224 protein-coding genes and 4 tRNA genes (2 of these 228 running past the window's edge) are annotated in these 223155 nt (G+C 68.0%); 73 read left to right on the forward strand and 155 right to left on the reverse strand.

The window, feature by feature from the left end; genetic code table 11:
- The 28 genes from rplQ to rpsJ all read right to left on the reverse strand — a co-directional run.
- Positions 1 to 366 carry the 5' portion of a 50S ribosomal protein L17 gene (rplQ, locus tag NBE95_RS02420; protein WP_019352041.1) on the reverse strand. 57 nt of this gene lie to the left of the window's left edge, so the window shows 366 of its 423 coding nt (coding positions 1-366); the start codon lies at positions 364 to 366; its stop codon lies off the left edge, out of view.
- Between the two features lie 156 nt (positions 367 to 522).
- Entirely contained in the window at positions 523 to 1539 is a 1017-nt protein-coding gene (locus NBE95_RS02425) for a DNA-directed RNA polymerase subunit alpha (protein WP_289894307.1), read from the reverse strand.
- Between the two features lie 121 nt (positions 1540 to 1660).
- The gene (gene rpsK, locus NBE95_RS02430; protein ID WP_011747123.1) at positions 1661 to 2050 is read right to left on the reverse strand and encodes a 30S ribosomal protein S11; all 390 of its coding nucleotides are present in this window, start codon (positions 2048 to 2050) and stop codon (positions 1661 to 1663) included.
- A 12-nt stretch (positions 2051 to 2062) separates the two neighbouring features.
- Entirely contained in the window at positions 2063 to 2431 is a 369-nt protein-coding gene (gene rpsM, locus NBE95_RS02435) for a 30S ribosomal protein S13 (protein WP_289894308.1), read from the reverse strand.
- Positions 2432 to 2590: 159 nt separating this feature from the next.
- A complete protein-coding gene (locus tag NBE95_RS02440) occupies positions 2591 to 3247 on the reverse strand; it encodes an adenylate kinase (protein ID WP_289894309.1) in 657 nt (218 codons plus the stop codon).
- Between the two features lie 39 nt (positions 3248 to 3286).
- Complete coding sequence (secY, locus tag NBE95_RS02445) at positions 3287 to 4660, reverse strand: preprotein translocase subunit SecY (protein WP_289894310.1); 1374 nt, start codon at positions 4658 to 4660, stop codon at positions 3287 to 3289.
- 103 nt (positions 4661 to 4763) lie between these two features.
- Positions 4764 to 5252 (reverse strand): 50S ribosomal protein L15, encoded by a 489-nt coding sequence (gene rplO / locus NBE95_RS02450; RefSeq protein ID WP_289894311.1) that lies wholly within the window; start codon positions 5250 to 5252, stop codon positions 4764 to 4766.
- A gap of 155 nt (positions 5253 to 5407) precedes the next feature.
- Positions 5408 to 6142, reverse strand: a complete 735-nt coding sequence (locus tag NBE95_RS02455; protein ID WP_289894312.1) for a hypothetical protein — start codon at positions 6140 to 6142, stop codon at positions 5408 to 5410.
- Positions 6143 to 6274: 132 nt separating this feature from the next.
- Positions 6275 to 6463, reverse strand: coding sequence for a 50S ribosomal protein L30 (gene rpmD, locus NBE95_RS02460; RefSeq protein WP_011747117.1), 189 nt, complete (start codon positions 6461 to 6463; stop codon positions 6275 to 6277).
- Positions 6464 to 6475: 12 nt separating this feature from the next.
- Entirely contained in the window at positions 6476 to 7042 is a 567-nt protein-coding gene (gene rpsE, locus NBE95_RS02465; RefSeq protein WP_289894313.1) for a 30S ribosomal protein S5, read from the reverse strand.
- Between the two features lie 131 nt (positions 7043 to 7173).
- On the reverse strand, positions 7174 to 7533 hold the full coding sequence (gene rplR, locus NBE95_RS02470; protein WP_289894314.1) for a 50S ribosomal protein L18: 360 nt from the start codon (positions 7531 to 7533) through the stop codon (positions 7174 to 7176).
- A gap of 11 nt (positions 7534 to 7544) precedes the next feature.
- Positions 7545 to 8078, reverse strand: coding sequence for a 50S ribosomal protein L6 (gene rplF, locus NBE95_RS02475; RefSeq protein ID WP_019351976.1), 534 nt, complete (start codon positions 8076 to 8078; stop codon positions 7545 to 7547).
- A gap of 11 nt (positions 8079 to 8089) precedes the next feature.
- Positions 8090 to 8488, reverse strand: a complete 399-nt coding sequence (gene rpsH / locus NBE95_RS02480; protein ID WP_019351975.1) for a 30S ribosomal protein S8 — start codon at positions 8486 to 8488, stop codon at positions 8090 to 8092.
- A 9-nt stretch (positions 8489 to 8497) separates the two neighbouring features.
- Positions 8498 to 8803, reverse strand: a complete 306-nt coding sequence (gene rpsN, locus NBE95_RS02485; protein WP_019351974.1) for a 30S ribosomal protein S14 — start codon at positions 8801 to 8803, stop codon at positions 8498 to 8500.
- Positions 8804 to 8821: 18 nt separating this feature from the next.
- The gene (rplE, locus tag NBE95_RS02490) at positions 8822 to 9382 is read right to left on the reverse strand and encodes a 50S ribosomal protein L5 (protein WP_019351973.1); all 561 of its coding nucleotides are present in this window, start codon (positions 9380 to 9382) and stop codon (positions 8822 to 8824) included.
- Positions 9382 to 9687: a 50S ribosomal protein L24 gene (gene rplX / locus NBE95_RS02495; protein WP_017999565.1), complete on the reverse strand. Its 306-nt coding sequence runs from the start codon at positions 9685 to 9687 to the stop codon at positions 9382 to 9384. The genes rplE and rplX overlap by 1 nt, the downstream gene beginning before the upstream one ends.
- Complete coding sequence (rplN, locus tag NBE95_RS02500; RefSeq protein WP_010400243.1) at positions 9687 to 10055, reverse strand: 50S ribosomal protein L14; 369 nt, start codon at positions 10053 to 10055, stop codon at positions 9687 to 9689. The genes rplX and rplN overlap by 1 nt, the downstream gene beginning before the upstream one ends.
- Before the next feature lie 76 nt (positions 10056 to 10131).
- Positions 10132 to 10380, reverse strand: a complete 249-nt coding sequence (gene rpsQ, locus NBE95_RS02505; RefSeq protein WP_019352923.1) for a 30S ribosomal protein S17 — start codon at positions 10378 to 10380, stop codon at positions 10132 to 10134.
- 12 nt (positions 10381 to 10392) lie between these two features.
- Positions 10393 to 10599: a 50S ribosomal protein L29 gene (rpmC, locus tag NBE95_RS02510; RefSeq protein WP_019352924.1), complete on the reverse strand. Its 207-nt coding sequence runs from the start codon at positions 10597 to 10599 to the stop codon at positions 10393 to 10395.
- A 192-nt stretch (positions 10600 to 10791) separates the two neighbouring features.
- A complete protein-coding gene (gene rplP / locus NBE95_RS02515) occupies positions 10792 to 11205 on the reverse strand; it encodes a 50S ribosomal protein L16 (protein WP_036754161.1) in 414 nt (137 codons plus the stop codon).
- A gap of 12 nt (positions 11206 to 11217) precedes the next feature.
- The gene (gene rpsC, locus NBE95_RS02520; RefSeq protein WP_289894315.1) at positions 11218 to 11940 is read right to left on the reverse strand and encodes a 30S ribosomal protein S3; all 723 of its coding nucleotides are present in this window, start codon (positions 11938 to 11940) and stop codon (positions 11218 to 11220) included.
- Positions 11940 to 12320, reverse strand: a complete 381-nt coding sequence (gene rplV, locus NBE95_RS02525; protein WP_019351883.1) for a 50S ribosomal protein L22 — start codon at positions 12318 to 12320, stop codon at positions 11940 to 11942. The genes rpsC and rplV overlap by 1 nt, the downstream gene beginning before the upstream one ends.
- A gap of 5 nt (positions 12321 to 12325) precedes the next feature.
- On the reverse strand, positions 12326 to 12604 hold the full coding sequence (gene rpsS / locus NBE95_RS02530) for a 30S ribosomal protein S19 (protein WP_019351882.1): 279 nt from the start codon (positions 12602 to 12604) through the stop codon (positions 12326 to 12328).
- A gap of 3 nt (positions 12605 to 12607) precedes the next feature.
- On the reverse strand, positions 12608 to 13444 hold the full coding sequence (gene rplB / locus NBE95_RS02535; RefSeq protein ID WP_289894316.1) for a 50S ribosomal protein L2: 837 nt from the start codon (positions 13442 to 13444) through the stop codon (positions 12608 to 12610).
- Between the two features lie 94 nt (positions 13445 to 13538).
- Positions 13539 to 13835: a 50S ribosomal protein L23 gene (locus NBE95_RS02540; RefSeq protein WP_019351880.1), complete on the reverse strand. Its 297-nt coding sequence runs from the start codon at positions 13833 to 13835 to the stop codon at positions 13539 to 13541.
- Positions 13832 to 14452: a 50S ribosomal protein L4 gene (gene rplD / locus NBE95_RS02545; protein ID WP_028713573.1), complete on the reverse strand. Its 621-nt coding sequence runs from the start codon at positions 14450 to 14452 to the stop codon at positions 13832 to 13834. The genes NBE95_RS02540 and rplD overlap by 4 nt, the downstream gene beginning before the upstream one ends.
- On the reverse strand, positions 14449 to 15327 hold the full coding sequence (gene rplC, locus NBE95_RS02550; RefSeq protein ID WP_289894317.1) for a 50S ribosomal protein L3: 879 nt from the start codon (positions 15325 to 15327) through the stop codon (positions 14449 to 14451). The genes rplD and rplC overlap by 4 nt, the downstream gene beginning before the upstream one ends.
- A 10-nt stretch (positions 15328 to 15337) precedes the next feature.
- Complete coding sequence (rpsJ, locus tag NBE95_RS02555; RefSeq protein WP_010400227.1) at positions 15338 to 15646, reverse strand: 30S ribosomal protein S10; 309 nt, start codon at positions 15644 to 15646, stop codon at positions 15338 to 15340.
- 292 nt (positions 15647 to 15938) lie between these two features.
- On the opposite strand from rpsJ, the gene NBE95_RS02560 reads away from it, so the two are divergent.
- Entirely contained in the window at positions 15939 to 17234 is a 1296-nt protein-coding gene (locus NBE95_RS02560; RefSeq protein WP_289894318.1) for a glycosyltransferase family 61 protein, read from the forward strand.
- A gap of 157 nt (positions 17235 to 17391) precedes the next feature.
- On the opposite strand, the gene tuf (NBE95_RS02565) is transcribed toward NBE95_RS02560, so the two are convergent.
- The 21 genes from tuf (NBE95_RS02565) to NBE95_RS02665 form a co-directional block, all read right to left on the reverse strand.
- On the reverse strand, positions 17392 to 18567 hold the full coding sequence (gene tuf, locus NBE95_RS02565; protein ID WP_289894319.1) for an elongation factor Tu: 1176 nt from the start codon (positions 18565 to 18567) through the stop codon (positions 17392 to 17394).
- Between the two features lie 86 nt (positions 18568 to 18653).
- Positions 18654 to 20777, reverse strand: coding sequence for an elongation factor G (gene fusA / locus NBE95_RS02570; RefSeq protein WP_289894320.1), 2124 nt, complete (start codon positions 20775 to 20777; stop codon positions 18654 to 18656).
- Between the two features lie 18 nt (positions 20778 to 20795).
- Positions 20796 to 21266, reverse strand: a complete 471-nt coding sequence (gene rpsG, locus NBE95_RS02575) for a 30S ribosomal protein S7 (protein ID WP_011747098.1) — start codon at positions 21264 to 21266, stop codon at positions 20796 to 20798.
- Positions 21267 to 21278: 12 nt separating this feature from the next.
- The gene (gene rpsL, locus NBE95_RS02580) at positions 21279 to 21650 is read right to left on the reverse strand and encodes a 30S ribosomal protein S12 (RefSeq protein ID WP_010399029.1); all 372 of its coding nucleotides are present in this window, start codon (positions 21648 to 21650) and stop codon (positions 21279 to 21281) included.
- Positions 21651 to 21963: 313 nt separating this feature from the next.
- Positions 21964 to 22815 carry a putative rhamnosyl transferase gene (locus NBE95_RS02585; protein WP_289894321.1) on the reverse strand — a complete coding sequence of 284 codons (852 nt, stop codon included), beginning with the start codon at positions 22813 to 22815 and terminating at the stop codon, positions 21964 to 21966.
- The gene (locus tag NBE95_RS02590; RefSeq protein ID WP_289894322.1) at positions 22812 to 23762 is read right to left on the reverse strand and encodes a DMT family transporter; all 951 of its coding nucleotides are present in this window, start codon (positions 23760 to 23762) and stop codon (positions 22812 to 22814) included. The genes NBE95_RS02585 and NBE95_RS02590 overlap by 4 nt, the downstream gene beginning before the upstream one ends.
- Before the next feature lie 27 nt (positions 23763 to 23789).
- A complete protein-coding gene (locus tag NBE95_RS02595; protein ID WP_289894323.1) occupies positions 23790 to 24395 on the reverse strand; it encodes an isoprenylcysteine carboxylmethyltransferase family protein in 606 nt (201 codons plus the stop codon).
- A gap of 150 nt (positions 24396 to 24545) precedes the next feature.
- Positions 24546 to 28754 carry a DNA-directed RNA polymerase subunit beta' gene (gene rpoC, locus NBE95_RS02600; protein ID WP_289894324.1) on the reverse strand — a complete coding sequence of 1403 codons (4209 nt, stop codon included), beginning with the start codon at positions 28752 to 28754 and terminating at the stop codon, positions 24546 to 24548.
- A 52-nt stretch (positions 28755 to 28806) separates the two neighbouring features.
- On the reverse strand, positions 28807 to 32955 hold the full coding sequence (gene rpoB, locus NBE95_RS02605; RefSeq protein ID WP_289894325.1) for a DNA-directed RNA polymerase subunit beta: 4149 nt from the start codon (positions 32953 to 32955) through the stop codon (positions 28807 to 28809).
- Positions 32956 to 33238: 283 nt separating this feature from the next.
- Entirely contained in the window at positions 33239 to 33613 is a 375-nt protein-coding gene (gene rplL, locus NBE95_RS02610) for a 50S ribosomal protein L7/L12 (protein ID WP_017999544.1), read from the reverse strand.
- A 66-nt stretch (positions 33614 to 33679) separates the two neighbouring features.
- Positions 33680 to 34195, reverse strand: a complete 516-nt coding sequence (gene rplJ, locus NBE95_RS02615; RefSeq protein ID WP_289894327.1) for a 50S ribosomal protein L10 — start codon at positions 34193 to 34195, stop codon at positions 33680 to 33682.
- Positions 34196 to 34431: 236 nt separating this feature from the next.
- On the reverse strand, positions 34432 to 35130 hold the full coding sequence (rplA, locus tag NBE95_RS02620; protein ID WP_289894328.1) for a 50S ribosomal protein L1: 699 nt from the start codon (positions 35128 to 35130) through the stop codon (positions 34432 to 34434).
- A 3-nt stretch (positions 35131 to 35133) separates the two neighbouring features.
- Complete coding sequence (rplK, locus tag NBE95_RS02625) at positions 35134 to 35586, reverse strand: 50S ribosomal protein L11 (RefSeq protein ID WP_289894329.1); 453 nt, start codon at positions 35584 to 35586, stop codon at positions 35134 to 35136.
- Positions 35587 to 35694: 108 nt separating this feature from the next.
- Positions 35695 to 36234 (reverse strand): transcription termination/antitermination protein NusG, encoded by a 540-nt coding sequence (gene nusG / locus NBE95_RS02630; RefSeq protein ID WP_289894330.1) that lies wholly within the window; start codon positions 36232 to 36234, stop codon positions 35695 to 35697.
- A gap of 192 nt (positions 36235 to 36426) precedes the next feature.
- On the reverse strand, positions 36427 to 36621 hold the full coding sequence (gene secE / locus NBE95_RS02635) for a preprotein translocase subunit SecE (RefSeq protein WP_289894331.1): 195 nt from the start codon (positions 36619 to 36621) through the stop codon (positions 36427 to 36429).
- Positions 36622 to 36697: 76 nt separating this feature from the next.
- Entirely contained in the window at positions 36698 to 37573 is an 876-nt protein-coding gene (locus NBE95_RS02640; protein ID WP_289894332.1) for a hypothetical protein, read from the reverse strand.
- 41 nt (positions 37574 to 37614) lie between these two features.
- Positions 37615 to 37690, reverse strand: a tRNA-Trp gene (locus NBE95_RS02645).
- A gap of 48 nt (positions 37691 to 37738) precedes the next feature.
- The gene (locus NBE95_RS02650) at positions 37739 to 39580 is read right to left on the reverse strand and encodes an ABC transporter ATP-binding protein (protein ID WP_289894333.1); all 1842 of its coding nucleotides are present in this window, start codon (positions 39578 to 39580) and stop codon (positions 37739 to 37741) included.
- 57 nt (positions 39581 to 39637) lie between these two features.
- Positions 39638 to 40291, reverse strand: a complete 654-nt coding sequence (locus NBE95_RS02655; RefSeq protein ID WP_289894334.1) for a CatB-related O-acetyltransferase — start codon at positions 40289 to 40291, stop codon at positions 39638 to 39640.
- A 201-nt stretch (positions 40292 to 40492) separates the two neighbouring features.
- The gene (locus tag NBE95_RS02660; protein ID WP_289894335.1) at positions 40493 to 40906 is read right to left on the reverse strand and encodes a GFA family protein; all 414 of its coding nucleotides are present in this window, start codon (positions 40904 to 40906) and stop codon (positions 40493 to 40495) included.
- Entirely contained in the window at positions 40903 to 41295 is a 393-nt protein-coding gene (locus NBE95_RS02665) for a VOC family protein (RefSeq protein ID WP_289894336.1), read from the reverse strand. Before NBE95_RS02665 ends, NBE95_RS02660 begins: the two co-directional genes overlap by 4 nt.
- A gap of 132 nt (positions 41296 to 41427) precedes the next feature.
- On the opposite strand from NBE95_RS02665, the gene NBE95_RS02670 reads away from it, so the two are divergent.
- Entirely contained in the window at positions 41428 to 41748 is a 321-nt protein-coding gene (locus NBE95_RS02670; protein ID WP_289894337.1) for a DUF2628 domain-containing protein, read from the forward strand.
- 38 nt (positions 41749 to 41786) lie between these two features.
- Here NBE95_RS02670 and NBE95_RS02675 read toward each other — a convergent pair whose 3' ends face one another.
- The 5 genes from NBE95_RS02675 to tuf (NBE95_RS02695) all read right to left on the reverse strand — a co-directional run bounded on the left by NBE95_RS02675 (position 41787) and on the right by tuf (NBE95_RS02695) (position 46188).
- Complete coding sequence (locus NBE95_RS02675) at positions 41787 to 43361, reverse strand: GMC family oxidoreductase (protein WP_289894338.1); 1575 nt, start codon at positions 43359 to 43361, stop codon at positions 41787 to 41789.
- A gap of 12 nt (positions 43362 to 43373) precedes the next feature.
- Positions 43374 to 43895 (reverse strand): Twin-arginine translocation pathway signal, encoded by a 522-nt coding sequence (locus NBE95_RS02680; RefSeq protein ID WP_289894339.1) that lies wholly within the window; start codon positions 43893 to 43895, stop codon positions 43374 to 43376.
- Positions 43896 to 43949: 54 nt separating this feature from the next.
- A complete protein-coding gene (locus NBE95_RS02685) occupies positions 43950 to 44345 on the reverse strand; it encodes a VOC family protein (protein ID WP_289894340.1) in 396 nt (131 codons plus the stop codon).
- A gap of 99 nt (positions 44346 to 44444) precedes the next feature.
- The gene (locus NBE95_RS02690) at positions 44445 to 44741 is read right to left on the reverse strand and encodes a ribbon-helix-helix domain-containing protein (protein ID WP_019352736.1); all 297 of its coding nucleotides are present in this window, start codon (positions 44739 to 44741) and stop codon (positions 44445 to 44447) included.
- Between the two features lie 271 nt (positions 44742 to 45012).
- A complete protein-coding gene (gene tuf / locus NBE95_RS02695) occupies positions 45013 to 46188 on the reverse strand; it encodes an elongation factor Tu (RefSeq protein ID WP_289894319.1) in 1176 nt (391 codons plus the stop codon).
- A gap of 210 nt (positions 46189 to 46398) precedes the next feature.
- Between tuf (NBE95_RS02695) and NBE95_RS02700 the strand changes: the two genes are divergently transcribed.
- Positions 46399 to 47346 (forward strand): DUF533 domain-containing protein, encoded by a 948-nt coding sequence (locus NBE95_RS02700; protein ID WP_289894341.1) that lies wholly within the window; start codon positions 46399 to 46401, stop codon positions 47344 to 47346.
- On the opposite strand, the gene dinB is transcribed toward NBE95_RS02700, so the two are convergent.
- The 3 genes from dinB to NBE95_RS02715 are packed head-to-tail and all read right to left on the reverse strand — an operon-like array spanning position 47337 to position 50880.
- The gene (dinB, locus tag NBE95_RS02705) at positions 47337 to 48428 is read right to left on the reverse strand and encodes a DNA polymerase IV (protein ID WP_289894342.1); all 1092 of its coding nucleotides are present in this window, start codon (positions 48426 to 48428) and stop codon (positions 47337 to 47339) included. The two genes, NBE95_RS02700 and dinB, sit on opposite strands and share 10 nt — an antisense overlap.
- Positions 48425 to 49141, reverse strand: a complete 717-nt coding sequence (locus NBE95_RS02710; protein WP_289894343.1) for a folate-binding protein — start codon at positions 49139 to 49141, stop codon at positions 48425 to 48427. Before NBE95_RS02710 ends, dinB begins: the two co-directional genes overlap by 4 nt.
- Positions 49141 to 50880, reverse strand: a complete 1740-nt coding sequence (locus NBE95_RS02715) for an ABC transporter transmembrane domain-containing protein (protein ID WP_289894344.1) — start codon at positions 50878 to 50880, stop codon at positions 49141 to 49143. The genes NBE95_RS02710 and NBE95_RS02715 overlap by 1 nt, the downstream gene beginning before the upstream one ends.
- A gap of 318 nt (positions 50881 to 51198) precedes the next feature.
- On the opposite strand from NBE95_RS02715, the gene NBE95_RS02720 reads away from it, so the two are divergent.
- From NBE95_RS02720 to NBE95_RS02735, 4 genes are all read left to right on the forward strand, one after another.
- Positions 51199 to 52371, forward strand: coding sequence for an aminotransferase class V-fold PLP-dependent enzyme (locus NBE95_RS02720; protein WP_289894345.1), 1173 nt, complete (start codon positions 51199 to 51201; stop codon positions 52369 to 52371).
- A 474-nt stretch (positions 52372 to 52845) separates the two neighbouring features.
- The gene (gene exbB, locus NBE95_RS02725) at positions 52846 to 53946 is read left to right on the forward strand and encodes a tonB-system energizer ExbB (RefSeq protein ID WP_289894346.1); all 1101 of its coding nucleotides are present in this window, start codon (positions 52846 to 52848) and stop codon (positions 53944 to 53946) included.
- A gap of 3 nt (positions 53947 to 53949) precedes the next feature.
- Entirely contained in the window at positions 53950 to 54423 is a 474-nt protein-coding gene (gene exbD / locus NBE95_RS02730; RefSeq protein WP_289894347.1) for a TonB system transport protein ExbD, read from the forward strand.
- Positions 54420 to 55271, forward strand: coding sequence for an energy transducer TonB (locus NBE95_RS02735; RefSeq protein ID WP_289894348.1), 852 nt, complete (start codon positions 54420 to 54422; stop codon positions 55269 to 55271). The genes exbD and NBE95_RS02735 overlap by 4 nt, the downstream gene beginning before the upstream one ends.
- On the opposite strand, the gene NBE95_RS02740 is transcribed toward NBE95_RS02735, so the two are convergent.
- Both NBE95_RS02740 and NBE95_RS02745 read right to left on the reverse strand, forming a co-directional pair.
- Complete coding sequence (locus tag NBE95_RS02740; protein WP_289894349.1) at positions 55252 to 56217, reverse strand: hydrogen peroxide-inducible genes activator; 966 nt, start codon at positions 56215 to 56217, stop codon at positions 55252 to 55254. The two genes, NBE95_RS02735 and NBE95_RS02740, sit on opposite strands and share 20 nt — an antisense overlap.
- A gap of 41 nt (positions 56218 to 56258) precedes the next feature.
- Positions 56259 to 57536: a hemolysin family protein gene (locus tag NBE95_RS02745; protein WP_289894350.1), complete on the reverse strand. Its 1278-nt coding sequence runs from the start codon at positions 57534 to 57536 to the stop codon at positions 56259 to 56261.
- 315 nt (positions 57537 to 57851) lie between these two features.
- Here NBE95_RS02745 and NBE95_RS02750 point away from each other — a divergent pair, with 315 nt between their 5' ends.
- Positions 57852 to 59006, forward strand: coding sequence for a patatin-like phospholipase family protein (locus tag NBE95_RS02750; RefSeq protein ID WP_289894351.1), 1155 nt, complete (start codon positions 57852 to 57854; stop codon positions 59004 to 59006).
- Between the two features lie 45 nt (positions 59007 to 59051).
- On the opposite strand, the gene NBE95_RS02755 is transcribed toward NBE95_RS02750, so the two are convergent.
- The 11 genes from NBE95_RS02755 to hutI form a co-directional block, all read right to left on the reverse strand.
- On the reverse strand, positions 59052 to 60155 hold the full coding sequence (locus NBE95_RS02755; RefSeq protein ID WP_289894352.1) for an NADH:flavin oxidoreductase/NADH oxidase: 1104 nt from the start codon (positions 60153 to 60155) through the stop codon (positions 59052 to 59054).
- A 140-nt stretch (positions 60156 to 60295) separates the two neighbouring features.
- Positions 60296 to 61066 carry an amino acid ABC transporter ATP-binding protein gene (locus NBE95_RS02760; RefSeq protein WP_289894353.1) on the reverse strand — a complete coding sequence of 257 codons (771 nt, stop codon included), beginning with the start codon at positions 61064 to 61066 and terminating at the stop codon, positions 60296 to 60298.
- A gap of 4 nt (positions 61067 to 61070) precedes the next feature.
- Positions 61071 to 61733 (reverse strand): amino acid ABC transporter permease, encoded by a 663-nt coding sequence (locus NBE95_RS02765; protein WP_289894354.1) that lies wholly within the window; start codon positions 61731 to 61733, stop codon positions 61071 to 61073.
- On the reverse strand, positions 61733 to 62380 hold the full coding sequence (locus NBE95_RS02770; RefSeq protein ID WP_289894356.1) for an amino acid ABC transporter permease: 648 nt from the start codon (positions 62378 to 62380) through the stop codon (positions 61733 to 61735). The genes NBE95_RS02765 and NBE95_RS02770 overlap by 1 nt, the downstream gene beginning before the upstream one ends.
- A 57-nt stretch (positions 62381 to 62437) precedes the next feature.
- On the reverse strand, positions 62438 to 63250 hold the full coding sequence (locus NBE95_RS02775; RefSeq protein WP_289894357.1) for a transporter substrate-binding domain-containing protein: 813 nt from the start codon (positions 63248 to 63250) through the stop codon (positions 62438 to 62440).
- A gap of 67 nt (positions 63251 to 63317) precedes the next feature.
- Complete coding sequence (hutU, locus tag NBE95_RS02780) at positions 63318 to 64982, reverse strand: urocanate hydratase (protein WP_289894358.1); 1665 nt, start codon at positions 64980 to 64982, stop codon at positions 63318 to 63320.
- A 12-nt stretch (positions 64983 to 64994) separates the two neighbouring features.
- On the reverse strand, positions 64995 to 66149 hold the full coding sequence (locus NBE95_RS02785; RefSeq protein WP_289894359.1) for an acyl-CoA dehydrogenase family protein: 1155 nt from the start codon (positions 66147 to 66149) through the stop codon (positions 64995 to 64997).
- A complete protein-coding gene (locus NBE95_RS02790; RefSeq protein WP_289894360.1) occupies positions 66146 to 67279 on the reverse strand; it encodes a CoA transferase in 1134 nt (377 codons plus the stop codon). Before NBE95_RS02790 ends, NBE95_RS02785 begins: the two co-directional genes overlap by 4 nt.
- Positions 67276 to 68067 (reverse strand): N-formylglutamate deformylase, encoded by a 792-nt coding sequence (gene hutG / locus NBE95_RS02795; protein WP_289894361.1) that lies wholly within the window; start codon positions 68065 to 68067, stop codon positions 67276 to 67278. Before hutG ends, NBE95_RS02790 begins: the two co-directional genes overlap by 4 nt.
- On the reverse strand, positions 68064 to 69605 hold the full coding sequence (gene hutH / locus NBE95_RS02800) for a histidine ammonia-lyase (RefSeq protein ID WP_289894362.1): 1542 nt from the start codon (positions 69603 to 69605) through the stop codon (positions 68064 to 68066). Before hutH ends, hutG begins: the two co-directional genes overlap by 4 nt.
- Complete coding sequence (hutI, locus tag NBE95_RS02805; RefSeq protein WP_289894363.1) at positions 69598 to 70800, reverse strand: imidazolonepropionase; 1203 nt, start codon at positions 70798 to 70800, stop codon at positions 69598 to 69600. Before hutI ends, hutH begins: the two co-directional genes overlap by 8 nt.
- Before the next feature lie 96 nt (positions 70801 to 70896).
- Between hutI and NBE95_RS02810 the strand changes: the two genes are divergently transcribed.
- The 4 genes from NBE95_RS02810 (at position 70897) to NBE95_RS02825 (ending at position 74836) form a co-directional block, all read left to right on the forward strand.
- Complete coding sequence (locus tag NBE95_RS02810) at positions 70897 to 72258, forward strand: formimidoylglutamate deiminase (RefSeq protein WP_289894364.1); 1362 nt, start codon at positions 70897 to 70899, stop codon at positions 72256 to 72258.
- Positions 72255 to 72962, forward strand: coding sequence for a GntR family transcriptional regulator (locus NBE95_RS02815; RefSeq protein WP_028714095.1), 708 nt, complete (start codon positions 72255 to 72257; stop codon positions 72960 to 72962). The genes NBE95_RS02810 and NBE95_RS02815 overlap by 4 nt, the downstream gene beginning before the upstream one ends.
- A 68-nt stretch (positions 72963 to 73030) precedes the next feature.
- Positions 73031 to 73819, forward strand: coding sequence for an inositol monophosphatase family protein (locus NBE95_RS02820; RefSeq protein WP_289894365.1), 789 nt, complete (start codon positions 73031 to 73033; stop codon positions 73817 to 73819).
- Between the two features lie 63 nt (positions 73820 to 73882).
- On the forward strand, positions 73883 to 74836 hold the full coding sequence (locus NBE95_RS02825; protein ID WP_289894366.1) for a DMT family transporter: 954 nt from the start codon (positions 73883 to 73885) through the stop codon (positions 74834 to 74836).
- On the opposite strand, the gene NBE95_RS02830 is transcribed toward NBE95_RS02825, so the two are convergent.
- The gene (locus NBE95_RS02830) at positions 74796 to 76946 is read right to left on the reverse strand and encodes a lytic transglycosylase domain-containing protein (protein ID WP_289894367.1); all 2151 of its coding nucleotides are present in this window, start codon (positions 76944 to 76946) and stop codon (positions 74796 to 74798) included. The two genes, NBE95_RS02825 and NBE95_RS02830, sit on opposite strands and share 41 nt — an antisense overlap.
- Positions 76947 to 77048: 102 nt before the next feature.
- On the opposite strand from NBE95_RS02830, the gene dapA reads away from it, so the two are divergent.
- Positions 77049 to 77924 (forward strand): 4-hydroxy-tetrahydrodipicolinate synthase, encoded by an 876-nt coding sequence (dapA, locus tag NBE95_RS02835; RefSeq protein WP_289894368.1) that lies wholly within the window; start codon positions 77049 to 77051, stop codon positions 77922 to 77924.
- A 186-nt stretch (positions 77925 to 78110) separates the two neighbouring features.
- Here the strand turns inward: dapA and NBE95_RS02840 are convergent, their stop codons facing one another.
- Genes NBE95_RS02840 through NBE95_RS02865 form a run of 6 tightly spaced genes read right to left on the reverse strand, consistent with a single transcriptional unit; the run spans position 78111 to position 84089 of the window.
- Positions 78111 to 78494, reverse strand: coding sequence for a Na+/H+ antiporter subunit G (locus NBE95_RS02840; protein WP_019351522.1), 384 nt, complete (start codon positions 78492 to 78494; stop codon positions 78111 to 78113).
- A 10-nt stretch (positions 78495 to 78504) separates the two neighbouring features.
- The gene (locus tag NBE95_RS02845; RefSeq protein ID WP_019351523.1) at positions 78505 to 78774 is read right to left on the reverse strand and encodes a K+/H+ antiporter subunit F; all 270 of its coding nucleotides are present in this window, start codon (positions 78772 to 78774) and stop codon (positions 78505 to 78507) included.
- Positions 78771 to 79262, reverse strand: a complete 492-nt coding sequence (locus tag NBE95_RS02850) for a Na+/H+ antiporter subunit E (RefSeq protein WP_289894369.1) — start codon at positions 79260 to 79262, stop codon at positions 78771 to 78773. Before NBE95_RS02850 ends, NBE95_RS02845 begins: the two co-directional genes overlap by 4 nt.
- Positions 79259 to 80869 carry a monovalent cation/H+ antiporter subunit D gene (locus NBE95_RS02855; RefSeq protein WP_289894370.1) on the reverse strand — a complete coding sequence of 537 codons (1611 nt, stop codon included), beginning with the start codon at positions 80867 to 80869 and terminating at the stop codon, positions 79259 to 79261. The genes NBE95_RS02850 and NBE95_RS02855 overlap by 4 nt, the downstream gene beginning before the upstream one ends.
- Entirely contained in the window at positions 80866 to 81249 is a 384-nt protein-coding gene (locus NBE95_RS02860) for a Na+/H+ antiporter subunit C (RefSeq protein ID WP_289894371.1), read from the reverse strand. Before NBE95_RS02860 ends, NBE95_RS02855 begins: the two co-directional genes overlap by 4 nt.
- Positions 81249 to 84089: a monovalent cation/H+ antiporter subunit A gene (locus NBE95_RS02865; RefSeq protein ID WP_289894372.1), complete on the reverse strand. Its 2841-nt coding sequence runs from the start codon at positions 84087 to 84089 to the stop codon at positions 81249 to 81251. The genes NBE95_RS02860 and NBE95_RS02865 overlap by 1 nt, the downstream gene beginning before the upstream one ends.
- 121 nt (positions 84090 to 84210) lie before the next feature.
- Between NBE95_RS02865 and ruvC the strand changes: the two genes are divergently transcribed.
- From ruvC to NBE95_RS02890, 5 genes are read left to right on the forward strand one after another with little or no spacing between them, the layout of a single operon-like run.
- Entirely contained in the window at positions 84211 to 84705 is a 495-nt protein-coding gene (gene ruvC / locus NBE95_RS02870; RefSeq protein WP_289894373.1) for a crossover junction endodeoxyribonuclease RuvC, read from the forward strand.
- Positions 84706 to 84715: 10 nt separating this feature from the next.
- Entirely contained in the window at positions 84716 to 85390 is a 675-nt protein-coding gene (gene ruvA, locus NBE95_RS02875; RefSeq protein ID WP_289894374.1) for a Holliday junction branch migration protein RuvA, read from the forward strand.
- 4 nt (positions 85391 to 85394) lie between these two features.
- Positions 85395 to 86300, forward strand: coding sequence for a zinc metalloprotease HtpX (gene htpX / locus NBE95_RS02880; protein WP_289894375.1), 906 nt, complete (start codon positions 85395 to 85397; stop codon positions 86298 to 86300).
- Positions 86297 to 87322: a Holliday junction branch migration DNA helicase RuvB gene (ruvB, locus tag NBE95_RS02885; RefSeq protein WP_289894376.1), complete on the forward strand. Its 1026-nt coding sequence runs from the start codon at positions 86297 to 86299 to the stop codon at positions 87320 to 87322. The genes htpX and ruvB overlap by 4 nt, the downstream gene beginning before the upstream one ends.
- A complete protein-coding gene (locus NBE95_RS02890) occupies positions 87315 to 87725 on the forward strand; it encodes a PaaI family thioesterase (protein ID WP_289894377.1) in 411 nt (136 codons plus the stop codon). Before ruvB ends, NBE95_RS02890 begins: the two co-directional genes overlap by 8 nt.
- Positions 87726 to 87857: 132 nt before the next feature.
- On the opposite strand, the gene NBE95_RS02895 is transcribed toward NBE95_RS02890, so the two are convergent.
- The 13 genes from NBE95_RS02895 to NBE95_RS02955 all read right to left on the reverse strand — a co-directional run bounded on the left by NBE95_RS02895 (position 87858) and on the right by NBE95_RS02955 (position 99817).
- The gene (locus NBE95_RS02895) at positions 87858 to 88175 is read right to left on the reverse strand and encodes a chorismate mutase (RefSeq protein WP_289894378.1); all 318 of its coding nucleotides are present in this window, start codon (positions 88173 to 88175) and stop codon (positions 87858 to 87860) included.
- A 336-nt stretch (positions 88176 to 88511) separates the two neighbouring features.
- Positions 88512 to 90410, reverse strand: coding sequence for an ATP-dependent zinc metalloprotease FtsH (gene ftsH / locus NBE95_RS02900; protein ID WP_289894822.1), 1899 nt, complete (start codon positions 90408 to 90410; stop codon positions 88512 to 88514).
- 60 nt (positions 90411 to 90470) lie between these two features.
- The gene (gene tilS, locus NBE95_RS02905; RefSeq protein ID WP_289894379.1) at positions 90471 to 91709 is read right to left on the reverse strand and encodes a tRNA lysidine(34) synthetase TilS; all 1239 of its coding nucleotides are present in this window, start codon (positions 91707 to 91709) and stop codon (positions 90471 to 90473) included.
- Entirely contained in the window at positions 91699 to 92649 is a 951-nt protein-coding gene (locus NBE95_RS02910; RefSeq protein WP_289894380.1) for a tetratricopeptide repeat protein, read from the reverse strand. Before NBE95_RS02910 ends, tilS begins: the two co-directional genes overlap by 11 nt.
- The gene (gene pal / locus NBE95_RS02915) at positions 92649 to 93146 is read right to left on the reverse strand and encodes a peptidoglycan-associated lipoprotein Pal (RefSeq protein ID WP_289894381.1); all 498 of its coding nucleotides are present in this window, start codon (positions 93144 to 93146) and stop codon (positions 92649 to 92651) included. Before pal ends, NBE95_RS02910 begins: the two co-directional genes overlap by 1 nt.
- Before the next feature lie 34 nt (positions 93147 to 93180).
- Positions 93181 to 94491 carry a Tol-Pal system beta propeller repeat protein TolB gene (gene tolB, locus NBE95_RS02920; protein ID WP_289894382.1) on the reverse strand — a complete coding sequence of 437 codons (1311 nt, stop codon included), beginning with the start codon at positions 94489 to 94491 and terminating at the stop codon, positions 93181 to 93183.
- A gap of 76 nt (positions 94492 to 94567) precedes the next feature.
- Entirely contained in the window at positions 94568 to 96112 is a 1545-nt protein-coding gene (locus tag NBE95_RS02925) for a protein TolA (protein ID WP_289894383.1), read from the reverse strand.
- Complete coding sequence (locus NBE95_RS02930) at positions 96105 to 96569, reverse strand: ExbD/TolR family protein (protein ID WP_289894384.1); 465 nt, start codon at positions 96567 to 96569, stop codon at positions 96105 to 96107. Before NBE95_RS02930 ends, NBE95_RS02925 begins: the two co-directional genes overlap by 8 nt.
- Position 96570: 1 nt before the next feature.
- Entirely contained in the window at positions 96571 to 97266 is a 696-nt protein-coding gene (gene tolQ / locus NBE95_RS02935) for a protein TolQ (protein ID WP_289894385.1), read from the reverse strand.
- 99 nt (positions 97267 to 97365) lie between these two features.
- Positions 97366 to 97770, reverse strand: a complete 405-nt coding sequence (ybgC, locus tag NBE95_RS02940; protein WP_289894386.1) for a tol-pal system-associated acyl-CoA thioesterase — start codon at positions 97768 to 97770, stop codon at positions 97366 to 97368.
- Between the two features lie 36 nt (positions 97771 to 97806).
- A complete protein-coding gene (locus NBE95_RS02945; RefSeq protein WP_289894387.1) occupies positions 97807 to 98379 on the reverse strand; it encodes a hypothetical protein in 573 nt (190 codons plus the stop codon).
- Positions 98380 to 98468: 89 nt separating this feature from the next.
- Positions 98469 to 99113 (reverse strand): 3-oxoacid CoA-transferase subunit B, encoded by a 645-nt coding sequence (locus NBE95_RS02950; RefSeq protein WP_289894388.1) that lies wholly within the window; start codon positions 99111 to 99113, stop codon positions 98469 to 98471.
- Positions 99113 to 99817, reverse strand: coding sequence for a CoA transferase subunit A (locus NBE95_RS02955; RefSeq protein WP_289894389.1), 705 nt, complete (start codon positions 99815 to 99817; stop codon positions 99113 to 99115). Before NBE95_RS02955 ends, NBE95_RS02950 begins: the two co-directional genes overlap by 1 nt.
- A gap of 112 nt (positions 99818 to 99929) precedes the next feature.
- On the opposite strand from NBE95_RS02955, the gene NBE95_RS02960 reads away from it, so the two are divergent.
- On the forward strand, positions 99930 to 100277 hold the full coding sequence (locus NBE95_RS02960; RefSeq protein ID WP_019352972.1) for a DUF488 domain-containing protein: 348 nt from the start codon (positions 99930 to 99932) through the stop codon (positions 100275 to 100277).
- Here the strand turns inward: NBE95_RS02960 and ggt are convergent.
- The 7 genes from ggt to NBE95_RS02995 form a co-directional block, all read right to left on the reverse strand.
- Positions 100271 to 102010 (reverse strand): gamma-glutamyltransferase, encoded by a 1740-nt coding sequence (gene ggt / locus NBE95_RS02965; protein ID WP_289894390.1) that lies wholly within the window; start codon positions 102008 to 102010, stop codon positions 100271 to 100273. The two genes, NBE95_RS02960 and ggt, sit on opposite strands and share 7 nt — an antisense overlap.
- Before the next feature lie 204 nt (positions 102011 to 102214).
- Positions 102215 to 104770: a type I DNA topoisomerase gene (topA, locus tag NBE95_RS02970; protein WP_289894391.1), complete on the reverse strand. Its 2556-nt coding sequence runs from the start codon at positions 104768 to 104770 to the stop codon at positions 102215 to 102217.
- A gap of 125 nt (positions 104771 to 104895) precedes the next feature.
- On the reverse strand, positions 104896 to 105732 hold the full coding sequence (locus tag NBE95_RS02975; RefSeq protein ID WP_019352185.1) for a ferredoxin--NADP reductase: 837 nt from the start codon (positions 105730 to 105732) through the stop codon (positions 104896 to 104898).
- A 53-nt stretch (positions 105733 to 105785) separates the two neighbouring features.
- A complete protein-coding gene (locus NBE95_RS02980; protein WP_289894392.1) occupies positions 105786 to 106157 on the reverse strand; it encodes a DUF934 domain-containing protein in 372 nt (123 codons plus the stop codon).
- The gene (locus NBE95_RS02985; protein WP_289894393.1) at positions 106154 to 106885 is read right to left on the reverse strand and encodes a phosphoadenylyl-sulfate reductase; all 732 of its coding nucleotides are present in this window, start codon (positions 106883 to 106885) and stop codon (positions 106154 to 106156) included. The genes NBE95_RS02980 and NBE95_RS02985 overlap by 4 nt, the downstream gene beginning before the upstream one ends.
- Positions 106878 to 108542 (reverse strand): nitrite/sulfite reductase, encoded by a 1665-nt coding sequence (locus NBE95_RS02990; protein WP_289894394.1) that lies wholly within the window; start codon positions 108540 to 108542, stop codon positions 106878 to 106880. The genes NBE95_RS02985 and NBE95_RS02990 overlap by 8 nt, the downstream gene beginning before the upstream one ends.
- Positions 108535 to 108861, reverse strand: a complete 327-nt coding sequence (locus NBE95_RS02995; RefSeq protein WP_289894395.1) for a DUF2849 domain-containing protein — start codon at positions 108859 to 108861, stop codon at positions 108535 to 108537. Before NBE95_RS02995 ends, NBE95_RS02990 begins: the two co-directional genes overlap by 8 nt.
- A 122-nt stretch (positions 108862 to 108983) precedes the next feature.
- Here NBE95_RS02995 and NBE95_RS03000 point away from each other — a divergent pair, with 122 nt between their 5' ends.
- Complete coding sequence (locus NBE95_RS03000) at positions 108984 to 109466, forward strand: Lrp/AsnC family transcriptional regulator (RefSeq protein WP_289894396.1); 483 nt, start codon at positions 108984 to 108986, stop codon at positions 109464 to 109466.
- 49 nt (positions 109467 to 109515) lie between these two features.
- On the opposite strand, the gene NBE95_RS03005 is transcribed toward NBE95_RS03000, so the two are convergent.
- The 10 genes from NBE95_RS03005 to NBE95_RS03050 form a co-directional block, all read right to left on the reverse strand.
- Positions 109516 to 110619: a pyridoxal phosphate-dependent aminotransferase gene (locus NBE95_RS03005; protein ID WP_289894397.1), complete on the reverse strand. Its 1104-nt coding sequence runs from the start codon at positions 110617 to 110619 to the stop codon at positions 109516 to 109518.
- A gap of 41 nt (positions 110620 to 110660) precedes the next feature.
- Entirely contained in the window at positions 110661 to 110816 is a 156-nt protein-coding gene (gene cydX / locus NBE95_RS03010) for a cytochrome bd-I oxidase subunit CydX (RefSeq protein WP_289894398.1), read from the reverse strand.
- A 12-nt stretch (positions 110817 to 110828) separates the two neighbouring features.
- Positions 110829 to 111992 carry a cytochrome d ubiquinol oxidase subunit II gene (gene cydB, locus NBE95_RS03015; protein ID WP_289894399.1) on the reverse strand — a complete coding sequence of 388 codons (1164 nt, stop codon included), beginning with the start codon at positions 111990 to 111992 and terminating at the stop codon, positions 110829 to 110831.
- The gene (locus tag NBE95_RS03020; protein ID WP_289894400.1) at positions 111989 to 113584 is read right to left on the reverse strand and encodes a cytochrome ubiquinol oxidase subunit I; all 1596 of its coding nucleotides are present in this window, start codon (positions 113582 to 113584) and stop codon (positions 111989 to 111991) included. The genes cydB and NBE95_RS03020 overlap by 4 nt, the downstream gene beginning before the upstream one ends.
- A 29-nt stretch (positions 113585 to 113613) precedes the next feature.
- Positions 113614 to 115176, reverse strand: coding sequence for an ATP-binding cassette domain-containing protein (locus NBE95_RS03025; protein WP_289894401.1), 1563 nt, complete (start codon positions 115174 to 115176; stop codon positions 113614 to 113616).
- Complete coding sequence (locus tag NBE95_RS03030) at positions 115176 to 116789, reverse strand: ATP-binding cassette domain-containing protein (RefSeq protein ID WP_289894402.1); 1614 nt, start codon at positions 116787 to 116789, stop codon at positions 115176 to 115178. Before NBE95_RS03030 ends, NBE95_RS03025 begins: the two co-directional genes overlap by 1 nt.
- A gap of 163 nt (positions 116790 to 116952) precedes the next feature.
- The gene (locus NBE95_RS03035; protein WP_019352577.1) at positions 116953 to 117189 is read right to left on the reverse strand and encodes an Lrp/AsnC ligand binding domain-containing protein; all 237 of its coding nucleotides are present in this window, start codon (positions 117187 to 117189) and stop codon (positions 116953 to 116955) included.
- Between the two features lie 30 nt (positions 117190 to 117219).
- Entirely contained in the window at positions 117220 to 118596 is a 1377-nt protein-coding gene (locus NBE95_RS03040) for an MATE family efflux transporter (RefSeq protein ID WP_289894403.1), read from the reverse strand.
- A gap of 56 nt (positions 118597 to 118652) precedes the next feature.
- The gene (locus NBE95_RS03045; protein WP_289894404.1) at positions 118653 to 119318 is read right to left on the reverse strand and encodes a L,D-transpeptidase family protein; all 666 of its coding nucleotides are present in this window, start codon (positions 119316 to 119318) and stop codon (positions 118653 to 118655) included.
- Entirely contained in the window at positions 119315 to 120499 is a 1185-nt protein-coding gene (locus tag NBE95_RS03050; protein ID WP_289894405.1) for a MalY/PatB family protein, read from the reverse strand. Before NBE95_RS03050 ends, NBE95_RS03045 begins: the two co-directional genes overlap by 4 nt.
- A gap of 77 nt (positions 120500 to 120576) precedes the next feature.
- Between NBE95_RS03050 and def (NBE95_RS03055) the strand changes: the two genes are divergently transcribed.
- From def (NBE95_RS03055) to NBE95_RS03085, 7 genes are all read left to right on the forward strand, one after another.
- The gene (gene def / locus NBE95_RS03055) at positions 120577 to 121098 is read left to right on the forward strand and encodes a peptide deformylase (RefSeq protein ID WP_289894406.1); all 522 of its coding nucleotides are present in this window, start codon (positions 120577 to 120579) and stop codon (positions 121096 to 121098) included.
- On the forward strand, positions 121091 to 121645 hold the full coding sequence (locus NBE95_RS03060; protein WP_289894407.1) for a peptide deformylase: 555 nt from the start codon (positions 121091 to 121093) through the stop codon (positions 121643 to 121645). Before def (NBE95_RS03055) ends, NBE95_RS03060 begins: the two co-directional genes overlap by 8 nt.
- Positions 121646 to 121928: 283 nt before the next feature.
- On the forward strand, positions 121929 to 122429 hold the full coding sequence (def, locus tag NBE95_RS03065; RefSeq protein ID WP_289894408.1) for a peptide deformylase: 501 nt from the start codon (positions 121929 to 121931) through the stop codon (positions 122427 to 122429).
- Between the two features lie 700 nt (positions 122430 to 123129).
- A complete protein-coding gene (locus NBE95_RS03070; RefSeq protein WP_289894409.1) occupies positions 123130 to 124767 on the forward strand; it encodes an alpha/beta-hydrolase family protein in 1638 nt (545 codons plus the stop codon).
- Complete coding sequence (locus tag NBE95_RS03075) at positions 124752 to 125630, forward strand: dienelactone hydrolase family protein (RefSeq protein WP_289894410.1); 879 nt, start codon at positions 124752 to 124754, stop codon at positions 125628 to 125630. Before NBE95_RS03070 ends, NBE95_RS03075 begins: the two co-directional genes overlap by 16 nt.
- Before the next feature lie 25 nt (positions 125631 to 125655).
- Complete coding sequence (fmt, locus tag NBE95_RS03080; RefSeq protein ID WP_289894411.1) at positions 125656 to 126549, forward strand: methionyl-tRNA formyltransferase; 894 nt, start codon at positions 125656 to 125658, stop codon at positions 126547 to 126549.
- A gap of 157 nt (positions 126550 to 126706) precedes the next feature.
- Complete coding sequence (locus NBE95_RS03085) at positions 126707 to 127255, forward strand: HdeD family acid-resistance protein (protein WP_289894412.1); 549 nt, start codon at positions 126707 to 126709, stop codon at positions 127253 to 127255.
- A gap of 40 nt (positions 127256 to 127295) precedes the next feature.
- Here NBE95_RS03085 and hrpB read toward each other — a convergent pair whose 3' ends face one another.
- Positions 127296 to 129716 (reverse strand): ATP-dependent helicase HrpB, encoded by a 2421-nt coding sequence (gene hrpB, locus NBE95_RS03090; protein ID WP_289894413.1) that lies wholly within the window; start codon positions 129714 to 129716, stop codon positions 127296 to 127298.
- Positions 129717 to 129814: 98 nt separating this feature from the next.
- On the opposite strand from hrpB, the gene NBE95_RS03095 reads away from it, so the two are divergent.
- The 6 genes from NBE95_RS03095 to NBE95_RS03120 all read left to right on the forward strand — a co-directional run bounded on the left by NBE95_RS03095 (position 129815) and on the right by NBE95_RS03120 (position 136904).
- Positions 129815 to 131182: a YcjX family protein gene (locus NBE95_RS03095; RefSeq protein WP_289894414.1), complete on the forward strand. Its 1368-nt coding sequence runs from the start codon at positions 129815 to 129817 to the stop codon at positions 131180 to 131182.
- A gap of 9 nt (positions 131183 to 131191) precedes the next feature.
- Positions 131192 to 132337, forward strand: a complete 1146-nt coding sequence (locus NBE95_RS03100) for a TIGR01620 family protein (protein WP_289894415.1) — start codon at positions 131192 to 131194, stop codon at positions 132335 to 132337.
- A gap of 132 nt (positions 132338 to 132469) precedes the next feature.
- Entirely contained in the window at positions 132470 to 134521 is a 2052-nt protein-coding gene (pbpC, locus tag NBE95_RS03105; protein ID WP_289894416.1) for a penicillin-binding protein 1C, read from the forward strand.
- 66 nt (positions 134522 to 134587) lie between these two features.
- Entirely contained in the window at positions 134588 to 135019 is a 432-nt protein-coding gene (arfB, locus tag NBE95_RS03110; protein ID WP_289894417.1) for an alternative ribosome rescue aminoacyl-tRNA hydrolase ArfB, read from the forward strand.
- Complete coding sequence (locus tag NBE95_RS03115; protein ID WP_289894418.1) at positions 135016 to 135483, forward strand: NUDIX hydrolase; 468 nt, start codon at positions 135016 to 135018, stop codon at positions 135481 to 135483. The genes arfB and NBE95_RS03115 overlap by 4 nt, the downstream gene beginning before the upstream one ends.
- Positions 135480 to 136904, forward strand: coding sequence for an inorganic phosphate transporter (locus NBE95_RS03120; RefSeq protein WP_289894419.1), 1425 nt, complete (start codon positions 135480 to 135482; stop codon positions 136902 to 136904). The genes NBE95_RS03115 and NBE95_RS03120 overlap by 4 nt, the downstream gene beginning before the upstream one ends.
- A 179-nt stretch (positions 136905 to 137083) precedes the next feature.
- On the opposite strand, the gene NBE95_RS03125 is transcribed toward NBE95_RS03120, so the two are convergent.
- Complete coding sequence (locus NBE95_RS03125; RefSeq protein ID WP_289894420.1) at positions 137084 to 138745, reverse strand: thiamine pyrophosphate-binding protein; 1662 nt, start codon at positions 138743 to 138745, stop codon at positions 137084 to 137086.
- 200 nt (positions 138746 to 138945) lie between these two features.
- Here NBE95_RS03125 and NBE95_RS03130 point away from each other — a divergent pair, with 200 nt between their 5' ends.
- A complete protein-coding gene (locus NBE95_RS03130) occupies positions 138946 to 139953 on the forward strand; it encodes a GlxA family transcriptional regulator (RefSeq protein ID WP_289894421.1) in 1008 nt (335 codons plus the stop codon).
- A gap of 41 nt (positions 139954 to 139994) precedes the next feature.
- Here NBE95_RS03130 and NBE95_RS03135 read toward each other — a convergent pair whose 3' ends face one another.
- Together NBE95_RS03135 and NBE95_RS03140 are read right to left on the reverse strand one after the other, a co-directional pair.
- Positions 139995 to 140729: a hypothetical protein gene (locus NBE95_RS03135; RefSeq protein ID WP_289894422.1), complete on the reverse strand. Its 735-nt coding sequence runs from the start codon at positions 140727 to 140729 to the stop codon at positions 139995 to 139997.
- A gap of 46 nt (positions 140730 to 140775) precedes the next feature.
- Positions 140776 to 142344, reverse strand: coding sequence for a trimethylamine methyltransferase family protein (locus NBE95_RS03140; protein WP_289894423.1), 1569 nt, complete (start codon positions 142342 to 142344; stop codon positions 140776 to 140778).
- A gap of 197 nt (positions 142345 to 142541) precedes the next feature.
- Between NBE95_RS03140 and NBE95_RS03145 the strand changes: the two genes are divergently transcribed.
- The 10 genes from NBE95_RS03145 to NBE95_RS03190 all read left to right on the forward strand — a co-directional run bounded on the left by NBE95_RS03145 (position 142542) and on the right by NBE95_RS03190 (position 152210).
- Entirely contained in the window at positions 142542 to 143237 is a 696-nt protein-coding gene (locus tag NBE95_RS03145) for a B12-binding domain-containing protein (protein WP_289894424.1), read from the forward strand.
- A gap of 192 nt (positions 143238 to 143429) precedes the next feature.
- On the forward strand, positions 143430 to 144041 hold the full coding sequence (locus NBE95_RS03150) for a DUF1638 domain-containing protein (protein WP_289894425.1): 612 nt from the start codon (positions 143430 to 143432) through the stop codon (positions 144039 to 144041).
- Between the two features lie 98 nt (positions 144042 to 144139).
- Positions 144140 to 144742: a methylenetetrahydrofolate reductase C-terminal domain-containing protein gene (locus NBE95_RS03155; protein WP_289894426.1), complete on the forward strand. Its 603-nt coding sequence runs from the start codon at positions 144140 to 144142 to the stop codon at positions 144740 to 144742.
- Positions 144739 to 145896 (forward strand): methylenetetrahydrofolate reductase, encoded by a 1158-nt coding sequence (locus NBE95_RS03160; protein WP_289894427.1) that lies wholly within the window; start codon positions 144739 to 144741, stop codon positions 145894 to 145896. The genes NBE95_RS03155 and NBE95_RS03160 overlap by 4 nt, the downstream gene beginning before the upstream one ends.
- Positions 145893 to 146843 (forward strand): methyltetrahydrofolate cobalamin methyltransferase, encoded by a 951-nt coding sequence (locus tag NBE95_RS03165; protein ID WP_289894428.1) that lies wholly within the window; start codon positions 145893 to 145895, stop codon positions 146841 to 146843. Before NBE95_RS03160 ends, NBE95_RS03165 begins: the two co-directional genes overlap by 4 nt.
- A 4-nt stretch (positions 146844 to 146847) precedes the next feature.
- The gene (locus NBE95_RS03170) at positions 146848 to 148869 is read left to right on the forward strand and encodes an ASKHA domain-containing protein (RefSeq protein ID WP_289894429.1); all 2022 of its coding nucleotides are present in this window, start codon (positions 146848 to 146850) and stop codon (positions 148867 to 148869) included.
- A gap of 95 nt (positions 148870 to 148964) precedes the next feature.
- The gene (locus tag NBE95_RS03175) at positions 148965 to 149360 is read left to right on the forward strand and encodes a hypothetical protein (RefSeq protein ID WP_289894430.1); all 396 of its coding nucleotides are present in this window, start codon (positions 148965 to 148967) and stop codon (positions 149358 to 149360) included.
- A gap of 149 nt (positions 149361 to 149509) precedes the next feature.
- The gene (locus NBE95_RS03180; RefSeq protein ID WP_289894431.1) at positions 149510 to 149995 is read left to right on the forward strand and encodes a DUF411 domain-containing protein; all 486 of its coding nucleotides are present in this window, start codon (positions 149510 to 149512) and stop codon (positions 149993 to 149995) included.
- Between the two features lie 515 nt (positions 149996 to 150510).
- Positions 150511 to 151569 carry a type I restriction endonuclease gene (locus NBE95_RS03185; protein ID WP_289894432.1) on the forward strand — a complete coding sequence of 353 codons (1059 nt, stop codon included), beginning with the start codon at positions 150511 to 150513 and terminating at the stop codon, positions 151567 to 151569.
- Positions 151570 to 151787: 218 nt separating this feature from the next.
- Positions 151788 to 152210, forward strand: a complete 423-nt coding sequence (locus NBE95_RS03190; RefSeq protein ID WP_289894433.1) for a DUF2846 domain-containing protein — start codon at positions 151788 to 151790, stop codon at positions 152208 to 152210.
- A gap of 399 nt (positions 152211 to 152609) precedes the next feature.
- On the opposite strand, the gene NBE95_RS03195 is transcribed toward NBE95_RS03190, so the two are convergent.
- Positions 152610 to 152699 (reverse strand) — tRNA-Ser (locus tag NBE95_RS03195).
- Between the two features lie 1106 nt (positions 152700 to 153805).
- Here NBE95_RS03195 and NBE95_RS03200 point away from each other — a divergent pair.
- A complete protein-coding gene (locus tag NBE95_RS03200) occupies positions 153806 to 154321 on the forward strand; it encodes an AAA family ATPase (protein ID WP_289894434.1) in 516 nt (171 codons plus the stop codon).
- A 419-nt stretch (positions 154322 to 154740) separates the two neighbouring features.
- Here the strand turns inward: NBE95_RS03200 and NBE95_RS03205 are convergent, their stop codons facing one another.
- From NBE95_RS03205 to NBE95_RS03225, 5 genes are all read right to left on the reverse strand, one after another.
- On the reverse strand, positions 154741 to 155118 hold the full coding sequence (locus NBE95_RS03205; RefSeq protein WP_289894435.1) for a hypothetical protein: 378 nt from the start codon (positions 155116 to 155118) through the stop codon (positions 154741 to 154743).
- 113 nt (positions 155119 to 155231) lie between these two features.
- Positions 155232 to 155510, reverse strand: a complete 279-nt coding sequence (locus NBE95_RS03210; RefSeq protein ID WP_289894436.1) for a helix-turn-helix domain-containing protein — start codon at positions 155508 to 155510, stop codon at positions 155232 to 155234.
- Positions 155507 to 155845, reverse strand: a complete 339-nt coding sequence (locus tag NBE95_RS03215) for a type II toxin-antitoxin system RelE/ParE family toxin (protein ID WP_289894437.1) — start codon at positions 155843 to 155845, stop codon at positions 155507 to 155509. The genes NBE95_RS03210 and NBE95_RS03215 overlap by 4 nt, the downstream gene beginning before the upstream one ends.
- An 87-nt stretch (positions 155846 to 155932) precedes the next feature.
- The gene (locus NBE95_RS03220; protein WP_289894438.1) at positions 155933 to 156421 is read right to left on the reverse strand and encodes a hypothetical protein; all 489 of its coding nucleotides are present in this window, start codon (positions 156419 to 156421) and stop codon (positions 155933 to 155935) included.
- Entirely contained in the window at positions 156418 to 157281 is an 864-nt protein-coding gene (locus tag NBE95_RS03225) for a hypothetical protein (RefSeq protein ID WP_289894439.1), read from the reverse strand. Before NBE95_RS03225 ends, NBE95_RS03220 begins: the two co-directional genes overlap by 4 nt.
- A gap of 385 nt (positions 157282 to 157666) precedes the next feature.
- On the opposite strand from NBE95_RS03225, the gene NBE95_RS03230 reads away from it, so the two are divergent.
- A complete protein-coding gene (locus NBE95_RS03230; protein ID WP_024844293.1) occupies positions 157667 to 157930 on the forward strand; it encodes an AbrB/MazE/SpoVT family DNA-binding domain-containing protein in 264 nt (87 codons plus the stop codon).
- Positions 157927 to 158328, forward strand: a complete 402-nt coding sequence (locus NBE95_RS03235; RefSeq protein ID WP_024844294.1) for a type II toxin-antitoxin system VapC family toxin — start codon at positions 157927 to 157929, stop codon at positions 158326 to 158328. The genes NBE95_RS03230 and NBE95_RS03235 overlap by 4 nt, the downstream gene beginning before the upstream one ends.
- 89 nt (positions 158329 to 158417) lie before the next feature.
- On the opposite strand, the gene NBE95_RS03240 is transcribed toward NBE95_RS03235, so the two are convergent.
- From NBE95_RS03240 to leuB, 10 genes are all read right to left on the reverse strand, one after another.
- Entirely contained in the window at positions 158418 to 159914 is a 1497-nt protein-coding gene (locus NBE95_RS03240) for a DEAD/DEAH box helicase (protein WP_289894440.1), read from the reverse strand.
- Positions 159915 to 160117: 203 nt separating this feature from the next.
- Entirely contained in the window at positions 160118 to 160645 is a 528-nt protein-coding gene (locus NBE95_RS03245) for a hypothetical protein (protein WP_289894441.1), read from the reverse strand.
- A gap of 207 nt (positions 160646 to 160852) precedes the next feature.
- Positions 160853 to 161086 carry a helix-turn-helix domain-containing protein gene (locus NBE95_RS03250; protein WP_289894442.1) on the reverse strand — a complete coding sequence of 78 codons (234 nt, stop codon included), beginning with the start codon at positions 161084 to 161086 and terminating at the stop codon, positions 160853 to 160855.
- Between the two features lie 203 nt (positions 161087 to 161289).
- Positions 161290 to 161478: a hypothetical protein gene (locus NBE95_RS03255; protein ID WP_289894443.1), complete on the reverse strand. Its 189-nt coding sequence runs from the start codon at positions 161476 to 161478 to the stop codon at positions 161290 to 161292.
- A 190-nt stretch (positions 161479 to 161668) separates the two neighbouring features.
- Positions 161669 to 161923, reverse strand: a complete 255-nt coding sequence (locus NBE95_RS03260) for a helix-turn-helix transcriptional regulator (RefSeq protein ID WP_289894444.1) — start codon at positions 161921 to 161923, stop codon at positions 161669 to 161671.
- Positions 161924 to 162119: 196 nt separating this feature from the next.
- Complete coding sequence (locus tag NBE95_RS03265) at positions 162120 to 163808, reverse strand: TniQ family protein (protein ID WP_289894445.1); 1689 nt, start codon at positions 163806 to 163808, stop codon at positions 162120 to 162122.
- Positions 163809 to 163911: 103 nt separating this feature from the next.
- Positions 163912 to 164244, reverse strand: coding sequence for a hypothetical protein (locus NBE95_RS03270; RefSeq protein WP_289894446.1), 333 nt, complete (start codon positions 164242 to 164244; stop codon positions 163912 to 163914).
- Between the two features lie 335 nt (positions 164245 to 164579).
- Positions 164580 to 164656, reverse strand: a tRNA-Pro gene (locus NBE95_RS03275).
- A gap of 89 nt (positions 164657 to 164745) precedes the next feature.
- Positions 164746 to 165699, reverse strand: coding sequence for a DMT family transporter (locus tag NBE95_RS03280; protein ID WP_289894447.1), 954 nt, complete (start codon positions 165697 to 165699; stop codon positions 164746 to 164748).
- A gap of 59 nt (positions 165700 to 165758) precedes the next feature.
- Positions 165759 to 166877, reverse strand: coding sequence for a 3-isopropylmalate dehydrogenase (gene leuB / locus NBE95_RS03285; protein ID WP_289894448.1), 1119 nt, complete (start codon positions 166875 to 166877; stop codon positions 165759 to 165761).
- A 148-nt stretch (positions 166878 to 167025) separates the two neighbouring features.
- Between leuB and NBE95_RS03290 the strand changes: the two genes are divergently transcribed.
- Entirely contained in the window at positions 167026 to 167427 is a 402-nt protein-coding gene (locus tag NBE95_RS03290) for a hypothetical protein (RefSeq protein ID WP_289894449.1), read from the forward strand.
- 85 nt (positions 167428 to 167512) lie between these two features.
- Positions 167513 to 168322 carry a uracil-DNA glycosylase gene (locus NBE95_RS03295; protein ID WP_289894450.1) on the forward strand — a complete coding sequence of 270 codons (810 nt, stop codon included), beginning with the start codon at positions 167513 to 167515 and terminating at the stop codon, positions 168320 to 168322.
- Here NBE95_RS03295 and NBE95_RS03300 read toward each other — a convergent pair.
- Positions 168319 to 169101, reverse strand: coding sequence for a protein-disulfide reductase DsbD domain-containing protein (locus NBE95_RS03300; protein ID WP_289894451.1), 783 nt, complete (start codon positions 169099 to 169101; stop codon positions 168319 to 168321). The genes NBE95_RS03295 and NBE95_RS03300 overlap by 4 nt on opposite strands.
- 109 nt (positions 169102 to 169210) lie before the next feature.
- Here NBE95_RS03300 and NBE95_RS03305 point away from each other — a divergent pair, with 109 nt between their 5' ends.
- On the forward strand, positions 169211 to 169783 hold the full coding sequence (locus NBE95_RS03305; RefSeq protein WP_289894452.1) for a YqgE/AlgH family protein: 573 nt from the start codon (positions 169211 to 169213) through the stop codon (positions 169781 to 169783).
- An 18-nt stretch (positions 169784 to 169801) separates the two neighbouring features.
- Here the strand turns inward: NBE95_RS03305 and NBE95_RS03310 are convergent, their stop codons facing one another.
- Positions 169802 to 170752 (reverse strand): L-threonylcarbamoyladenylate synthase, encoded by a 951-nt coding sequence (locus NBE95_RS03310; RefSeq protein ID WP_289894453.1) that lies wholly within the window; start codon positions 170750 to 170752, stop codon positions 169802 to 169804.
- A gap of 112 nt (positions 170753 to 170864) precedes the next feature.
- On the opposite strand from NBE95_RS03310, the gene NBE95_RS03315 reads away from it, so the two are divergent.
- The 4 genes from NBE95_RS03315 to NBE95_RS03330 all read left to right on the forward strand — a co-directional run bounded on the left by NBE95_RS03315 (position 170865) and on the right by NBE95_RS03330 (position 174459).
- Positions 170865 to 172556, forward strand: coding sequence for an acyl-CoA dehydrogenase (locus NBE95_RS03315; protein WP_289894454.1), 1692 nt, complete (start codon positions 170865 to 170867; stop codon positions 172554 to 172556).
- On the forward strand, positions 172553 to 173575 hold the full coding sequence (locus NBE95_RS03320; RefSeq protein ID WP_289894455.1) for an MBL fold metallo-hydrolase: 1023 nt from the start codon (positions 172553 to 172555) through the stop codon (positions 173573 to 173575). The genes NBE95_RS03315 and NBE95_RS03320 overlap by 4 nt, the downstream gene beginning before the upstream one ends.
- Before the next feature lie 61 nt (positions 173576 to 173636).
- Positions 173637 to 173789: an aa3-type cytochrome c oxidase subunit IV gene (locus NBE95_RS03325; protein WP_289894456.1), complete on the forward strand. Its 153-nt coding sequence runs from the start codon at positions 173637 to 173639 to the stop codon at positions 173787 to 173789.
- Between the two features lie 22 nt (positions 173790 to 173811).
- On the forward strand, positions 173812 to 174459 hold the full coding sequence (locus tag NBE95_RS03330; RefSeq protein ID WP_289894457.1) for a hypothetical protein: 648 nt from the start codon (positions 173812 to 173814) through the stop codon (positions 174457 to 174459).
- Here the strand turns inward: NBE95_RS03330 and NBE95_RS03335 are convergent.
- Together NBE95_RS03335 and NBE95_RS03340 are read right to left on the reverse strand one after the other, a co-directional pair.
- Positions 174444 to 174776 carry an AzlD domain-containing protein gene (locus NBE95_RS03335; protein ID WP_289894458.1) on the reverse strand — a complete coding sequence of 111 codons (333 nt, stop codon included), beginning with the start codon at positions 174774 to 174776 and terminating at the stop codon, positions 174444 to 174446. The two genes, NBE95_RS03330 and NBE95_RS03335, sit on opposite strands and share 16 nt — an antisense overlap.
- Entirely contained in the window at positions 174773 to 175546 is a 774-nt protein-coding gene (locus NBE95_RS03340; RefSeq protein WP_289894459.1) for an AzlC family ABC transporter permease, read from the reverse strand. The genes NBE95_RS03335 and NBE95_RS03340 overlap by 4 nt, the downstream gene beginning before the upstream one ends.
- Positions 175547 to 175621: 75 nt before the next feature.
- Between NBE95_RS03340 and NBE95_RS03345 the strand changes: the two genes are divergently transcribed.
- Positions 175622 to 176221 (forward strand): GNAT family N-acetyltransferase, encoded by a 600-nt coding sequence (locus NBE95_RS03345; protein WP_289894460.1) that lies wholly within the window; start codon positions 175622 to 175624, stop codon positions 176219 to 176221.
- 3 nt (positions 176222 to 176224) lie between these two features.
- Here NBE95_RS03345 and NBE95_RS03350 read toward each other — a convergent pair whose 3' ends face one another.
- Together NBE95_RS03350 and greA are read right to left on the reverse strand one after the other, a co-directional pair.
- Positions 176225 to 177199, reverse strand: coding sequence for a hypothetical protein (locus NBE95_RS03350; protein WP_289894461.1), 975 nt, complete (start codon positions 177197 to 177199; stop codon positions 176225 to 176227).
- Between the two features lie 18 nt (positions 177200 to 177217).
- Positions 177218 to 177688, reverse strand: coding sequence for a transcription elongation factor GreA (gene greA, locus NBE95_RS03355; RefSeq protein ID WP_199259505.1), 471 nt, complete (start codon positions 177686 to 177688; stop codon positions 177218 to 177220).
- 273 nt (positions 177689 to 177961) lie between these two features.
- Here greA and NBE95_RS03360 point away from each other — a divergent pair, with 273 nt between their 5' ends.
- The 11 genes from NBE95_RS03360 to NBE95_RS03410 all read left to right on the forward strand — a co-directional run bounded on the left by NBE95_RS03360 (position 177962) and on the right by NBE95_RS03410 (position 190046).
- A complete protein-coding gene (locus NBE95_RS03360; protein WP_289894462.1) occupies positions 177962 to 179608 on the forward strand; it encodes an electron transfer flavoprotein-ubiquinone oxidoreductase in 1647 nt (548 codons plus the stop codon).
- Between the two features lie 94 nt (positions 179609 to 179702).
- Positions 179703 to 181559, forward strand: a complete 1857-nt coding sequence (locus NBE95_RS03365; RefSeq protein ID WP_289894463.1) for a tetratricopeptide repeat protein — start codon at positions 179703 to 179705, stop codon at positions 181557 to 181559.
- Between the two features lie 3 nt (positions 181560 to 181562).
- Entirely contained in the window at positions 181563 to 182384 is an 822-nt protein-coding gene (locus NBE95_RS03370; protein ID WP_289894464.1) for a 4-(cytidine 5'-diphospho)-2-C-methyl-D-erythritol kinase, read from the forward strand.
- A gap of 30 nt (positions 182385 to 182414) precedes the next feature.
- Positions 182415 to 183149 carry a pyridoxine 5'-phosphate synthase gene (locus NBE95_RS03375; protein ID WP_289894465.1) on the forward strand — a complete coding sequence of 245 codons (735 nt, stop codon included), beginning with the start codon at positions 182415 to 182417 and terminating at the stop codon, positions 183147 to 183149.
- A 48-nt stretch (positions 183150 to 183197) separates the two neighbouring features.
- Complete coding sequence (gene acpS / locus NBE95_RS03380; protein ID WP_289894467.1) at positions 183198 to 183614, forward strand: holo-ACP synthase; 417 nt, start codon at positions 183198 to 183200, stop codon at positions 183612 to 183614.
- 66 nt (positions 183615 to 183680) lie between these two features.
- A complete protein-coding gene (lepB, locus tag NBE95_RS03385) occupies positions 183681 to 184481 on the forward strand; it encodes a signal peptidase I (protein WP_289894468.1) in 801 nt (266 codons plus the stop codon).
- 44 nt (positions 184482 to 184525) lie between these two features.
- Positions 184526 to 185215: a ribonuclease III gene (rnc, locus tag NBE95_RS03390; RefSeq protein WP_289894469.1), complete on the forward strand. Its 690-nt coding sequence runs from the start codon at positions 184526 to 184528 to the stop codon at positions 185213 to 185215.
- Positions 185212 to 186123, forward strand: a complete 912-nt coding sequence (gene era / locus NBE95_RS03395; RefSeq protein WP_289894470.1) for a GTPase Era — start codon at positions 185212 to 185214, stop codon at positions 186121 to 186123. The genes rnc and era overlap by 4 nt, the downstream gene beginning before the upstream one ends.
- A complete protein-coding gene (locus tag NBE95_RS03400; RefSeq protein WP_289894471.1) occupies positions 186116 to 186451 on the forward strand; it encodes a DUF1491 family protein in 336 nt (111 codons plus the stop codon). The genes era and NBE95_RS03400 overlap by 8 nt, the downstream gene beginning before the upstream one ends.
- Positions 186452 to 186692: 241 nt before the next feature.
- Positions 186693 to 189131, forward strand: a complete 2439-nt coding sequence (gene gyrB, locus NBE95_RS03405; RefSeq protein ID WP_289894472.1) for a DNA topoisomerase (ATP-hydrolyzing) subunit B — start codon at positions 186693 to 186695, stop codon at positions 189129 to 189131.
- A gap of 213 nt (positions 189132 to 189344) precedes the next feature.
- Positions 189345 to 190046, forward strand: a complete 702-nt coding sequence (locus tag NBE95_RS03410; protein ID WP_289894473.1) for an outer membrane protein — start codon at positions 189345 to 189347, stop codon at positions 190044 to 190046.
- A gap of 61 nt (positions 190047 to 190107) precedes the next feature.
- On the opposite strand, the gene pdeM is transcribed toward NBE95_RS03410, so the two are convergent.
- From pdeM to NBE95_RS03435, 5 genes are read right to left on the reverse strand one after another with little or no spacing between them, the layout of a single operon-like run.
- Positions 190108 to 190758 carry a ligase-associated DNA damage response endonuclease PdeM gene (gene pdeM / locus NBE95_RS03415; protein WP_289894474.1) on the reverse strand — a complete coding sequence of 217 codons (651 nt, stop codon included), beginning with the start codon at positions 190756 to 190758 and terminating at the stop codon, positions 190108 to 190110.
- Positions 190755 to 193190 carry a ligase-associated DNA damage response DEXH box helicase gene (locus NBE95_RS03420; RefSeq protein WP_289894475.1) on the reverse strand — a complete coding sequence of 812 codons (2436 nt, stop codon included), beginning with the start codon at positions 193188 to 193190 and terminating at the stop codon, positions 190755 to 190757. The genes pdeM and NBE95_RS03420 overlap by 4 nt, the downstream gene beginning before the upstream one ends.
- Entirely contained in the window at positions 193187 to 194731 is a 1545-nt protein-coding gene (locus NBE95_RS03425; protein ID WP_289894476.1) for a cisplatin damage response ATP-dependent DNA ligase, read from the reverse strand. Before NBE95_RS03425 ends, NBE95_RS03420 begins: the two co-directional genes overlap by 4 nt.
- Positions 194728 to 195717: a ligase-associated DNA damage response exonuclease gene (locus tag NBE95_RS03430; RefSeq protein ID WP_289894477.1), complete on the reverse strand. Its 990-nt coding sequence runs from the start codon at positions 195715 to 195717 to the stop codon at positions 194728 to 194730. Before NBE95_RS03430 ends, NBE95_RS03425 begins: the two co-directional genes overlap by 4 nt.
- Before the next feature lie 30 nt (positions 195718 to 195747).
- Positions 195748 to 196221, reverse strand: coding sequence for an Lrp/AsnC family transcriptional regulator (locus tag NBE95_RS03435; RefSeq protein ID WP_289894478.1), 474 nt, complete (start codon positions 196219 to 196221; stop codon positions 195748 to 195750).
- Positions 196222 to 196294: 73 nt separating this feature from the next.
- Here NBE95_RS03435 and NBE95_RS03440 point away from each other — a divergent pair, with 73 nt between their 5' ends.
- Positions 196295 to 197716: an aminotransferase class V-fold PLP-dependent enzyme gene (locus NBE95_RS03440; protein WP_289894479.1), complete on the forward strand. Its 1422-nt coding sequence runs from the start codon at positions 196295 to 196297 to the stop codon at positions 197714 to 197716.
- Here the strand turns inward: NBE95_RS03440 and NBE95_RS03445 are convergent.
- Positions 197694 to 198392 (reverse strand): YafY family protein, encoded by a 699-nt coding sequence (locus tag NBE95_RS03445; protein ID WP_289894480.1) that lies wholly within the window; start codon positions 198390 to 198392, stop codon positions 197694 to 197696. The two genes, NBE95_RS03440 and NBE95_RS03445, sit on opposite strands and share 23 nt — an antisense overlap.
- 60 nt (positions 198393 to 198452) lie before the next feature.
- Here NBE95_RS03445 and NBE95_RS03450 point away from each other — a divergent pair, with 60 nt between their 5' ends.
- On the forward strand, positions 198453 to 199046 hold the full coding sequence (locus tag NBE95_RS03450; RefSeq protein ID WP_289894481.1) for a glutathione S-transferase family protein: 594 nt from the start codon (positions 198453 to 198455) through the stop codon (positions 199044 to 199046).
- Here the strand turns inward: NBE95_RS03450 and NBE95_RS03455 are convergent.
- From NBE95_RS03455 to NBE95_RS03465, 3 genes are all read right to left on the reverse strand, one after another.
- The gene (locus NBE95_RS03455; RefSeq protein WP_289894482.1) at positions 199001 to 199933 is read right to left on the reverse strand and encodes a DMT family transporter; all 933 of its coding nucleotides are present in this window, start codon (positions 199931 to 199933) and stop codon (positions 199001 to 199003) included. The genes NBE95_RS03450 and NBE95_RS03455 overlap by 46 nt on opposite strands.
- A 285-nt stretch (positions 199934 to 200218) precedes the next feature.
- The gene (locus NBE95_RS03460; RefSeq protein ID WP_019352361.1) at positions 200219 to 200518 is read right to left on the reverse strand and encodes an HU family DNA-binding protein; all 300 of its coding nucleotides are present in this window, start codon (positions 200516 to 200518) and stop codon (positions 200219 to 200221) included.
- Positions 200519 to 200669: 151 nt separating this feature from the next.
- Positions 200670 to 202154: an AMP nucleosidase gene (locus tag NBE95_RS03465; RefSeq protein ID WP_289894483.1), complete on the reverse strand. Its 1485-nt coding sequence runs from the start codon at positions 202152 to 202154 to the stop codon at positions 200670 to 200672.
- A 97-nt stretch (positions 202155 to 202251) separates the two neighbouring features.
- Between NBE95_RS03465 and NBE95_RS03470 the strand changes: the two genes are divergently transcribed.
- The gene (locus NBE95_RS03470) at positions 202252 to 203238 is read left to right on the forward strand and encodes an LLM class flavin-dependent oxidoreductase (protein WP_289894484.1); all 987 of its coding nucleotides are present in this window, start codon (positions 202252 to 202254) and stop codon (positions 203236 to 203238) included.
- Complete coding sequence (locus tag NBE95_RS03475) at positions 203235 to 204095, forward strand: SDR family oxidoreductase (protein WP_289894485.1); 861 nt, start codon at positions 203235 to 203237, stop codon at positions 204093 to 204095. The genes NBE95_RS03470 and NBE95_RS03475 overlap by 4 nt, the downstream gene beginning before the upstream one ends.
- On the opposite strand, the gene NBE95_RS03480 is transcribed toward NBE95_RS03475, so the two are convergent.
- From NBE95_RS03480 to dapF, 7 genes are all read right to left on the reverse strand, one after another.
- Positions 204092 to 204712 (reverse strand): SH3 domain-containing protein, encoded by a 621-nt coding sequence (locus tag NBE95_RS03480; RefSeq protein ID WP_289894486.1) that lies wholly within the window; start codon positions 204710 to 204712, stop codon positions 204092 to 204094. The genes NBE95_RS03475 and NBE95_RS03480 overlap by 4 nt on opposite strands.
- Positions 204713 to 204721: 9 nt before the next feature.
- Entirely contained in the window at positions 204722 to 206644 is a 1923-nt protein-coding gene (gene dxs / locus NBE95_RS03485) for a 1-deoxy-D-xylulose-5-phosphate synthase (RefSeq protein ID WP_289894487.1), read from the reverse strand.
- A 25-nt stretch (positions 206645 to 206669) separates the two neighbouring features.
- Positions 206670 to 207533, reverse strand: a complete 864-nt coding sequence (locus tag NBE95_RS03490; RefSeq protein WP_289894488.1) for a farnesyl diphosphate synthase — start codon at positions 207531 to 207533, stop codon at positions 206670 to 206672.
- Entirely contained in the window at positions 207533 to 207769 is a 237-nt protein-coding gene (locus NBE95_RS03495) for an exodeoxyribonuclease VII small subunit (RefSeq protein WP_289894489.1), read from the reverse strand. The genes NBE95_RS03490 and NBE95_RS03495 overlap by 1 nt, the downstream gene beginning before the upstream one ends.
- Positions 207766 to 208683 carry a histone deacetylase family protein gene (locus NBE95_RS03500; protein WP_289894490.1) on the reverse strand — a complete coding sequence of 306 codons (918 nt, stop codon included), beginning with the start codon at positions 208681 to 208683 and terminating at the stop codon, positions 207766 to 207768. Before NBE95_RS03500 ends, NBE95_RS03495 begins: the two co-directional genes overlap by 4 nt.
- Positions 208684 to 208833: 150 nt before the next feature.
- Positions 208834 to 210087: a tRNA (N(6)-L-threonylcarbamoyladenosine(37)-C(2))-methylthiotransferase MtaB gene (mtaB, locus tag NBE95_RS03505; RefSeq protein ID WP_289894823.1), complete on the reverse strand. Its 1254-nt coding sequence runs from the start codon at positions 210085 to 210087 to the stop codon at positions 208834 to 208836.
- Between the two features lie 5 nt (positions 210088 to 210092).
- Positions 210093 to 210920 carry a diaminopimelate epimerase gene (gene dapF / locus NBE95_RS03510; protein ID WP_289894491.1) on the reverse strand — a complete coding sequence of 276 codons (828 nt, stop codon included), beginning with the start codon at positions 210918 to 210920 and terminating at the stop codon, positions 210093 to 210095.
- 97 nt (positions 210921 to 211017) lie between these two features.
- Here dapF and NBE95_RS03515 point away from each other — a divergent pair.
- Positions 211018 to 211093: transfer RNA gene (locus tag NBE95_RS03515), tRNA-Lys, on the forward strand.
- 239 nt (positions 211094 to 211332) lie between these two features.
- Here NBE95_RS03515 and NBE95_RS03520 read toward each other — a convergent pair.
- From NBE95_RS03520 to NBE95_RS03545, 6 genes are all read right to left on the reverse strand, one after another.
- The gene (locus NBE95_RS03520) at positions 211333 to 212415 is read right to left on the reverse strand and encodes an HlyD family secretion protein (protein ID WP_289894492.1); all 1083 of its coding nucleotides are present in this window, start codon (positions 212413 to 212415) and stop codon (positions 211333 to 211335) included.
- Positions 212412 to 214109, reverse strand: coding sequence for an MFS transporter (locus tag NBE95_RS03525; RefSeq protein WP_289894493.1), 1698 nt, complete (start codon positions 214107 to 214109; stop codon positions 212412 to 212414). Before NBE95_RS03525 ends, NBE95_RS03520 begins: the two co-directional genes overlap by 4 nt.
- Complete coding sequence (locus NBE95_RS03530; RefSeq protein ID WP_289894494.1) at positions 214106 to 214537, reverse strand: MarR family transcriptional regulator; 432 nt, start codon at positions 214535 to 214537, stop codon at positions 214106 to 214108. Before NBE95_RS03530 ends, NBE95_RS03525 begins: the two co-directional genes overlap by 4 nt.
- A 126-nt stretch (positions 214538 to 214663) precedes the next feature.
- Positions 214664 to 219178, reverse strand: a complete 4515-nt coding sequence (locus tag NBE95_RS03535) for a translocation/assembly module TamB domain-containing protein (RefSeq protein WP_289894496.1) — start codon at positions 219176 to 219178, stop codon at positions 214664 to 214666.
- Positions 219178 to 221061: an autotransporter assembly complex family protein gene (locus tag NBE95_RS03540; RefSeq protein ID WP_289894498.1), complete on the reverse strand. Its 1884-nt coding sequence runs from the start codon at positions 221059 to 221061 to the stop codon at positions 219178 to 219180. The genes NBE95_RS03535 and NBE95_RS03540 overlap by 1 nt, the downstream gene beginning before the upstream one ends.
- A 91-nt stretch (positions 221062 to 221152) precedes the next feature.
- Positions 221153 to 222076 (reverse strand): glucokinase, encoded by a 924-nt coding sequence (locus tag NBE95_RS03545; protein ID WP_289894500.1) that lies wholly within the window; start codon positions 222074 to 222076, stop codon positions 221153 to 221155.
- Between the two features lie 154 nt (positions 222077 to 222230).
- Here NBE95_RS03545 and NBE95_RS03550 point away from each other — a divergent pair, with 154 nt between their 5' ends.
- Positions 222231 to 222674: a hypothetical protein gene (locus NBE95_RS03550; protein WP_289894502.1), complete on the forward strand. Its 444-nt coding sequence runs from the start codon at positions 222231 to 222233 to the stop codon at positions 222672 to 222674.
- Between the two features lie 96 nt (positions 222675 to 222770).
- Positions 222771 to 223155 carry the start of an adenosylhomocysteinase gene (ahcY, locus tag NBE95_RS03555; RefSeq protein ID WP_289894503.1) on the forward strand. Its footprint extends 1007 nt past the window's final position, so only the first 385 of its 1392 coding nucleotides appear in the window; the start codon lies at positions 222771 to 222773; its stop codon lies off the right edge, out of view.

A 223155-nucleotide genomic window follows, 5' to 3' on the forward strand; every position in this document is an offset into this window, starting at 1 on the left:
GGCATCGGCGTCGCGGTCGACCAGTTCGATGATCGCCATCGGCGCCATGTCGCCATAGCGGAAGCCGGCCTTCAGGATGCGGACATAGCCGCCCTGACGGTCCTTGTAGCGGGCGCCGAGCACGTCGAACAGCTTGGCGACATGCTGGTCCTGCTTCAGCTGCGCATCGGCCTGACGGCGGGCGTGCAGGTCGCCGCGCTTCGCCAGCGTGATCAGCTTCTCGACGATCGGGCGCAATTCCTTGGCTTTCGGCAGCGTGGTCTTGATCTGCTCGTGCTCGATCAGCGAGCCGGCCATGTTGGCGAACAGCGCCTTGCGGTGTTCGTGGGTGCGGTTCAGACGGCGGTAGCCGCGGGCGTGACGCATGATGTTTCTCCTATGACGTCTTTTGCTTTGTCCGGCGGCCCATGCGTGCGGGCCGCTCTCCTTGGGGCAGGATTGCCCAGATTTCCGGGGGCGCGCATCGCGTACACCGTGTGTACACAGGCCGTGCACCGGGCGTATGACGCCCCCGGTATTGGCTTAGAACTGGTCGTCGAAACGCTTGGCCAGATCCTCGATGTTCTCCGGCGGCCAGTCCACGACATCCATGCCGAGATGCAGGCCCATGCCCGAGAGCACTTCCTTGATCTCGTTCAGCGACTTGCGGCCGAAGTTCGGGGTGCGCAGCATCTCGGCTTCGGTCTTCTGGATCAGGTCGCCGATATAGACGATGTTGTCGTTCTTGAGGCAGTTCGCCGAACGCACCGACAGTTCCAGCTCGTCGACCTTCTTCAGCAGGCGCGGGTCGAATTCCAGCCCGTCCTCGGCATCCGAGCGGGTGGCGGTTTCCGGCTCGTCGAAGTTCACGAACACCGAAAGCTGGTCCTGGATGATGCGCGCGGCATAGGCCACGGCGTCTTCCGGGGTCAGCGAACCGTCGGTCTCGACCTTCATCGTCAGCTTGTCATAGTCCAGCACCTGGCCCTCGCGGGTCGGCTGCACCTCGTAGCTGACGCGCTTGACCGGCGAGAAGATGGCGTCGATCGGGATCAGGCCGATGGGCGCGTCCTCGGGACGGTTCTTGTCGGCGGCGACGTAGCCCTTGCCGTTGGCGACGGTCAGCTCCATGTGCAGCTCGGCGCCGTCGTCCAGGTGGCAGATCACATGGTCGCGGTTCAGGATGGTGATGCCGGCCGATTCCTGGATGTCGCCGGCCTTGACCTCGCCCGGGCCCTTGGCCGAGAGCGCCAGGCGCTTGGGCGCGTCGACGTCCATCTTCAGCGTCACGCCCTTGAGGTTCAGGACGATGTCGGTCACGTCCTCGCGCACGCCGGGGACGGACGAGAATTCGTGCAGCACGTTGTCGATCTGCACCGAGGTGATCGCCGCGCCCTGCAGCGAGGACAGCAGCACCCGGCGCAGGGCGTTGCCCAGCGTCAGGCCGAAGCCCCGCTCGAGCGGTTCCGCGACCACGGTGGCCACGCGGGACGAATCGGCACCCGGCTTGATTTCAAGCTGGGTGGGCTTGATGAGTTCGGCCCAGTTCTTGTGGATCATGCGTTTGCCTCCATACCTGTTCCCGAGCCCATGACCGTGGCCGGAAACGCCCGAGGTGAAATGCGTAAAGCGCGCCCCGCACGGGACAACCCCGCGCGGAACGCGTCAAAATCCCAAAGGATCAGACCCGGCGGCGCTTCGGCGGGCGGCAGCCGTTATGCGCGATCGGGGTCACGTCACGGATGGCCGTGATGTTGAAGCCGACCGCGGCCAGGGCGCGCAGCGCCGATTCGCGGCCCGAGCCGGGGCCCTGCACTTCGACTTCCAGCGTGCGGACGCCGTGTTCCTGCGCCTTCTTGCCGGCGTCTTCGGCAGCCATCTGGGCGGCATAGGGGGTCGACTTGCGCGACCCCTTGAAGCCCATGGTGCCGGCCGACGACCAGGAGATCGCGTTGCCCTGCACATCCGAGATCAGGATCTTGGTGTTGTTGAAGGACGAGTTCACATGCGCCACGCCAGTGGCGATGTTCTTGCGTTCCTTGCGCTTGATGCGGGTTTTATCGCGTGCCATGTCCGTTCCCCCTTATTTCTTCTTGCCGGCGATGGGCTTCGCCGGGCCCTTGCGGGTGCGGGCATTGGTGTGGGTGCGCTGGCCGCGGACCGGCAGGCCGCGACGGTGGCGCAGGCCCCGGTAGGAACCCAGATCCATCAGGCGCTTGATGTTCATCTGCGTCTCGCGGCGCAGGTCGCCCTCGACGGTGTAGTTGGCGTCGATGTATTCGCGGATCTTCAGAACTTCGGCATCCGACAGCTCGTTGACGCGGCGCGTCGGCTCGATGCCGACGGCGGTCACGATCTCGCCGGCGAATTTCGAGCCGATCCCGTGGATATAGGTCAGTGCGATCGGGACGCGTTTCCCGGTCGGAATGTTGACGCCAGCAATACGAGCCACGCGTTTTTCCTTTTCATGTTGCGGTTCCGTAGCACCGGAACCTTTTTTCACAACCAAAGACCCGAAAGCCATGCCTTCGGGCCTTGAATCGACACCCGGGGTCGGGTGATTCTCTTTCGAGATGTTGCGAATTACGGGATTCGCGGGCCAAGGTCAACCCTAGGTCGGAATGCGGTCCAGAACCTTGGCGACCGCGGCGGCGACCGCGTCGATCTCGGCCAGGCCGTCCACCGGATGCAGGTTGCCCTTGACGTAGTAGTAGCCGATCAGCGGCGAGGTCTTCTTGTAATATTCCATCAGCCGGGTCTTGAGGCTGTCCGCATTGTCGTCGGCGCGGCGGCGCAGGTCGGTCGAGCCGCAGACGTCGCATGTGCCCGGCTTTTTCGTCGGTTTGGTCTGATCGTGATAGACCTCGCCGCAATTGCCGCAGGTGAAGCGGCCCGAGATGCGCGCGACCAGCGCCGCGTCATCCACCCGCATCTCGATCACCGCGTCGATGCGCTGGTCCATCTCGGCCATCAGCGCCTGCAGCGCGTCGGCCTGGGCCAGGGTGCGCGGGAAACCGTCGAAGATGAAGCCCTTGCCACCCTGCCCCAGCTTTTCGCGGATCAGGCCGATGACGATCTCATCCGTGACCAGCTCGCCGCGGTCCATGACCTCGGCCACGCGCTTGCCCATCTCGGTGCCCGAGCTGCGGGCCTCGCGCAGCATGTCGCCGGTGGAGAGCTGGACCAGGCCCCGCTCGTCGATCAGGCGCCGGGCCTGGGTGCCTTTGCCGGCGCCGGGCGGGCCCAGCAGAATGATGTTGATCGCCATGTAGTCGTCCCTCTCCTACCCTTATGATGGGCCTTGCCCCTAGCGCCGCGCCGGGGCCTTGCGGGGCTTGGCCGCCCCGGTCTTGCCGCGCTTGCCGCGCAGCTGCGACTTCTCGATCAAACCTTCGTATTGATGCGCGAGCAAGTGGCTTTGCACCTGGTTGATCGTATCCATCACCACGCTGACCACGATCAGCACCGAGGTGCCGCCGAAATAGAACGGGATCGCCAGCTGGTCGCGGATGATCTCGGGCAGCAGGCAGACGAAGGCCAGATAGGCCGAGCCGATCACCAGCACCCGGGTCACCACATAGGTCAGGTAATCCTCGGTGCGCTTGCCGGGGCGGATGCCGGGGATGAAGCCGCCCTGGTTCTTCAGGTTCTCGGCCACGTCCTCGGTCTTGAAGCTGACGTTGAAGGTGTAGAAATAGGTGAAGAACACGATCATCGCCGCGAAGAACAGCAGATAGAGCGGCTGGCCGGGACCGAAATAGGCCAGGACGGTGGACATCACCGGGCCGGTCTGGTTGCCCGAGAAGGTCGAGATCGTCACCGGCAACAGCAGCAGCGAGCTGGCGAAGATCGCCGGGATCACGCCGGCCGGGTTCACCTTGATCGGCAGGTGGCTGGACTGGCCGTCATAGATCTTCATCCCGACCTGGCGGCGCGGATACTGGATGTGGATCTTGCGCAGCGCCCGCTCCATGAACACCACGAAGCCGATCACCGCGGCGACCATGACGATCACCCCCAGGATCACCGGGGTCGAGATGGCGCCCGAGCGGCCCTGGGCCAGGAACTGCGCCAGATGGCCGGGAATCTCCGCCACGATGCCGACGAAGATGATCAGCGAGATGCCGTTGCCGATGCCGCGGGCGGTGATCTGCTCGCCCAGCCACATCAGGAACATGGTGCCGCCGACCAGGGTGATCACCACCGAGGCGCGGAAGAACATCCCCGGCTCATGCGCGAGGTTGCCGTGTTCCAGACTGACCGCCAGACCCCAGGCCTGGAACAGCGCCAGCGCCACGGTGCCGTAGCGGGTATACTGGTTGATCTTCTTGCGGCCGGTCTCGCCCTCTTTCTTGAGCTGTTCGAGCGCCGGGACCATCGAGGCCATCAGCTGCACGATGATCGAGGCCGAGATATAGGGCATGATCCCCAGCGCGAAGACGCCCATCCGCCCCAGCGCGCCGCCGGTGAACATCGACAGGATGCCGCCGATGCCGGACTGGGCCTGGTCCATGAAGTTGCGCAGGCTCGCGCCGTCGATGCCGGGCACCGGGATATAGGTGCCGAGGCGATAGATGATGAGAAGTCCGAGCGTGAACCAGATCCTCTGGCGAAGCTCGGTCGCCTTGCCAAGCGCGCCCCAGGAAAGGTTCGCGGCCATCTGTTCTGCGGCTGACGCCATTCTTGTGCCCCTTCATGGCAGCGCCGCCGGATCGTTTCCCGATCCCGCGGCGCCTGGAAAACTTGACAGCTATCTATGGGGCGCGGCCGCGCCCTTCAACAGCTTATTCGGCGGCAGCCGCGGCTTCCTTGGCCGGGCGGGTGACGGTGAGCTTGCCACCGGCCTTCTCGACCGCCTCGACGGCGGCTTGCGACGCACCGGCGACGGTCAGGGTCAGGGCGGCTTTCAGCTCGCCCTTGGCCAGCACGCGCACGCCGTCCAGCTTGCGGCGGATGACGCCGGCCGCAACCAGCGCGTCCTCGGTCACTTCGGCTTTCGCGTCGAGCTTGCCGGCATCGACGAAGGTCTGCAGCTGGCCCAGGTTCACCACCGCGAAGTCCAGGCGATTCGGCTTCGAGAAGCCGCGCTTGGGCAGCCGGCGGTAAAGCGGCATCTGGCCGCCTTCGTAGCCGTTCAGCGCCACGCCCGAACGCGAGGTCTGGCCCTTGATACCACGGCCGGCGGTCTTGCCCTTGCCCGAGCCGGGGCCGCGCGCGACGCGCTTCTTCTTGCGGTTCGCGCCGGGATTGTCGTGAAGTTCATGCAGTTTCATATCGCTTCTCCTTGGCCGGAAGCGCCCCATGAAGCGAAGGGGGCGGACACGGCATTTCTTGCTTGTTGAGTCGTCAGTGTCACGGGGAACACCGGCGGCTTCTACCGGCTGCGCCCGCTCGGGTCAAGCTGGCAGCGCCGGGGCGCGGCGGGCGCTCAGAATTCCAGCCAGCTGCCCAGCTTCAGCGCCAGTTCCCCCCCGCCGGTCAGCGGCGCGATCACCCCCAGCTCCAGCCTGGCCGGGCCGGCGAGGTCGCGCAGCGCCGAAACCGCCAGCCGGCCGGAAAAGCCGGTATCGTCGCGCTGCTCGAAGCGGAACTGCTGGATCAGCAGCAGATCGCCCCGCGCCTGCCAGCCCAGCGTCAGGTCCAGCTTGTGGGTGACCGCGGGGGTCAGATAGGTCGGATCCTCCCAGACCACGTTCGGCTCCTCGGGGTATTCCAGGGTCAGCGCCGCGAGCTTCGAGCGGCTTTCCACCGTCAGCCAGCCGCCGCCGGGAATGCGGCGCAGCAGCGGGATACTGTCGAACCCCCTGCCCCAGGCCGTGGCCAGCTGCCCCATCGGGTGATAGCGCCCGTCGCGCCGGATCGCCCCCAGACCCAGCGACATGGCCCAGCGGTTCGGCCCCTCGGCCCGGTCGAGCGCCCGCTGCCACCAAAGCAGGATCGTCCGCTCGCCCCGCGCATCGCCCAGCTCCAGCCCCAGCGTGTCGCGCCGGCCGAGCCCGTATTCGGCGTAAAGGCTGGCATAGCGGTTGCCGTCGCGGTCCTGCTCGGCCGAGACCGCGGCGAAGACGCGGCCGGGGTCGCGCGCCCATGGCCCGGCCAGAGCGGCCGGCACCGGCGGCAGCAGCAGCAGCAGCGCCGCCAGACAGCAGAGAATGCCCCGCATGTTCCGCCCCCGTCCCACGCGTCCCCATCGGCGCGAGGCTAGAGGCAAAGGGTTAGCGAATGGTTAACACGACAAGGAAAAACGCCCCGGATCTCTCCGGGGCGTTTCGAAATTCCGCGCGGCGGGCTGAAATCAGCCGCGCTCTTCGATGATGACCGCCAGATGCGGGATCTTGGCGACCATGCCGCGCACGGCCGGGGTGTCTTCCAGCTCGCGGGTGCGGTTCATCTTGTTCAGGCCCAGGCCCTTCAGCGTCTCGCGCTGGATGGCCGGGCGGCGGATCGGCGAGCCGATCTGCTTGACGACGATGGTTTTAGCCATTGCAGCCTCTCCTTACGCTTCGACCGCGGCGTCAGCCGGCTTGTCGGTGGACGGCAGGATCTCGGCCACCTTCTTGCCACGACGCTGGGCGACGTTGCGGGGCGAGGCTTCCTTCTTGAGGCCGTCGATGGTGGCGCGGATCATGTTGTAGGGGTTCTGCGAGCCCTGCGACTTCGCCACCACGTCCTGAACGCCCAGCATCTCGAACACGGCGCGCATCGGGCCGCCGGCGATGATGCCGGTCCCCGGGACGGCGGTGCGCATGATGACCTTGCCGGCGCCGTGCCGGCCCTCGATGTCATGATGCAGGGTGCGGCCGTCGCGCAGCGGCACGCGGATCAGGCCGCGCTTGGCCTGCTCGGTCGCCTTGCGGATCGCCTCGGGCACTTCTTTCGCCTTGCCCTTGCCGAAACCGACGCGGCCGCGCTGGTCGCCGACGACCACCAGGGCCGCGAAGCCGAAGCGCTTGCCGCCCTTGACGGTCTTCGAGACGCGGTTGATCGCGACCAGACGGTCGGCGAATTCCGGGGTTTCCTCGCGCTCTTCGCGGCGGCCCCGACGATGTTCACGTTCTGCCATGCAGGCATTCCTTGTAATCTGGCGCGCGATCCGCGCCGTTGAAACCAATCCTGGTGGGCGGCCGCGCGGGCGGCCAACCCCCGGATCATCGGGGCGGCACGCCCGTATCGGAAAGCGCCGCCCGCATCAGATCAGAACTTCAGACCGCCTTCGCGGGCTGCGTCGGCCAGAGCCTTGATCTTGCCGTGGAACAGGAAGCCGCCGCGGTCGAAGATCACCTCTTCGACGCCGGCCTGCTTCGCGCGCTCCGCAATGGCAGCGCCGATCTTGGCCGCGGCTTCCAGGTTGTTCTTGCCGACAACGCCCAGGTCCTTTTCCAGCGACGAGGCGGCGGCCAGGGTGACCCCCTTCACGTCGTCGATCACCTGGACGCTGATGTTCTTGGAAGAACGGTGAACGGACAGCCGCGGACGACCGTCCGAGATGGCCCGCAGTTTGTTCCGCACGCGCAGGCGGCGCTTCTGGAACAGCTCTCTCTTGTTCAGTGCCATTTTCGCGCCCCTTACTTCTTCTTGCCTTCCTTGCGGAAGACGACCTCACCCTTGTAGCGGATGCCCTTGCCCTTGTAGGGCTCGGGGCGACGCCACTCGCGGATGTTCGCGGCGACCTGGCCGACCAGCTGCTGGTCGATGCCCTCGACCACGATCTCGGTCTGCTTCGGCGCCGTGATGGTCACGCCTTCCGGCGTTTCGAAGTTCACGTCATGCGAATAGCCCAGGGCGAGCTTGAGGGTCTTGCCCTGCATCTGGGCGCGGTAGCCGACGCCCTGGATTTCCAGCTCTTTCTTGAAGCCTTCGCTGACGCCGACGGTCAGGTTCTCGACCATCGAGCGGGTCATGCCCCATTGCTGCCGGGCGCGCTTGGACTGGCCGCGCGGGGTCACCTTGACAGCACCCTCCTCGAGGCTCAGCGTCACGTCGTCGGTCGCGGTGAAGCTGCGGGCGCCTTTCGGGCCTTTCACTTCGATCGTCTGACCCTTGATCTCTGCGGTCACGCCCTTGGGGAGGGCGACCGGCTTTTTACCAATCCGAGACATCTCTGCCCTCCTTAGAACACGGTGCAGAGGACTTCGCCGCCAACATTGGCGTTGCGAGCCGCTGCGTCCGACATCACGCCTTTCGGCGTCGAGACGATGGAAACACCAAGACCGTTGCGGACCTGCGGGATTTCCTTGGCGCCGGCATAGACGCGGCGGCCGGGCTTGGACACGCGGGCCAGTTCGCGGATCACCGGAGTGCCTTCGAAATACTTCAGGCTGATTTCCAGTTCCTTGTGACCGGCCTCGGTGGTCACTTCTTCATAGCCGCGGATGTAGCCCTCGGCTTTCAGCACGTCCAGAACCCAAGCGCGCAGCTTGGAGCCCGGGGTGCGGACGGTCGATTTGCCGCGCATCTGAGCGTTGCGGATGCGGGTCAGCATATCGCCGAGCGGATCGTTCATCGACATATTGCCCCCTTACCAGCTCGATTTGACCATGCCGGGGATCTGACCGAACGAGCCGAGCTCGCGCAGCATGATCCGCGACAGTTTCAGTTTACGGTAATACGCATGCGGACGGCCGGTGAGCTGGCACCGGTTGTGCAGGCGCGTCGCCGAGGAGTTGCGCGGCAGTTCAGCCAGCTTCAGGCTGGCCTTGAAGCGCTCTTCCATCGGCAGGGACTGATCGTGGACGATCTCGTTCAGCGCGGCGCGCTTGGCGGCGTATTTCTGAACTAGACGCTCGCGCTTCTTCTCGCGCTCGACCATGGATTTCTTAGCCATATCTTCTTCCCTCCGCGATCAGCTGTTGAACGGCATGTTGAATGCCTTCAGCAGAGATTTCGCTTCCGCGTCGGTCTTCGCGGTGGTGCAGATGATGATGTCCATCCCCAGAACTTCGTCGACCTTGTCGAAGTTGATTTCCGGGAAAACGATGTGCTCCTTCAGGCCCATGGCATAGTTGCCGCGGCCGTCGAAAGCCGTGCCCTTGACGCCGCGGAAGTCGCGGACGCGCGGCAGCGCGATGGTGACCAGGCGGTCGAGGAATTCGTACATCCGGTCGCCGCGCAGCGTGACCTTGCAGCCCAGCGGCATTTCCTCGCGGACGCGGAAGCCGGCGATCGACTTCTTGGCCTTGGTGATCACCGCCTTCTGGCCGGCGATCAGCGACAGCTCCTCGGCGCCCTGCTTGACCTTCTTGGTGTCCTTGACCGCCTCGCCGACGCCCATGTTCAGGACGATCTTGTCCAGGCGCGGGATCTGCATGTCGTTCTTGTAGCCGAACTCTTCCTTCAGGGCAGCGCGGATGCTGTCCTTGTAGAGCGACTTCAGACGCGGGGTGTAATTGGCTTGGTCCAGCATCAGATCACGTCTCCCGTGGTCTTGGCGAAACGGACCTTCTGATCGCCTTCCACGCGGAAGCCGACGCGGGTCGCTTTGCCGTTCTTGTCCAGCAGCGCCAGGTTCGACAGGTCGATCGGCATGGCTTTCGCCACCCGGCCGCCCTGGGCGGTCTGGGTCTGGCGCTGGTGACGGATCGCGATGTTGACGCCGTCAACGACCGCCTTGTTCTCTTTCGGGAACACCGCGGTGATCTCGCCCTGCTTGCCCTTGTCCTTGCCGGCCAGCACGACGACCTTGTCGCCCTTTTTGAGCTTCGCAGCCATCACAGCACCTCCGGCGCAAGCGAGATGATCTTCATGAAGTTCTTGGCGCGCAGCTCGCGCACGACCGGCCCGAAGATACGGGTGCCGACCGGCTCGCCCTGGTTGTTCAGGATGACGGCGGCGTTGCGGTCGAAGCGGATCGAGGTGCCGTCCTCGCGCTTCACTTCTTTGGCGGTGCGCACGACGACGGCCTTGCGGACGTCACCTTTCTTCACGCGGCCGCGCGGGATGGCCTCCTTGACGGAGACGACGATGATGTCGCCCACCGACGCATAGCGACGGTGCGAACCACCCAGAACCTTGATGCACTGCACCCGGCGCGCGCCGGAGTTGTCAGCGACATCCAGATTGGTCTGCATCTGGATCATTTGGTTACTCCCGACCTTTGGGGACCGGCACGACCATGATCATGGGCCGGCCCCAGGGTATCGATTAAACTGGGCCTCAGGCCGAAGCCTCGGCGGCTTCGGTCAGCACGGTCCAGCGCTTGGTCTTCGAGATCGGCGCACATTCGACGATGCGAACGGTGTCGCCGACCTTGAACTGGTTCTGCGCGTCATGCGCGCGGTATTTCTTCGACGACCGCACGATCTTGTGCAGCAGCGGATGCTTGAAGCGACGCTCGACCAGGACGGTGACGGTCTGTTCGTTCTTGTCGCTGACGACCTTGCCTTGCAGGATGCGTTTGGGCATGGACCGGGCTCCTTAGTTCGACGCCGCGGCTTCCGCCGCTTTCTGGTTCAGAATGGTTTTCACACGGGCGACGTCACGACGGACGGCACGCATGCGGGCGGTCGATTCGAGCTGGCCGGTGGCCTGCTGGAAGCGCAGGTTGAACGCTTCCTTCTTCAGCGCGAGCAGCTGATCCTTCAGCTGGTCCGGCGTCTTGTCTTTCAGTTCCTGCGCCTTCATGCGCCTGTTCCTTTCAACATCACCGGAGAGCCCCTGCCATGCAGGGCCACCCTGATTCCGGTGGAGTTTCGTGATGAAGGCCTGCCCATACAGGCATCGCCGGTTCTTGGCAACCCCGATTGTCGGGCCAGGCCGAAAATGCGGCGCCCCGCCACTGTCGCGGCGGGGCGCCAAACTGCATGCGGTGGCGAATTACCAGTCTTCGCGCGCGACGATGCGGGTCAGCACCGGCAGCTTCTGCGCGCCCAGGCGCAGGGCTTCGCGGGCGATGACGTCGTTCACGCCGTCGATCTCGAACATGATCCGGCCGGGATGGACGCGGGCCGCCCAGTAATCGACCGAACCCTTGCCCTTACCCATCCGCACTTCGGTCGGTTTCGAGGAAACCGGCACGTCCGGGAAGATCCGGATCCAGACCCGGCCCTGACGCTTCATGTGGCGGGTGATCGCGCGGCGGGCCGCCTCGATCTGACGCGCGGTGACGCGCTCGGGCTCGATGGCTTTCAGCGCGTAGGAGCCGAAGTTCAGGTTGAACCCGCCCTTGGCCTCGCCGTGGATGCGGCCCTTGTGCTGTTTGCGGAACTTGGTCCGTTTCGGTTGCAGCATTGCTTCTTCTCCTTAGCGCGCGTCGCGGTCGCGATCACGGCGCGGACCGCGGGGCGACGGGCCGTCCTGCGCTTCGGTGGCGCGGCGGTCGCGGGCCTGCGGGTCGTGCTCCATGATCTCGCCCTTGAAGATCCAGACCTTCACGCCGATGATCCCGTAGGGGGTCGTGGCTTCCGACAGCGCATAGTCGATGTCGGCGCGCAGCGTATGCAGCGGCACCCGGCCCTCGCGGTACCATTCGGTGCGGGCGATCTCGGCGCCGCCCAGACGGCCGGCGACATTCACCCGGATCCCCAGCGCGCCCATGCGCATGGCGTTCTGCACCGCGCGCTTCATGGCGCGGCGGAACGACACCCGGCGCTCGAGCTGCTGGGAGATCGACTCGGCCACCAGCTGGGCGTCCAGCTCGGGGTTGCGGACCTCGACGATGTTGAGGTGCAGTTCCGAGCTGGTGAAGTTCGCCAGCTTCTTGCGCAGGGTTTCGATATCGGCGCCCTTTTTGCCGATGATGACACCCGGACGCGCAGCATAGATCGTGACGCGGCACTTCTTGTGCGGACGCTCGATGATGACGCGGCTGACGCCGGCCTGCTTGGCTTCCTTGTGGATAAAGTCGCGGATCTTCAGGTCTTCCAGCAACAGGTTGCCGTAGTCCTTGTCATCCGCATACCAGCGGCTGTCCCAGGTGCGGTTGACCTGGAGACGCATCCCGATGGGGTTTACCTTCTGACCCATTACGCGCGCTCCTCGACCTGACGCACCTTGATGGTGATTTCCGAAAACGGCTTCATGATCTTGCCGTAACGACCACGGGCGCGCGGACGGCCACGCTTCATGACCAGGTTCTTGCCGACCCAGGCCTCGGCGACGACCAGATTGTCGACATCGAGGTTATGGTTGTTCTCGGCATTGGCGATGGCCGATTGCAGGCACTTCTTCACGTCGCCGGCGATGCGCTTGTGCGAGAAGGTCAGGTCGGCCAGGGCCTTGTCCACCTTCTTGCCGCGGATCAGCGCCGCAACGAGGTTCAGCTTCTGCGGCGAGGTGCGAAGCATCTTGGTCTTCGCAAACGCCTCGTTCTCCGCCACGCGGCGCGGATTCTGTTCCTTACCCATGGGGATTACTTCCTTTTCGCTTTCTTGTCGGCGGCGTGACCGTAATAGGTCCGGGTCGGCGAATACTCACCGAACTTCTGGCCGATCATCTCCTCGGTCACGGCGACCGGGATGTGCTTGTGACCATTGTAGACGCCGAAGGTCAGGCCGACGAATTGCGGCAGAATGGTCGAACGACGCGACCAGATCTTGATGACATCCGACTTGCCGGCATCGCGGGCTTTTTCGGCCTTGCGAAGCACATAAGCGTCGACAAAGGGGCCCTTCCAGATAGAACGTGCCATGGATTAACGCCCCTTCTTCGCGTGACGCGACCGCAGGATATACTTGTCGGTCGATTTGTTCGAGCGGGTCTTGGTGCCCTTGGTGCCTTTGCCCCACGGAGTCACCGGGTGACGGCCGCCCGAGGTCCGGCCTTCACCACCACCATGCGGGTGGTCGATCGGGTTCATGGCGACGCCGCGCACGCTCGGGCGGATGCCCTTGTGGCGGTTGCGCCCGGCCTTGCCGAGGTTCTGGTTCGAATGGTCCGAGTTCGACACGGCGCCGATGGTCGCCATGCATTCCTGGCGCACCATGCGCAGCTCGCCCGAGCTGAGGCGGATCTGGGCATAGCCGCCGTCGCGGCCGACGAACTGGGCATAGGTGCCAGCCGAGCGGGCGATCTGGCCGCCCTTGCCGGGCTTCAGCTCGACGTTGTGGACGATGGTGCCGATCGGCATGCCGCTGAAGGGCATGGCGTTGCCGGGCTTCACGTCGACCTTGATGCCGGCGACGACCTTGTCACCCACGGCCAGACGCTGCGGGGCCAGGATATAGGCCTGCTCGCCGTCTTCGTATTTGATCAGCGCGATGAAGGCGGTGCGGTTGGGATCGTATTCGATCCGTTCGACCGTGGCCGAAACATCGAACTTCGTGCGTTTGAAATCGACGATGCGGTAGAGACGCTTCGCTCCGCCGCCCTTGCGGCGCATCGTGATCCGTCCGGTGTTGTTCCGGCCGCCGTTCTTGGTCAAACCCTCGGTGAGGGTTTTGACCGGGCGCCCTTTCCAAAGCTCCGAACGGTCGATCAGAACCAGCCCACGCTGGCCAGGCGTCGTCGGTTTATACGACTTGAGTGCCATGCTCTCTGTCTTCCGTTGCTTTGGACCGTGATTGGTCCGTTTCAGTCAAAAACTGACGGCCCCGCTGCCGGGGCCGTCGATTCGCGGTGTCTTATCAGAGGCCGGTCGAGACGTCGATGCTGTTGCCAGCTTCCAGCGTCACATAGGCCTTCTTCACGTCCGAGCGCACGCCGGGGCGGCCGCGGAAACGCTTGACCTTGCCCTTGGTGATGGTCGTGTTCACGGCCTTCACCTTGACGTTGAACAGGGCTTCGACGGCCTGCTTGATCGCCGGCTTGTTCGAATCCTTGGCCACCTGGAAGACATAGGCGTTGGCGTCGGACACCAGCGTCGCCTTCTCGGTGATCAGCGGCTTGACGATCACGTCGTAATGTTCGGGTTTCACGCTCATTTCAGGCGAGCCTCCAGAGCTTCGACACCGGCGCGCGTCAGCACGAGCGTGTCGCGACGCAGGATGTCATAGACGTTGGCACCGATCGAGGGCAGCACATCGACGCCTTCGAGGTTGCGGGCGGCGCGGGCGAAGTTCTCGTTCACTTCGGCGCCGTCGATGACCAGGACCCGCTTCCAGCCGTTTTCCTTGACCGCCTTGGCGACGGCCGCGGTCTTGGCTTCGGCGATGTTCAGGCTGTCCACGACCACCAGTTCACCCGCGGCGGCCTTGGCCGACAGGGCGTGCTTCAGGCCAAGCGCGCGGACCTTCTTGGGCAGATCGAAGGCGTGCGAGCGCGGGGTCGGACCCTTGTAGACGCCGCCGTGACGGAAGATCGGCGCCTTGCGCGACCCGTGGCGGGCGCCGCCGGTGCCCTTCTGGCGGTAGATCTTCTTGGTCGAGTAGCTGACATCCGACTTGCCCAGCACCGAATGGGTGCCCGCCTGCGCCTTCGCACGCTGCCAGCGCACGACGCGGTGCAGCAGGTCCGCACGCGGCTCGAGCCCGAAGATGTCATCGCTCAGGTCGATGTCACCGGCCTTGCCGGCGTCGAGCGTGATCACATCGAGTTTCATTTGCTTTCTCCTTCGGGCGCGGCGTTGTCGTCAGCGGCACCGTCAGCAGCCTTCTCGGCCTCGATCGAAGCCTGGGCCTCGGCCAGAGCAGCCTCTTGCGCAGCGGCTTCGGCCTCGGCCGCGGCCTTGCGGGCGGCTTCCTCCTCGGCGGCGGCGGCAGCGGCGGCCTCCTCGGCCAGACGCGCGGCTTCCTTGGCTTTCGCGCGGGTCGCGGCGGGGAAGATCGTGGCTTCGGCCAGCGGCTTCTTCACGGCGTCCTTGATGGTGACCCAGCCGCCCTTGGAGCCCGGCACCGAGCCCTTGACCATGATCAGGCCGCGCTCGGCATCGGTCTTGACGACCTGCAGGTTCTGGGTGGTGACGCGAACGGCACCGAGATGACCCGCCATCTTCTTGCCCTTGAACACCTTGCCCGGGTCCTGGCACTGGCCGGTCGAACCGTGCGAGCGGTGCGAGATCGACACGCCGTGCGAGGCACGCAGACCACCGAAGTTGTGGCGCTTCATCGCACCGGCAAAGCCCTTACCGATCGAGGTGCCGGCGATGTCGACATACTGACCCGCGAAGTAGTGGTCGGCGATGATCTCCTCGCCCACTTCGACCAGGTTTTCGGCGGCAACGCGGAATTCCGCGATCTTGCGCTTGGGGGCCACGTTCGCTTTCGCGAAATGGCCGCGCATGGCGCCGGTCACGCGCTTGGCTTTCGCCTCGCCCGCGCCGATCTGCAGCGCGACATAGCCGTCGGTTTCGACGGTGCGCTGAGCGATGACCTGCACGTTATCGACGTGCAGAACGGTAACGGGCACCTGACGCCCGTCTTCCAGGAACAGCCGGGTCATGCCCAGCTTCTTGGCGATTACACCAGTCCGCAGCATGGGGGCCTCCTTACACCTTGATTTCGACGTCAACGCCGGCGGCGAGGTCGAGCTTCATCAGGGCGTCGACGGTCTGCGGGGTCGGGTCGACGATGTCCAGCAGGCGCTTGTGCGTGCGGATTTCCCACTGGTCGCGGGATTTCTTGTCGATATGCGGACCGCGCAGAACGGTGAATTTCTCGATCTTGTTGGGCAGCGGAATCGGGCCGCGGACCTGCGCACCGGTGCGCTTGGCGGTATTGACGATTTCCTGCGTGCTGGCATCCAGGACGCGGTAATCGAACGCCTTCAACCGGATGCGGATATTCTGGCTTTGCATTCTCATCCCTCTTGCGGGGAGTTCCAGTTGAGAGGCTGACGACACACCACGCATCGCCAGCGTCGAACCGTATAAAATAAGAGCAGGCCGCCCTGTACATGGCGGCCCGGCCCGATGCAACCGATTCGTTCGGAAAGGAAGAATGCGGCGGCGATGCACCCGTCTAGCGGCTCGGCCGGACCTGGTCAAGGGCGGTGGGATCATGCAGCTACTGGTTGCGCGGCCACAGAGGCGCCGCTAGGTATCCACCAGACGAGCGCTGTTTGCCCGATCTGCGTAACGAGGAGCCTCTATGCATGCAAGTCTGAAACGTTTGATCCGGAGCACGCCCTTGATCTACAGGCTCGTCGGCTCGACCCGCCGGTTCCTGTCCAGAGAGCCGCTCCGCGCGCCGGTGATGAGCGCCGGCCAGCCTGTGGACTGGGCCCAGGCCCGGCCGGGCATTGCTGCTCCGTCAGGGCTCTGCTTTCGTGACATCCAAGTCGTCCCTTCGACGCGGCTCTACCACCGCGCGCTGATGTTCGACGGCGGGCCGGTCTGGCCAGCATTCGCAGACACGCCCATAGTCCGGCATAAACGGCATGGCGAACTCGTCGACGTGAACGCCAGTCCCGCCGCCACTGCCGGCCCGGTCCTGTTCGACGAAGCGGTCTGGGGAGGGCGCTGCTTCTTTCACTTCGGGCACCTGGTGGCCGAGCATATCAGCCGCCTGCCCGCCGGGCTTTACGGGCAGCCCCGGCTTCCCGTGCTGTTCTCGCTGCCGCCGGGCAAGACGGCCGCCGATGTGCCGGGCTTCTTCTGGTCGGTCACGGCGTGGCTGGGCCTGCCGCGCGACCGTATCCATTTCATCACCCGTCCGGGGATCGTCTCGCAATTGCACGTCTATCCGCAGGCGGAAACCCTCGGTCCGGACGCACCGCCTGATTGGTATATTCACCTGCTGGACGAACTATCGCAGCTGAATCGGCTTGAGCCGATCCAGAGCGAGGTGCTTTATGTCCATCGCCTGGGCGAAGCCCGGCGGGGCAATGGGTGCAACCCCGGCGAGTCGGCACTGGTCGCAGCGCTTGCCCGCGCCGGCGTCGCGATCATGGATCCCGGCAAGGAAAGCCTCGAGCGGCAGATGGCGTTCTATGCCGGAGCAAAGCTTTTGATCTTCGCCGAAGGGTCCGCCATGCACGGCCGCCAATTGCTGGGCCGGGTTGACCAGAAAATCCTGGTCCTGCGCCGGCGTCCACACAGCACGCTCGCCAGGGCGCATCTGATTGCACGCTGCCGTGAGCTGGAATATGCGCCCATCATCAAGGCGTTCGCTCAACCGCACAGGGCGGATGGCTCGCCGATCCCGGTCCGAGGCGTCGCATTCTACAACGTCGGGGCGCTGCATTCGATTCTGGCCAAGCACGGCATCGACATCAGGACGCATTGGCGACCGGCGGAGTATCGCGCCGCCGCCCTTGGCGATGCGCGCGCCTGGCTGCATGAAATCCAGTCCCGCCCCGAGGTCGACCGCAAAAGCACGATGCAGCATGTGCGGGTCGCGTTCCAAAGGGCCGATTTTTCCGAAGCGCTCAACGGCAAGAAGTAGCCACGCGGCGCGGTGACCCCGCCCCGGGTGGCTGTCGCTATCCCGCCAAAAGCAAAAGGCCGCCCCGGGGGCGGCCTTTCCGTCGTCGCGATATCCCGTCTCCGGGATCACCCGACGATGTCTTGCCCGGGCGGGGCCGAAACCCCGCCCCGCAGCATCACTTCAGGATCTTCGACACCACGCCGGCGCCGACCGTGCGGCCGCCCTCGCGGATCGCGAAGCGCAGCTTCTCTTCCATCGCGATCGGCGCGATCAGCTCCACCTCGAACTTCAGGTTGTCGCCCGGCATCACCATCTCGGTGCCTTCCGGCAGCTTCACCGTCCCGGTCACGTCCGTGGTCCGGAAGTAGAACTGCGGACGGTAGTTCGCGAAGAACGGCGTGTGACGGCCACCCTCTTCCTTGGTCAGGATATAGGCCTCGGCCTCGAACTCGGTATGCGGCTTCACCGAACCCGGCTTGCACAGCACCTGGCCGCGCTCGACGCCGTCGCGGTCGATGCCGCGCAGCAGCGCGCCGATGTTGTCGCCGGCTTCCCCGCGGTCCAGAAGCTTGCGGAACATCTCGACCCCGGTGCAGGTGGTCTTGCGGGTGTCGCGGATGCCGACGATCTCAAGCTCGTCGCCCACGTTCACCGCACCGCGCTCGACGCGGCCGGTCACAACCGTGCCGCGGCCCGAGATCGAGAACACGTCCTCGATCGGCATCAGGAACGGCTGGTCCACGGCGCGCTCGGGCGTCGGGATGTATTCGTCCACGGCGGCGATCAGCGCGCGGATCGAATCCTCGCCGATCTCCTTGTCGCGGCCTTCCAGGGCCGCCAGGGCCGAGCCCTTGATGATCGGAATGTCGTCGCCGGGATAGTCGTAGGACGACAGAAGCTCGCGCACTTCCATCTCGACCAGTTCCAGCAGTTCCGGATCGTCCACCTGGTCGACCTTGTTCAGGTAGACGACCATGTAGGGAATGCCGACCTGGCGGCCCAGCAGGATGTGCTCGCGCGTCTGCGGCATCGGGCCGTCGGCGGCGTTCACCACCAGGATGGCGCCGTCCATCTGCGCCGCGCCGGTGATCATGTTCTTCACGTAGTCGGCGTGGCCGGGGCAGTCAACGTGCGCATAGTGCCGGTTCTCGGACTCGTATTCCACATGCGCGGTCGAGATCGTGATGCCCCGCGCACGCTCCTCGGGGGCCCCGTCAATCTGGTCATAGGCCTTGAATTCACCGTAATATTTGGTGATCGCAGCCGTCAGCGTCGTCTTGCCGTGGTCAACGTGACCGATCGTCCCGATGTTGACGTGCGGTTTCGTCCGTTCAAACTTTGCCTTTGCCATGGGCATGGCTCCTTATGTTGACGGTGCGTGCAGGCACGCACCCTACGGGGTTGGTAGGGTGCGTGGTTGCCCACGCACCGCCGGGATTACGCGTATTTCTTCTGGATCTCGTCCGAGATGTTCTGCGGCACGGCCTCGTAATGGTCGAACTGCATCGTGAACACCGCGCGGCCCGAGGACATCGAACGCAGGTTGTTGATATAGCCGAACATGTTGGCCAGCGGCACGAAGGCGTCGATGACGTTCGCATTGCCGCGCGTGTCCTGACCGCGGACCATGCCGCGACGGCTGGTCAGGTCGCCGATGATCGAACCGGTATATTCTTCCGGCGTGACCACCTCGACGCGCATGATCGGTTCCAGCAGCTTGGCGCCGGCCTTCTTCAGACCTTCGCGCATGGCGGCACGCGCCGCGATCTCGAAGGCCAGGACCGAGGAGTCGACGTCGTGGAAGGCACCGTCGATCAGCGCCACCTTGAAGTCGATCACCGGGAAGCCGGCCAGCGGACCCGAATCCATGACGGACTTGATGCCCTTCTCGACGCCCGGGATGTATTCCTTGGGCACCGCACCGCCGACGATCTTCGATTCGAACGAGTAGCCCTCGCCCGGCTCGGTCGGGGTGATGACCAGCTTGACGCGCGCGAACTGGCCGGTACCGCCGGTCTGCTTCTTGTGCGTGTAGTCGATCTCGGCTTCGCGCGAGATGGTCTCGCGATAGGCCACCTGCGGCGCACCGATATTCGCCTCGACCTTGAACTCGCGCTTCATGCGGTCCACGAGGATGTCGAGGTGAAGTTCGCCCATGCCCTTCATGATGGTCTGGCCCGACTCGATGTCGGTCTCGACGCGGAAGGACGGGTCTTCGGCGGACAGGCGCTGCAGGGCCAGGCCCATCTTTTCCTGGTCGGCCTTCGACTTCGGCTCGACGGCGATCTCGATCACCGGCTCGGGGAAGGTCATGGTTTCCAGAACCACCGGCTTGGCCGGGTCGCACAGCGTGTCACCCGTGGTGGTGTCCTTCAGACCGGCCAGCGCGATAATGTCGCCGGCAAAGGCTTCGTCGATCTCTTCGCGGTTGATGGCGTGCATCACCATCATCCGGCCGACGCGCTCGCGCTTGCCCTTGGTCGAGTTCATCATCTGGTCGCCTTTCCTCAGCGCGCCCGAATAGATGCGCGTGAAGGTCAGCGAACCGACGAAGGGGTCGTTCATGATCTTGAACGCCAGTCCCGAGAACGGATCCGCGTCCGAGGCGTGGCGGGCGATGTTGCGCTCTTCCGTTTCGTCGCCCGGGGCGAAGCCCATGTAGGCGGGAACGTCGGTCGGCGCCGGCAGGAAGTCCACGACGGCGTTCAGCAGCGGCTGCACGCCCTTGTTCTTGAACGCCGAGCCGGCCATGACCGGGAAGAAGGACAGCGACAGCGTGCCCTTGCGGATCAGCTTGCGCAGGGTCGCCTCGTCGGGCTCGTTGCCCTCGAGATAGGCTTCCATCGCCTCGTCGTCCTGTTCGACGGCAAGCTCGATCATCTTGCCGCGCCATTCCTCGGCGACGTCCTGAAGCTCGTCACGGATGGGCTGACGGACCCAGGAGGCGCCCAGATCCTCGCCGATCCAGACCCATTCTTCCATCTTGATCAGGTCGACGATGCCTTCCAGCTTGTCCTCGGCGCCGATCGGCAGGGCGATCGGGCAGGGGGTGCCGCCGGTGCGGTCCTTGATCATGGCGACGCATTTGAAGAAATCGGCGCCGATCTTGTCCATCTTGTTGACGAAGACGATCCGCGGAACCTTGTAGCGGTCGGCCTGGCGCCAGACGGTCTCGGTCTGCGGCTCGACGCCGGCATTGCCGTCCAGCAGGCAGATCGCGCCGTCCAGAACCGCCAGCGAACGCTCCACCTCGATGGTGAAGTCGACGTGGCCGGGGGTGTCGATGATGTTGAAGCGGCAACGCTCCTTGTCATCGGGGGCGAAGTCGGCATCCTCGTGGCGCTGCCAGAAGGTGGTGGTCGCCGCCGAGGTGATGGTGATGCCGCGCTCGGCTTCCTGCTCCATCCAGTCCATGGTGGACGCACCTTCGTGCGTCTCGCCCATCTTGTGGTTCTTGCCGGTGTAGAACAGGATGCGCTCGGTCGTCGTGGTCTTGCCCGCGTCGATATGGGCCATGATCCCGAAGTTCCGGTAGCGCTCCAGCGGATATTCGCGTGCCATAAAGGGCCTTCCTTCCGGTTACCAGCGGTAGTGGCTGAACGCCTTGTTGGCGTCGGCCATCTTGTGCGTGTCCTCACGCTTCTTGACGGCGGTGCCGCGGCCGTTCACCGCGTCGGCCAGCTCGCCCGCGAGGCGCTCTTCCATGGTGTGTTCGTTGCGCTTTTTCGACGCGTCGATCAGCCAGCGGATCGCCAGGGCCTCGCGGCGCGACGGACGCACCTCGACCGGAACCTGGTAGGTGGCGCCGCCGACGCGGCGCGAGCGCACTTCGACCGAGGGCTTCACGTTGTCGAGGGCTTCGTGGAAGACTTCGATCGGCTCGCGCTTCAGCTTGCCCTGGACGCGGTCCAGCGCATTGTAGACGATGCGTTCGGCAACCGATTTCTTGCCGTCGATCATCAGGTTGTTCATGAATTTGGTCAGCACCCGATCGCCATATTTGGCGTCGGGCAGGACTTCGCGCTTCTCAGCGGCGTGACGACGGGACATGTGCCTATCTCCTTACTTCGGACGCTTCGCGCCGTATTTCGAACGACGCTGGCGACGGTCTTTGACGCCCTGGGTATCCAGCACACCGCGCAGGATGTGGTAACGGACACCCGGAAGGTCTTTCACCCGGCCCCCGCGGATCAGCACGACGCTGTGTTCCTGCAGGTTGTGCTTTTCGCCCGGAATGTAGGAGATCACCTCGAAACCATTCGTCAGGCGGACCTTGGCCACCTTCCGCATAGCCGAGTTCGGCTTCTTCGGCGTCGTGGTATAGACGCGCGTGCATACGCCCCGCTTCTGCGGGCAGGATTGCAGGTGCTGCGACTTCGAGCGCTGCACCTTGGGCTGCCGCGGTTTGCGGATCAGCTGTTGGATCGTCGGCATTCGGTTCCCCGTCTTGCTTTCGTCAATACTCGCAGCCATCGGCTGCGCCACTTCTCGACGGCGAATCACGCCCATCGTGAAACGCCAGAACCCATCCTATCCCCGCGAGGGGGAGGACGGGTTGATTTCCAGAGGATCGGGGCTGATTCCGGCCCGGATCATGACCACAGAGGTTCTGGGCCCCGATCAGTTTCCTGACGGGTGAAGGGCGTATATGGGCAAACCCGGGGTGAGTCAACAACCCGCCGGGGGCAGGCCCGACCCGGATCGCGGCCGGCTTGCCGGCCCCGCGCCCCGACCCCTGCTCCGCCGGTCAAAGTCCCCAGCGCGGCCGGTCGGCGCCGGGCAGGCCGAAATCGCGCGCGGCGCGGTCCAGCGCCTCCAGGTCGATGTGGAAACGCTCGGCCAACAGCCCGGCCCAGCCCGCGGGGTCGCCCTCCCACGGATAGCCGGCGCCGATGGCGCCCGAGTCGTTGTCGTGGTTCAGGAAGCGCACGAACATGGCCTTGCCGGGCATGGTCACCCCGGGCATCGACAGGCCGATCTTCCAATGCGGGAAATGCATCACGCTGCGCTGCGCATCGGGCGGCAGATAGACGGTCAGCGCCGCCCCGGCATTGTAGATCATCCGCGGCTCGACCGAGATGCCGTCCCGCATCGCCTTCAGCACCAGCCCGCGGGAATAATCGCAGGACAGCCGCCGCCGGCGTTCCCACAGCGGGCGCAGCGCCGCGAAATCCCGGCGGGCGTCGCGGATGTAATCCACGGCCACGGCATCGTCGTCGTCCTGGCGGAAATGGCCGACGACATCGGCGCCCGGCTCGATATGCGGCGCAATGGCGGCCAGGCAGGCGTCCAGGTGCTTCTCCATCGGCGGGACCAACGCCAGCCGGGCCTGCGGCATGATCTCGGTCAGTTCGCGCAGCCGCGACAGCCAGGGCTCGGGCAGGTCCGGCCCGGTCATCAGCACCAGGGTGAAATCCGGGTCGGTCTGGGCCAGCAACCCGGGCAAGGTCACGGTCTCGAACCAGAACCAGCGCCGCGCCAGCCGCTCGGGATGGTAGAGGAAGGCCCGCCGCTCCTCCAGCGTCTCATGCGCCACCTGGAAGCCCCGGCCCCCCAGATAGGAAAACCGGCACAAGCCCAGCATCTGCACCCGCTTCATCGACCGCGTCCCCTCAATTGCCGCTCGCGCAGGATGGTGTAGACCCCCGCCCCCACCACCAGGGCCGAGCCCGCCCAGGTCCACCGGTCCGGCCAGTCGCCAAACACCGCCAGCCCCAGCGCGATGGCCCAGACCAGCGAACTGTAGCGGAACGGCGCCACGAAGGATATCTCGCCGACCCGCATGGTGGCGACGGCGGTGATGTAGCCGACGGTCAGAAACAGCGCCGCGCCCGCCAGCAGCGCGAACTCGGCCCCGCTGGGCATCCGCCAGCGTTCCGCGCCGCCCAGCACGAAGCCGGTCAGCATCACCGCCAGCGCCGCATAGAAGGCGATGCTGGACGAGCCGATCCGGGTCGAGAAGGTTCGCGTCGCCATGTCGCGCACCACGATCAGCAGCATCGAGGCCAGCGCCACCGCCGACCAGCGGTCGAAGGCGCCGGTGCCGGGCCGCAAGATCAGCAGCACGCCCAGAAAGCCGATGCCGATGGCCATGAGCCGCCGCCAACCCAGCCTTTCGCGAAAGAACAGCGCCGCGGCCAGCGTCACCGCCAGCGGCAGCGCCTGCATGATCGCCGCGATATCGGCCAGCGCCATGCGCCTGAGCGCCAAAAGGTAAAGCACGGTCGAGGCGATGTCGGCGAACGTGCGCAGCACCAGCGGCCCCAGATCGGTGCGCGGCACCCGCAGCCGCAACCCGCCCTGCCGTTGCGCGACCAGCACCATCAGCGCCAGCACCATGCCGCCCCGGATCGCCACCGATTCATAAAGCGGCAGGGTCTGGGTCACCGCCTTCATCAGCGTGTCGTTGCAGATGAAGGCCGCCATGCTGAGCGTCATCAGCGCCGCGCCGCGCAGATTGTCGGCCAGCCCCTGCCCCGGATCCGGGACAGGCGGGCGCAGGGCGGTGTCCGGCGCGCTGGCAGAGGGCAAGTCGGGGGTCAGCATGGCTCGGCGGTGCGGCTGCAGAAGTGGTTACCAAAGCGTCAGCAACGACCAGTCGAGGCTCAGCTTCACCTGGTCCACCAATTCGACGATCGGAATGAAGCTCAGGAAGACGAGCGCGTCGAACAGGTTGCGGCGCAGCGTCGTCGTGTCGAAGCGGACGGTCCGCCCCGTGCGGCACAGCCGCGGATCGGGCAGGAAGAACGGCGTGCGCGCGGCATAGGCGTCGTATTCCGTGCCGAAGCGCTGCGACAGGAACCCCGCCTCGCGCCGCGCGGTGATCCAGAGAACCAGCCCGACCGTGCCGCCGATCAGCAGCGCCAGGCTGACCGCACCGAACATCAACCCGATCCCCGTCGCCGCCACGGTCGAGAAGAAATACAGCGGGTTGCGGGTCATTGAATAGGGCCCGTCCCGCATCACATGCCGGTTCTTGGCGCCACCGACATAGAGGATCGACCAGAACCGGCCCAGCACGCCCGTCAGCAGCAGCAGGATGCCCAGCGATTCGATGGTCTCGTGTCCGAACCCGTCCAGGCCGAAAACCGGGTTGATCACCAGGATGGCCGGCAGCAGGGCCAGGCCCGACAGCCGCAGGATGTTGATGCGGATCTTCTGATTGACTGCCGCGCGCACCACACCAACCTCGCAAACGCCCCGACCGCACTTTGACCCCATCATTATCCCCTGCCAGGGCCTTGCGCAATCGCGAGCCGCCGATGCGAAGGCGGCAAGCAAAAGGCCCGGCGCGGGGCCGGGCCTTTCGGGTTCGTGTTCAGGGCGCGATCAATCCTCGCCGCCGACCTCGGCCGGACTGTCCTCCGGCGCGATCAGCGCCGCGGCGGCCTCGGCCTCGGCGCGGCGCGCCTCGATCACCTCGTTGTCGCGCTCGCCGGCGATGCGCTTCACGCGGGCGGTGGCGCCGCCGGTGCCGGCCGGGATCAGCCGGCCGACGATGACGTTCTCCTTGAGGCCGACCAGCTTGTCGCGCTTGCCCTGCACGGCGGCCTCGGTCAGCACGCGGGTCGTTTCCTGGAACGAGGCGGCCGAGATGAAGCTGCGGGTCTGCAGGCTGGCCTTGGTGATGCCCAGCAGCACCGGCTCGCCCGAGGCCGGACGGCCCCCCTTGGCTTCGATCTTGGCGTTCTCTTCCTCGAACTCGTCGCGATCGACATGCTCGCCCTTCAGCAGCGTGGTATCGCCGCTGTCGAGGATCTCGATCTTTTGCAGCATCTGCCGCACGATCACCTCGATGTGCTTGTCGTTGATCTTCACGCCCTGCAGTCGATAGACGTCCTGCACCTCGTCGATGAGATAGTCGGCCAGAGCCTCGATCCCCATGATGCGCAGGATGTCATGCGGCGCCGGGTTGCCGTCCATGATGTAGTCACCCTTCTGCACGAAGTCGCCTTCCTGCACCGGGATGTGCTTGCCTTTCGGCACCATGTATTCGACGGCTTCCAGCGTGTCGTCGGCGGGTTCGATGGCGATGCGGCGCTTGTTCTTGTAGTCCTTGCCAAAGCGCACATAGCCGTCGATCTCGGCGATGATGGCGTGATCCTTGGGACGACGGGCCTCGAACAGTTCCGCCACGCGGGGCAGACCCCCGGTGATGTCCTTGGTCTTGGCGCCTTCGCGCGGGATCCGCGCCACGACGTCGCCGGCCAGGATCTCCTGCCCGTCCTCGACCGACAGAACCGCGTCGACCGACATCGGATAGGTGACCGGGTTGCCCTGTTCGTTGCGCACCGGCTCGCCATCGGCATCGACGATGATGATCTCGGGCTTGAGCTCGTTGCCTTTCGGGGCCGAGCGCCAGTCCGTGACGATCTTCTGCGTCATGCCGGTCGCGTCGTCGGTCTCGTCGCGGACCGAGATCCCCGAGAGCAGGTCGACATATTTCGCCACACCCGCCTTCTCGGCGATGATCGGCAGGGTATAGGGGTCCCATTCGAACATCTTCTGGCCGCGCGCCACGGCATCGCCTTCGCGCACGAACAGCTTGCTGCCGTAGAACAGCTTGTGGCTGGCCAGCGTCTCGCCGGTGGCCGACTTGATATGCAGCTGCATGTTGCGCGCCATCACGATCAGCTCGCCACTGGCGTTTTCCAGCGTGCTTTCGTTCTGGAACTCGACCACGCCTTCCTGCGCGGCGGCGATGAAGGACTGCTGACCGCCCTGCGCGATGCCGCCGATGTGGAAGGTCCGCATCGTCAGCTGCGTGCCGGGTTCGCCGATCGACTGCGCGGCGATGATGCCGACCGCCTCGCCGATATTGACCAGCGTGCCGCGGGCCAGGTCACGACCATAGCACAACGCGCAGACGCCATCGTCCGATTCGCAGGTCAGGGCCGAGCGGATGCGCACGTTCTGCACGCCCGCCACCTCGATCTCGTCGGCCTTGCGCTCGTCGATCAGCTCGTTCTTGCGAACGATCACCACATCCTCGCCCGGAACCAGCACGTCCTCGGCCGCGACGCGGCCCAGCACGCGCTCGGAGAGCGGGCTGACCACCTCGCCGTCGTTGACCGCCGCCGAGGCGGTGATCGCCCGGTCGGTGCCGCAATCATGCTCGCGGATGATGCAGTCCTGCGCCACGTCGACCAGACGGCGGGTCAGGTAGCCCGAGTTCGCGGTCTTCAACGCGGTATCCGACAGACCCTTCCGGGCGCCGTGGGTCGAGTTGAAGTACTCAAGAACGGTCAGACCTTCCTTGAAGTTCGAGATGATCGGCGTCTCGATGATCTCGCCGTTCGGCTTGGCCATCAGGCCGCGCATGCCGCCCAGCTGTTTCATCTGGCTGACCGAACCCCGCGCGCCCGAATGCGCCATCATATAGACCGAGTTCGGTTCCAGTTCGGCGCCATTGGCGTCCTTCTTGGTGGCCGAGATGGTCTTCATCATGGCGTCGGTGACGCGGTCGTTACATTTCGACCAGGCATCGACGACCTTGTTGTACTTTTCGCCCTGGGTGATCAGACCGTCCAGATATTGCTGTTCGAACTGTTTCACCTGGTCCTGGGTTTCCTCGACCAGATCCCATTTCGTCGGCGGCACGACCATGTCGTCCTTGCCGAAGGAGATGCCGGCGCGGAACGCCTCGCGGAAGCCCAGGCCCATGATCTGGTCGCAGAAGATCACCGATTCCTTCTGGCCGCAGTAGCGGTAGACGGTGTCGATGACGTTCTGGATGTCCTTCTTGCGCAGCAGGCGGTTGACCAGCTCGAAGGGCGCTTTCGCGTTCTTCGGCAGAAGGGCGCCCAGACGGATCCGGCCCGGCGTGGTCTCGAAGCGCTTGATGACCTCGTTGCCGTTCTCGTCGATCTGCGGCAGGCGGGCGGTGATGCGGGCATGCAGATGCACCGCGCCGGAGGCCAGCGCGTGCTCCACCTCTTCCAGGTTGGCAAAGACCATGCCTTCGCCCTTCATGCCCTCGCGCTCCATGGTCGTGTAATACAGACCCAGAACCATATCCTGCGACGGCACGATGATCGGCGCGCCGTTGGCCGGCGACAGCACGTTGTTCGTGGACATCATCAGCACGCGCGCTTCCAGCTGCGCCTCAAGCGACAGCGGGACGTGCACGGCCATCTGGTCGCCGTCGAAGTCGGCGTTGAAGGCCGAGCAGACCAGCGGATGCAGCTGGATCGCCTTGCCCTCGATCAGGATCGGCTCAAACGCCTGGATGCCCAGACGGTGCAGCGTCGGCGCGCGGTTCAGCAGCACCGGATGTTCGCGGATCACCTCGTCCAGGATGTCCCAGACCTCGGGGCGCTCTTTCTCGACCAGCTTTTTCGCCTGCTTGACAGTGCTCGAAAGCCCCTTCGCCTCAAGCCGCGAATAGATGAACGGCTTGAACAGCTCCAAGGCCATCTTCTTCGGCAGGCCGCACTGATGCAGCTTCAGTTCCGGGCCGGTCACGATGACCGAACGACCCGAGAAGTCGACGCGCTTGCCCAGAAGGTTCTGGCGGAACCGGCCCTGCTTGCCTTTCAGCATGTCCGACAGCGATTTCAGCGGGCGCTTGTTGTTGCCGGTGATCACGCGGCCGCGGCGGCCGTTGTCGAACAGCGCATCGACCGATTCCTGCAGCATCCGCTTTTCGTTGCGCACGATGATGTCGGGCGCGCGCAGCTCGATCAGCCGCTTCAGACGGTTGTTGCGGTTGATGACGCGGCGATACAGATCGTTCAGGTCCGAGGTCGCGAAGCGGCCGCCGTCCAGCGGCACCAGCGGACGCAGTTCCGGCGGAATGACCGGAATGACGGTCAGCACCATCCACTCGGGCCGGTTGCCCGACTCGAGGAACGACTCGACGATTTTCAGCCGCTTGATGATCTTCTTCGGCTTCAGCTCGCCGGTCGCTTCCTTCAGCTCCTCGCGCAGCTGCTCGGCGGTGGCGGCCAGGTCGATGTTCGACAGCATCTCGCGGATCGCCTCGGCGCCGATATTGGCGGTGAAGGCGTCGGCGCCATACTGGTCCTGCGCGTCGAGGAATTCCTCCTCGGTCAAGAGCTGGCCATAGCTCAGGTCGGTCAGACCCGGCTCGATCACGACGTAATTCTCGAAATAGAGGATACGCTCAAGATCGCGCAGCGTCATGTCCAGCATCAGACCGATGCGGCTCGGCAGCGATTTCAGGAACCAGATATGCGCGACCGGGGCGGCCAGCTCGATATGGCCCATGCGCTCGCGGCGGACCTTCTGCAGCGTGACTTCCACGCCGCATTTCTCGCATACCAGGCCGCGATACTTCATGCGCTTGTATTTGCCGCACAGGCATTCGTAATCCTTGATCGGACCGAAGATGCGCGCGCAGAACAACCCGTCACGTTCCGGCTTGAACGTGCGGTAGTTGATGGTTTCGGGCTTCTTCACCTCGCCATAGGACCAGGCGAGGATTTCCTCGGGCGAGGCCAGCGAGATCTTGATTTCGTCGAACTGCCGCGGCTGGGCCAGCGGGTTCAGCGGATTGGTGGCAAGTTCCTGGTTCATTTTCAATTCCTAATGAAGGGCACGGGATGGATGGGGGTGAGGGCTTGCGCCCTCACTCCTCGTCCTCCGCATCCAGGAGTTCCATGTTGAGGCCCAGACCCCGGACCTCCTTGACCAGCACGTTGAACGATTCCGGGACGCCGGCCTCGAAATTGTCCTCGCCCTTGACGATGCTTTCATAGACCTTGGTCCGGCCGGCCACGTCGTCCGACTTGACCGTCAGCATCTCTTGCAGGGTATAGGCGGCGCCATAGGCTTCCAGCGCCCAGACCTCCATCTCACCCAGACGCTGACCGCCGAACTGCGCCTTGCCGCCCAGCGGCTGCTGGGTGACCAGGCTGTAGGGACCGGTCGAGCGGGCGTGCATCTTGTCGTCGACAAGGTGGTGCAGCTTCAGGACATATTTCATCCCGACGGTGACCGGGCGGGCGAACTGCTCGCCGGTGCGGCCGTCGAAGACGATGGACTGGCCCGAGCTGTCGAAGCCGGCGCGGCGCAACGCGTCGTTCACATCCGCCTCTTTCGCGCCGTCGAAGACCGGCGTGGCGATGGGAACGCCGCCGCGCACCGCATCGGCGTGCTCCAGCAGCGCCTCGTCATCCATGCCTTCGAAGGTCTCGGCATAGAACGCGTCGCCATAGCCGTTGCGCATCGCCTCGCGCACCGGGGACATGTTGCCATTGCGGCGATAGTCCTGCAGCGCTTCGTCGATCCTGATGCCCAATCCGCGCGACGCCCAGCCCATATGGGTCTCGAGGATCTGGCCGACGTTCATCCGCGACGGCACGCCCAGCGGGTTCAGCACCAGGTCGACCGGGGTGCCGTCGGCCAGGAAGGGCATGTCCTCGATGGGAACCACCTTGGACACCACACCCTTGTTGCCGTGACGGCCGGCCATCTTGTCGCCCGCTTGCAGCTTGCGCTTCACCGCGACGAAGACCTTGACCATCTTCATCACGCCCGGAGGCAGGTCGTCGCCCTGACGCACCTTCTCGACCTTGTCGTCGAAACGGTTGTCCAGCGCCCGCTTCTGCGCGTCGAATTGCTGGTTCAGCGCCTCGACTTCCTTGGCGGTGTCCTCGTCGGCGACGGCAAGCTGCCACCACTGGCCGCGCGACAGCTGGCCCAGCAGATCGTCATCGACCACGGCGCCGGCGCGGATGCCTTTCGGCCCCTTGACGACTTCCTTGCCCATGATCAGCGTTTTCAGGCGCGCATAGATGTTGCGCTCCAGGATCGCCAGCTCGTCGTCCCGGTCGCGGGCCAGACGCTCGACTTCCTCGCGCTCGATCTGCAACGCACGCTCGTCCTTGTCGACGCCGTGGCGGTTGAACACCCGGACCTCGACGATGGTGCCATAGGCGCCCGGCGGCAGACGCAGCGAGGTGTCGCGCACGTCGCTGGCCTTTTCGCCGAAGATGGCGCGCAGCAGCTTTTCCTCCGGCGTCATCGGGCTTTCACCCTTCGGGGTGATCTTGCCGACCAGGATGTCGCCCGGACCGACCTCGGCGCCGATATAGACGATGCCGGCCTCGTCGAGGTTGCGCAGCGCCTCCTCGCCGACGTTCGGGATGTCGCGGGTGATTTCTTCCGGGCCCAGCTTGGTGTCGCGCGCCGCCACTTCGTATTCGTCGATATGGATCGAGGTGAACACGTCGTCGCGGTGGATCCGCTCGGAAATCAGGATCGAGTCCTCGTAGTTGTAGCCGTTCCAGGGCATGAAGGCCACGACCACGTTGCGGCCGATCGCCAGTTCGCCCTGATCGGTCGAGGGACCGTCGGCGACGACCTGACCCTTGACCACGCGCTCGCCCACCTTGACCAGCGGGCGCTGGTTGATGGTCGAGGACTGGTTCGAACGCTTGAACTTGCGCAGACGATAGATGTCCACGCCCGCATCGCCCGCGCCCAGATCCTCGGTCGCGCGGATAACGATCCGCTGCGCGTCGACCTGGTCGATGATGCCGCCCCGGCGCGCCATGATGGCGGCGCCGGAATCGCGCGCAACGGTCGCCTCCATGCCGGTGCCGACGAAGGGCGCCTCGGCCCGCAGCAGCGGAACCGCCTGGCGCTGCATGTTCGAGCCCATCAGCGCGCGGTTGGCGTCGTCATTTTCAAGGAAGGGGATCAGCGCCGCCGCCACCGAAACCAGCTGTTTCGGCGACACGTCGATCAGGTCCACCGCCTCGACCGGGTTCAGCATGAAGTCGCCCGCCTGACGGGTCGAGATCAGCTCGTCCACGAACTTGCCGCCCTCGTCGAGGGTCGCGTTCGCCTGGGCGATGGTGTGGCGCATTTCCTCGGTCGCGGACATATAGACCACGTCATCGGTCACCTTGCCCTCGATCACCTTGCGATAGGGGGTTTCGATGAAGCCGTATTTGTTGACGCGGGCAAAGGTCGCGAGGCTGTTGATCAGGCCGATGTTCTGACCTTCCGGGGTCTCAATCGGGCACATTCGGCCGTAATGGGTCGGGTGCACGTCGCGAACCTCGAAGCCGGCGCGTTCGCGGGTCAGACCGCCCGGGCCAAGCGCCGAAAGACGGCGCTTGTGGGTCACTTCGGACAGCGGGTTGGTCTGGTCCATGAACTGCGACAGCTGCGACGAACCGAAGAATTCGCGCACCGCCGCCGCCGCCGGCTTGGCGTTGATCAGATCCTGCGGCATCACGGTGTCGATCTCGACGCCGGACATGCGCTCGCGGATCGCGCGCTCCATGCGCAGCAGGCCGATGCGGTACTGGTTCTCCATCAGCTCGCCGACCGAGCGCACCCGGCGGTTGCCGAGGTGGTCGATGTCGTCGATCTCGCCCTTGCCGTCGCGCAGTTCCACCAAGCCGCGGATACAGGCGATGATGTCTTCCTTGCGCAGGGTGCGCTGGGTATCCGGCGCGTCAAGGTCAAGGCGCATGTTCATCTTGACCCGGCCCACGGCCGAGAGGTCGTAGCGCTCGCTGTCGAAGAACAGGCTGTCGAACAGCGCCGAGGCAGCCTCGACGGTCGGCGGCTCGCCCGGGCGCATGACGCGGTAGATGTCCATCAGCGCGCCTTCGCGGCTCATGTTCTTGTCCGCCGCCATGGTGTTGCGGATATAGGGGCCGACGTTCACATGGTCGATGTCCAGGACCGGGATGTCCTCGATGCCGTTGTCCAGCAGCACCTTCAGCAAGCCGCCCGAGATCTCGCCGTCGCGGTCGTATTCGACGGTGATCTCGTCACCGGCCTCGGCATAGATCAGGCCGGTCTGCTCGTTGATGATGTCCTTGGCGACGAAGCGGCCGATGATCTTCTCGAAGGGCAGAAGCAGGTTGATGTCGCCATGCTCGGCCAACTGCTTGACCAGGCGCGGCGTCACCTTGTCGCCGGCCTTGGTGATGATCTCGCCGGTCTCGGCATTCACCAGGTCATAGCTGGGGCGGGTGCCGCGCACGCGCTCGGGGAAGAACTTGGTGATCCAGCCGGCCTCGCGGCCCTTGACGGCGCGCTGCAGCGTATAGTCCACGGTGTCGTAGAAGGCATCCATGATGCCCTCCTGGTCCATGCCGAGCGCATAGAGCAGCGTCGTCACCGGCAGTTTCCGGCGGCGGTCGATGCGCGCGAAGACCAAGTCCTTGGCGTCGAATTCGAAGTCCAGCCACGAGCCGCGATACGGGATGATGCGGCAGGCGAACAAGAGCTTGCCCGAGCTATGGGTCTTGCCGCGGTCATGGTCGAAGAACACGCCGGGGCTGCGGTGCATCTGCGACACGACGACGCGCTCGGTGCCGTTCACGATGAAGGTGCCGTTCTGCGTCATCAGGGGCATGTCGCCCATGTAGACGTCCTGTTCCTTGATGTCCTTGACCGACTTGGCGCCGGTGGTCTCGTCGACATCGAAGACGATCAGGCGCAGGGTGACCTTCAGCGGCGCGGCATAGGTCATGTCGCGGCTCTGGCACTCATCCACGTCGTATTTCGGCTTCTCGAGCTCGTATTTCACGAATTCGAGCGTCGCGGTCTCGTTGAAGTCCTTGATCGGGAACACCGACTGGAAGACGCCCTGGATGCCTTCGCCATCCTGATGGCCCTCGGCCTCGCCCGACCGCAGGAACAGGTCGTAGGAGGATTTCTGAACCTCGATGAGGTTCGGCATCTCAAGAACTTCGCGGATATTGCCATAGTAACGCCGGATGCGTTTCTGGCCGACATAAGCTTGCGCCATAGAGGGTCTTACCTTTCGTCTTTCGCTTGCGGCGGTCGTCGGGGCCCGACCGGCGCAAGGCGGCGAATGAGGGGCGGGGTCCAATTCGTGCCGCGCGTCCCACCGCGCGACTCCCGAACCCCGAACATGCCCTGAAGGAAGGTCTGCACCCTGCGCGCCCCGTTCACAGAAACTGGCAGGAAAACCGTCCTTCAAGACAGGTTCGGCAGGGACCGGGAGAACCCCCGGACCCTGCCATTTTCTTCCGAAATCAATCAGCCTGCACCATCAGGTGCCGGTCCGATTACTTCAGCTCGACCTTGGCACCAGCCGCTTCGAGCTTCTTCTTCATTTCTTCGGCGTCGGCTTTCGAAGCGCCTTCTTTGACTTTGCCGCCGGCTTCGACCAGATCCTTGGCTTCTTTCAGGCCCAGACCGGTGATGCCGCGCACTTCCTTGATCACGTTGATCTTGTTGGCGCCGGCGTCGACCAGGACGACGTCGAATTCGGTCTTTTCTTCGGCGGCTTCAGCCGGGCCAGCGGCCGGGCCGGCAACCATGACGGCGCCACCGGCGGCCGGCTCGATGCCGTATTCGTCTTTCAGGATGGTCTTCAGTTCCTGGGCTTCCAGCAGGGTCAGGCCCACGATTTCTTCGGCGAGTTTTTTCAGGTCAGCCATTTTTCCGTTCTTTCCATTAAGTGTTCCAACGTCGGGGTTTCAACCCCACGACGGGACGGGATTGCCTCAGGCAGCCTCGCGCTCTTCCAGAGTCGAGAGGATGCCCGCGATGTTGGAAGCAGGTGCGCCGATCGCGCCCGCGATGTTCGCAGCAGGGGCACCGATGCAGGACACGATCGAAGCGATAAGCTCCTCGCGCGACGGCATCTGGGCCACGGCTTTCACACCGGCCGGGTCAAGCGCCGTGTCGCCCATCGCACCGCCCAGGATCACGAACTTGTCGTTCCCCTTGGCGTATTTGTCCGCGACCTTGGCAGCAGCCACAGGATCCTCGGAGAAGGCGAGCACGGTCATGCCCGTCAGATAGTCGGCGATGCTGGCGCAAGGCTTTCCATCCAGGGCGATCTTGGCGAGCCTGTTCTTGGCAACGCGAACGGACCCGCCAGCTTCGCGCATCTGCGCGCGCAGGTCCTGCATTTCGGCAACCGTCATTCCCTCGTAGCGGGCAACCACCACGACGCCAGAGGCTTCAAAGATCTGGCCGAGTTCCTCGACCAATTGCTCTTTCTGCGCTCTATCCACGGTTTCACTCCAAGTATGGGGGTTTCCCCCCGGCTCTCACTTCCCTGCCGCTCGAACAGCGGCAGGAATGGGTCCGTGACGGTCCAAGATCCCCCGAAGAAACCTTCGGAAAATGGTCTTGATCCCATCTCAGGAAGGACGATTAAGCGGGGCAAGCCCCGCACCCTCCGTCTCGGACAGGACGGGGCATCACTGCCCCGCCATCCGCCAGATCACTCTGGCGGAATTCTTGCCGCTTACTGCGCGGCGGTCGAAGACAGGTCCAGCGACACGCCCGGACCCATGGTCGAGCTGATCGAGACCTTCTTCACATAGGTGCCCTTGGCGCCCGAGGGCTTGGCCCGGGTCACCGCGTCCACGAAGGCGCGGATGTTCTGGGCCAGCTTCTCGGCGTCGAACGAGGCCTTGCCGACGCCGGCATGGACCACGCCGGCCTTCTCGGCCTTGAACTGGACCTCGCCGCCCTTGGCGGCTTCGACGGCGGCTTTCACGTCCATCGTCACCGTGCCGACCTTGGGGTTCGGCATCAGGTTGCGCGGACCCAGGATCTTGCCCAGACGGCCGACCAGCGGCATCATGTCCGGGGTGGCGATGCAGCGATCGAACTCGATCTTGCCCGACTGGATGGTTTCCAGCAGATCCTCGGCACCGACGATTTCCGCACCGGCGGCCTTGGCTTCGTCAGCCTTGGGGCCACGGGCGAAAACGGCGACGCGCACATGCTTGCCGGTGCCGTTGGGCAGGGTCACGACGCCGCGGACCATCTGGTCGGCATGGCGCGGATCGACGCCCAGGTTCATCGCGATCTCGACGGTCTCGTCGAACTTCGCCTTGACGTTCGCCTTCACCAGCGCGACGGCGTCTTCGACCGTCAGGTTGGTTTTGCCGTCGAAGGCGGCGCGGGCGGCGGCTTTGTTCTTGGAAATCTTAGCCATGACTTAGCCTTTCACCTCGATGCCGATCGAACGCGCCGAGCCGAGGATGATCTGCATCGCGGCTTCCACGTCGTTCGCGGACAGGTCCTTCATCTTGGCTTCGGCGATCTCGCGGACCTGCTTGGCGGTCACGGTGCCGGCGACCTGACGGCCGGGCTTTTCCGAGCCCTTGGCGCGGTTGCGCTTGCCGACCGGCTTCAGACCGGCGGCCTTCTTCAGCAGGAACGAGGCCGGGGAGGTCTTGGTCTCGAAGGTGAAGGATTTGTCGGCGTAATAGGTGATCACGACCGGAACCGGGGCACCCTGTTCCATCTCCTGCGTCCTGGCGTTGAACGCCTTGCAGAATTCCATGATGTTGATGCCGCGCTGACCCAGGGCCGGGCCGACGGGCGGGGACGGGTTCGCCTGACCCGCCTTGATTTGCAGCTTCAGGCTGCCGACTACTTTCTTGGCCATCTGGCCCTCTCCTTATCATCACGCCCCGCCCCTGATCGGGCTTCGGGCCGACTTAGCGGTGCGGCCTTGCCGCCGGTCCGTTCCCGGCGGCGCGGCCTCCCGCGACGATCACGCGGTCTTGGCGACCTGCGTGAATTCCAGCTCGACCGGCGTCGGACGGCCGAAGATGGACACCGTGACCTTGATGCGGTTCGCGACCTCGTCCACTTCCTCGACCATGCCCGAGAAGCCCTCGAAGGGCCCGTCGGTCACATTCACTTTTTCGCCCACGTCGAACCGGATCAGGTTGCGCGGCGCCACCTCGGCCCCGCCTTCGCCGGTGCGATGCAGGATCGCGTTCACCTCGTCGTCGCGCATCGGCATCGGCTTGCCCTGGGCGCCCAGGAAGCCGGTGACGCGGTTGATCGAGTTCACCAGGTGATAAGTCTTGTCCGACAGCTCCATGCGCACCAGCACATAGCCGGGCATGAAGCGGCGCTCGGACGTGACCTTCTTGCCGCGCCGGATCTCGATCACTTCCTCGGTCGGGACCAGCACTTCTTCGATCTCGTCCTCAAGGGCCTTTTCGGCCACGGCCTGACGAATCGCCTCGGCGACCTTCTTTTCAAAGTTCGACAGGACGCTGACCGAATACCAACGCTTTGCCATGTCTCGATCGACCCCTGTTTCCTTCGGGCTGGCAAGCCAACCCCTTGAATTCCTTAACCGCCCAGGCCGGATCGCGGTGCATCTGCGCAGCCTCCGGCCAAATTGAAATCGGCGCGCACGACCGAATCGATGCACGCCGCGTCACGGGCAGGTCGGGCGGACATACCGTCCCCCGCGCCTCAATGCAAGCCCTCAGCTTCCGACGAAGTGAATGACGCCCGACAACCCGGTCTTGATCGCCAGATCGACCAGGAAGAAGAAGATCGAGGCCAGCGTCGCCATGATGAAGACCATGATGGTCGTTGTCACCACCTCGCGGCGGGTGGGCCAGGTGATCTTGCCGACTTCGGCGCGGACCTGGCTGATGAACTGGACGGGGTTGGCCATGGGATTCCCTTCGGTCTTGCAGCCGGTCAAATAGCCTCTGCAAGCCGGCTTTTCAAGCGCGGATCTGGCCCGGCGCTCAGGGTGCGACGAACTCGACCCGCGGCAACTTGCGGATCGCCGCGATCTCGCGCGCGTAGTTCTCGGCCGAGCGGGCATGGTCGGCCTCGTCCAGCAGGCGCAGCGGGCCGTGGCCGTCGGCCCGGCGGAACCGCCGCCTGGCGCGCTGCGCCAGCACCCGCAGGTCGGCCTCGCTATCGGCCATGGCGCGTTGTAGGAACCACTCATAGCCCGGCTGGGTCAGGCTTTCATTGGCCGGCGGCGGATCCGGCACCTGCCCGGCCATGCCCGGCGGCAGCAGACGGTCCAGCAGCTGCGCGCGCAGCGCGGCGTAATCCTCGTAACGCCAGACCACCAGCCGCGCGACCCCTTCCAGCGCCGCCAGGCGCTTGACCAGGCCAAGCCAGCCCAGCCGGGCCGGGTCGCGGCCGCGCAGCCAGTCGGCAATCTCGGTCTCCTTGCCCAGTCCGACCTGCAGCGCGAAGGCCGAGAGATTGAAGCTGGCCGGGTCGCGGATCGACAGATACAACACCGCCGGGCCGCCGCCGGCCAGCGCGATCACCTGATGCAGGCGGCGCGCGGCAAAGGGATGCAGCACCCCCCGCCGCGAAACGATCTTGTTGCGATTTGTGCCGCCCAGGATGTTCTCCTCGGAGATCAGCACATCCGGGCAACCCCGGCATTGCGCTTGCCAGGCGGCGCGAAAACCGGCCTCGCCGGGGCAGCCGGCGCCGGCGGCCAGGATCTCGGCCAGCCCCAGCGGCGGCGTGCGCAGCAGCGCCGGATCGGCATAGAACAGCCCGGCATCGCGCAGCTGGTCCTGCACCTGGCGCAGGGAATATTGCAAATGGGTCGAGGCGGTCTTGTGCGCCCCCAGATGTATGCTCAGAGCCATGAAAACTTCTGGTCAGGGCGCGGACATCGGGCGGAAGCGGCTGGCAGGGGTTGGGGGACTCGAACCCACGACCCTCGGTTTTGGAGACCGATGCTCTACCAACTGAGCTAAACCCCTAAGCCGCGCGTCTGATTACGGCAGAGGCGCCGCCGGTTCAAGAGGGAATCATTCCGCCTCCAGAAAACCGCCCGATTGCCGCGCCCAAAGCCCGGCATAGATGCCGCCCTGCGCCAGCAGCGTCTCATGCGTGCCCTGCTCGACGATGCGGCCCTGCTCCATCACCACCAGCCGGTCCATGCGGGCGATGGTGGAAAGCCGGTGCGCGATGGCGATCACCGTCTTGCCCTGCATCAACATGTCGAGCTGCGACTGGATCGCCGCCTCGACCTCGCTGTCCAGGGCGCTCGTCGCCTCGTCCAGCACCAGGATCGGCGCGTCCTTCAACAGCACCCGCGCGATGGCGATGCGCTGGCGTTGGCCGCCCGACAGCTTCACGCCGCGCTCGCCGACATGGGCGCCAAGCCCGCGCCGGCCCTGCGAATCGGTCAGGCCGGCGATGAAATCCGCCTCGGCCAGTTCGGCGGCGCGCAGGATCTCGGCCTCCGAGGCGTCCGGGCGGCCATAGGCGATATTGTCGCGAATCGAGCGGTGCAGCAGCGAAGTGTCCTGCGTCACCACACCGATGGCGGCGCGCAGGCTCTCCTGCGTGACCTGCGCGATGTTCTGGCCGTCGATCAGGATGCCGCCCGCTTCCAGGTCGTGAAAGCGCAGCATCAGGTTCACCAGCGTCGACTTGCCGGCCCCCGAGCGACCGACCAGCCCGATCCGCTCGCCCGGCGCGATGGTCAGCGACAGGTCGTCCAGCACCGCGCCGCGACCGGGCCGCGCCACCTCGCCATAGCGGAAGGTGACGTGGTCGAACTGCACCCGCCCCTCGGGCACCGCAAGCGGCCGGGCGCCGCGCGCATCCGTCACCATGCGCGGCAAGGACAGCGAGCCGATGCCGTCGCGCACCGTGCCGATATTCTCGAAGAGACCGGCGAATTCCCACATGATCCAGTGCGACATGTTGCCCAGCCGCAGCGCCAGCGGGATGGCCACGGCGACCGCACCGACCTCGATCTTGCCGCCGACCCAGAGCCACAGGCCCAGCACCGTCACGGAAAAGGCCAGCAGCGAGTTCAGGGTCGAGAGCAGGATGTTCTGGATCGAGGCCAGTCGCATCTGCCCATGCACGGTCTGCAGGAACCCGTCCATGCTCTCGCGCACGTAAGCCTCCTCGCGCGAGGAATGCGAGAACAGCTTCACGGTCGAGATGTTGGTATAGCTGTCCACCACCCGGCCGGTCATCACCGCGCGGGCATCGGCCTGCGCCTCGCTGATGCGGCCTATGCGCGGGATCAGCCACCACAGCAGCAGGCCGTAGAAAATGCCCCAGCCGGCAAAGGGCAATGCCAGCCAGCCATCGGTCGAGGCCGCCAGCACCATCGCGCCGATGAAATACACCCCGACATAGACCAGCACGTCCATGAACTTCATCGCCACTTCGCGCACCGCCAGCGCGGTCTGCATCAGCTTGGTGGCGATGCGGCCGGCGAATTCGTCCTGGAAATAGCTCATCGACTGGCGCAGCAGGTAGCGATGCGCCTGCCAGCGGATACGCTGCGGGAAATTGCCCATCAGCGTCTGGTGCATCAGAAGCGAGAACAACACCTGCAGCAGCGGCAGGCCGATCACCAGGATCGCGCCCATCAGGATCAGCCGGTTGCCCTCGGCCGCCCAGAAATTCGCGCGGTCGGCCCCGGCCAGCCGGTTCACCAGCTCGCCCAGATAGCCGAACAGCACCACCTCGGCCACGGCGATCAGGGCCGAACAGGCGGCCATGGACAGCATGTAGCCCTCGGCCCCGCGCGAGAAATGCAGGATGAACCGCCACAAACCCTGCGGCGGCATGCGCGGCGGATCGGCGGGATAGGGATCAAGCCGGCGTTCGAACCAGCTGAACATGTCGGACCTCATTCGCATCAATCCGGGTCCTTGCCCGGTTCGTTTCGTCGGACCGCCTCAGGCGGCCAGTTCCTCAAGCGCCGCGACGTCGGCACGGGCCAGCGCGGCGGTGGCGCGGGCAATCCGCGCCGGCGGCCAGTGCCACCATTGCAACGCCATGAGCCGGGCGATGGTGGCATCGTCGAAGCGCATCCTTATGACACCGGCCGGATTGCCCGCGACCACCGCGTAATCCGGCACCCCGCCCCCCACCACCGCGCCGGCGCCGATGATGACGCCGCTGCCGATGCGCGCGCCGGGCAGGATGGTGGCGCCGTCGCCGATCCAGACATCGTGGCCGATCACCGTATCCGGCAATCCGCTGATCTGGTCGATGTAATCGCCCACCCGCGCATGGTCGAAGATGGCGAAGGGGTAAGTCGAGACCCCGGCCATCGGGTGATTGGCCGAGGCGGTGACGATCCGCACCCGGTCGGCGATCTGGCAGAACCGCCCGATCACCAGCCGCTCGGGCGCGCCGGCATAGGTATAGGGCGCAAGCCGCGCCGCCCAGTCCTCGGGCGGGTCGAAGCTGCTGGCATAGGTGAAATCGCCGATCTCGATATTCGGATGGTCGATCACCCGGTTCAGATGCACCAGCCCCCGGTTCGGGGTGCCATCGGGAAAGCGCATGGGATGGGGCGACGCCGCATCAAGGAAGTCAGCCGTCATGGGAATCCTCTTCAATCCGTCCGTGAAAGGTCAGATCTGCGAGTTGTCCATGACACCGTTCCCCTCTGCTGCGGCGGCCACCATAGCCGGATTTCACCGCCGAGGCAACCGGGGGCTCTGCCCCCGCCCCTGCGGGGCCCCCCCCGGGGTATTTGGAAAACGGCGAAAGCGCTTTCGGCCCTTGCCGGCGTCAAGGGGGGCTTACAGGTGCCGGGTCTCGGGCGCCGGGTTCCACCAGGCGTCATGCGCGCCGTCGGCATAGAACACCGGGGCGGCGATCAGTTCGGCCTCGGGCACGCCGTCGAGCGCGCTGACACAGACCTGGACGAAGCGCCCGCCCATCACCTCCAGGTCGCCCTCGGTCCAGAGGCGGGTGCCGCAGCGGCCGCAGAACATGTGGTGCATGTCGACGCCGTCCTGCTGCCGGCGCGGGGTTTCGGCCAGCATCTCGGCGCCATGGGTGATGCGGAACCGTTCGGGATCGGGCAGGCGCATCTCCCAGTAGCGCATCTTGCGGCAGAAGCTGCAATTGCAGCGCATGGTGCCTTGCGACAGGTCGCCCTCGGCCTCGAAGCGGACGGCGCCGCAGAAGCAGGAACCGTGATAAAGGGTCATGCCTGGTCTCCGTGATGGACGGCCTCGATATTGTTGCCGTCGGGGTCGAGGATGAAGGCGCCGTAATAGCCCGGATGATATTCCGGCCGCAGCCCCGGCGCGCCGTTGTCGCGCCCGCCCGCCGCCAGCGCGGCGGCATGGAAGGCGTCCACGGTCGCCCGGTCGGGCGCGGCAAAGGCGACATGGGCGCCCGGGCCCGCAGGCCGGCCGCTGCCGATCCAGAAGAACGGCTTGCCCTCGCGGCCATAGCCCAGATGCGCGCCGTGGCCGCCGGTCACCTCCTCGGTCACCTCCATCAACAGGCCGACGCCCAGAGGCGCCAAAGCCCGGTCGTAGAAGGCGCGCGCGCGGGGCAGGTCCGAAACAGGAATTCCGATATGGTCGATCATCTTTCCTCTCCTTTTCCCGGCGATGATCGGCGATCCCTGCTGACAGATCATGTCAGCTTCCTGGCCGGATCAACCTTTCCTTAATTTCGGCCTGTTAGGGATTCGCGGCAGTTCAAACGCAGGACCATGACCATGTCGATTTCCGACCCCCCGCCGATCAACCGTGTGGACCGGCTGCGCGCCGAGGTCGAGGCCAGCCGGGCCGAAGCCTCGGTCCTTTCCGGCAGTTTCGACGAATCCACCGGGCTCAGCTGGCTCTGGGCCTTCCTGTTCGGCCCGATCTATTTCGCGGTGCACGGCTTCTGGGGACGGGCGGTCGTCGTGCTGGCGCTGAATTTCCTGGTGATCGGTTTCATCGTCGCGCCCTTCCTGGCCTATCCCGCCTGGCGGGAAAGGGCGAACAGGCAGGCCGAGAAGATGCTGCTGCTGGACAGGCTGCGCCAGGGGCGCTGACCGGCCATGGCCGCGCGGCGGCGGCCATGGCGCTTGGCTCAGAGAGCCCCCGCCGCCATTTCGCGCGCCAGGTGGTCGGCCTGCCGGATCGCCAGCGCCACGATGGTCAGCGTCGGGTTTTCCGCCGCGCCGGTGGTGAACTGGCTGCCGTCCGAGACGAAAAGGTTCGGAACGTCGTGGCTTTGCCCCCATTTGTTCACCACCCCGTCCTCGGGCCGGTCCGACATGCGGTTGGTGCCCAGGTTGTGGGTCGAGGGATAGGGCGGCGTGGGCAGCGTCCGGGTGGCGCCGACGGCCTTGTAGATCGCCTGGCCCCGGGCATAGGCATGGGCGCGCATGGCGATGTCGTTCGGATGGTCCGAGAAATTGACGTTCGCCACGGCCAGGCCGAACTGGTCCTTGGTCTCGGACAGGGTGACGCGATTCTCGGCCTGCGGCATGTCCTCGCCCACGATCCACAGACCGGCCATGTTCTCGTAGGCATCCAGCGCCGTGGTGAACTCGCGCCCCCAGGCACCGGGATCAAGAAAGGCCGCCATGAAAGGCAGACCCAGGCTCAGCGTCTCCAGCTCGTAGCCGCCGACGAAGCCGCGCGAGGGGTCGTGCCGCGCCTCGTCGCGCACGATCCCGGCCATGGTGGTGCCGCGCCACATCCGCACCGGCTTTTCGAAGATGCCGTAGACCGAGCCGGTGGTGTGGCGCATGTAGTTCCGCCCCACCTGCCCCGAGCGGTTCGCCAACCCGTCCGGGAACATGGCGCTGGCCGAATTGAGCAGCAGTCGCGGACTCTCGAAACTGTTGCCGGCGACGCAGACCAGCCGCGCCTTCTGCATCTGCAGATTGCCGTCCTTGTCGAAATATTCGACGCCGGTGACGCGGCCCCGGTCGTCGTGCAGGATGCGCGCCGCCTGAGCGTGGTCGCGCACCTCGAGATTGCCGGTCGCCTCGCCGCGCGGGATGTCGGTATAGGCGGCGGACCATTTCGCCCCCCATTTGCAACCCTGGAAGCAGAAACCGGTCTGCTGGCAGGACATCCGCTCGTCATAGTCGACGCTGTTGATCGCCATGTTGCCGGTATGGACGTCCTGGTAGCCAAGCGCCCGGGCGCCCTTTTCCAGCACCTTGTAATTGCTGTTGCCCGGCAGGCGCGGGCGATCGCCGACCCCGGTCACGCCCAGCTTGGCCTCGGCCTTGTCATACCAGGGCGCCATCTCGGTCGCGTCGATCGGCCAGTCCGCCAGCGTCGCCCCCTCGACCTTGCCATAGGTCGAGAGCGCCTTCCACTCATGCTCCTGAAAGCGCAAGCTGGCCCCGGCCCAGTGGATCGAGGTGCCGCCGACCGCCTTCACGATCCAGGCCGGCAGGCCGGCAAAATCCTTCGCCACCCGCCAGTCGCCGCTGGTGGTGCGCGGGTCGGTCCAGGCGAGCTGGCCGAAGCTTTCCCATTCGTCGTTGACGTAATCCTCGGGCAGGTAACGCCCGCCGGCTTCCAGGGCCACGACCTTGACGCCCTTCTGCGCCAGTTCGTTGGCCAGCACCCCGCCGCCGGCGCCGGTGCCGACGATGACCACGACGCCGTCGTCGTTCAGATCGAATTTAGCCGCTTGTGCCATGATGCGCCCCCCTCACAGCCAGTCGATGTCGTCGAAGCCGCGGTCGATGTAACCGCCTTGCGAGAAGGACTCGCCCTCATAGCCGAACAGCGGCCAGATCTCTTTCTGATTGTAGAGCCCCGTCACCAACCCGCCGCGCACGGACTGGAAGAAGGGCGTGTTCTCGATGCTGCGCAGGATGGCGACGCGATCCGCCTCCCAGCCGGCATCCAGGTAGCTGGCGAAGCCCGCCTGCTTCGCCGCCGCGTTCAGCGCCGCGATGCCTTCGGCCACCATCGCCTTCTTGTCCTCGGCGTCGTAGGATTTCACCGCCACGGCATAGAAGCGGTCGCCGATCCGGTCATGCGGATAGATGTCGCGCGCCATTTGCAACAGCACCGCCATGTCCTGCTCGGCGATCAAGGTCACCTCGATGGCCCAGGCGGCATCGGGCGCGGCGATGAAGCCGGCCCCCACCACCGAAAGCGCACCCGCCGCCAGCGCCCGGCCCAGAAGCTGGCGCCGGCTCAGGCCTTGCTTGCTCAGTCTCGTCATTCTCTCCTCCCAGGGTTTTGTTGCGCGCGCCCCCTCCCAAGGCGCGCGGTCGCGTCAGAGGTAGCGGCCTCCGCGCTGCAGCACTTCGATCTGGTATCCGTCCGGGTCCGCGATGAAGAAGAACCGCGCGATCACCTCGCCGCCCGGGGCGAAATCCACCAGCTTGCGCGGCGCGAAGCCCCCGGCCTGCAGCCGCGCGTGCAGCCCGTCCAGGTCGTCGACGGAAAAGGCGATATGGCCGTAGCCGTCACCCAGGTCATAGGGCTCGGTACGGCCCTTGTTGATGGTCAGTTCCAGCTCGGTCCGGCTTTCGTCATTGGCCAGATAGACCAGGGTGAAGTCCGGGAAATCCAGCCGCTCGGCGACCTTCAGCCCGAAGACCTGCTCGTAGAAGGCGACCGAACGCGCCTCGTCCAGCACCCGGATCATGGAATGGATGTATTTCGCCACGCGCGCCCTCCGTTGCATCTGCGTCCTGGGGACCAGATTAGGGCGGTCGGGAAGGCCGCGGGTAGTAGCGGATTACTACAGCGCGGAAAGCGCGGCGCTTTACTCGGCCGCGATGCCCTGGGCCGGGTCGAGGCCCTGCTCCTCGCCCAGGTGGATGGTGCAGGCGCAGCGCAGCAGCGAGGTGAAGTTCCGCGCCTCGCCATGCCGCTCCAGCACCTCGGCATGCAGTTTCGAGATGAAGGCCGGGGTCGACACGCCCTCGCGCGCGGCGATCTGGTCGAGGATGCGCCAGAAGGCCCGTTCCAGCCGGATCGAGGTGGATTGCCCGTTCAGCCGCAGCCGGCGGGTGACGGATTCATAGCGTTCGGGGTTCTGACCGGCAAAGATCTGGCACATGGCTTGATCGCAATCGTTCCTGCTTTGCCCGAGTTTGGGTCGGAACCGCGGCCGGGTCAACAGCGCAGGGCCCGGGCGGCCCGGCGGGCGGACCGCAAGGACCGGTCGCACGGGCAAAAGGCCGTGCCCGGGCGCCATGGCCCTGCCAGCCATGGCCCGCCAAAAGCAAAAGGCCGCCCCGGGGGCGGCCTTTCCGTCGTCGCGATATCCCGTCTCCGGGATCACCCGACGATGTCTTGCCCGGGCGGGGCCGAAACCCCGCCCCGCAGCATCACTTCAGGATCTTCGACACCACGCCGGCGCCGACCGTGCGGCCGCCCTCGCGGATCGCGAAGCGCAGCTTCTCTTCCATCGCGATCGGCGCGATCAGCTCCACCTCGAACTTCAGGTTGTCGCCCGGCATCACCATCTCGGTGCCTTCCGGCAGCTTCACCGTCCCGGTCACGTCCGTGGTCCGGAAGTAGAACTGCGGACGGTAGTTCGCGAAGAACGGCGTGTGACGGCCACCCTCTTCCTTGGTCAGGATATAGGCCTCGGCCTCGAACTCGGTATGCGGCTTCACCGAACCCGGCTTGCACAGCACCTGGCCGCGCTCGACGCCGTCGCGGTCGATGCCGCGCAGCAGCGCGCCGATGTTGTCGCCGGCTTCCCCGCGGTCCAGAAGCTTGCGGAACATCTCGACCCCGGTGCAGGTGGTCTTGCGGGTGTCGCGGATGCCGACGATCTCAAGCTCGTCGCCCACGTTCACCGCACCGCGCTCGACGCGGCCGGTCACAACCGTGCCGCGGCCCGAGATCGAGAACACGTCCTCGATCGGCATCAGGAACGGCTGGTCCACGGCGCGCTCGGGCGTCGGGATGTATTCGTCCACGGCGGCGATCAGCGCGCGGATCGAATCCTCGCCGATCTCCTTGTCGCGGCCTTCCAGGGCCGCCAGGGCCGAGCCCTTGATGATCGGAATGTCGTCGCCGGGATAGTCGTAGGACGACAGAAGCTCGCGCACTTCCATCTCGACCAGTTCCAGCAGTTCCGGATCGTCCACCTGGTCGACCTTGTTCAGGTAGACGACCATGTAGGGAATGCCGACCTGGCGGCCCAGCAGGATGTGCTCGCGCGTCTGCGGCATCGGGCCGTCGGCGGCGTTCACCACCAGGATGGCGCCGTCCATCTGCGCCGCGCCGGTGATCATGTTCTTCACGTAGTCGGCGTGGCCGGGGCAGTCAACGTGCGCATAGTGCCGGTTCTCGGACTCGTATTCCACATGCGCGGTCGAGATCGTGATGCCCCGCGCACGCTCCTCGGGGGCCCCGTCAATCTGGTCATAGGCCTTGAATTCACCGTAATATTTGGTGATCGCAGCCGTCAGCGTCGTCTTGCCGTGGTCAACGTGACCGATCGTCCCGATGTTGACGTGCGGTTTCGTCCGTTCAAACTTTGCCTTTGCCATCATGGCCTCCTATCGGGGGGGCCACCCGCGCGACAGCCCCCGTCGTGAAACATCCGCCGCGACTTATAATCGCGCCGGGGAAAAATCAAGGGCGCGCCGGCCTTTGCCGCGCCGTCTGTGACCGTGGAACCGGAGCGCCGCGAAGGCGTTGGAATCGCGCAGACAAGGCTGCCCGGCCCGGCGGCCCCGCAACGCATCCGGAGGAACGAGATGAGCCTGATGAAATCCCTCGCCCGCGTCGCGGCTGGCGTCATGCTGGCCAAAGGCATCGGAACCATGATGAAGAACGCCCAGAACCGGCCGCGCAGCGGCTCCGGACAGGGATCCGGCGGCTTGCTGGGCGACCTGTTCGGCAACAATACCGGCGGCGCCGGCAGCCGCTCGACCGGCTCGGGCGGGCTTGGCGACATGCTGGGCCAGGTGCTGGGCGGCCGCCCGGGCGGCGGCAGCGCCTATGGCGGCGCGCATTCGCCGCGCAGCGCCGGCAGCGCCCAGGGCGGGCTGGGCGGCATCCTCGACCAGCTGACCGGCAGCCGTGGCGGCTCGGGATCGGGCGGCGGGCGCGGCGGGATCCTGGGCGGCGCGGCCGCCGGCGGGCTTGGCGGCATGTTGGGCGAGCTGCTGGGCGGGCGCGGCGGCCAGGCGCAGGCCGGCCAGGCCACCACCGGCCAGCCCCAGCCGGGCCAGCCGCAGGGCGGGCTGGCGCAGAAGGGGTCGCAGCCGCAGAACGACGCCAGCTTCGGCGAGCTTTTCAACGAGGCGCTGGCCACCGGCGACGAGCCGGCCACCGCGCCGACACCGGAACAGAACGCGCTGGCCGGGCTGATGCTGAAGGCGATGATCCAGGCCGCGAAATCCGACGGCGAGATCGACGAGGCCGAAAAGGCCAAGCTGATGGACCAGTTCGGCGAGCTGGACGACGACGAGCGCGCCTTCATCCGCGAGCAGATGGCCGCCCCGGTCGATGCCGCGGCCCTGGCCCGCGAGGTGCCGCAGGGCTTCGGCCCGCAGGTCTATCTGATGTCGCTGATGGCGATCGAGTTCGACAACCGCAAGGAAGCCGAATACCTGCACACGCTGGCACAGGGCCTTGGCCTCGACAAGGAGACGGTGAACGGCATCCACCAGAAGGTCGGCGTGATCAACCTTTACGCCTGATCGAACAGACCCAGCTGGCGCGGCGGCCCGTCCTGCCGCGCCTCCTCCAGCCCCGACAGTGTGATGCCGAGCAGCCGCACCCCGTGCGGATCGGCAAAGACCGGCGCCAGCAGGTCGCGCGCCATCTCCAGCATCTTGTCCCGGCTTTCCACCGGGCGCGGCAGAGAGCGGGCGCGGGTGATCTGGCGGAAATCGCCGTATTTCACCTTCAGCGTCACCGTCCGCCCGGCGCGGCCCGCGTTCGAGGCATGGCGCCAGACCTTGTCGGCCAGCTCCGCCAGTGCCTGATACGCCGCCGCCAGGTCGCGCAGATCCTCGAAATAGGTGTTCTCGGCGCCGATGCTCTTGCGGATGCGGTTCGGCTTGACCTCGCGATGGTCGATGCCGCGGGCGATGTTCCAGTAATAGCTGCCGGACTTGCCGAAGCGCGCGGTCAGGAACTCCAGGCTCTGCCGGGCCAGGTCGGCACCGGTCAGGATGCCATGCGCCTCCATTCGCGCCGCCGTGGCCGGGCCGATGCCGTGAAAGCGGCCGATGGGCAGGCTTTGCACGAACTCCGCCCCGGCCTCGGGCGGGATCACGAACAGCCCGTCCGGCTTGCGCTGGTCCGAGGCCAGCTTGGCCTGGAACTTGTTGTAGCTGACCCCGGCCGAGGCGGTCAGCCCGGTCGCCTGCAGGATGCGGGCCCGGATCTCCTGCGCGATGCGGGTGGCGGTGCGGCCGTCCAGGTGGTCGGTCAGGTCCAGATAGGCCTCGTCCAGCGACAGCGGCTCGACCAGCGGGGTGTATTCGGCAAAGATCGCGCGCACCTGCTGGCTGACGGCGCGATAGACGTCGAAGCGCGGCTTCACGAAGATCAGGGCCGGGCAAAGCCGCATCGCCCGCATCGAGGGCATGGCCGAGCGCACGCCGAAGCGCCGCGCCTCGTAGCTGGCCGCCGCCACCACGCCGCGCTGGATGCCGCCCACGGCGACCGGACGCCCGCGCAGCTCGGGATTGTCGCGCTGCTCGACCGAGGCATAGAAGGCGTCCATGTCCACATGCACGATGCGGCGGACGCGCTCCCCGGCCGGGCCGGTCACGGGATGATGCGGGCGTCCCCCGCCACCAGCCCGTCTCCCATGCGGTCGAAGCGCATATGGGCGATGGCGCGGCCGCCGGACTGGGTGAAAAGCGTGCCCGCCTCGCGCCCGCCCGGCATCAGGATCGGCGTGCCGACCGGGGCGGCACCCTCGATCCCGACCGTCACCAGCCCCTTGCGCAGCTCGGTCTTGTGCTTCATCCGCGCCGTGACCTCCTGCCCGACATAGCAGCCCTTGCGGAAATCGACGCCGTGCAGGCGCTCGAACCCGGCTTCCAGGATGAAGGTCTCGTTCGGGATCAGCTCGATCAGGGTTTCGGGGATGCAATGCGCGACCCGGATGGCATCCCAGTCGGTGCCGCCATCCCCTTCGCCGCCATAAAGCCGCCAGCCCAGCGCCTCGTGCCGGGGATCGGCGATGGCGGCGTCGGGCCTTTCGCCGGTGCCGCGGGCGACGGTCAGGCCGGTCGGCTCCAGCGCGACCCGGGACCGCAGCTTGTACATCGACAACCGCCGCAACAGGTCGTCCGCCAGCCGCGCGTCCACATCGACCAGCAACCGCCCGCCATCCGGCACCACCAGGAAATCGGCCAGATACTTGCCCTGCGGTGTCAGCAGCGCCGCCCAACAGGGCACCGGGCCGACTTTGTTGGTCACCAGCCCCTGCAGGAACTCGACCCGATCCTCACCCGAGACCGCCAGAATCCGCCGCATCACGTCTCTCCGAATTGCAGTTTGACCAGGGCCGCATAGGCGCCGCCCCGGGCCATAAGCTGGTCGTGATCGCCCTCTTCGACAACCCTGCCCTGGTCCATCACCACGATCTTGTCCGCCTGCCGCACGGTCGAAAGCCTGTGCGCGATGACCAGAGTGGTGCGCCCCGCGGACAGCTCGTCCAGCGCCTGCTGCACCAGCCGCTCGCTTTGCGCGTCCAGCGCGCTGGTCGCCTCGTCCAGAAGCAGGATCGGCGCGTTGCGCAGCACGGCGCGGGCGATGGCCACGCGCTGGCGCTGGCCGCCCGACAGGGCCGAGCCGCGCGGCCCGGCCGGCGTGTCCAGCCCCAGGGGCAGCGCATCGGTGAAATCCGCGACATGGGCGGCGACGATGGCGCGGCGCAGCGCCGCGTCGTCCTGCGCATGGCCCAGCAGGATGTTCTCGCGCAGCGTCTCGTCGAACAGCGCCGCGTCCTGGCTGACGGTCGAGAACTGCTCGCGCAGCGTGGCCAGGTCGAATTCCGCCAGCGGCACGCCGCCCAGCGTGATCCGGCCCGAGGCCGAGTCGATCATCCGCGTCAGCAGGTTGAAGACCGTGGACTTGCCGGCCCCCGACGGCCCGACCAGCGCCGTGGTCCTGCCGGCCTCGGCCGTGAAGCTCAGCCCGTTCAGCACGGGATGATTGTCATAGGCCAGCCGCACATCCTCCAGCCGGATGGTGGTGTCGGGCGGCGGCGCCCTGCGCGACCCCGAGGTGATCGTGGGCCGCAAGTCCAGCACGCCATAGATCCGCTCCAGCGAGGCCGCCGCCGCCTGCCAGGTGCCGGCCAGCGCGCCCAGCCGCCGCAGGGGCTGGAAGGCCAGCGCCAGCGCGGTGAAGAAGGACATGAAGTCGCCCACCGTGCGCTCGCCCCGGGTGACCTCGGCGCCGCCAAGCGCCAGCACGCCGACGAAGCCGATGCCGGTGACCACATCGACCAGCGCCGGCACGGTGGCGCCGATGCCGGACATCTTGATCTCGGCCCGGCGGATGCGGTTGACGATCTGGGCGAAGCGGCCGGTCTGGTACGCCTCCATCTGGTTCAGCTTGACGGCGTTGATGCCGTGCAGCACCTCGTCCAGCCTGGTGGCGCGCTGGCTGGCATTGACGCGGTTCTGCCGCACCTTGCGGCGGATGTAGCGCTGCACCAGCACCGTGGGCAGGATCAGGATCGGCGCGCCGATCAGCGCGGTCATGGTCCACCACGGGTCCACCGCCACCGCCACCCCGAACAGCGCCACCAGCGAAACCATGTCGCGCCCCGCGCCCGAGATGAAGGTGGTCCAGACCCCCTGCACCGCCTGGGTATCGCCCTGCACCCGCTCGATCATCGCGCCGGGCGGGTTCTTCTGGAAGAAATGGCTGTCCAGCGTCATCACATGGGACAGCAGGTCGGTCTGCATCCGGGTCGAGACCGACAGCGAGACCGAGGTCATCAGGCTGCGGTTGATGACAAAGGTCGCGGCCCGGATCAGGAACAGCGCGAAAATGGTGCCGCCCACCCACCAGATCGCATCGGTGTCGCCGCCGACGAAGACGCGGTCGAACAGCGGTTTCAGCATCCAGCTCAGCAGGCCCAGGGTCGAACCTTCGACGACCAGAAAGACCAGCGCCAGCAGGATGCGCGCCCAATAGGGGCCAAGATAGTCGCGCCACATCCGGGCGAACAGATTGGCCGTGCTGTGAAGTCTGTCCGCCATCGCGTCCCCGGTCCTCGGTCAGGGCAAGGGATAAGGCGCAAGCCGCGCCGGGGCAAGCCGCGGGCGCTCCCGCCAGTTCCGGCCGCCCGCCGCCTGCGCGCAACCGCCCGGCCTTCACCGTTTCCCAAATACCCACTCTGCCCGCGCCACGCACCCCGGCTGCGCCGCCCCGAAGCGCATGCCCGCCGCGCCGCTGCGGCAGGCCCCGGCCCGGCCCTTCCCGTTGCCCGGACCCCCATGCTCGCGCACCCTGGCCGCCCCGTTGACCTTGCGCGGGGGCCGTCCTACCGATGACGGGTCATCAGAAAGGCATCCCGCATGAGCTTTGCCCAAGGCGCCGCCGTCCTGGCCATTCCCGGCCCCTCTCCGGTTCCCGATCGGGTGCTGCGCGCCATGCACCGCGCCTCGCCCGACATCTACGGCGAAACGCTCGCGGCCGAGAACCGCGCCATGATCGCGGCGCTGAAGCGGCTGACCGGCACCTCCGGCCATGTCGCGCCTTATATCGGCAACGGCCATGCCGGCTGGGAAGCGGCGAATGTCAACCTGTTCAACCGCGGCGACCGCGCGCTGGCGCTGATCTCGGGCCATTTCGGCCGCGCCTGGGCGGCCACGGCCCGCGCCCTGGGCGTCGAGGTCGAAGAGCTGGATTTCGGCCTCGCCGCCGCCGATCCGCAACGCCTGGCCGAGCGGCTCGCCGCCGATCCCGGCCACCGCATCAAGGCGGTGCTGGCCTGCCAGGTCGACACCGCCAGTTCGGCCCGCGCCGACATCCCCGCGCTGCGCGCCGCCATGGGCGACCATCCCGCCGCCCTGGCCGTGGACGCCATCGCTTCGCTGGGCTGCGAGCCGCTGCTGATGGACGAATGGGGCGTGGACCTGCTGGTCTCGGCCAGCCAGAAGGGGTTGATGGTGCCGCCGGGACTGACCTTCGTCTGGTTCTCGGACCGGCTCAGGCAACGCGGGCCGACCGACCTGACCACGCCCTATTGGGACTGGGCGCCGCGCACCGAGGCGCAGGAGCTCTGGCAGTTCTGGGGCGGCACGCCTCCGGTCCAGCACATCTTCGGCCTGAACGAGGCGCTGCGGATGCTGCTGGACGAGGAGACGCTGCCGCGCGCCTGGGCCCGGCACGAGGGGCTGGCCCGCGCCACCTGGGCCGCGCTGGAGCGCTGGGGCGCCGGCGGCAGCGGCATCGCCCCGCTGGTCGCCGAGCCGCAAGGCCGGGCCCGGTCCGTCACCGCGGCGATCCTGCCCGGCGCCGCGGCGCTGCGTGCATGGACCGCCGCCAAGGCCGGGGTGACGCTGGGCATCGGCCTGGGCGCGCCCGATCCCGACAACGCCCTGCGCATCGCCCATATGGGCCATGCCGGCGCGCCGCAGCTGCTGGGCGTTCTGGCGGCGATCGAGGCCGGGCTGACCGCGCTGCGGATCCCGCATGGCCCGGGCGCGGTCGAGGCCGCCGCGGCCGAGATCGCCCGGCTGGCCTGAACCCGGCCTTGACGCGCGGGACAAGGCACCCGACCTTCCCCGCAAAGCCACGCGAGGCCGGATGCGCATCACCCCCCTGCCCGAGTTCCAGTCCGAAACCCCGCCGCCTCGTCCGGCGGGCTTCCGGACCCGGCACCTGTCCGGGGGCGGCGGGGCGCTGATCGGCCGGTTGCGCGACAGCGCTCCGACCGCCGACAGCTTGTCTATGGGCGGCGGCCGCGAAACCCGCCACCGCCGCCCCGCGCCGCCTGGATTTTCGGCGGGCCGGGTCATGGCAGGCCCTGCGGCCATCGCCCGGCCGATTGCAGCGCATAAAGATCGGCCCTCGTCCCGGCTAATAGTTGACAATTTTACCATGACGTTCGATACGGGCGCCAAACCGCGGCCAAAGGCGTCAAGGCGGCACGTTTGCGCATGTGCCGCGCCCAAGCAAGAAGCGGACGGATCCCAATGCCGGAACTACTAAGGAACGCCATGACCAAGACGTCGCTGCCGCGCCACCGCGCGGGGACCGCCCTTGCCCTTGTCTGCCTGATGCTGGCCGCGCCGCTTTCAGCGCAGGAAAGCCAGCCAGGCCCCCGGACCGGCACGGCGGCGCCCGAAATCCAGGCCCAGCCGGCGGCCCCGCAGGCCGCCGCGCCCGAAGCCCCCGCAAGCAGTACCGCGCAAACCCCGGCATCCGCGCCCCCCAGCATGCCGCAGCCCGCCCCTGCCGCGACCGGCCCCGCCGGCGCCCAACCCCCCGCAGCCGCCGCTCCGACGGAAACGCCTGCGGAAACCCCGGCCGCCCAGCCGCAGCCGGCAGGCTCCGGCATCCTGCCGCAAGCGGTGCAGGACGCGCTGGCGCCCATGCTGAACCCGCCGGCCCGCGATCCGAACCTGCCGCATGACCTGTCGCCCTGGGGCATGTTCCTGGCCGCCGACTGGGTGGTGAAGGGGGTGATGATCGGCCTGGCCATCGCCTCGGTCATCACCTGGACGGTGCTGGTCGCCAAGATGCTGGAGCTGATGGGCGCCATGAACCGCGCGCAATCCGGCATCCGCCGCATCGAGACCGCCGCCAGCCTGCCCGCCGCCCTGTCGGCCGCCGGCAATCGCCGCGACCCGGTCTCGCGCATGATCCGCGCCGCGGCGGGCGAATACGACCGCTCGGCCCCGGCGCTGGACCAGGCCGGCGACAGCGGCGTCAAGGAGCGCGTCGAATCGCATCTGGACCGCATCGAGGCCAGCGCCGGCCGCCGCATGAGCCGGGGCACCGGCGTGCTGGCCACCATCGGCTCGACCGCGCCCTTCGTCGGGCTGTTCGGCACCGTCTGGGGCATCATGAACAGCTTCATCGGCATTTCCCAGGCGCAGACCACCAACCTCGCCGTGGTGGCGCCGGGCATCGCCGAGGCGCTGCTGGCCACCGCCATCGGCCTGGTCGCCGCCATCCCGGCGGTGGTGATCTACAACGTCTTCGCCCGCGCCATCACCGGCTATCGCCTGCGGCTGGCCAACGCCGCCGCCGGGGTCAAGCGCCTGGTCAGCCGCGACCTCGACTTCCGCGGCGCCGTTCCGCACCGGGAGGTCTGAGCCATGGCCGGCGGCTTCCGCGAGAGCCAAGGCGACGATCTGGTCGAGAACCACGAGATCAACGTCACGCCCTTCATCGACGTGATGCTGGTGCTGCTGATCATCTTCATGGTCGCGGCGCCGCTGGCGACGGTCGATGTGAATGTGGACCTGCCGGTGTCGAACGCCACGCCGGCGCAGCGCCCCGACCAGCCGGTCTATGTCACCGTCAAGCCCGACCTGACGCTGGCCATCGGCAACGAGGACGTGCCGGCCGGCGGGCTGGCCGCGGCGCTGGGGACGGCAACCGGCAACGACCGCGAGCAGCGCATCTTCCTGCGCGCCGACCGCGAGGTGTCCTATGGCGACCTGATGGGGGTCATGAACACGCTGCGCGAGACCGGCTATCTGAAGATCGCCCTGGTCGGGCTGGAGGCCGCGCCGGCCGGCACCCCGGCCCCGGCCGCCGCAACCGCTGACGGGGCCGTGCAGCCATGAGCCGGAACGCCCCCTCGGCCCTGCGCGAGGGCGCGCTCTGGGGCGGTGCCGCCGTGGTGGTGCTGGCCGCGCATCTGGGCGGCGCGCTGTGGATCATGCACGGCGCCAAGGCCGCGGCGCCTCCGGGCCTGCCCGATCCGGTCTTCGTCGACCTGGCGCCGGCCCCGCAGGCCGCCGCGCCGCTGGACGAGGCCGAGACCCCCGACATGGCCGAGGCGGAACCCGAGCCGGAGCCCGAGCCCCAGCCGGAGCCGGAGCCGGAGGAGATCGTCCTGCCCGAGCCGCTGCAGGAACTCGAGCCGCTGCCCGACATGACCTCGCTGTTCCCGCCGCCGGCCGATGCGGTGGCGCTGCAGAAATCCGCCCGCCCGAAAGAACGCCCCGAGCGCGAGCCGGAACCGGAACCCGAGCCGCAGGCCGCCGAAAAGCAGCCCGAGCCCCGGCGCGAGAAAAAGGAAAAGGCCCCGCAAGACCAGCCGACCCGCCAGGCCACCACCCGGCTGCGCGCCCCGCAGGCCGAGCGCACCGCGGCGCCGCAGGCGCAGGTCGGTGCTGCCCCCAGCGCCCGCCAGGTGGCAAGCTGGCAATCCAAGGTGCAGGCGGCCGTGGCGCGGCACATGCACCGCACGCGCCTCTCGGCCGGTCGCGGCGGCTCGGTCACCGTGACCGTGCGGTTCAGCGTCGATCCCAGCGGCCGGGTGGCGGGGGCGCGGCTGGCCGGCTCGACCGGCGATCCCGGGATCGACGCGGCGCTGAGCCGTCAGGCCTCGCGCATGCCGCGGATGCCGGCGCCGCCCTCGGGGCAAACGGTGGCGCTGGTGCTTCCGGTCAAGATCCTGCTGCGCTGATCCCCTGCCCGCCGGCGCCCCGCCCGGCCGGCAGCGGCGTCACCCCCAGCAGCGGCGCCAGGCCGCGCACCATCTCGGCCAGCACCCGGGCATCGGCGCCGGATTCGGCATTGCGCCGCCAGACCACCGCCAGATCGCGCGAGGGCGCCGGCGCGGCAAAGGGCACGATGCGCAGCCGGCCGTCGCGATTCTCGTCCGCCAGCGCCAGTTGCGGGATCAGCGTCATGCCCATGCCGCTGGCCACCATCCGCATCAGGGTCGCCATCGACGCCGCCTCGAGGTTCAGCTTGCGGCGCGGATCGCGCAGACCGCAGACCTCCAGCGCCTGATCGCGCAGGCAATGGCCGTCGGCCAGCAGCAGCAGCCGCTCGGCCTCGATGCTTTCGGGTCGGGCGGGACCGGCCAGATAGGTGGTGTCGTCCTCGGACAGTGCCACCAGGAAGGCGTCGCGCAGCACCGGCTCGGCCTGGATCCCGGCATCGCCCGCCGGCAGGGCCATGATCCCGGCATCGAAGCGATGGCTGACAATGCCCGCCACCAGCTCGTCGGTGACGACCTCGTGCAGTTCCAGGTCCAGCGCCGGATGGCTGGCGCGCAGGGCCGGGACCAGATGCGGGATCAGATAGGGCGCCACCGTCGGAATGATCGCCAGCCGCAGCCGCCCCGACAGCGGCTCGCGCCCGGCCCGCGCCAGGGCATCCAGCCGCTTCGCCGTGTCGATCAGTTCCTGCGCCACCGGCAGCAGCCGTTCGCCCAGCGCCGTCAGCCGCACCGGCGCGGCGCCGGCGCCGCGCTCGAACAGCGCGCCGCCGAGCCGACCTTCCAGCTGGGCGATCTGGCTGGACAGGCCGGGCTGCGAGACATGCACCACCTCGGCGGCGCGGCCGAAATTGCCCTGCCGGGCAACGGCCAGGAAATAGGTGATCTGGCGAAGCGTGAAGTTCATAAGCCGTGATTATCACGCAGCCCCGGAACCACAAGCGGCACTCAGGCGGGCAGACGGTCCACCAGCAGCTTGTCGATGCGATGGCCGTCCATGTCCACCACCTCGAGCCGCCAGCCCTGCCAGTCCACGCGGTCGCCCGCCTGCGGCAGCCGGCCCGCCAGCTCCAGCACCAGCCCGGCCACGGTGGAATAGTCGTGATCCTCGGGCAGCGGCACCGAGAGGCGGTCGGCGAATTCGTCCACCGGCATCCAGCCGGCGACCAGCAGGCTGCCGTCCTCGCGCATGACGACCTTGGGTTCGTCGTCGTCGAGTCCGGCAAATTCGCCGGTGATCGCCTCCAGCACGTCCATGGGCGTCACCACGCCCTCGAAATGGCCGTATTCGTCATAGACCAGCAGCATCTGGCCGGGCGCGGCGCGCAGCCGGGCGATGACCTCGGGCGCATCCATGGTCTCGGGGATGATCGGGGCGGGCTGCATGACCTCGCGCAGGTCGATGGCTTCGGCCCGGCTTTGCGACATCAGGTCCAGGCTGGCGACCACGCCGATCATGTTGTTCGGATCGCCGTCGCTGACCGGCAGGCGGGTGCGGCGGCTGTCCTGGAACTTGCGCGCCATCTCCTGCCAGCTGTCCGCGACATCGACAGCCGGGATGTCGCGCCGCGGCGTCATCAGCCCGCGGGCGCTGCGGTCGGCGATGCGCATGACCCCGGCGATCATCTCGGTCTCGGCCCGGTGCATGACGCCGGCGGTCTCGGCTTCCGAGATGACGAGCTTGATCTCTTCGTCGCTGATGGTCTGCCGGTCCTCGCCCGATTGCCCCAGCGCCGCCAGCAGCAGCTTGCCCGAGCGGTCGAGCAGCCAGACCAGCGGCGCCGCCCCGCGCGAAATCGCCCGCATCAGCGGCGCCACCCGCACCGCCACCCGCTCGGGCGCCTTCAGCGCCAGCTGCTTCGGCACCAGCTCGCCGACGATCAGCGACAGGTAAGTGATGGCGACGACCACGCCGCCCATGCCCAGCGGCTGCGCCAGCGAGGCGGGCACGCCCCAGCCCGGCAGCGCCGCCGCCAGCCGCGCACCCAGCGTCGCGCCAGAGAAGGCGCCCGACAACACCCCGACCAGGGTGATGCCGATCTGGACCGAACTGAGGAACCGGCCCGGATCCTCGCCCAGGGCCAGGGCGGTGACGGCGCCGCGGTCGCCGCGCTCGGCCAGAACCTTCAGCCGCGCCGGCCGGGCCGAGACGATGGCCAGCTCGGACATGGCCAGCAGGCCGTTCAACAGCGTCAGCACAAGGACGATGGCGATCTCAAACCACATGGGGAGAACTCGGGTGCTTTCGGAAATGGGCCGGATCGAGAGTGCGGCCACGGGCCGCCCATCTCTCGTAAGGATCGTCGATCATGCGCGTATCGGCATCTGACTCCGGCTGGGACATGACGCAGTATAGACCGCCGGCGCGCCAGCACAATCGCCCTGACCGGATTTCTGCCGCCGCGTCCGGCTTTGGGCGGATTCTGGAATACTTGACGTTGCGGCAGGCGTTTCCATTGTTTCGCATGGGCTTATGGCAATCCGCCTGTTTCGGCCCTAGCGTGAAACCTGTATGACCATTGCGCGGATGGGGAAGCGACCATGCCAGACACCGACAAGGAGCGGCCGGAAAAGATCGTGCTCGTCCTGCAGGGCGGCGGCGCGCTGGGGGCCTATCAGGCCGGCGCCTACGAGGCGCTCTGTCGCAGCGGGCAGCAGCCAGAATGGCTGGCCGGCATCTCGATCGGCTCGATCAACGCGGCGCTGATCGCCGGCAATCCCCCCAAGCGGCGGCTCGGGGCGCTGCGCCGGTTCTGGGAAGCGGTGACCGGCGCGCCCTGGCTTCTGGGCCATTGCTTCGAGGGTGGGCCGCTGGCCGACCCGATGCGCGCCTTCTGCAACGAAAGCCGGGCCACGCTCAGCACCATGCTGGGCGCCCCCGGCTTCTTCCGCCCGCGCCTGCCGGACCTGTTCTCGTTCCTGCCCGGCTTGATGCGGCAAACCAGCTGGTATGACACCTCGCCCTTGCGCGCGACGCTGCTGGAGCTGGTCGATTTCGCCTATCTCAACGAGGCGGGGCCGCGGCTGAGCGTCTGCGCCGTGGATGTGCAGACCGGCAACTTCACCTGCTTCGACAGCCGCGAGACGCCGATCACCGTCGATCACATCATGGCCTCGGGGGCGCTGCCGCCGGGCTTTCCGGCGGTCGAGATCGACGGCCGGCATTATTGGGACGGCGGGCTGGTCTCGAACTCGCCGCTGCAGGTCGTGCTGGACCGGCCCGCCCGGCGGCCGCTTTGCATCTACCAGGTGGACCTTTATCCCTCGCGCGACCGCCTGCCCCGGACCATGGCCCAGGTCGAGCAGCGCGAGCGCGAGATCCGCTTTTCCAGCCGCACGCGGTTCAATACCGACGAATTCCGTAACCGCCATGCGCTGTCGCGGGCCGCGCGCCGGCTGCGCCAGCGGCTGCCCGAGGCGTTCCGCGACGACCCGGACCTGCAGATGCTGATCGAAGCCGGCCCGTCGCAGCCGGTCAGCCTGATGCACCTGATCTATCGCCACGCCGATTATGAAAGCGCCTCCAAGGATTACGAATTCTCGCGCCTCTCGATGCTGGACCATTGGCGCGACGGGCGGCGCGATGCCGAACGCTCGCTGCGCCATCCGCGCTGGACCGGCCGGCAGGTGCCCGAGGACGGGCTGATGGTGTTCGACATGAACGACCCGCACCGGCCCGAGGCAGCGGCGGACTGAGCGCCGCGCCCGGCGGGCATCGCCGCTGCTGCGGCGCCCGGCTGGCTACTTGCCGAACAGCTCGCGCAGCCCCAAGGGCTGGCAGCGCCGGAATTGCAGCGGCGCGATGACGCTGGCTCCCAGCTTGGCGGCCGCGTGCCAGGGCCAGCGCGGATCGTAAAGCACCGTCCGGGCCAGCGCGATCATGTCGGCATCGCCGGTGGCGACGATGGCCTCGGCCTGCTCGGGCTCGGTGATCAGGCCGACGGCAATGACCGGAATCCCGACCGCCTGCTTGACCGCCCGCGCCAGCGGCACCTGGTAGCTCGGGCCGACCGGGATCTGCTGGCGCGGATCCAGCCCGCCGCTGCTGACATGGATGGCGGCGCAGCCCCGCGCCTCCAGCGCCCGCGAAAAGGCGATGCTGCCTTCGATGTCCCAGCCGCCCTCGACCCAGTCGGTGCCCGAGATCCGCACGGTGACCGGATAGCCCGCCGGCACCGCGTCCCGCACCGCCTCGAAAACCTCCAGCGGAAAACGCATGCGGTTTTCCAGGCTGCCGCCATAGTCGTCCTCGCGCCGGTTGGACAGCGGCGACAGGAACTGGTGCAGCAGATAGCCATGCGCCGCATGGATCTGGATCGCGTCGATCCCCAGCCGCACCGCCCGCCGCGCCGCCTCGGCAAAGGCGTCGCGCACCCGCGCCAACCCGGCGCGATCCAGCGCCACGGGCGGGTTCTCGCCCTCGGCGAAGGCCCGGTCCGAGGCCGAGACGGTCTGCCAGCCATTCGCCGCATCCGGCGCGATCTGCGCCCCGCCGTCCCAGGGCTTGGCGGTCGAGGCCTTGCGCCCGGCATGGGCCAGCTGGATGGCGACGGGCATGTCGGACCAGGCCCGCACGCCCTTCAGCACCCGGTCCATCGCCGCCTCGGTCGCATCGTCCCACAACCCGACATCGGCATAGGAGATGCGGCCCTCGGGCAGGACGGCGGTGGCCTCGATGGTCAGGATGGCCGCGCCGGAATGCGACAGCGCGCCGAGATGGATCAGGTGCCAGTCGGTCATCCGCCCGTCCTCGGCCGAATACATGCACATGGGCGCGATGACGATCCGGTTCGCAAGGCTCTGACCGCCAATGGCGATCGGCTCGAAAAGTGTCGGTTTGGGCATGAAGGCGATCCTTGCTGTTGCCCGTTCCAGATAAGCCTTGGCCGCCGCGCCGCAAGCCCCCGCCCCCGCGCTTCACCGTTTCCCAAATACCCCGGGGGAGTCGCGGAACGCGACGGGGGCAGAGCCCCCGCCGCCCGCGATCAGAAGCTGTTGCGCTCGTGATAGGTGCGCAGGAAGTTCTGGATGCGCTGGTCCTTCGGCGCGTGGAAGATGGCCTGCGGGCTGTCCACCGCCACCAGCTCGCCCTTTTCCATGAAGGCGACCTGATCGGCGACATGGGCGGCAAAACCCATCTCATGCGTGACCACCACCATGGTCATCCCCTCGTTCGCCAGCGCCTTCATCACGTTCAGCACCTCGCCCACCAGCTCGGGATCCAGGGCCGAGGTCGGCTCGTCGAACAGCATCAGCCGCGGCTCCATGGCGATGGCGCGGGCGATGGCGACGCGCTGCTGCTGGCCGCCCGACAGGCGCGAGGGGTGGTTGCCCATCTTGTCGCCCAGCCCGACCTTGGTCAGCGCCTCGGCGGCGCGCTTCTCGGCCTCGGCTTTCGACAGGCCGCGGACGCGGATCAGCCCCTCGGCCACGTTCTCCTTGGCGGTCATGTGCGGCCACAGGTTGAACTGCTGGAACACCATGCCGATGGAGCGCCGCATCTCGCGCAGCTTGCGCCCGGCCATCTTCCGCCCCGGCGCCTCGTAGCCCATCAGCTTCCCGTCGATGCGGATCTCGCCCGAATCGTATTCCTCAAGGAAATTGATGCAGCGCAGCAGCGTGGACTTGCCCGATCCGGATGGCCCGATCAGGCAGGTCACCTTGCCCGGCGGGATGGACAGGTCCACGTCCTTCAGCGCGTGGAAGGGGCCGTAATACTTGTTGACCTTGCGGATCTCGACGGCGGATGCCTGCATCGGCTCAGGTCCTTTCGATCAGGTGTTTGGTGATGCGCGTCTCAAGCCGGCGGCCGACGCGCGAGATGGTCTCGACCAGCGCCCAGAAGAACAGCGCCAGCACCAGATTCGCCTCGAGATAGCGGAAGGTCTCGGTGGACATGCGGCTGACCTGATACATCAGTTCGGGCACGGTGATGATCGACAGGATCACCGTCTCCTTGGTCAGGATGATCGAGAAATTGACCAGCGCCGGCAGCGACGAGACCAGGCCCAGCGGCAGCAGGATGCGGCGCACGATGGCCGGCTCGGCCATGCCGATGGCGCGGGCGGCCTCGATCTGGCCATGCGGCACGGCGCGGAAGCCCGAGCGGAAGATCTCGGCGAAATAGGGGCTGCCATAGATGGTCAGGCCCAGCAGGCCCGCCGGCAGCGCGTCCAGCCGCAGCCCGATCAGCGGCCCGCCGTAATAAAGCACGAAAAGCTGCACCAGGAAGGGCGTGCCGCGGATCACCTCGATATAGGCCTGGATGATCCAGCCCAGCCAGCGCGGCCCATAGCGCTGGAGCAGCGCGACCAGCAGGCCCAGCGCCTTGCCGAAGATGGTGCCGAGGATCCAGCACAGCACGGTGACGCCGAAGCCCCTCAGCAGGGCCGGGCCGTATTGTTCAAGGATGCTCCATTCCATCAGACGGCCGTCCTGTGTTCAAGGTAACGTCCCAGCGCCGCAAGGCAGAGGTTGATCGCCAGATAGATGCAGGCGGCGGCGATATAGACCTCGAGCGGGCGGAAGGTGGTGGCGGCCTGCGCCTGGCTGGCGCGGGTCAGTTCGAGGATGCCGACGACCGAGACCAGCGAGCTGGCCTTGACCAGCAGGATCAGCTCGTTGACCAGCGCCGGCAGCGACAGGGTGAAGGCCTGCGGCAGGATCACCCGCGTCCAGACGTCGCGCGGCGTCATGCCGATGGCGACGGCGGCCTCGGCCTGGCCCTTGGGCAGCGCCGCGATGGCGCCGCGCCAGATTTCCGAGATATAGGCGCTGGCGCAGATGCCGACGGTGACGACCGCCGCAACGATGGCGGGCACGTCGACGCCGATCACCGGCAGGGTGTAATAGAACACCAGCAACTGCACCAGCAGCGGCACGCCGCGCAGGAAGCTGACCCAGATCGCGGCGAAGCGGCGCAGGGCCGCATAGGGCGAAAGCCGGGCGGCGCAAACCAGCGTGCCGATCACCAGCCCCAGCGCGATACCCAGCACCGAAATCAGCAGCGTATAGCGCGCCGCCCAGAACAGCGGTTCGAAACTTTGAAGGAAGACCGGGATTGAGAACATGCGCGCCTCGCCTTGGCCCTTGGGGAACGGGCGGGGCATCCCCCGCCCGCCAGCGACTTAGTTGGTCGGAACTTCGCGGGGCAGTTCGGTATAGCTGCCCAGCCATTTCTCCTGGATCGCCTTGACGCGGCCGTCATCGGTCATCTTCAGCAGCGCGTCGTTGATGGCCTTGGCGAAGCTTTCGCTGTCGGCGTCCTTGCGCAGCACCCAGGCGAAATAGGTCGGCTGGCCGAACTGGGCCGGTTCGAACAGGGCGAAGGTCTCGGAGCGGTTCTTCACCAGATAGGTCAGGTTCGGCAGCGAGCCCGCCACCGCGTCCAGACGGCCGGCAGCCAGGTCGGCATAGGCCTCGTCGGTGGTGCCGTATTCCTTGACCGTCACCCCGCCCAGGCTTTCGCCATAGGCCGAAAGCTGCTTGAACTGCGCCGTGCCCTGCTGCACGCCGACGGTCTTGCCCTTGATGTCCTCGGGCTTGGTCAGCTCGGTGTTCGAGGCGGCCTTGACCAGCGAGACGGTGGCGTCGGCGATCGGCAGGGTGAAGGTATAACGCTCCAGCCGCTCGGGGGTGATGGTGACGGGCGCGATCACGATGTCGAACTTCTTGACTTCGAGGCCCGGCAGCTCGGCGGTCCAGGGGATGTCCTGATAGACCGGCTCGACGCCGATTTCCTTGCTGACCTCGTCGAACAGATCCTTGGTCATGCCCTCATAGGTGCCGTTGTTCAGCATGTCGAAGGGGGCATAGTGCATGTCGGTCGCGGTGACGATCTTGCCCGCCGCCTTGACGTCGGCCAGCTGGTCGGCCTGCGCGGCGGTGCCCAGCGCGAGCAGGCAGATGGCGGCGGCTTTCAGACTCATGTGAAAACTCATGTCTTTCTCCTTGTTGGACAGGTAATGGGCGCGGCCACGGAGCGTTGCGCAGCCCACGCCCCTTGGATCAGAGAATCCCGGGCAGATTCAACCCGTGCTCCCGCGCGCAGTCCAGCGCGATCTGATAGCCCGCGTCAGCATGGCGCATGACGCCGGTGGCCGGGTCGTTCCACAGCACCCGGGCCAGGCGCGCATCGGCATCCTCGCTGCCGTCGCAGCAGATCACCATGCCGGAATGCTGCGAAAAGCCCATGCCGACGCCGCCGCCATGATGCAGCGACACCCAGGTCGCGCCCGAGGCGGTGTTCAGCAGCGCGTTCAGCAGCGGCCAGTCGGAAACCGCGTCCGAGCCGTCCTGCATCGCCTCGGTCTCGCGGTTCGGCGAGGCGACCGAGCCCGAGTCGAGATGGTCGCGGCCGATGACGATGGGCGCCTTCAGCTCGCCATTGCGCACCATCTCGTTGAAGGCGAGGCCCAGCTTGTGGCGGATGCCAAGGCCGACCCAGCAGATCCGCGCCGGCAGGCCCTGGAAGCTGATGCGCTCGCGCGCCATGTCCAGCCAGTTGTGCAGATGCGGATCGTCGACCAGTTCCTTGACCTTCTGGTCGGTCTTGTAGATGTCCTCGGGATCGCCCGACAGCGCCGCCCAGCGGAACGGGCCGATGCCCTTGCAGAACAACGGCCGGATATAGGCCGGCACGAAGCCCGGGAAGGCGAAGGCGCGCTCGAAACCTTCCTCCAGCGCCATCTGGCGGATGTTGTTGCCGTAATCGACGGTCGGGATGCCTGCGTCATGGAAGGCCACCATGGCCTCGACCTGCTGGCGCATCGACTTGCGGGCGGCGGCGGCCACCGCCTTGGGATCGGTCTCCTGCCGGGCGCGCCATTCGGCGACGGTCCAGCCCTGCGGCAGATAGCCATGCACCGGGTCGTGGGCCGAGGTCTGGTCGGTCACGATGTCGGGACGCACGCCACGCTTGACCAGTTCCGGGAACACGTCGGCGGCATTGCCGATCAGCGCCACGGATTTCGCCTCGCCGGCCTTGGTCCAGCGGTCGATCATCTCCAGCGCCTCGTCGAGGCTGTGGGTCTTTTCATCGACATAGCGGGTGCGCAGGCGGAAGTCGGCGCGGGTCTCGTCGCATTCCACCGCCAGGCAGCAGGCCCCGGCCATGACCGCGGCCAAAGGCTGGGCGCCGCCCATGCCGCCAAGCCCGGCGGTCAGGATCCACTTGCCCTTCAGGTCACCATTGTAGTGCTGGCGCCCGGCCTCGACGAAGGTCTCGTAGGTGCCCTGGACGATGCCCTGGCTGCCGATATAGATCCAGGAACCGGCGGTCATCTGGCCGTACATGGCCAGGCCCTTCTTATCCAGCTCGTTGAAATGGTCCCAGTTCGCCCAATGCGGCACCAGGTTCGAGTTGGCGATCAGCACCCGCGGCGCGTCCTTGTGGGTCTTGAACACGCCGACCGGCTTGCCGGATTGCACCAGCAGCGTCTCGTCGGTTTCCAGCTTCTTGAGGCTGTCGACGATCAGGTCGAAATCCTTCCAGGTGCGGGCGGCGCGGCCGATGCCGCCATAGACCACCAGCTCATGCGGGTTCTCGGCCACGTCGGGATGCAGGTTGTTCATCAGCATCCGCATCGGCGCCTCGGTCAGCCAGCTTTTCGCGGTGATCTCGGGACCGGTGGGCGGGAAGATGTCGCGGGTGTTGTGACGGGGGTTGTCCATCTGGGTCTCCGTTCAGGCCAGCATGTTGCCGGAAATGATGATGCGTTGGATTTCGGACGAACCTTCGTAGATCCGCATGATGCGCAGATCGCGGTTGATCCTCTCGATGGGAAAGTCGCGGGTGTAGCCATAGCCGCCATGCAATTGCAGCGCGGTGTCGGCGATCTTGCCCGCCGCCTCGCTGGCCGCGAGCTTGGCCATGCTGGAGGCCAGCGAGAAGCGCCCGCCGCCGTGATGCGCCGCCTGCCGCTGCCGCGCCGCGTCCTGCGACAACAGCAGCGCCTGGCGATAAGCGACGCCCATGTCGGCGATCATCCAGCGGATGCCCTGCCGGTCGGTCAGCCGCTCGCCGCCGATCACGCGGTCCTTGGCATAGGCGATGGCGGCTTTCATCGCCGCCTCGGCCAGGCCCAGGCATTGCGCAGCGACCTCGATGCGGCCGTTGTCCAGCACCTGCATGGCGGTGCGGAAGCCCCTGCCCTCCTCGCCCAGCAGCGCGTCCTCGGGCAGCTGGCAATCGAGGTTCAGGGTGAAGACATGCCCACCCTTCAGCCCCATGGTCTTTTCCGGCGCGCCCGGCTCCAGCCCCGGCGTCCCTTTCGGCAGGATGAAGGCCGAGATGCCGCGATGGCCCTTGTCGGGGTCGGTCACCGCATAGACGACGATGAAATCCGCCACCCCGCCGTTCGAGATGAAGCATTTCGTGCCCTTCAGGTGCCAGCCGGTTTCCGTGCGGCGGGCGCGGGTCTTCATGTCGGCGGGGTCCGAGCCGGCGGTGGGCTCGGTCAGGGCGAAGGCGCCCAGCGCCTCGCCCGTCGCGGCCTTTTGCAGCCATGCCTGCTTCTGCGATTCAGACCCACCGATCAGGATCGAATCGGTCGCCAGGTAATGCGCCGTCAAGGCCGAGGCCGTGGACCCGCAGGCCCCCGCCACGATGGCGACCGCGCGCAAAAGCGCCGGGGCCGAGATGCCCGAGCCGCCATATGCCTCGGGCAGGTTCGCGCCCATCATCCCGGCCTCGCCCAGCACGGCAAGCTGGTCGTGGACGAAACCCGAGGTCTCGTCCGTCTCTGCCGCCTTGGGCGCGATCTGCTCGGCGCAGATGCGCTCCAGCACGTCGCAGAACAGCCGCTCTTCCTCGGCCAGCATGTGCCAGTCGTCGCTCATGCGGTTTCCTCCAATCCGAATGCGCGCAGAATGGCGGCGCGGTCGCCGCCAAGGCGCGGGGCCGGGGTCTCGGCCAGGGGTTTCTCTGCATCGAAGCGCACCGGCTGGCCGACGACCGGGTTCCGACCCAGCAGGCTGACCAACCCGCGCGCGCGGGCGTGATCGTTGTCGGCCGCCTGGGCAATGTCCCAGATCGGCGCGGCGGGCAGGCCGACGCCGGCCAGCGCCGCCACGGCGGCCTCGGTGCTCAGGCGCGAGGACCAGGCCTCGATCAGCGCCTTGACCTCGGGTTCATGCTCGGTGCGCGATTCGTCGCTGGCGAAACGCGGGTCCGTCGCCGCCTCGGGCGCACCGATCAGCTGCGCCAGCGCGGCGAATTGCTTGCCCGACAGCACCGCGATCACCACCTGCCCGTCGCTGGTGGCAAAGCAGCCGAAGGGCGTCGACAAGGGATGGCGGTTGCCGACCCGCTGCGGCAGCTTCTCGGCGTAGAAATGCAACGCATGGCTGGTCGTCAGCATGGAAAACAGCGCGTCATACATCGCCACGTCCAGCACCGCGCCCTGCCCGGTGGCGTTGCGCCCGACCAGCGCCGCCATGATCGACCAGCTGGCAAACAGGCCGGCCAGCAGGTCGGCGATGCTTTCGCCGGTCTTCAGCGGCGCGCCGCCTTCCTCGCCGGTGCCGGCCATCAGCCCGGACATGGCCTGCACCACGAGGTCATAGGCCGGCAGGTCGCGGAACGGCCCCTGCTGGCCAAAGCCCGAGATCGAGCAATAGACCAGCAGCGGGTTTGCCGCGCGCAGCGCCTCGGCGCCAAGCCCCAACCGGGCCGCGACGCCGGGGCGGAAATTCTCGACCACCACATCCACCTGCGCCGCGATGGCCTTGGCCAGCGCCAGGTCGGCGGGATCCTTCAGGTCCAGAACCAGGCTTTGCTTGCCGCGGTTGTTCAGGGTGAACAGCGCGCTTTCGCCGTCCTTGAACGGGCCGATATGCCGGTAATCGTCGCCCGAGGGCGGCTCCAGCTTGATGACCTCGGCCCCCAGGTCGGCCAGCAGCGCGGTGCAATAGGGCCCCGCCAGCACCCGCGACAGGTCCAGCACCTTGATACCCGTAAGCGGCTTCATGCCCGCAGCTCCGGCGCCAGCGCGGCGAGGCGCTCCAGGATCGCCCCAAGCGTCACCCGCAGACTCTCGGCCTTCCGCTCGTCATAGGCGAAGGGCGGGGCCTCGGTGGCCAGATGCGTCGCCTGCGCCAGTTCCATCTGGATGGCGTGCACGCGCTGTCCCGGCCGGCCGTAATGCCGCGTCGTCCAGCCGCCCTTGAAGCGGCCGTTCAGCACATGGCTGCGGCCGGTGCCGGCGCAAGCCTCGAAGGTGGCGGCTTCGATGCGCTTGTCGCAGGATGCGCCGCTATTGGTGCCGATGTTGAAATCCGGCAGCACGCCGTCGAACAGAAAAGGGATCACCGAGCGGATCGAATGGCAGTCATAAAGGATCGCAACCCCGTGCTTCGCCTTCACCCGCTCGATCTCGGCGGCCAGCGCCGCGTGATAGGGGGTATGGAAGCGAGCCTTGCGCTCGGCGATGTCCTCCTCCGTCGGCTCCGCCTCCCAGATCGGCTCGCCGTCGAAATCGGTCAGCGGCACCAGACCGGTGGTGTTCTGGCCGGGATAGAGGCTCGCATCGTCCGGGCCGCGATTCGCGTCGATGACATAGCGGTGGAAGGTCGCCCGCACCGTGGTCGCACCGGGCAGAAGCCCGTCATAAAGCCGCTCGATATGCCAGTCGGTATCGGCCAGCACCTGCCCGCGCGGATTCAGCGCCGCGCGGATCTTCTCGGGCAGCCAGGTCCCGGTATGCGGCAGGCCGAGAATGACCGGGCTGTCGCCCTGGACGACTTCGACGGGATTCACGGCCGCACCTCGTCCAGCAGGTGGCCGGGGATGGCGCCGACCAGCACGCCCTCGCGCACCAGGCGGGCAGATTCGGCCAGGTCCGGGGCAAGGTAGCGGTCCTGCTGCAGCGCCGGCACCGTCCGGCGCAATGCGGCGATCACCGCCCGCAACGGGGCCGAGGTCGCCAGGGGCGCGCGGAACTCGACGCCGGCGCTGGCGCAAAGCGCCTCGATCCCCAGAATCTGCGCGAGGTTCGCGTTCATGCGCTTCAGCCGCCGCGCGCCATGCGCGGCCATGGAAACGTGATCCTCCTGGTTGGCCGAGGTCGGCGTCGAGTCGGTCGAGCAAGGCGTCGCCAGATGCTTGTTTTCCGACATCAGCGCCGCCGAGGTCACCTCGGCGATCATCAGCCCCGAATTCAGCCCCGGATCGGGGGTCAGGAAGGGCGGCAGGTCGTGCGACAGCGCCGGATCGACCATCAGCGCGATGCGGCGCTGGGAAATCGCGCCGATCTCGGCGATCGCCAGCGCGATCTGGTCGGCGGCGAAGGCCACCGGCTCGGCATGGAAATTGCCGCCCGAGACGATGCGGTCGGCGCCGACCAGCACCAGCGGGTTGTCGGTGGCGGCGTTCGATTCGATCTCCAGCGTCCGGGCGGCCTGCCAGAGCAGGTCGATACAGGCGCCCGTCACCTGCGGCTGGCAGCGGATGCAATAGGGATCCTGCACGCGGGTGTCGCCCTCGCGGTGGCTTTCGCGGATCTCTGACCCGTCCATCAGCGCGCGGATGGTCCGGGCGGCGACGATCTGGCCGCGATGGCCGCGCAGCGTGTGGATCTCGTCCAGGAAGGGCGCGGTCGAGCCCATGATCGCGTCGGTCGACAGCGACGAGGTGACCAGCGCCGCACGGGCGCTTGCGAAGGCCTCGAACAGCCCGGCCAGCGCGAAGGCGGTCGAGACCTGGGTGCCGTTGATCAGCGCCAGCCCCTCCTTGGCGGCCAGCACCACGGGCTTGAGCCCCGCAGCGGCCAGCGCCTCGGCCGAGGGCATCTCGCGGCCGTCATAGGTCGCACGGCCCTCGCCCAACATGGCGGCGGCCATATGCGCCAGCGGCGCCAGGTCGCCCGAGGCGCCGACCGAGCCCTGCGACGGGATCACCGGCAGCACGCCGCGGGCCAGCATGGCTTCGATGAGCGCGATCACCTCCGGGCGCACGCCCGAGGCGCCCCGGCCCAGCGACAGCAGCTTCAGCACCATGATCAGCCGCACGGTTTCCGGCTCGACCGGCTCGCCGACGCCGCAGCAATGCGACAGGATCAGGTTCCGTTGCAGCGTTGCGGTGTCCTTGGACGCGATCTTGATCGAGGCGAGCTTGCCGAAGCCGGTATTCACGCCATAGACCGGCACCGCGCCATTGGCGGCGGCCTCGATACGGGCGGCGGATTCGGCGATGCCGGGGCGGGCCGAGTCGGCCAGCCGCACGGCCAGCCCCTGACGCCAGACCTGTTCAAGCTGTGCGAGGGTGGTTTCACCGGGGATAAGAATCAGTTCAGACAAGCTCGCCTCCGACGATGCAGGCATGAAGGGGGTTGAAGCCGATGCGATAGGTCAACTCGGCCGGATGCCGGATGTCCCAGACCGCCAGATCGGCGCGCATGCCGGGCGCCAGCCGGCCGCGATCCGCCAAGCCCAGCGCATGGGCGGCGTGACGCGTGACGCCGGCCAGACATTCCGAGGGCGTCATGCGAAACAGCGTCGCGCCCATGTTCATGGTCAAGAGCAGCGAGGTCAGCGGCGAGGTGCCGGGATTGCAATCCGTCGCCAGCGCGATCGGCACGCCGGCATCGCGCAGCGCCTGCATCGGCGGATATTGCGTCTCGCGCAGGGTATAGAAGGCGCCGGGCAGCAGCACCGCCACGGTGCCATGGGCCGCCATGGCCTTGATGCCGTCCGGACCCAGATATTCCAGATGGTCCGCCGACAGCGCCCCGTGCTGCGCCGCCATCGCCGCGCCGCCCAGATCGGAAAGCTGCTCGGCATGCAGCTTGACCGGCAGGCCCAGCTTGGCCGCGTGGTCGAAGATCCCGGCCATTTCCTCGCGCGTGAAGGCGATGCCCTCGCAGAATCCGTCCACCGCGTCGATCAGCCCCTCGGCATGGCCGCGCTCCATGCCGGCGATCACCACCTCGCGGATATAGCCGGCGCGGTCGTCCTTGTATTCCGGCGGCAGGGCATGGGCGGCCAGCCAGGTGGTGCGCACCGTCACCTTGCGCAGCTGCCCGATCCGGCGGGCGACGCGCAGCATCTTCAGTTCGCTGTCGATGTTCAGCCCGTAGCCCGACTTGATCTCCAGCGTGGTCACGCCCTCGGCCAGCAGCGCATCGACGCGCGGCAGGGCGGATGCCAGCAGCGCCTCCTCATCCGCCTCGCGCGTGGCGCGGACGCTGGACAGGATGCCGCCGCCGGCCCGCGCGATCTCCTCGTAGGAGGCGCCTTCCAGCCGCATCTCGAACTCGCGGGCGCGGTCGCCGCCAAAGACGATATGGGTGTGGCAGTCGATCAGCCCCGGCGTCACCAGCCGCCCGCCCAGGTCGTGCCGCGTCGCATCGGCATACCGTTCCGGCAAGTCCGTTTCCGCACCGATCCAGCTGATTCGATCCGCCTCGACCACCAGCGCCCCCTGCTCGATCAGGCCGTAACCGCCTGATTTTTCGTCCATCGTGACAAGCTGCGCGTGGTAGAGAAGCTGCATCGGATCGCATCCCGGATTGATTTCTCGGTTGTTCTATGTCTAAACTTAATTAATCTCTATGTCTAAACTTATTTTGGCGCAAGCAAGGGTGACGGGATGACGGTTATCTGGGCGGAACGGGCCTTGTTGCCCGATGGATGGGCGGAAAACGTCCGGGTGACGGTCGAACAGGGCCGAATCGCCGCGGTGGAAACAGACACGGCGCCGCAGGGCCAGCGCGTGGGCCTGCTGCTGCCGGCGCTCGCCAATCTGCACAGCCACGCCTTCCAGCGCGCCATGGCCGGGCTGTCCGAAGCGAAAGGCCCCGAGCCGCGCGACACCTTCTGGACCTGGCGGCAGATCATGTATCGCTTCCTCGACCACCTGACGCCCGAGGATGTCGAAGCCATCGCCGCGCTGGTGCAGATGGAGATGCTGGAGGCCGGCTATGCCACCAATGTCGAGTTCCACTATCTGCACCACCGCCCCGGCGGCGGGCATTACGACAACATCGCCGAGATGGCCGCGCGCATCGCCGCCGCCGCCAGTCGCACCGGCATCGGCCTGACCCTGCTGCCGGTGCATTACCAGTTCGGCGGCGTGGACCGCCGGCCGCTGGCCCCCGGCCAGAACCGTTTCGGCACCACGCCCGAGGAATTCGTGCAACTGGTCGAGGGCGCCGAGACCGCGCTGCGCGCCCTGCCCGCCGATTCCGGCATCGGCGTCGCCCCGCATTCGCTGCGCGCGGTCTCGCCCGAGGGGCTGGCGGCCTGCGTCGCGCTGCGCCCCGGCCGGCCCTTGCACATGCACCTGGCCGAGCAGGTGCCCGAGATCGAGGAAATCAGCGCCGCCTATGGCCGCCGCCCGGTCGAATGGCTGCTGGACAATCACCAGCCTGACCGGCGCTGGACGCTGATCCACCTGACCCACATGACCGAGGACGAAACCCGCCGGCTGGCCGCCACCGGCGCCGTGGCCGGGCTTTGCCCGATCACCGAATCGTCGCTGGGCGACGGCATCTTCAACGGCACCATCTGGGCCGAGGCGAAGGGCCGGCTCGGCTTCGGCTCGGACAGCAACATCCGCATCTCGCTGGTCGAGGAGCTGCGGACGCTGGAATACAGCCAGCGCCTGCGCGACCGCGGCCGGGCGATCCTGGCCGAGCCGGGACGTTCCACCGGCCGCGTGATCTACGAGGCGGGGCTGGACGGCGGCGCCACGGCGGCGGGGCGCGAGACCGGGGCGATCCGGCCGGGGCTGTGGGCCGATCTGGTCGCGGTCGGGTTGGACAACCCGGTGATGTTCGGCCGCAAGGGCGACCAGCTTGTCGACAGCCTGGTCTTTGCCGGGCATGACGGGCTGGTTCGCGACCTGTGGTCGGCGGGTCGCCATGTCGTGCGGGACGGCCGGCATATGGACCGCGACCGCATCATGTCGGAATATCTGGCGACCATCGCCCGCGTTCAGGATCGCATGTGACCGAGAAAACCGCCCAGATCTCCAAGGCGCAGGCCATCGTCAGCGAGGTGCGCCGCCGCATCGTCGACCGCGAATGGCGCCAGGGCGACCGCATCCCGGACGAGGCGGAACTGGCCGTCGAGTTCGGCGTCGCCCGCGCCACGGTGAACAAGGCCCTGCAGATGCTGGCCGAGGAGGGATTGCTGGACCGCAAGCGCCGGGCCGGCACCCATGTGACGGTGAACCCGGCGCGCAAGGCCACGCTGACCATCCCCATCGTGCGCGAGCAGATCGAGCAGGCGGGGATGGAATACAGCCACCGGGTCATCGCGCAGAAGGAAAGCCCGATCCCGGCCGAGATCGCGCAGCGCATGGAACTGCCCGAGGGGCGGATGCTGATCCACCTGCGCACCGTGCATTACGGCGACGGCAAGCCCTTCCAGGTCGAGGATCGCTGGATCAATCCCGGCGCCGCGCCGGGCGTCGCCGGCATCGACTTCCACCGGGTCAATGCCAATGAATGGCTGGTGCGCAACGCGCCCTGGCTGCGCGCCGACATGGCCTTTTCGGCCGAGAACGCCAATGCCCGCGACGCCCGGCTGCTGGAGACGCGGCAGGGCAGCGCGCTCTTGATCCTGCAGCGCACCACCTTCAACGACCTGGGCGCAATCACCACCGTCCGGGTGGCCTTTCATCCCGGCTATGCCATGATCGCAACGCACTAGGCACCGCGCCGGCTTCACTTTGCGCGGCCCTTCGCCTAATAGGCTGGCAATCCCAAAAAGGAAAAGCCATGGCCAGCGCCAATCTCAACATCATGATCAAGGCCGCGCGCAAGGCGGGCCGCAGCCTCGTCAAGGACTTCCGCGAGGTGGAAAACCTTCAGGTCTCGGTCAAGGGCGCCGGCGATTTCGTCAGCCGCGCCGACCGCGAGGCCGAGCGCATCATCAAGGAAGAGCTGCGCACCGCCCGCCCGAACTATGGCTGGCTGGGCGAGGAAACCGGCGAAGAGGCGGGCGAAGACCCGACCCGGCGCTGGATCGTCGATCCGCTGGACGGCACCACGAACTTCCTGCACGGCCTGCCGCATTGGGCGGTCAGTATCGCGCTGGAGCACAAGGGCGAGATCGTCGCCGCAGTGATCTTCGATGCCGCCAAGGACGAGATGTTCACCGCCGAGCGCGGCGACGGCGCCTTCCTGAACGACCGCCGCATCCGCGTTTCGGGCCGCCGGCAGATGATCGAATCGATCTTCGCCACCGGCGTGCCCTTCGCCGGGCGGCCGATGCTGCCGGCGACGCTGCGCGACCTGGGCCGGCTGATGCCGCTGACCGCCGGCATGCGGCGCTGGGGCGCGGCCTCGCTGGACCTGGCCTATGTCGCGGCCGGCCGCTTCGACGGCTATTGGGAACGCGGCAACCAGCCCTGGGACATCGCCGCCGGCATCCTGCTGGTCAAGGAAGCCGGGGGGTTCGCCGAATCGATCCGGGGCGAGGAAAGCCCGGTCCAGACCGGCTCGGTCGTGGCGGCCAACCCGCAACTTTTCAACGAATTCGCGGAAATCGTGCGCCGGCCGGACTGAGCCCGGCTTGACCTTTCCGCGGCAGGGGCGCATGGGCGGGTTTCCAGCCCAGGATGATGCGCCATGCCAGACAACCGCCAGACGGGGCCGCTGATGGCCCCGGCCGCACAGCCCCCTGCCGTTCCGCCGCCGCATGCCCGGCCGCGCGCCGACCGGCAGGGCGCCGCGATCCTGATGATCTGCGCATCGAGCTTCATCTTCGCGGCGCAGGACGGGGTCTCGCGCTACCTGGGCGCCGCCTATTCGCCGATTTTCGTGATCATGCTGCGCTATTGGTTCTTCGCGCTGTTCGTGATCCTGCTTTGCGCGCGCAGTTCCGGCGGGCTGGGCCGCGCCATCCGCTCGCGCCGGCCGGGCCTGCAGATCTTTCGCGGCGTGCTGCTGGTGGCCGAGGTCGTCGTCACCATCGAGGCCTTCGTGCGGCTGGGCCTGATCAACACCCATGCGATCTTCGCCTGCTACCCGCTGATGATCTCGGCCCTGTCCGGGCCGGTGCTGGGCGAGAAGGTCGGCTGGCGCCGCTGGGCGGCGGTGGCGGTGGGCTTCGCCGGCATCCTGATCGTGCTGAGGCCGGGCAGCGGCGTGTTCAGCGCCAATGCCACGCTGCCGCTGCTGGGTGCGGCGATGTTCGCGCTTTACGGGCTGCTGACCCGGCTGGCCGGGCGCGACGACACCGCCATGGTCAGCTTTTTCTGGACCGGGATCTCGGGCGCCGTCGCCATCACCGCCGTCGGCATCTGGCATTGGGAACCGATCGCCGGCCGCGACATTCCCTGGCTGCTGATGCTCTGCCTGACCGCGGTGGCCGGGCATTTCCTGCTGATCAAGGCCTATGAGCTGGCCGAGGCCTCGGCGCTGCAGCCGTTCTCCTATACGCAGCTGGTCTGGATCAGCATCTTCGGCGTAACGATCTTTGGCGAGCATCTGGCGCCGAACGTCGCCATCGGCGGCGTCATCGTCGTCGGCGCCGGGATGTTCACCTGGTGGCGCTCGCGCCAGCGCGAGCGGGCCGGGTAGCGTCGATGGCCCGCGCCGCCGCCAGGGCGGGCGGCGGGCCCAGCACCTCGGCCAGCACCCCGCCGGCGGCAAAGGGCAGCAGGCTGCGCGCCGGTATCCGCGGCCGCGACGATTGCGCCAGACGGATCGGCGGCGGCGCCGGCGCGGGTTTCACCCCGCCCCCGGTCAGATCCCAGGTCGGCACCAGCGGCACCGGCGCGCCCTTGATGCGGGCGCGATAGACCGGCAGCGACTCGGCCACGCGCATGACGTAGTTGCGCGTCTCGTCGAAGGGGATCATCTCGACCCAATCCACCGGATCGACCTGGCCGCGCAGGTCGCCGAATTCGCCCAGCCAGCGCGCCGACCGCCCCGGCCCGGCATTGTAGCCCGCCGCCACCAGCGCGATCGAGGGGCCGAAGCGTTCGCGCAGCCCGGCCAGATAGGCCGCGCCCAGCCGGGCGTTATAGGCGGCGTCGCGGGTCAGCCGCGCCTGCTCGAAAGGCTCGCCGACCTTGCGCGCCATGGAACGCGCGGTGTCGGGCATGACCTGCATCAGCCCCAGTGCCCCGGCATGCGAGGACACGGTATGGTTGAACTCGCTTTCCCGCCGGGCGATGGCCATGACCAGTTCGGGCGGCAGGCCCAGTTCGCTGCTTTCAAGGCCGGTCAGCGGGAAATAGGCGGCGGGATAGACCGCGCCCTTGGCGGCGGCGGCCTTGGCCAGCCGCAGCGCGTGCCAGGGCAGGCGCATTTCCAGCATCATCCGCGCCATGCGGCCAATATCCTCGGGCGCGGCGGTTTCGGCCAGGTGCAGGAAGAAGCGCGCGGCCTGGTCCGTCTCGCCCGCCGCCAGCAGCCAGGTGCCGGCCTGCCAGACCGGATTGTCGCGCAGGGCCGAGCCGCGCCATTCCGGCAGGCTGGTCTCGCTGCGCCCGGCCACGGCCAGCTCTGGCCGCATCGGCAGGCCCAGCTTTTCCGCGGCCAGTTGCCCATACCAGGCCGACTGGTATTCGGCGGCGCTGGCATAGGCCGCGGCGGCGCCCGGCGCATCGCCCCCGGCCTCGAGCGCCCGAGCCTGCCAGTAATGCGCGCGGGACAGCGAGATCGGGCTGGCCACCGCCGTCTCCAGCGTGCGGAAATGCTGCAGCGCCCGGTCGGGCGCGCCGCCGCGCAGCGCCGCATAACCGGCCAGCCATTCCAGATCGGAAAAGGCATCGCTGCCCGGCGGCAGGAAATGCCCGGCGGCCAGCCGTTCCGCCAACGCCCAGTCGCCCTGCCGCAGCGCCAGCCTTGCGTAATCGGCGCGCTTGGGCGCCCAGGCGGCGGGATCGCGCAACGCCTCGGCGCCGGTCGAGCGTTCCAGCATCAGCGCGCGCGCCAGATCCGGCATCTTGGCCCAGACCCGCCAGCGGAAGCGATCCAGCGCCAGCCCGGCATCGTCCCGCTGTTCCCCGGGCAGGGCCAGGATCAGCGCATCCACCCCGGCCTGTCCCGATTGCAGCGCCAGCCGCGCCTTGCCCAGGGCCTGCGCCGGGGCCGAGGCCATGGGCAGCACCACCTGCGCCGCCTGCCATTCGCCCAGATCCAGCAGCCGCGTCAGCCGCGCATCGTGCAGGCCGGCGACCTCGGCGCCATGCGCGGCCAGGAAGATGTCGGCCTCGGGTTTGGTCAGCGCCTGCTCGGACCAGAAGCGGGCGATCTCGGCCTTGGCGGCCTGCGGATCGGTCGCCTGCAGGGCGGCGATCAGCGCCATGGCGCCATTCAGCGTGTCGGGGCGGCGGGGGCCGAACCAGCGGATCACCTCGGCCGGCGGCAGGTCGGTGCGCAGCACCGCATCGCCGCGTTTCCGGAACAGCGCCATGCCCGGCCAATCCGCATGGCGCAGGGCAAAGTCGCGATAGTCCGGCCAGCTGCCCTGCCCGGCCCGCAGCCGCTGCCAGGCGACCAGATCGCGGGCGATGGGGCCGGATTGCGCCGCCTCGGCCGCGGCGGCGGTCCAGTCGCGCGTCCCGGCCGCCGCCAGCGCGCGCGACAGACGACCGGCATCCTCGGCCCCGGCCGGCGCGGCAAGGCCGACCCCCAGGGCCAGCAACGGTCCCAAAATCCTGTCGCGGAAAGGATACATCATGCCCCCATTTCTGTTCGGTTCCGCCGGGCGGCGCAACTCACATCCTTGGCAATCGGCGCGCCCGGATGTAAGTCCCGTCAGAGGCAAATTCAGGATACCCACATGTTCAAAGGCTCGCTGCCCGCGCTGGTCACGCCATTCACCCCGGACGGGGAGCTGGATCTCCCCGCGCTGGAAAAGCTCGTCGACTGGCATGTCGCGCAGGGCAGCCACGGGCTGGTGCCCGTCGGCACCACCGGCGAAAGCCCGACGCTGAGCCATGAGGAACACCGCAAGGTCATCGAGGAAGTGGTGCGCATGGCCGCCGGCCGCGTGCCGGTCATTGCCGGCGCCGGCTCGAACGCCACGCATGAGGGGATCGGCCTGGTCCAGCACGCCCAGGCCGCCGGCGCCGATGCGGCGCTGGTGGTGACGCCCTATTACAACAAGCCGACCCAGGCCGGGCTGATCGCGCATTACACGGCGCTGCACGATGCCAGCGACCTGCCGATCATCATCTACAACATCCCCGGCCGCTCGGTCATCGACATGCTGCCCGAGACCATGGGCCAGCTGGCGAAGCTGCCGCGCATCATCGGCGTCAAGGACGCCACCGGCAAGCTCGAGCGGGTCAGCCAGCAGCGCGCCGCCTGCGGCAAGGAGTTCGTGCAGCTTTCGGGCGAGGATGCCACGGCGCTTGGCTTCAACGCCCATGGCGGGGTCGGCTGCATCTCGGTCACCGCCAATGTGGCGCCGAAGCTCTGCGCCGAGTTCCAGGAGGCGACGCTGGCCGGCGATTATGCCAAGGCGCTGGACTACCAGGACCGGCTGATGCCGCTGCACGAGGCGATCTTCATCGAGCCGGGCGTCGCCGGGGCAAAATACGCCATGTCGCGGCTGGGCCTCATCAGCGACCGGGTGCGCCTGCCGCTGGTCGGGCTGACCGACGCCACCAAGGCCCGCATCGACGCGGCGCTGGCCCATGCCGGGCTGATCTGAACGGCGCGCATCGGGCTGACGACAGGGGCGGGTTTTCCGCCCCTTTTTCGTGCCGCGCCCGGCACCGCTGCCGCGTCCGGCAGCGTCGCCCCCCCGCACGACATTCGAACAGGACAGAACCTGCCGCAAGCCGGATGTCCGCCCCGGCTTCCGACGCGCCCGGCTGCCCTGGTAATCCGCTGCCCGCTAATCCCCGGACCGGCGATCGACAAGGCTGGCCTTGTCCGGGTCGGCGAAGGTGGCCCAGTCCTTGCCGGGCGCCGGGCGGGGCAGTTCATCACGGCTCCAGCCCAGATGCATATGGGCCTTGGCGATGAAATAGCCGGTGACGGGGGCGGTCAGGAACAGGAACAGGGTGATCAGCAGCTCGTGCCAGGTCAGCATGCCATGCCGGGCCGGGAACCAGATCAGCGAGGCGATCAGCACCGCCCCCACGCCCAGCGTCGCCGATTTCGTCGGCGCGTGCAGCCGGGTCATCGGGTCCGGCAGCTTGACCAGCCCATAGGAGCCGACAAGCCCGAAGAACCCGCCCACCACCAGCAGAACCGAGACGACGATTTCCGCGATCATGCCCGCTCTCCTATTCGATGATGTCGCCGCGCAGGACGAATTTCGCATAGGCCACGGTCGAGATGAAGCCGACCATGGCGAACAGCAGCGAGGCCTCGAAATACATCGTCGTGCCCTTGTCGATGCCGAACAGCGTCAGAAGCGCGATCATGTTGATCGCCATGGTGTCCAGCGCCAGCACCCGATCCGACAGGCCGGGCGCGAACACCACCCGATAAAGGCAGAACAACAGCGCCAGTCCGAAGCAGCCATAGGCGAACAGCAGCGCGTAAGCGATCATTCGAAGATCTCCTTCAGCCGGGCCTCGTAGCGGGTCTTGATCTCGTCCAGCACCGCCGCCGGGTCGGGGGCGTGCATGGCATGGACCAGCAGGGCGCGGCCGTCCTCGGACAGGTCGCAACTGACCGTGCCGGGGGTCAGGGTGATGGTCGCGGCCAGGGCGGTGATCGCCTCGGGGCGGCGCAGGTCCAGCGGCACGGCGATCCAGGCCGGCTGAAGCGCCCGGCGCGGCATGAACAGCACGATGCGCGCCACGGTGAAATTCGCCTTGGCGATGTCCCAGATCACGACGGCCAGATAGGCCGGGATGCGCTGCGGCTTGCTGTAGCCGGTCGCGCCCGGCCAATAGGGCGCGGTGACCAGCGGCACCACCACGCCGATGATCGCGGCGAAGACCAGCGAACCCACGGCCCAGCGGTTGACCAGCAGCATCCAGACCAGGACCAGCGTGACCGAAAGCCAGGGATGCGGGAACAGGCGGCGGATCATTTCGTGTCCTCCTGCCCTTCCAGCACCGCCGAGACATAGGCGTCGGGGTTGTGCAACTGCGCGGCGGTCGCCTCGGCAAAGCGCATCGCGGGGCCGGCAAAGGCGGTCAGCGCGACGATCCCCGACAGAAGCAGCGCCACCGAGGCCACCGCCAGCCAGTTCGCCGGCGCATCGCCAAGATCCTGGATCGGCTCGTCCGGTTCCAGCTTGGGGCTAAGCGGGGCCGAGGCCTCGGCCGCGGCCGGTTGGGCCGTTGCGGAAGCCGGCGCCGGGGCCGGGGCGAGGCCAAGCTCGAAACTTTTCCAGAAGACGATCGAACCGGCCCGCGACATGGCATAGATGGCGATCAGCGAGGTGATCAGGATGGTGGCCCAGATCCAGACCATCGCCGGCGCCGCCCCGGTGGCCTGCATCACCAAGAGCTTGCCGATGAAACCGGAAAACGGCGGCATGCCGACCACGGCGATGGCCGCGGTGAAATACAGCGCTGCCACCAGCCCGTTGCCCGGCATCACCCGCTCCAGCTGCAGCCACAGGTCGCCCCGGCGCGCGCCGATCATGTCCACGATCAGGAACAGCGCCCCCGCCGCCAGCGTCGAATGGATCATGTAATAGACCGCCGCCGAGGTGCCTTGCGGGGTGAACTGCGCCACCGCGATCATCAGCGTGCCGATCGAGCCGATGGCGGCGAAAGCGGCCAACCGGCCCAGATGGCGGGTGCCCAGAATGCCGATCTGGCCGATGGCCAGCGTGAACAGCGCTGCCGGCAGCAGCAGGTCGGCCGCCACGCCCTGGGTTACGGCGTCCTGCGGAAAGACCAGCGTGAAGAAGCGGATGATGCCATAGACCCCGACCTTGGTCATGATGGCGAACAGCGCCGCCACCGGTCCCGGCGCATTGGCATAGGTCGAGGGCAGCCAGAAATGCAGCGGCACCAGCGCCGCCTTGACGGCAAAGACCAGCATCAAGAGCACGGCGCCGACGCGCAGCAGCGCCGTGTCCTCGGCCGGCATCGCCGCGACGCGCAGCGCCATGTCGGCCATGTTCAGCGTGCCGGTGACGGAATAGAGCACCCCCAGCGCCGCCAGGAACAGGGTCGAGCCGGCCAGGTTATAGGCGATATACTGCACGCCCGCGCGCAGCCGCATCTCGCCGCCGCCATGGATCATCAACCCATAGCTGGCGATCAGCAGCACCTCGAAGAACACGAACAGGTTGAAGGCGTCGCCGGTCAGGAAGGCGCCGCAAATGCCCATCAGCTGGAACTGCCAGAGCGCATGGAAATGCCGGCCCTTGCGATCCCAGCCCGAGCCGATGGCGTAAAGCTGCACCGCCAGCGCCAGCCCGGCGGTCAGAAGCAGCATCAGCGCCGCCAGCCGGTCCAGCATCAGGACGATGCCGAAAGGCGCGGCCCAGTTGCCCAGCCGATAGACCTGCACGTCTCCGCCGGCAGCCAGGACATTCAGGTAAAGCGCCACCGCGACCAGAAGCGCGGTCCCGGTGACCGAGAACACCCGCTGCAGCAGCAGGTCGTTGCGCATCCACAGGATGATCAGCGGCCCGATGACGGCGGGCAGGACGACGGGGGCGATGATCAGATGGCTCATGCGTCGCCATCCCCCGAGGCGCGATCGGCAGGCGCGGCATCGGCCGGCAGGCGGTCGGCGCGCGGCATGTCCACGCGGTCGTCGCCACCTTCGATGAATGCCCCCAGCGCCATCATCACCACCACCGCGGTCATGCCGAAGCTGATGACGATGGCGGTCAGCACCAGCGCCTGCGGCAGCGGGTCGGTATGGAACTCGACCCCTTTCTGCAGGATCGGCGGCGCGTTCACCACCAGCCGCCCGGTCGAGAACAGGAACAGGTTGATGGCATAGCTGAGCATGGTCATGCCCAGCACCACCGCGAACGTCCGCAGCCGCAGGATCAGATAGACCCCGGCAGCGGTCAGCATCCCGATCGCGCTTGACAGCAGCAGTTCCATCAGCGCCGCGCCTCCTTGCTGGGGTCGATATCCATGGGCTCCAGGTTCACCGTGGCCCCCGCCTGCCGGGCGATCCGCGACAGCGAGTTCAGCGCCAGCATCACCGCGCCCACCACGCACAGGAACACGCCCAGGTCAAAGCCCATGGCCGAGGCCAGCTCGAATTCCTCGAGCCCCGGCAGCTTCACATAGCCATAGGTCGAGGTCAGGAACGGCAGCCCGGCGAACCAGGCGCCGATCCCGGTCAGCCCGGCGGCGATGACACCGGCGCCGATCAGCGCGTGATAGTTGATCTTTTGCCGCTCCTGCGCCCAGGCAAAGCCCGAGGCCATGTATTGCGACACCAGCGCGATGGCGACCACCAGACCGGCGACGAAGCCGCCGCCCGGCATGTTGTGGCCGCGCAGGAAGATATAAAGCCCGACCACCAGCGCGATCGGCAGCACCAGCCGCGTCGCCACCACCAGCATCAGCGGATGCCGGTCGCCGGCGCGGCGGCTGTCATGCACCCAGTTGCGCAGCCGCCGGCCGCTGGCGCCGGCCAGCAGCGTCTCGGTCAGGGCAAAGATGGTCAGGGCGGCGATGCCCAGCACGGTGATCTCGCCGAAGGTGTCGTAGCCGCGGAAGTCCACCAGGATCACGTTGACGACATTGGCGCCGCCGCCCAGCTTGTAGCTGTTCGCCAGCATGTATTCCGAGATCGGCGAAAAGGCGAAATCGCTGCGCATGATCACATAGGCCAGCGCCCCGAAGCCCAGCCCGGTCACGGTGGCGATGAAGGCGTCCAGACCGCGCTTGCGGTCGCGGCTGTCGATCACGGTGAATTTGGGCAGGAAGTTCAGCGCCGCCAGCAACAGGACCACCGTGACCACCTCGACCGAGATCTGCGTCAGCGCCAGGTCGGGGGCAGAGAAATAGATGAAGCTGACCGAGACCATCAGCCCGATGATGCCGACCAGCACCAGCGCCAGGATGCGGTGGCGGTGAAAGGCCACCATGCAGCACGTCGCCACGATCAGGGCCACCCAGCCGATCAGCGGCACCGGCTCGACGGGCAGCATCGGCCGGGTCGCGCCCTGCCAGCCTCCGGTCGAGAAGGCCCAGAAGCCGCAAAGCACCACCGTCAGCGAAAAGGCGGCCAGGGCGCGCGACATCGAGCCATTGGTCAGCCGGTCGGTAAAGATGCCCGCCGCGCCGGCCGCGCAGCGGGTGATGGCGTCGAAGATCGCCTTGGCGTCCGGCCAGACCATCGCCGCCCGCGCCGCCAGCAGCCGGCGGTTCAGCGCCAGCAGCAGCCCCCCGCCAACCAGCGCGGTGATCGACAGCATCAGCGCCGGCGTCACGCCATGCCACAGCGCCAGATGCGGATGCTGGGCCGCGCCGGTGACGGCACTGGCCGAGGCCTCGACCAGCCAGCCGGCCATGCCGGCCGGGAACAGCCCGATCAGCACCACCAGCACCGCCAGCAGCGCCGGGGCCGACCACAGGCCGAAACCCGGATCATGCGGGCGATGCGGGTAATCCCGACGCTCGGGACCGAAGAACACCTGCCAGACGAAGCGCAGCGAATAGCAGACCGAGAACAGCGCCCCCAGCGTCGCCATCGCCGCCACCAGGCCGGGATGACCCTGCCAGGCGGCATGGGTCGCCTCCTCCAGCATCAGTTCCTTCGACAGGAAGCCGTTCAGCGGCGGGATGCCGGCCATGGACAGCGCCGCCACGGTGCCGATGACGAAAGTCACCGGCATCAGCCGGCGCAGCCCGCCCAGCCGGGCGATCGAGCGGGTGCCGGCCTCGTGGTCGATGATGCCGGCGGTCATGAACAGCGCCGCCTTGAAGGTGGCGTGGTTGATGATGTGAAACACCGCCGCCACCGCCGCCGCCTCGGTGCCGAAGCCCAGCAGCATGGTGATCAGCCCCAGATGCGAGACGGTGGAAAAGGCCAGCAGCGATTTCAGGTCGTCGCGGAAGATGGCGATCCAGGCCGCCAGCACCATGGTCACAAGGCCGGTGGTGGCGACGATGTAGAACCATTCCGGCGTGCCCGACAGCACCGGCCACAGCCGCGCCATCAGGAACAGCCCGGCCTTCACCATGGTCGCGGAATGCAGATAGGCCGAGACCGGGGTCGGCGCCGCCATGGCGTGCGGCAGCCAGAAATGGAACGGGAACTGCGCCGATTTGGTGAAGGCGCCCAGCAGGATCAGCAGCAGCGCCGGCAGATAATAGGGGCTGGCCTGGATCGCCTCGCGCGCCTGCAGGATATCCGAGATATCGAAACTGCCGGCGATATTGCCCAGGATCAGCATCCCCGCGATCATCGCAAGCCCGCCCATGCCGGTCACGGTCAGCGCCATGCGGGCGCCCTGCCGCCCTTCGGGCAGGTGCTTCCAGTAACCGATCAGCAGGAAGGAGGAGAGCGAGGTCAGTTCCCAGAACACCAGCAGAAGCAGGATGTTGTCCGACAGCACGATGCCCAGCATCGCGCCCTGGAACAGCATCAGATAGGTGTAGAACACACCCACCGGATCCTCGCGCGACAGGTAATAGCGCGCATAGGCGATGATCAGCAGGCCGATGCCCAGGATCAGGATGCCGAACAGAAGCCCCAGCCCGTCGATTCGGAAATGCGCGTTAAGCCCCAGCGAGGGCAGCCAGGCAAAGCGCGCCGTGATCACCTCGCCCGCCATGATCGCCGGGATATGCAGACAAAGCCCCAGCAGCGCGATGAAACTTGCCGTCGCGCAAGAGACCGCAGCGACATCGCGCCCCGAGCGGATCAGCAATCCGGGCAGAAGCGCCCCGATGAACGGAAGCACGGCGATCAGCGCTGGCGACATTGTCCCTCGTTCCTTTTCGTGCCCCTCTGTTCGCGGCGGAGGCCTGCGATGTCAAGCAGATGACAAAGCAACTAGGCGATGTTCGCCTTTCGTGCTAACGCTGGGCAAAAAGGGAACAGGCATGAAGATCATCGGCATAGACCCCGGCCTGCGGAACATGGGCTGGGGCGTGATCGCGGTCGAAGGGCCGCGCCTGCGGCATCTCGGCAACGGCATCGTCCATTCCGAAGCGGGCGAGCTGGGGCCGCGTCTCGCCACGCTGTATCGCGGGCTTTGCGCGGTGATCACCCGGCACGCCCCCGATGCGGCCGCGGTCGAACAGACCTTCGTGAACAAGGACGCCTTGGGCACGCTGAAACTGGGCCAGGCGCGCGGCATCGCCCTGCTGGCCCCGGCCGAGGCCGGGCTGGAGATCGGCGAATATGCCCCGAACGCGGTCAAGAAGGCCGTGGTCGGCGTCGGCCATGCCGCCAAGGAACAGATCCAGCACATGGTCCGCTTCATGCTGCCGGGGGTCGAGTTCGCCGGGCCGGACGCGGCGGACGCGCTGGCCGTGGCAATTTGTCACGCCCATCACCTGCAGGGCCGCGCCCTGCGCATCAAGGCAAGCGCATGAGGGTCGGGCCATGATCGGACGCATCGCCGGGGTGATCCTGCATCGGGCGCAGGACCATGTGCTGATCGACGTGCGCGGCGTGGGCTATATCGTCCATGTCAGCGAACGCACCGCCGCCAGCCTGCCCCCCGCCGGGCAGGCGACGGCGCTTTATACCGAACTTCTGGTGCGCGAGGATCTGTTGCAGCTTTTCGGCTTCCCGACGCTTCTGGAAAAGGAATGGCACCGGCTGCTGATTTCGGTGCAGGGGGTGGGGGCCAAGGTGGCGCTGGCGGTGCTGGGCACGCTGGGGCCGGACGGGCTGTCGCGGGCGCTGGCGCTTGGCGACTGGTCGGCGCTGCGCAAGGCGCCCGGCGTCGGCCCGAAACTGGCGCAGCGCGTGGTGATGGAGTTGAAGGACAAAGCCCCGGCGGTGATGGCGCTGGGCGGCGCGCTGACCGTCGATCCCGGCCCGCTGGCCGAGATCGAGCCGGTCGAGACCACCGCTGCCGCTCCGGCGGCGGCCCGGACGGCGCCGGCCTCATCGGCGCAGGCGACGGCGGATGCGCTCTCGGCGCTGGGAAATCTGGGCTATGCTCCGTCCGAGGCCGCTTCGGCGGTGGCCGAGGCGGCCGCCCGGGAACCCGAGGCACCGACCGCGGCGTTGATCCGCGCGGCCCTGCGGCTGCTGGCGCCCAAGGAGTAAGACGATGACCGGAAACCTGCGCACCTTCGTGCTGATGGCCGCCATGACGGCGCTGGTCATGGGCATGGGCTGGCTGATCGGCGGCCAGGGCGGCGCGGTGATCGCGCTGCTGGTCGCCGGCGCCGGCAACATGTTCGCCTGGTGGAACAGCGACAGGATGGTGCTGCGCCAGCAGGGCGCGCATCCGGTCACCCGCCAGCAGGCGCCCGAACTGGTCGACATGGTGGCGGCGCTGGCGCAGCGGGCCGGCCTGCCGATGCCCAAGATCTATGTGCTGGACACCGAACAGCCCAATGCCTTCGCCACCGGCCGCAACCCGGAAAACGCCGCGGTGGCGGTGACGCAGGGCATCCTGCGGGTGCTGAGCCGCGACGAGCTGGCCGGGGTGATCGCGCATGAGCTGGCCCATATCAAGCATCGCGACACGCTGACCATGACCGTGACCGCCACCATGGCCGGCGCCATCGCCATGCTGGGCAACATGCTGATGTTTTCCAGCATGTTCGGCGGCCGCGACGACAATCGCGGCGGCGGGCTGGCGGCGATCCTGGCCATGATCTTCGCGCCCATGGCCGCGGGGCTGGTGCAGATGGCGATCTCGCGCACCCGCGAATACGAGGCCGACCGCAGCGGCGCCCAGATCTGCGGCCAGCCGATGGCGCTGGCCGGGGCGCTGGCCAAGATCTCGCGCGCGGCGGGCCAGGTGGTGAACGTCCCGGCCGAGCGGAACCCGGCCTCGGCGGCGCTGTTCATCGTCAACCCGCTGCACGCGCTGCGCATGGACCGGCTGTTCACCACCCATCCCCCGGTCGAGGATCGCATCGCCCGGCTGCAGGCCATGGCCGGCGGTCTCGCGCCCTCGCGCGTTCCGACCTCGGGCGGGCCCGCCGGCCCCTGGGGCGCGCAATGAGCCAGCCCGACCCGATGCTGCGCCCCGAACCGCTGGAAAACGACGGCGAGGATCGGGCGCTGCGCCCGCAGATGCTGGCGGATTTCGTCGGCCAGGCCGAGGCGCGGGCGAACCTGCGCGTCTTCATCGAAAGCGCCCGCATGCGCGGCCAGGCCATGGACCACACGCTGTTCCACGGCCCCCCCGGTCTGGGCAAGACCACGCTGGCGCAGATCATGGCGCGCGAGCTGGGGGTGAACTTCAAGATGACCTCCGGGCCGGTGCTGGCGCGGGCCGGCGACCTTGCGGCGATCCTGACCAATCTGGAAGCCCGCGACGTGCTGTTCATCGACGAGATCCACCGCATGAACCCGGCGGTCGAGGAGATCCTCTATCCCGCCATGGAGGATTTCGAGCTGGATCTGGTGATCGGCGAAGGCCCCGCCGCGCGCACGGTGCGCATCGAACTGCAGCCCTTCACCCTGGTCGGCGCCACCACCCGTCTCGGCCTGCTGACCACGCCGCTGCGCGACCGTTTCGGCATCCCGACCCGGCTGCAATTCTACACCATCGAGGAGCTCGACCTGATCGTGACCCGCGGCGCCCGCTTGCTGGGCATCCCCTCGGAACCCGCGGGCACGCGCGAGATCGCCCGCCGGGCCCGCGGCACGCCGCGCATCGCCGGCCGCCTGCTGCGCCGGGTCATCGATTTCGCGCTGGTCGAGGGCGACGGCCGCCTGACCCGCGCCATCGCCGATTCGGCGCTGACTCGGCTCGGCGTCGATCACCTGGGCCTCGACGGTGCCGACCGCCGCTATCTGACGCTGATGGCCGAGCATTACGGCGGCGGCCCGGTCGGGGTGGAAACCCTCTCGGCCGCGCTGTCGGAAAGCCGCGACGCCATCGAGGAGGTGATCGAACCCTATCTGATGCAGCAGGGCCTGGTCGCCCGCACGCCGCGCGGCCGGACGCTGGCGCGGCTGGGCTGGCGGCACCTTGGCCTTGACGCGCCGCGCCCGCAGGAGAGCCTGTTCGATGAATGACCCCACCAACCGCATCCGCGACAGCTTCGACCGGCAGACCATGATGCAGACGCTGGGCGCCACCCTGCTGGCCGTGGCGCCGGGCAAGGTCAGCATCGCCGCACCGATCTTGCCGTCGGCACTGCAACAGCACGGCGCGGGCCATGCCGGACTGGCCTTCAGCATCGGCGATTCGGCGGCCGGCTATGCCGCGCTGTCGCTGATGCCCGAAGGCGCCGAGGTGATGACGGTCGAGATGAAGATCAACCTGATGTCGCCGGCGGTCGGGGACCGCCTGCTGGCCGAGGGGCGGGTGATCCGCCCCGGCCGCCGCATCATGGTCGTCGCCGCCGATATCTGGGCCGAAACCGGCGAGAGCCGCAAGCATGTCGCCATGCTGCAGGGCACGATGATCCCGGTCTGATGCCGCGACCTTGCGTGAGGTGACCGGGCCCCCGCGCCGGGGGCTTTGCGCCCCCGGACCCCCGCAGGGGATTGGGGGCAGCGAAGAAGCAGGCGGGCGGATGGCCGGTCACAAGCCCGGAAGGCGCGGCGGTTAGGTCTGTTCGCCGCCGGAAAGGACGCGGTCTTCCTGCGCGATGAAGTGATCCATCATCACCCGCCACAGCCGCTCGGCCAGGTCCGGGTCCAGCCCCTGTTCGGCGGCAAGGCGGCGGGCATTGGCGGCGACCTCCTCGACGCGGCTGTCGATGCGGGCGGGCAGGTTCTCGCGGGTCTTGATCCGCGCCGCCTCGTCGATCAGCGCCGAGCGTTCGGCCAGCAACGCCACCAGCCGCGTATCCAGCGCGTCGATGCGCGCCCGCAGCTCGGGCATGGCGGAGTTCGGGGGCAGTTCGGATTCGGATCGGCTCATGCCCGACCCATGCCCTGCCCGGCACGCCGGCGCAAGCCCCGGCTGTGGCGAATTTGTCGCAACCAATCGGCGGATTTCCGCCGAAACCGGAACGATCTGGCGAGAAGCGGGGTTTTGCCCTGAACTGGAACCAGGGCGCGTCTCGCGCCCGTTGCGAAAGGTCATCGGATGAAAGCAGCCAGTTTCGTCATCAATGTGGGTTTCGGTCTGGGATTGGCGCTTGGCGCCGTCGCACTTCTGCTGCTCTGATTTTCGGCGCGCCGCTCGGACCGGCCCTTGGCGCCAATGCAAAACCCCCGGCCGATGGCCGGGGGTTTTCCTGTCAGGATCGCCGGTTCAGCCCTGCGGCTGCGGCGCGGCGTCCGGCGCCGGCTTGGCCGCACCCGCGCGCGGGATGGCGCTGACCGAGGGGATCGAGGAGCCCGGCGGATTCTCGTCGCCACCCAGCGCCTCGCCCCGGATCACCCGGCCGATATCCTCGCCGGTCAGGGTTTCGTATTCCAGAAGCCCCTTGGCCAGCCGCTCGAATTCCTCTTCCTTCTCGGTCAGGATGCGATAGGCGTCCTGATAGCCCTGTTCGATCAGGTCATGGACCTCCTGCTCGATCAGTTCCTTGGTCGCCGCCGAGACCGAAAAGCCGCCGGTATTGCCGGAATAACCCTCATGCGCCTCGGCATAGTCGATGTTGCCGACCTTGTCGGACATGCCCCAACGCATCACCATGGCGCGCGCAAGCTGGCTGGCCTGCTGGATGTCGCCGGCCGGACCGTTCGAGACACCTTCCTCGCCGTATTTGATGATCTCGGCCGCCTTGCCGGCCATGGTCATCGTCAGCTTCTGCTTGGCCTCGTCCTTGTGATAGTTCAGCCGGTCCATTTCCGGCAGCGACACCACCATGCCAAGCGCACCGCCGCGCGGGATGATCGTCGCCTTGTAGACCGGATCGCATTTCGGCAGGCTCAGGCCGACGATGGCGTGGCCGGCCTCGTGATAGGCGGTCTTTTCCTTCTGCTCGGGGGTCAGGACCATGCTGCGGCGCTCGACGCCCAGCATGACCTTGTCCTTGGCGTTCTCGAAATCCTCCATGGTGACGAAGCGGCGGCCGATGCGCGCGGCCATCAGCGCGGCCTCGTTCACCAGGTTCATCAGGTCGGCCCCCGAAAAGCCGGGCGTGCCGCGGGCGATGATGCGCAGGTCCACGTCCGGACCGACCGGCACCTTGCGCGAGTGCACGCCCAGGATCTTCTCGCGCCCCTTGATGTCGGGGTTCGGAACATAGATCTGGCGGTCGAAGCGGCCGGGACGCAGCAGCGCCGGGTCCAGCACGTCCTTGCGGTTGGTGGCGGCGATGATGATGACGCCCTCGTTGGCGTCGAAGCCGTCCATTTCGACCAGAAGCTGGTTCAGGGTCTGCTCGCGCTCGTCATTGCCGCCGCCGATGCCGACGCCGCGGGCGCGGCCGACCGCGTCGATCTCGTCGATGAAGACGATGCAGGGGGCGGATTTCTTCGCCTGCTCGAACATGTCGCGCACGCGGCTGGCGCCGACGCCCACGAACATCTCGACGAAGTCGGAACCGGAGATGGTGAAGAACGGCACCCCCGCCTCGCCGGCGATGGCGCGGGCCAGCAGGGTCTTACCGGTGCCGGGCGGGCCGACCAGCAGCGCGCCTTTCGGGATCTTGCCGCCAAGGCGGCTGAATTTCTGCGGATTGCGCAGGAATTCGACGATCTCCTCCAGCTCTTCCTTGGCCTCGTCGATGCCGGCCACGTCGTCGAAGGTGACGCGGCCATGCTTTTCGGTCAGCAGCTTGGCGCGCGACTTGCCGAAGCCCATCGCCCCGCCTTTGCCACCGCCCTGCATCCGGTTCATGAAGAAGATCCAGACGCCGATCAGCAGGATGAAGGGCAACCAGACGCCCAGAAGCGACATGAAGCCCGACTGCTGCTGGCGCTCGACCTTGACCTCGACGCCCTTGTCGATCAGCCGGTCGGCGATTTCCTCGCCCTGCGGCCGGACGGTGGCGTATTGCTTGCCGTCCTTGTCGGTGATGCCGATATTCTCTCCGTCGATGGTGACGGACGTCACTTCATCCTTGTCCACCCGCTGGATGAAGTCCGAATAGCTGATCTGGCGGCTGTTCATCTGGGCCGATCCGTCGCTGAACAGATTGAACAGCGCCAGGATCATCAGAAACAGCACGACCCAGAAGGCGATATTGCGCGCGTTGCCCAAAGGCATGTCCTCCGCGGGTAAACAGGCTTTCGAGTGAAAATAGGGATTCCGGCGTCAGGTTCAATGCACATAGAGCAGTGCGCGGAATTCCGGCAGGCCGCGCAGGGGTTCGGCAGAGATGCCGGCGACCGGACGCAGCAGCGGCGCGGCGGCAAGCCGCCCGCCCTGCCAGATTCCGGGACTGGCGGCGGCCTCGTCGCGCAGCAGGCCCGAATCGCGCCAGCCAAGGCCCGGCAGCGGCGCATGGCCCAGCGCCCGCACCTCTTGCCCCGGCCCCAGCCCAGAGAGCCGCCAGCGGCCGTCCCAGACCGCCGGGTCGCCGCTGGCCGCCGGGCTGCGCGCGGCTGCGGCGGGTTCGCGGATCAGATGCAGCGCCCCGTCCCGCGCCTCAGCGATCACCCCGTCCAGCGTCAGCCGCCCGCCCTTGGCCAGCGCGGCCAGCGCCTGCAGCACCGGCTCGCGCCGGGGCGGGTAATCGGCGTCGGTCACGAAGCGCAGCCCTGCGACAAGAAGTCGCCGGCGAATCTCGGGCGGTGCGGCCAGAAAGCGGGCCAGCGGCAGGAGCAGCGAACCGGCCCGGACCTCGGCCCCCTGCGAAACCTGCGCGGCGAACTCCTGCAAGGCGTCGCGTGCCATGCCGAGATTCGCCGCCGACTGGCCCAACTGTTGCAGTGGCAGACCCAGCGTCGCGATGGCCTTGCGGATGCGGACACGTTCGAAATCCGCGTTCTCGTTCGACGGGTCGTCCGCCCAGACCAGCCCGCGCGCGGTCAGCCATTGCCGCAGCTCGGCCCGGCTGGCACCCAGCATCGGCCGCAACCAGACCATGCCGCAGGCGCGGCGCGTCTCGGCCATGGCCGACAACCCGTCCACCCCGGCGCCGCGGTTCAGGCGCATCAGCAGGGTCTCGGCCTGGTCGTCGAGCGTATGGCCCAGCAGCACCGCGGCCAGCCCGTGGCGACACGCCCAATCCGCCAGCAGCCGCAGGCGCGCCTGGCGGGCAGCCGCCATCAGGTTGCCGCCACCCGCGCGGGTCGTCCAGACCAGGGTCTCGTGCGGGATGCCGAGCACGCCGGCCGCAAGCCCGGCCTGCCGCGCCTCGGCGGCCGAGCCCGGGCGCAGCCCGTGATCGACCGTCGCCGCCCTCAGGCGGGCGCGGCCCCAACGATGGACAAGATGCATCAGTGCCGTGGAATCGCCGCCGCCCGACAGCGCGATCCCCAGCGAGGGCAGGTCTCCGGCCAGGCGGTCCAGCGCGGCATGGACGCGCGCCTCGACCGCGGCGGGGTCAGCCGCCATCCGCCAGGTCCGCGGCGGCCTCGGGGTCCAGGGCCTCTTCCACGGCCATGCCGTCCTCCGCATCGCCGACCGAGCCTTCGATCAGCGCTTCGCAGCCGACGGCGGCCTTGCGCTTTTCCGCCTCGGCCGCCTGCGGCGAGTCCGGGAAGCGGTTGGTGATTTCCTGCAGATAGAAGCAGCCTTCCTGCGGTCCGCCCTTGGCGGACATGGCCCGCGACAGGCCCAGCAGCGCATCGGCCGCCTGCGGTCCGTCCGGATTGGCGGCGAAGCTTTCCAGCCAGGCCAGGCCGGCGCCTTCCAGATCGCCGGCGGCATCCAGCGCCGCCCCGCGCAGGAACAGCGCCTCGGCGGTCAGTGGACCACCGGCATGGGTCTTGGCGATGGCCGCAAAGAGCTGCGCAGCACGGTGAAAGTCACCTTGACCGAGCACCTCCCGGGCCCGGTCGAAATCGGCTTTTTCCGCCGCAGTGGCGGCCCCGGCCGAAGGGGTCTTGGCGGGCGCGAGCGGCCCTTGCTGATCCGAGGACGGCAGCGGCGCCGCCCCCCCCTGCTCGCCCAGCGGCGACGGCGTGGTCAGGCTGCCAAGATCGCAGCCCTCCTCCATCTCGCACAGGCGGAATTCGATGTCGCCGATGCGGGTGGTGCCGTCCTTGACGATGCGGTCGATGCGGTTCTGCAGCTGCTCGGTCTGGCCGGTCAGCTGCGCCAGCCGCGCCTCCATGGCATTCATGCGGTCGATGGCGCTGTCACCGCCCGCGGCCGCGAAGCCGGCAGGCCCCGAGGCGACGAGCTGCGCGCGCAGGTTCTGCAGATCGCTCGAAAGCTGGTTCAGCTCGGTCCGGATATCGGCCAGGGTCCGCGCGTCCTGCGCCGCGGCCGGCCAGGCGGCCAGGACGAAGCCCGCCGCCAGAACCAGTCCCCGGAAAACCCCTCCGACCATCACATGCCCACCCCGGGGCTGACCACGGTCACGGCACGGCGGTTCTTGGTGAAACACTCCTCGGTCGAGCAGATCGCCAGCGGCCGTTCCTTGCCATAGCTGACGGTGCGCAGCCGGCCGGCCGCGATGCCCTGCGAGATCAGGTATTCCTGCACCGAGTTCGCCCGCCGGGCGCCCAGGGCAAGGTTGTATTCGCGGGTCCCCTGCTCATCGGCATGGCCCTCGATCACGGCCGAGAAGCCGGCATTCTGGCTCAGCCACCCTGCCTGGTTGGCCAGGATCGCCCGCGCCTCGGGCGTCAGGGTGGACTGGTCCAGCGGGAACAGCACGGTGTCGCCGACGCTGGCCTTGAAATATTCGGCGCTGCCCGGCAGCGCGGTCGAGCCGACGCCCGACGCGCCGCCCGCCCCGGCATAAGGGTCCTGGACCTGCATGTCCTGCGCCGGCCGGGCGCAGGCCGCCAGCGCGAGAATGGCACCGACTGCGGCAATTTTCATGAAAGTTTTCATAATCCTGTCCATCTCACGCACTTCAGGGCAGCAAGGGGCCCCAATCGGGGTCCGAGGCTGCGCCATTGATCTTGACCGGGCGCATGTTGCGCCCCGTGATATCCACCGAATGCAGGCCCGGCTGGCCGTCGCCGCCCGGCGTCACCCGCGTGAACATCACGACGCGCCCATTGGGGGCCCAAGTCGGGCCCTCGTCAAGGAACGATTCCGTCAGCATTTTCTCTTCCGAACCATCGGTGCGCATGACGCCGATGTGGAATTTTCCGCCGACCTGGCGGGTAAAGGCGATCATGTCGCCGCGCGGCGACCAGACCGGGGTGCCGTAGCGCCCCTCGCCGAAGCTGATCCGCTTCGGCTCGCCGCCATTGGCGCCCATGATGTAGAGCTGCGGCGAGCCCGAGCGGTCGCTTTCAAAGACGATCTGCTTGCCGTCCGGGCTGTAGCTGGGCGAGGTCTCGATCGAGGGGGCGTTGGTCAGCGCCCGCTGCGCGCCCGAGGCCGCGTCCATCTGGTAGATGTCGCTATTGCCGTTCTGTTCCAGCGAGTAGACGATCCAGCGCCCATCCGGCGAGAAGCGGGGCGAGAAGCTCATCGTGCCCTGCTGGCCGCCGCTCAGTTGCCGCACCGAGAGCGAGTTCACGTCCATCATCATCGCCTGCGGGAAGCCGGTGGCGTAGCTGGTGTAAAGCAGCCGCGAACCGTCGGGCGAGAAGCGCGGCTTCAGCACCAGCGTGGAATCGTCGGTCAGCCATTTCACGTTGGCGCCGTCGTAATCCATGATGCCGATGCGCTTGCGGCGCGCGTCCTTGGGGCCGTTTTCCTGCACGAAGGCGACGCGGCTGTCGAAATAAGGCCCCTCGCCCGTCAGCCGCGAATAGACCTGATCGGCCGCCTTGTGCGCGGCACGGCGCCAGTTGCCGGTCGAGGCGTCGAACTGCATGCCGTCGCCCAGCGGCTGGCCGGCGAAGACGTCGAACAGCCGGAACTTGACGACGACCTTGCCGCCCTCGACCCTGACGGCGCCGGTGATCAGCGCCTGGGCATTGATCGCCTTCCAATCTTCATAGGAGACCGGCGCGTCGAAACTTTCCGGCCGGGCGATATGGGCGCTGGCCGGGATCTCGCGGAACAGGCCGGTGCCGGTCAGGTCGGCGGCGATCAGGTTCTGCACCTGCTGAAGATATTCGCCGGCGCCGCCCTCGTCGTGGAATTGCGCGATGGCGAAGGGCATCGGTTCGATGACCCCGTCGGTGATCTCGATCCGCAGGGGTCCGTCCTGCGCCAGAACCGGCGCGGCCAGCCCCAAACCCGCCAGGGCCATCACGGAAGTCATCAGGAATTGTCGCAACATGAATCGCCCTCGTAAGGTCTTGGTTGCAGAATAGAGTGTCATGCGCCGGGATGCCATGTCACTTGACCCGCGCGCCGCCGCTGGCGTTGAAGTCGATGATGACATCCTTCCAGCGGTTGTATTTCTCCGGCGGCAGCTTGTAGCCGCCGCGCTCGCACATCAGGATCGCCCGACGCGCCGCCTCATAGGCCTGTTTCGCCGCCGCATCCGAACCGCCGTCATGGCCGATCATGCGCAGCGAGCCTTTTTCCACCGAGCCGTCCGGCGCCATCGCGAACTGCACCGAAACCGTTGTCCGGCTGGCCTCGGTCGAAAGCGAGCCGCGGTTCCAGCATTGCTCGACCGCGACGCGGAAGCCGTCCTTCTCGCCCTGGCTCAGCGGCGGGCCGCTGGCAGCCGCACCGCCGCCGCCCGACCCGGCGGAACCCTCGTCCTTCATCGCCTCTTCCAGCGCGGCCTGCTTGGCGGCCTCGGCCTTGCGCTCGGCCTCGGCCTGTTTGCGGGCCTTGGCCTCGGCGGCGGCCTTCTCGGCCGCCTTCTTCTTCTCGGCCGCAGCCTTTTCCGCGGCGGCCTTTTCCTCGGCCTCCTTGCGGGCCTTGGCCTCGGCCGCCTTCTTCTCGGCCGCCTTCTTCTCGGCGGCAGCCTTTTCCGCGGCGGCCTTTTCGGCCGCCTTCTCGGCGGCGGCCAGGCGTTCGGCCTCAGCCTTCTTCTCGGCGGCCTTCTTCTCGGCGGCGCGGCGTTCCGCAGCGGCCGTTTCCTTTTCGGTCGCCTCGGCCTCGGCCTGGCGGCGTGCGCGTTCCCTGGCCTCCGAAGCGCGGCGGGCGGCTTCGGCATCCTCGGCCTGGCGCGCCGCTTCGCGGCGTTCCTCCTTCGCGCGCTCCTCGGCGGCGCGGCGGGCGGCGTCCTTCTGTGCCTTCTCGGCGGCGGCCTGCTCGGCGGCGGCCTCATCGGCCTGACGGGCCAGGGCGATTTCGCGCTGGCGCGCTGCCTCGGCCGCCTGCCGCCGGGCCTGCACCGCCTCGGCCAGCCCCTCGGGCCGGCCGTGCGGGCGGGCGGAATCAACCGGCGCCAAGGTCGAGCGCTGCGGGATCGGCGCCGGGGATTGCGGCTGCGCCGGGTTGCGCGCCGGATCAGGCCGGTCACTGGTCTGCGGCAATGCCGCCAGTTCGACCGAATTCTCGGGCTGCGACGGCTGCGGTGCGTCGGTCACCACGGCCACCGGCCGGTCGGGCGTCTGGAAATCCGACAGGTCCGGACGCGCCTCGGGCCGGTCCGAGGGCTGGGTCAGCTCGGCCGCCTGCCCGTCCGGCGCGGGAGGGCTGGTGGCCTCGACCTCGCCCAGCCGGTTCTCGTCAGCGGGCGGGCGCGGCTGCGCCGGGGTGGTGGCGGCGGAATCCGACACCGGGCCGCGCCCGGCGGCCGCGGCGGCCAGCGACTGGAACTCCGCCTCGGACATGGTCGCGACCTCGGCCATGCGCACGGCCTCCAGCGGCTGCGGCCGGAACAGCGCGCCGCCGACCAGCGCCGCCCCCAGCAGCCCGGCATGAGCAACGCCCGAGACCCAGAAGCCGATGCGTTCCGCCCGATCCATGGCTTCAGCCATCCGCGCCTGCGTCCATCCGCGGCCCGCCAGCCTCGGTCACCAGGACGATGTTGTTGAAACCGGCCGCGTTCAGCGCTCCCATCACCTCCATGATCCGCGCATAGGGGATCGAGCCGTCGGCGCGCAGGTAGATCTTGTCACTCTGCCGCTCGGCGGCGACGGCGCGCAGCCGGGTGACCAGCTGATCCTCGGGCACCTCGCTGGTCATGACCAGGATCGGCCCTTCGGGCGTGACCGAGACGCTCAGCGGCTCCTCGGGTTCGGCGGGCACGGCCTGGGCGGCGGTCTTGGGCAGTTCCAGCGGCACGCCCACGGTCAGAAGCGGCGCCGCCACCATGAAGATGATCAGCAGCACCAGCATCACATCCACGAAGGGCGTGACGTTGATCTCGGCCATCGGCTGGCTGCGGGCGCGGCCCTTGCCGCGGCTTGTGCGTTTGACGACCCCGGCCCCCATCTTATTCGTCGTCCAGCTGGCGCGACAGGATGGTCGAGAACTCGTCGGCGAAGCTTTCGTAGCCGCCGGTGATGCGGTCGGCATCGGCGCTGAGCTTGTTGTAGAAGATCACCGCCGGAATCGCCGCCAGCAGGCCAAGCGCGGTTGCCACCAGCGCCTCGGCGATGCCCGGCGCCACCACGGCCAGCGAGGTGTTCTGCGAAATGGCGATCTCCTCGAAGGCGGTCTTGATGCCCCAGACGGTGCCGAACAGGCCGATGAAGGGCGCGGTCGAGCCCACCGTGGCCAGGAAGGGCAGGCCGCGGGTCAACCGATCGTTCTCGCGATTGATGGTGACGTTCATGGCGCGGTCGATGCGCGCGGTCACGCCGGCGATCAGGTTGCCGTCGTCGCGGTGGCTGCGCCGCCACTCGGTCATGCCCGAGGCAAAGATGCGCTCGGCCGGACCCGAGGGGGTTTCGCCGATGCGATCGTAAAGATCGTCCAACGGCTGGCCCGACCAGAAGGCGCGGTCGAACCGGTCGGCCTCGCGCCGGGCGGCGTTGAAGGCGATGAATTTCTGGATGATGATCGCCCAGGCCCAGAATGAGGCCAGGATCAGGATCACCATGACGATCTGGACGGTCAGCGAGGCGCGCGCAAACAGCGCGATCAGCGAGAAATCGACCGGCTGCCCGGTTCCGGCGAGTTGTTCCATGAATTTAGGCCTGTCCTTTGGGCCGCTGCGGCGCGGCTTCTGCAAGCGCAACTAGCAGATCGGCCCAGGGGGAAAAACCCTGGTGACGTCAATTCTGCGTCAGCGCCCCGCGATGGCCGCTTCCCGCAGCCGCGCCGCCACCGCGCCCGGAATCCGCGCCGGCCGCCCCGAGGCGGCCAGGCAGGCGACGGTGACGCAGGCCCGGAACAGCGCCTGCCCGCCGCGCAGGACGCATTGGTCCAGGACGATGCGCGCTGGGCTCAGCGTCCGCAGCGCGGTCTCGACCTCCAGCAGGTCCTCGAAGCGGGCGGGGGCCAGGTAATCCGCCTCGACCCGCCGCACGGCAAAGACGAAGCCCTGGCGCTGCAGCGCGCCCTGGTCGACGTCCAGCAGGCGCAGCCATTCCGAACGCCCGCGCTCGATGAATTTCAGGTAGTTGGCATAATAGACGATCCCCGCCAGGTCGGTGTCCTCGTAATAGACGCGGATCGGAAACCTGTGCATGACAGCCTCGCTGGTTCGCAAACTGGGCCGCCGCGCTCAGGACAGCCGCGCCGCCAGACGCAGCGCATGCGCGGCATCGGTGGCGACCGCCGGCATGACCGGATCATAGGCGGCGCGGATCAGCCGCGCCAGCTCGGCCGAGGGCACAACGTCGCGCGCAAAGGTCAGCATGGCGCGCACCGCCAGAGTCTCGGCCAGTTGGCCGGGATGGGAATCGGCCAGCGCCCCGCCCATGTTGACGAAGGTCAGGCAGGCGCGGATCGCCCCGTCGGCGTCGAAACGGAACAGCCGGTACTGGTCTGCCGACCCCGCCTTCAGACGCTCGGGCAAGCCCGGCTGGCCGGTCAACCGGTCAAGGTCGGGCAGCCCGCCCAGCTCGTCCCAATCCCGCACGAAGAAGGTCATCAGATTCGCGCCCATCTCGGGATCGGTTTCGGCCATGGGCTGGCCGGCATGGGTCAGCACCGCCCGCAGGGCCTCGCGAAAGATCGGCAGGCTCTCGTCGGCCAGACCGAAGACGACCGGCGCCACCGGCCGCCCCCAGCGCGCGCACAGATAGCGGCCGTCGCGGGTAAACAGCGCCTCGATGGCCTGAGGATCGAACGCCATCCGGTCTTTCTCCGTTTTGCAAATACCCTCGGGGGTGAATTGCGGCAAAGCCGCAAGAGGGGGCGGACAGCCCCCTCCCTTCGCGGGCGTCACCCGACGATGGTCGCCTCGGTCGCGGCGCGCAGCTCGTCCTCGCTGACGCCGTCCGCCAGCTCGACGATCTTCAGCCCGCCCTCGACCACATCCAGCACGCCCAGATTGGTGATGATGCGATTGACCACCTTCTGCCCGGTCAAGGGCAGGGTGCAGGATTTCAGCACCTTCGATTCGCCATGTTTCGAGGTATGGTCCATCACCACCACCACCCGGCCGACACCGGCGACCAGATCCATCGCCCCGCCCATGCCCTTCACGAGCTTGCCGGGGATCATCCAGTTCGCCAGGTCGCCGTTCTCGGCCACCTCCATCGCGCCCAGGATCGCCATGGCGATCTTGCCGCCGCGGATCATCGCGAAGCTCTCGGCGCTGTCGAAATAGGCGGTCTGCGGCAGCTCGGTCACCGTCTGCTTGCCGGCGTTGATCAGGTCCGGGTCCTCCTCGCCCTCGAACGGAAACGGCCCGATGCCCAGCATGCCGTTTTCCGATTGCAGCGTCACATGCACCCCCTCGGGGATGTAGTTCGCCACCAGCGTCGGAATGCCGATGCCGAGGTTCACATACCAGCCGTCCTGCAGCTCCCGCGCGGCCCGCGCCGCCATCCGGTTGCGGTCCCAGCCCTTGATTTCGGCGGCCATCACGCGGTCTCCTTCTTGCGAGTGGTGCGCTGCTCGATGCGCTTCTCGTGCTGCCCCTGGAACAGGCGGTGGACATAGATCCCCGGCAGGTGGATGGCGTCGGGGTCGAGGCTGCCGGTCGGCACGATCTCCTCGACCTCGCAGACGCAGATCCGGCCGCATTTCGCCGCCGGCACGTTGAAGTTGCGCGCGGTCTTGCGGAACACCACGTTGCCCGACTCGTCCGCCTTCCAGCCCTTGACGATCGCCAGATCCGCGACGATGCCGCGTTCCAGGATATAGGTCTCGCCGTCGAAATCCTTGTGGTCCTTGCCCTCGGCGATCACCGTGCCGACGCCGGTCTTGGTATAGAACCCCGGGATGCCGGCGCCGCCGGCCCGCATGCGCTCGGCCAGGGTGCCCTGCGGGTTGAACTCCAGCTCCAGCTCGCCCGAGAGATACTGCCGCATGAACTCGGCGTTCTCGCCGACATAGGAGGAGACCATCTTGCGGATCTGCCGGGTGTCGAGCAGCTTGCCCAAGCCGAAGCCGTCGACGCCGCAATTGTTGCTGACCACCGTCAGCTCCTTGGTCCCCGCCTTCAGGATCGCCTCGATCAGCAGCTCGGGGATGCCGCAAAGCCCGAAGCCCCCGGCCGCGATCAGCATCCCGTCCGTCAGCAGGCCGTCAAGAGCAGACTCGGCGCTCGCATAGACCTTCTTCATGCAACCCTCTCCCCGTGTTGGACGCGCCAGTTGTGGACACAATCCAAAACCGAGTCAACGCGCCGGGAACCCGTTAGCGCGACCAGGAATTTTGTTGCGAAAGGAGAATGCGATGCCTGCGATTTCCATTCGCCGCGCCTATGATCCCGCCGCCCCGGACGAGGGTCACCGGGTGCTGGTCGACCGGCTCTGGCCACGCGGCCTCAGCCGCGAGGCGCTTGGCGCGGATCTCTGGCTGCGCGAGATCGCCCCCTCGGACGACTTGCGGCACTGGTTCGGCCATGACCCCGCGAAATGGGACGAGTTCCGCCGCCGCTACGCGGCCGAACTCGACGCCAACCCGGATCCGGTGCGCGCATTGCGCCAACTGGCCAGGAAAGGCCCCGTCACCCTGCTTTACGCGGCCCATGACCAGCAGCACAACAACGCGGTGGCGCTGCGCGACTACCTCGCTCAGTAGCCCAGCGTCGCCGCATCCGGCCGGCGCGGGTCCGAGGCGCCGTAAAGCGTCCCCGTCTCCGGGTCGCGCATGATCGACTGGGTCGAACCCATCGCCTCCTTGACCGCGACGGTGTGGCCCTTGGCCTGCAGGATGCGGACGGTATCCAGGCCGATCCCCTCCTCGACCCGCAGCTCGTCGGGCAGCCACTGGTGATGGACGCGCGGCGCCGTCGAGGCCTCGGCGACGTTCATGCCGTGGTCGATCATGTTCATCACCACCTGCAAGACCGTGGTGATGATCCGCGCCCCGCCGGGCGAGCCGGTGACCAGCCAGACCTTGCCATCCTTCAGCACCATGGTCGGCGTCATCGACGACAGCGGCCGCTTGCCCGGCTCGACCGCATTGGCATCGCCGCCGACCAGGCCAAAGGCATTGGGCACGCCGGGCTTGGCCGAGAAATCGTCCATCTCGTTGTTCATCAACACGCCGGTGCCCGCCGCCACCAGCCCCGATCCGTAGCTGAGATTGATGGTATAGGTGTTCGAGACCGCGTTGCCCTGCTTGTCCACCACCGAGAAATGCGTGGTCTGGTCGGATTCATAGGGCGCCAGGTCCGCCGGCCTGATCATCACCGAGGGCGTGGCGAAATCGGCGCTGATCTTGCGGCGCATCTCCACCGCGTAATCCTTGCTGGTCAGCGCCGCGACCGGCACATCGACGAAATCGGGATCGCCCAGATATTCCGAGCGGTCGGCATAGGCCAGCTTCATCGCCTCGGCCATCAGATGGATGGTCTCGCCGGAATTCTGCCCCAGCGCCCCGACCGGATAGCCCTCCAGCGCGTTCAGGATCTGGATCAGGTGCACCCCGCCCGAGGAGGGCGGCGGCATCGAGACGATGTCATAGCCGCGATAGCTGCCCAGCACCGGCTGGCGTTCCACGGGCTTGTAGGCGGCCATGTCCTCGACGGTGATCAGCCCGCCCGCCCCCTGCACCGCCTTGGCGATGGCCTCGGCCACCTCGCCCTTGTAGAAGCCGTCCGGCCCTTCGGCGGCGATCTTCTTCAGCGTCTTCGCCAGATCGGCCTGCACCAGCCGGTCGCCGGGCCGGTAAGCCGCGCCGCCCTCCTTGAAGAAGATCGCGGCGCTCGAGGGGAACTTCTCCAGATGCTCGCGCCCGGCCTCGATGCTGTCGGCCAGCTCCGGGGTGACGGTGATGCCCTCCTCGGCCAGCCGGATCGCCGGGGCGATGACCTCGGCCCAGTCCATGCTGCCGTATCTGTCCAGCGCCAGCTTCATCCCCGCCACGGTTCCCGGCACACCCGAGGCTGCGCCGCTGTAAAGCGACTTCTCGCTGTCGGCCTCGCCCGCCGCGTCCAGGAACATGTCGCGCGAGGCGCCTTTGGGGGCCATCTCGCGATAGTCGATGGCATGGGTCTGGCCGGTCTCGGCATCATGCACCAGCATGAAACCGCCGCCGCCGATATTGCCGGCGCGCGGCAGGGTGACGGCCAGGGCAAAGGCCACCGCCACGCCCGCATCGACCGCATTCCCGCCCCTGGCCATGATGTCGCGGCCGATCTCGGCCGCCAGCCGCTCCTGCGCCGAGACCATGCCGCTTTCCGCCCAGACCGGATGAATCCGGTCCATCGCGTCGAAGATCGCAGCCTCCTGCGCAGCCGCAGGCAGCCCGACGCAGCCGGCCAGCATGACAGCCGACACCCGGCCCATTCCGACGATTCGATCTTTCATGGCGCCCTCCGCTCAACCCTTGCGGGTCGAGCCTAGCAGCAGAACGGCCCGGATCAACACGCGAAAGCCGCGGCGTCGCGCCGGCGTCCCGGTTGCTTCATGGGTATTTATGAAACGGTGAAACGCGCAGCGCCTGATTTTCAGCGCAGCCGCGCGTTTCACCGTTTCCCAAATACCCAGATTCCGACCGCGCGGCCGGGCGCCTCACCCGGCCTTCTTCGCCTTGGCCGCCGCCGGCTTCTTGGCGGCCGTCTTCTTTTCGGCGGGCTTCTTCGCCGCCGGCTTCTTCGCCGGTTTCTTGCCGGTTTTCGCGGCTTTCTCGGCGATCAGCTCCAGGGCGCGCTCCAGCGTCACCGCGCCGGGCTCCAGGTCGCGGGGCAGCGTCGCATTGACCTTGCCCCATTTGACATAAGGCCCGTAGCGACCGCTCATCACCTGCACCGGACCGCCGTCCGGATGCTCGCCCAGCTCCGCCAGCGGCGCGGCGGCAGCCGCCCTGCCGCGCACCTGTTTCGAGGCCAGCACCTCGACCGCGCGGTTCATGCCGATGGTGAAGACCTCGTCCACATCCGGCAGGTTGGCGTATTTCGCGCCATGCTTCACATAGGGGCCGTAGCGGCCGATGCCGGCCTCGACCGGCACGCCGTCCTCGGGATGCGGGCCGATTTCGCGCGGCAGCGCCAAGAGCGCCAGCGCCCGTTCCAGATCGACCGAGGCCAGCTCCCAACCCTTGGGGATCGAGGCGCGCGGCGGCTTCGGCTGTTCGGCCGTCGCCTCGCCGCGCTGGACATAGGGGCCGAAGCGGCCGTTCTTCAGGCTGATCTCGTCGCCCTGGTCGACGCCCAGCACGGTGTCGCCCACCACCTCGGCATCGGGCGAGGAAATCGGCCGGGTAAAGCGGCAATCGGGATAGGTCGAGCAGCCGATGAAGGCCCCGCCCGAACGCGCCGTCTTCAGATGCAGCCGCCCCTTGTGACACAGCGGGCATTCGCGCGGGTCCGAACCGTCGGGCCGCGGCGGATAGAGATGCGGCGCCAGGGCCTCGTCGATCGCCTCCAGCACCTCGGTGATGCGCAACTCGCTGGTGCCCTCCAGCGCTATGCTGAAATCCCGCCAGAACCGGCGCAGCACTTCGCGATAGGCGCGCTCGCCCGAGGAGATGTCGTCGAGTTCCCCTTCCAGATTGGCGGTGAAATCGTAGCTGACATAGCGCGGGAAGTATTTCTGCAGGAAGATGGTGACCAGCCGGCCCTTGTCCTCGGGGATCAGGCGGTTCTGCTCCTTGCGGACATAGTCGCGGTCCTGGATCGTGCCGATGATCGAGGCATAGGTCGAGGGCCGGCCGATCCCCAGCTCTTCCATGCGCTTGACCAGCGTCGCCTCGGTATAACGGGGCGGGGCCTGGGTGAAATGCTGTTCGGGGGTGACGGCGCGCTTCTCGGCCGCCTCGCCTTCGTGAATCAGCGGCAGGCGGCGGCTGTCCTCGTCCTCCTCGTCGTCGCGGCCCTGGTCGTAGACCCGCAGGAAACCGTCGAACAGCATCACCTGGCCATTGGCGCGCAAGCCCACCTGGCCGTCGGCCGAGGCGAGCTCGACCGTGGTGCGCTCCATCCGGGCGGATTCCATCTGGCTGGCCAGGGTCCGCTTCCAGATCAGGTCGTAAAGCGCCTTCTGGTCCTTGTCCGAAACCGGCAGCCGGTCCGGCGACAGCATCATGTCGGTCGGTCGGATGCATTCATGCGCTTCCTGCGCGTTCTTGGCCTTGTTCTTGTACATGCGCGGCGACTTGGGCAGGTATTCCGCCCCGAACCGCGCCTTGATCGCGTCGCGGGCCGCCATCACCGCCTCGGGGGCCATGTCGATGCCGTCGGTCCGCATATAGGTGATGTAGCCCGCCTCGTAGAGCCGCTGCGCCGCCGACATGCAGGCCCGCGCCCCAAGGCCCAGCTTGCGGCTGGCCTCCTGCTGCAGGGTCGAGGTCATGAAGGGCGGCCAGGGGTTGCGGCTTGCCGGCTTGGCGGCGACCGAGGCGACCCTGAGGTCGCGCGAGGTGATCGCCGCCACGGCCAGCTTTGCCTGCTCCGCGGTGGCGATGTCGAAGCGTTCCAGCTTCTTGCCGCCGAACACGGTCATGGCCGCGTCGTATTCGTCACCGCGCGGCGTCGCCAGCCGGGCGTGGACCGACCAGTATTCGCGGGCCTTGAAGGCCTCGATCTCCATCTCGCGGTCGACGATGATGCGCAAGGCGACCGACTGCACCCGGCCGGCAGACTTGGCGCCGGGCAGCTTGCGCCACAGCACCGGCGACAGGTTGAAGCCGACCAGATAGTCCAGCGCCCGGCGGGCCAGATAGGCGTCGACCAGCGGCTGGTCGATCTGGCGCGGATTGGCCATCGCCTCGGTCACCGCCGATTTGGTGATGGCGTTGAAGGTGACGCGGCTGACCTCGGCGCCCTTCTTCAGCGCCGGCGCCAAGGTCTCCAGCAGATGCCAGGAGATCGCTTCGCCCTCGCGGTCGGGGTCGGTGGCCAGGATCAGGTTCGGGTCGGCGGCCAGCGCATCCTTGATCGCCTTGACGTGCTTTCTGGAATCCGAGGCGACTTCCCATTTCATGGCGAAATCCGCCTCGGGATCGACGCTGCCATCCTTGGGCGGCAGGTCGCGCACATGCCCGAACGAGGCCAGAACCGTATAGTCGTCGCCCAGGTATTTGTTGATCGTTTTGGCCTTGGCCGGAGATTCAACGACGACGACGGGCATGAAAATTCCTTCGCTTGATTCGGCGCCGGAACATGGGCGTCGCCCGGCGGACTGTCAACGCCGGGCTTTCACCGTTTCGCAAATACCCCAGGGGGTCCGGGGGTGTGAAACCCCCGGCAGCAGCCTCAGATCCCGTCGCCGACGAAGGCCTTTTCGACCACGAATTCCTTGGGATCGCTGTTGGCGCCCTCGCGCAGGCCGAAGCCTTCCAGCACCGCCTTCACATCCGTGTTGAAGGCCAGGCTGCCGCAGATCATGGCGCGGTCATTTGCCGCATCCATGGCCGGCAGGTTCAGGTCGGCGAACACCTTGCCCGAGGTCAGGTTGTCGGTGATCCGGCCCATGAGGGGCGATTCCTCGCGCGTGGTGGTCGGGTAGTAAAGCAGCCGGCTGGCGAATTCCTCGCCGTAAAGCTCGCCCAGCAGCGGGTCGTGGCGCAGGTTCTCGACCAGTTCGCGGCCATAGGCCAGCTCGTCGGCGGTGCGGCAGGTATGCATCATCACCACCTGCTCGTAACGCTCATAGGTCTCGGGGTCGCGCATCAGGCTGGCAAAGGGCGCGATGCCGGTGCCGGTGGCCAGGAACCACATGCGCTTGCCGGGCAGAAGCGCGTCCAGAACCAGCGTGCCCACCGGCTTCGGGCGCAGGATGATCTGGTCGCCCGGCTGGATGTTCTGCAGCCGCGAGGTCAGCGGCCCGTCCGGCACCTTGATCGAATAGAATTCCAGTTCCTCGTCCCAGTTGGGCGAAGCGATGGAATAGGCGCGCAGGATCGGCTTGCCGTTGTCGTCGGGCAGGCCGATCATCACGAACTCGCCCGAGCGGAACCGCAGGCTGGCCGGGCGCGTCACGCGGAACGAGAACAGCCGGTCGGTCCAATGCCGGACCGAGGTCACGGTCTGCGCATCGGGCAGCGTCTTGGCGGGTTTGGCGGCAATGTCCACAGAAAGATCCAGCGTCATGTTCGGGGTCCCGAATATCTAATCCATGCAAGAAGGGGGCGAAACCCCAAGTTTCAGCCGGCAAGCCGCGACCGATGGTCCCAGTCCTGCCAGTCGGCGCGGAACAGCCACTGCTCCTGCGGCTGGCGCTCGGCCAGGGCGGCGGGGATGCGCACCTCGTCGAAGCCGACGCGGCGGGCCATGGCATATTGGTCCGAGATCAGCTTGCCCACGGCGCGCAGCCGGCCCTTGTAGCCGCGGTCGCGCAGCAGCCGGGCCAGCGAGAAGCCGCGCCCGTCGGTCATCGCGGGAAAGTCGATGGCCAGCAGCTCGTGCTCCAGATGGTCGCCCAGGGTGGCGGGATCGGTATCCGGCGCCAGGATGACCGGCTCGGCCCCGTCGTCGGGGTGGAAGCCGTCATCGCGGACAAGGAAGAAATCGCTCATGCATTCGCTCCTGTGCGGACCATGCGCCCGCCGATGAAATGGATGCCGCATTCGGTCTTCTGGCTGCCGCGCCAGCGGCCGGCACGCGGATCCTCGCCCGGCTTGATGGGCGAGGTGCAGGGCGCGCAGCCGATCGAGGCATAACCCTTGGCGACCAGCGGGTGGCGCGGCAGGTTGTTCTCGGCCATGTAGTCCTGGACATCCTGCGGGCGCCAATGCGCCAGCGGGTTGATGCGCAGCCGCGACGGCGGCTCGGATTCGAAGAATTCCAGCTGCTGGCGCTCGCCGCCCTGGAAGCGCTTGCGGCCGGTGATCCAGGCGTCGAATTTCGACAGCTCGCGCTCCAGCGGAACCGTCTTGCGGAAATCGCAGCAGGCGTCGGTGTTGAACTGGTGCAACGTGCCGTCCGGGTCGTTCAGCGCCACCTCGCGCTCGGTGGCGCGGATCACCCGCACATCGGTCAGGCCCAGCTTGCGCGTGACCTCGAGCTGATAGTCCAGCGTCTCCTGGAACAGCATCATCGTGTCGATGAACAGCACCGGCGTTCCCGGCGCCACCACCGAGACCATGTGCAGCAGCACCACCGATTCCGCCCCGAAGCTCGAGACCAGCGTGGTCGAGCCCAGGTCGGGATCGTTCAGGGCCCGCCGCAGCACCTCGGTCGCGGCGTGGTGGCGATAGCGGTCGTTCAGCCGCGCCGCGCGGGCATCCAGCGTCTGATCAAGCATCGGCCGGATACAGCGCCGCCTTGAACGGAGCCACTCCCAACCGGCGATAGGCGTCGATGAAGCGCTCTTCGGGCGATTCGCGCAGTTCCAGATAGGCATCGACCAGCCGGTCGATGGCCGGCACCACCTCCTCCGCCGGGAAGCCGGCGCCGGCGCGCTGGCCCAGCGTCGGGATCTCGTAGCCGTCGCCGCCCAGCGTGATCTGGTAGTTCTCCACCCCGGCCCGGTCCAGGCCCAGGATGCCGATATGGCCCAGATGGTGGTGGCCGCAGGCATTGATGCAGCCCGAGATGCGGATCTTCATCTCGCCGATCTCGTCCTCGAGCCCGCGGGCGCGGAAATGCGCGGCGATGTCCTGCGCGATCGGGATCGAGCGCGCGGTGGCCAGCGTGCAATAGTCCATCCCGGGGCAAGAGATGATGTCGGTGATCTTGCCGAAATTCGCCGTGGCGAGCCCGGCCCCGCGCAGCGCGGCATAAAGCTCGGGCAGGTCGGCCTTGCGCACATGCGGCAGCACCAGGTTCTGGTCGTGGTTCACCCGGATGTCGCCATGCGCCAGCCGCTCGGCCAGGTCGGCGACCAGCCGCATCTGGTCGGCGGTCATGTCGCCCGGCGTGGCGCCCGGCGCCTTCAGGGTGACGATGGCGCTGGCATAAACGGGAATGCGGTGCGGGTGCAGGTTGGTATCGGTCCAGGACCGGAAAGCGCCGTTCGCCGCGCGCTCGGCCTCGTAGCCCTCGACCGGGGCGTCCAGGAAGGCGGGCGGGGCGAACCGCTCGCGCAGCCCGCTCACGATCTCCTGGTCGAGACCCGAGAACTGCTTGCGGCGGCGCAGGAATTCGGCCTCGATATCGGCCCGCATGGTGTCGAGCCCGCGCTCGGCCACGGTGATCTTGATCCGGGCCTTCCACTTGTTGTCGCGCCGGCCGGTCAGGTTATAGACCGACAGGATCGCTTCCAGATAGGGCAGCAGGTCCGCCTGCGGCAGGAACTCGCGCACCACCTGGCCCAGATAGGGCGTGCGGCCCAGACCGCCGCCGATCCAGACCTGGAAGCCGCGCGCGCCGTCCTGCTCGACGATGCGCAACCCGATGTCATAGGCCGAGACCGCCGAGCGGTCCTGCTTGCCGGCCGAGACCGAGATCTTGAACTTGCGCGGCAGGAACTGGAACTCGGCATGGTCGGTGGACCAGATGCGGATCAGCTCGGCCCAGGGGCGCGGATCCTCCAGCTCGTCATCGGCGGCGCCGGCGAAGGCGTCGGCATTGACGTTGCGGATGGTGTTGCCCGAGGTCTGGATGCTGTGGATGCCGACCGAGTTCAGCGCATCCATCGAATCCGGGATATCGACCAGCTTGTGCCAGTGGAACTGGATGTTGGTGCGGGTGGTGAAATGGCCATAGCCGCGGTCCCAGCGCTCGGCCACATGGCCCAGCATGCGCAGCTGGTCCGGGGTCAGAGCGCCATAGGGGATCGCCACCCGGTACATATAGGAATGCAGCTGCAGATAGACGCCGTTCTTCAGCCGCAGCGGCCGGAATTCCTCTTCGGTCAGGCTGCCGTCCAGGCGGCGTTCGACCTGCTGGCGGAACTGCTGGGCGCGGTGGCGCAGGTATTCGCGATGCTGGTCATTGTGCTGGGGACGCGCGTCAAACATTGCTGGCCTCGAATGCGGCTTGCTCGAAATGGCGGTGGGTCGGGCCGCTGCGGCGGAACGCCTCGCGGAAATGGGCCGGCTCGGGGCGGCCGTCGGCGCCGCGCTTCGCTTCGATCAGATAGGGGCCGACGACAAGATGGGCCTGGGAGGTCGCGTCGAGCAGCGCCAGCTCGGCGATGGCCTCGTCCTCGAACAGCTCGGCCTCGCGCGGGTCGGCGGTCCACTGGCCGTCACGCATCCACACGCAATGGCCCATGCGCAGGTCATTCGCCGTGATGACGCCGGGGGTCGCGGGGGATGGGATGAAGCCCTTGGACATGGCTGTGCCTTTCGTTTTCCGTGCTCTATATATAGAAAAAATTCCCCCATATTGACGAGTGGGGCGGAAAAATAAGAAACATATCCTGCAGATACGGCAGACACCAAGGACGGGATTTCAGGATGAGCGACGACCGACAAACACCCATCCGGCTGGACGATACCGACCGCAAAATCCTGTCCCTGCTGCAAGAGGACGCAACGCTGTCGCTCGACGACATCGCGACGCGCGTGGGGGCCTCGAAGACCCCGGTCTGGAACCGGATTCGCAAGCTGCGCGAGGCGGGGGTGATCCGCGGCCAGGTGGCATTGCTGGATCCCGATTCGCTGGGGCTGGACGCCTGCTTCTTCGTGCTGATCCGCACCAGCGAACACGATCCGGACTGGGCGCGCCGCTTCCTGGCCGCCGTGCGCGCCCGGCCCGAGGTGATCGAGGCGCACCGGCTGGCCGGCGACATCGACTATATCCTGAAGGTGCGGGTGCGCAACGCGCGGGCCTATGACCGCTTCTATCAGGCGCTGATCTCGGAGGTGCGGATCCACAACGTCACCGCGCTGCTCTCGATGGAGGAGCTGAAGGCGACCACGGCGCTGCCCTTGGACTGACCTGCGCCGGTGGCGCGGCCGCCTGGGTATTGGGACGACGAAGAAGCGGTCAGGCCAGCGCCCGAAGCGCGCCGGGCAGCGCCTCGGCGAAGGCGGCGAGTTCCGGCTCGGGTGCGCAGGAGACGCGGATGCAGCGATCCAGCGGCGCCACGCCCGGCATGCGCACGAAGACGCCGCGTTCCGCCAGCGCCCGCAGCAGGGCGCCGGCGAAGGCGCCGTCGCGATGCGTGTCGAGGGCGACGAAATTCGTCGCCGAAGGCAGGGCATCCAACCCGTTCGACCGGCCGATGCCGGCGATGCGGTCGCGGGCGGCGGCGACCTCGGCGCGGACATGCGCCAGCCAGTCGCGATCCTCCAGCGCCGCCAGCGCGCCGATCTGCGCCGCGCGGTTCATGCCGAAATGGTTGCGGATGCGGTCGAAGCCGGCGATCAGCTCGGCCGGGCCGATGGCATAGCCCACCCGGGCGCCGGCCATGGCATAGGCCTTGGAGAAGGTGCGGAAACGGATTACCCGCGCGTCCTCGGGGCCGATGGCCGGGATCGCCTCGTCGGGGGCGAATTCGGCATAGGCCTCGTCCAGCACCAGAAGGGCGGTTTCGGGCAGGTCGTCCAGCATTGCCTCGATGCGGCGGCCGGGATGCCAGCTGCCCATGGGGTTGTCGGGATTGGCCAGATAGACCAGCCGCGCGCCGTGGCGATGCGCAGCGGCGGCCAGTGCCTGCGGATCCTCGGCATCGCCGCGATAGGCCACCTTCACCAGCCGGCCGCCGAAGCCCGCGACATGGTAGTTGAAGGTCGGATAGGCGCCGTCCGAGGTCACCACCACCTCGCCCGGCGCCACCATCAGCCGCACCAGCAGACCCAGAAGCCCGTCGATGCCCTCGCCCACCATGACGTTTTCCGGCGCGACGCCATGGCGGGCGGCCAGCGCGTGGCGCAGATCGTGGCTGTCCGGGTCGCCGTATTTCCAGATCCCGCCCGTGGCGCGGATCATCGCCTCGACCGCGCGCGGCGAGGGGCCGAAGCCGTTCTCGTTGGCGCCCAGCCGCGCCCGGAAGGGGATGCCGCTGCGCCGCTCGAGCGTTTCGGGCCCGGTGAAGGGCACCACGGACGGCAGCGAGGCGGGGATCGGGGCGAAGCGGAACCGGGTCATGGCCGCAGGTGAAGCCCATTCCCGGCGGCGGCGCAAGCCCCTCAGGCGCTGCCGTCCGCGGGGCGCTGCGTGGGGCCGTCCGGTTCCCCCGGCTCGGCCAGCAGGCGGCGATCCTCGTCCAGTTCCAGCCACATGGCGTTCAGCACCGCGAAGCCGGCGGCCAGCGGCAGTCCCAGGATCCAGGCGAAATACCACATGCAAAGCTCCGTTCAATAGGCGTGGCGGTCCGGGTCCTCGACGTCCTCGGGCGTCACCTTGCCCCAGAGCACGCGATAGACCCAGGCCGTATAGGCCAGGATCAGCGGCAGGAAGATCGCGCCGCAGACCAGCATCACGAACAGCGTCTGCTGCGAGGACGAGGCGTCCCAGACCGAAAGCGAGCTGTTCGGTTCGGTGTTCGAGGGCAGGATGAAGGGAAACATCACCAGCCCCACCGAGGAAATCATCCCGAAGATCGCCAGGTTCGACCAGAGCAGCGGCGAAAGCTCGCCGCGCCCGGACAGCGCCCGCCAGGCCATGAAGGTGCCCAGGAAGCCCATGACCGGCGCGACGGCGATCCAGGGCCGCGCCGCATAGGCCGCAAGCCAGCTGCCCGAGCGGGCGACCTCGTTGATCAGCGGGTTCGAAGGGCCGTTCGGATCGGGCGGCGCGACGAAGGCATAGCCCTCGATGCCGAAGGCCAGCCACAGACCGGCCAGCGCATAGCCCGCCAGCACGACCAGCGCCGCCGCCCGGCCATAGCGGCGGGCGCGGGCCTGCACCGCGTCGCCGGTTTTCAGCACCAGCCAGCCGGCGCCGTGCATGACCAGCATCGCCAGCGACACCAGCCCGCAAAGCAGGGCAAAGGGCCGCAGCAGCCCGAACAGCTTGCCGAACAGCCCGCCCTCATAGATCGGCATCAGGTCGGGGGTCAGGTGGAAGGGCACGCCCAGCAGCACATTGCCGACCGCCACCCCGAACAGCAGCGCCGGCACCGTGCCGCCGATGAACAGCGCCCAGTCCCACATGGCGCGCCAGCGCGGATCGTCGCGCTTGCTGCGATACTTGAAGCCGACCGGGCGCAGGATCAGCGCCGCGAGGATCAAGAACATCGCCAGGTAGAAGCCCGAGAAACTGACGGCATAGAGCGGCGGCCAGGCGGCGAAGATCGCGCCGCCGCCCAGGATGAACCAGACCTGGTTACCCTCCCAGACCGGGCCGACGGTGTTGATGACCACCCGCCGCTCGGCATCCGTGCGGGCGACGAAAGGCAGCAGCGCGCCGGTGCCCATGTCGAAACCGTCGGTCAGCGCGAAGGCGATCAGCAGCACGCCCAGCAGCACCCACCAGATCAGCCGCAGCACCTCGAAGGGGATCAGCTCGAACAGGATCATGACCTCACCTCCGGCCGGCCCGCCAGCCTTTGCCGGTGGCTGGCCATCCATTCCTGCGTCAGTTCGACATCCTCATGCGGGCCCTGGCGGATGAATTTCAGCATCAACCCGATCTCGACCACGAACAGCGCCGTGTAGAGCAGGCAGAAGCCGGCCAGGGTCAGCGCCACCTCGGCCACCGAAAGATGGCTGACCGACAGCGCCGTCGGCAGCACATCCGCCACCGTCCAGGGCTGGCGGCCGAATTCGGCGACGATCCAGCCCAGCTCGGCCGCGATCCAGGGCGCGGGAATGACAAGGACCGCCAGCCGCAGCGCCCAGCGCGGGAAGCGCATGCGCCGGAACGAGGCGCGCCAGAAGAAATAGCCCATCAGGGCGATGAAGCCGAAGCCCAGCCCGACCATGATCCGGAAGGCCCAGAAGATCGGCCACACCGTCGGCACGGTATCGGCCGCCGCCCGGGCGATCTGTTCGGCCGTGGCCTGGCGCGGATCCTCGACATAGCGCTTGAGCAGCAGGGCATGGCCCAGGTCGTGTTCATGTTCGCGAAAGGCGGCGATCAGCGCCGGATCGACGTCGGCGCCGCGCTGCGCCTGGATCTGCATCATCAGGTCATAGGCGCGGATGCCGTTCTCGACCCGGGTTCTGGCCTCGGCCTCCAGCTGGTCGATGCCCTTGATCTCCTCGGTCAGCGAGCGGGTGCCGATCAGGCCCATGACATAGGGAATGTGGATCGCCCATTTCGTCTCGCGCGCCTGCTGGTCGGGCCAGCCCAGCAGGGTGAAGCTGGCCGGGGCCGGCTCGGTCTCCCACATGGCCTCGATGGCGGCCATCTTCATCTTCTGGTTCTCGCCGGCGTCATAGCCCGACTCGTCGCCCAGCACCACGACCGACAGCGCCGAGGCCAGCCCGAAGGCCGAGGCCACCGCGATCGACCGCCGCGCCAGTTCGACATGGCGCCCGCCGAGCAGGTACCAGGCCGAGACGCCCAGCACGAAGACCGAGGCGGTGACATAGCCCGCGCTGACGGTATGGACGAATTTCGCCTGCGCCACCGGGTTGAACATCACCTCGAAGAAGCTGACCAGCTCCATGCGCATGGTGATCGGGTTGAACTGCGCGCCCACCGGGAACTGCATCCAGCCGTTCGCGATCAGGATCCACAGCGCCGAGAAGTTCGAGCCAAGCGCCACCAGCCAGCCCACGACCAGGTGCTGGCGCCGGCTCAGCCGGTCCCAGCCGAAAAACCACAGCCCGACGAAGGTCGCTTCCAGGAAGAAGGCCATCAGCCCCTCGATGGCCAGCGGCGCACCGAAGATGTCGCCGACGTAATGCGAATAATAGGCCCAGTTCATGCCGAACTGGAATTCCATGGTGATGCCGGTCGCCACGCCCAGCGCGAAGTTGATGCCGAACAGCAGGCCCCAGAACTTGGTCATCTGCCGCCAGATCGGCCGCTCGGTCATGACATAGACCGTCTCCATGATGGCGACGACCACCGCCAGCCCCAGCGTCAGGGGAACGAACAGAAAGTGAAACAACGCCGTTGCAGCGAATTGCAGGCGCGATAGCTCGACGACACCAAAGTCCATGGCTCTCTCTCCTGTGCGCAGGGGAAAGCCTATACGAAACTTCGAATAAATGCAGCCTGTTTCAGGTCCGAGGGACGATGTGACGCAATCACCAGCGCAACATCGCGGCTTCGCTGCAGGATTTCGGCCATGACCTGGCGCGCGGTCCCCTCGTCCAGGCCCTCGGTCGGCTCGTCCAGCAGCAGGATCGGCGTCTTGCGCAGCAGCGCGCGGGCCAGGGCAAGGCGGCGCGCCTCCCCGCCCGACAGCCCGGCGCCGCCATCGCCCAACCGCAGGTCGAGCCCGCCGCGCAGCCGGTCCAGCCGCATGGCCCGCAGGATCTCGTGCAAGGCGTCGTCATCGGCATCCGGGGCGGCCAGCGCCAGGTTCTCGCGCAGCGTGCCGGCGATCAGCGCGCTGCGCTGCGGGACCATGACCAGCACGGCGCGCAGCGCGGCTTCCGTCCAGTCCGAGACCGGCCGGCCGGCCAGGGCGATGGCGGTGTCGCCGGGCGGGACCAGCCCGGCGATCTGCGCCAGCAGGGTGGACTTGCCGCTGCCGCTGGGACCGCAAAGGCCCAGGATCTGGCCCGGCCCCAGCACCACCTCGCCCACCTGCAGGGGCAGGGCCGGGACGGCAGCGGCAGGGGCGGGCATGGCCCGGCCCAGCATCGGCGCGACGCGATCCGCCGCATCGCCGATCCGGCCCCAATCCGCGACGGCGCGGCACAGCGGCGCGACGACCTCGCCCAGGGCCATGGCGGCAAAGAAGCTCAGGGCGGCGATGGCTGGACCGAACAGGCCGGCCTCGATGCCGGCGGCGCCCAGGCCCAGGCTGCCCGCCATGGCGGCGATGCGCGCCAGGTCCAGCATCAGGGCGACGTCGCGCTCGGCCGCGTCCAGGGCACCGGCCAGCCCCGCCGCCCGCGCCTCGGCCGCCATGGCCAGTGCCGTCTGCGCGGGCAGCCGGCCATGCATCGCCAGATCGTCCCGCGCCGCGACCAGATCCAGGGCATGGCTGCTGAAATCGCGCTCGGCCGCGGCGGCGGCGCGCGCCAGGCCAGAGGAACGGCGCAACCCCCAGGCGCCGGCCGCCAGCGCCGCCAGCAGATGCGCCCCACAGACCCAGACCGCCATCTGCCAACCCGCCAGCCAGCCGATCAGCCCGGCCGCCAGCGCCAGCACTGCCAGCCCCGCGATGCCGGGCAGCACCAGCCGCAGCGGCAGCCCGTCCAGCGCATCGGTATCGGCCACCACCCGCGCCAGCGCCGGCCCCCGCCGCAGCTTCTGCAGCCGGCTCCAAGGCTCGGCGGCCAGGCCCGCCAGCACGGCACCGCGCAGCCCAGCCACGGCGCGCAGCGTCGCGTCATGGCCCAGCATCCGTTCGCCATAGCGGGCGGCGGTGCGCAGCAGCGCCAGCCCGCGCACCGAGGCCGCCGGGCGGAACACGTCGAAGACCGCCCCGGCCCCCGCCAGCCCGGCGATGGCTGTGGCGGCGATGAACCAGCCGGACAGGGCCAGCAGGCCCCAGCCCGCCAGCAGCACCAGCGCCGCCAGCGCCAGGGCCCGGCCCATGCCGCCTTCCGCCGCCATGACCCGCCAGACCCGCCGCATCACCGGCCCCCGATCCGGTATTCGCGGCCGAGGGCGGCGACCAGCGCCGGGTCATGCGTCGCCACGATCAGCCCGGCCCCGGCGCGATGCGCGGCCAGCAAGCCGCGCGTGACCTGCGCCGCCGTCGCCGCGTCCAGATCGGCCGTCGGCTCGTCGGCCAGGATCAGCGCCGGGCCGCCATGCAGCGCGCGCGCCAGGGTCAGCCGCCGCGCCTCGCCGCCCGAAAGCCCGGCGCCGCGCTCGCCCAGCCGCGTGGCCAGGCCCTGCGGCAGCCGCGCCACCAGATCCAAGGCGGCCGCCATGCGCAGGGCCGGGGCCAGATCGCCGCCGCGACCCATGCGCAGATTGGCCTCCAGCGTGTCGTCAAGGAAATGCACCGCCTGCGGCATCCAGCCCAGCCCGGCGCGCCAGGCATCGGCATTGGCCTCGGCCAGGGCCGCGCCGTCCAGCAGGATCTCGCCCTGCCCCGGCCACTCCAGCCCGGCGAGCAGGCGCAGCAGGGTGGTCTTGCCGGCGCCGCTCGGGCCGGTCACGGCCAGCGCCGCGCCGGCGGGCAGCGCCAGATCGGCAAAGCTGATGCCACGGCCGGACAGGCCGCGCCAGGCGACCGCCGCCGCGCCCAGAGGCCGCGCCGGCGCGCCCTGCCCGGCAATCGCCGGCCGCGCGCGCAGCTCGGCCGCCAGCGCCTGCGCCGCCGCATCGGCCGCGGCCCGGTCGTGCCAGGCCGCCGCCAGATCGCGCAGCGGCTGGAAGAATTCCGGCGCGATCAGCAACAGGAACAACGCCTGGGTGACAGTCAGCGGCCCGCCCCAGGTGCCGAAGCCGATCCCGCCCAGCAGCGAGAAGCCGCAGAACACCGCCATCATGGCGATCCCCAGCGCCGCGAACAGTTCCAGCACGGTCGAGCTGAGAAAGGCGATGCCCAGCACCCGCATCGTGGCGCGCCGCAATTCCTCGGCCGCGCGGGCGAAATCCCCGGCCAGCGCCGGCGAAGCGCCCAGCAGGCGAATATCCGGCAAGGCCCCGACCCGGTCGGCCAGAAGCGCGCCCATGTCGGCCATGCCGTCCAGTTGCGCGCGGCTGGCGCGGCCGGCGGCATGGCCGATCAGCGCCATGAACAGCGGGATCGCCGGCCCGGCCAGCAACAGGATCAGCCCCGCCGCCCAGGAAACGGCAAAGGCGCAGGCCAGGATCGCGGCGGGCAGGACCGCGACCCGCAGCCGCGCCGCCGCGTGGCGGGTGGCAAAGGGCCGCAGCAGCGCCGCCTGGTCGCCGGCCAGCGCCGCGAAGGCTCCGGCGCGCGGCACCCGCGCCGCCACCGCCACCGCGCCCAGCAGCCGGCGGCGCAGGCGCGAGACCGCCGCCAGTCCCAGCCCTTCCGCGCGGCGCCCGGCAGCGCGCTCTAGCAGCGCCCGCAGGCTACCCAGGCCCAGCAGCCCGGCCAGGGGCGGCAGCGCCGGCGCACCGCCGATCAGCTCGGCCAGCGCCAGGGCCGCGCACCAGGCCATCGGCAGCCACAACAGTCCCGCAGCCGCCGACAGCAGCGCCGCCCGCCGCAGCCCCGGCCATTCCGGCGCCAGCAGCGCCCGCGCCGCCCCGGCCGTGTCGTGCATGGAATCCCCCTCGCGCATCCGGCCATCCTGCCGCAGCCCGCCGCGCCGGCCAATGCGACCGAAGGCCCTGCCGGCTTTCCGTTGCCCAAATACCCCGAGGCGTCGCGCGGCACGCATGCGACGGGGACGGCGGCCTGCGACCGGGCAAAGCCCGGAACGCGGCCTAGAAGGCCTTGAAAGTGATCGTGGTCAGCGTGCGGCAGATGCCGGGAATATCGAACAGCTTCTCGGACAGAAAATGCCCGACATCCTGATCCTCGGGGATGTAGATCTTGGCCAGCAGGTCGTAATCGCCCGAGGTCGAGTAAAGCTCGCTGACGATCTCGCGGTCGTAGATGGCGTCGGCGACCTCGTAGGTCTTGCCGGGCGAGCAACGGAACTGGACGAATACCGGGCGCATGGCGGGCCTCACATGATCTGCTGGGCCAACCTAGACCGCGTGCCCGTCCCGGGTCCAGTCCCCGCGCGCAAGCCCCCGCCAGAAGCGGCGCATCAACAGGATCGCGGCCACCGTCAGCCCGGCGACCAGCCCCAGCCACAGCCCCGCCGGCCCCAGCCCGGCGACAAAGGCCAGCCCATAGGCGATGGGCATGCCGACCAGCCAATAGCTGATCGCGGCGATGATCATCGGCACGCGCGTGTCCTGCACGCCCCGCAACAGGCCAAGCCCGATCACCTGCATCGCATCGGTCAGCTGAAACAGCGCGGCATAGAACATCAGCCCGGTGGCGATGCCGATCAGCACCGGCGTTTCGGGATCGCTGCCGTCCAGATAAAGCCCGACCAGCTGGCGCGGGAACAGCACAAAGACCGCGACCGCCATCACCGCGATGACAAGGGACACCGCCGTCACCGCGATCGCGCCATCGCGCATCAGCGAGGCGTCGCCCAGACCCTTGGCCTGACCGGCGCGGATGGTGGCGGCGTTCGACATGCCCAGATGCAGCATGAAGGTGATCGAGGCCAGTTGCAGCGCGATCCCATGCGCGGCCAGTTCGCGCGTGCCGATCCAGCCCATCATCACGTTCGAGCCGACGAACAGCCCGCCCTCGGCCACCATGGTCAGGCCGATGGGCAGGCCAAGCCAGAACACCGCCCTCAATTCGGCCCAGTCGGCGCGCCAGAAGCGCTGGAACAGGTGGTATTTGCGCGCCGCAGGCAGCCAGCCCGCATAGGCCACCAGCAACACCAGTTGCAGCGCCTGCACCGAGACCGAGGCGATGGCCGCACCCTGCACGCCCAGCTCGGGCGCGCCCAGATTGCCGAAAATCAGCACCCAGTTCAGGAATACGTTCACCGGCAGACCGGCCAGCGTGACCCACAACACGACCTGCGCGCGCTCCATCGCCGCCAGATAGCTGTTCAGCGTCAGCCCGCAAAGCACCGGCAACAGACCGAACCCCGCGATGCGCAGATAATCCTGCGCCAAGGCCGCCACCTCGGGCTTTTGCCCGATGGCCGTGAGGATCGGTTCGGAAAACCACAGCAGCGGCATCGCCAGCAGCGCGAACAGGATGGACAGCCACAGCGCCATCCGGGTCGAACGGCGGACCTCGATCTCGTCGTCGCGGGCGATGGCGGCGGCGATCAGCCCCATCACGCCGATGCCGAAACCCATGCCCAGAAAGAACATGATGTGGAAAAACGAGGTGGCGATGACCAGCGCGGCCAGTTCCTCGACCCCGTACCAGCCGACCATCACCGTATCGGCGACCCCGATGGCCATGCGCGCCAGATGGCTGCCGACAAGCGGCAGGCCAAGCGCCAGCGTGGCGCGCAGATGCGGGGCGTAACGATCCATGGTCATGGCTCTGCCTTATCCTTGGGCAGAGGCTGCGGCAAGCCGTCACGCCGGGTCACGGCTCAGGGCCGGATCTCGACCTCGGTGCCGATGCGGGCATGGGCAAAGATCTCGGCGATCTCGGCATTGTCGACGGCGATGCAGCCGGCCGTCCAGTCGCCCTTGACCCGGTAACCGTCGGGCACCTGGTTCGGCTGGCCGTGGATCATGATGTCGCCGCCGGGACTGACGCCCAGCCGGCGCGCCGCTTCGCGGTGGCGGGGCTGCGGATAGTCGATGCCCAGCGACAGGTGATAGGCGCTCTGCCGGTTCAGCCGGTCGATGCGGAAGGTGCCCTCGGGCGTGCGGCCATCGCCTTCGCGGCTCTTGTCGCCCTCAGGCGCGAAGCCCAGGGCGATGCGGAAGGTCCGGGGCGGGCCGTTTTCCTGCCAGACGGTCATGCGGCGGGCGGATTTCTCGACCAGGATGCGGCGGACCGGCGAGGCGATCGGCGTTTCCGGCCGTGCCGCCGGGCGCTGGAAGACCGGCGGCAGGGTGATGCGCGGCAGCCGGAACTCCGGCAGGCGCAGATCGGGCAGGCGCAGATCGGGCAGGCGCGGCCAGTGCCAGCCCGCCGCCGGCGGCTGCGGCGCCGGGACGGGCGCGGAAGGCGGCGCCCAGATCAGCCACAGCCCCCAGAGCGCCGCCGCCAGGCACAGCGCCGAGAAGATCGCGCCCAGCCGCTTCATTGCAGGTCGCGGAACGCCTCTTGCAGCCGCGCCACGGCCTCGGCCACCCGGGCGCGCGGCGTGGCAAGGTTGAAGCGCAGGAAGTCCTCGCCCCCCGTGCCGAAACTGCCGCCATGGTTGACGGCGATGCGGGCGTCCTGTTCGACGCGGCGGGTGAACTCGGCCCGCTCCATACCGGTGCCCGAGCAATCGACCCAGGCCAGATAGGTCGCCTGCAAGGGCATCGAGCGCAGGCCGGGAATCGCGTTCACGCCGTCGTCGAACAGCCGCCGGTTGCCGTCCAGATAGGCCACCAGCGCATCGACCCAGGCCGCGCCCTCGGACGAATAGGCGGCGGCGACCATGCCCGGCCCGAACAGGCCCGGCGAGATGCCCAGCGCCATCAGCCGGTTCTGCAGGCGCGTCCTCAGCCCCTCGTCGGCGACGATCAGGTTGCCGATATGGGCGCCGGCGATGTTGAAGGTCTTGGTGGCGGCGGTCAGCGTCACCAGCCGGGACGCGGCGTCCGGCGCCACCGTCGCCAGCACGGAATGGCGCGGGCTGCCGGGCATGACCAGGTCGTGGTGGATCTCGTCCGAAACCAGAACCAGGTCATGGGCGGCGCAGAACTCGGCGACCTGGCGCAGTTCCTCGGCGCTCCAGACCCTGCCGCCGGGATTGTGCGGCGAACACAGGATCAGCATCCGCTCGCGCCCGGTCAGCAGCTTCTGCCAGCCCTGCCAGTCCATGCGATACTGGCCGTCCTCGATCGCCAGCGGAAACTCGGCCACCTCGCGGTCTGACGCGCGGATCACCCGGGCAAAGGCGTGATAGACCGGGGTCATGACGATCACCCGGTCGCCCGGCCGGGTGAAGGCATCGACGCAGATCGCCGTGCCGTTGACCAGCCCGTGCGCCGAAAGGATCCATTCCGGCTGGACCTGCCAGCCGTGCCGCGTCTCCATCCACCAGCGGATCGACTCGAGATAGGCCGGGTTGGCGCCGGGATAGCCGTAGACGCCATGCGCCGCCATCGCCTCGACCGCGCGCTGCACCGGGGCCGGCGGGCGGAAATCCATGTCCGCAACCCACATCGCGATGCCGTCCCGGGGCGAGACGCCGTAGATCGCCTGCATGTCGTCCCATTTGGAACAGGCGGTGCCGGTGCGGTCGATGAGTTCGTCGAAATCGGGCTGGGCCATGGTTTCCCCTCGTTTTCCGTTCGGGCGCAGCATAGCGGCTTGTTGCGCAAGGCCAAGGCTTGCCCTAGATCACGGTCATGACTTTGCGCAGCATCATCCTCCACCCCGATCCGCGGCTGAAGAAGCCCTGCGAGCCGGTGGCCCGCATCACCCCCGAGATCGAGACCCTGGCCGCCGACATGCTGGCCACCATGTATGACGCGCCGGGCGTGGGCCTGGCCGCGCCGCAGGTCGGCGTGCTGTCGCGGCTTTATGTCATGGATTGCGAAAAGGATCCCGAGGCGCCGCGCAATCCCATCGTCATGGTCAACCCCGAGGTGACCTGGACCTCCGAGGCGTTGAACACCTATGAGGAAGGCTGCCTGTCGATCCCCGACCAATATGCCGACGTGACCCGCCCGGCCGAGGTCAGGGTGCGCTGGCTCGGCCTGGACGGCAAGCCGCATGAGCGCGAGTTCGAGGGGCTCTGGGCCACCTGCGCCCAGCACGAGATCGACCATCTCGACGGCAAGCTGTTCATCGACTACCTGAGCCCGATCAAGCGCCAGATGATCACCCGCAAGATGGTGAAGCTGAAGCGCGAGCGCGGCCGTGCCTGAGCCCCTGTCGGGCGAGGATGCCGCGCAGGCGCCCCGGGGCCCCGACGCTGCCGCGCTTGCCGCGCAAGGGCGCATCCGCCCGATCCTGCTTTACCCCGACCCGGTGCTGCGCCGCCCTTGCGACCCGGTCGGGCGCCTGGCCTGGGACCGGGTCTCGCAGCTGGCCGCCGACCTGCTCGCGACCATGTATCACGCCGGCGGCCGCGGTCTCGCCGCGCCGCAGATCGGCGAAAGCTGGCGGATCTTCGTCATGGATCACGGCTGGAAGAACGGCGCACCCCTGCCCCGCGTGGTCATGGACCCCGAAATCGCGCCGCTGGGCGGCGAGGTCGCGACCATGGAGGAAGCCTGCCTCTCGATCCCCGGCCGGCCGGTGGCGATGACGCGGCCGGCCGCGGTCTCGATGCGCTGTTTCGACATGACCGGGACGCTGCAATTGCTGACCCTGGCCGGGATCGAGGCCCGCATCGCCCAGCACGAGGCGGACCATCTCGACGGCCGGCTGATCCTCGACGCGCTGGACGGCCGGGATTCCGACGCGCGTTAAGCCGGCCTTAGCTGTTTCGCGCTAGACCGGGGACAGATGCCGCCGCCGGAGTCGCCGCTTGTTCCCGCTGTCCCAGATCCTCTGCTTTCTCGCCGGCCTCTGGCTTGGCCGGCGACTGGCCCGCGGCCGCGAAAGGCACCTGCCGCCCCAAGACGAATGGCATGCCTATGGACAGGGCGCCGTCCATGTCCGCCGCGATTCGCGGCGGGCGGACAGTCCGGGCCGGATTTACCTTCATTCGCCGCCGTGATAGCCGGGCGAGCATTCCTGACAAGGCCGCCCGATGACCGTCCGCCCCTTCCTGCCCTATGCCGACCGCCGGCTGCACGTCCCGGCCGAGCCGGTCGCCGCGATCACCGAAACCGTGCGGATGATCTGGGACGACATGATCGACACGATGGAGGCGATGCCGGGCGTCGGTCTTGCCGCGCCGCAGATCGGCATCATGCAGCGGCTGGCGGTGGTGGACGCGTCCGACAAGCGCGGCCAGGCGCTGCGCATGGCCAATCCCGAGATCCTGCATGCCAGCGTGCAGCTGCGCGCGCACGAGGAAGCGAGCCCGAACCTGCCCGGCGTCTCGGCCCGGATCGAGCGGCCGCGGGCGGTGACCGTGCGTTTCCTGAATGCCGCGGGCGAGATCGAGGAGCGGGATTTCGTCGGCCTCTGGGCGACCTCGGTGCAGCACCAGATCGACCATCTGGACGGCCGGCTTTATGTCGACCGCCTCTCGCCCCTGCGCCGCAAGATGCTGGTGGCGAAATCGGCGAAACTGTCGCGGCGCTGAGGGGACCGGGCCGCGGCCCGACTGCCGCCGGTCCTGTCGTGGTGAACGCAGCGTTCGCGCGTCGGATTGCGGCAGGGTCGCAGGGCTGTCTGGAACACGGAAAAACCGCATTCCCTGCGGCGGACGGCGGGCGCGGCAGGCAGCGTGGCTCTGGTTCGGACCGGAGCCGCGATGTCCGACGCCCTGCGCCACGCGCGAAGCCGGATTGGCGATTGCCCGGGTATTTGGACAACAGAGAAGACGGCTCATGCCGTCCGCGACCTGCCCTCGGGCGGCAGAGAGACGGGTGCATATGCGTGGGTGCCGGGGTGCGGGCCGGAACCGGGACCGCCAGGGGGCCGAGGCAGGCCGACGCGGCGGCGCAGCGAACGAATTGCAGCCAGGGCCGGCAGCAGAAGACAGCGCGCAGGGGACGGCGGCGAACCGATGAACGACCGTGCAATGCGGGTCGCCGGCAGAGCGAGCGACGGGAAGCCAGAGCAGCCGGGGCGCGGCCCGCACGGCCTGGGGGTGCGAGGCATGGGGATGCGAGAACCGCTTTTCTTTGCCGCGGCACCCCCTTAACCTCGGGTCAGAACGGGCGGGCAGGGAGCGGCCGTCCGGCAGACCCGCGCCCGGCATTCCGCGGCCGGGCCTTCCGTTCCCGCTGAAACCCGCCCGCCTGCGCCCGCGGGCCCAGCCCGGAGTCGCCAGGCCAGTGATGTTTTCCGTGCTGCCCCTTCTTGCCGGCCTGCTGTTTTGCGCCGCCTCGCTCACGCCCTCGCTGATTCCGCGCGACTGGCTGATGCAGGGCGTGCTGGCCGGGGTCTCGATGGCGGCGGGCTATGTGCTGACCCAGTTCCTGCTGGCGCTGTGGCGGGCGTTGGAGCTGCCGGTGCTGAAGGAACGGCCGGCGCGCATCGCCCATGCGGTGCTGGCCGTGCCGGTCCTGGTGCTGCTGGGCCGCGGGGTGATCCTGTCGGGCGAATGGCAGAACAGCATCCGCGCCCGCATGGGCATGCCGGATCTGGAGGTGAACAACACCGCCAAGATGCTGGCGCTGGCGCTGGCGGTCTTCCTGCTGCTGTTCGTGATCGGCAAGGCGATCCAGGCGCTTTTCGACCTGCTGCGGCTGCGGCTGGCGCGCTATATTCCGACCCGCAGCGCCAATGTGCTGGGCCTGCTGCTGGCGGCGCTGATCGTGGTGACGCTGACCCGCGACGGCGTGGTGAACTGGGCGATGCGCATCGCCGACAGGTCCTATGCCGCGGCCCAGCACCTTGCCGACCCGAAAGTCGCCCCGCCCGCCGAGCCATGGCGCTCCGGCTCGGCCGCCTCCGGCATCGACTGGGCGCTGATGGGCAAGCCGGGCCGCGACTTCGTCCTGGGCGGGCCGCGTGCCGGCGCCATCGCGGATTTCGCCGGCCGGCCGGCGAAGCAACCGCTGCGCATCTATGTCGGCCTGGCCCAGGACAACGACCCGGAGGTGCGCGCCAGGGCGGCGCTGGACGAGATGCTGCGCGTCGGCGCCTTCGACCGCAAGGTGCTGGTGCTGGCCAGCCCCACCGGCACCGGCTGGATGGACCCGGCCAGCTATGATGCGCTGGAATACATGCATGACGGCGACGTGGCGACGGTGGCGGTGCAATATTCCTATCTGCAAAGCCCGCTGGCGCTGATCTTCGAGACCGAATCCGGTCTCGACCAGACCACGGCGCTGATGCGCGTGGTCTATGAACATTGGCGCCACCTGCCGGCCGACCGCCGGCCGCGGCTGTATCTGCACGGCATCTCGCTGGGCGCCTGGTCGTCGATGTATGCCTTCAACCCGTTCCAGATGATGAACGAGCCGGTCGCCGGCGCGTTCTGGGTGGGTCCGCCCTTCACCTCGACCCTGTGGCGGCAGGCCAATGGCGCGCGCCAGCCCGGCAGCCGCCTTGTCCTGCCCGAGCTGGATGAGGGCGAGGTGATCCGCTATGCCAGCCAATACGCGCCGCCCGACCGCTCGGGCCGGCCCTGGGGGCGGCTGCGCATCCTGTTCCTGCAATATGCCAGCGATCCGATCGTGTTCTACGACCCGGCCTCGTTGTGGCGGGCACCGGAATGGATGCGCGAGGCGCCGGCACCCGACGTCTCGCCCCGGCTGCGCTTCACCCCGGTGGTGACGCAGCTGCAACTGGCAGTGGACATGCTGGTCTCGACTTCGGCGCCGCCGGGCTTCGGCCACAGCTATCACGCCCGCGACTATATCGACGGCTGGGTGGCGGTCACCGCGCCCGAGGGCTGGACGGCGGCCGATACCGAACGGCTCAAGGCGATCTGCGGCCAGAACGGAAGACCTGGATGCGCAAACGGCTGATCCTTGCGGCGGCGCTGCTGGGGCTGGTGGCGCTGGCACTGGGGCTGAACACGGCGCGCAACTATGCCGGCTGGCAGCCCGCGACCGAGACCCCGGCCGAACGGCTGGCCCGGCTGGAGCCGCATTGGCGCATCCTGCGGCCCGCGGGCCCCGGCCCGCATCCCGCCGCGGTGCTGCTGTCGGGCTGCGACGGCGTGCATGACAACATGGACTATTGGGCGCGGCAGTTCGTGGCCATGGGCCGGGCGGCGCTGATCCTCGACAGCCATGCGCCGCGGCTTCTGGACAAGGCGCAGGCCTGGCGGGCGCTCTGCGCCGGGCAGGTGCTGCCGGGGGCCGAGCGTGCCGGCGACCTGGCCGTGGCGCTGGCGGCGCTGCGCGAGATGCCGGGCATCGACGGTTCGGACGTGGCGCTGCTCGGCGCCTCGCATGGCGGCTGGACGGCGATGGAACTGCTGCGCGCGCTGGGGCAGGACGCCCCGCCGCCCGGTCTGACCGCATGGCCCGCGCCGCGCTGCACCCTGGCCGCGCAGCTTGGCCCGGTGGTGCTGCTTTATCCCTATTGCGGCCTTCTGAACGGCAGCGCCAAGGGACCGTGGCCCGGCCATGTGCAGGGGCTGATGCTGCTGGCCGAACAGGATTCGATCATCGATTCCGCCGATTGCCAAAGCATGGGCGCGGATCTGGTCGCGCGGGGCGCGCATTTGACCGTCACCACCTATCCCGGCATCAATCACGGCTTCGACCAGCGCGAGCGCTCCTCGCTTTCGCCGCTGGAGTTCGACGCCGAGGCGCGGGCGCGCGCCACCCGCGACATCCGTGCCTTCATGCAGGGTTTTGCCGCGCCCGCGCCCGGGATATGAGATCCCGACACTAAGGAGGGCAGCGATGCGCGTCATCTTCATGGGCACACCCGATTTCTCGGTCCCGGCGCTGCGGGCCATCGCCGCGCGGCACCAGGTGGTCGCGGTCTATTCCCAGCCGCCGCGCGCGGCGGGACGCGGGCAGAAGCCCCGCCCCTCGCCCGTGCAGCGCGCCGCCGAGGCGCTGGGTCTGCCGGTCCGCACCCCCGAGCGGCTGAAAGCGCCGCAGGAGCAGGCGGATTTCGCCGCGCTTGCCGCCGACGTGGCGGTGGTGGTGGCCTATGGCCTGATCCTGCCCCCGCCGGTACTGGAGGCGCCGCGGCTGGGCTGCCTGAACATCCACGCCTCGCTTCTGCCGCGCTGGCGGGGGGCGGCGCCGATCCATCGGGCGATCATGGCCGGCGATGCGGAAACCGGCGTCGCCATCATGCAGATGGAGACGGGGCTGGATACCGGCCCGGTGCTGGCCGAGGCACGCACCGCCATCGGCCCCGAGGACACCACCGCCGACCTGCACGACCGGCTGGCGGAAATGGGTGCGGCGCTGATCGTCGAGACGCTGCACCGCCTGCCCCTGCCCGCCCGGCCGCAACCGGCCGAGGGCGTGACCTATGCGCAAAAGATCGACAAGGCCGAGGCGCGGGTCGATTGGCGCCAGTCGGCCGAGGCCGTGGACCGGCAGATCCGCGGGCTTTCGCCCTTTCCCGGCGCCTGGTGCCTGATCGGGGACGAGCGGGTGAAGCTGCTGCGCGCCCGCCCCGCCGCCGGTTCGGGCGCGCCGGGACAGGTGCTTTCGGGCTTCACCATCGCCTGCGGCCAGGGCGCCATCGAGGTGATCGCGGCACAGCGCGAGGGCAAGCGCCCGATGCCCGCCGCCGAGATCCTGCGCGGCATGGCCCTGCCCGAGCGGCTGGATTGACGGCATTGTAGCAAATTCGCAACAAATTTCGGTTGTTGAGGCCCGCACGCGCCGCTCCGCGCAACCCCATGTTAATCTTTCCCTGTCAGACCGGATCCAAGGCTGTTCGATCCGGCGATCCCGAAAGCGCCTGAAAGGGGAAAGGGGGACGACTATCATGGAGAAGCTGATCCGCGTGATGGCCGATCACTGGTGGGTGCCGCTGCTGCGCGGCATCGCGGCGATCCTGTTCGGCCTGATGGCGCTGATCTGGCCGGGGCTGACCGTCTATGCCCTGCTGCTGGTCTTTGGCGCCTATGCGATCTTCGACGGCGTGATGGCGATCATCACGGCCTTCCGGCGCAAGGCCGCGGACGACCGCTGGTGGGCCTGGGCGCTGGACGGCGTGCTGTCGGTCATCATCGGCCTGATGGCGCTGTTCTGGCCCGCGGCCACGGCGCTGGCCTTCATCATCTGGATGGCCGCCTGGGGCGTGGTCGCCGGCATCTTCCGCATCATCGCCGCCATCCGGCTGCGCGACGAGATCGAGGGCGAATGGGCGCTGGGTCTCAGCGGCCTGCTGCTGGTCGTCTGGGGGGTGCTGCTGGCGCTGGTGCCGACGGCCGGGCTGCTTGGCATCGCCTGGCTGATCGGGCTGTTCGCGCTGCTGATCGGCGCGGCGATGATCGTGCTGGCCTTCCGGCTCAGGGGGCTGAAATCGCTCTAGGTTGCCCGGCCGCAGGGGTATTGGGGCAACGAAGACGCAATCAGGTTCCGCGCGGCTTGGCGCGGGTGGTCGGGTCGGCCTCGAGCGGGTTTTCCGGCCAGGGATGGCGCGGATAGCGGCCGCGCATATCCTTCCTGACCTCGCCATAGCTGCCGGCCCAGAAGCCCGGCAGGTCGGTCGTCACCGCGATGGGCTTGCCGCCGGGCGACAGCATGGTGATGCGCAGCGGCCGGTTGCCGACCACCGGATGACGCGACAGGCCGAACAGTTCCTGCAGCCTCAGCTCGACCGAGGGGGTCTCGTGGTCGTAGTCGATGGGCACCTTGCGGCCCAGCGGCGTGACGAAATGCGCCGGCGCCGCCTGATCCAGCCGGCGCTGGCCGTCCCAGCCGATGCGCGCCTTCAGCGCCTCGGTCAGGTCCAGCGCGCGCAGGTCGGCCAGGGTCCGGGCCTTGCCGAGCCAGGGCAGCAGCCAGTCGGGATCGGAGAGCAGGCTTTCGTCATCGACCGGCCCCAGATCCCCGATCAGGTCCGGGATCAGCGCGATCCGCGCCCGCAGCCGCGCGGCACCGGGGCTCCAGCTCAGCCCGTTTGCGCGCAGCCCGTCGAAGGCGGCGCGGGCCAGCGCCTGCGGGTCGGGATCGTCCAGCGCCCGGTCGGCCAGCACCAGCGCCCCAAACCGCTCTTGCCGGCGGGCAAGGACGCGGTTGTCGCGGCGGGACCATTCCACCAGTTCGGCGGTTTCGATGCGGTCGGGGAACAGGGCGCGGATCTCGTCCTCCTCCACCGCCACCGCCATGCGGATGCGCGCCTCGCGCGCATCGCCATCAAGGTCGGTCGCCACGATCAGCCGCCGCGCGGCCAGCGCGTCGCCCTCGGGCAGCACCGCGCCCTTGCCGCCCGACAGCACATAGCGCGGCTGCTCGCCCTTGCGGCGCAGCCCGATGCGGTCGGGATAGGCCAGCGCCGCCATGGCGCCCGGCGACAGGCCGGCGCCTTCGCCCGCCATCCGGCGCAGGCGTTTCGCCTCGTCGCGGATACGGTGCAGCACGCCCTGGTTGACCGGCCAGGGGTGGCGGTCCTGATAGGCGCGCAGGTCGCGGATCGCCGCCAGACGCAGGATCAGGTCGGCGGGCGCACCGGCCAGCGGATCGCGCTCGGCCATCAGCGCCGCCAGGTCGGCGGCCTCGCGCCCGGCCGTGACCAGCATATGCCCCAGACGGGGATGCAGCGGCAGTGGCGCCAGCCGCCGGCCGTGATCGGTGATCCGGTCGCCCGCGTCCAGCGCGCCGAGATCGCGCAGAAGCCCCCGCGCCTCGGAAAGCGCCGCCCCGGGCGGCGGGGTCAGGAAGGCGAGGTCGCGCCCGTCCGAGCCCCAGATCGCCAGTTCCAGCGCCAGCCCGGCCAGGTCGGCCACGGCGATCTCGGGCGGGGCGAAGGCGGGCAGCGCGCCTTCCTCGGCCCGCGCCCACATGCGATAGCAGATGCCCGGCGCGACCCGGCCGGCGCGGCCGCGGCGCTGCTCGGCCTCGGCGCGGCTGACTCGTTCCGTCACCAGCCGCGACATGCCCGAGCCGGGATCGAAACGCGCCCGCCGCGCCCGGCCGGCATCGACCACCACCTTCACGTCGGGAATGGTCAGCGAGGTCTCGGCGATCGCGGTCGCCAGCACGATCCGCCGTTCGCCGCCCGCGGGTTGCAGGGCGGCGCGCTGCGCCTTGAAATCCATGGCGCCGTAAAGCGGCAGGATCTCGGCCCGGACATCCAGCATGGCCTGCACGCGGCGGATCTCGCCCTCGCCGGGCAGGAAGGCCAGGATGGTGCCGCCCATCGCGCGCGTCTCCGCCTCTGCCTGGACGATCAGCCGCGCCGCCTCGGGCACCAGCCGGGCGCCGGCGGGCAAGGGGCGGGACAGCCAACGCGTCTCGACCGGAAAGGCCCGGCCTTCCGAGCGGATCACCGGCGCGCCCTCCATCAGCGCCGCCACCGGCTCGGCATCCAGCGTCGCCGACATCACCAGCAGCGCCAGGTCGGGACGCAGCGCCTGCCGCGCCTCCCATGTCAGGGCAAGGCCCAGATCGGCATTCAGGCTGCGCTCGTGGAATTCGTCGAAGATCACGCAGCCGATGCCCGAAAGCCCGGGATCGGACTGGATCATCCGGGTCAGGATGCCCTCGGTCACCACCTCGATGCGGGCACCCGGCACCGCCTCGCCGCGGATGCGATAGCCGACGGTGCGGCCCAGGGGCTCGCCCAGCGTCTCGGCCATGCGCTCGGCCGCGGCGCGGGCGGCCAGGCGGCGCGGCTCCAGCATGGTGATGCGGCCGGGGATGGCGGGCAGCAGCGCCAGGGGCACGCGGGTGGTCTTGCCCGCCCCCGGCGGCGCCATCAGCACGGCGCGGCCATGCGCGGCCAGCGCGGCGGTCAGGTCGGGCAATACGGCGTCGATGGGCAATTGCATCCCCGCCTTATGACAAAGCGCCGTCGGGGCGAAAAGACCTGCCTCTACACATCCGCCCCCGGCCTGCCTATCTTGACCCGGCCAAAGCGAGGGACGGAATGGGTATCGCCGACGATCTGATGCAAGGCCTGGGCATCTCCGACCCGGTGATCCGGCTGGGGGTGACGGGGCTGTCGCGGGCCGGCAAGACGGTGTTCATCACCTCTCTGGTGGCGAACCTGCTGGACCGTGGCCGCATGGCGGCGCTGCGGGCCGCGGCCGACGGCTCGCTGAAGGCGGCCTGGCTACAGCCGCAGCCCGACGACACCGTGCCGCGCTTTGACTACGAGCGGCACCTGGCGGCGATGACCGGCCCCGACCCGCATTGGCCCGAGGGCACGCGCCATGTCAGCCAGCTGCGCCTGTCGCTGCGCATCCAGCCGCGCGGGCTGATCGCCGGCTGGCGCGGCCAGCAGGTGCTGCATCTGGACATCGTGGACTATCCCGGCGAATGGCTGCTGGACCTGCGGCTGATGGAGAAGGATTTCGACCAATGGTCGCAGGAGGTGCTGGACCGCATGGCCGGCCGCCCCGGCGCCGGGGATTTCCGCGCCGCGCTGGCCGCCACCGATCCCGCCCGCTTTGACGAGACGGCGGCGCAGGCGCTGGCCGCCGCCTATACAAGCCATCTGCACCTGGCGCGCGAGGCGGGCTGGTCGGACTGCACCCCCGGCCGCTTCCTGATGCCCGGGGAACTGGACGGCTCGCCGGCGCTGACCTTCACGCCGCTGCCGCAAGAGATGCGCGCGACGCCACTGGGGCGCGAATTCGCGCGGCGCTTCGGGGCCTACAAGGCGCGGGTGGTGAAGCCGTTCTTCCGCAACCATTTCGCCCGCATCGACCGGCAGGTGGTGTTGATGGACGTGCTGGGCGCCATCCATGCCGGCCCGCCGGCGGTCGAGGACATGCGCCGCGCCATGGCCGACATCCTGACCGCCTTCCGCCCCGGCCGCGCGGGCTGGCTGGCGCAGCTGCTGGGCTCGCGCCGGGTGGGGCGCATCCTGTTCGCCGCGACCAAGGCCGACCACCTGCACCACATCCAGCACCCGCGCCTGACCGCAATCACCGCCGCCATGCTGCGCGAGGCGCGCGACCGCGCCGATTTCTCGGGGGCGCGGACCGAGGCCATGTCCATCGCCGCGCTGCGCACCACCACCGAGGAGATGATCCGAGAGGCAGGCGAGGAGCTGCCCGCCGTGCGCGGCACGCTGATGGACGGGCGGCAGGCGGCCTTCTATCCGGGCGAGTTGCCGGCCAACCCGGCCGAGTTGCTGGTGCCGGCAAGCCAGGGCGCGACGCGCTGGCTGGACGGCGATTACGCGATCATGGATTTCGCCCCGGCGCCGGGCACGCTGCGGCCGGGCGACGGGCCGCCGCATATCCGCCTGGACCGCGCGGCCGAATTCCTGATCGGCGACAGGCTATAGGAGAGCGCCATGGCTGAACCCCCGAAACGCCGCGGGCCGGTGCTGCTGGAAATGGGCGCGGCGCCCGGGCCGGAGGCCGCGACCGAACCCACCCAGCCCCAGCCCGGCCGATCCGAACCGGACCGTTCCGAACCGCCCAGACCGGACCAGCGCGACCGCAAGGCGCCGCGGGCCGAGTGGCGCGAGGGCGAGGCCCTGCCCTCGCCCGCCGATGCGCCGATGATCGACGACGGGCTGCCGCCCCTGCCGCAGCCGCGCACCATGCAGTTGGTGGCGCGGCTGGTCGGGCGCGGTCCGTCGCGGCTGACGCGCTTCTTCATCAATAGCGGCGTGGCGCTGTTCATCTTTCTTTTGTCGGTCGCGGCGCTGCGTTACCTGACCGACCTGCTGAACAGCTATCCGCTGCTCGGCTGGATCGGCATCGGGCTGATGGGGCTGTTCTGCCTCGCCGCGCTGGCGATGGCGTTTCGCGAATACCGCGCCTGGTCGCGCTTTGCCGCCATCGACGGCATCAATCGCGAGGCCGGGGCGGCGCTGGCATCCGGCGACCTGAAGGCGGCGCAGCATGTGGTGGGGCGGATGGAAAGCCTGTATCGCGCCCGGCCCGAGCTGGAATGGGGCCTGACCCGGCTGCGCGAGCGCAAACCCGACGCCTATGACGCCGCGACGCTGATCGCCCTGGCCGAGACCGAATTGCTGGCGCCGCTGGACCAGCAGGCCCGGCGCGAGGTCGAGGCCGCCGCCCGCACCGTTGCCGCCGCCACCGCGCTGATCCCGCTGGCGCTGGCCGATGTGATCGCGGCGCTGGCGGCGAACCTGCGGATGATCCGCCGCATGGCCGAGATCTATGGCGGCCGCGCCGGCGCCGTCGGCGGCTGGCGGCTGGCGCGCACGGTGATGACGCATCTGGTCGCCACCGGCGCCGTGGCGGCCGGCGACGATCTGATCCATACCGTCGCCGGCGGCGGCCTACTCGCCAAGGTTTCGAAACGCTTCGGCGAGGGGGTGGTGAACGGCGCGCTGACCGCCCGCGTCGGCATCGCGGCGATGGAGGTCTGCCGGCCCTTGCCCTTCATCCACCAGCCGCGCCCCAAGGTCGGCAACCTGATCGCGCGCGGGCTGAAGGGGCTGTTCGGCGAGGACAAGGCGAAATAGGCGCGGATTGCGCGGCCGCCGGGGTATTTGGAAAACGGTGAAAGCGCCGGCCTCCGGTCCGCGTCGCGGTTTCCTGAGCATTTGGAGAACGAGGAAGATGAGGTTTGGCCGCGTCTGGCATATGGATCGGGCATGAGATCGCGCCGCGTCGCCCTGTCGCTGATGGCTGCCGTCCTGGTCCTGGGCATCGGGGCCGGGGCGCGGGACCGGTTTGACGATTGGGTCGATGCGACGGCGCTGCCGCGGCTGGACGTGCCGGTCGGGGTCGAGGTGGTGGCGCGGGACGGCAGGCTGCTGCGCGCCTTCCAGGTCGCGGACGGGCGCTGGCGGCTGGACGCCGGGCCGGTCGACGCGCTGTTTCTTGACATGCTGACGACCTGGGAGGACCGGCGGTTCCGCCGCCATGCCGGCATTGATGCGCGGGCGCTCTTGCGGGCGGGCTGGCAGGCACTGCGGCATGGGCGGGTGGTCTCGGGCGGCTCGACCCTGACCATGCAGGTGGCGCGGCTGATCGAGGAAGGGCCGACCGGGCAATGGGCCGGGAAGGCCCGGCAGATGCGGCTGGCCCTGGCGCTGGAGCGGCGGCTGGGCAAGCGCGAGATCCTGGCGCTTTACCTGCGCCTTGCCCCCTATGGCGCCAATGTCGAGGGCATCCGCGCCGCCAGCCTGCAATGGTTCGGCAAGGAGCCGCGGCGGCTTTCCCCCGCGCAGGCGGCGCTGCTGGTGGCGCTGCCGCAATCGCCCGAGGCGCGGCGGCCGGACCGTTTTCCGCTGGCCGCCAAGGCGGCGCGCGACCGGGTTCTGGCGCGGGCGGCGCGGGCCGGGCTGATCTCGGACGCCGATGCCCAGGCGGCGATGGCCGAGCCGGTGCCGCGGGTGCGGCGGGCCTTTCCGGCGCTGGCGCCGCTGCTGGCCGCGCGGCTGCTGCGCGAGCATCCCGGCGCCTTGCGGATCGAGACCACCCTCGATGCGCGCCTGCAGCGCCGGGCCGAGGAGCTGGCCTCGCGTGCCGTGCGCGGCGCCGGGCGGCGGCTGTCGGCGGCCGTGGTGCTGGCCGATCACCGGACGGGCGAGATCCTGGCCGAGGTCGGCGCGGCGGACTGGACGGATGGCGCGTCGAGCGGTTTCGTCGATATGGCGCGGGCCTGGCGCTCTCCGGGCTCGACCCTGAAACCCTTCGTCTACGGGATGGCCTTCGACGACGGGCTGGCGCATCCCGAGACGCTGATCGAGGATCGGCCCACCGCCTTCGGCCGCTGGCAGCCGCAGAATTTCGACAAGCATTTCCGCGGCACCGTCAGCCTGAGAAACGCGCTGATCTGGTCCTTGAACATCCCGGTGGTGAAGCTGGCCGAGGCGGTCGGCCCGAACCGCATCGCCCAGGCGCTGCGCCGCGGCGGGGTCGAAATGCGCCTGGCCGGCGAGACGCCGGGGCTGGCGATCGTGCTGGGCGGCGCCGGCGTCACCCTGGAGGGGCTGGCCGAGGGCTATGCGGCCCTGGCGCGCGGCGGGCGGGGCATCACGCTGTCGCCGCTGCCGGGCGGCAGCCGGGAACTGGCGGCGCCGATGTTCGGCCCGGTCGCGGCCTGGCAGGTCGGCCATATCCTGAGCCAGAACCCCGCCCCGCATGGCGCGCGGCAGCGGCCGATGGCCTACAAGACCGGCACCTCCTATGGGCATCGCGACGCGCTGGCGGTGGGTTTCGACGGGGCGCGGGTCGGCGCGGTCTGGCTGGGGCGGCCGGACGGCACGCCGGTGCCGGGCGCCTTCGGCGGCGAGCTGGCGGCGCCGGTGCTGTTCGACCTGTTCGACGCCCTGCCCCCGGTCGCGCTGCCGCCGCCGCCGCCGCAGACGCTGACGCTGCCGAACAGCGCCCTGCCGCTGCCCTTGCGCCGCTTTGCCCCGGCGGGCGAGGCCAGTGCCGCCGCGGCCAGCCCCGCCAGCCCCGATGCGCTGCGCCTGACCTATCCGCCGGACGGGGCCGAGCTTGAGGCGCAAGGGCCGCTGACCGCCAAGGCGCGGGGCGGGCGCGGGCCCTGGACCTTCCTGCTGAACGGTGCGCCCGCCGCCATCGCCCAGCCGCAGCCCATGGCCAGCCTGCCCAATCCCGGTCCCGGCTTCGCCGAGCTGACGGTGGTGGATGCGAATGGCGCCTCGGCGACTGCGGCAATCCGGCTGCACTGAAGCAATTTGCGCGGTTTCGGATTCGCTTGGCCTTTTCTTGTCGGCGATTTGCGACATATTCGCATCATGCTGCGCATCAACGATCAGATCACCATCCAGGAATGGGAGCTGTCCGAACAGTTCACCCGCTCGCAGGGACCGGGCGGGCAGAACGTGAACAAGGTCGAGACCGCGGTGGAACTGCGCTTCGAGGCCGAGCGGTCGCCGCATCTGGCCCCGCCGGTCAAGGCGCGGCTGCGCCGGCTGGCCGGGCGGCGCTGGACCCAGGACGGCGCCGTGCTGATCCGGGCCGAGGAAACCCGCAGCCAGGCCCGCAACCGCGAACTGGCGCGCGAGCGGCTGGCCGAGCTGATCCGCCAGGCGCTGATCGCGCCCCGCAAGCGCATCGCCACCCGGCCCACCCTGGGCAGCCAGCGCCGCCGGCTGGCCGCCAAGACCCAGCGCGGCGAGGTGAAGGCGACGCGGGGCCGCATCCGCGACGCAGAGGATCCGGCATGATCGCCGAGTTCCGCGAAAGGCTGGCGCGGCTGATCGGCCGCCGGCCGCCCGACCTGCAGGTCGCGGCGCTGTGCCTGAACGAGGCCAGCGGCGACGTGCTGCTGGTGACCAGCCGCGGCACCGGGCGCTGGATCGTGCCCAAGGGCTGGCCCATGCCCGGCCGCAGCCTGGCCGACGCCGCCCGGCAGGAGGCCTGGGAGGAGGCCGGCGTCCAGGGCCGCATCAGCGAGACCGAGATCGGCCGCTATCACTATGACAAGGACCAGGATCGCGGCTTCGCCATCCCGGTTGAGGTCCGGGTGTTCCCGCTTTACGTCGAGGCGCTGGAGGCGCAGTTCCCCGAGGCGCATGAGCGCAAGCGCCGCTGGTTCACCCCCGGGGACGCCGCACGGATGGTGGCCGAGACCGGGCTGAAGCAGCTGCTGCGCAGCCTGCCGGCGCAGCACCGGCGCCCCCCGGAATGAGGCGCGAACCCCGTGAATACCGCACGCTCGACAAGGATCTGAGCCGCGTCACCCATACCGAGCGGGCGGTGCTGCATTCGGCGCGGTCGTTCATGCGTCTGGGTCTGGGGCTGATCTTCATCGCCGCGACCGCCTATGTCGGCACCGGCTTCTTCGCCGACCAGCCGGCGCTTGGCATCCTGGCGGCCAGCATGGCCGTCGCCGCCTATCTGGCCATGTCGATCGGCGGCAACGACGTCGCGAACGCCCTGGGGCCGGCGGTCGCCGCCGGCGCCATCGGCATGACCACCGGCCTGCTCTCGGTCGCCGTTCTCGAGGTGCTGGGCGCGGTCATCGCCGGCGGCGGCGTCACCGCGACCCTGACCGAAGGGCTGGTCGGCAGCACGCTGGGCGAAGGCGAGGCGACGGCGCGGATGATGCTGGCGGCGCTGCTGGCGGCGGGCAGCTGGATCAGCCTGGCCACCTGGCTGGGCGCGCCGGTCAGCACCACCCATTCCGTGGTCGGCGCCATCGCCGGGGCCGGCATGGCAAGTTTCGGCCTGGGCGCGGTGAACTGGCCGGCGATGGCGATGATCGCCTTCGGCTGGATCGTCTCGCCGCTGGTGGCGGGGCTGATCGCCGCCGGGTTGATGGCATTGCTGCGCTGGCTGGTCATGGACCGCGAGGATCGCCTGGCCGCCGCCCGCATGTGGATGCCGATTGCCGTCGCGCTGACCTCGGCCATGCTGGCGGGGGTGGCCGAACTGGCCTGGCACGGCACGGGACTGGCGGCGAACGCGGTGCTGGTGCTGGTCTGTGCCTTGCTGGGCTGGGTCTATACCCGGCGGCGCATCGACCGCCAGTTGCGCGGCGCCGGCGGCGGGCGGCTGGCGATGAAGCAATTGCTGGCGGTGCCGCTGGCCGCCTCGGCGCTGGTGATGGGCTTTGCCCACGGCGCCAACGACACCTCGAACGTGGCGGCGCCCTTGACCATCATCCTCGACAGCCTGTCGGCGGCGGGCGGCGATGCGCTGCGCGGCCGGCTGGTGCTGCTGCTGGGGGGCCTGGGCATCGCGCTGGGGGTGCTGCTGTTCGGGCGCCGGCTGGTGCACATGGTCGGCAGCCGCATCACCCGGCTGAACGCCGCGCGCGCGCTTTGCGTGTCGCTGGCGACGGCGGCGACGGTGCTGGCGGCCTCGTTGATGGGCCTGCCGGTCTCGACCACGCATGTCGCGGTGGGCGGCGTGTTCGGCGTCGGCTTCTATCGCGAATGGCGCGACCGGCGGCTGGCGGCGAGCCACGCGCCGCTGCCGGACGAGGAACGCCGGCGACGGCATCTGGTGCGCCGATCCTACATGCGGATGATCCTGGGCGCCTGGCTGGTGACGGTGCCGGCGGCTGCGGCGCTGGCCGCGGCGCTGGTCTGGATCGGCGGGTTCTAGGGCGGGCTTTCCGGAAGATCCTTGTGTCCCGGCTTCGTTTCCCGGCGTCCGGCAGCACCGGCCATGCGCCCTCTTGTCGCCGGGCTTCGCCTGCGGCGCTGACCGCGCGCCCCGGTCCGGACGCGGCCGTCCGCGATCCGGTCCCGCAGGCGCCGGACCGGCGTGCCAGCCGCCCGGCCTCAGGCCCGTCGCAGCGCCGCCTCGCCCGCCGCGCGGGTTTCCGAAAGCGTGGCGCCGGTGCTCAGCGCCTCGGGGTCGAGCACCAGTTCCAGCACCGCCAGCGTTCCGGCCGCCTTGGCCCGGGCGAAGGCATCGGCGAAATCCTCCTGCCGCTCGACCCGCTCGCCATGGCCGCCATAGGCGCGGGCCAGCGCGACGAAATCGGGATTGGCCAGCGCCGTGCCCGAGACGCGGCCGGGATAGCTGCGTTCCTGATGCATGCGGATGGTGCCGTAATGGCCGTTATTCGCCACGATGACGATGACGGCGGCGCCATGCTGGGCGGCGGTCGAAAGCTCGTTCACGGTCATCTGCAGACAGCCGTCCCCGGCCATGCAGACCACGATGCGGCCCGGATGCTGCAGCTTGGCGGCGATGGCGGCCGGCAGGCCGTAGCCCATCGAGCCCGAGGTCGGCGCCAGCTGCGTGCCCCAGCGGCGGAAGCGGTAATAGCGATGGATGAAGGCCGCGTAATTCCCCGCGCCGTTGGTGACGATCGCGTCCGGCGGCAGGTGGTCGGAAAGCCAGCGCACCGTCGCCTCCATCCGCACCGCGCCCGGGGTGGGGCGGGGCTGCTGCCAGGCCTCGTAGCCCACGCGCAGCCCGGCGGTCCAGGCGTCCCAGCGCCGCGGTGCGGGCAGCGCCGCCAGCGCCGCCACCACCGCGCGCGGATCGGCCGCCAGCCCGGGATCGGGCCGCCACAGATGCCCCAGCTCGTCGGGCGAGGGATGGACATGGATCACCCGCGCCCGCGGGCGCACCGGGTCCATCAGCTCATAGCCGCGGGTCAGCGTGTCGCCCAGCCGCGAGCCCAGCGACAGCAGGCAATCCGCCTGCGACAGCGCCTGTCCCAGCGCCGGGTTCATCCCGACGCCCAGGTCGCCGACATAGTTCGGATGCGCATTGTCCATGTGCCCCTGGCGGCGGAAGGGCACCGCGACCGGCAGGCCCCAGCTTTCGGCGAAACGCGCCAGATCCCCGGCGGCGGCCTGCGACCACAGCGTCCCGCCCGGCACCACCAGCGGCCGCTCGGCCCCGGCCAGCGCATGGGCGATGGCCGCGACCGACTCGCCGGCGACGGCGGAAAGCGGCGCGGCGGGCGGCGCGATGTCGGGCACCTCGGCCCGGGCCGAGATCATGTCCTCGGGCAGCGCCAGCACCACCGGACCCGGCCGGCCCGCCATGGCAAGGTGGAAGGCGCGCGAAAGATATTCCGGGATACGCTCGGTCTGGTCGATCTCGGCCACCCATTTCGCCAGCGGGCCGAACATGGCGCGGTAATCGACCTCCTGAAAGGCGTCGCGGTCGCGGTCGCCGCGGGCGATCTGGCCGACGAACAGGATCATCGGCGTCGAATCCTGCCGCGCCACATGCACCCCGGCGCTGGCATTGCTGGCGCCGGGGCCGCGGGTGACGAAAGCCACGCCCGGGCGGCCGGTCAGCTTGCCCTGCGCCTCGGCCATCATCGCGGCGGCGCCCTCGTGCCGGCAGGTGACGTTCTGGATGCCCGAGGCGTAAAGCCCGTCCAGCACCGCCAGGAAACTCTCGCCGGGGACCGAGAACACCCGCCCGACCCCGTTCGCCTTCAGCGCATCGACCAGTATCTGCCCGCCATGCCGCATCGCCGTCCCCTTCGCTGCTTTTCCGGTCGGCAGTCTGGGCCAGCTTGCGGCGGGCTGGCAAGCCATCGCCCGCCCGCCCGGCGGCACCATGTCGCAGGGGGCCGGCCCTCGGCGCTATTGACGCATTTCGCCTGCAGGCAGACGCTTTCCCGAGGATCGCGGCCGCAAGCCGGCGGTCCGCTTGGGGAGGAGAGTAACAAGTGACACACGGCGGCGCTATCAAGCGTTCGATCGTCTTTTTCATGGTGCCCGATTTTACCATGATCGCCTTTGCCACCGCGCTGGAGCCGCTGCGGGCCGCCAACCGGATGCTGGGCTATCAGGGCTATCGCTGGCGGCTGGCCAGCGTCGACGGCCGGCCGGTCCGGGCCTCGAACGGGGTGGAATGCACGGTCGACACCTCTCTGGAGGAGGAGCGGCGCAAGCTGGCCGGCTCGGACCGCCCTTCGATGGTGATCGTCTGCGCCGGGCTCAACATCGAGACCTATCAACAGCGCCCGGCCTTTGCCTTCCTGCGCGAGGTGAACAGCCGCCGGGTGGCGATCGGCGGGCTATGCACCGGGGCCTATGTGCTGGCGCGGGCCGGGCTGCTGGCCGGCCGGCGCTGCGCCATCCACTGGGAGAACCTGCCGGGCTTCGCCGAGGCCTTCCCGGCCGCCGATGTCCATGCCGACCTGTTCGAGGTGGACGGCACCATCTATACCTGTGCCGGCGGCACCGCGGCGCTGGACATGATGCTGCAGTTGATCCGCGACGATTTCGGCGAAAGCCTGGTGAACCGGGTCTGCGAGCAGCTGCTGACCGACCGCATCCGCAGCCCCGGCGACCGCCAGCGCCTGCCGCTGCGCGCCCGGCTGGGCATCCACAATCCCAAGGTGCTGACCATCATCGAGCTGATGGAGGCAAACCTGGCCGAACCGCTGTCCCTGGTCGAGATCGCCGGCCATGTCGGCCTGTCGCGCCGCCAGGTCGAACGGCTGTTCGATCACGAGATGGGCCGCTCTCCGGCGCGCTACTATCTGGAGATCCGGCTTGACCGCGCCCGCCACCTGCTGATGCAATCCTCGCTGTCGGTCTTCGAGGTGGCGATGGCCTGCGGCTTCGTCTCGGCCTCGCATTTCGCCAAGTGCTACCGCGAGCTTTACGCCCATTCGCCGCAGCAGGAGCGGGCCGAGCGCAAGATCATCCCGCTGGCGCAGGCCAGCTGAGCAAGGCCGGGCCCGGGCCACCCGCCCCTGCCCGGCCGGTTTCAGCCGTCCAGAAAGGCCCGCTGGTGAAACCTCTGCACCACGGCCGGGTAGCGCCATGCCACGCCTTCGGGGCAGGCGTTGCGTGCCAGACAACCGGAAGCGCCGCAGCCGGCGCCTTCGGGGCGGCGCAGATGCGTCTTGCAGGCAGCCGGGTCGAAGCCCCCCGGCCCGTAGGCCGCGACCGGGCAGGCCCGCAGGCAGGGCCTGTCGGCGCAGGAATCGCAAGGGTGCGGCGCGCCGGCCGCCGCGTTCAGACGCTGCAGCGCGGCGGGCGCCAGCGGGCAATCCAGCAGCAGCGCGCCGCGAAACGCGTGCCACAGGCCAAAGCGCGGATGCATCAGCACCCCCAGCGGCGAGGGCTTCAGCCCCTCGGCCCGCATCGCCCATTGCTGGAACGGCGCGAAGGGCCGGTCGTTGGGCATCAGCACCCGCGCGCCGATGGCGGCGGCCGCCCTCTCCAGCACCGCGCGCGACCAGCGGTCAAGCGGATCGGCGGGCGGCGGATCCTGCCGGTCCCGCCAGCGCGTGAAAACCGACCAATAGCCGGCGCCGGCATTGCCGATCAGAAGCACCGCGGCCGCCGGCTGGCCGTCCGGCCCCGGCGGTCGCGGCTCATCCGCCGCGAAATTCAGCCCGCCGCGCAGCACAAGCCCACTGGGACCAAGCGCGGCCCAGACCCGCTCGGGCCGTTCAGCGCCCAGGCCGCCCCGGCGCGGTGGTGCGCCACACCTCACGATGGATCAGCTCCTCCACCTTCTCGCGCGCTGAAACCGGCGGCTTTCATGTGAAGGCGTCCGGCATCGAGGCTTTCTTGCGCGCCACGAAATCGGTCAGGCTTTCGGCGATGCCCGGGTCCAGCGGCGGCGGCTCGTAGCTCTCCAGCCAGCGCCGGGCGATCTGGTTGGCGCGCTGCGCGGCGGTCTTTTCGCCCTCGGCCTGCCATTGCTCGAAGGAATTGTTGTCGGCCACCAGCGAGCGATAGAAGGCGGTCTGGAAATTCGCCTGGGTATGGGCGCAGCCCAGGTAATGGCTGCCGGGCCCGACCTCGCGGATCGCATCCAGCGCCAGGCCGTTCTCGGACAGATCGACGCCGGCGGCGAATTTCTGCGCCATGCCCAACTGGTCCACATCCATGATGAACTTCTCGTAGCAAGCGGAAAGCCCGCCTTCCAGCCACCCCGCGGCATGCAGGACGAAATTGGCGCCGCACAGCAGGGTGGCGTTCAGCGTGTTGGCGCTTTCATAGGCCGCCTGCGCGTCGGGGATCTTCGCGGCGCAAAGCGAGCCGCCGGTGCGGAAGGGCAGCCCCAGCCGCCGCGACAGCTGCGCCGCGCCATAGGCGACCAGCGACGGTTCGGGCGTGCCCATGGTCGGCGCCCCCGACTGCATCGACATGGACGAGGCGAAGGTGCCGAACAGCACCGGCGCACCCGGCCGCACCAACTGGACGAAGGCGGCGCCGGCCAGCACCTCGGCCAGCACCTGGGTCAGCGCCCCCGCCACCGTCACCGGGCTCATGGCGCCGGCCAGGATGAAGGGCGCGACGATGCAGGCCTGGTTCGCGCGGGCATAGACCTTGGCCGCGCCCAGCATGGTGTCGTCGAACACCATGGGCGAATTGGCGTTGATCAGGCTGACGGTCACGGCATTGCGGTCGACGAAATCCTCGCCGAACAGCAGCCGGGCCATCGCCACCGTGTCCTCGGCCCGCTCGGGCGCCGTGACCGAACCCATGAAGGGCTTGTCCGACAGCGTCATATGCGCCAGCAGCATGTCCAGGTGACGCTTGTTCACCGGCACGTCCACCGGCTCGCAGACCGTGCCGCCGGAATGGTGCATCGAGGGCGCCATATAGGCCAGCTTCACGAAATTGCGGAAATCCTCCAGCCTGGCATAGCGGCGGTTGCCGTCCAGGTCGCGCACGAAAGGGGGCCCATAGACCGGGGCGAAGACCGTGGCATCGCCGCCGATCTGCACCGAGCGCGCCGGGTTGCGCGCATGCTGGGTAAAGACGCTGGGCGCGGTCTTCAGCAGCGCCCGCGGCAGCCCCTTGGGAAAATGGACGCGCTGGCCGCGCAGGTCGGCGCCGGCCTCCTTCCACAGCGCCAGCGCCTCGGGATCGTCGCGGAACTCGATCCCGACCTCCTCGAGCACCGTGTCGGCATTGGCCTCGATCAGGGCCAGCCCCTCCTCGCTCAGCACCTCGTAATTGGGCACCTGGCGCCTGATATAGGTCAGCTGCCCGCCGGGGCCGCCGCCGCTGCGCGCCGCGCGCCGGGCCGCCGCCCCGCCGCGATCGCCGCGGCCCCTCCGGCCGCCGATTTCCTCTGCCGTTGTCGTGCTGTCCATGGTGCTCCGATTCCCCCTTTCTTGGGCTGAACCCCGTCTCGGTCGGGATTGTAGCGGGCCGCTGTTTTTTGACCTTTCCATGTGCGTCCTGATGTGTCGCAACGGGGACAGCGCGCCGGTGTTTCTGCGGGTTATGGAGGGGCATGACCCCTGGGCGCGGTGCGGGCGGCCGCGCGCCCCCTTTCTGGAGCATGACGATGTCCGACGCAGAAATCAGCCTTTCCGAGCTTGCCGACGAGGATCTCGTGCAGCAGATGCATGACGACCTCTATGACGGGCTGGCCGAGGAGATCGGCCAAGGCACCCGCATCCTGCTGGCCCGCGGCTGGACGCCCTATGCGGTGCTGACCCGGGCGCTGGTCGAGGGCATGCGCATCGTCGGCGAGGATTTCCGCGACGGCATCCTGTTCGTGCCCGAGGTGCTGCTCTCGGCCAATGCCATGAAGGCCGGCATGACCATCCTGCGCCCGCTGCTCGCCGCCACCGACGCGCCCCGGCAGGGCAAGCTGCTGATCGGCACCGTCAAGGGCGACATCCACGACATCGGCAAGAACCTGGTCGGCATGATGATGGAAGGCGCCGGCTTCGAGGTGGTCGACATCGGCATCAACAACCCGGTCGAGACCTACCTGGCCGCCATCGAGGAACACAGGCCCGACATCCTGGGCCTGTCGGCGCTGCTGACCACCACCATGCCCTACATGAAGGTGGTCATCGACGCGATGCGGGAAAAGGGCATCCGCGACGATTGCGTGGTGCTGGTCGGCGGCGCGCCGTTGAACGAGGATTTCGGCCGGGCGGTCGGCGCCGACGCCTATTGCCGCGACGCCGCCGTCACCGTCGAGATGGCCAGGGACTTCATGAAGCGCAAGCACAACATCCACCCGGCCTGAGCGCCGGCACGCAGCCACGCACAAGAGCCGAGGCAGAACATGGCAAAGGACATGGAACGCGTAGGACGGCGACCAGGACGGGGGCGCGCGGCAAGGCCGAGGGCCGGTCGGACCCCGCCGGCCTCTCTGCCCTTCCCGGCCCTGCCCGCCGGTCCGCCCCCGAAGACCATCCCAGGACCGATGCCGGGGCCGATGGCCGCGCCGGATCAGGTGCTGGTGATCGCCTGCGGCATGCTGGCGCGCGAGATCCTGGCGATCCGGGACAAGCTGGGGCTGGCGCATCTGGTGCTGAAATGCCTGCCGGCCGAGTTGCATTTCCACCCCGACCGCATCCCCGCCGCCGTCGAGGCGGCGATCCTCAGCGCCCGCGACCTGGGCTTCCGGCAGATCTTCGTCGGCTATGCCGATTGCGGCACCGGTGGCCTGCTCGACAAGGTGCTGGAGCGGCAGGGCGTGGCGCGGCTCGAGGGGCCGCATTGCTTCGCGCTCTACCAGGGCGCGGCGGCCGTTGCGGCGCTGGAGGAGGCGGATGTGACCGCCTTTTACATGACCGATTTCCTCTGCCGGCAGTTCGAGGCCTTCTTCGTGCGGCCGCTGGGGCTCGACCGCCACCCGGAACTGGCGCGGGATTTTTTCGGCCATTACGCGAAGCTCGTCTACCTGGCCCAGACCGAGGATGCGGCGCTGGAAAAGGTGGCGCGGGCGGCCGCGGCCCTGCTGGGCCTGAGCTACGAGAAGCGCCTGACCGGCTATGGCGATCTGGCGCCGGCGCTGCGCCGCGCCACCGGCGGGCCCGGGGAATGAGGCGTCGCTTTCAGGACCGCCGCCGTCGCAGGCCGGAAAGCCGGCCGGGACGGTTTCGGCGATGCTGCGCCCAGAAGGCCGGAAAAGGGAGGGAGACCATGGGAATCAACGGGCCGGGCGGCGGGACCGGCATGGCTGCCACACCCGATGCCGCGAGGATCCCGGCGCCGGGGCAAAGGCCGTCGGCTGCGGCTGCGGCTGCGGCCGCGGCCCCCGCCTCGGCGCCGGCGGCGCGGGGGCGGCTCTGGCTCTGGTCGGTGCGCCATGCCCGCGGGCTGGAACGGCTCTACCGCATACTCGCCGCGCTGTTCCTGCGCCTGCATCCGCTGTGGCAGGCGCTTGGCTATGCCCGCGCCGAACGGCCGGTGCGCTTCGTGGAAAGACAGGTCAAGAGCCTGCTTTTCGACTGCCGGATGTGCGGACAATGCGTGCTGTCCGCCACCGGCATGTCCTGCCCGATGAACTGCCCCAAGCAATTGCGCAACGGCCCATGCGGCGGCGTGCGCGCCGACGGCCATTGCGAGGTCGCGCCCGAGATGCCCTGCGCCTGGGTCAAGGCCTGGGAAGGCGCGCGCCGCATGGCGCAGGGCGACGCCATCCTGGCGGTGCAGAAGCCGGTGGACCGCAGGCTGGCCGGACGCTCGTCCTGGCTCGATGTCACCGCGCGGGAAGCCGCCGCCCGCCGGAGGGATGCCGCATGACCCGTCCGCCCCAGCCGGACGAGAACCCCGCCGGCGCGCACCTGCCGTTGGAGCCGCTGCCCGGCCATGCCTCGCGCGGCCGGCTGGAGCGGGTGCTGCGCCGCGGCGAATTCGCCGTCACCACCGAGCTGAACCCGCCCGACAGCGCCGATCCCGAAGCGGTCTACGAACGCGCCGCCATCTTCGACGGCTGGGTGGACGGCATCAATGCCGTCGATGCCTCGGGCGCGAATTGCCACATGTCCTCGGTCGGGATCTGCGCGCTTCTGACGCGGATGGGCTATGCGCCGATCTACCAGATTTCCTGCCGCGACCGGAACCGCATCGCCATCCAGGGCGACGTGCTGGGCGCCGCGGCCATGGGGGTGCAGAACGTGCTGTGCCTGACCGGCGACGGCGTGCAGGCCGGCGACCAGCCGGGCGCCAAGCCGGTCTTCGACCTCGACTGCATGTCGCTGCTGGAGACGATCCGCACCATGCGCGACCAGCGCCGGTTCCTGTCGGGCCGCAAGCTGGACACGCCGCCGGCGCTGTTCCTGGGCGCGGCGATCAATCCCTTTGCGCCGCCCCACGATTTCCGCCCGCTGCGGCTGGCCAAGAAGATCGCCGCCGGCGCGCAATTCGTGCAAAGCCAGTATTGCTTCGACGTGCCGATGTTCCGCGACTACATGGCCCGCATCCGCGACCTGGGCCTGCATCGCGACTGCTTCATCCTCTGCGGCGTCGGGCCGCTGAGCTCGGCCCGCACCGCGCGCTGGATGCGCGCCAATGTGCCGGGCGTGCATATCCCCGAGGCGGTGATCGCCCGGCTGGAGGGCGCCGCCGACCAGAAGCGCGAGGGCAAGCGCATCTGCATCGACATCATCGACGAGGTGAAGGAGATCGAGGGCGTGGCCGGCATCCATGTCATGGCCTATCGCCAGGAAGAACATGTCGCCGAGATCGTGCACGAATCCGGCGTGCTCAGGGGCCGAAGACCCTGGCGGCGCGAACCGCGGCCCGACGACGCGCTGGTCGCGGGCCGGCTTGACCGCATCCTGCACGACGCCCGGGCCGAGCCGCCCCAGCAGATCCTGCACCACGCCCGGGCCGCCCATCCCCATCACCCCCCGACCCGGCAAACAGCCGCATCCAGCCAGGAGAACGGATCATGACCCGCACCATCGTCGCTTCGGCGACCCGGGAAATCGCCATCGGCTTCGACCAGCCGTTCTGCGTCATCGGCGAGCGCATCAACCCCACCGGCCGCAGGAAGCTGGCCGCCGAGCTGGCCGAGGGCAATTTCGACACCGTGCGCCGCGACGCGCTGGAGCAGGTGGCGGCCGGCGCCACCATGCTCGACATCAACGCCGGCGTCACCGCCGTCGATCCCAACGCCACCGAGCCGGGGTTGATGGTGCAGGTGCTGCAGATCGTGCAGGATCTGGTCGACATCCCGCTGGCCATCGATTCCTCGGTCACCGCCGCCATCGAGGCCGGGCTGAAGGTCGCGCGCGGCCGGCCGCTGATCAACTCGGTCACCGGCGAGGAGGACAAGCTGGAGGCGATCCTGCCGCTGGCCCGGAAATACGACGTGCCGGTGGTCGCCATCTCGAACGACGAGACCGGGATCTCCATGGACCCCGACGTGCGTTTCGAGGTCGCCAGGAAGATCGTCGAGCGCGCCATGGACCACGGCATCCGGCCCGAGGACGTGGTGGTCGATCCGCTGGTGATGCCGATCGGCGCGCTGGGGGATGCCGGGCGGCAGGTCTTCGCGCTTTTGCGGCGGCTGCGCGACGAGTTGAAGGTGAACACCACCTGCGGGCTGTCCAACATCTCTTTCGGCCTGCCGCACCGGCACGGCATCAATGCCGGCTTCATCCCCATGGTGATCGGCGCCGGCATGACCAGCGCCATCATGAACCCCTGCCGCCCGCAGGAAATGGAGGCGGTGCGCGCCGCCGATGTGCTCGCCGGCAACGACCGCGACTGCGCCACATGGATCCGCAACTACAAGGACTTCCGCCACGGCACCCAGGCCACCCCGCTCGCCCCGCAGCCCGACGCGAACACCCGCCGCCGCGGCGGCCGGGCGGCACGGCTGGGGGCGTCGGCCTGAACGCATGACCACCGCTTCCAGCCCGAAGGATCCGCTGGTCCTGTTCATGCCCTCGGGCAAGCGCGGGCGCTTCCCGGTCGGCACCAACCTGCTCGAGGCCGCCCGCAGCCTTGGCGTCCATGTCGAAAGCGTCTGCGGCGGCCGCGCCACCTGCGGGCGATGCCAGGTCGACCTGCAGCAGGGGCATTTCGCCAAGTTCGGCATCCTCTCCTCCTGCGACCATATCTCGGCCCGCAGCGACCGCGAGGAACGCTATGACCGGCTGCGCGGCCTGCCCGAGGGCCGCCGGCTGTCCTGTTCGGCCACCATCCAGGGCGACCTGGTGGTGGACGTGCCGCAGGACACGGTGATCAACGCGCAGGTGGTGCGCAAGGCGGCAGGCGATCGCATCATCGAACGCAGCCCGGCGGTGCGGCTTTGTTATGTCGAGGTCGAGCCACCCGACATGGCAAGGCCGCTGGGCGATCTGGACCGGCTGAAGGCGATGCTGGCGCGGGATTGGCACATCCCCGACCCGGCGGTGCCGCTGCGCCTACTGCCGCAGGTGCAGAAGCTGCTGCGCCAGGGGGGGGGGGGCGTCACCGCAGCCATCCACCAAGACGAGGACGGCGGCCGCCCTGAAATCCTGGCGCTCTGGCCGGGGCTGCACAATGCCGCCTACGGCATCGCCTGCGACATCGGTTCGACCACCATCGCCCTGCACCTGGTCTCGCTGCTGTCGGGCCGCGTGGTCGCCTCGGCCGGCGCCCCGAACCCGCAGATCCGCTTCGGCGAAGACCTGATGAGCCGGGTGTCTTATGTGATGATGAACCCGGACGGACGCGAGGCGATGACCGCGGCGGTGCGCGAGGCGGTGAACGGGTTGATCGGCAGGGTCTGCGCCGAAAGCGGCGTGGCGCCCCAGGACATCCTGGATGCGGTCTTCGTCGCCAACCCGATCATGCATCACCTGTTTCTGGGCATCGACCCGACCGAGTTGGGCCAGGCGCCCTTTGCGCTGGCGGTCTCGGGCGCGGTCCACACCACGACGGCCGAGCTGGGCCTTGCCGCCAATCCGGGCGCGCGCGCCTATCTGCTGCCCTGCGTCGCCGGCCATGTCGGTGCCGATGCCGCCGGCGCCACGCTGGCCGAAGGGCCGCACCGCCAGGACCGCATGATGCTGCTGGTGGACATCGGCACCAATGCCGAGATCGTGCTGGGCCATGCCGGGCGGGTGGTCGCCGCCTCCTCCCCCACCGGGCCGGCCTTTGAGGGCGCCGAGATTTCCTCGGGCCAGCGTGCCGCGCCGGGCGCCATCGAGCGGGTCCGCATCGACCCCGAGACGCTGGAGCCGCGGTTTCGCATCATCGGCTCGGATCGCTGGTCCGACGAGCCGGGCTTTGCCGCGGACGCGGCCCGGCTGGGGATCACCGGCCTTTGCGGCTCGGCAATCATCGAGGTGGTGGCCGAGATGTATCTCTCGGGCATCGTCTCGGCCGAGGGGGTGATCGACGGCAGCCTGGCCGCCCGCAGCCCGCGCATCGCCGCCAATGGCCGCACCTTCTCGTATCTGCTGCACGAGGGCAGCCCGCGCATCGCCATCACCCAGAACGACCTGCGGGCGGTCCAGCTGGCCAAGGCGGCGCTTTATGCCGGTATCCGGCTGCTGATGGAAAAGCAGGGGGTGGCGGCGGTGGACTGCATCCGTCTGGCCGGCGCCTTCGGATCCCTGATCGACCCGAAATATGCCATGGTGCTGGGGCTGATCCCCGATTGCGCCCTGTCCGAGGTCCGGGCTGTCGGCAACGCCGCCGGCACCGGCGCGATGATGGCGCTTCTGAACCGCGACCACCGACGCGAGATCGAGACCACCGTGCAGCGCATCGAGAAGATCGAGACCGCGCTGGAGCCGCATTTCCAGCAGCTTTTCGTGGATGCGATGGCCCTGCCGCACCGGACCGACCCTTTCCCGCATCTGGCGGAGGAGGTGGCCCTGCCGCGCCGCGATGCCGTGTCCGGCAACGCGGCGCGGCGGCGGCGAAGATAAGGCTTGGCGGGGGCCGGTTTGCGCCTGCGCGGCAGGAACGCACCGGCCTCAGGCAAAGGTGAAGTCCGTCCAGTGGCAAGCCGCCGTCTCCGACAATGGACATCCTTATCGTCAGCCCCTATTTTGAACCCATGACCGCCCGCCTCGTGAGCTTGCTGTTCATTATCGCGATCACCGTGGTGACGACGGTGGCGTCGGCGCATGCCGCGCGCATGGTCGCGCTGGACCCCGCCCCTGCGACGCATGCCACCGGGATGATGCACGCCTCCGACGGTGCGAATCCGGACTGTAAAGCGGATGGCCATTGCGGCTCAGGCGATGCGGAAATCTGTGAGCTCGTCTGCGCCGGCCTTGCGGCGATCATCACCTCGCGCACAGGCGCGGCCGATCACGCATGGGAACCCACGCGTCGGGTCTTCCCGGTCGAGGAAACCCATGTCAGCCGCGCACCCGGACTGAACGAGCGACCTCCCAAACCCCGTCTTCTCTGATCGCGCCCGGGCAAGGCCCGCGGCGTTTCGTCGGCTTTGATGAACGGGACGGCATGTCCCGAGGAGATGACCATGGTTGCCCTTTCCGGGACCGACGCAACCGTCGCCGCGGCGCGCTACAACTCCAATCCACGACATGAGGTTCGACCATGAAAAATGATCAAGTCACCAGCCGGCGCTCCGTTCTGGCCGCGGCCGCCGCATTGCCCCTGCTGATGTCGATGCCTGCCGGCGTGCGGGCCGAGGCGCTGCCTTTGGTAAGCGTGACAAAGGATCCGTCCTGCGACTGCTGCAGCGGCTGGGCCGCGCATATCGAGGCGGCGGGTTTCCCGGTCCGGGTAAGCGATTCCGCGGACATGGACGGCGTAAAGCGGCGTCTGGGTGTGCCGGCCGATCTGGCGTCCTGCCACACCGCCGAGGTGCAAGGCTATGTGATCGAGGGCCATGTGCCGGCTGTCGCGATCCGTCGCCTTCTGGCGGAACGGCCCGAGGCAACCGGGCTGGCCGTTCCCGGCATGCCGGCCGGCTCGCCGGGGATGGATTTTCCGGGTATCGACCCCGAGCAATACGAGGCGTTCCTGTTCGGCCCCACCACCCGAAGCTTCGGACGCTTCCTCGGCCCGCGCGAAATCTGAACCAGAGCGGCACCACGACCGCTCGTCTTGCCCACGATCGGGGACAGCGCCAACCGCTGAGATCCGTGAAGCAGGTGGCCGATCGCGCCGCCACAAAGGCTCGGTCGTGACCGCCGCCCTGGATGCCTTGGTCGCCCCGGGCCGTGATCGGAGCTCGGTCGCCCACCGCCCCGGCGGCCGGGCGACCTCTCCGGGAAACCGGCCGATTGGCTTGCCGACGAGGGCATATCTTCGCGCCGCCCCCCGGCAGCCTTACGCCCGGGGCAGGAGCGAACGCTGGCACCGGACCCCGAGGCGCCGCCGCCTCGGGGAGCACGACCACCTGCCCGGAGCACTGGTGCGAGCGGTGGCGGTCTTCATCAAGCGCTGCGACCACCCACCGCCACCACAAGAGCCGCAAGACCGCCAAGCACTTCGGTTTCACCGACCGACAGGCCGCGCAGGCGAGTCTAACCACTAGTCGAATCGGCAATAATCCGCTTACGGTTGAGCAAACAGCGTCATCGGAGGGATCAGTGTCCAGTTTCGCAGAACGCATCGAGGCCCTTGCCGCCCGGTCCAAGACCGCCGAGCGACAGGCCCTCACCGAAGAAGCCACCAAAACCTCGGTGGTCCTGCCTTTCATCCAGGCCCTTGGTTTTGACGTTTTCAATCTTGACGAAGTAACGCCGGAATTCATTGCCGACGTCGGCGTGAAGAAAGGCGAGAAGGTCGATTTTGCGGTCAAGATCGACGGCAAGATCGCGATGCTGATCGAAGCGAAGCCTATCAGTTCTCGCCTTGGGGATACCCAGTTCAGTCAGTTGTTCCGTTACTTCACGGTAACCGAGGCTCGCCTTGCCATCCTCACCAATGGCAAGGAGGCATGGTTCTTCTCTGACACAGACGAGCCGAACAAGATGGACAAGAAGCCGTTCTTCACGTTCGATTTCCAGAAACACGACAAGGCGCAGCTTGACGAACTTGCCCGCTTCCAAAAAGGCCGGTTCGCGATCGAGTCCATCATCGAGGCCGCATCCAACCTCAAATATACCCAGCAGGCCGCAGCCTATTTGAAGAAGCAGCTGGACGAACCCGATGACGACTTCGTCCGCCTCGTTGGTCGCCAGATCTACGACGGATCGATCACCAAGGGAGTCGCGGAAATCCTTCGCCCCGCAATCCAATCTGCCCTGGACGAAATCATTCGGGACCGAATCCAGGACAAGCTCAGCATCACCCTGCGACCGGAATCCGCTCCGCAGCTCCAGCCGGCCAACGATACCGCCGAGATCGACAGCGAGATCATAACGACCGACGAAGAGCGCGAAGGTTTCATGATTGTCCGCGCGATAGCGGCGAAACATGTCCCGATCGAGCGGGTCACGCTGCGCGATGCCAAAAGCTACTGCGCCATCCTGATGGACGACAACAACCGAAAGCCGATCTGCCGTCTGTACTTCAACTCCGCTACGACCAAAAACCTGGGCGTATTCGACGGGGAGAAGAACGAAACCAAGGTCCGCGTGACAGCACCGTCCGATCTATACCAGCACGTCGAAGCGATCGAGGCCGCAATACAGGCTTACGCCTAGCCCCGCGCCGTCAAGGCCTGCCCCCATCAGCGCCCCTTTCGGACGGGCCAGCCCGGCCCGAGCGGCTTCCCGTTCGCCGCGCTTTGCCTCGGTCAACAGATTGTCCTGCGCAACCGCGCCCTCTCATCGGCAACTTTCCGCCTTCACAAATCAGTGATGGGAGATTATGCCCGAATTGTTAGCAGTTCGTTCCGCATTTGACCCAGATGGATACCGCCATGAGAAAACTAGCCGCTCTCGCCGCAGTTGCCCTGCTTTCGGCCTGCGCCAGCGGAACCCCGATGCAGGAATCAAAGGAAGCCGCAGCGCCGATCCCCGCTGGCAAGGGCCGCGTGATCCTTTACCGTCAAGGGGTCTTCGGCGCGGCGTTCCAGCCCACGGTGAGTTTCAACGGCGTGCCGAAAGGCAAATGTGCGCCGCGTGGCGCTTTCTCGGTCGATCTCGCGCCCGGCAATCACACCATCGAAGCGACCACCGAGACCACCAAGCAGGCGCTCGCGCATGTCGAAGCCGGCCAAACCACCTATGTTCGTTGCGGCATCGGCTTCGGCGTCCTCGTCGGACGCCCGACGCTTGAAGTTGTCCCTCCTGCCACCGGAAAATCGGAAAGCGCCGAACTGGCGTTTACAGGCCGGTATTGATGCGAAACGCCCCCTCTCGGGGGCGTTTCTGTTTCATGGGTCGGGCCGGGCCCCGGGTCTTTGGAAGGCACGGTGCCGGTTCAGTTCTCGAGCAAGCCTCGGCCGTGGCAAGCTCGGGCAGGCCCATGTACGCCTTGGCCATCGGGTCTCCGCGAGGTTCGTGGCCGAACGCGCCAAACTCCACCTCGACCATCCGCCTTGATGGCCGCCGAGCTTACGCCAGGTCCGCGGACACTAGCGTTCGCCCTTCATCCTGACCCGGCGCGGACCGCGCCATGCAACCGCAGCCAGAGGAATGTTGACGAATTCATGGATGTCCAGCCGGTGTTTCCCTCCGCTTCCCGGACATGCAGCGCAATATGCAGAAGGGAGGGGGAATGTAATAAAATCCGATAGTAGTGGCGGAGACGAAGGGATTCGAACCCTCGAGACGGTTCCCCGTCTGCACCCTTAGCAGGGGTGTGCCTTCGACCACTCGGCCACGTCTCCGTCGCCCCGTATATGGATCAAGCGCCAAGGAAACAAGGGCTTTTCGACGGGATGACGGATTTGAGAGGGCAAGGCGATTTTCACCGGTTTTCCCGAAACTTCCCGCGGGCTGCACGTGATTCTCGCGCATGATCCGCGCAGGATGTTCTGGTGATGTTCGCAATGGCGGCACCGGATTCCGCAGCCGAGTGCGTTCCTGTCCATAGTTGAGCGGGAATGGCTGGCTGTCAGGATCCCAGTTTATACCCCGTCTGGCGATGCAGCAAGCGGCGCTTCTCGATTGTCTTGCCTGTGATGGTCTTCCGGCGTTTGCGGATGATTTCGGCTTGGCCGAGACGGACGTCTGTGCGGTCATGTTGTCAGAGCTGCGGTGATGGTCGTGGTCGATGAAGACCGCCACGGCTTGCGCGAGCTCCCCTGGCAGGGCAGAGGCAAAGCGGCCTGAGTTCGTGAAGGCGTTCCGGGCGCCTCTCCGTCCAGCATCACCACCTGCTTCGTTCTGGCGATAACAGTATCTATAATTTTTTATTTATATAAATATTTTAGGTCATGTTGACAAATTTCGAAGCCGTATCCTGATGCAGGCTATGTCGACGAAGCGTAACCGGTGCAAACAGCCCTTTGATTCACTAAGTTTGACGCTCCGGAATCTGGCGTGGGCTTCGTGGGCAATCCTTCGCAGTATCGGCGCTGATCTGATTCGTCCTGAATCGCGCCTCTATAGGCCCGCGATCATGACCAAGAACGACAAAAATCGTCGCCCTCATGGTGGTGCGATCACCTTCCACCGCCAAGGCACGGGCAATCGGCGTTACTGCGCGTCCAGCATAAATGTCGCGCACCGGATTTGGCTGATGCGGTGAGGCTGATTGTCGTTCGGATGAGAGTGGACGCCGCCCCTATGGCCGGCCGAAAGGCGGAATCAAGGCCACCTGCCGGACCGGCGAGGTCGGCCCTTACCTGCCGGTCAGCGCCTTCAGCTGCTATGCAGCTTCCCGAAAGCTGCCGCTCAGGCTTGACGCGGCCGGAACGCGCCGCGGTCGGCTAAGCGGGACTTTTCTGCCGTTCGTCTGGCAGATCAGACCGCCCCGTGATAAACTCTCGAAATGACTATCTTAGTGTCTCTTTCCGGCCTTCCTGGGGTCGGCAAAACAACGTTGGCAAAGAAACTGGCGGCGCGCACTCCGACTATCCATCTTCGTGTGGATTCCGTAGAAGCTGCTTTGAAGCGAAGTATCCTGAGCATTTGTCCCGCAGAGGATGCAGGCTACCTGGCAATCGCATCTATCGCGAAAGACAATCTTTTGCTTGGCTTCGACGTTATTGCTGACACCGTCAATCCGATTGAACTTTCACGAAAACTATGGGCAGAAACCGCCTCTGATGGCGCGGCTCACCTGTTGAACGTCGAGGTCACCTGTTCGGATAAGACGCTTCATCGGAAACGAGTCGAGACGCGTATCAGCGATATCGAGGATCTTGTCGTTCCCGACTGGCAAGCAGTCACCAATCGGACGTTTGAACCGTGGCGATGCGACCGTTTGATTGTGGATACCGCCCTTATCGCCGATCCATGGGAAGGTGACTCCGCAGGGCAAACCAGCGCCCGCTATGAGCGCTAGGCAAGCTTGCCGCATCGTACTGCCAGAAACACACCCATATTCGCACTCAATCAAGCTGTCCGAGCACGCGCAGGGTGCGCTTGGCACTATTGCGATATATTCCAATGATTTATGAGGAATTCAGCCTCATCGCGAGGCAACTTCCGCGGTCAAAAAGGCAGAATTATCTGCCTCCTATTATGAAATTTCAGAGAGTCTTGCTCTGTTCTCCATCCGAATCCTGAACGAATCCAGTGGCTTTGGCTAGCGCGTTTTTCGTTGACTGCCTTTTATTTCACTTCGCACGCGGGTTGCCGTGTTGGGGCTGGCAAAGCTCGGGAGGTTCATGACGGCTTCGACCTCGGTTCGTGATCTTACAGGCTTTGAGGTGATCTATCGCGCCGCAGCGTATGAAGCTTTCTCCCGATATCGCTTATTGCTCATGCCGTTGCATTATTCCCATCCGATAAATCCACCCAGAAATCGAGGTGGATGCCGCGATAGGGAAATTCGGCACCTTTTTCAGTATGATCGATAATCCCCGCATCTGCGAGCGTGATAACGTCCTGATGCACGGCTGGCGCATCGCGCCCGACCCGGCGCACAAGCTCGTCAATGGACATGACCCCTTGCCCGGCAAGCGCCATGACAACCCTAAGACGGGAAGGTGTGAGAACCCGATGCAGATCCTCGTAGCTGCGAAAATACAGCGTGGGGATCGTCTCGCGGGTCTTGACTGCAACGGCCAGTTCGCCTGTTTCGGTGAAGCCTGTCCGAAGATTGGCCCCCGTGTCCAGATGAATGTTCAGAGTGCTCATTGCGCTCCTGCCTGCATGATCGGGTGCCCCTGGAAATGCTGGTCGGCATTCATCCGATCATGCGGGAGGCGGGTGATTTCCGGTTGGCTTCCAGCTACTCGACGCATTCAGGGTCAACCCGCCAAGGCACGCTGCACCGCACCGGGCTCTTTCTCGATCACCCGCAGCAGCGTGGCAGCAGGACCAGAGACGCGACGCTGACCTTGTTCCCATTTTCGATACCCCGAAAGACTCATCCCCATCAATGGGGCCATTTGCGCCTGTGTCAGCTTCGCCCGCATCCTGACCTCGCGCGGATCAACCGACTCGTGCAGGATTGCGGGGCCTTCTCCCTTGGCATGGGCCAGTGCCTCGCCCATGGCCTGGATCAGGTCTTCGCCAAACGTGCTCATTTCCTTTCCTTCCATGCAGCCTTCAGCGCCGTGGCCAGCGCGGCCACCGTGCGCTTTTCATCCGGGGTCATGTCGCTTCTCGCGTTCTTGGCATAGGCCAGCAGCGCGTAAAGCGGCATGGTTTCATCCAGATAGTAGTAGATCACCCGAGCACCGCCCCGTTTGCCTCGACCTGAGGCCGCGAACCGGAGCTTGCGCACCCCACCCGTGCCAAGGATCTCATCACCGGCCATGGGGTTTTCGGCCAGAAAATCAATCAGTTCCCGCTTCTCGTCTTCATTGAACAGCTTTTCGGTCTGTCGGGTGAAGATAGGGGTTTCCGCCACTGTCTGCATGCTTGCATGTAGCCCATCGGGTTACTTATTGCAAGAGGTGCTGTGTAATTTGAGATAAGACCAACGTGATCGTTTCTGCCAAGCAAGTCATTGCCGCTCGGACATCAGGCCAAGCGCGTCCCACATCCAGCTGAAATCATAGTTTGCCATCGGCGTGCCCGGCTGACGCGCGCTGCCGTTTTCCAGATGCTTCAGCCAATCGACCACCTTCTTTCTGCCCGCAGCACTGCGCACGGCCTGTCGCGGTGTCTTGTCCCCCAGCACGGGAACCGGTTGGTCAAGGATTGCGTGATAATGGTTGTCCGGAAACTCCGCCAGCACCTCCCGCGCCAGTTCCGGGGGCAGGTCTTCGCCATCACTCTGTCGGCCGTCGCCTTGCGATTGCTGGTCACGCATCACCTGCTGCGCGGTCTGGATCGCTGTCAGTTGAGGACGAAGCAGCTTGCCGGCCACCGCCTGGATCATGGCCTTGCCGCGTTCTGCACGCTCTCGCGAATTTACGTTCAGGAGCAGAGCTTTGCCCTTCAGCGTGATCGTCCCCAGCACCGTACCACCGCCGACAAAGCTGCCGATCACCAGTCCGCCGCTCTTGCCTGATTTGCGACGCTCGCCGCCAACCAGTCCCAGGTCTTTGCCCCGCAGGACTCCAGCTCTGGCATGCGGTCCAGCATGTCGGCGATCTGTGCCTGCTGCACGCCCTTGGCAAAGGGGAAACGCAGCTCGCAGAATAGCAGATCATCGCCATCGGTGTTGGTCAGGTCCGGCATCTGTGGATCGAGAAGACCGGGTAATTGGCTGAAGAGCCAGGCATTGGAAAACAGCGGTGCGCAGCCCTGCAGCTTCTCGGGCACCAGCTTCGGATCCTGCCCGCGCTTCAATTTCAACACCTGCCGGAGCCCGTCGAAGAGCAGTTCCGAGGCGGCGGCAGGGTAGATCAGCAATCCGCCGGAGATCACATGATGATGGCCAACTGGCACCACGCGGGCGGCAATGCGGTCCCAGGTGTTCAGAGACTGCGTGGCGCTGTGTTCGGTGACGGTCACTGGTGCCGTCCCGGCGATAAGGTCACGCAATTTCATGCTCTGACCCGGGATCACCTCGGATACCTCGTAGAGGCTGGCCCAGGCATCACGCAACCCGAGCATGTATTCCCGAGCTGCGGCGCCTTCGCGACCTTTTCCTCGTGCGAGATAGGCATCAACCACCGAGAGCCCATGTTTGCCATAGCGACGGGAAATGAAATCCTCGAACGCACAGCCCCAAAGCGTCCAGGGCAGTTGCTCGCCGAGAAGTTCCGCCAAGTCTTCGAAGTCGATCTCGAATTCTTCGAGCGCAGGCAGAAGGTGCTCATCCACCACCTTGGCTAAGCGCGGGCGCCAGGTGGCATCGGTTTCGGCGAAGCGGATCAGGCCGCTGAGATCGTGGGAATCCTTCAAGCGCACCTCCTGTTTCATTGCCGCGTGATAGGAAACCAAGGCAGGGTGGACAAGGGCACAGCCGCTCGGGCTCAGCAGTTCAAGGTGGCGAAATCAACACGATCCGCGAGAACGGCCGAGGCTGGCGGGAAGATTGCCCCGCGGCCAGGGCTCGGAACGAGACCCATGACGCCGGCCACGACGCAAAATGGGCGTGCAGGTCGATCATTGACGGATCCCGCCAGGAGAGTTCAACCTTGCCCCCATGGGTCTCAGTTTCATTTCAGCTCAGGCCTTCTCTCCACAAAATGGGTTGTAGGGACGGGGCTGGCAGCGATGCAGGTTGAAAATCTCCGCAGCATGATGTATATGTTTCTGCATATACACATGAACAGGAGGGGCGATCATGCCGCATCCGCAGCCATATTCAGAGCCTCGTGAAGCCAAGCTCTTCCGTAACAACAAGAGCCAAGCCGTCCGCATTCCCGCAGACTTCGAGATGCCGGGGGATCGGGTGAACATCTATCGTGATGGGAACCGGCTTATCATCGAGCCGGTGCGCCGCAAGAACCTGCTTGAAGTGCTGGCCGGACTAGACCCGCTCGGGCCAGAGGATCAGTTTCCTGATGTGGACGAGACGCTTCTCCCGGCCAAGGAAATCGACATTTGACCCTCTATATGCTCGACACCAATATCGTCTCCGATCTGCTGCGACATCCTGACGGCAGCGCGGCAAAGCGCATTGCCGAGGTCGGCCCGGATGCGATCTGCGTGAGCATCATCACAGCCGCAGAGCTGCGATATGGGTGCGCCAGGAAAGGGTCTGCGAAACTCTTGGCGCATGTCGAAGCGATACTGGAAAGTGTGCAGGTTCTGGCGCTCGATGTGCCTGCTGACGCGGAGTATGGCGGCATTCGTGCCGAGCTTGAGGCCGCTGGCAAGCCCATTGGTCCGAACGATCTGTTGATCGCAGCTCATGCCTACGCCGCAGGCGCAATCCTCGTGACTGACAACACGGGCGAGTTTTCCCGCGTTCGCGGCCTGCGGGTTGAAAACTGGATCAGGTAGCCGATGAACGAAAACTGTCTTGGGCGCAGTGTCGGAATGGGCGAAGTTTCATTGGAAATTGCTACTCTCCATGCCACTTCTGACAGATACTATTCCATGGCATATCCGAGTGCACGGTAGCCCGTTCGCCGCTTGGCGGCCATCCTCGCGAGGACCGGGACAGCGCTGTCGACATAGTCGACCACCAGGACATCTCTCTTCTCGCCGTGCTGCCGATGTAGCCTGCCGACATACTGCGCCAGCGTACCTTTCCACGCGATTGGCATCGTCAGAAACAGGGTATCAAGACGCTTGTCATCGAAACCTTCGCCGATGTAACGCCCCGTGGCGAGAATCAAACGCTCGTCCTCATCGGCAACATTCAACGCGGAATACGCGGCCTTCCGGTCCTTTGCGGACATGCCGCCACGAAGGACAACGATATTCTTGGCAAACCGGGCGAAGCGCCGCTGAAGGTAATCGAGGTGATCCTTCCGCTCGGTTAGTACGATCGGCGACCGCTTGGCCTCCAGCGATTTCAGCACATCGTCAAAGATCAGATCATTTCGGGCCTCGTCTTCCGCCAAAGCGGCATAGATCGCGGGAATTGACGGGCGCTCGGCCATGGCGAGAGCCTCTGGCAATCGAAATCTTGTATGACGCTCACGGGCCCGATGGTGAATGCCGCTTTCGGCAGCCTGTAATTTGGCACTCACCTGATGGCGCACCGGACCGCATTGCATGAAGATGATCGGGTGATGCCCGTCTTTTCTGGCGATTGTCGCGGACAATCCGGTGACGTAGCGCGCCTTCGATCTGCGGGCGACAAGCTCGAAGCTTGCAGCGGACAGGTGATGGCACTCATCGACAACAAGATGGCCATATTTGCCAACGATATCGTCAACTGCACCCTTGCGAACCAGGCTTTGGATCAGCGCCACGTCGATCACACCGGTAGGTTTGCGCTTTCCGGCACCGATGGTGCCGATCTGCTTCGGGTCGATCTGTAGAAAGGACCCAAGGCGCTCGACCCACTGGCTGAGGAGTTCACGGCGATGGACCAGAACCAATGTATTGCGAGCGCGATGCGCGATCAGCGCCGAGGCCACGACGGTCTTTCCGAATGCGGTCGTGGCGGCGAGCACGCCTGTATCGTGCTTGGCCAATGCATCAAACGCGCGCGATTGCTGCTGGCGAAGTTCGCCACGGAAGCGAACCGTCTCTGGCAAACAAGTTCCATCTTCGCGCAAATCGTCCAGATCGGCTGTCGCTCCGTGATTGGAAAGGAGCCCGATCACTTCATCGAGGCAGCCGCGCGGCAGGGCGACGTGTCGGGGGTGCAGTTCTGCACAGGATACAATTCGCGACTTGCCAAATGTCGGTAGCCGCATTGCTTGTGCGCGATAGAATTCCGGGTTCTGGAACGCCGCCAATCGCACCAACTGAGCGATCATAGCGGTCGGCAGATCCGACCGGTCGATATAGATCTGATCGGCGATCGTCACCTTGATGGTTTGCGGAAGGGCCACACCGAGGCGTCGTGGCGTGCTGCGGCGCGACGGGGGCATCTTCCAAGGCTCGTCCGCCTGCTCGTCATCCACCGGCATTCGCACACCCAACACCCGTCCGGAGAGTTCTGCCGCTTCGACATGCTTGGTCACCGCCGACAGGGGCATTCTAGGCAAGGACGACAAATAGGCCCACTGATCAGCACGATCCCTTCGGGCTCATGTGATGCAAGCCGATATTCCACGCCATCAAGGATGACGAGATCGAGGAGATTGATGTTGAAATGTTGCATGGCGCCCTCTCAAGCCAGAATCATATGGGTAAAGGCTGGGATCATCGGCGCGCCGAGTTCCCTGGCGCGCTCGATCAGGCGCGTCGTCGGGGCGTGCGGCACGACCTCCGGCCGGGGAATGTCTGCATCGGTAAACAGCAAGACCCGTGTCGCGAAGGATCTGGGCAGTTGCGAGGCGATAAGCCTCAACGTGTCCTCGAAGCGGTATTTGCGGACGCGGGCCAGTGGCCGCACGGCAACGGCAAGCGCACTGCCGTCGGCCAGATGGGCGCGAAAGTCGAAGTGATGGACGGCGGGCCTGCCCCATGCGTCGCGGTACCGGATGACGGGCGGCTGCGCCTGAACTTCACGAATCTCGGGATCCGCAATCAACTGGTCCCAGCAATGGGCTTCCAGCCCGGATTCGAGCCGGCTGATGACAGGCTGGGGCAGGAATGATCGCACATCGACGACCTGCACGCGGGCGCTCGCTTTCGAGCGCGCCGGAATGGTCCGGCTGGCGGGTGCCAGCACGGGAAAGCGAAAGAAGGGGTTCATGTCAAATCCCTGGCAACAGTTTGTCAGGCGGCCGCCCGCGGGAGCGGGCGATCACGGCGGATGCAGGCACTGCGCAGCCATCGACCGAAGCGGATGGCGCCGGTCATTGACTTTGCGTGCGATTTTTGGGATGCTTCAGGCGTCGGAGTGAAGAATCGACAAACCTGAGCAGGGTCCCGGGGCTTAGCCTTTGGGGCCTTCGCTTTTTTATTTGCTCATGTTGCCCTCCTGTTCGTAGCGGTCGGGCCAGATCTTCTCGGGTGTGGTGCCAAGCTTTTCCGCTATCGCCCGCTGGATATTCTCCGAACGCCGATATCCCTGCGAGACAACGGTAACACTGCTTGGCTTTATCGCACTGATACCCGACCCGGCTTCCCGAAGTCGGGTTTTCACATCCGACTGGCGAACGAGATCTGCGATTTGTCGGCGCTGCTGAACCATGAGTTGGACTATATCCGTTCTGGTAGGAAAGCCTGCTGGCCGTAGCAGATTTGGGCCTGCGGTCACAGCATACCCACGAGATTTAGGGCAGTCAACAAGGATTATGCCTAAGGTGTTGTTTACAATATGTATTTAGATTGATTGTGGAGCGCCACATTCGACCAGCTCGAACTGATGAAGCTGCTTGATACGTGCCGCTGCACCTAGCTCTGGTCAGAAAGCGCACGGATAAGGGTTTCGACAATCAGCTTTTCGATTTCATCCAACCGCATCTGCTTCTCGATAGCCAGGCGCTCGACAAGCGTTGCAATCTCTGGGTCACGAGGCCCGTACAGTGCCCAGTCTCGGATCAGGGCGGCATCAGGATGCTGTTGGGCAGGTGTGGTGGCCATAGCTCTTTAATACCCGATATGGGCGCATGGGTCGAGAACCAGCGCTTCTGCGTTGCCATTGCCTTCGAGGTAACAAAGCGCGAAGGCAGCAACCAAATGGCGCCAGATCATGCAGCCGAGCCAAAGCTAGCACCTTCATCGCTGCCGCCGTTTCCCTCACAATCTCACAGCAGCCACGATTCCGGCAACCTCAGTGCTGGCCCCTTTCGCTGAACTCAGCCTCAACCGCACCGATAAGCTCTACCATGGAAAGCCCCAGACCTTGGCACAGGCCATGAATGGTCGCCAAGCTGGGTTGGTGTCGGCGGCTCTCGAGGAGTGAGACATATCGCATGCTGACTCCGGCTCTGTGTGCAAGCTCCTCCTGAGACAGGCCAGCCGCATTCCGCTGCTTTCGCAGGATTTTTGCAAAGGCTTCCAGAAGGGCATCGTCTGCGTCGGGCATCCCGGATGCAGACGCTCAGACGGGGGTTAATTCTATGAAGTATTCTGTGAATTATGAAGAAAACTGTGAATTTGTGGAGAAGCCATTTAACAGGCCAAACAGACCGGCAGTTCGACCTGCCCTTTTTCTCAGCTAGCGTTGCCTCACCGTGCGCATGACAAAGCCGGCGCATAGCCGGCTTTGTCAGATCATGGGTTTACGCAACGTCGGCGCGTCGAAAGATCATTGTGCTACGTAATCCCAACGGGAGCGGCAGCACGCCATTGGAGATCTGATGGTTGAACTCGTCGTCAGCGGATCGACCTGACCGTTCGATCAGCTCGTTCAAGGAGACATGTGCTGCCTGAAATTCCTCAAGCGATTTTCTGCAGCTGTACTTACCGCCTCTGATGCTGACGCTCTTACGCTTCGTAGGGGGCGCAAGAAAGCCAGCTTGCCGCAGGCGATAAACTGTTGGCCTGCTGATCTTTAGAAGCCGAGCAACGCTCCATGAGGATGCGACGGGTTCTTGGGGTCGGCGGTAGATACCGTTCAAAGAGCTTGGATGAACTCGGAATGCTCGGAAATCTTCGGCGGTAGTTCCGTCGAAATATAGCGGAATGCGGCCCTCAAGAATGAGCTTCGTGAGTGCCGTGATCGACACGCCACGCCGACATGCTGCTGTCGAGATGTTGATAAGATCTTTGATCGCTCCGGCGCGGGTCGCGAGACCTCGTAACCTCTCCAGGAACGCCTTCAAATCTTCGGACCGGTAGATCGTCGACCTTTTGCCATATTCCGATTGCTTTGGGATGAGGCCATGGCTTGCCATGCGCGCAAGCACCACCGTTTCAACACCAACGATCTGTGCGGCTTCCCTCGCGCTTAGGCGCGTGGCGACCTCGGCGATGATGTCGTTAAGCAGGACTGTGGGGATATATCGCGTCAGCGTGTAAAACCTGTCACTCGCATGCGGTTTTGCCATTCCCAATGTGACCAATTTCTGACCGAGCCTATGGTGAGGAATATCGAACACCTGCTTTGCCGTGGAGAAGGAGTGAACCTGCTGCTCCGGACAAGGCTTCCCCAGAACAATGGACCCGACCGTAACCGGGAAGTTCTCAAAAATGAACTCCCGGACAACGTCACGCACAACGTCAAAATCTCGGTCATCGTCGCGAAAGCGCAGCCAATCGAAGAACACGCCGTAGTGTGAACGGTAGAGTTTTTCCCCGACCGGATGAGAGTCCTGAATTTCCTTGAGCTTTTGACGCAACGCCTCCGGACCCCCGCGAAGGATGCTCAAGCCAGCGGTGCCGGCCGCTGCACATTGCGCGTCGGCAAGTTCCGCTCGCTTTACCCTTGGTCCCAAGGTCAGAAGCGCGCCAAGCATCTCGCAAGTTTGCGCTGCAATATGAAACGGCAAGCGGTCCAGCCAGCTTTTTCCCGGTCCGATCAGGATTCGATCGGTCAAATACCGCTCCAGTTCCTGATCCTGTGACGCAGCCAAATCACCAGCTGTTGGTTGAAACCCGTCGAGCATGGGGACGTGATCAAAACAATCATTGCCGTTCTTTGGCTTGGGAACTGCAACGAGATGGCGCCCGTGCTTCACACAGGTGCGGATCGCCGCGAGTTGCCAGACCCCATGATGGACGATTTCTGTCGTGTTGCGCACCTCGCTGATACACATGGGGCAAATCCGAAGCGTTGTCCGTATGAACCCCGTGAATTTGATGCGTTCGTTTCCGAGTCGAAACCAACCCGGTTCAATCAGGGAAGGTGTTGCCGCTTGCAGCGGGACGGGATCGATATCGCCCAGAACTGCCAACCTTTGGATTTCGACCGGATCGCCGTTTACAAGCGCGAAGTAGTCGATCCCAACGTCCGAGCAGAAGGCGATCAACCGGGCACGCCGTTCCGCCGAGCTAGGCGAGAGGCGAAGGATGTCGCGGATTCCCCTATCGTGGTGGGCACCGTCAACGGTAGCGGTTTTGTCGCGGTGAACATCAGCGTTGCTCCCGTGAGAAGACCTGCCGCGCATCGACCCGATAAAAATCGGGAATAACGAACGGGTTGAACGAGTCGTCGCAGGCGGTCCGCAGGTGATAGGCGCGGGCAAAATCTTGGGGTGCCAGCTGGCGGGCCCCGTTGAGGAAAGCCTGTTCGATGGCCGCCAGCGTCAATTCGATGACCAGACCGAACTGATTGGCTGCCGCATGGATCAGCCGTTCGCCATGTGGCAGCTCGACAATACCGGGGGCGGGAGGCAGTCCGGCCCGCTTGCAGTAGTTTTCCACGAGATCGAGCACGTCATTGCCATGCGCAATGCCGCGCCGCAAGTCAGCTTCCCGCCCAACGCGTCGATCGAGTCTCGCAAAATGGCGGCTATGATGCAAGGTGATGAGCGGCCGCGTCCGGCATAGCAAACGCAGGCGGCCGAGATCTTTAGTGTCGTCATACTTAGTCGGTGGTGATCTCAGCTCAGATGTCCGGCGTTTGACGGAAAGGCGAATCCGGTAGCCTCTCTGTGACCAACCATAACCACTGGTGGCAAGCACATTCTCAAGTTTCTTTAATCACGCAAAATCAGTGAGTTGATTGGTTATCAATAGGAGGGAGAGGCAATTCTTGTGATCAAAAAGGCAGAACTATCTACCTCTGATCACGGGAAAAATGGTCGGAGCGAGAGGATTCGAACCTCCGACCCCCTGCTCCCGAAGCAGGTGCGCTACCAGGCTGCGCTACGCTCCGACCGTGTGGGGCAGGTAGCCGCTGGGGCGGCGGAATGCAAGGGGGAATCTTGCATCTTCGCCCTGTAAAACCGCAGCGGCCAAGCCGCCTCAGCCCCGCTCGCGCAGCAGGCGTTGCAGCAGGCTCCAGCGCGGCGCGGTCACCGCCTCGCTGCCGAAGCGCGCCCGTGTCGCCGGGCGCAGCCGCGAGGCGCCCAGCCGCTCGCGCATCAGGATGTAGAGCCCCGATGCCATGATCAGCCCCGCCCCCAGCACCGTCGGGCCGTCCGGACGCTCGCCGAACAGAAACCAGCCATAGGCCACCGCCCAGAGCATCTGCGAATATTGCATCGGCGCGACATTGGCCGCCTCGCCGGCCTGATAGGCCAGGATCAGCAGAAAGCCCGCCGCCAGACCCAGGGCGGCGATCACCCCGGTCAGCGCCAGGTCGCCCAGCTCCATCGGCCGATAGGCGAAACCCAGCGAGGCGCCGGTCAGCAAGAAATTCCCGATCATCGGCCAGAGCAGCAGGATCACCGTCCGTTCGGACCGGCCCAGGCGCCGCACGGCGATCGCGGAAAGCGCCGTCGCCGTCGCCCCCATCAGCGCCGCCAGATGGCCGAGGCCCAGGGGCGTCGCGCCGGGGCGCAGCACGATCAGCACCCCGCAAAGCCCGGCACAGACCGCCAGCCAGCGATGCACCCCGACCCTTTCGCCCAGCAGCGGCACCGACAACACGGTGACCAGCAGCGGCGCGGCGAAAAGGATGGAATAGACCTGCGCCAGCGGCAGCACTGAAAAGGCATAGAAGCCGCCGATGCCCGAGGCGACAATGCAGAGCGAGCGCAGCCCGACCCAGAACGGGTTGCGCGGCCGCAAGGTGCCATGCGTCGGATCGCGCAGCAGCAGCACCGCCAGCGGCGGAAAGGACAACAGCGCCGAGAAGAACAGGATCTGCAGCGCCGGATAGGTTCCGCCCAGCAGCTTGATGATCACGTCATGGGTCGAATAGAGCCCCATGGACAGAAGGGCGAGCAGCGCGCCCTTGATATTGCCCGCCGTCATGCGCCCCTCCGACGCTCCGCGATGGGGCCGCGCCTGTCCCGGCAGGCGCGGCCGGCCGATTACAGTGCCGAAAGCGCCGCGACGATGTGGTCGCCCATCTCGGCGGTCGAGACCGGCTTGCCGCCCTCGGCGCCCATCAGGTCGCCGGTGCGCAGGCCGTCGGCCAGCACCTTCTCGACGGCTTTCTCCAGCAGATCGGCCTCGGCGCCCAGGTCGAAGGAATAGCGCAGGCACATGGCGAAGCTGAGGATGCAGGCGATCGGGTTGGCCTTGCCCTGGCCGGCGATGTCGGGGGCCGAGCCATGCACCGGCTCGTACAGCGCCTTGGGCCGGCCGTTCGCCATCGGCGCCCCCAAGGATGCCGAGGGCAGCATGCCCAGGCTGCCGGTCAGCATCGCCGCCGCGTCGGACAGGATGTCGCCGAACAGGTTGTCGGTCACGATCACGTCGAACTGGCGCGGGTTTCTGACCAGCTGCATGGCGCCGTTATCGGCATACATGTGCGACAGTTCCACGTCGGGATATTCGTTGTCATGGACCCATTGCACCTCCTCGCGCCACAGGATGCCGGATTCCATGACGTTAGCCTTTTCCATCGAGCAGACGCGGTTGCCGCGCTTGCGGGCCAGCTCGAAGGCGGCGCGGGCGACGCGGCGGATCTCGCCCGAGGTATAGCGCTGGGTGTTCACGCCGACGCGGCCCCCCTCGTTGCCGGGGGTGTCGTCATCGGAAATGCCGCGCGGCTCGCCGAAATAGACGCCCGAGGTCAATTCGCGCACGATCAGGATGTCGAGCCCGGCCACCACGTCCCGTTTCAGCGAGCTGAAATCGGCCAGCGCGTCGAAGCATTGCGCCGGGCGCAGGTTGGCGAACAGGTCCATCTCCTTGCGCAGGCGCAGCAGGCCGCGCTCGGGCTTCACCGAGAAGTCCAGATTGTCGTATTTCGGCCCGCCCACGGCGCCCAGCAGCACCGCGTCGGCCGCCTGCGCCCGGGCCATTGTCTCGTCGGCCAGGGGCTTGCCGTGCTTGTCATAGGCGGCGCCGCCGACCAGATCCTCGCTGACGGCGAAGGACAGGCCGCGGTTCTTCTCGAACCAGCCGATCACCTTGCGCACTTCGGCCATGACCTCGGGGCCGATGCCGTCGCCGGGCAGGATCAGCAGGGAATAGGTGGTCATCGCAGGCATCCTCTATGCTTCTGGCTGTTGGTCAATCGCGTATCCTTGCGCCTGTGCTGCGTCAAGTTCACGGCGAATTGGGTTGCGCTGGCGGATCGGATCGGGCCGGATGGACCCGGAAACGCAAGACCAAACGAAGGGGGCGACCATGAAGACAGGTGCGGTCACGACCGGCGCCTTGGCCTTTCTCGCCACGGCGGCACTGGCCGATGGAGGTGTCACCGTGCAGCTTCCCGATGTCTCGGGTCTCAGCGATGCCGAGGCGAAATCGCTGATCGCCGAACTGGCGAATGTCAATGTCATCACCTCGAACTGCCCGGATTACGCGATCACGGACGGCGAATGGACATTGATCACCGGGACGGGCGACCGGCTGGCGGCCAAGCTGGGGCTGGATGCCTCGGCCTATGACCGCACCTATTACGGGCCGGCCTTCAAGCTGCTGGACGATCCCGGCGCCTGCGACCGGATCGGGCCGACCGCCAAGCCGCTGATCCAGCGCCTTGTCGGAATGGGCGGCGGCACCGCGCCGCTGACGCAATCGCAGTAAGTTACGCGTCGCCCGCGCAACCGCATTCCGGGCGCCGGCAAGACGGGCGCTTGCCGGCGCCGGCGCGGCGTCCTAGCCTGCGCGCATGACCGCCGATCCGACTTACAGGGGATTCGCGCTGGACGCCGAGACGGCGCTGGCGCTTCTGCAATGGCAGGCCGAGCTGGGCGCGGACGAGCCATGTCTCGACGCGCCGCTCGACCGCTATGAGCTGTCCGAGCGGGCCGAGGCCGCCCCGACCCCTGCCGCCCCGCCCCCCGCTGCGCCCGCCAAGGCCCGCGACGACGCGGCCGAGGATCTGGCCGCCCAGGCCGAGGCCATGGCCGCGGCCGCCGCGACCCTGGCCGAGCTGGCGGCGGCGCAGGAAGCCTTCGACGGCATCGAGTTGAAGAAGGGCGCGCGCAATTTCTGCTTTTGCGACGGCAATCCGGCGGCGCGGGTCATGATCATCGGCGAGGCCCCGGGCGAGGAGGAGGACCGGCAGGGCCGGCCCTTCGTCGGCCGGGCGGGGCAATTGCTCGACCGGATGTTCGCCGCCATCGGCCTGTCGCGCCAGGCGGTGGATGCGGAACGCGCGCTCTACATCACCAATGTGCTGACCTGGCGCCCGCCGGGCAACCGCCGCCCCGAGCCGGCCGAGATCGCCATGATGCTGCCCTTTCTGCGCCGCCATGTCGAGCTGGTCCAGCCGCAACTGCTGGTGCTGATGGGCAACACGCCCTGCATCGCGCTGCTGAACCGCCAGGGCATCCTGAAGCTGCGCGGCACCTGGACCGAAGCCTTCGGCCTGCCGGCGCTGCCGATGGCCCATCCGGCCTATCTGCTGCGCACGCCGGCCGCCAAGCGCGAGGCCTGGGCGGACCTGCTGTCGCTTTCCGCCCGGCTCGAGGGCTAGTCGGTCTCCTCGCGGCAACCCTGGAAGGCGACCGCATCGTCGGGGCCGATCAGCGTCACCCGCAGCGCCTGCGGGTCCAGCGGGAAGGGCTTGCCCGAAGCGGCGACGAAATCCGCCTGCGCGGTCAAGCGGCGGCCCGCGCGTCCGGTGTCGGGGGCAGAGACCCAGATGTCCTCCTGGGACAGCTCCATCGCCACCTCGCCGCCACGGCCGCTTTCCGCCTCGGGCAAGGTCGCGGTGACCTGCATCCCGTCCTTGATCGGCTCGATCCGGCAGTCCGGCTGCGCATCCGAGGACTGGGGCTGGCGGGCGATGGCGGCCTGGATCACCGGGTCGGGGCCGGGGCCGGCCGGCGGCGCCTCCAGCATCACCTGCGCCGGCACGCAAATGTCCAGGCAAAGCCCGAAATCCACCGTGGCGCGCAGCGCCACCGGCGCGCCGGGACGGGCGGGAACGATCTCGATCGGCAGGACCAGCTCGTCGTGATAGCCCAGCGTCCGCTCGCCGCCCGAATCGATCACCTCGGGGCGGGGCCAAAGCAGCCGCGCCTCGGCCAGGTTGTCCGAGGCCTGCCAGTCGAAGCGCGGCGGCACGCCGGCATCGCCGGGGCTGCGCCAATAGGTCTTCCAGCCCGGCTCCAGGTCCAGCCGCAGCGCGGTCATGCGATGACCTTCGGGCGTGACCCAGCCGGGCAGCAGCTCGGCCGCGACCAGCCCGGGCGGCAGGTCCTGCGCCAGGGCCGGCGCGGCGGTCAGGAAAATCAGAGCAAGGGTCTTCATGGCCCCTATCTAGTCGCGCCAAGGCCGTGGCGTGAAGTCACATTCCCGCCAATCCCTTGCGAAATCAGTCCGCAGCGCCGATCTTGATGAAAAGGAGACGGAGCAGATCATGGACAAGTCGAGCAATCTGACCGGCAAGATGCTGATCGCCATGCCCGCCATGCGCGATCCGCGCTTCGAGCAATCCGTGATCCTGGTCTGCGCCCATTCCGAGGACGGCGCCATGGGTCTGGTGGTGAACCGGCCGCTGCCCGAGATCGGTTTTGCCGACCTGCTGACGCAGTTGGGCATCGATGTGGGCGAGGATGCGCTGGACATTCCCGTGCGCTTCGGCGGTCCGGTCGAGCCGGGGCGTGGCTTCGTGCTGCATCGGGTGCCCCGCGACATCCAGCTGGGCGAGAACCGGATGCGCATCACCGACGACCTGGCCATGTCCACCACCCGCGACATCCTCGAGGATTACGCCCGCGGCCACGGCCCGCAGCCCGCCATGCTGGCGCTCGGCTATGCCGGCTGGGGGCCGGGCCAGCTGGATTCCGAGATCCTGCAGAACGGCTGGCTGACCTCGGATCGCGGCGACGAGATCATCTTCGGCGCCGACAATCCCGGGAAATGGCGCGCGGCGCTGAAATCGCTGGGCATCGACCCGCTGATGCTGTCGCCCAGCGCCGGCCATGCCTGACGCCCACCCACCCGACACCTAGCGCGGCGCAGCCGCCCGGTGCAGCCGGTCGTTGATCGCCGCGCCCAGACCGCCTTCCGGCACCGGCGCGACGGCAATGGGCCGCCCCAGCGCATCGGCCCGGTGCAGCAGGTCAAAGAGCCGCGCCGCCGCCTCGGCCAGATCGCCGCTGGCGCTCAGCGTCATCTCGCCCGCCACGGGGCCGAAGCCGATCAGCACCTCGCCCGGATGCGCGGCCTTGGCGTTCAGCCGCAGCGGGCTGCGCGGCGCGTAATGGCTGGTCAGCTGCCCCGGCGAGCTGGGCGCGTCGGGATTCGCCGCCGGGCGCAGCAGCGGCCGGCCCAGCACCGCCTCGATCGCCTCGGCGGCGACGCCGCCCGGGCGCAGCAGGGCGGGCGCGCCCGCGACCCAGCCGATGATGGTCGATTCCACCCCGACCGGACAGGCGCCGGCATCCAGCACCGCGGCGATACGCCCGCCCAGCCCGGTCCCGGAGGCGGCGACATGCGCGGCCGCGGTCGGGCTGATCCGGCCCGAGAGATTGGCCGAGGGCGCCGCCAGCGGCCCGCCGAAGGCGCGCAGCAGCGCCTGCGCCGCCGGATGCGCCGGCACCCGAATCGCCACCGTGTCCAGCCCCGCCGTGACCAGCGAGGCGATGCCCGCCCCCTCGCGAAGCGGCAGCACCATGGTCAGCGCCCCCGGCCAGAAGGTCCGCGCCAAGGCCCGCGCCGCCTCGTCGAACACCGCGACGCGCTCGGCCGCCTCAAGATCGGGCAGATGCACGATCAGCGGGTTGAAGCTGGGCCGCCCCTTGGCCTGATAGATGCGCGCCACCGCGCTGGCGTCGCGGGCATCACCGGCCAGGCCGTAGACCGTTTCGGTGGGAATGGCGACAAGCTCGCCCCGCGCCAGCAGGTCGGCGGCGGCGGCAATGCCCTGGGCGTCGTGGCGCAAGATCCGGGTCTGCATACCGTTACGTGAGGTTGCGGTTGATGGCCGACTGGCGGCACCTATGATCGTTCGAGGGTTCAGTTACGCGCCACAGCCGCATTTGCCAAGGCGCAAGAGGGAGAGAAGACGGATGGCCTATCAAGCACCGGTCGAGCAGATCGCATTCATCCTGAACGAGATCGTGTCATTCCCGCAGCTTGCCGAGACCGGGCTTTTCGCCGAAGCGACGCCCGAGACGCTGACCGCCATCCTGACCGAAGCCGGCAAACTTGCCACCGAGATCATCGCGCCGGTGAACCGGGCCGGCGACCTGACGCCCGCGCGGCTGGAAAACGGCACGCTGCGCTCGTCCCCCGGCTATGCCGAGGCCTTCCGCGCCCTGGCCGAGGGCGGCTGGATCGGCATCGCCGCCGATCCCGATCATGGCGGCATGGGCCTGCCGCAGGCGCTGAACATGGCGGTGAACGAGATGATCGCCTCGGGCTGCCTGGCCCTGCAACTGAACCCGCTGCTGACCCAGGGCCAGATCGAGGCGCTGGAGCATCACGGCAGCGACGAACTCAAGGCGCTGTATCTGCCGAAGCTGATCTCGGGCGAATGGTCGGGCACCATGAACCTGACCGAGCCGCAGGCCGGATCGGACGTCGGCGCGCTGACCACCCGCGCCGAGCGGGCCGAGGACGGCAGCTATCGCATCACCGGGCAGAAGATCTTCATCACCTGGGGCGACAGCGACGTCACCGAGAACGTCTGCCACCTGGTGCTGGCGCGCTTGCCCGACGGCGGCAAGGGCACCCGTGGCATCAGCCTGTTCATGGTGCCGAAACTGATCCCCGACGAGGCCGGCAATCCCGGCGTCGCCAACGACCTGCGCGTGGTCAGCCTGGAACACAAGCTGGGCATCCATGGCAGCCCCACCTGCGTCATGAGCTTCGAGGGCGCCAAGGGCTGGCTGGTGGGCGAGGAGCACAAGGGCATGGCCGCCATGTTCACCATGATGAACTGCGCCCGGCTCGGCGTCGGCGTGCAGGGCGTGGCGCAGGCCGAGGCGGCGCTGCAGCAGGCCACCGCCTATGCCGCCGAGCGCAACCAGATGGGCCCGATCATCCGCCACCCGGACGTGCGCCGGATGCTGGCGGAATCGCGGGCCGAGGTCTTTGCCGCCCGCGCTATCTGCATGGCCTGCGCGGTGGCTCTGGACATGGCGCGGGCCACCGGGTCCGAGGAATGGGCCGGGCGCGCCGCCTTCCTGACGCCCATCGCCAAGGCGCATGGCACCGATATCGGGATCCGCGTCGCCGATACCGCCGTGCAGGTGCATGGCGGCATGGGCTATATCGAGGAAACCGGCGCCGCCCAGTATCTGCGCGACGTGCGCATCACCGCGATCTACGAGGGCACGAACGGCATCCAGGCCATGGATCTGGTCGGCCGCAAGCTGGCGGATGGCGGGGCGGCGGCCATGGCGCTGCTCGACGAGATCCTGGACGGCGCCAAGGCCGCGCAGGCCGAAGAGCCGGAGCTGGCCAACCAGGTCTGGCAGGCCGCCGAAACCCTGCGCGAGGCGACCCAGGACCTGCTGGAGCGCGGCATGGAGGAACGCTTCGCCGGCGCCGTGCCCTATCTGGCGGCTTTTGCCCGGGTGCTGGGGGCGCATTACCATCTGCGTTCCGCCACCGGCGGCGGCAGCAAGGCGCTGGCGCGCATCTACGTCACCCGCATCCTGCCGCATTTCGCCGCCGATCTCGCCGCCGCCAAAGCCGGATCGAAGGATCTGGAGGCGCTTGACGATGCCGTGCTCTCGGGTCAAATGGCCGGGTGATACGCAGCGAGACACATAATCCTCCGGCCGAGGGCGAGGCGCATGAGATCGCCCCCGGCGTGTTCTGGTTCCAGCTTCCGCTGCCGTTCAAGCCCGACACGGTGAACGTCTATGCCTTCCGCGACAGCGAGGGCTGGACCGTGGTGGATACCGGCATCGACACCCGCCGCGGCCGGGCGCTATGGGAACGCATCCTGCAGGGACCGCTGGCAGGCGCGCCGGTCACCCGGCTGATCGCCACCCATCACCACATCGACCATATCGGCCTGGCCGGCTGGTTCCAGGCGCAGGGGGCCGAGCTTTTCACCTCGCGCGCGGCATGGCTGACGGCGCGCATGGGCGTCCTCGACCTGCAGGAGCGGCCGACGCCGCAGGCGATCGCCTTCTGGCGCCGCGCCGGCATGCCCGATGAGCTGGTCGAGGAACGCAGCCACGAGCGGCCCTTCAACAGCGCCGATATCTGCGCACCGCTGCCGCCCGGCTATCAGCGGCTGCAGGAAGGCCGGCGGATCGCCTTCGGCGGGCGGCGCTGGATCGTGCGGCTGGGCAACGGCCACGCACCCGAACATGTCACGCTCTGGTCGCTCGACGACGACCTGGTGATCGGCGGCGACCAGCTTCTGGCGACCATCTCGCCCAATCTCGGCGTCTATCCGACCGAACCGGATGCCGACACCGTGGGCGACTGGCTGGAAAGCTGCGAGCGGCTGGCCGCCTTCGCCCGGCCCGAGCAACTGATCCTGCCCGGCCACAAGCTGCCCTATCGCGGCCTGCCCACCCGGTTGCGGCAGCTTGCCGACAACCAGCGCGCGGCGCTCGACCGCGTGGTCGCGGGGCTGCGCGACGAGCCGCGCAGCGCCGTCGGCTGTTTCCCGCTGCTGTTCCGGCGCAACATCGCCAAGCCGGAATTCGGCCTCGCCCTGGCCGAGGCCGTGGGCCATATCAACCACCTGCGCGCCACGGACCGGGTGTGGCCGGCGGGCATGTCGGAAACCGGCGCCGCGCTCTGGGGGGCGTGACAGGCCCGCCGCCTTGCGCTATCCCTTTGCCCGACGCATCGCATCTTTGACGGACAGGACCATGGCTTCGCATCACGAAATCACCGAACACACGCACGGCGAAATGGACATTCGCGCCCAGCAGGCGACCTTCGCCGGCTTCATCAAGGCCGCGACCTGGGTCAGCGTCCTCGCCATCGCCGTGCTGGTGTTCATGGCGCTGACCAACGCCTGATCCCAAGCCGGAGAAGCCATTCATGCAAAGGCGTGCCTTCCTTGCGCTGGCGCTGCCGGCCGCGCTTGCGGCCTGCGGTGCCGACAACAAATGGGCCAGCGACGAGGCGGTGCGGCGCGCGCGCTACGTCTCGAACGAGCCGCCCTCGATCACGCTGTTCACCGTGATCGGCATCCCGCGCGGCGAGGGCGGGCATTCGGCGCTGATGATCAACGGCAGCCAGCGGGTGATCTACGACCCAGCCGGCAGCTGGGAGCATCCGGCGATCCCCGAGCGCAACGACGTGCTTTACGGCATCACCCCGAATTTCAAGAACTTCTACATCGACTACCACGCGCGCCAGACCTATTGGGTGGCCGAGGACACGCTTCCGGTTTCGGCCGCCATGGCCGAGGCGGCGATTCGCGCCGTCGAGGCGCAGGGCCCCTCGAACAAGAGCTTCTGCGCGGTCAATACCGGCCAGGCGCTGCGCCGCATCCCGGGCTTCGAGGCCGCACCGAGCGGCTTCTCGCCGCTGAAGCTGCGCGACTGGTTCCTGACCCTGCCCGGCGTGGTCTCCAGAAAGCACATGGACGGCGACCCGGCCAACAACCACAACGTGCTGCTGCGGCAGAAAAGCGGTGTGGTCCAGGGCTATGGCCAGGACGGCCAGCTTCACGCCGTCAGGTAGAGCATCGCGTAAAGCGCGGCCATCCCCGAGACGATGGCCGCCAACACGTTGCGCGTCAGCACCCCCACCGCGACCGTCACCGCCGCCGCCGTCATCCGCGCCGGATCGGGCTGGCCATGGGTCGCGGCGGGCCAGACCACCAGCGGCGCGACGATGGCCGGCAGCACCCCCACCGCCGTATAACGCAGCAGGCGCTGCGCCCAGAGCGGCATGGGCCGGTTGCCGAAGGCGCCCAGGAAGGACCAGCGCAGCCCATAGGTCCCCAGCGCCACCGCCAGGATGATCACCCAGATCGTGCCGTCGCCATAGCCGGTCATGCGCGGGCCTCCTTGCGGCGTTCCATCAGGGTCTCGACCGCCGCGCCGGTCAGCATGGCCAGCGGCGCGGCGATGAACAGCCCCAGCCCCGAGGGCAGGAAGGCAAAGGCCAGCGCGGCGACCACCGCGACCAGCGCCGCCGCCATATGCGGAATGCTGCGCAGCATCGGCGCGATCAGGGCGATGAAGGTGACCGGCATGGCGAAGTCCAGCGCCCAGCTTTCCGGGATGGCATTGCCGATCCAGACGCCCAGCAGCGTGGCGATCAGCCAGGGCACGCAGGTCGCGAAGATCGTGCCGAAGAAATAGGCCACGCGCTGCTCGACCCGCAGGCGCGGGTGCTTCTCGAAATGCTGGATCGCCAGCGCATAGTTCTGATCCACCAGCACATAGGCAAGCCAGGCGCGGTCGCGCGCCGGCGCCGTCCCCAGCCAGGGCACCAGCGAGGCCGAATACATCGCCATGCGCAGGTTGACCGCCACCGCCGAGACGATGACCACCAGCGCCGGCGCATGGTCGGTCATCAGCTGCACCGCGGTGAATTGCGAGGCGCCGGCCAGCACCAGCAGCGTGAAGCCCAGGATCTGCGGCAGATCCAGCCCGGCATCCGATGCCACCACGCCGAACAGCATCCCGAAGGGCAGCAGCACCAGGACGAAGGGCAGCGCCTGCATGAAGCCATGCCGCGCGCATTGCCGCGGGTTGCGCTGCAGGGCGCGCAACTGCTCGGGCGTCAGGCCCGAATGCAGGGAATCGACAGGGGCGTTCATGATGAAAGGGACTCGTCATTCGCGTCAGAGTGATGGCAGATAGGCCGATCGTCCGCCGATGACAAGGATGCCCGCATGACCGGACCGCCAGAGCCCGAGGGGATGCCGCATCAGGTCCGGCTGGGCATCCCGGCCGATCTGCAGCCTGCCGCCGCCGCGCTTTACTGGCGGCATTTCGGGGCGCAGATCCTGCCGGTGCCGGCCGGCCCACGGCAGGGCATGGCGCTGATCCGCGCCGCCATGCGCCCCGAACGGGCGCTGGTGGCGCTGTCGCCCGATGGCCGGCTGCTCGGCATCGCCGGATTGCGCGATGCGGGCGGCGGCTTTCTCGACCCCGCTGCGCATAGCTTCGTCACCGTCTGGGGACCGGCGCGGGGCCGACTGCGGCATCTGTCGACGACGCTGTTCCGGCCCGGCCGCGCCACATCGGACCTGGTGCTGGACGGCATCGCCATCCATCCGCGCTGGCGCCGGCTGGGGATCGCCCGCTCGCTGGTGGCAGCGGCCTCGGCCCATGCCCGCGCCCTCGGCCACCCGGCTCTGCGCGCCGAGGTCGCGGCGGACAATCATTCGGGTCTTGCGGCATGGCAGGCAATGGGGTTCCAGCCGCTTCATCGCCAAAGGCTGGGCTGGCCCTGGTCGGCGCCGGCGCATGTGCTGCGCCTGGCGCTTTGAGGCTCAGGCCCCGGCGGCCGGATCGTTCTCGGCCTCGGCCTCGGCCTCGGTCCGGCCCATCATGCCGGTCACCTGCGCCAGCAGCGTGAAGGCCCGGCCCGAGCGGGTTTCGGCCAGCGCGGCCAGCAGCTGCGGGTCGCTGTCCTGCGCCTTGCGGCTCAGCAGCCGGTCGAAATGGCGCAGGAAGTGATGCGCCACGTCGCGAAAGACCTCGTCGCCGCGCAGCATCGTCGCCGCCGTCCGCAGCGCCGCGGCATCGGCGATGACCGCCAGTCCCGCCACCGCCTCGCCGCGGACCCCTTCGGCAAAGCGGCGCCACAGGCCGGGATCGGCCTCGGACATCGTCAACTCGTCCATGTAGACGCCCTGACCGGCCAACAGGGTGACCACGTCCTGCGCCGCCCGGATCAGCCGCGCCATGCCCGGATCGGCCAGCGCCAGGCGCAGGCAGCGAATCGCCTCGCGATCCTCGGGCCCGTCCGGAAAGTTCAGCGCATAGAACAGCTCCGGCCCGGTCAGCTCGGCGGCTGGCGGGGCTTCCAGCTCCAGCATGGCCTGTCGCGAATCCGGCGCCGCGCGGGGCGGCGGCGGCGGCATGGCCGTGCGCCGCGGTGGCGCCGCGGTTCCGGGTGCCGGCCGCGGCTCGGGCTCGCGGCGGTTCTCGGCCGGATCCTCGGCGACAGCGCCGTCGCCGGGCTGCAGCCGCGCCAGCATGGCGCGCAGCTCCTCGGCCTCCTGCCGCAGCAAGAGCAGGCTGCGCGCCGACCAGACCGCCAGCCAGATCAGCGCCAGCGGCAGCAGCAGCCCGACCAGCCAGACCGGCCAGCCGGCACCGCCCTGGCCTTCGGCCTCGGGGCCCAGAAAGGCGAAAAGCCCGGCCAGCGCCAGCCAGGCCAGGCTGGACGCCACGCCGACAGCCAGCACCCGGTCGCGGACCTGCATCACCGCCTGGCGGCGCAGACCATCAAGCGAGTTCATGCGCCCGGCCCCCGCAACTCAGACATAGCGGATCGAAAGGATCTCATAGGATTTCCCGCCGCCGGGGGTGACGACCTCGACACTGTCGCCCTCGTCCTTGCCGATCAGGGCTCGGGCCAGGGGCGAGCGGATGTTCAGCAGCCCGCGTTCCAGGTCGGCCTCGGCCTCGCCGACGATCTGATAGGTGCGCTCCTCCTCGGTATCCTCGTCCAGCAGGGTGACGGTGGCGCCGAACTTGACGCTGCCATTCAGCCGCGACGGGTCGATCACCTCGGCGCGCGAGATGATCATTTCCAGTTCCTTGATCCGGCCCTCGACGAAGCTCTGCTTTTCGCGGGCGGCATGATACTCGGCATTTTCCGACAGGTCGCCATGCTCGCGCGCCTCGGCAATGGCGCGGATCACCGCCGGACGTTCGACGGCGCGCAGCTCGCGCAGTTCCTCGTCCAGCTGGTCGTAGCCCGCGCGGGTCATCGGTATCTTTTCCATTCCAGTCCTTCCCGCCGCCACATGCGACGCAAGTCAGCACGAAACAAGGTGTTGGAACGCCCCCAGCCTTGGGCCGAGGGCGTCCGCAGAAATCCGGGGGGCATCGTGGCGCGATCCGCCCCCTGTTTCAAGCCCCGGCAAAGGCCATCCGCAGCAGCCCGCGCAGAAAGGTCGCAGAATTGCAATTGTTCGTCGCGTTCCGATTGCCGGCAAGAATGTTACGCGCTAGGTGTTCGGCGCAGAGTCAAGAGCCAGGGGATTGGAGGCCGAGCCATGTCTGAGATCGTCCGCGAGTCGATGGAATACGACGTCGTGATCGTGGGTGGCGGGCCTGCCGGCCTGTCGGCGGCGATCCGGCTGAAGCAGGTGAACCCCGAGCTGTCCGTGGTGCTGCTGGAGAAGGGTTCCGAGATCGGCGCGCATATCCTCTCGGGCGCGGTGCTGGACACCTCGGGCCTCGAAAAGCTGATCCCGGACTGGAAGGACAAGGGCGCCCCGGTCGCCACCGAGGTCACCCAGGACAATTTCTACATCCTCGGCCCGCATGGCCACGTCCGGGTGCCGAACTGGCCGATGCCGCCCCTGATGAACAACCACGGCAAGTATATCGTCAGCATGGGCAATGTCTGCCGCTGGCTCGCCGAGCAGGCCGAGGCGCTGGAAGTGGAAATCTTCCCCGGCATGGCCTGCTCGCAGCTGGTCTACGAGGGCGACCGCGTCGTCGGCGTCGTCGCCGGCGAGATGGGCCTGAATGCCGACGGCACCCCCGGCCCGAGCTATGAGCCCGGCATGGAGCTGCGCGGCAAATACGTGCTGATCGCCGAGGGCGTGCGCGGCTCGCTCGCCAAGGAACTGATCGGCAAATACGACCTCTCGGCCGGCGTTGATCCGCAGAAATTCGGCCTCGGCATGAAGGAGATCTGGGAGATCGACCCGGCCAAGGCCAAGCCCGGCACCGTCACCCACACCATGGGCTGGCCCTTGGGCAAGAATGCCGGCGGCGGGTCGTTCATCTATCACCTCGAGGGCAACCAGGTGCTGGTCGGCTTCGTCGTGCACCTGAACTATGCCAACCCCTACCTGTATCCCTACATGGAGTTCCAGCGCTTCAAGCACCACCCGCTGGTCGCGGAGCTGCTGGAGGGCGGCAAACGCGTCGCCTATGGCGCAAGGGCGATCTCCGAGGGCGGCTGGCAGTCGATCCCGAAACTGACGGTCCCGGGGGCGGCGCTGCTTGGCTGCTCGGCCGGGCTGGTGAACGTGCCGCGGATCAAGGGCAACCACAACGCCATGCTGTCCGGCATCGCCGCGGCCGAGGCGGCGGCTGCGGCCATCGCCGCCGGCCGCGCGGGCGACGAGCTGGTGGAATACGAGGCCGACCTGCGCTCCGGCCCCATCGCCCGCGACCTGAAGCCGGTCCGCAACGTCAAGCCGCTCTGGTCGAAGCTGGGGCTCTGGGCCAGCCTGGCGCTTGGCGGCTTCGACATGTGGGTGGCGAACCTGACCGGCTGGAACCCGCTCGGCACCTGGAAACACGGCAAGACCGATGCCGAGGCCACCGGCAAGGCCGCGGATTTCCAGCCCATCGACTATCCGAAGCCGGACGGCAAGCTGAGCTTCGACCGGCTGACCAACGTGGCGTTCTCCTTTACCAATCACGAGGAAAGCCAGCCCTGCCATCTGAAGCTCAAGGATACCGCGATCCCGATTTCGGTGAACCTGCCGCTTTATGCCGAGCCGGCGCAGCGCTACTGCCCGGCCGGGGTCTACGAGGTGCTGGAAACCGCCGAGGGGCCGAAGTTCCAGATCAACTTCCAGAACTGCGTCCATTGCAAGACCTGCGACATCAAGGACCCGTCGCAGAACATCAACTGGACCACGCCCCAGGGCGGCGACGGGCCGAACTACCCGAATATGTGATCGCGGCGGGGCGCACCGGCAGGGCGGCGGCGTTGCCCATCTCCGCCGCCGCGGCTAGGGTCGGCGCGCGAATTGCCAAGGACTGGGCCAAGCCGTGACCACAAGACTGATCCCGCTGGCGCTGATCGCGCTGACCGCCGCGCTGCCGCTGCAGCAGGGCGCCGCCTGGGCCGCGCCCATGCTTGTCCAGGCCGAGCCCCCCGAGGTTCAGGACAGCGACCGCCCGGCACATCGGCCCGCCGCGCCGGCGCCCGAGTTCCGCGGCCTTGCCGGCCCCTATCTGGCCGCGCGCATGGCCGCGATCCAGAACGACTATCGCAATGCCGCCACCTATTACCTGCAGGCCCTGGCCCAGGACGATACCGACGGCTACCTGCAGGACAGCGCCCTGGTCGCGCTGATTTCGGCCGGCGAGATGGAGCGCGCCACCGCCCTGGCCGTCACCATGTCCGACCAGGGCCGCGCCACCGAACTTGCCCGGCTGGTGCAGCGGGCCGAGCTGGCCAAGGCCGGGCGCTGGGACGACCTGATCGCCGCCATCGACACCGCCCCCACGCCCGAAACCGGCGGGGACGCATCCGGCGGCGGCGCGCTGGTCGACGGCATGATGCGGGCCTGGGCGCTGCTGGGCGCCGGCAAGGCGGGCGAGTCCCTCTCGGCCTTCAAGAGGCTTGCCACCCTGCGCGGCGCCGGACCGATGGTGAATTATCACCTGGCGCTGGCCAAGGCCAAGGTCGGCGATTTCGAGGGCGCCGAGGAACTGCTGGCCGATCCCGCCACCGGCGCACATATCCTGGGCGTCGTGGCCCGCGCCCAGGTGCTGTCGCAGCTTGAACGCAACCGGGACGCCATCGCCATGCTGGAGGGCACCCCCGGCTTTGCCGAGGAACCGCATCTGATGGCCCTGCGCGACCGCATGGCCAAGGGAGAAACGCTGGCCTTCGATTCGATCCGCACGCCCTCGGACGGCATCGCGCAGGTCTTCCTGACCTTCGGCTCGGTGCTGGCGACCAGCGACGAGCCCGACCCTCTGGCGCTGATCCATGTCCGGCTGGCCGAATACCTGGCCCCCGGCCTGGGCGAAGCGCATCTGCTGACCGCGCAGCTTCTGCAAGGCTTCGGCCAGTTCGACCTGGCTGAGCGCGAATTCGAGAAACTGCGCGAGCTGGGCGACATGCGCCCGATCGCCGAGCTGTCGCGCATCGACGCCCTGGCCCGGGCCGAACGGCTGGACGATGCCGAAAAGGCCGCGCTGGCACTGACCGCCGCCCATCCCGAGCTGGCGCAGGGCTGGATCGCGCTGGGGGATCTGTTGCGCCAGCAGGACAAGTTCGGCCAGGCGGTGCCGGCCTATGACAAGGCGCTGAGCCTGATCGGCGACCAGAACCCCGAGGCGCGCTGGTTCCCGCTTTACGCCCGCGGCATCGCGCTGGAACGCTCGGGCCAGTTCTCCAAGGCCGAGGCCGATCTGCGCGCGGCGCTGAAGATCCGCGCCGATTCGCCGCAGGTTCTGAATTATCTCGGCTACAGCCTGGTGGACCGCAACGAAAAGCTGGACGAGGCGCTGCGCCTGATCAAGCGCGCGGTCGAACTGCGCCCGGATGACGGCTATATCCTCGATTCGCTGGCCTGGGCCTATTACCGCCTGGGCCGCTATTCCGAGGCGGTCGCGCCGATGGAACGCGCCGTCGCCGCCATGGCCAGCGATTCGCTGGTCAACGACCACATGGGCGACATCTACTGGATGGTCGGCCGCCAGCGCGAGGCCGAGATCCAGTGGCACCGCGCCCTGTCGCTGAAACCGGAAACCGAAGCCGAGACGCGCCGCATCCGCGCCAAGCTGGAACGCGGGCTGGATGCGGTGCTCAGCGAGGAAAAGGCCAATGGCGGCAAGCTGCCCGAGCTGCGCGCCCCGGAGCCCCGCAATCCGGAACCCGCCGGGGCCGACTGAGCCATGCCCCAGCCCCGGCGCGAGGCGGCCCCCGCCAAGCTGAACCTGAGCCTGCATGTGACCGGCCGCCGCCCCGACGGCTATCACCTGCTCGATTCGCTGGTGGTGTTCCTGGAGCTGGGCGACATGGTGACGGTGGCGCCCGGCCCCCTGTCGCTTCGCCTGACCGGCCCCTTCGCCCAAGGTCTGGCGGCCGAGCCCGACAACCTGTGTCTGCGCGCCGCCCGGCTGGCCGGGCGCGAGGCGCGGATCACCCTGGAAAAGAACCTGCCGGTGGCCTCGGGCATCGGCGGCGGTTCGGCCGATGCGGCGGCGGTTCTGCGCGCGCTGGAGGCCCGGCCCGAACGGCTGGAAACGCTGGGCGCCGACGTGCCCGTCTGCCTGGCCAGCCGGCCGGTGCGCATGCGGGGCCTGGGCGAGATCCTGACGCCGCTGCCGCCGCTGCCGCCGCTTGCCGTGCTGCTGGTCAATCCCGGCTGCGGCCTCTCCACGCCGCAGGTATTCAAGTCCCTGATGCGGCGCGACAATCCGCCGATGCCCGATCCGTTGCCGGATCTTTCCGACGCCGGCATGCTGATCGGCTTCCTGCAGGATTGCCGCAACGATCTGGAAGCGCCGGCCATCGCCCTGATGCCGGAAATTTCCGCCTGCCTGGCCGCGATCCGGGCCGAGGGCGCGCAGCTTGCCCGCATGTCCGGCTCGGGCGCGACCTGCTTCGGGCTGTTCGCCGGTGCCGCCGAGGCCCAGGCCGCCCGCGCCCGCATCGCCGCGGCCAATCCGGGCTGGTGGGTGGCCACGTCTGGACTTGCGCCGGCAAAGCTCTAACCTGCCGAAAAAATCCGAGAGGGGAAAACCATGCTGCGCCTTGGCGTCAATATCGACCACGTCGCCACCATCCGCAACGCCCGCGGCACGCCCTGGCCCGACCCGGTGCGCGCGGCCGAACTGGCCGAGGAGGCCGGCGCCGACGGCATCACCGCGCATCTGCGGGAGGATCGCCGCCATATCTCGGATGCGGATATCGACCGGCTGATGGCCGCGCTGCGCCTGCCGCTGAACCTGGAAATGGCCGCGACGGCGGAAATGCAGGCCATCGCCCTGCGCCACCGCCCGCATGCCGTCTGCATCGTCCCCGAAAAGCGCGAGGAGCGCACCACCGAGGGCGGGCTGGACGTCGCCGGCAACGAAAGCTACCTCGCCGATTTCATCGCGCCGCTGCGCGAGGCGGGCTGCCGGGTCTCGCTGTTCATCGGCCACGAGGCGCCGCAGATCGAGGCCGCCGCCCGCATCGGCGCGGCCGTGGTCGAACTGCATACCGGCGCCTATTGCGACCTCGACACCGAGGGCCGGCTGGCCGAGCGCGACCTGGAGCTGGAAGCCCTGCGCAAGGCCGCAGCCCAGGCGCATCTGCTGGGGCTCGAGGTCCATGCCGGCCACGGCCTGACCTTCGACACGGTCGGCCCCGTCGCCGCCATCCCCGAACTGCGCGAGCTGAACATCGGCCATTTCCTGATCGCCGAATCGGTCTTCCTCGGCCTCGGCCCGGCGATCCGCGAAATGCGCCGCCGCATGGACGCCGCCCGCGCCTGATTTCTTCGTTGCCCAAATACCCATGTCACCACAGGACCAACCAGGCGCATGATTCTCGGCATAGGCTCGGACCTCTGCAACATCGACCGCATCGCCGGGGTGCTGGACCGCCACGGCGACCGCTTCCGCCGGCGGGTGTTCACCGAGACCGAACTGGCGCTGGCCCGCCGCCGCCGGCAGGAAGCCGCGACGCTGGCCAAACGCTGGGCCGCCAAGGAGGCCTGCTCGAAGGCGCTGGGCACCGGGCTCGCCATGGGCATCGCCTGGCGCGACATGGCGGTCAGGAACCTGCGCGGCGGCCAGCCGACCATGGAGCTGACCGGCTGGGCAGCCGAGCGGTTGGCGGCGATGACGCCGCCCGGCCACCGCGCGCATGTGCATGTGACGCTGACCGACGATCATCCTTGGGCGCAGGCCTTCGTGGTGATCGAGGCGCTTCCCGACCGCGTGAACACGACGACATGAGGACGGGCACGGCTTGACTTTGCCGTCCCCCGCACCCCATGAACGCGCGACTTGCCGATGAAGGGAATGGCATCCATGGCGAAAAGCGTAGCCCGCAAGGATGGGGGCATCTGGGAAACCGTCAAGACCATCTTCTGGGCGCTGGTGATCGCGGGAGTGTTCCGCACCCTGTTCTTCCAGCCGTTCTGGATCCCCTCGGGCAGCATGAAAGACACGCTGCTGATCGGCGATTTCCTGTTCGTGAACAAGATGGCCTATGGCTATTCGCGGGTGTCCTGCCCCTTCGCGCTGTGCCCGATCTCGGGCCGCATCCTGGGTTCCGAGCCCGAGCGCGGCGATGTCGTGGTCTTCCGCCACCCGACGCGGGGCGACGATTTCATCAAGCGGGTGATCGGCCTGCCCGGCGACCGCATCCAGATGAAGAACGGCGCGCTGTGGATCAACGGGCAAGAGGCGCCGCAACAGCCCGCCGACACCTTCAGCGAACCCTATGCCCCGCAGGGCCCGCAGCAGACGCTGCCGAAATGCCGCAACGAGCCGGTGCCCGAGGGCGAGGCCTGCGAAAAGGACCGCTTCACCGAAACGTTGCCGAACGGCGTCGCGCATGACGTGCTGAACATCTTCGACAACGGCCCGGGCGACAACACCGCCGAGTTCACCGTGCCCGACGGGCATTATTTCTTCCTGGGCGACAACCGCGACAATTCCGGCGACTCGCGCTGGCCGGCGGCGGTGGGCGGCGTCGGCATGGTGCCGGCGGAATACCTGATCGGCCGCGCCGACCGGATCATGTTCTCCTCGGCCGGCAAGTCGCTTCTGTATTTCTGGACCTGGCGGCCGGACCGGTTCTTCAGGGCCGTGCATTGAGGGAAGAATTGCCGCGGCGCCCCGCGCCGTGGCAGGATCGGGACATGAAGATTTCCGCAGACCTGCGCGCATTCTCGGACCGGCTGGGGCATGAATTCTCGCGCCCCGAGCTGTTGCGCCGCGCGCTGACGCATGGCTCGATCGCCAGCACCACCCGACCCGACAACCAGCGGCTGGAATTTCTGGGCGACCGCGTGCTGGGCCTGACCATGGCCGAGGCGCTGTTCTCGGCCGACCGCGCCGCGACCGAGGGCCAGCTGGCACCGCGCTACAATGCGCTGGTCAAGGGCGAGACCTGCGCCGCCATCGCCCGCGAGATCGGGCTGGGCGAGGTGCTGAAGCTCGGCCGATCCGAGATGATGTCGGGCGGCCGGCGGAAAGAGGCGCTGCTGGCCGACGCCATGGAGGCGGTGATCGCCGCCGTCTATCTGGATGCCGGCTTCGAGGCGGCGCGCGGCGTGGTGCTGCGGCTCTGGGCCGAGCGGCTGAAGAATGTCGAAAGCGACGCCCGCGACGCCAAGACCGCGCTGCAGGAATGGGCGCAGGCCCAGGGCATGACCCCGCCGCGCTATCTGCAGACCGCGCGCAGCGGCCCGGACCACGCGCCGGAATTCGAGATCACCGTCCGGCTGGACGACGGCCGCGAGGCCGCGGCCCGCGGCAAGGGCACCAAACGCAGCATCGAACAGGCGGCCGCCGCCGCGCTGCTCGAGCAGATCGAAAGAACGACATGAGCGAAACACGCGCGGGCTTCGTCGCCCTGATCGGCGAGCCGAATGCCGGGAAATCCACCCTGCTGAACCGCATGGTCGGGGCCAAGGTCTCGATCGTGACCCACAAGGTGCAGACCACCCGCGCCCGGATCCGCGGCATCGCCATGGCGGGCGCCAGCCAGATCGTCTTCGTCGACACGCCCGGCATCTTCCGCCCGCGCCGGCGGCTGGACCGCAGCATGGTCAAGGCGGCCTGGGGAGGCGCGGCCGATGCCGATGTGATCCTGCTTTTGATCGAAGCGCATCGCGGGCTGACCGACGGCGCGCAGGCGATCATCGACAGCCTGCGCCAGCATGCCGGCCAGACCCCGGTGGCGCTGGTCATCAACAAGATCGACCGGGTGAAGTCCGAGACGCTGCTGGCACTGTCGCAGCAGTTGAACACGGCCTTCGACTTTACCCGCACCTTCATGATCTCGGCCGAAAAGGGCTATGGCTGCGACGACCTGCTGGACTGGCTGGCCGGGCAGGTGCCCGAGGGGCCCTGGCTTTACCCCGAGGACCAGGTGGCCGACCTGCCGATGCGCATGATCGCCGCCGAGATCACCCGCGAGAAGCTGACCCTGCGCCTGCACGAGGAAATCCCCTACCAACTGACGGTGGAAACCGAACGCTGGGAGGAGAAGAAGGACGGTTCGGCCCGGGTCGAGCAGGTGGTCTATGTCGCCCGGCCCGGCCACAAGGGCATCGTGCTGGGCAAGGGCGGCGAGACGATCAAGGCCGTGGGCCAGGCGGCGCGGGCGGAACTGGCCGAGTTCATGGGCCGCCCCGTCCACCTGTTCCTGCAGGTGAAGGTGCGCGAGAACTGGCTGGACGAGGCCGAGCGCTACAACGAGATGGGCCTCGACTTCCGCGACGGCGATGCCTGAGGCAAGGCTGGCCGCCGGCATCTGGGTCGCGGCCTATCTGCGCCGGCTGGGGCTGGCCGACATCCCGGCCTATGTCACCCGGCATGGCGACGACACCGCAGGCAGCGTTCTGGTGAAATGCGCCACGCTGGACGGCCGCGCCAGCCTGTGGACCCGCGAATGGGATTTCGAGACCGACCGGCGGATCTGGCTGCGGCTGAACGAGGCCGAGGAGCGCGAGATCGACGCCGAGATCGCCCGCAATGCCGCCCGCGACCCCGACCTGTGGGTGATCGAGATCGAGAGCCGCGACGGCCGCACCCTGCTGGATCAGGACGGGCTGGCCTGAGCCGTGGCATGGGTATTTGGGAAACGGTGAAAGCCGGGAGGGATCGGCCCCGGCCCGGGCTGGGCATCGGCCCGGCGGCATGATCGTTTGGGGAACGAAGAAGCCGGATCCCGGCCGGGCGGAACGGCCGGGCGGACGGGGCCGGAGAACTGACGGCGGGCCGCTAAATCTTGTGGCTTTCCCGTGACATTCCGGACAGCGCACACTATAAGATGCGGGTCCAAGGCAGGATAAGAAGACAATGACCGAACCCGCCCCCCAGACCTCCGATTACGGCGCCGATTCCATCAAGGTTCTCAAGGGCCTGGAAGCGGTGCGCAAGCGTCCCGGCATGTATATCGGCGATACCGACGACGGTTCGGGCCTGCATCACATGGTCTATGAGGTCGTGGACAACGGCATCGACGAGGCGCTGGCCGGTCATGCCGATTTCGTGCGCGTGAAAATCCATGCCGACAGCAGCGTCTCGGTGCGCGACAACGGCCGCGGCATTCCGGTGGACATGCACCCGACCGAGGGCGTCTCGGCGGCCGAGGTGATCATGACCCAGCTGCATGCCGGGGGGAAGTTCGACCAGAACAGCTACAAGGTCTCGGGCGGCTTGCACGGCGTCGGCGTCTCGGTGGTGAACGCGCTGTCGGACTGGCTGGAGCTGCGCATCTGGCGCAACGGCAAGGAACATTTCGTCCGCTTCGAGAATGGCGACACGGTCGAGCATCTGCGTGTGGTCGGCGATGCCCAGCCCGGCGAGAAGGGCACCGAGGTGCGCTTTCTGGCCTCGTCCAGGGAGGACCGGCCGGACGGCACCTTCTCGAACCGCGACTTCAGCTTCAAGGTGCTGGAGAACCGGCTGCGGGAACTGGCCTTCCTGAACTCGGGCGTGCGCATCATCCTGGAGGATGAGCGCCATGCCGAACCGCTGCGGACCGAGCTTTACTATGAAGGCGGCGTGCGGGAATTCGTGAAGTTCATTGACCGTTCCAAGACCCCGGTCATGCCCGAACCGATCTTCATCCAGGGCGAGAAGAACGGCATCGGCATCGAGGTGGCGATGTGGTGGAACGACAGCTATCACGAGACGGTGCTGCCCTTTACCAACAACATCCCGCAGCGCGACGGCGGCACCCATCTGGCCGGTTTCCGCGGCGCGCTGACCCGCGTCATCAACAATTACGCCCAGACCAATGCCCAGGTCCGCAAGGAGAAAGTCGATTTCACCGGCGACGACGCGCGCGAGGGGCTGACCTGCGTGCTGTCGGTCAAGGTGCCGGACCCGAAATTCTCCAGCCAGACCAAGGACAAGCTGGTCTCCTCCGAGGTGCGGCCCGCGGTCGAGGGGCTGGTGGGCGAGAAGCTGGCCGAATGGTTCGAGGAAAACCCGGCCGAGGCCAAGTCGATCCTGGGCAAGATCGTCGAGGCGGCGCTGGCCCGCGAGGCGGCGCGCAAGGCCCGCGAACTGACCCGGCGCAAGACCGCGATGGACGTGGCCAGCCTGCCCGGCAAGCTGGCCGATTGCCAGGAAAAGGATCCGGCCCTGTCCGAGCTGTTCATCGTCGAGGGCGACTCGGCCGGCGGCTCGGCCAAGCAGGGCCGCTCGCGCCAGAACCAGGCGGTGCTGCCCCTGCGCGGCAAGATCCTGAACGTGGAGCGGGCGCGCTTCGACCGGATGCTGTCCTCGGACCAGATCGGCACGCTGATCACCGCGCTGGGGACCGGCATCGGCCGGGACGAGTTCAATCTGGACAAGCTGCGCTATCACAAGATCGTCATCATGACCGATGCCGACGTGGACGGCGCGCATATCCGCACGCTTCTGCTGACCTTCTTCTTCCGGCAGATGCCGGAGTTGATCGCAGCCGGGCATCTCTATATCGCGCAGCCGCCGCTTTATAAGGTCAGCCGCGGCCGCTCGGAAGTCTATCTCAAGGACGAGGCGGCGCTGGAGGATTACCTGATCGAGCAGGGCATCGACGGCGCCAGCCTGCGGCTGGGCAATGGCGAGCAGATCACCGGCGCCGATCTGGTCCGCGTGGTCGAGGAGGCCCGCACCGCCCGGCGCGTGCTGCGCGCCTATCCGACGCATTACCCGGCGCATATCACCGAACAGGCCGCCATCGCCGGCGCGCTGGTGCAGGGCCGCGTCGATGCCGATGCGCAGGGCGTCGCCAATGCCGTGGCGCAGCGGCTGGACATGATCGCCGAGGAATACGAGCGCGGCTGGACCGGCCGCCCGACCCAGGATGCCGGCATCCGCCTGACCCGGCTGCTGCGCGGGGTCGAGGAAAGCCGCACCCTGGACGGCCCGATGCTGCGCAGCGCCGAAAGCCGGCGGCTGGGCGCCATGACCGATGCGCTGCGCGAGGTCTATGGCCAGACCGCGCACCTGATCCGCAAGGATCGCGACATCCCGATCCACGGCCCGATCAGCCTGCTGCAGGCCATCTTCCTGGAAGGGGAAAAAGGCCTGTCCCTGCAGCGCTACAAGGGCCTGGGCGAGATGAACCCGGAGCAATTGTGGGAAACCACCCTGGACCCTTCGGCGCGGACCATGCTGCAGGTGCGCATCGAGGATCTGTCCGAGGCCGACGACATCTTCACCAAGCTGATGGGCGATGTGGTAGAACCGCGACGCGATTTCATCCAGCAGAACGCGCTGAGCGTGGAAAATCTGGACATCTGAGTCGCCGTGTCTTTCAATCTCCGCAGCGAATCGCTAAGTTTTGATTCAATTTCTGGTTGATTGTTGCCATCCTGCCGCGGATTGCATGTGAGAATTGTCATGTGATGCGGCAACGCTTGCAACCTCGGGGTTGCAGGTCTAGCTCTGAATAAAATTTCGACGCCGGCCAATGCATAATCTTGTCCGTGTCGTCCTTCGTATAGGAGTAGAAACATGCGCGCTGTTCGTCTGAACGCCATCCTCGCCGCCTCGGTCGCTTCGCTGGCGCTCGGCAGCCTGGCCGCCAATGCCGGCGGCTACACCCCCCCGGTCGTGGATGCCGGTGTCGTCGCCCCGGTGGTCGAGACCGCTCCGGTCGGCAACTGGCAGGGCGGCTATGCCGGTCTGACCCTGGGCTATGGTTTCGGCGGCGATGACGATGTGGGCATCAACGGCACCACCCCCGGTTCGCTGGAAATGAGCGGCGCCAATGCCGGTATCCGCCTGGGCTATCGCTGGCAGCGCGACCGCTGGGTCGTCGGCCCGGAACTGGGCTTCGAGGGCGGCAACATCGACGACAGCTTCTCGGCCGACGGCTACGATGCCGAATCCAAGGTCAAGAACGTGCTGGCCCTGCGTCTGAAGACCGGTTACGTCTTCGAAAACGACATCATGGTCTATGGCATCGCCGGCGTGGCGCGCGGCAAGGTCGATTACTCGGTGACCGGCAATGGCGCCGACATCGACGACACCTACACCAAGACTGGCTATATCGTCGGCCTGGGCGCCGAAAAGATGATCAACGACCGTTGGTCGGTCACCGGCGAATACGAATATGCCAACTTCGGCAAGGAAAACCTGTCGGACGGCACCTATGAAACCAATGCCACGGCCAAGTTCCACAACCTCAAGGTCGGCGTGAACTTCAAGTTCTGATCCAAGGGATCTGATCCCGTTCCACGGATAGAAAGGGTCGCCTTTGGGCGGCCCTTTTTCGTCAGCGCCTCAGGCCGACCGGCAAGGCGATGGCGCGGCGGCCGCAGGCGATCGCCAGGCCGCGCGGAACCAGCGCCCGCAGCGCCGGATCGTCATGCGACAGCCCGCCGGTATAGACGCCGAAGGCCGGCAGCAGCAGGTGGTCCGGTCCCAGCAGGAAGGCGCGGCGCCGTTCGCCGGCAAGCCGCACCACCGGATGGAAATGGCCGGAAATATCCGGCCCGGAACCTGCCTCGTGCCGCAGCGCGACGCCGCCCAGCATGACGCTCTCCGCCGCCTGTCCGGGCAGGCCGGCCGGCGCGCCCGGATCGTGATTGCCGCCGATCCACAGCCAGTCGCAGCGCTGCGCCAACCGCGAGAGGGCAGTGACGACCAGCGGGTCCAGCGCCTCGGCCGCCGCCAGATCGTCGAACCCGTCGCCCAGGCTGACGACGCGGCTCGGCCGCAGGGCCGCGATCTCGGCCGCCAGCCGCTCCAGCGTCGCCAGCCCCTCATAGGGCGGCAAAAGCGCACCGCCGCGCCGGGCCATGCGTTCGGACTTGCCCAGGTGCAGATCGGCCACGATCAGCCAGCCGCCATCCGCCCACCACAGCGCGCCCGAGGCCCGCGCCTCAAGCCGCAAGCCATGGAAATCGAAGCCGTATCCGTTCATGCGATCCCTTCCAGCCCTGCCTCGGCCATCAGCGCTTCGGCCTCGATCTGCGCCAGCCGCTCGCGACCCTCGCCACGGATCGGCACCCGGCCGACCTCCAGCAGCAAGGGCGCGGCCATGGGCGAGACGCGGTCGAGCATCCGATGCTCGCGCCGGGGCGAGCGGTCCAGCATTTCCTCGATCCGGCCGAAATCGACCAGGCCCCGGCCCGCCTCCTCGGCGGTGATGCGCAGCAGCAGGTGGCCGGGATCGTATTTGCGCAGGGTGTCGTAAAGGATGTCGCTGGAAAATGTCGCCTGCCGCCCGGTCTTGCGTTGCCCCGGCATGTTGCGCTGGATCAGCCCGGCGACGGTGGCGACAGTGCGGAAGCTGCGCTTCATCACCGCATTCCCGCCCAGCCAGTCGCCCAGCCCCGCCCGCAGCCGCGCCCGGTCCAGCAGCGGCGCCGGATAGCGCAGCGGGTCCAGCGACCAGACCAGCAGCGCGTAATCGGTGGACAGGAAACCCAGCGGGCCCAACCCTTGTTCCTCCATTTCGCGGGTCAGCAGCAGGCCCAGCGTCTGCAGGGCATTGCGCCCGGCGAAACCGTAAAGCGCGAAATGCCACAGCCCGGCATGGGGAAAGCTTTCCGACAGCAGCAAACCCGGCTGGGGCAGCGCCGAAACCTGGGCCTGCAGATCCAGCCAGTCGCGGGTCTGCGCCGGCAAGGCGCCGTGCCGCGCCGGATCGCCGATCAGCGCCAGCACGCGATGGGACAGTTGCGTGGACATGGCCAGCTTGACGCCGGAATAGACCGCGATCTTGGGCTGCCGGGTCGGGGCGGGCGTGACCTCGATCACCATCTCGCGCATCGCGTCCATGCGCACCACCCGGCCGCCGATCAGGAAGCTGTCGCCGGGGGTCAGGCTGGCGGCAAAGCCCTCCTCGACCTCGCCCAAGGGCGCGCCGCCGCGGCCGCGCAGCCGGACCTTCACCATCTCGGCCTCGACGATGGTGCCGACATTCATCCGCAGCAGTTTCGCTGCCCGCGGGTCGCGCAGCTGCCACAGGCCGGTCCGCAGCATCAGCCGCTGCCAGCGGTCATAGGCACGCAAGGCGTAGCCCCCGGTCGCGGCGAAATCCAGGCAGGCGTCGAAATCCCCCCGCGTCAGCCCGCGATAAGGGCCGGCCGTCACCACCTCGGCATAAAGCGCATCGGCGTCGAAGGGCGCGGCGCAGGCGGTCAGCAGGATATGCTGACACAGCACGTCCAAGGGCCCCGGTCCGCGCGGATCGCCGTCCAGGTCGCGTTCCCGCACCGCCTCCAGCGCGGCGATGCATTCGATCTGCTCGAAGCGGTTCGCCGGCACGATCCGCGCCTTCGAGGGCGCGTTGTAGCGGTGGTTCGCCCGGCCGATGCGCTGCACCAGCCGCTTGACGTTCTTGGGCGCCCCGACCTGGATCACCAGATCGACGGCGCCCCAGTCGATGCCCAGGTCCAGGCTGCCGGTCGCGACCACGGCGCGCAGCTCGCCCGCCGCCATCGCCGCCTCGACCCGGGCCCGCTGCTCGCGCGCCAGGCTGCCGTGATGCAGGCCGATGGGCAGGTTCCCGTCATTCGCGGCCCAAAGCGCCTGGAAGAACAGCTCGGCCTGGGCACGGGTGTTGATGAAAATGATCGTGGTGCGGGCCGATTTCACCGCCGCCAGCACCTCGGGGATGGCATGATGCCCGCCGCCGCCGGACCAGGGCGCCGGGCGCGCGGTGGGCAGCATGGCGATATCCGGCTCGGGCCCGGGATCGGCCTCGACCACCGTCACCGGCGCGGCTCCGGCCATGAAACGCGCCAATGCCGCCGGATCCTCGACGGTGGCCGACAGCCCCGTGACCAGCAGCCCCGGAGCCAGCCGCCGCAGCCGCGCCAGGCCCAGCATCAGCTGGTCGCCGCGCTTGCTCTCGGCCAGGGCGTGCAACTCGTCCAGCACCACCCGGCGCAAGCCGCCGAAGATCGCCGGCGCCTCGGGATAGCTCAGCATCAAGGCCAGGCTTTCCGGGGTCGTCAGCAGGATCTCGGGCGGATCGACGCGCTGGCGCCGGCGCTGGCTCTGCCCGGTATCGCCGGTCCGATCCTCGACGCGGATGCCCAGCCCCAATTCCGCCACCGGCCGGGCCAGGTTGCGGCCGATATCCGCCGTCAGCGCCTTCAGCGGCGAAACGTAAAGCGTATGCAGGCCGCCCTGCGCCGCTTCTCTGTTGCCCAAATACCCATCCTGCGGCCGTGCCGCCTGCGCCAGTTCCACCAGCGAGGGCAGGAACCCCGCCAGCGTCTTGCCGCCGCCGGTCGGTGCGATCAGCAGGCTGTCGCCCTCGGCCGCCAGCAGCGCCAGCTGATGCGGGTGCGGCTGCCAGCCCTGACGGGCGAACCAATCCTGAAACGCCGGCGGCAAGATCACAGCATCGCCTCGAGCGTGGCCAGGTGATCGGCCTCGGCCGCCGGCTTGTCCCAGCGGATGCGGCTGATGCGCGGAAAGCGCATCGCCACGCCCGAGCGGTGCCGGGTCGATCGGTTCAGCCCCTCGAAGGCGACCTCGACCACCAGCTTCGGCGCCAAAGCCCGCACCGGCCCGTACCGCTCGACGGTGTTCTGGCGCACGAACCGGTCCAGCTCGCGTAGTTCGGCATCGGTGAAGCCGAAATAGGCCTTGCCCACCGGCACCAGCTCGCCGCCGTCCCACAACCCGAAGGTGAAATCGGAATGAAAACCCGACCGCTTGCCATGGCCGCGCTGCGCATAGATCAGCACCGCGTCGATCACCATGGGATCGCGCTTCCACTTGAACCAGGGCCCGCGCGGCCGGCCGGAGAGATAGGCGCTGTCGCGGCGCTTGATCATCACCCCCTCGATCACCGCCGCCGGCGGCTCGGCGCGCAGCGCCGCCAGATCCTCCCACGAGGCGAAGTCCAGAAGCGGCGAAAGGTCGATGCGGGCGCCGAAATCCACCGCCTCCAACACCGCGCGCCGCGCCTCCAGCGGCTCGGCGCGCAGGTCGCGGCCGTCCCAAAGCAGCAGGTCGTAAAGCCGCAGCCCGGCCGGATGGCTGGTCAGCAGCCCCTTGCCCACGGTCTTGCGGTTCAGCCGCTTCTGCAGCTCGCCGAAAGGCGCAACCTCGCCGTCGCGCCGCACGATCAGCTCGCCATCGGCGCTGCCTTCGAAATCCATCGCTTCGATCACATCGGGAAAAGCATGCGAGATATCCTCGCCGGTGCGGGAATACAGCCGCCGCATCCCGCCTTCGCTGACCGCCTGCACGCGGATGCCGTCCCATTTCCATTCCGCGAAATACTCGCCGGGGTCCAGCGCGCGCAATTCTTCCAGATCGGTCGGCGTGGACAGCATCACCGGCCGGAACGGCGCCAGCGCCGCGCTGTCCGGCCGCGCCCCGCCGCCCAGCCAGCCGAACAACGAGCCATAGGGCGGGGCGAGGCCATGCCAGATCTCCTCGATCTCGGGGACCGAGGGCGCCCCCATCGCCGCCAGCGCCATCCGCGCCATGCGGGCCGAGACGCCGACCCGCAGATTGCCGGTGGCGAGCTTCAGAAAGGCCAGCCGCTCGGACGGGCCCAGCCGGTCCAGCATCGCGGCGATGGCGCCGGGCAGCGCCGCCTTGCCGGTCCCCTGCAACAGTTCCACCGTCTGGGACAACGAGGGACCGTCCTCGGCCCCCTCGGGCCAGACCAGCGCGATGGTCTCGGCCAGGTCGCCGACGAAATCATAGCTCAGCGCCAGAAGCTCGGCGTCCACCCGCTCGGCCGCCAGCCCGCGCAGAAGCGAGGGCGTGACCCGGCGCAGTTCCAGATCGCCGGTCAGCGCCGCCAAGGCCCAGCCGCGATCCGGGTCCGGCGTGCGTTCCAGATAATGCTGCAAAAGCTGCAGCTTGGCATTCCGCGCCGGCGTGAAGGCCAGCCGTTCCAGCAGGGCGGCAAAGGCCTTCATTCCGCCTCGTCCTCGTAGCCCACCAGCCGCAGCGGCCGGGCGGGGATCTGCGCCAGCTCGCACCAACGCATCACGCCATCCTCGGCGCCATGGGTGACCCAGACCTCGGCGGGCGCCAGTTCCGCCAGCGTAGCGGTCAGCGCCGGCCAGTCGACATGGTCGCTGATGACCAGCGGCAGCTCGACGCCGCGCTGCCGCGCCCGCGCCCGCACCGCCATCCAGCCCGAGGCGAAACCGATCACCGGGTCGCGGAAGCGCTGCACCCAGGGGCTGGAAAAGGCCGAGGGCGGGGCGATCACCAGTTGCGCCGCCACCTCCTCGGCGGTGGCCGGCACCAGCACGCCCAGATCGACGCCGCGGGAGGCATAGAAATCGCACAGCACCCGCAGCGCGCCATGGATGGCGATGGGCGCGTCATAGCCGGCCTCGCGCATCAGCGCGATGACATGCTGCGCCTTGCCCAGCGCATAGGCGCCGACCAGATGCGGGCGGTCGGGAAACTCGGCCATGCTGGCGAGCAGCTTGTCCACCTGCGTCGAGGGCTCGGGAAAGCGGAACACCGGCAGGCCGAAGGTCGCCTCGGTCACGAAGACGTCGCAGGGCACCGGCTGGAAGGGCGTGCAGGTCGGGTTCGGCTGGCGGGCGTAATCGCCCGAAACGACGATGCGGCAACCGCCGGCCTCGACCGCGATCTGGCTTGATCCCAGCACATGCCCGGCCGGGTGAAAGCCGACGGTGACGCCGCCGATGCGGGTTTCCCCTTCGGCCACCTGGGTCGCGCCGGCAAAGCCGTCGCCCATGCGCAGCCGCATGATCTCCAGCGTCTCGGCGGTGGCCATGACCGCGCCATGGCCAAAGCGGGCATGGTCGGAATGGCCGTGGGTGATCAGCGCGCGCGCGACCGGCTGCAGCGGGTCGATATGAAAGCCGCCCGCGGGGCAGAACAGACCGGCTTCGGTCGGGAACAGGATGGAATCGGCGCGCATGACCCGAAGATGTAGAACATTTCGTGAAAATCAAGCCGGGGACAGCGGCCGGCCCTCGAAGATCGTCTCCATCGAGAAAACGCCGGTGACGCGTTCCAGATCCATGTCGGCGATCAGCCGCTTGTAAAGCGCGTCATAGCCCGCCATGCCGCCCACCACCGCCTTGGCCATATAGTCCCATTCGCCGCCGATGCGATGGAACTCGGTGATCTGCGGCAGCGATTCGATGCGGGCGCGGAAACGCCGCGCCCAGGCGTCGTCGTGATGGCGGGTGCGGATCATGATGAACACCGTCAGCCCCAGTCCCAGCGCCGCCGCGTCGATGACCGCACGACTGCCTTGCAGCACCCCGGCCTTGGTCAACCGCTGCAAGCGCCGCCAGCAGGCATTCTGCGACAGGCCCACCCGCTCGGCCAGCTCGCGCTGCGACAGGGCGGCATCGCGCTGCAGCAGCGCCAAAAGACGGTTGTCAATTTCGTCCATTGAAAGATATTTACCGTTCATTTGACAACCTATAACTGGAATATCTGTAGATATTCAGAATGATTTCTCGCTGTCGACGGGTCAAGATGGTCGCATGACCAAGAGGAACCCGATGCCGCCTTTCGACAGCTATCTTGCCCGGCTGGGCGACAACCCGCTGCAGAAGATCCATGATGGCGTGATCGGCCGCGACGCGGTGATCGACGGACCCTTCGGGCCGCGGCGGATGATCTATGCCGATTACATCGCCTCGGGTCGGGCGCTGCGGCCCATCGAGGACTGGGTGATGGAAAACGTCCTGCCCTGGTATGCCAACAGCCATACCGAGGCCAGCCATTGCGGCGGCGCCATGACCCGGCTGCGCCGCGCGGCGCGCGAGGCGATCGGGTTCTGCACCCATGCCGGCCCGGACCATGCGGTGATCTTCACCGGCTCGGGCGCCACGCAGGGCATCAACCGGCTGGTGCATCTGCTGGCCGCCGGACCGGGGACCACGGTGCTGATCGGGCCCTACGAGCATCACTCGAACATCCTGCCCTGGCGCGAAAGCGGCGCCGAGGTGGTGACGATCCCCGAGGCCGCGACCGGCGGCCCGGACCTGGCGGCTTTGCGGCAGACGCTGGCGCGCGCAGCCGGGCCGGTGATCGGCAGTTTCTCGGCCGCCTCGAATGTCACCGGCACGCTGACCGACGTGGCCGAGGTCACGCGCATCCTGAAGGCGGCGGGGGCCAGGGCGGTCTGGGACCATGCCGGCGGCGCGCCCTATCTGCCCATCGACATGCGGCTGGGCATGGATGCGGTGGTGCTCTCGCCGCACAAGTTCATCGGCGGGCCGGGCGCCTCGGGCGTGATGATCCTGCGCCGCGACGCGGTGCTGGCCGACCGTCCCACCCTGCCCGGCGGCGGCACGGTGCGTTTCGTCTCGCCCGAAGGCCACGATTACTCCCTGTCGCTGGAGGCGCGCGAGGAAGGCGGCACCCCGAACGTGATCGGCGACATCCGCGCCGCCCTGGTCTTGCTGACCAAGGCTGCCGCAGGAGAGGAGCGGATCGCGGCGCGCAATGCCGAATGGCTGGCGCTGGGGATGGCGCGGCTGCGCCACCATCCGCGCATCGAGCTGCTGGGCAAGCTGGACGCGCCGCGCCTGCCCTTCTTCAGCTTCCGCATCCGCGACGGGCGGGGCGGATACATCCATCAGCAACTGGCGACGCGGATGCTGTCGGACCTTTACGGCGTGCAGGCGCGCGGCGGCTGCGCTTGCGCCGGGCCTTACGTCCATCACCTGCTGGGGCTGGGGCCCCAGGATTCGGCCCGGCTGCGCGCCGCGATCCTGGCCGGGGACGAGATCGAGAAGCCCGGCTTCGTGCGGCTGAACCTGTGCTGGGCCGCCCCGCGCGCCGAGGTCGAGGCGATCCTGGACGCCGTCTGCGACCTGGCCGGGCGCGCGCCGGATCACCTGGCGCATTACCGCTGCGACCGCGCCACGGCGATCTTCACCCCGGTGGCGGCGGAATAGCGCGGCAGGCGACGTAGTCGCGCACCAGGGCCACGCGGCGCGGCCGGAAGCTGTCGCCGCCCGGCCGCAGCGCCTGGATGCGCGGAATGTGAAAGGTGCGGAAATCCTGCCGCAGCCGGCAATGCGCCAGCAGCATCATGTGATTGTCGCTGTAGGACATGCCTAGCGGCCAGATCTCGCGCGTGCTGGTCCGGCCCTGCAGGTCCAGATAGTCGATGATCAGGCTGCGCTCCTCCCACAGGGCCTGGCGCAGCAGCGCCATGTCCACATGCAGCGCCGGGCGCGGCGAGGGCTCGCGGAACAGCCGCATGGTGGCGTGCATGGCGTGGCGGCCCTGGCTTTCCGGCAGGGTGGCGATGATGCGGGCCATGGCATCCTCGCCCGCGCGGGCCAGCTCGGGATCGCCCAGCGTGCGCAGGCCCGAGATGGCCAGCAGCAACGCCTCGATCTCCAGCCGCGAGAAGCTTTGCGGCGGCAGGGCCGGGTCTTCGGTCAGCGTGTAGCCCAGCCCCGCCTCGCCGTCGATCAGCGCGCCGCCGGCGCGCAGCGTGGCGATGTCGCGATAAAGCTGGCGGGGCGAAACCCCGGTCTCCTCGGCCAGCCGCGCGGCGGTCACCGGCGCGGGCAGGCGGCGCATGGCGTCCATCAGGCGCATCAGCCGGTCGGTGCGGGACATGCTGTCACCTTCTGTCAGGGTTCCGGCGCCATCATGCCCCCGCAACCCAAGGAGGCCAAGATGCTGACCCTCTACCACGCTCCGAAAAGCCGCTCCTCCAGCGTGATCGCGCTGCTGAAGGAACTCGACCTTCTCGACAGGATCCGCATCCGCGAAGTCACGATCCCCCGGCAGGACGGCAGCGGCGGCGCCGATCCGGCGAACCCGCATCCCGAAGGCAAGGTGCCCTATCTGGTCAATGGCGAGGATTGGGTGCGCGAGCGCGGCGCCATCATGCTTTACCTGACCGACCTGTTTCCCGAGGCCGGTCTGGGTCCGCTGCCCGGCGATCCGAAGCGCGGCCAGTATCTCGGCTGGCTCAGCTGGTATCAGGGCGTGCTGGAGCCGGTCGCGATCCTGAACTTCTTCGGCATCGAACATCCGGCGCTGAAGGCGACCTTTCGCGACTACGACACCGCCATCCAGAGGCTGGACCAGGTGCTGTCCGGGCAGCCCTGGCTGCTGGGCGACACCTTCTCGGCGGCGGACCTGCTGATCGCCTCGCCCTTCCTGTTCTTCGGCGAGGGAATGCCGCGCCCGCCCGCCGTCGACGACTGGGCGCGGCGGATTCAGTCGCGCCCCTCGATGGCGGCGGCGGGGGATTTCGACGGCTGAGACGTGCCGGCAGGCGGGGTGCCGGGGATCCGCGCCAGCTGCACCATCAGGATGCCAGCGGCGACGATCAGCGCCCCCAGCACGTCCGACAGGCCGAACCGCTCGCCCAGCATGGCGGCGGCGATGGCGACGCCGAAGATCGGCGACAGGAAATGGAAGGTCGCCGCCCGCACCGCGCCGATGCGGTTGACCAGCAGGAACCACAGCCAGGTCGCGCCGATGCCCGGCGCGGCGACGGTGTAAAGAAAGGCCCAGACCAGGCCGAAGCTCCATTCGACCGGACGGCCCCATTCCATCGCCACGGCCGGGACCAGCAGGGCCAGCGCCCCCACCGCCATCTGCAGGCCGACGATCATCATCATGTTGCGGCTGCCGCCCGCCCCCCGTGCGGCCAGCGTGGCGACGGTCAGCGCCACCACCGCCACCAGGCACATGATCAGACCGGGAATATCAAGGCCATGCTGCAACCGCACGCCCATGATCAGGGTGACGCCGAGGATTCCGGCAACCAACCCGGCCACGGCGACGGGGCGCAACGTCTCGCCATGGATCAGCCAGCCCAGGAAGGCGACCAGCAGCGGCATCATCGAGGCGATGATCGAGGCGGCCGATGCCTCGACATGCTGCATGGCGATCCAGTTGAGCCCCAGGTAAAGCGCGTTCTGGCACAGGCCGAAAACGATGACGGTGCGCCACTCGGCCCGGCTGAGCCGCCAGCTCTGCCCCATCGCCCAGGCCAGCGGGATCGCGACCAGCGCCGAAAGCGCGAAGCGGATGACCAGCGCGGTCAGCGGCGGCGCCGCCAGCACGATGATCCGCGTCGTGGTGAAGGCCGAGGCCCAGACGACCGCGAAGCCGAAGCCCATCAGGATGGCTCTGAAATCCATGGCACGCCTCCCTTGTCACGCCAAGGCCTAGCAGACCCCGCCGCGGGCGCAACCCAAGGCGCGTCTTCGTCGCGCCAAGACCCGTCGCGACCGCGACGCGCCCCGGCAGATCAGGCTGGGCCCGGCCGGCTTCCTTCACCGTTTTGCAAATACCCGCACGGCAGCGACGGTTGCATGGCCGCATGGGTATTTGCAAAACGGTGAAAAGGCGCGGCGCGGCGGCCGCGAAAACGAAGAAGGGCCGCGCATCGGCTGCGCGGCCCCTCCTGACACGAGCGCCTGGGATCAGGCGTTCACGCTGTCTTTCAGCGCCTTGGCGATGGTGACCTTGACCACCTTGTCGGCGGGCTTCGTCATCATTTCCTGGGTCTGCGGGTTGCGGACCTGACGCTCGGGGCGGGCGCGGCAGGCGACCTTGCCGATGCCCGGCAGGGTGACGGCGCCGCCTTCGGCAACAGTGCGCGACACGACGGCCGAGAGCGCGTCAAGAGCCGCGGCGGCGGTTTTCTTGTCGCTGCCCATTTCATCGGCCAGCGTGGCGACGAGCTGAGTCTTGGTCATCGGTTTCGAAGCGGCCTGGGCCATGTTCTGTCTCCTCGTTGTTTCCCGTTCGGGAAATTTTCGGACGCCACCTTGGCGGCACGAAAGCCGCTACACAAGCTTTTTGCGCGCAGTTCAAGCATTTTCCTTTGTTTTCGCGGATCGGACGCAGCGAAAACGGCCCGGACCCGCCTTGTCAGAGGAAAGCGGTCTCATTGAAGGACCTCAACTTCCGCGAGTGGATGCGTTCCAGCGGAGTCGCGCGCAATTTTTCCATCGCCCGGATGCCGATCAGCAGGTGGTTCGCGACCTGGGTGCGATAGAAATCCGTCGCCATGCCGGGCAGTTTCAGCTCGCCATGCAGCGGCTTGTCCGAAACGCAGAGCAGCGTGCCATAGGGCACCCGGAAGCGGAAGCCGTTCGCGGCGATGGTGGCGCTTTCCATGTCCAGCGCGATGGCGCGCGACTGCGACAGGCGCTGCACCGGACCGGACTGGTCGCGCAGTTCCCAGTTGCGGTTGTCGATGGTGGCGACGGTGCCGGTGCGCATGATCCGCTTCAGCTCATAGCCGTCCAGCCGCGTGACCTCGGCCACCGCCTCCTGCAGGGCGACCTGCACCTCGGCCAGGGCCGGGATCGGCACCCAGACCGGCAGGTCGTCATCAAGCACATGATCCTCGCGCAGATAGGCATGGGCGAGGACGAAATCGCCCAGCGACTGCGAGTTGCGCAGCCCCGCGCAATGGCCGACCATCAGCCAGGCATGCGGCCGCAGGACCGCGATATGGTCGGTCGCGGTCTTGGCGTTGGACGGCCCGACGCCGATATTGACCAGGGTGATGCCGTCGCCGTCCGGGCGCTTCAGGTGATAGGCCGGCATCTGCGGCATCTTGGCGCCGGTGGCGATGATGTCCTCGGCGCGTTCCAGCACCTGGTTCCCGGGCGCGACGAATTCGGTATAGCCCGAATGGGGATCGGCCAGCGCCCGACGGGCGAAAAGCTCGAACTCGTCCACATAGAACTGGTAATTGGTGAACATCACGAAATTCTGGAAATGCTCAGGCAAGGTCGCGGTGTAATGCGACAGCCGCGCCAGCGAGTAATCCACCCGCTGCGCCGTGAACGGCGCCAGGGGCTGGCTGCCGTCCGGGTTCGGCCCCGCGGTGCCGTTCACGATGTCGTCGTTCATCGTGTTCAGGTCCGGCACGTCGAAGACGTCGCGCAGCGAATAGCTCAGCACGCCTTCCTGCGGCACGTTCAGGTCGCTTTGCGTGGCCACGGCGAAATGCACCGGCATCGGCGTATCGCTGTCCGAGATCGAGACCGCGACGCCGTGGTTCTTCATCAGCAGCCCGATCTGCTCGGTCAGGTAGCCGCAGAAAAGGTCCGGCCGGGTGATCGAGGTGGAATAGGTTCCGGGCAGCGCCACATGGCCGAAGGACAGGCGCGAATCCGTCTTGGAATGGACCGGCACGGTCAGCCGCAACTCGGGGTAGAACGCGCGATACCGCGCCTGCGGCCGGTTGCCCTCCAGCGTGGCGAGGAAACGGTCCAGCAGGAAATGCGAGGCGCGCTGGTAAAGTTCGATCAGCCGCGCCACGGCGGCGGCCGGATCGTCGAAATGGACCTGCTCGGCGGGCTCGGGCGTCTCGATGGGAAGTCTCCGGCTGTCGGTCAACATGCGCATTCTCCAGTTTCGCCGGAGAGTGCCAGCGCCGCCGCGGGCTGGCAAGCCGGCAGCGGAGGCCCTATCTGACTGGGACAAAGGAGTGATCCGCATGGAATTTTCCATTCTCGACCTGGCGGTGGTGGCCGAAGGCTCGGACGCGCGGCAGGCCATCGCCAATTCCGTCGCGCTGGCGCAGGCCGCCGAGGGCTGGGGTTACAGCCGCTTCTGGCTGGCCGAGCATCACAACATGCCCGGCATCGCCAGCGCCGCCACCGCTGTGCTGATCGGCCATGTCGCCGACCATACGCATACCATCCGCGTCGGCGCCGGCGGCGTCATGCTGCCGAACCACGCGCCGCTGGCCATCGCCGAGCAGTTCGGCACCCTGGCGACCATCCATGGCGACCGCATCGACCTGGGGCTCGGCCGCGCGCCGGGCGGCGACGGCGCGGTCATGCACGCGCTGCGCCGCTCGATGCAGCGCAACGAGGATTTTCCCAATGATGTGGTCGAGCTGCTGCGCTATCTGGGCCCGCCGCGCCCCGGCGCCCCGGTCGCGGCCCATCCCGGCGAAGGCACGAACCTGCCGGTCTGGATCCTCGGCTCGTCGCTTTATGGGGCGAGCCTCGCCGCCGTGCTGGGCCTGCCCTATGCCTTCGCCAGCCATTTCGCGCCCGGCGATCTCGACCAGGCGGTGCAGCTTTACCGCGACCGTTTCGAGCCGACCGAGTTCGGCCAGAAGCCGCGCTTCATGCTGGCGGTGAACGTCATCGCCGCCGAAACCGACGCCGAGGCGCAGCGGCTGCGCACCAGCCAGATGATTTCCTTTGCGCGGCTGCGCACCGGCATGCCCGGCCTGTTGCCGCCGCCGGTCGACGACATCCAGAACGCGGTGCCGGCGCATGTCCTGCCCATGGTCGAGCAGGCGCTGTCGGTCAGCGCCGTGGGCGCACCGGCCACCGTGGCGGCGCGGCTCGAGGAGCTGATCGCCCGCTACCGCCCCGACGAGCTGATCCTGGTCGGCAATGTTTACGACCAGGCGGCGCGGCATCGCAGCTTCGCCATCGCCGCCGAAATCCTGCGGGGACGGGCATGAGGATGCTGGTCTTCGGGCACGGCTATACCGCCGGTTTCCTGACGCCGCTGCTGCTGGCCCGGGGCTGGCAGGTCGCCGGCACCACCCGCGCCGATGCCGCCCGCGTCGCCGAGGCCGGCGCCGAGCCGCTGATCTGGCCGGGCGACGATGCAGCGGTCCGACAGGCCATCGCCGGGGCCGATGCGATCCTGGTTTCGGTGGCGCCGGAGCGGGGCGCGGACCCGGTCCTGGCGGGGTTCGGCGCCGAGATCGCCGCCGCGCGGCCGCGCTGGCTGGGCTATCTGTCCACCACCGGGGTCTATGGCGACCACGGCGGCGGCTGGGTCGACGAGGACACGCCCCTGACCCCCTCGACCCGCCGCGGGCATGAGCGGGTCGCGGCCGAGCAGGGCTGGCAGCAATTGGCGGCGGAACACGGCCTGCCGCTGCACATCTTCCGTCTGGCCGGGATCTACGGGCCCGGGCGCGGCCCCTTTGCCAAGGTCCGGGCGGGCACGGCGCGGCGCATCGTCAAGCCGGGCCAGGTGTTTTCGCGCATCCATGCCGAGGATATCGCGCGGGTGCTGCTGGCCTCGATCCACGCGCCGCGGCCGGGGGCGGTCTACAATGTCTGCGACGACGATCCGGCCCCGCCCGAGGCGGTGATCGGCCATGCCGCGGAACTGCTGGGCCTGCCCTTGCCGCCGACCGAGGACTATGCCAGTGCCGAGATGACGCCGATGGCGCGCAGCTTCTATGCCGAGAACAAGCGCGTCTCGAACGCCCGCATCAAGCGCGAGCTGGGCGTGACGCTGCGCTATCCCGATTACCGCGCCGGCCTTGCGGCGCTGGCGCGGGCCGAGGGCATCACGGTTTAGGGCGCGATCGAGCAGCAGCCGGTCAGCATGCGCGACGGCTGCTCCTGCCCGTCCAGGATCACCGTCACCCCCAGCGCGAAGGCGCGGTCCGACATGCCGTCCGAGCATTGTTCGGGCTGGATCACGGCGGTCAGGCGGCCCTTGTCGTCGCCGGCGATGATGCCGCGCATCGGCTCGCCCTCGATGCCGCGATCCATGACCTTGCGCAGCGACAGCGGACGCTCGGGCTGGTCGGGCTCGCTGAACACCAACCCCTTCTCGACGGTCTTGAAGGACCAGAAGGGTTCGGTGCCGCTGCAGTTCAGCGTCAGCGGCAGCTCGGCCGGTTTCCAGGCCGAGGATTGCGGCTTGAGGAAGCGCAGCGCCACCCAGCCCGAGCCCTCGCCGACATTGACCCGGCCCCATTTGCCCGACGCGTCGCGACCCAGAAGCTCGACCCCCTTGGCGGTCGAGGCCAGCTTGCCGATGACCTTGGCCTTGCCGTCCGGCGCCTCGCGCACGTTCAAGGTGTCCCAGGTCTCGACCACGGTGACGTCGAACAGGTTCGGCAGATAGTCGCCGGCCATCGCCGTGACCGGAAAAGCCAGCACCAGGCCGGCCATGAGGATACGCAGCATTGTCACCTCTCAGGCGCGTTTGGCCAGCGCCACGCCAAGGACGTCCAGCACCTTGGCCTCGATGTCGGGGGCGGACATGCGGGCGTCGCGATACATGGCCTCGGGGCTGGCATGATCAATGAATGTATCGGGCAGGACCATCTGGCGGAAGCGCAGACCGTCGTCGAAAACCCCTTCATCGGCAAGAAGTTGCGCGACGAGCGACCCGAAGCCGCCGACCGCGCCCTCCTCGATGGTGATCAGCGCCTCATGCGTGCGGGCCAGGCGCAGAATCAGCTCGCGGTCCAGGGGCTTGGCAAAGCGGGCATCGACCACGGTGGGGGTGATGCCCCGCGCCAGCAGCGCCTCGCGCGCGCGCATGACCTCGCCCAGGCGGGTGCCCAGCGACAGGATGGCGACGCGCTTGCCCTCGGCGATCACGCGGGCCTTGCCGATCTGCAGCGGCTGGCCGCGCTCGGGCATCTCGACGCCCATGCCCTCGCCGCGCGGATAGCGGAAGGCGATGGGGCCCTCGTCATAGGCGGCGGCGGTGGCGACCATATGCGCCAGTTCGGCCTCGTCGGCGGCGGCCATGACCACGAAGCCGGGCAGGTTGGCCAGAAAGGCCACGTCATAGGCCCCGGCATGGGTTGCGCCATCGGCGCCGACCAGCCCGGCGCGGTCGATGGCGAAGCGGACCGGCAGTCGCTGGATCGCCACGTCATGCACGACCTGGTCATAGCCGCGCTGCAGGAAGGTCGAGTAAAGCGCGCAGAACGGCTTCAGCCCCCCCGCCGCCAGCCCGGCCGAGAAGGTCACCGCATGTTGTTCCGCGATGCCCACGTCGAAGCAGCGGCGCGGGAAACGCTCGGCGAACAGGTTCAGCCCGGTGCCGTCCGGCATCGCCGCCGTCACCGCCACGATCTTGTCGTCGCGGCTGGCCTGATCGACCAGCGCGCGGGCAAAGACCGAGGTATAGCTGGGCGCGTTCGACTTGGCCTTGGCCTGCGCGCCCGTCGCCACGTCGAATTTCGCCGTGGCATGGCCCTTGTCGGCGGCGCGCTCGGCCGGACCGTAGCCCTTGCCCTTGCGGGTCACCGCGTGGATCAGCACCGGCCCGTCGGCCCGCGCCTTGACGGTGCGCAGCAGCGGCAGAAGCTGGTCGAGGTCGTGGCCGTCGACCGGGCCGATATAAGAAAAGCCCAGTTCCTCGAACAGGGTGCCGCCGACGGTCAGGCCCTTGAGCATCTCCTTGGCGCGCCGCGCCCCCTCTTGCAACGAGGGCGGCAGGAACCCCACCGCGCCCTTGGCGACGGCCTTCAGGTCCTGGAACGGCCCCTCGGCGTAAAGCCGGGTCAGGTAGCGCGACAGCGCCCCGGTGGGCGGCGCGATGGACATCTCGTTGTCGTTCAGCACCACGAACAGCCGCTTGCCCAGGTCGCCCGCATTGTTCAGCGCCTCGAAGGCCATGCCGGCGCTCATCGCGCCGTCGCCGATCACCGCGATGGCGTCGCCCGGATCGCCGCCGAGCTCGCGCGCCATGGCGAAACCCAGCGCCGCGCTGATCGAGGTCGAGCTGTGCCCGGCCCCGAACGGATCATAGGGGCTTTCCGAACGCTTGGTGAAACCGGACAGGCCATTCTCCATCCGCAGGGTGCGGATGCGGTCGCGGCGCCCGGTCAGGATCTTGTGCGGATAGCATTGATGGCCGACATCCCAGATGATCTTGTCGCGCGGCGCGTCGAAAACCGCGTGCAGGGCCACGGTCAGCTCGACCACGCCCAGCCCGGCGCCCAGATGGCCGCCGGTGACGGAAACGGCGCTGATCGTCTCGGCCCGCAATTCCTCGGCAAGCTGGCGCAATTCGCGATCCGTCAGATCCTTGAGATCGGACGGCACCCGCACCCGGTCAAGCACGGGGGTCGCGGGGCGGTCGTTCTGGTCTTGGGTCATGGCTTGCCCCTCTCCGGGCGGGCTGTCAGGCGTCGCGTTCGATAACGAAACGCGCAAGCTGCCGCAAGTTTCCTGCATCCTCGCCATAGGGCTCCAGCGCCGATTCGGCGGCGCGGACCAGCTTGCGGGCCTTGTCCTGCGCCCCCTCGAGGCCCAGCAGCGAGACGAAGGTCGCCTTGTTCGCCGCATCGTCCTTGCGGGTGCGCTTGCCGGTCTCGGCCTCGTCGCCGGTCACGTCCAGGATGTCGTCCTGGATCTGGAAGGCCAGGCCCAGGTTGCGGGCATATTCCGCCAGCGGGCCGGGATCCTCGCCGGCCATGACCGCGCCGGCGGTGGCGGCGAACTGGATCAGCGCGCCGGTCTTGGCACCTTGCAGCCGCTTGATGGCGACGATGTCCAGCGGTTCCATGGCGGTCTCGGCGGCGATGTCCAGCGCCTGGCCCCAGACCATGCCGCGCCCGCCCACCGCCTCGGAAAAGCCGCGGATCAGCGCCAGGCGCGTCTCGGCCGCGCCGATCTGCGGATCGGTCAGCAGGCCGAAGGCCAGGCTTTGCAGCGCGTCGCCGGCCAGGATCGCGGTCGCCTCGGACCATTGCACATGCACGGTCGGCAGGCCACGGCGCAGGTCGTCATTGTCCATCGAAGGCAGGTCGTCATGCACCAGGCTATAGGCGTGCAACGCCTCGACCGCCGCGGCGACGGGCAGCGATTCCCGGTCGCGCAACCCGAACAGCCGCGCCGATTCCATCGCCAGGAAGGCGCGGATGCGCTTGCCGCCGATGCAGGCATAGCGCATCGCATCGGCCAGCTCGCCCGAGGGCAGATTCGCCATGGCCTCCTCCAGCGCGGCCTGCACCTGCGCCTTCACGTCCTCAAGGCGGTCCTGCATCACAGGCCCTCGACCGGGGCAGTCCCGCTGGGCTGGCCATTGGCGGCCAGGGTGATCTTTTCCACCCGCTCCTCGGCCTCGCGCAGGCGCTTGTCGCAATGCGCGCGCAGAGCGGCGCCGCGTTCGTAAAGCTTGATCGATTCCTCCAGCGTCGCCTCGCCGTGTTCCAGCCGGCCGACCGTCGCCTCAAGCTCTTTCATCGCCTCCTCGAAGGACATGTTCTCGATCTCGGTCACGCCGCAGTCTCCCTCAGCACATCGACATGGGCACGCGCCGAGCGGCCCAGAGCGGCGAGATCATAGCCGCCTTCCAGCGCCGATACCACCGGGGCCGAACAGGCGGCCGCGGCGTCGCAGATCATCCGGGTGATGGCGGTGAAATCCGCCTCGCGCCACATCAGCGCCGCCAGCGGATCGTCGGCATGGGCGTCGAACCCGGCCGAAACCAGCACCAGCTGCGGCCGCCAGGCCTCGACCCGGGCGCAGAGCTGCCGCCAGACGGCGCGGGCCTGCTCGCCGCCGCTGCCCGGCGCCAGCGGCACGTTCACGATCTGCCCATGCGCACCGCTTTCGCCGGGCGCGCCCGAGCCCGGATAAAGCGGTATCTGATGGCTCGAAGCGAACAGCGCCCGCTTCTCGTCCCACAGCACGTCCTGGGTGCCGTTGCCGTGATGCACGTCGAAATCCAGCACCGCCACCCGGTCCAGCCGGTGATGGTCCAGCGCCCGCAAGGCCGCGATGGCGACCGAGGAAAAGATGCAGAATCCCATGGCCCGCGCCCGCTCGGCATGATGGCCCGGCGGGCGCATGGCGACGAAGGCATTGGGCGCCTCTCCGGCCAGCACCGCATCGACCGCGGCGCAAACGCCGCCGACGGCATGGCGCGCCGCCGCCAAGCTGTCCGGCGCCAGATAGGTGTCCGAATCGAGCATGGCCCAGCCCTCGGCCGGCGATTTCCGGCGCAGCGCGGACAGGTATTCCGGCGGATGGGCGCGCAGGATGTCCGTCTCGGCCGCTTCCGGCGCCTCGCGCCGGGCCAGGTCGAGCCCCGCCAATGCGCCCAGGACGGCATCCAGCCGCGCCACCTGTTCGGGATGGCTGGGCGGCGTCACATGCAGGTGCCCCGAAGGATGCGTATAAAGCAAGGTCATCGGCCAAGGATTATGGGCAGCCCCGCGGCACGGCAAGCCCATCTTGCGATCGGGCGGGGGGCGACGAGCCCGCCCGGAAGCCGTCTTCTCTGTTTTCCAAATACTCTCGGGGGTCCGGGGGCAGACAGCCCCCGGCGCGACGGCGAAGGATCAGACCGTCAGCCGCTGCCCGTCATGACCGGCGATGCGCAACTCCACCAGCGTGCCCTCGGGCATGTCGCGCGCGAAGGCCACCTCGGTGAAATGCTCGGTCCGACCCAGGCGCGGCCCCTCGGTCAGCACCATGCGGCTTTGCCCGACCTCGGCCGCGAGGTGGCGGGCCAGCGCCGCATCGCCCGCCGCGCGCAGCCGCGCCGCACGATCCCGGATCGCCGGACCCGGCACCCGCGGCATCCGCGCCGCCGGCGTCCCCTTGCGTGCCGAATAGGGAAACACATGCAGGAAGGTCAGTCCGCAATCCTCGACCAGCTTCAGGCTGTTCTGGAACATCGCCTCGGTCTCGGTCGGAAAGCCGGCGATGATGTCGGCGCCGAAGACGATGCCGGGGCGCAGCTTGCGGGCATCCTCGCAGAAGCGGATGGCGTCGTCGCGCAGGTGTCGGCGCTTCATCCGCTTCAGGATCATGTCGTCGCCGGCCTGCAGCGACAGGTGCAGATGCGGCATCAGCCGCGGCTCGCTGGCGATGGCCAGCATCAGATTCTCGTCCGCCTCGATCGAATCGATCGAGCTGATGCGCAGCCGCGGCAGGTCCGGCACCAGCCGCAGGATGCGCATCACCAGATCGCCCAGCCGCGGCTGGCCCGGCAGGTCGGCGCCCCATGAGGTCAGGTCCACCCCGGTCAGCACCACCTCGTTGAAGCCGCGGTCGCGCAGCCGCTTGATCTGTTCGACCACCACCCCGGCCGGGACCGAGCGCGAATTGCCGCGGCCATAGGGGATGATGCAGAAGGTGCAGCGGTGGTCGCAGCCGTTCTGCACCTGCACATAGGCGCGGTGCCGGCCGAAACCGTCGATCAGGTGGCCCGCGGTCTCGCGCACCGACATGATGTCGTCGACCTGCACCTTCTCGGTTTCGCCGATCAGGTCGGGGGCCTGCATGGCGGCCCAGGTGGCGGGCTGCATCTTTTCATGGTTGCCGATGACGCGGCTGACCTCGGCCATGGCGGCAAAGGTTTCGGGCTCGGTCTGGGCGGCGCAGCCGGTGACGATGACCGGGGCGCCGGGGTTCTCGCGCGCCAGCCGGCGGATTTCCTGGCGGGCCTTGCGCACCGCCTCGGCGGTCACCGCGCAGGTGTTCACGATCACCGCGCCCTGCAGCCCGGCGGCCTCGGCCATCTCGCGCATGGCCTCGGTCTCATAGGCGTTCAGCCGGCAGCCGAGGGTGGCGAAAACCGGGGGCTTCAGATCCTTCATCCGCGCCAGACCCCGTCGAAGACATGCGCGGTCGGGCCGGTCATCCAGACCCCGTCCTCGCGCCAGTCGATCTCCAGCACGCCGCCGGGCACGTTGACCCTGACCCGGCGCCCGGTCAGCCCGCGCCGCGCCGCCGCCACCACCGCCGCGCAGGAGCACGAGCCCGAGGCCAGCGTGATGCCGGTGCCGCGTTCCCAGATGCGCAGCACGATCTCGCTGTCCGAGACGACCTGAACGACCTCGACATTGGTGCGCTGCGGATAAAGCGGGTGATGCTCGTGCGCGGGGCCGAAACGGTCCAAGTCCACCGCCGCCGCATCGGGCACGAAGAAGGTCAGATGCGGATTGCCCATGCCGGTCGCCACCGGATCGCCCGCGATGGGCAGGTGCAGGGTGTCGACATCCTCGGCCAGCGGGATCCGCGCCCAATCGAGCACCGGCGCGCCCATGTTCACCCGCGTCAGCCGGTCCCCGGCATCCTCGGCCGCAAGCAGGGCATGGTCGGTGGCCAGCCGCAGCGCCGAAGCGCCCGATTCGTCCATCAGGAAGCGGGCGACGCAGCGCGTGGCATTGCCGCAGGCCGCCGAAAGCGAGCCGTCGGCATTGAAGAACACCAGCCGCGCATCGGCATTCTCGCCGGGCAGGATGACGGCCATCTGGTCGAAGCCGACGCCGCGATGGCGGTCGGCGATGGCGGCCACGGTCGCGGCATCGGGCAGCGCGCCGGTCCGGCGGCCGTCCACGACCACGAAATCATTGCCGAGCCCGTGCATCTTCATGAAGGGCAGAGGGGCGGTTTGGCCGGGGTTTTGCTGGTGCTCCATGGCGGTGACATACTCCTGCCGGAAAGATTCTGCCAGAGGCGGCGATTTTTCCGCTTGACCCTGTCAGCCGCCGACCGTAGTTAGCCCCCCGTGCGATGGGCCCGTAGCTCAGTTGGTAGAGCAACTGACTTTTAATCAGTGGGTCACAGGTTCGAATCCTGTCGGGCTCACCACTTTTCCAAAGAAGATCAGAGATTTGCGGAAAGCGGTGAAATTCTCCGTCCGACCGGCCGAATGCGTCCGCATCGGACGGTCTTGTGCTGTTCGGCCGGTATAGGCAGCAGTCAGGCCGACAGGATCCCGGCAGCCGAAATCGCGGCCGCCCCGGTCCGTTCGGTCCGCAGATCCTGCAGCTTCCCAAGGACATCACCGGCGGCCCAGAACCCCGGGCGGTGACGCGTCATGCAAAGGCCTATGGCAATCGCCCCGACGCCCCCGCATCGGCGGCGCCGGCACGCGCGCCGGAGCCCTCGTCCACCGTCACCACCACCGAGAGGCCGGGCTCGAGGTATTCCGACATCTCCTGTCCCGGGTCGATGCTGATGCGGATGGGCAGGCGCTGGACGATCTTGGTGAAATTGCCCGTCGCATTCGAGGAGCTCAGCAGGCTGAATTCCGAGGCGGTAGCGGGCGAGAAGGCCTCGACCCGGCCGGTGAAGGCGCGGTGCTGCATGGCGTCCACCGTGAAGGTGGCGCGGTCGCCGACGCGGACCCCGTGCAGCTGGGTTTCCTTGAAGTTCGCGATCACCCAGATATCGGGGCCGACATGGCTGACCAACGCCGTGCCGGCGGTGGCGTATTGGCCGATGCGCACCCCGACCTGACCCAGCCGCCCCCCGGAAGGCGCGCGGATCACCGTATTGTCGAGGTCGATCTGCGCCAGTTCCACCGCCGCGCGGGCCGAGGCGATCTCGGCGCGTTTCGCGGCCAGTCCGACCTGGGCGCCGTTGACGTTCTCGCGCGCCACGGCGATGGCGCTTTCGGCCTGGGTGACCGCGGCCTCGGCCTGGCGCAGCGCCAGCTCGGTCTGATCGGCCGAGCTTTGCGCGGTCACGCCGCGCGATTGCAGGGCCCGCGTCCGGTCCCAGGTCGATTTCGCCGTGTCCCGCGCCGCCTGCGCCGCCGACAGCGCCGCCTCGGTCGATTGCAGGCTGGCCTGGGCGGAATGCACGCTCTGTTCCTGGATCTGCAGCGCCGCCTCGGCGCCTTCCAGCATGGCCTGGGCCTGGGCCAGCTTCTGGCGATATTGCCGGTCGTCGAGCCGGGCGATGACCTGGCCGGCGGCGACGGGCTGGAAGTCCCGCACCTCGACCGCCGCCACATAGCCCGAAAGCTGCGGCGCGAGGCTGGTGACCTTGCCGCGGATATAGGCGTTCTCGGTCTGCGGATGCGCCGCGGCAAAGGGCGGCAGGTGCCAGGCGAACAGCACGATGAGCAGGCCGGCAAGGCCGGCGGCAATGGCGATCAATGTGGGGATCAAATGGGTTTTGGTCATTTCGCGGGCTCGGGTTGGCTGGTCGGGGCGGGCTGGGTCTGGACGGGTTGGGGTTGGGCGGGCTGGGGTTGGGCGGGCCTGGCTGGTCGGGGCCAGAAGCGGGCCGCCAGCCAGTCGCGGAACAGGTGCAGGACAAGCGCGCAAAGCGCCGCCGCCGCCGCCAGGAAGGTCAGGAAATAGGCGTCGTTATAGGCCATGACATAGGCCTGGTTGCTGGCGTCCTGGGCGATCAGCGCCACGGCCTGCGCCTTGCGCGCCACCAGGTCGGGCAGCTGCGGCCCCAGCAGCGCCATGTTGCGGGCGACGGCCGCGGTGGTCAGCGGGTCGGCGGTGGTCATCGATTCGCGCAGGACCTGCAGATGCATGGCCTGGCGGTGGTTGATGAAGGTCGAGAACAGGCCCGAGCCCATGGCGCCGCCCAGCGACTGCGTGGACAGGAACACGATGATGAAGGACAGGATATAGGCCGGCCCCCGCGCCAGGGCCGATATCAACCCCTGCATCATCGCCGGCGCCAGGAAGAACGAACCGGCAAAGGCGATCAGCGCCTGGCTGAGCATCATCTGCGCCGGCCGGGTGTCGATGGTCGAATGGCTGTCCATCCAGGCGCCGGCGCCGATCAGCGCCAGCGCGATCAGGTGGAACAGCGGCACGCGCGAGGGCTTCATGAAAGGCACCAGCGCCAGGCCGCCCAGCACCGTCGCCAGGGTGATAAGGGCGAAGAGCGGCACCAGTTGGTCCTGGGTCACGCCCAGGATCTGGAACATACGCGGCGCGCCCGCGCTTTGCTCGGACAAGACCAGGCGAAAGATCAGCAGGGTCGCCGTCAGGTGCAGCATGGCCGGGCTGGAGAGCCAGCGGATATCCAGAAGCGGCGTCTTGCGGTGCAGCTCGATCACCACGGCCAGGGTCAGCGTCACCACGGCCAGCGCCATCACCCAGCCGAGCCAGGCCGCATCGGTCCACCAGTGGATCGAGCCCATGACGAAAGCCACCGTCAGCCCGCCGAAGCCGGTGGCGATCAGCAGCCAGCTGACCAGGTCCATGGCGGCGATGACCTTGACGCGCGGCTGCGAGGTCAGCGGCAGGGCATAGACCAGCCCCAGCGACACCGCCGCCATGCCCAGCGCCATGACATGCAGCCCGTCCCAGCCGTGATCGCCCATCAGTGCCGGCGAGATCACCCGCGCCAGTATCGGCCCGGCCGCGACCATGGCCAGCACCATGGGCAGGCCCAGCCGCATCTTCCAGGCCGGCGGCAGCGGCTCCAGCATGTACATGAAGGCCAGCGTCGAGAGCGGCGCCGAGGCCATGCCGGCGAAGAACTGCACCGCCACCGCCGAGCGCAGGTCCGAGACCGCGAAGGCCGTCAGCGAGACGGCGAAATAGACCAGGATCGCGACCTCGGCAAAGCGGCGCAGGCCGAACTGGGTGCGGATCTTGATCAGCAGCAACGGCATCGAGGCGCGCGGGATCAGGAAGGCCGCCATCAGCCAGGTCGCCTGGGTCTGGGTGGCGCCCAGATCGCCGGCGATCTGCGGGATGTTGGTGCTGACGAAGCCCTGCGCCAGGCCCTGGGTCAGGCCGATGGTCACCGAGGCGCCGATATAGCCCAGCGTCGCCGGCCAGGACATCGGCACGAAGGCCGGCAGCGCCGAAACCGGCGCCGGGGCGGGTTGCTGGCCTGCGCTCATGCCTGCCTCAGCTTCTCGGCGTTCCGGGCCATCTGCGCCAGGGTACGGCGCGTCACCGCCATGTCCTCGGCCGGGATGCCCTCGGCCAGCGCGGCATCGACCTCGGCGCGAAAGCCCAGCAACGGCTCGATCCGCGCCGCCTCGGTCAGGAAGACGGCGTGCTTGCGGCCGTCCTCGGGGATCGGCCGGCGCTCGGCCAGGCCCTGCTCCTCCAGCGCGTCCAGCAGGCGCTTCAGCGTCGGCGTCTCGATACCCATCAGCGCCGCCAGCGCCGCCTGGCTCGCGCCCTCGTGCCGGCCGATGGTGGTCAGAAGCCGGGCGCGGGCATAGGTCAGCCCGTGCTTCTCGACCCGCGCACCGAAGGCCGCGCGCAATGTCCGGGTCAGTTCGATCAGGGTTTCCACGAAGGTGGAGGGACGGTCTGGCATGGGGTTTTCCTGCTGAATCCGCGAGCGGTTCGCCATTTCGTTAGCTAGCTAATGAAATCGCCGGCAATGTTCAAGACCCCGCCGCAATTGCGGGCGGGGTCTTGCGATCCGCGTGGCGCGGATGATTCAGTAGTCGCGTTCGTAGAACAGGCCGATGGTGCTTTCGCCCTCGCTGTCCACCGAGCCGCGCGCGGTCAGGCTTTTCGAGACGTCGAGGTTCAGGTTGAGCTGCGTCTTGCCGTCGCCGCCGACCTGCACGTCGGTATAGAGGTTCTCGGAGAGATACTTGCCGGCGCGCAGCGAGACATTGCCATCGTCATCGGTCGCGAGGTCGAGATCGTCGAGCCCGGTCGAGGCACGCAGCCGGCCGACGATGCCCTCGCCGCCCTTGCCGGCCAGGGTCGCCACGGCGCTGGCCAACTGCGCGGCCTGCAAGGCGCTGATATTGTCCAGACCTCGGCCGAACAGCAGCTGCGACAGCACCTCCTCCTGCGGCATCTGGGGCGAGGATTCGAAGGTGATCTCGGGATCCTGCGCCTCGCCGTCGATGATGATGCGGGTGGTGATGCCGTCCTGTTCGGTCTGCGCCACCAGCCGGATCACCGGGATCAGGCTGCCTTGCAGCTCGATCAGCCCCTCGGTCATGTCGAAGCGCTTGCCGAGCAGGTCGACGCGGCCCCGGATCAGTTCCAGCTGGCCGATGGGGATGGGCTGGTGGGCATTGCCGGTCAGGCGGATCTCTCCGCCAAGTTCGGCATCGACGCCGCGTCCGCGCACGAAGACCTGGTCGGGGGCCGAGATCAGCAGCTCGAACCGCGCCGGATCGGCCGGCGGGATCGCCGGCGGCGAGGTCATGCCGGCCGCCATCGCGTCGGGATTGGGGAATTCCAGCAGCCCGGCCTTGGCGCGGGTCTGGCGCTGCGGCGGGCGTTCGGAACGGTGGATGATGTCCGGGATCGCCTTGGCGCCGCCCAGCCCGGTCGAGGGGATGCGCAGCTCGGTATGGCCGACATCGATGCGGCCCGAGACCAGCGGCCCCTGCCCCACGGTGCCGGCGACGTTGATGGCGCCGCTCACCCGGGTCTCGTAGAGATTCGGGTCGCGCAGCACCACATCCGCCAGCCGCACGTCCAGATTCATCTGCCGGTCGCCCGCCAGGTTGACCGGGCCGCTGACGGTGATGGTGCCGCCGGCCTTGACCGCGCCGCGCACGTCCACGTCGATGCGGCCGCCGGCGAAATCGGCATTGACGTTCAGGCTGTCGACCGCCAGGACGAAGCGCGGCTCGGCCAGCCGGCCGCCGGTCAGTGCCACCCGGCCCGACAGCGATTCCAGCGCCGGCTTGCCGTTCAGGCGCAGATCGAAGCTCAGCGGCCCCTCGATCGAGCGGGTGCGCAGAAAGGGGTTGGCGGCGGCGGCATTGCTGGTGCCGCTGACCTGGATGTCGGCGGTGGCGAAGCTGGCCGCCGCCGTGCCGGTGACACGGGCCTGGGTGTTGCCCGGGCCGGTGGCGGTCAGGTTCAGCTCGTAGTTCTGGCCGGTGTTGCGGATGGTGCCCGCGACCGCCGCCGGGCCGGGGAAACCCTGCACCAGCAGGCCCAGATCGGCCAGCCGCGCGTCGAGGTTCAGCCCTTCGGCCGGGCTGCCGTCGCCGGTGACGGAAAGCTGCGGATTCTGCGCCCGCAGCCGGCTGACGGTCAGGCTGCCGTCGGCGCGCTGGGTCGCGGCCAGCTCGATGCTGGTCTGGCCGGCCAGCACGGCATCGGCCTGGGCATTGCCCACGGCAAGGTTGCTGGCCTGACCGGTGGCCGTGATCGCCCGCGTGCCGTCCTGCTGGTCCTGCACCCGGCCCTGGGCCTGTACCGCACCGCGGAAGCCGCGGCCCAGAAAGCGCAGGTCGTCGGCGCGCAGGTTGGCGCTGAGGTCGGTGGCACCCGTGCCGATCTTGCCCGAGGCGCCGAGGTTCAGACGCGGGTTCTCGACGGTGGCGGTGTCGATGGTGAAGACGCCGCCGCGCTCGGTGCCCTGCACGGCCAGCTTGGTCTGGCCGGCCAGCGCGCCGTCGACCTGCGCCTGGCCGAAGGACAGGTCGGTGCCGGTGCCGGTCACATCGAGCCGGCGTGCACCGTCGCCCGCATCCTTGAAGCTGCCTTGCGCGTCCAACGCCCCGCGCCAGCCGCGGCCGAAGCTGGCCAGCGACCGGATGGTGACCGCGCCGGTCATGTCGGTGGTCTTGCCGATGGTGCCCTGCGCCGTCGCCAGCATCTGCTGGTTGCGCAGGTCGAAGCTGTCGATGGTGAACTCGCCGCCCTGCTCGCGGGCGGACAGTTTCAGCGCCGTCACCCCGGTCAGCGCCCCGTCCACGTCCTGCTGACCGAAGCGCAGGTCGGTGCCGCGCCCGGTCAGCTCCAGCCGGCGGGCATCGCCCTGTTTCGCGGCAGTGCCCTGCAGGGTCACGCCGCCCGAGAAGCCGCGTCCCAGCACCGAAAGGTCGGGCATGGTCACCGACAGCCGGCCGTCCAGCGCCTCCATCGAGAAGGTGCCGGCACCCTCGGCGTCCAGTTGCGGGTTCGCCAGCTTGAACTCTTGCAGCTCATAGGTGCCGCGCCGTTCCTGCAGCGCGATGGTCAGATCGGTTTCGCCCTTGAAGGCGCCGTCGATCTCGGGCCGGCCCAGGGCCAGATCGCGCGCCTTGCCCTCCAGCGCCAGCTTGCGGCCGCCCTGCGGGCCGGTCAGATGCGCGCGGGTCTGCACCGCACCCGCATATTGCGGGTCGGCGACCGACAGGTCGGGCATCGAGATCGTCGCCGTCACGTCGCTGGCATTGCTGTTCAGGTAACCCTGCGCCTCGGCCGTCAGGTTCTGGGCGTTGACATGCAAGCGGTTCAGCCGGATACCGGTGGTGTCGCGCGTGGCGCTGAGGTCGATGGTCGATTCGCCCGCCAGCATCCGGTCGGCATTCTCTTGCCCGATGCGGATGTCGATGCCCTTGACCTGGGTGTCGACATCGAAGGCCTTGCCGAGCAGGACATAACGGCCCTTGATCGCCGCCTCGGCCTGCCCGCCCAGCTCGCGCCCGGCCAGGCGCGAGAAATGCGACAGGTCGCCGTGGCGGGCGGTGATGTCGCCGGCCAGCGCCAGACCGCTTTTCAGGCCCGAGACCTCCATCTCGCCCTTGAAGCCGTAGCCGTCGCCGTTGACGTTCATGCCCCAGAACTTCAGCGCATTGCCGGGGGTGAAGGCGAAGTTGACGCCGCCGTTCAGCGTGTCACCCACCGCCTCGGCCAGGCCCTGGTCGGTGGGCTTGACGTCGTCCATGCCGAAGGCGACCCAGCCGCGCACCTCGGACAGCGCCTGTTCGGGGGTCAGCACGATGCGGCCGCGGCCGTCCAGGCGCAGCTCGGACAGGGCGAGGTCGGGACGGGCGATGTCGCCGACCCGGCCCTTGAGCACCCAGCCCGCGCCCTGCGCCGCATCATAATCGAGCCGCAGGCTGCCCGAGGTCACCGTCATCGGCTTGTCGCCGAAGGGCACCGCGACGGGCAGTTGCGTGGCGCCCGCGTCCTGGCCCAGAAGCAGCGTCAGATGCGCGCTTTCCGGGGCGCCGCGCGCCGTGGTGGCGACCGAGCCGGCCAGATCCAGCGCCCCGGTGGTCACCTTCAGTTCGGGGATCAGCAGCCGGCCGTCGGCGCCGCGCCAGCCCTCGGCGCGGATCTGCGAGGTGCCCTCGAAGAATTGCTGGTTCTCGGGCGAGGTCAGCGTGGCGATATCGCCGGCAAGCTGGGCGCGGAAGGCGGTGCCCGGCGCGCCCTCGCGCGCCTCGGCCTTGACCGAGACGGTGCCCTGCACGCGGGGCTGGCCATCGGTGTTCAGCCGGATGTTGGCGGTGTAGTCCGACAACGGCCCGGTGCCCGAGATCTCGGCCTGAACGGCCGGGCGGCCGTTCATCTTGACGATATTGGTGAACAGGCCGTCGCGGTCCTCGTCCAGTTTCAGGTCCAGCGCCAGCACCCGGGTCTCGTTGGAGAAGCCGGCATCCAGCTGGAATTCGCCGCGTGGGCCGTCCACCCGGTCGATGGCGAGCTTGGTCGCGCCCTCGCCGTTTTCCAGATTCATCGAGCCGTCGATGGCGATCACCGCCTCTTGCCCGATGATCGGCTGGCCGAGTTCCACCCGGCCGACCTGGATCTTGTCGATATTCACCGCGACCGGCAGCTGCGGCAGGGAAAACTCCCGCGCCTCGGCCTGGGGGGCGCTTTCGCCGGTGCCGGGCAGCCGTGGCAGGATGACGCGCTCGGCCGACAGCTCGTCGATCTGGATGCGGCGCGACAGCAGCGCCGAGCGGCTCCAGCTCATGGCGCCGTTCTCCAGGGTGATCCAGACGCCATCGTCGTCGGCGATGGTCATGCGGTCGAAGGTCGCGCGCGAGCTGAGCGCGCCGCGGAAGCCGTCGATGGTGACGGCCCGGCCGGCGCCGGACAGCTTTTCCTGCAGGAAGCGGGTAATGAAGCCCTTGTCGTCCTCGACCTCCTGCGAGATCTCGGCGGCGCTGTCCTGGGCCAGGGCGGGGCTTGGGGCGGCAAGCGGCGCAGCCAGCACCAGACACAGGGCGAAAAGCAGACGATAAGCCAGATCACGCATCAGAACGCCTGCCCCAGACCGATATAGACCTGCACCCCGCCATCGTCGCCGTCGCCGCCGCCGACCGGCGCGGCGATGTCGAAGCGCATCGGACCGATCGGGGTCTTGTAGCGGATGCCCGCCCCGGCCCCGGCCTGCCAGCCGCTGCCGCCCGAGAATGCGCTGTCCTCCCACACCCGGCCGGCATCGGCAAAGACGGCCAGGCCGATGCGCTCGCGGACCTGGATGCGGGTCTCGGCGGTCAGGGTGACGATGGACATGCCGCCGGTCTTGACCGGGCCGTCCGGGCCCTGGATCACCTCGACGCCGAGCGATTCATAGGAATGGCCGCGCACCGTGCCGCCGCCGCCCGACCAGAACAGGTAGTCGCGCGGGGTCTCCTCGATCTCGGGGCCGACCACGGTGCCCAGCCGCGCCCGCCCAGCCAGGGTGAAGCGGTCGTCGGTGCCGAAGCTGTAATAGGCCCGGCCCTCGGCGGTCAGCTGCGCGCCCGAGCCGGTCTCGTCCTGCAGGCCCAGGAAGGGAATCGCCCCGCCCGACAGCCAGTAGCCGCGCTTGGCGTCGTTCTGGTCGTCGCGCTTGTCCCAGGTGATCGAGGCGGGCAGCGCGAACAGCCGGAAATTCGTGCGGCCGCTGTCGTCGTCCACGCGCAGCGCCCGGTATTGCAGGGCGATGTCGGCGGTCAGCTCGTCGCTGGGAAGCCAGGTGAAGCCCAGCCCGAAGGTACCGGACTTGAGATCGTAATCCTCCTCGGCCAGGCTTTCGACCTCGGCCAGCACATAGCCGGTGGTGTCGGCGGTGATGGTCGCCGGACGGTCCAGGCGCACGCCCAGGCTGTAGTCGCGCCCGGTATCGCCGCCGATATCCGAAACGCTGGCATCGACGCGCAGCCGCTCGCCGCCGCGGAACAGGTTGCGGTTGATCCAGTAGCCGGTCAGCGACAACCCGTCGGTGTTGGAATATTCGAAGCCGGCGCCCAGCCGGCGCAGCTTCTGCTCGACCACCAGCAGGTCCACGTCCAGCGTGTTGCCGGGGCTGATGTAATCCGACTCGGTCAGGGTGATGGCCGAGAACACGCCCGAGCGGCGCAGGCGCTTCCTCACATCCTCGAGCTTCTCGGGATCGAAACGCTCGCCTTCGGGGAAGCCGGCGATCTTGCGCAGCCGGCGCGGGTCCATGCGCTGATAGCCGCGGATGGTCAGCTTGCCGAAGCGCAGTTCCGGCCCCGGCGCCAGCAGGATGCGGCTGTCGATCTTGTTGGTGGCGTGGTCGGCGACGATGTCGGTCGAGGCCACGTCGGCCTTGGCATGGCCGACATCGCGCCAGCCCGAAACCGCGGCGGTGGCGGCGGTCTTCATGTCGCCGGTGCGGGCGATGGCGCCGGCGTGGTAGTCCTTGGGCAGTTCCGTCCCCGGCGCCACCGGCGCGATTTCGGCGCGGCTGTAGCGGAAGCGCGGCCCCGGCTGGACATGCACCTGCACCTTGCGCACCGCGCCGGGCGCGTCAAGCGGCGCCACGGTCGCGGCCTCGACCCCGTCCAGGGTGATGTCGATGAGGCCGGAATAATAGCCGTTGTCGTAAAGCACGCCCAGGATGCGGGCATAGTCGCCGCGCGCCGCCGCCAGCAGATCCTGCCCGGTCACCCGCCCCTCGTCCTGGGCACTGACCAGGAGCGAGGTCTGGCGGATCTGCGGCAACAGCGCGTCGTCGCCGCCATCGACCTTGAAATCCAGATCCACTGGCGAGGATTCGTTGCCCTTGCCGCCCCCGAACCAGCCCGAGAACGGTGAGGAGGACGGCCCCGAGGACTGCGCCATCACCATGCCCGCGCCGGTTCCAAGCACGATTGCGGCAGCCGTTCCTGCCTTGATCCAGCTTTTCATTGCCTGACTGCCTTGCTTCTGGCGGTTTTGCCGGAAGCATTGCAGGCCGCGTCAACAAAATCCAGCGCATGCGCCCGGATTCGGACGATTTTCAGCGGATTGCGGCCAGACAGCCATGCAACGCGGCCATGTCGTCGCGGATCACGCCGATCGGGACCGCCTGCGGAATCCGCGGCATCAGCGGGTCTGACAGGAAAGCCCGCTCGAAGATTCCGAAGCGATCGGTGCAGGACCGCGCCACGCTGCCGGCCAGGAACATGCCGTCCATCGGCATGAAGCGGAAGGCAAGTTCGCGGCAGAGCAGGCCGAACAGCCGGGCATAAAGCCGCAGCGTCTCCTCGGCCTCGGCATCGCCGCCGGCGGCGGCCGCGACCACCGTTTCGGCACGGGTCTGCGGGGTGGCGCTGCGCAGCGCATGCAGCCGGGCCAGGCCGCGGCCGGCGAAAAGCTCCTCGACCGAATCGATCCGCCGGGCCTGGTCGCCCAGCGCCTCGGCCAGCGGATCCGCGACCGAGAGCGGCAGCCGGGTATGGCCCTCCTCGGCCTCGAGGCAGGCGATGCCGCCATCGGGCAGCACCTTCACCGCGCAGACGTTGAAGCCGGTGCCGGCATTCACCACCAGCCGCTGGCCGTTCGACAGCGCGCCCTCGGCCGGGCCGCGCAGGAAGCCCGCCGCCTCGCCGTCCAGCGCCGGGGTGGCATAGCCCAGCGCGGTCAGGTCGTTGATCAGCCGGGCGCGGCCGGCCCCGGCAAGCCGCATCAGCCGCGCTTCCGAGAAATCCCAGTCCCGATTGGTCAGCCGCGCCTCGTGGCCCCAGACCGGGCCGGCCACGGCGACGCAGACCGCCTCGACCTGCGGGCTGCCCTGCTGCGCCAGATAGGCGGTCATCACCGCGTCGAAACTGGCGTGATCGTCGCCGCGAAACCGGGTGATCGTCGCGGCGTCCAGCACGCCGTCATGCGCAAGCGCCATCCGGGCATTGGTGCCGCCCACATCCGCCAGCAAGATCGCCATGTCGCCTTCCCTTATCGGTTTCCCGGGCATTTCTAGGGGATTCGCGGCGCCCCTGCTAGCGCTCGCATTCGGCCGAAGCCGGAACCTTTCGGGAACCTCGGCGCATCCATCGGGGTTTTCCCTGCAACCCACGCGCAAGCGAAAGGCCAAGAAGATGAAGACGACGCCGATCCCCCGCCTTGCCCCCGCCCTGCTGGCGCTGCTGCTGGCGCTGCCGGGCCAGGCGGCGCTGTCCGCGACCCAGGACCGCGAGGAGAACCTGGCCAACCCGCGCGGCTGGTCGGCCATCGCCGGCATGGACCCGCGCGCGGTGCGCGAGCTGGCCCGCACCCTGCCGCTGTCGGAAACCGCCACGGAGGACCAGCCCTGGTGCGACCACAAGGCCGCGCTGGAGCGCACCCTGCGCCACGATTTCGGCGAGGCTGAGGTGGCTGCGGGCAGCGAGGGCACGACGCTCTGGGGGTCCGAGATCATGGGCACCTGGACAGTGGTGTTCGAGCGGCCGGACGCCACGAGCTGCGTCATCGCCTCGGGCATCGGCTTCAGCGACGGCGCCAACCCCGCGCTGTTCTTCGTCAAGGCCGGGCTGAACGGCTGACCCCCGCGGCGCTTGCGGGAACCGGCGGAGTCTTCGATTTGCGCCGAAAGGCCGGGAATGGTAAGGCCGCGCCAACAGCAAAGGCGCGAGGGCCCCATGACCGATTCCATCATCCGAGACATCGCCCTGGCCGATTACGGCCGCAAGGAGCTGGACATCGCCGAGACCGAGATGCCCGGCCTGATGGCGCTGCGCGCGGAATATGGCGAAGCGAAGCCGCTGAAGGGCGCCCGCATCGCCGGCAGCCTGCACATGACCGTGCAGACCGCCGTGCTGATCGAAACGCTGGTGGCCTTGGGGGCCGAGGTCCGCTGGGCGTCCTGCAACATCTTCTCGACCCAGGACCATGCCGCGGCGGCGATCGCGAAAGCCGGCATCCCGGTCTTTGCCGTCAAGGGCGAGACGCTGCCCGAATACTGGTCCTATACCGACCAGATCTTCCAGTTCGCGGAAGGCACCGCCAACATGATCCTGGACGACG

The sequence above is a fragment of the Paracoccus sp. TOH genome (genome assembly GCF_030388245.1).
GTDB lineage: Bacteria > Pseudomonadota > Alphaproteobacteria > Rhodobacterales > Rhodobacteraceae > Paracoccus > Paracoccus simplex.

Bases quoted from the DNA above. Each gene is read 5' to 3' on its own strand.
- NBE95_RS02820 (WP_289894365.1), top strand. From the start codon at position 73,031: ATGGCCAGCGCCAATCTCAACATCATGATCAAGGCCGCGCGCAAGGCG.
- NBE95_RS03475 (WP_289894485.1), top strand. From the start codon at position 203,235: ATGAGGATGCTGGTCTTCGGGCACGGCTATACCGCCGGTTTCCTGACG.
- cydX (WP_289894398.1), bottom strand. From the start codon at position 110,816: ATGTGGTATTTCGCCTGGATCCTGGGACTGCCGCTGGCCGCCGGCTTC.
- rnc (WP_289894469.1), top strand. From the start codon at position 184,526: ATGAAGATTTCCGCAGACCTGCGCGCATTCTCGGACCGGCTGGGGCAT.
- NBE95_RS03210 (WP_289894436.1), bottom strand. From the start codon at position 155,510: ATGAGCACGTTTGGCGAAGACCTGATCCAGGCCATGGGCGAGGCACTG.
- NBE95_RS03260 (WP_289894444.1), bottom strand. From the start codon at position 161,923: ATGCCCGACGCAGACGATGCCCTTCTGGAAGCCTTTGCAAAAATCCTG.
- NBE95_RS03165 (WP_289894428.1), top strand. From the start codon at position 145,893: ATGACCCGCACCATCGTCGCTTCGGCGACCCGGGAAATCGCCATCGGC.
- NBE95_RS03350 (WP_289894461.1), bottom strand. From the start codon at position 177,199: ATGAACTCGCTTGATGGTCTGCGCCGCCAGGCGGTGATGCAGGTCCGC.
- NBE95_RS02845 (WP_019351523.1), bottom strand. From the start codon at position 78,774: ATGATCGCTTACGCGCTGCTGTTCGCCTATGGCTGCTTCGGACTGGCG.
- NBE95_RS03120 (WP_289894419.1), top strand. From the start codon at position 135,480: ATGAGGCGCGAACCCCGTGAATACCGCACGCTCGACAAGGATCTGAGC.
- NBE95_RS03525 (WP_289894493.1), bottom strand. From the start codon at position 214,109: ATGAGCGCAGGCCAGCAACCCGCCCCGGCGCCGGTTTCGGCGCTGCCG.
- NBE95_RS02750 (WP_289894351.1), top strand. From the start codon at position 57,852: ATGCCAGACACCGACAAGGAGCGGCCGGAAAAGATCGTGCTCGTCCTG.
- rplK (WP_289894329.1), bottom strand. From the start codon at position 35,586: ATGGCCAAGAAAGTAGTCGGCAGCCTGAAGCTGCAAATCAAGGCGGGT.
- NBE95_RS02740 (WP_289894349.1), bottom strand. From the start codon at position 56,217: ATGAACTTCACGCTTCGCCAGATCACCTATTTCCTGGCCGTTGCCCGG.
- NBE95_RS02655 (WP_289894334.1), bottom strand. From the start codon at position 40,291: ATGACGGCTGACTTCCTTGATGCGGCGTCGCCCCATCCCATGCGCTTT.
- ruvC (WP_289894373.1), top strand. From the start codon at position 84,211: ATGAAGATCATCGGCATAGACCCCGGCCTGCGGAACATGGGCTGGGGC.
- rpsK (WP_011747123.1), bottom strand. From the start codon at position 2,050: ATGGCACGCGATAAAACCCGCATCAAGCGCAAGGAACGCAAGAACATC.
- NBE95_RS03245 (WP_289894441.1), bottom strand. From the start codon at position 160,645: ATGAACCCCTTCTTTCGCTTTCCCGTGCTGGCACCCGCCAGCCGGACC.
- ggt (WP_289894390.1), bottom strand. From the start codon at position 102,010: ATGAAAGATCGAATCGTCGGAATGGGCCGGGTGTCGGCTGTCATGCTG.
- NBE95_RS03300 (WP_289894451.1), bottom strand. From the start codon at position 169,101: ATGAAGACCCTTGCTCTGATTTTCCTGACCGCCGCGCCGGCCCTGGCG.
- NBE95_RS03315 (WP_289894454.1), top strand. From the start codon at position 170,865: ATGGCCTATCAAGCACCGGTCGAGCAGATCGCATTCATCCTGAACGAG.
- htpX (WP_289894375.1), top strand. From the start codon at position 85,395: ATGACCGGAAACCTGCGCACCTTCGTGCTGATGGCCGCCATGACGGCG.
- NBE95_RS02560 (WP_289894318.1), top strand. From the start codon at position 15,939: ATGCATGCAAGTCTGAAACGTTTGATCCGGAGCACGCCCTTGATCTAC.
- NBE95_RS02860 (WP_289894371.1), bottom strand. From the start codon at position 81,249: ATGGAACTGCTGCTGTCAAGCGCGATCGGGATGCTGACCGCTGCCGGG.
- NBE95_RS03465 (WP_289894483.1), bottom strand. From the start codon at position 202,154: ATGTTGACCGACAGCCGGAGACTTCCCATCGAGACGCCCGAGCCCGCC.
- pdeM (WP_289894474.1), bottom strand. From the start codon at position 190,758: ATGAACGGATACGGCTTCGATTTCCATGGCTTGCGGCTTGAGGCGCGG.
- NBE95_RS03530 (WP_289894494.1), bottom strand. From the start codon at position 214,537: ATGCCAGACCGTCCCTCCACCTTCGTGGAAACCCTGATCGAACTGACC.
- NBE95_RS02670 (WP_289894337.1), top strand. From the start codon at position 41,428: ATGTCGATTTCCGACCCCCCGCCGATCAACCGTGTGGACCGGCTGCGC.
- NBE95_RS03005 (WP_289894397.1), bottom strand. From the start codon at position 110,619: ATGACCCGGTTCCGCTTCGCCCCGATCCCCGCCTCGCTGCCGTCCGTG.
- tolQ (WP_289894385.1), bottom strand. From the start codon at position 97,266: ATGGAACAACTCGCCGGAACCGGGCAGCCGGTCGATTTCTCGCTGATC.
- NBE95_RS03115 (WP_289894418.1), top strand. From the start codon at position 135,016: ATGATCGCCGAGTTCCGCGAAAGGCTGGCGCGGCTGATCGGCCGCCGG.
- tuf (WP_289894319.1), bottom strand. From the start codon at position 18,567: ATGGCAAAGGCAAAGTTTGAACGGACGAAACCGCACGTCAACATCGGG.
- rplC (WP_289894317.1), bottom strand. From the start codon at position 15,327: ATGCTGCGGACTGGTGTAATCGCCAAGAAGCTGGGCATGACCCGGCTG.
- NBE95_RS03155 (WP_289894426.1), top strand. From the start codon at position 144,140: ATGGGAATCAACGGGCCGGGCGGCGGGACCGGCATGGCTGCCACACCC.
- NBE95_RS02790 (WP_289894360.1), bottom strand. From the start codon at position 67,279: ATGAAGCCGCTTACGGGTATCAAGGTGCTGGACCTGTCGCGGGTGCTG.
- greA (WP_199259505.1), bottom strand. From the start codon at position 177,688: ATGGAAAAGATACCGATGACCCGCGCGGGCTACGACCAGCTGGACGAG.
- rpsL (WP_010399029.1), bottom strand. From the start codon at position 21,650: ATGCCGACGATCCAACAGCTGATCCGCAAACCGCGGCAGCCCAAGGTG.
- NBE95_RS03250 (WP_289894442.1), bottom strand. From the start codon at position 161,086: ATGGTTCAGCAGCGCCGACAAATCGCAGATCTCGTTCGCCAGTCGGAT.
- dxs (WP_289894487.1), bottom strand. From the start codon at position 206,644: ATGACCCAAGACCAGAACGACCGCCCCGCGACCCCCGTGCTTGACCGG.
- exbB (WP_289894346.1), top strand. From the start codon at position 52,846: ATGACCAAGACGTCGCTGCCGCGCCACCGCGCGGGGACCGCCCTTGCC.
- NBE95_RS03445 (WP_289894480.1), bottom strand. From the start codon at position 198,392: ATGTCCCGCACCGACCGGCTGATGCGCCTGATGGACGCCATGCGCCGC.
- rpsS (WP_019351882.1), bottom strand. From the start codon at position 12,604: ATGGCACGTTCTATCTGGAAGGGCCCCTTTGTCGACGCTTATGTGCTT.
- rpsH (WP_019351975.1), bottom strand. From the start codon at position 8,488: ATGTCGATGAACGATCCGCTCGGCGATATGCTGACCCGCATCCGCAAC.
- NBE95_RS03440 (WP_289894479.1), top strand. From the start codon at position 196,295: ATGACCAAGAGGAACCCGATGCCGCCTTTCGACAGCTATCTTGCCCGG.
- NBE95_RS02745 (WP_289894350.1), bottom strand. From the start codon at position 57,536: ATGTGGTTTGAGATCGCCATCGTCCTTGTGCTGACGCTGTTGAACGGC.
- hutU (WP_289894358.1), bottom strand. From the start codon at position 64,982: ATGGACAACCCCCGTCACAACACCCGCGACATCTTCCCGCCCACCGGT.
- NBE95_RS03325 (WP_289894456.1), top strand. From the start codon at position 173,637: ATGGCTTCGCATCACGAAATCACCGAACACACGCACGGCGAAATGGAC.
- NBE95_RS02785 (WP_289894359.1), bottom strand. From the start codon at position 66,149: ATGAGCGACGACTGGCACATGCTGGCCGAGGAAGAGCGGCTGTTCTGC.
- NBE95_RS02675 (WP_289894338.1), bottom strand. From the start codon at position 43,361: ATGGCACAAGCGGCTAAATTCGATCTGAACGACGACGGCGTCGTGGTC.
- NBE95_RS03255 (WP_289894443.1), bottom strand. From the start codon at position 161,478: ATGGCCACCACACCTGCCCAACAGCATCCTGATGCCGCCCTGATCCGA.
- NBE95_RS03425 (WP_289894476.1), bottom strand. From the start codon at position 194,731: ATGAAGGCCTTTGCCGCCCTGCTGGAACGGCTGGCCTTCACGCCGGCG.
- NBE95_RS02665 (WP_289894336.1), bottom strand. From the start codon at position 41,295: ATGATCGACCATATCGGAATTCCTGTTTCGGACCTGCCCCGCGCGCGC.
- gyrB (WP_289894472.1), top strand. From the start codon at position 186,693: ATGACCGAACCCGCCCCCCAGACCTCCGATTACGGCGCCGATTCCATC.
- NBE95_RS02710 (WP_289894343.1), bottom strand. From the start codon at position 49,141: ATGCGGCGGATTCTGGCGGTCTCGGGTGAGGATCGGGTCGAGTTCCTG.
- NBE95_RS02975 (WP_019352185.1), bottom strand. From the start codon at position 105,732: ATGACGCTGGATCTTTCTGTGGACATTGCCGCCAAACCCGCCAAGACG.
- NBE95_RS02585 (WP_289894321.1), bottom strand. From the start codon at position 22,815: ATGAAGCGGGTGCAGATGCTGGGCTTGTGCCGGTTTTCCTATCTGGGG.
- NBE95_RS03535 (WP_289894496.1), bottom strand. From the start codon at position 219,178: ATGCGTGATCTGGCTTATCGTCTGCTTTTCGCCCTGTGTCTGGTGCTG.
- NBE95_RS02895 (WP_289894378.1), bottom strand. From the start codon at position 88,175: ATGAGCCGATCCGAATCCGAACTGCCCCCGAACTCCGCCATGCCCGAG.
- rplP (WP_036754161.1), bottom strand. From the start codon at position 11,205: ATGCTGCAACCGAAACGGACCAAGTTCCGCAAACAGCACAAGGGCCGC.
- NBE95_RS02960 (WP_019352972.1), top strand. From the start codon at position 99,930: ATGCCTGCGATTTCCATTCGCCGCGCCTATGATCCCGCCGCCCCGGAC.
- NBE95_RS02945 (WP_289894387.1), bottom strand. From the start codon at position 98,379: ATGGCGTTCGATCCTCAGGCCATCGAGGCGCTGTTTACCCGCGACGGC.
- hrpB (WP_289894413.1), bottom strand. From the start codon at position 129,716: ATGCAATTGCCCATCGACGCCGTATTGCCCGACCTGACCGCCGCGCTG.
- rpsE (WP_289894313.1), bottom strand. From the start codon at position 7,042: ATGGCAGAACGTGAACATCGTCGGGGCCGCCGCGAAGAGCGCGAGGAA.
- cydB (WP_289894399.1), bottom strand. From the start codon at position 111,992: ATGATCCTGTTCGAGCTGATCCCCTTCGAGGTGCTGCGGCTGATCTGG.
- NBE95_RS02650 (WP_289894333.1), bottom strand. From the start codon at position 39,580: ATGTTCAGCTGGTTCGAACGCCGGCTTGATCCCTATCCCGCCGATCCG.
- NBE95_RS02765 (WP_289894354.1), bottom strand. From the start codon at position 61,733: ATGGAATGGAGCATCCTTGAACAATACGGCCCGGCCCTGCTGAGGGGC.
- NBE95_RS03160 (WP_289894427.1), top strand. From the start codon at position 144,739: ATGACCCGTCCGCCCCAGCCGGACGAGAACCCCGCCGGCGCGCACCTG.
- NBE95_RS03035 (WP_019352577.1), bottom strand. From the start codon at position 117,189: ATGCGCCCGGTATTCGTCCAGTTCCGTTGCTCGCCCGGCAAGACCTAC.
- NBE95_RS02700 (WP_289894341.1), top strand. From the start codon at position 46,399: ATGAGCCTGATGAAATCCCTCGCCCGCGTCGCGGCTGGCGTCATGCTG.
- NBE95_RS02720 (WP_289894345.1), top strand. From the start codon at position 51,199: ATGAGCTTTGCCCAAGGCGCCGCCGTCCTGGCCATTCCCGGCCCCTCT.
- rplR (WP_289894314.1), bottom strand. From the start codon at position 7,533: ATGGCACTGAACAAGAGAGAGCTGTTCCAGAAGCGCCGCCTGCGCGTG.
- NBE95_RS03140 (WP_289894423.1), bottom strand. From the start codon at position 142,344: ATGGACAGCACGACAACGGCAGAGGAAATCGGCGGCCGGAGGGGCCGC.
- NBE95_RS02760 (WP_289894353.1), bottom strand. From the start codon at position 61,066: ATGCAGGCATCCGCCGTCGAGATCCGCAAGGTCAACAAGTATTACGGC.
- NBE95_RS03360 (WP_289894462.1), top strand. From the start codon at position 177,962: ATGTCTGAGATCGTCCGCGAGTCGATGGAATACGACGTCGTGATCGTG.
- NBE95_RS02990 (WP_289894394.1), bottom strand. From the start codon at position 108,542: ATGTTTGACGCGCGTCCCCAGCACAATGACCAGCATCGCGAATACCTG.
- NBE95_RS03030 (WP_289894402.1), bottom strand. From the start codon at position 116,789: ATGCACGACACGGCCGGGGCGGCGCGGGCGCTGCTGGCGCCGGAATGG.
- NBE95_RS03095 (WP_289894414.1), top strand. From the start codon at position 129,815: ATGGGTATCGCCGACGATCTGATGCAAGGCCTGGGCATCTCCGACCCG.
- NBE95_RS03435 (WP_289894478.1), bottom strand. From the start codon at position 196,221: ATGAACGGTAAATATCTTTCAATGGACGAAATTGACAACCGTCTTTTG.
- NBE95_RS03000 (WP_289894396.1), top strand. From the start codon at position 108,984: ATGAGCGACGACCGACAAACACCCATCCGGCTGGACGATACCGACCGC.
- NBE95_RS02980 (WP_289894392.1), bottom strand. From the start codon at position 106,157: ATGAGCGATTTCTTCCTTGTCCGCGATGACGGCTTCCACCCCGACGAC.
- topA (WP_289894391.1), bottom strand. From the start codon at position 104,770: ATGCCCGTCGTCGTCGTTGAATCTCCGGCCAAGGCCAAAACGATCAAC.
- tolB (WP_289894382.1), bottom strand. From the start codon at position 94,491: ATGACTTCCGTGATGGCCCTGGCGGGTTTGGGGCTGGCCGCGCCGGTT.
- NBE95_RS03545 (WP_289894500.1), bottom strand. From the start codon at position 222,076: ATGGCGATCTTGCTGGCGGATGTGGGCGGCACCAATGCCCGGATGGCG.
- NBE95_RS03230 (WP_024844293.1), top strand. From the start codon at position 157,667: ATGCCGCATCCGCAGCCATATTCAGAGCCTCGTGAAGCCAAGCTCTTC.
- NBE95_RS02660 (WP_289894335.1), bottom strand. From the start codon at position 40,906: ATGACCCTTTATCACGGTTCCTGCTTCTGCGGCGCCGTCCGCTTCGAG.
- NBE95_RS02735 (WP_289894348.1), top strand. From the start codon at position 54,420: ATGAGCCGGAACGCCCCCTCGGCCCTGCGCGAGGGCGCGCTCTGGGGC.
- tuf (WP_289894319.1), bottom strand. From the start codon at position 46,188: ATGGCAAAGGCAAAGTTTGAACGGACGAAACCGCACGTCAACATCGGG.
- rpsC (WP_289894315.1), bottom strand. From the start codon at position 11,940: ATGGGTCAGAAGGTAAACCCCATCGGGATGCGTCTCCAGGTCAACCGC.
- NBE95_RS03410 (WP_289894473.1), top strand. From the start codon at position 189,345: ATGCGCGCTGTTCGTCTGAACGCCATCCTCGCCGCCTCGGTCGCTTCG.
- NBE95_RS02770 (WP_289894356.1), bottom strand. From the start codon at position 62,380: ATGTTCTCAATCCCGGTCTTCCTTCAAAGTTTCGAACCGCTGTTCTGG.
- NBE95_RS02955 (WP_289894389.1), bottom strand. From the start codon at position 99,817: ATGAAGAAGGTCTATGCGAGCGCCGAGTCTGCTCTTGACGGCCTGCTG.
- NBE95_RS03175 (WP_289894430.1), top strand. From the start codon at position 148,965: ATGGACATCCTTATCGTCAGCCCCTATTTTGAACCCATGACCGCCCGC.
- NBE95_RS03500 (WP_289894490.1), bottom strand. From the start codon at position 208,683: ATGACCTTGCTTTATACGCATCCTTCGGGGCACCTGCATGTGACGCCG.
- rplO (WP_289894311.1), bottom strand. From the start codon at position 5,252: ATGAAACTGCATGAACTTCACGACAATCCCGGCGCGAACCGCAAGAAG.
- exbD (WP_289894347.1), top strand. From the start codon at position 53,950: ATGGCCGGCGGCTTCCGCGAGAGCCAAGGCGACGATCTGGTCGAGAAC.
- NBE95_RS03075 (WP_289894410.1), top strand. From the start codon at position 124,752: ATGCGCAAACGGCTGATCCTTGCGGCGGCGCTGCTGGGGCTGGTGGCG.
- tilS (WP_289894379.1), bottom strand. From the start codon at position 91,709: ATGGCGGCTGACCCCGCCGCGGTCGAGGCGCGCGTCCATGCCGCGCTG.
- NBE95_RS02865 (WP_289894372.1), bottom strand. From the start codon at position 84,089: ATGTCGCCAGCGCTGATCGCCGTGCTTCCGTTCATCGGGGCGCTTCTG.
- NBE95_RS02925 (WP_289894383.1), bottom strand. From the start codon at position 96,112: ATGGCTGAAGCCATGGATCGGGCGGAACGCATCGGCTTCTGGGTCTCG.
- dapF (WP_289894491.1), bottom strand. From the start codon at position 210,920: ATGGAGCACCAGCAAAACCCCGGCCAAACCGCCCCTCTGCCCTTCATG.
- NBE95_RS02540 (WP_019351880.1), bottom strand. From the start codon at position 13,835: ATGAGCGTGAAACCCGAACATTACGACGTGATCGTCAAGCCGCTGATC.
- NBE95_RS03125 (WP_289894420.1), bottom strand. From the start codon at position 138,745: ATGCGGCATGGCGGGCAGATACTGGTCGATGCGCTGAAGGCGAACGGG.
- NBE95_RS02850 (WP_289894369.1), bottom strand. From the start codon at position 79,262: ATGATCCGCCGCCTGTTCCCGCATCCCTGGCTTTCGGTCACGCTGGTC.
- NBE95_RS02840 (WP_019351522.1), bottom strand. From the start codon at position 78,494: ATGATCGCGGAAATCGTCGTCTCGGTTCTGCTGGTGGTGGGCGGGTTC.
- rpoB (WP_289894325.1), bottom strand. From the start codon at position 32,955: ATGGCGCAAGCTTATGTCGGCCAGAAACGCATCCGGCGTTACTATGGC.
- secE (WP_289894331.1), bottom strand. From the start codon at position 36,621: ATGGCCAACCCCGTCCAGTTCATCAGCCAGGTCCGCGCCGAAGTCGGC.
- NBE95_RS02855 (WP_289894370.1), bottom strand. From the start codon at position 80,869: ATGAGCCATCTGATCATCGCCCCCGTCGTCCTGCCCGCCGTCATCGGG.
- def (WP_289894406.1), top strand. From the start codon at position 120,577: ATGACTTTGCGCAGCATCATCCTCCACCCCGATCCGCGGCTGAAGAAG.
- hutI (WP_289894363.1), bottom strand. From the start codon at position 70,800: ATGCAGCTTCTCTACCACGCGCAGCTTGTCACGATGGACGAAAAATCA.
- NBE95_RS03470 (WP_289894484.1), top strand. From the start codon at position 202,252: ATGGAATTTTCCATTCTCGACCTGGCGGTGGTGGCCGAAGGCTCGGAC.
- NBE95_RS03340 (WP_289894459.1), bottom strand. From the start codon at position 175,546: ATGAACGCCCCTGTCGATTCCCTGCATTCGGGCCTGACGCCCGAGCAG.
- acpS (WP_289894467.1), top strand. From the start codon at position 183,198: ATGATTCTCGGCATAGGCTCGGACCTCTGCAACATCGACCGCATCGCC.
- rpsQ (WP_019352923.1), bottom strand. From the start codon at position 10,380: ATGCCCAAACGCATCCTGCAAGGCAAGGTCGTCAGCGACAAGAACGAA.
- NBE95_RS03450 (WP_289894481.1), top strand. From the start codon at position 198,453: ATGCTGACCCTCTACCACGCTCCGAAAAGCCGCTCCTCCAGCGTGATC.
- fmt (WP_289894411.1), top strand. From the start codon at position 125,656: ATGCGCGTCATCTTCATGGGCACACCCGATTTCTCGGTCCCGGCGCTG.
- fusA (WP_289894320.1), bottom strand. From the start codon at position 20,777: ATGGCACGCGAATATCCGCTGGAGCGCTACCGGAACTTCGGGATCATG.
- rpoC (WP_289894324.1), bottom strand. From the start codon at position 28,754: ATGAACCAGGAACTTGCCACCAATCCGCTGAACCCGCTGGCCCAGCCG.
- NBE95_RS03335 (WP_289894458.1), bottom strand. From the start codon at position 174,776: ATGACCGGCTATGGCGACGGCACGATCTGGGTGATCATCCTGGCGGTG.
- rpsJ (WP_010400227.1), bottom strand. From the start codon at position 15,646: ATGCAAAGCCAGAATATCCGCATCCGGTTGAAGGCGTTCGATTACCGC.
- NBE95_RS02680 (WP_289894339.1), bottom strand. From the start codon at position 43,895: ATGACGAGACTGAGCAAGCAAGGCCTGAGCCGGCGCCAGCTTCTGGGC.
- NBE95_RS03460 (WP_019352361.1), bottom strand. From the start codon at position 200,518: ATGGCCCAGGCCGCTTCGAAACCGATGACCAAGACTCAGCTCGTCGCC.
- NBE95_RS03145 (WP_289894424.1), top strand. From the start codon at position 142,542: ATGTCCGACGCAGAAATCAGCCTTTCCGAGCTTGCCGACGAGGATCTC.
- rpmC (WP_019352924.1), bottom strand. From the start codon at position 10,599: ATGAAGGCGCAGGAACTGAAAGACAAGACGCCGGACCAGCTGAAGGAT.
- NBE95_RS03150 (WP_289894425.1), top strand. From the start codon at position 143,430: ATGGCCGCGCCGGATCAGGTGCTGGTGATCGCCTGCGGCATGCTGGCG.
- NBE95_RS03490 (WP_289894488.1), bottom strand. From the start codon at position 207,533: ATGCAGGACCGCCTTGAGGACGTGAAGGCGCAGGTGCAGGCCGCGCTG.
- NBE95_RS02590 (WP_289894322.1), bottom strand. From the start codon at position 23,762: ATGCTGACCCCCGACTTGCCCTCTGCCAGCGCGCCGGACACCGCCCTG.
- NBE95_RS03310 (WP_289894453.1), bottom strand. From the start codon at position 170,752: ATGCAGACCCGGATCTTGCGCCACGACGCCCAGGGCATTGCCGCCGCC.
- lepB (WP_289894468.1), top strand. From the start codon at position 183,681: ATGGCATCCATGGCGAAAAGCGTAGCCCGCAAGGATGGGGGCATCTGG.
- arfB (WP_289894417.1), top strand. From the start codon at position 134,588: ATGCTGCGCATCAACGATCAGATCACCATCCAGGAATGGGAGCTGTCC.
- rplL (WP_017999544.1), bottom strand. From the start codon at position 33,613: ATGGCTGACCTGAAAAAACTCGCCGAAGAAATCGTGGGCCTGACCCTG.
- NBE95_RS03305 (WP_289894452.1), top strand. From the start codon at position 169,211: ATGGACAAGTCGAGCAATCTGACCGGCAAGATGCTGATCGCCATGCCC.
- NBE95_RS03040 (WP_289894403.1), bottom strand. From the start codon at position 118,596: ATGACCATGGATCGTTACGCCCCGCATCTGCGCGCCACGCTGGCGCTT.
- NBE95_RS02775 (WP_289894357.1), bottom strand. From the start codon at position 63,250: ATGAGTTTTCACATGAGTCTGAAAGCCGCCGCCATCTGCCTGCTCGCG.
- NBE95_RS02985 (WP_289894393.1), bottom strand. From the start codon at position 106,885: ATGCTTGATCAGACGCTGGATGCCCGCGCGGCGCGGCTGAACGACCGC.
- ybgC (WP_289894386.1), bottom strand. From the start codon at position 97,770: ATGCACAGGTTTCCGATCCGCGTCTATTACGAGGACACCGACCTGGCG.
- NBE95_RS02830 (WP_289894367.1), bottom strand. From the start codon at position 76,946: ATGATGTATCCTTTCCGCGACAGGATTTTGGGACCGTTGCTGGCCCTG.
- NBE95_RS02425 (WP_289894307.1), bottom strand. From the start codon at position 1,539: ATGATCCACAAGAACTGGGCCGAACTCATCAAGCCCACCCAGCTTGAA.
- ruvA (WP_289894374.1), top strand. From the start codon at position 84,716: ATGATCGGACGCATCGCCGGGGTGATCCTGCATCGGGCGCAGGACCAT.
- NBE95_RS02640 (WP_289894332.1), bottom strand. From the start codon at position 37,573: ATGGCTCTGAGCATACATCTGGGGGCGCACAAGACCGCCTCGACCCAT.
- rplV (WP_019351883.1), bottom strand. From the start codon at position 12,320: ATGGGTAAGGAACAGAATCCGCGCCGCGTGGCGGAGAACGAGGCGTTT.
- NBE95_RS02755 (WP_289894352.1), bottom strand. From the start codon at position 60,155: ATGCCCAAACCGACACTTTTCGAGCCGATCGCCATTGGCGGTCAGAGC.
- NBE95_RS03455 (WP_289894482.1), bottom strand. From the start codon at position 199,933: ATGGATTTCAGAGCCATCCTGATGGGCTTCGGCTTCGCGGTCGTCTGG.
- NBE95_RS03370 (WP_289894464.1), top strand. From the start codon at position 181,563: ATGCCCCAGCCCCGGCGCGAGGCGGCCCCCGCCAAGCTGAACCTGAGC.
- era (WP_289894470.1), top strand. From the start codon at position 185,212: ATGAGCGAAACACGCGCGGGCTTCGTCGCCCTGATCGGCGAGCCGAAT.
- NBE95_RS03550 (WP_289894502.1), top strand. From the start codon at position 222,231: ATGAAGACGACGCCGATCCCCCGCCTTGCCCCCGCCCTGCTGGCGCTG.
- rplB (WP_289894316.1), bottom strand. From the start codon at position 13,444: ATGGCACTCAAGTCGTATAAACCGACGACGCCTGGCCAGCGTGGGCTG.
- NBE95_RS02930 (WP_289894384.1), bottom strand. From the start codon at position 96,569: ATGGGGGCCGGGGTCGTCAAACGCACAAGCCGCGGCAAGGGCCGCGCC.
- NBE95_RS03205 (WP_289894435.1), bottom strand. From the start codon at position 155,118: ATGAGCACTCTGAACATTCATCTGGACACGGGGGCCAATCTTCGGACA.
- NBE95_RS03345 (WP_289894460.1), top strand. From the start codon at position 175,622: ATGACCGGACCGCCAGAGCCCGAGGGGATGCCGCATCAGGTCCGGCTG.
- rplD (WP_028713573.1), bottom strand. From the start codon at position 14,452: ATGAAACTCGATGTGATCACGCTCGACGCCGGCAAGGCCGGTGACATC.
- NBE95_RS03540 (WP_289894498.1), bottom strand. From the start codon at position 221,061: ATGAAAAGCTGGATCAAGGCAGGAACGGCTGCCGCAATCGTGCTTGGA.
- leuB (WP_289894448.1), bottom strand. From the start codon at position 166,877: ATGACCACCTATTCCCTGCTGATCCTGCCCGGCGACGGCATCGGCCCC.
- NBE95_RS03180 (WP_289894431.1), top strand. From the start codon at position 149,510: ATGAAAAATGATCAAGTCACCAGCCGGCGCTCCGTTCTGGCCGCGGCC.
- dapA (WP_289894368.1), top strand. From the start codon at position 77,049: ATGTTCAAAGGCTCGCTGCCCGCGCTGGTCACGCCATTCACCCCGGAC.
- rplE (WP_019351973.1), bottom strand. From the start codon at position 9,382: ATGCTGGACCAAGCCAATTACACCCCGCGTCTGAAGTCGCTCTACAAG.
- NBE95_RS02825 (WP_289894366.1), top strand. From the start codon at position 73,883: ATGCCAGACAACCGCCAGACGGGGCCGCTGATGGCCCCGGCCGCACAG.
- NBE95_RS03215 (WP_289894437.1), bottom strand. From the start codon at position 155,845: ATGCAGACAGTGGCGGAAACCCCTATCTTCACCCGACAGACCGAAAAG.
- pal (WP_289894381.1), bottom strand. From the start codon at position 93,146: ATGAAAATTGCCGCAGTCGGTGCCATTCTCGCGCTGGCGGCCTGCGCC.
- NBE95_RS02995 (WP_289894395.1), bottom strand. From the start codon at position 108,861: ATGTCCAAGGGCTTCATCCCATCCCCCGCGACCCCCGGCGTCATCACG.
- NBE95_RS03100 (WP_289894415.1), top strand. From the start codon at position 131,192: ATGGCTGAACCCCCGAAACGCCGCGGGCCGGTGCTGCTGGAAATGGGC.
- pbpC (WP_289894416.1), top strand. From the start codon at position 132,470: ATGAGATCGCGCCGCGTCGCCCTGTCGCTGATGGCTGCCGTCCTGGTC.
- NBE95_RS03070 (WP_289894409.1), top strand. From the start codon at position 123,130: ATGTTTTCCGTGCTGCCCCTTCTTGCCGGCCTGCTGTTTTGCGCCGCC.
- NBE95_RS03200 (WP_289894434.1), top strand. From the start codon at position 153,806: ATGACTATCTTAGTGTCTCTTTCCGGCCTTCCTGGGGTCGGCAAAACA.
- NBE95_RS03295 (WP_289894450.1), top strand. From the start codon at position 167,513: ATGACCGCCGATCCGACTTACAGGGGATTCGCGCTGGACGCCGAGACG.
- NBE95_RS02690 (WP_019352736.1), bottom strand. From the start codon at position 44,741: ATGTGCCAGATCTTTGCCGGTCAGAACCCCGAACGCTATGAATCCGTC.
- NBE95_RS02910 (WP_289894380.1), bottom strand. From the start codon at position 92,649: ATGGTCGGAGGGGTTTTCCGGGGACTGGTTCTGGCGGCGGGCTTCGTC.
- NBE95_RS03375 (WP_289894465.1), top strand. From the start codon at position 182,415: ATGCTGCGCCTTGGCGTCAATATCGACCACGTCGCCACCATCCGCAAC.
- rpsG (WP_011747098.1), bottom strand. From the start codon at position 21,266: ATGTCCCGTCGTCACGCCGCTGAGAAGCGCGAAGTCCTGCCCGACGCC.
- NBE95_RS03045 (WP_289894404.1), bottom strand. From the start codon at position 119,318: ATGAAGCGGCTGGGCGCGATCTTCTCGGCGCTGTGCCTGGCGGCGGCG.
- rplA (WP_289894328.1), bottom strand. From the start codon at position 35,130: ATGGCTAAGATTTCCAAGAACAAAGCCGCCGCCCGCGCCGCCTTCGAC.
- NBE95_RS03020 (WP_289894400.1), bottom strand. From the start codon at position 113,584: ATGGACTTTGGTGTCGTCGAGCTATCGCGCCTGCAATTCGCTGCAACG.
- NBE95_RS03170 (WP_289894429.1), top strand. From the start codon at position 146,848: ATGACCACCGCTTCCAGCCCGAAGGATCCGCTGGTCCTGTTCATGCCC.
- secY (WP_289894310.1), bottom strand. From the start codon at position 4,660: ATGGCGTCAGCCGCAGAACAGATGGCCGCGAACCTTTCCTGGGGCGCG.
- NBE95_RS03290 (WP_289894449.1), top strand. From the start codon at position 167,026: ATGAAGACAGGTGCGGTCACGACCGGCGCCTTGGCCTTTCTCGCCACG.
- NBE95_RS02715 (WP_289894344.1), bottom strand. From the start codon at position 50,880: ATGGCGGACAGACTTCACAGCACGGCCAATCTGTTCGCCCGGATGTGG.
- NBE95_RS03480 (WP_289894486.1), bottom strand. From the start codon at position 204,712: ATGCTGCGTATCCTCATGGCCGGCCTGGTGCTGGCTTTTCCGGTCACG.
- rpmD (WP_011747117.1), bottom strand. From the start codon at position 6,463: ATGGCTAAAACCATCGTCGTCAAGCAGATCGGCTCGCCGATCCGCCGC.
- NBE95_RS02950 (WP_289894388.1), bottom strand. From the start codon at position 99,113: ATGGCCGCCGAAATCAAGGGCTGGGACCGCAACCGGATGGCGGCGCGG.
- NBE95_RS03430 (WP_289894477.1), bottom strand. From the start codon at position 195,717: ATGCGCGCCGATTCCATCCTGTTCCCGACCGAAGCCGGTCTGTTCTGC.
- rplF (WP_019351976.1), bottom strand. From the start codon at position 8,078: ATGTCTCGGATTGGTAAAAAGCCGGTCGCCCTCCCCAAGGGCGTGACC.
- NBE95_RS03400 (WP_289894471.1), top strand. From the start codon at position 186,116: ATGCCTGAGGCAAGGCTGGCCGCCGGCATCTGGGTCGCGGCCTATCTG.
- rplX (WP_017999565.1), bottom strand. From the start codon at position 9,687: ATGGCTGCGAAGCTCAAAAAGGGCGACAAGGTCGTCGTGCTGGCCGGC.
- NBE95_RS02455 (WP_289894312.1), bottom strand. From the start codon at position 6,142: ATGCGGGGCATTCTCTGCTGTCTGGCGGCGCTGCTGCTGCTGCTGCCG.
- rpsN (WP_019351974.1), bottom strand. From the start codon at position 8,803: ATGGCTAAGAAATCCATGGTCGAGCGCGAGAAGAAGCGCGAGCGTCTA.
- NBE95_RS03190 (WP_289894433.1), top strand. From the start codon at position 151,788: ATGAGAAAACTAGCCGCTCTCGCCGCAGTTGCCCTGCTTTCGGCCTGC.
- NBE95_RS03520 (WP_289894492.1), bottom strand. From the start codon at position 212,415: ATGACCAAAACCCATTTGATCCCCACATTGATCGCCATTGCCGCCGGC.
- ruvB (WP_289894376.1), top strand. From the start codon at position 86,297: ATGAGCCAGCCCGACCCGATGCTGCGCCCCGAACCGCTGGAAAACGAC.
- NBE95_RS03050 (WP_289894405.1), bottom strand. From the start codon at position 120,499: ATGGCCCAGCCCGATTTCGACGAACTCATCGACCGCACCGGCACCGCC.
- NBE95_RS02890 (WP_289894377.1), top strand. From the start codon at position 87,315: ATGAATGACCCCACCAACCGCATCCGCGACAGCTTCGACCGGCAGACC.
- NBE95_RS03085 (WP_289894412.1), top strand. From the start codon at position 126,707: ATGGAGAAGCTGATCCGCGTGATGGCCGATCACTGGTGGGTGCCGCTG.
- nusG (WP_289894330.1), bottom strand. From the start codon at position 36,234: ATGGCAAAGCGTTGGTATTCGGTCAGCGTCCTGTCGAACTTTGAAAAG.
- NBE95_RS02810 (WP_289894364.1), top strand. From the start codon at position 70,897: ATGACGGTTATCTGGGCGGAACGGGCCTTGTTGCCCGATGGATGGGCG.
- NBE95_RS03330 (WP_289894457.1), top strand. From the start codon at position 173,812: ATGCAAAGGCGTGCCTTCCTTGCGCTGGCGCTGCCGGCCGCGCTTGCG.
- NBE95_RS02440 (WP_289894309.1), bottom strand. From the start codon at position 3,247: ATGGCGATCAACATCATTCTGCTGGGCCCGCCCGGCGCCGGCAAAGGC.
- def (WP_289894408.1), top strand. From the start codon at position 121,929: ATGACCGTCCGCCCCTTCCTGCCCTATGCCGACCGCCGGCTGCACGTC.
- NBE95_RS03025 (WP_289894401.1), bottom strand. From the start codon at position 115,176: ATGCGGCGGGTCTGGCGGGTCATGGCGGCGGAAGGCGGCATGGGCCGG.
- NBE95_RS03240 (WP_289894440.1), bottom strand. From the start codon at position 159,914: ATGCCGGTGGATGACGAGCAGGCGGACGAGCCTTGGAAGATGCCCCCG.
- NBE95_RS03280 (WP_289894447.1), bottom strand. From the start codon at position 165,699: ATGACGGCGGGCAATATCAAGGGCGCGCTGCTCGCCCTTCTGTCCATG.
- rplN (WP_010400243.1), bottom strand. From the start codon at position 10,055: ATGATCCAGATGCAGACCAATCTGGATGTCGCTGACAACTCCGGCGCG.